At 60.6% G+C, this 230,091-nt stretch carries 216 protein-coding genes and 5 pseudogenes (1 of these 221 only partly in view); 114 read left to right on the top strand and 107 right to left on the bottom strand.

Going from position 1 to position 230,091, the window contains the following annotated elements:
- The 9 genes from repA (at position 1) to N2600_RS24275 (ending at position 9,469) form a co-directional block, all read left to right on the top strand.
- Positions 1-1,194: a plasmid partitioning protein RepA gene (repA, locus tag N2600_RS24235; protein WP_170279700.1), complete on the top strand. Its 1,194-nt coding sequence runs from the start codon at positions 1-3 to the stop codon at positions 1,192-1,194.
- Positions 1,195-1,197: 3 nt separating this feature from the next.
- Positions 1,198-2,199, top strand: a complete 1,002-nt coding sequence (gene repB / locus N2600_RS24240; RefSeq protein WP_222280681.1) for a plasmid partitioning protein RepB — start codon at positions 1,198-1,200, stop codon at positions 2,197-2,199.
- A gap of 154 nt (positions 2,200-2,353) precedes the next feature.
- Positions 2,354-3,649 (top strand): plasmid replication protein RepC, encoded by a 1,296-nt coding sequence (gene repC, locus N2600_RS24245; protein ID WP_222280680.1) that lies wholly within the window; start codon positions 2,354-2,356, stop codon positions 3,647-3,649.
- Positions 3,650-3,763: 114 nt separating this feature from the next.
- The gene (locus tag N2600_RS24250) at positions 3,764-4,648 is read left to right on the top strand and encodes a dihydrodipicolinate synthase family protein (RefSeq protein ID WP_222280679.1); all 885 of its coding nucleotides are present in this window, start codon (positions 3,764-3,766) and stop codon (positions 4,646-4,648) included.
- A 7-nt stretch (positions 4,649-4,655) separates the two neighbouring features.
- Positions 4,656-5,333: a GntR family transcriptional regulator gene (locus N2600_RS24255; protein WP_170276273.1), complete on the top strand. Its 678-nt coding sequence runs from the start codon at positions 4,656-4,658 to the stop codon at positions 5,331-5,333.
- A 55-nt stretch (positions 5,334-5,388) separates the two neighbouring features.
- Positions 5,389-6,717 (top strand): ABC transporter substrate-binding protein, encoded by a 1,329-nt coding sequence (locus N2600_RS24260; RefSeq protein WP_222385402.1) that lies wholly within the window; start codon positions 5,389-5,391, stop codon positions 6,715-6,717.
- A complete protein-coding gene (locus N2600_RS24265; RefSeq protein ID WP_222385401.1) occupies positions 6,717-7,655 on the top strand; it encodes a carbohydrate ABC transporter permease in 939 nt (312 codons plus the stop codon). The genes N2600_RS24260 and N2600_RS24265 overlap by 1 nt, the downstream gene beginning before the upstream one ends.
- Complete coding sequence (locus N2600_RS24270) at positions 7,655-8,470, top strand: carbohydrate ABC transporter permease (protein ID WP_260299121.1); 816 nt, start codon at positions 7,655-7,657, stop codon at positions 8,468-8,470. The genes N2600_RS24265 and N2600_RS24270 overlap by 1 nt, the downstream gene beginning before the upstream one ends.
- Positions 8,471-8,488: 18 nt before the next feature.
- Positions 8,489-9,469, top strand: a complete 981-nt coding sequence (locus N2600_RS24275; RefSeq protein WP_260299122.1) for a sugar kinase — start codon at positions 8,489-8,491, stop codon at positions 9,467-9,469.
- Between the two features lie 25 nt (positions 9,470-9,494).
- Here N2600_RS24275 and N2600_RS24280 read toward each other — a convergent pair whose 3' ends face one another.
- The 3 genes from N2600_RS24280 to N2600_RS24290 all read right to left on the bottom strand — a co-directional run bounded on the left by N2600_RS24280 (position 9,495) and on the right by N2600_RS24290 (position 12,620).
- Positions 9,495-10,340: a carbohydrate ABC transporter permease gene (locus tag N2600_RS24280; RefSeq protein WP_017967361.1), complete on the bottom strand. Its 846-nt coding sequence runs from the start codon at positions 10,338-10,340 to the stop codon at positions 9,495-9,497.
- Between the two features lie 5 nt (positions 10,341-10,345).
- A complete protein-coding gene (locus N2600_RS24285) occupies positions 10,346-11,284 on the bottom strand; it encodes a carbohydrate ABC transporter permease (RefSeq protein WP_222385397.1) in 939 nt (312 codons plus the stop codon).
- An 88-nt stretch (positions 11,285-11,372) separates the two neighbouring features.
- Entirely contained in the window at positions 11,373-12,620 is a 1,248-nt protein-coding gene (locus N2600_RS24290; protein ID WP_162115646.1) for an ABC transporter substrate-binding protein, read from the bottom strand.
- 571 nt (positions 12,621-13,191) lie between these two features.
- Between N2600_RS24290 and N2600_RS24295 the strand changes: the two genes are divergently transcribed.
- Positions 13,192-14,226, top strand: coding sequence for a LacI family DNA-binding transcriptional regulator (locus tag N2600_RS24295; RefSeq protein WP_222280674.1), 1,035 nt, complete (start codon positions 13,192-13,194; stop codon positions 14,224-14,226).
- A gap of 19 nt (positions 14,227-14,245) precedes the next feature.
- Here N2600_RS24295 and N2600_RS24300 read toward each other — a convergent pair whose 3' ends face one another.
- Positions 14,246-15,181, bottom strand: a complete 936-nt coding sequence (locus N2600_RS24300; RefSeq protein ID WP_260299123.1) for an alpha/beta hydrolase — start codon at positions 15,179-15,181, stop codon at positions 14,246-14,248.
- Entirely contained in the window at positions 15,178-16,326 is a 1,149-nt protein-coding gene (locus N2600_RS24305; RefSeq protein ID WP_260299124.1) for a Gfo/Idh/MocA family protein, read from the bottom strand. The genes N2600_RS24300 and N2600_RS24305 overlap by 4 nt, the downstream gene beginning before the upstream one ends.
- Before the next feature lie 93 nt (positions 16,327-16,419).
- Between N2600_RS24305 and N2600_RS24310 the strand changes: the two genes are divergently transcribed.
- Together N2600_RS24310 and N2600_RS24315 are read left to right on the top strand one after the other, a co-directional pair.
- Positions 16,420-16,602 (top strand): hypothetical protein, encoded by a 183-nt coding sequence (locus N2600_RS24310; RefSeq protein WP_260299125.1) that lies wholly within the window; start codon positions 16,420-16,422, stop codon positions 16,600-16,602.
- Positions 16,599-17,417, top strand: coding sequence for a sugar phosphate isomerase/epimerase family protein (locus tag N2600_RS24315; protein ID WP_260299126.1), 819 nt, complete (start codon positions 16,599-16,601; stop codon positions 17,415-17,417). The genes N2600_RS24310 and N2600_RS24315 overlap by 4 nt, the downstream gene beginning before the upstream one ends.
- 92 nt (positions 17,418-17,509) lie before the next feature.
- On the opposite strand, the gene N2600_RS24320 is transcribed toward N2600_RS24315, so the two are convergent.
- A complete protein-coding gene (locus tag N2600_RS24320) occupies positions 17,510-18,271 on the bottom strand; it encodes a DeoR/GlpR family DNA-binding transcription regulator (RefSeq protein ID WP_260299127.1) in 762 nt (253 codons plus the stop codon).
- A gap of 258 nt (positions 18,272-18,529) precedes the next feature.
- Between N2600_RS24320 and N2600_RS24325 the strand changes: the two genes are divergently transcribed.
- The 8 genes from N2600_RS24325 to N2600_RS24360 all read left to right on the top strand — a co-directional run bounded on the left by N2600_RS24325 (position 18,530) and on the right by N2600_RS24360 (position 26,194).
- The gene (locus tag N2600_RS24325) at positions 18,530-19,330 is read left to right on the top strand and encodes a class I fructose-bisphosphate aldolase (protein WP_260299128.1); all 801 of its coding nucleotides are present in this window, start codon (positions 18,530-18,532) and stop codon (positions 19,328-19,330) included.
- A gap of 3 nt (positions 19,331-19,333) precedes the next feature.
- The gene (locus N2600_RS24330; RefSeq protein ID WP_260299129.1) at positions 19,334-20,269 is read left to right on the top strand and encodes a PfkB family carbohydrate kinase; all 936 of its coding nucleotides are present in this window, start codon (positions 19,334-19,336) and stop codon (positions 20,267-20,269) included.
- 227 nt (positions 20,270-20,496) lie between these two features.
- Positions 20,497-21,642 (top strand): ABC transporter ATP-binding protein, encoded by a 1,146-nt coding sequence (locus tag N2600_RS24335; RefSeq protein ID WP_260299130.1) that lies wholly within the window; start codon positions 20,497-20,499, stop codon positions 21,640-21,642.
- A 134-nt stretch (positions 21,643-21,776) separates the two neighbouring features.
- A complete protein-coding gene (locus N2600_RS24340; protein WP_260299131.1) occupies positions 21,777-22,853 on the top strand; it encodes a Gfo/Idh/MocA family protein in 1,077 nt (358 codons plus the stop codon).
- On the top strand, positions 22,853-23,698 hold the full coding sequence (locus N2600_RS24345; RefSeq protein WP_260299132.1) for a sugar phosphate isomerase/epimerase family protein: 846 nt from the start codon (positions 22,853-22,855) through the stop codon (positions 23,696-23,698). The genes N2600_RS24340 and N2600_RS24345 overlap by 1 nt, the downstream gene beginning before the upstream one ends.
- Positions 23,695-24,504, top strand: coding sequence for an alpha/beta fold hydrolase (locus N2600_RS24350; protein ID WP_260299133.1), 810 nt, complete (start codon positions 23,695-23,697; stop codon positions 24,502-24,504). Before N2600_RS24345 ends, N2600_RS24350 begins: the two co-directional genes overlap by 4 nt.
- A 5-nt stretch (positions 24,505-24,509) precedes the next feature.
- A complete protein-coding gene (locus N2600_RS24355; protein WP_260299134.1) occupies positions 24,510-25,211 on the top strand; it encodes a ribulose-phosphate 3-epimerase in 702 nt (233 codons plus the stop codon).
- Entirely contained in the window at positions 25,193-26,194 is a 1,002-nt protein-coding gene (locus N2600_RS24360; protein ID WP_260299135.1) for an ROK family protein, read from the top strand. The genes N2600_RS24355 and N2600_RS24360 overlap by 19 nt, the downstream gene beginning before the upstream one ends.
- Positions 26,195-26,243: 49 nt before the next feature.
- Here the strand turns inward: N2600_RS24360 and N2600_RS24365 are convergent, their stop codons facing one another.
- The 7 genes from N2600_RS24365 to N2600_RS24395 form a co-directional block, all read right to left on the bottom strand.
- Entirely contained in the window at positions 26,244-27,854 is a 1,611-nt protein-coding gene (locus N2600_RS24365) for a DHA2 family efflux MFS transporter permease subunit (RefSeq protein ID WP_260299136.1), read from the bottom strand.
- A 1-nt stretch (position 27,855) separates the two neighbouring features.
- Entirely contained in the window at positions 27,856-28,995 is a 1,140-nt protein-coding gene (locus N2600_RS24370) for an HlyD family secretion protein (RefSeq protein WP_260299137.1), read from the bottom strand.
- A gap of 115 nt (positions 28,996-29,110) precedes the next feature.
- Positions 29,111-29,503, bottom strand: coding sequence for a DUF4112 domain-containing protein (locus tag N2600_RS24375; RefSeq protein ID WP_260299138.1), 393 nt, complete (start codon positions 29,501-29,503; stop codon positions 29,111-29,113).
- A 166-nt stretch (positions 29,504-29,669) separates the two neighbouring features.
- The gene (locus N2600_RS24380; protein ID WP_260299139.1) at positions 29,670-30,743 is read right to left on the bottom strand and encodes an alcohol dehydrogenase family protein; all 1,074 of its coding nucleotides are present in this window, start codon (positions 30,741-30,743) and stop codon (positions 29,670-29,672) included.
- A gap of 13 nt (positions 30,744-30,756) precedes the next feature.
- Positions 30,757-32,136, bottom strand: a complete 1,380-nt coding sequence (locus tag N2600_RS24385) for an aspartate aminotransferase family protein (protein WP_260299140.1) — start codon at positions 32,134-32,136, stop codon at positions 30,757-30,759.
- 31 nt (positions 32,137-32,167) lie between these two features.
- Positions 32,168-33,664, bottom strand: coding sequence for an NAD-dependent succinate-semialdehyde dehydrogenase (locus N2600_RS24390; protein ID WP_260299141.1), 1,497 nt, complete (start codon positions 33,662-33,664; stop codon positions 32,168-32,170).
- A 117-nt stretch (positions 33,665-33,781) separates the two neighbouring features.
- Positions 33,782-34,279: an Lrp/AsnC family transcriptional regulator gene (locus N2600_RS24395; protein ID WP_260299142.1), complete on the bottom strand. Its 498-nt coding sequence runs from the start codon at positions 34,277-34,279 to the stop codon at positions 33,782-33,784.
- Between the two features lie 101 nt (positions 34,280-34,380).
- Between N2600_RS24395 and ehuR the strand changes: the two genes are divergently transcribed.
- From ehuR to doeB, 10 genes are all read left to right on the top strand, one after another.
- Positions 34,381-35,766, top strand: coding sequence for a MocR-like ectoine utilization transcription factor EhuR (gene ehuR, locus N2600_RS24400; protein WP_260299143.1), 1,386 nt, complete (start codon positions 34,381-34,383; stop codon positions 35,764-35,766).
- Between the two features lie 122 nt (positions 35,767-35,888).
- The gene (gene ehuA, locus N2600_RS24405) at positions 35,889-36,674 is read left to right on the top strand and encodes an ectoine/hydroxyectoine ABC transporter ATP-binding protein EhuA (RefSeq protein ID WP_017967336.1); all 786 of its coding nucleotides are present in this window, start codon (positions 35,889-35,891) and stop codon (positions 36,672-36,674) included.
- 56 nt (positions 36,675-36,730) lie between these two features.
- Complete coding sequence (gene ehuB / locus N2600_RS24410) at positions 36,731-37,579, top strand: ectoine/hydroxyectoine ABC transporter substrate-binding protein EhuB (protein ID WP_017967335.1); 849 nt, start codon at positions 36,731-36,733, stop codon at positions 37,577-37,579.
- Positions 37,580-37,654: 75 nt separating this feature from the next.
- Complete coding sequence (gene ehuC / locus N2600_RS24415; protein ID WP_026154478.1) at positions 37,655-38,314, top strand: ectoine/hydroxyectoine ABC transporter permease subunit EhuC; 660 nt, start codon at positions 37,655-37,657, stop codon at positions 38,312-38,314.
- A 4-nt stretch (positions 38,315-38,318) separates the two neighbouring features.
- The gene (gene ehuD, locus N2600_RS24420) at positions 38,319-38,978 is read left to right on the top strand and encodes an ectoine/hydroxyectoine ABC transporter permease subunit EhuD (RefSeq protein ID WP_162115661.1); all 660 of its coding nucleotides are present in this window, start codon (positions 38,319-38,321) and stop codon (positions 38,976-38,978) included.
- 2 nt (positions 38,979-38,980) lie between these two features.
- Complete coding sequence (gene eutA / locus N2600_RS24425) at positions 38,981-39,760, top strand: ectoine utilization protein EutA (protein ID WP_017967332.1); 780 nt, start codon at positions 38,981-38,983, stop codon at positions 39,758-39,760.
- A 4-nt stretch (positions 39,761-39,764) separates the two neighbouring features.
- Complete coding sequence (gene eutB / locus N2600_RS24430; RefSeq protein ID WP_260299144.1) at positions 39,765-40,766, top strand: hydroxyectoine utilization dehydratase EutB; 1,002 nt, start codon at positions 39,765-39,767, stop codon at positions 40,764-40,766.
- A complete protein-coding gene (gene eutC / locus N2600_RS24435) occupies positions 40,763-41,755 on the top strand; it encodes an ectoine utilization protein EutC (protein WP_017967330.1) in 993 nt (330 codons plus the stop codon). The genes eutB and eutC overlap by 4 nt, the downstream gene beginning before the upstream one ends.
- A gap of 32 nt (positions 41,756-41,787) precedes the next feature.
- Positions 41,788-42,969, top strand: a complete 1,182-nt coding sequence (doeA, locus tag N2600_RS24440) for an ectoine hydrolase DoeA (protein WP_017967329.1) — start codon at positions 41,788-41,790, stop codon at positions 42,967-42,969.
- A gap of 7 nt (positions 42,970-42,976) precedes the next feature.
- Positions 42,977-43,984, top strand: coding sequence for a N(2)-acetyl-L-2,4-diaminobutanoate deacetylase DoeB (gene doeB, locus N2600_RS24445; protein ID WP_017967328.1), 1,008 nt, complete (start codon positions 42,977-42,979; stop codon positions 43,982-43,984).
- A gap of 158 nt (positions 43,985-44,142) precedes the next feature.
- Here the strand turns inward: doeB and N2600_RS24450 are convergent, their stop codons facing one another.
- Positions 44,143-45,960 carry a methyl-accepting chemotaxis protein gene (locus tag N2600_RS24450; protein WP_222385381.1) on the bottom strand — a complete coding sequence of 606 codons (1,818 nt, stop codon included), beginning with the start codon at positions 45,958-45,960 and terminating at the stop codon, positions 44,143-44,145.
- Between the two features lie 202 nt (positions 45,961-46,162).
- Between N2600_RS24450 and N2600_RS24455 the strand changes: the two genes are divergently transcribed.
- The 14 genes and pseudogenes from N2600_RS24455 to N2600_RS24520 all read left to right on the top strand — a co-directional run bounded on the left by N2600_RS24455 (position 46,163) and on the right by N2600_RS24520 (position 55,781).
- Positions 46,163-46,411 carry a type II toxin-antitoxin system VapB family antitoxin gene (locus N2600_RS24455; RefSeq protein ID WP_170279719.1) on the top strand — a complete coding sequence of 83 codons (249 nt, stop codon included), beginning with the start codon at positions 46,163-46,165 and terminating at the stop codon, positions 46,409-46,411.
- A 310-nt stretch (positions 46,412-46,721) separates the two neighbouring features.
- Positions 46,722-47,367, top strand: a pseudogene (locus tag N2600_RS24460) (TetR/AcrR family transcriptional regulator).
- A 36-nt stretch (positions 47,368-47,403) separates the two neighbouring features.
- Positions 47,404-47,601 (top strand): annotated as a pseudogene (locus N2600_RS24465) (DUF1217 domain-containing protein); the annotation flags it as partial.
- Between the two features lie 446 nt (positions 47,602-48,047).
- Positions 48,048-48,887 carry a transporter substrate-binding domain-containing protein gene (locus N2600_RS24470; RefSeq protein ID WP_017967324.1) on the top strand — a complete coding sequence of 280 codons (840 nt, stop codon included), beginning with the start codon at positions 48,048-48,050 and terminating at the stop codon, positions 48,885-48,887.
- Positions 48,888-49,003: 116 nt separating this feature from the next.
- Positions 49,004-49,666, top strand: a complete 663-nt coding sequence (locus tag N2600_RS24475; protein ID WP_017967323.1) for an amino acid ABC transporter permease — start codon at positions 49,004-49,006, stop codon at positions 49,664-49,666.
- A 5-nt stretch (positions 49,667-49,671) separates the two neighbouring features.
- A complete protein-coding gene (locus N2600_RS24480) occupies positions 49,672-50,331 on the top strand; it encodes an amino acid ABC transporter permease (RefSeq protein ID WP_017967322.1) in 660 nt (219 codons plus the stop codon).
- An 11-nt stretch (positions 50,332-50,342) separates the two neighbouring features.
- Complete coding sequence (locus N2600_RS24485) at positions 50,343-51,113, top strand: amino acid ABC transporter ATP-binding protein (protein WP_017967321.1); 771 nt, start codon at positions 50,343-50,345, stop codon at positions 51,111-51,113.
- Between the two features lie 154 nt (positions 51,114-51,267).
- Complete coding sequence (locus N2600_RS24490; RefSeq protein ID WP_017967320.1) at positions 51,268-51,522, top strand: FitA-like ribbon-helix-helix domain-containing protein; 255 nt, start codon at positions 51,268-51,270, stop codon at positions 51,520-51,522.
- Positions 51,519-51,944 carry a type II toxin-antitoxin system VapC family toxin gene (locus tag N2600_RS24495; protein WP_260299145.1) on the top strand — a complete coding sequence of 142 codons (426 nt, stop codon included), beginning with the start codon at positions 51,519-51,521 and terminating at the stop codon, positions 51,942-51,944. Before N2600_RS24490 ends, N2600_RS24495 begins: the two co-directional genes overlap by 4 nt.
- Before the next feature lie 193 nt (positions 51,945-52,137).
- Positions 52,138-52,890, top strand: coding sequence for a GntR family transcriptional regulator (locus N2600_RS24500; RefSeq protein ID WP_170259716.1), 753 nt, complete (start codon positions 52,138-52,140; stop codon positions 52,888-52,890).
- On the top strand, positions 52,884-53,669 hold the full coding sequence (locus tag N2600_RS24505; RefSeq protein WP_170259717.1) for a transporter substrate-binding domain-containing protein: 786 nt from the start codon (positions 52,884-52,886) through the stop codon (positions 53,667-53,669). Before N2600_RS24500 ends, N2600_RS24505 begins: the two co-directional genes overlap by 7 nt.
- An 81-nt stretch (positions 53,670-53,750) precedes the next feature.
- Positions 53,751-54,422: an amino acid ABC transporter permease gene (locus N2600_RS24510; protein WP_260299146.1), complete on the top strand. Its 672-nt coding sequence runs from the start codon at positions 53,751-53,753 to the stop codon at positions 54,420-54,422.
- The gene (locus tag N2600_RS24515) at positions 54,419-55,078 is read left to right on the top strand and encodes an amino acid ABC transporter permease (RefSeq protein WP_260299147.1); all 660 of its coding nucleotides are present in this window, start codon (positions 54,419-54,421) and stop codon (positions 55,076-55,078) included. The genes N2600_RS24510 and N2600_RS24515 overlap by 4 nt, the downstream gene beginning before the upstream one ends.
- A complete protein-coding gene (locus tag N2600_RS24520; RefSeq protein WP_130746160.1) occupies positions 55,056-55,781 on the top strand; it encodes an amino acid ABC transporter ATP-binding protein in 726 nt (241 codons plus the stop codon). Before N2600_RS24515 ends, N2600_RS24520 begins: the two co-directional genes overlap by 23 nt.
- Before the next feature lie 455 nt (positions 55,782-56,236).
- Here N2600_RS24520 and N2600_RS24525 read toward each other — a convergent pair whose 3' ends face one another.
- From N2600_RS24525 to N2600_RS24580, 12 genes are all read right to left on the bottom strand, one after another.
- A complete protein-coding gene (locus N2600_RS24525; RefSeq protein ID WP_260298713.1) occupies positions 56,237-57,610 on the bottom strand; it encodes an ISNCY family transposase in 1,374 nt (457 codons plus the stop codon).
- A 220-nt stretch (positions 57,611-57,830) separates the two neighbouring features.
- Positions 57,831-59,300, bottom strand: a complete 1,470-nt coding sequence (locus N2600_RS24530; protein WP_260299148.1) for an NAD-dependent succinate-semialdehyde dehydrogenase — start codon at positions 59,298-59,300, stop codon at positions 57,831-57,833.
- A complete protein-coding gene (locus N2600_RS24535) occupies positions 59,297-60,070 on the bottom strand; it encodes a sulfite exporter TauE/SafE family protein (protein ID WP_260299149.1) in 774 nt (257 codons plus the stop codon). The genes N2600_RS24530 and N2600_RS24535 overlap by 4 nt, the downstream gene beginning before the upstream one ends.
- Before the next feature lie 2 nt (positions 60,071-60,072).
- On the bottom strand, positions 60,073-62,064 hold the full coding sequence (locus N2600_RS24540; RefSeq protein ID WP_260299150.1) for an alpha-glucosidase: 1,992 nt from the start codon (positions 62,062-62,064) through the stop codon (positions 60,073-60,075).
- 25 nt (positions 62,065-62,089) lie between these two features.
- Positions 62,090-62,854 (bottom strand): SDR family NAD(P)-dependent oxidoreductase, encoded by a 765-nt coding sequence (locus tag N2600_RS24545; RefSeq protein WP_260299151.1) that lies wholly within the window; start codon positions 62,852-62,854, stop codon positions 62,090-62,092.
- 3 nt (positions 62,855-62,857) lie between these two features.
- Positions 62,858-63,742, bottom strand: coding sequence for an SMP-30/gluconolactonase/LRE family protein (locus N2600_RS24550; protein ID WP_222385958.1), 885 nt, complete (start codon positions 63,740-63,742; stop codon positions 62,858-62,860).
- A gap of 10 nt (positions 63,743-63,752) precedes the next feature.
- Positions 63,753-64,553 (bottom strand): HpcH/HpaI aldolase family protein, encoded by an 801-nt coding sequence (locus tag N2600_RS24555; RefSeq protein WP_260299152.1) that lies wholly within the window; start codon positions 64,551-64,553, stop codon positions 63,753-63,755.
- A 10-nt stretch (positions 64,554-64,563) separates the two neighbouring features.
- Entirely contained in the window at positions 64,564-66,309 is a 1,746-nt protein-coding gene (gene araD / locus N2600_RS24560) for an L-arabinonate dehydratase (RefSeq protein ID WP_260299153.1), read from the bottom strand.
- Positions 66,306-67,160 (bottom strand): carbohydrate ABC transporter permease, encoded by an 855-nt coding sequence (locus N2600_RS24565; protein WP_222385955.1) that lies wholly within the window; start codon positions 67,158-67,160, stop codon positions 66,306-66,308. Before N2600_RS24565 ends, araD (N2600_RS24560) begins: the two co-directional genes overlap by 4 nt.
- Before the next feature lie 5 nt (positions 67,161-67,165).
- Positions 67,166-68,101 (bottom strand): carbohydrate ABC transporter permease, encoded by a 936-nt coding sequence (locus N2600_RS24570; RefSeq protein ID WP_260299154.1) that lies wholly within the window; start codon positions 68,099-68,101, stop codon positions 67,166-67,168.
- 138 nt (positions 68,102-68,239) lie between these two features.
- Positions 68,240-69,475: an ABC transporter substrate-binding protein gene (locus N2600_RS24575; RefSeq protein ID WP_260299155.1), complete on the bottom strand. Its 1,236-nt coding sequence runs from the start codon at positions 69,473-69,475 to the stop codon at positions 68,240-68,242.
- Positions 69,476-69,533: 58 nt separating this feature from the next.
- Complete coding sequence (locus N2600_RS24580; protein WP_260299474.1) at positions 69,534-70,610, bottom strand: ABC transporter ATP-binding protein; 1,077 nt, start codon at positions 70,608-70,610, stop codon at positions 69,534-69,536.
- Between the two features lie 263 nt (positions 70,611-70,873).
- Between N2600_RS24580 and N2600_RS24585 the strand changes: the two genes are divergently transcribed.
- Both N2600_RS24585 and N2600_RS24590 read left to right on the top strand, forming a co-directional pair.
- Complete coding sequence (locus tag N2600_RS24585) at positions 70,874-71,923, top strand: LacI family DNA-binding transcriptional regulator (protein WP_222385951.1); 1,050 nt, start codon at positions 70,874-70,876, stop codon at positions 71,921-71,923.
- A gap of 176 nt (positions 71,924-72,099) precedes the next feature.
- Positions 72,100-73,158, top strand: coding sequence for an LLM class flavin-dependent oxidoreductase (locus N2600_RS24590; protein WP_260299156.1), 1,059 nt, complete (start codon positions 72,100-72,102; stop codon positions 73,156-73,158).
- A gap of 269 nt (positions 73,159-73,427) precedes the next feature.
- Here N2600_RS24590 and N2600_RS24595 read toward each other — a convergent pair whose 3' ends face one another.
- On the bottom strand, positions 73,428-73,772 hold the full coding sequence (locus N2600_RS24595) for a YkgJ family cysteine cluster protein (RefSeq protein WP_260299157.1): 345 nt from the start codon (positions 73,770-73,772) through the stop codon (positions 73,428-73,430).
- A gap of 135 nt (positions 73,773-73,907) precedes the next feature.
- Positions 73,908-75,137 (bottom strand): flavin monoamine oxidase family protein, encoded by a 1,230-nt coding sequence (locus N2600_RS24600; RefSeq protein WP_260299158.1) that lies wholly within the window; start codon positions 75,135-75,137, stop codon positions 73,908-73,910.
- A gap of 100 nt (positions 75,138-75,237) precedes the next feature.
- On the opposite strand from N2600_RS24600, the gene N2600_RS24605 reads away from it, so the two are divergent.
- Positions 75,238-76,779, top strand: a complete 1,542-nt coding sequence (locus tag N2600_RS24605) for a cation:proton antiporter (RefSeq protein WP_170280907.1) — start codon at positions 75,238-75,240, stop codon at positions 76,777-76,779.
- Between the two features lie 65 nt (positions 76,780-76,844).
- Here N2600_RS24605 and N2600_RS24610 read toward each other — a convergent pair whose 3' ends face one another.
- Positions 76,845-77,903, bottom strand: a complete 1,059-nt coding sequence (locus N2600_RS24610) for a LacI family DNA-binding transcriptional regulator (RefSeq protein WP_170255469.1) — start codon at positions 77,901-77,903, stop codon at positions 76,845-76,847.
- A 60-nt stretch (positions 77,904-77,963) separates the two neighbouring features.
- Between N2600_RS24610 and N2600_RS24615 the strand changes: the two genes are divergently transcribed.
- The 7 genes from N2600_RS24615 (at position 77,964) to fba (ending at position 85,011) form a co-directional block, all read left to right on the top strand.
- A complete protein-coding gene (locus N2600_RS24615) occupies positions 77,964-78,146 on the top strand; it encodes a hypothetical protein (protein WP_260299159.1) in 183 nt (60 codons plus the stop codon).
- A gap of 2 nt (positions 78,147-78,148) precedes the next feature.
- Positions 78,149-79,132: an autoinducer 2 ABC transporter substrate-binding protein gene (locus N2600_RS24620; protein ID WP_260299160.1), complete on the top strand. Its 984-nt coding sequence runs from the start codon at positions 78,149-78,151 to the stop codon at positions 79,130-79,132.
- A gap of 126 nt (positions 79,133-79,258) precedes the next feature.
- Positions 79,259-80,773, top strand: coding sequence for a sugar ABC transporter ATP-binding protein (locus tag N2600_RS24625; RefSeq protein ID WP_222281385.1), 1,515 nt, complete (start codon positions 79,259-79,261; stop codon positions 80,771-80,773).
- Positions 80,766-81,794: an ABC transporter permease gene (locus N2600_RS24630; RefSeq protein WP_260299161.1), complete on the top strand. Its 1,029-nt coding sequence runs from the start codon at positions 80,766-80,768 to the stop codon at positions 81,792-81,794. The genes N2600_RS24625 and N2600_RS24630 overlap by 8 nt, the downstream gene beginning before the upstream one ends.
- Positions 81,794-82,780 (top strand): ABC transporter permease, encoded by a 987-nt coding sequence (locus tag N2600_RS24635; RefSeq protein ID WP_222281383.1) that lies wholly within the window; start codon positions 81,794-81,796, stop codon positions 82,778-82,780. Before N2600_RS24630 ends, N2600_RS24635 begins: the two co-directional genes overlap by 1 nt.
- An 11-nt stretch (positions 82,781-82,791) precedes the next feature.
- Entirely contained in the window at positions 82,792-83,640 is an 849-nt protein-coding gene (locus N2600_RS24640; protein ID WP_260299162.1) for a sugar phosphate isomerase/epimerase family protein, read from the top strand.
- A 306-nt stretch (positions 83,641-83,946) separates the two neighbouring features.
- On the top strand, positions 83,947-85,011 hold the full coding sequence (gene fba, locus N2600_RS24645) for a class II fructose-bisphosphate aldolase (protein WP_260299163.1): 1,065 nt from the start codon (positions 83,947-83,949) through the stop codon (positions 85,009-85,011).
- 121 nt (positions 85,012-85,132) lie between these two features.
- Here the strand turns inward: fba and N2600_RS24650 are convergent, their stop codons facing one another.
- The 7 genes from N2600_RS24650 to N2600_RS24680 all read right to left on the bottom strand — a co-directional run bounded on the left by N2600_RS24650 (position 85,133) and on the right by N2600_RS24680 (position 93,809).
- On the bottom strand, positions 85,133-86,881 hold the full coding sequence (locus N2600_RS24650; RefSeq protein WP_260299164.1) for a glycerol-3-phosphate dehydrogenase/oxidase: 1,749 nt from the start codon (positions 86,879-86,881) through the stop codon (positions 85,133-85,135).
- 37 nt (positions 86,882-86,918) lie between these two features.
- Entirely contained in the window at positions 86,919-88,448 is a 1,530-nt protein-coding gene (locus N2600_RS24655) for an FGGY-family carbohydrate kinase (RefSeq protein WP_260299165.1), read from the bottom strand.
- A 37-nt stretch (positions 88,449-88,485) separates the two neighbouring features.
- Positions 88,486-89,328, bottom strand: a complete 843-nt coding sequence (locus N2600_RS24660; protein WP_017967826.1) for a DeoR/GlpR family DNA-binding transcription regulator — start codon at positions 89,326-89,328, stop codon at positions 88,486-88,488.
- 149 nt (positions 89,329-89,477) lie between these two features.
- Entirely contained in the window at positions 89,478-90,425 is a 948-nt protein-coding gene (locus N2600_RS24665; protein ID WP_260299166.1) for a D-ribose ABC transporter substrate-binding protein, read from the bottom strand.
- A gap of 111 nt (positions 90,426-90,536) precedes the next feature.
- Entirely contained in the window at positions 90,537-91,589 is a 1,053-nt protein-coding gene (locus N2600_RS24670; protein ID WP_003562489.1) for an ABC transporter permease, read from the bottom strand.
- Positions 91,590-91,611: 22 nt separating this feature from the next.
- Positions 91,612-93,156 (bottom strand): sugar ABC transporter ATP-binding protein, encoded by a 1,545-nt coding sequence (locus N2600_RS24675; protein ID WP_260299167.1) that lies wholly within the window; start codon positions 93,154-93,156, stop codon positions 91,612-91,614.
- Positions 93,153-93,809, bottom strand: coding sequence for a DUF2291 domain-containing protein (locus N2600_RS24680; RefSeq protein ID WP_168288782.1), 657 nt, complete (start codon positions 93,807-93,809; stop codon positions 93,153-93,155). Before N2600_RS24680 ends, N2600_RS24675 begins: the two co-directional genes overlap by 4 nt.
- Before the next feature lie 49 nt (positions 93,810-93,858).
- Here N2600_RS24680 and N2600_RS24685 point away from each other — a divergent pair, with 49 nt between their 5' ends.
- The 14 genes from N2600_RS24685 to N2600_RS24750 all read left to right on the top strand — a co-directional run bounded on the left by N2600_RS24685 (position 93,859) and on the right by N2600_RS24750 (position 105,560).
- Positions 93,859-94,083, top strand: a complete 225-nt coding sequence (locus tag N2600_RS24685) for a hypothetical protein (protein WP_260299168.1) — start codon at positions 93,859-93,861, stop codon at positions 94,081-94,083.
- 102 nt (positions 94,084-94,185) lie between these two features.
- Entirely contained in the window at positions 94,186-94,605 is a 420-nt protein-coding gene (locus tag N2600_RS24690) for a hypothetical protein (RefSeq protein WP_260299169.1), read from the top strand.
- Entirely contained in the window at positions 94,602-96,176 is a 1,575-nt protein-coding gene (locus N2600_RS24695; protein ID WP_260299170.1) for an FGGY-family carbohydrate kinase, read from the top strand. The genes N2600_RS24690 and N2600_RS24695 overlap by 4 nt, the downstream gene beginning before the upstream one ends.
- 32 nt (positions 96,177-96,208) lie before the next feature.
- The gene (locus N2600_RS24700) at positions 96,209-97,720 is read left to right on the top strand and encodes a glycerol-3-phosphate dehydrogenase (RefSeq protein ID WP_260299171.1); all 1,512 of its coding nucleotides are present in this window, start codon (positions 96,209-96,211) and stop codon (positions 97,718-97,720) included.
- A gap of 11 nt (positions 97,721-97,731) precedes the next feature.
- The gene (locus N2600_RS24705) at positions 97,732-98,664 is read left to right on the top strand and encodes a sugar phosphate isomerase/epimerase family protein (RefSeq protein WP_260299172.1); all 933 of its coding nucleotides are present in this window, start codon (positions 97,732-97,734) and stop codon (positions 98,662-98,664) included.
- 70 nt (positions 98,665-98,734) lie between these two features.
- The gene (locus N2600_RS24710; RefSeq protein ID WP_260299173.1) at positions 98,735-99,670 is read left to right on the top strand and encodes a sugar-binding transcriptional regulator; all 936 of its coding nucleotides are present in this window, start codon (positions 98,735-98,737) and stop codon (positions 99,668-99,670) included.
- Between the two features lie 95 nt (positions 99,671-99,765).
- The gene (locus N2600_RS24715) at positions 99,766-100,542 is read left to right on the top strand and encodes a DeoR/GlpR family DNA-binding transcription regulator (protein ID WP_260299174.1); all 777 of its coding nucleotides are present in this window, start codon (positions 99,766-99,768) and stop codon (positions 100,540-100,542) included.
- Complete coding sequence (locus N2600_RS24720) at positions 100,539-101,309, top strand: triose-phosphate isomerase (RefSeq protein WP_260299175.1); 771 nt, start codon at positions 100,539-100,541, stop codon at positions 101,307-101,309. Before N2600_RS24715 ends, N2600_RS24720 begins: the two co-directional genes overlap by 4 nt.
- A gap of 11 nt (positions 101,310-101,320) precedes the next feature.
- On the top strand, positions 101,321-101,776 hold the full coding sequence (derI, locus tag N2600_RS24725; protein ID WP_003562478.1) for a D-erythrulose-4-phosphate isomerase: 456 nt from the start codon (positions 101,321-101,323) through the stop codon (positions 101,774-101,776).
- Positions 101,777-101,991: 215 nt separating this feature from the next.
- The gene (ku, locus tag N2600_RS24730) at positions 101,992-102,891 is read left to right on the top strand and encodes a non-homologous end joining protein Ku (protein ID WP_260299475.1); all 900 of its coding nucleotides are present in this window, start codon (positions 101,992-101,994) and stop codon (positions 102,889-102,891) included.
- Between the two features lie 12 nt (positions 102,892-102,903).
- Entirely contained in the window at positions 102,904-103,722 is an 819-nt protein-coding gene (gene ku, locus N2600_RS24735; protein WP_162115748.1) for a non-homologous end joining protein Ku, read from the top strand.
- Positions 103,723-103,730: 8 nt separating this feature from the next.
- Positions 103,731-104,774 carry a non-homologous end-joining DNA ligase gene (ligD, locus tag N2600_RS24740; protein WP_260299176.1) on the top strand — a complete coding sequence of 348 codons (1,044 nt, stop codon included), beginning with the start codon at positions 103,731-103,733 and terminating at the stop codon, positions 104,772-104,774.
- 131 nt (positions 104,775-104,905) lie between these two features.
- Positions 104,906-105,139: a BrnA antitoxin family protein gene (locus tag N2600_RS24745; protein WP_170280928.1), complete on the top strand. Its 234-nt coding sequence runs from the start codon at positions 104,906-104,908 to the stop codon at positions 105,137-105,139.
- A 40-nt stretch (positions 105,140-105,179) separates the two neighbouring features.
- Complete coding sequence (locus tag N2600_RS24750; protein ID WP_260299177.1) at positions 105,180-105,560, top strand: hypothetical protein; 381 nt, start codon at positions 105,180-105,182, stop codon at positions 105,558-105,560.
- Between the two features lie 114 nt (positions 105,561-105,674).
- Here N2600_RS24750 and N2600_RS24755 read toward each other — a convergent pair whose 3' ends face one another.
- From N2600_RS24755 to ligD (N2600_RS24785), 7 genes are all read right to left on the bottom strand, one after another.
- A complete protein-coding gene (locus tag N2600_RS24755) occupies positions 105,675-106,574 on the bottom strand; it encodes a carbohydrate ABC transporter permease (protein WP_020486233.1) in 900 nt (299 codons plus the stop codon).
- Positions 106,575-106,585: 11 nt separating this feature from the next.
- Positions 106,586-107,518, bottom strand: a complete 933-nt coding sequence (locus tag N2600_RS24760; protein WP_017967621.1) for a carbohydrate ABC transporter permease — start codon at positions 107,516-107,518, stop codon at positions 106,586-106,588.
- 85 nt (positions 107,519-107,603) lie between these two features.
- Complete coding sequence (locus N2600_RS24765) at positions 107,604-108,908, bottom strand: ABC transporter substrate-binding protein (protein ID WP_260299178.1); 1,305 nt, start codon at positions 108,906-108,908, stop codon at positions 107,604-107,606.
- Between the two features lie 146 nt (positions 108,909-109,054).
- Positions 109,055-110,122, bottom strand: a complete 1,068-nt coding sequence (locus tag N2600_RS24770) for an ABC transporter ATP-binding protein (protein ID WP_260299179.1) — start codon at positions 110,120-110,122, stop codon at positions 109,055-109,057.
- 166 nt (positions 110,123-110,288) lie between these two features.
- Positions 110,289-111,275, bottom strand: coding sequence for a D-erythronate dehydrogenase (denD, locus tag N2600_RS24775; protein ID WP_222385937.1), 987 nt, complete (start codon positions 111,273-111,275; stop codon positions 110,289-110,291).
- A 21-nt stretch (positions 111,276-111,296) separates the two neighbouring features.
- Positions 111,297-112,025 carry a FadR/GntR family transcriptional regulator gene (locus N2600_RS24780; protein WP_222281365.1) on the bottom strand — a complete coding sequence of 243 codons (729 nt, stop codon included), beginning with the start codon at positions 112,023-112,025 and terminating at the stop codon, positions 111,297-111,299.
- Between the two features lie 146 nt (positions 112,026-112,171).
- Positions 112,172-114,817 carry a DNA ligase D gene (gene ligD, locus N2600_RS24785; protein WP_260299180.1) on the bottom strand — a complete coding sequence of 882 codons (2,646 nt, stop codon included), beginning with the start codon at positions 114,815-114,817 and terminating at the stop codon, positions 112,172-112,174.
- A 244-nt stretch (positions 114,818-115,061) separates the two neighbouring features.
- On the opposite strand from ligD (N2600_RS24785), the gene N2600_RS24790 reads away from it, so the two are divergent.
- Positions 115,062-116,828: an SLC13 family permease gene (locus N2600_RS24790; protein ID WP_260299476.1), complete on the top strand. Its 1,767-nt coding sequence runs from the start codon at positions 115,062-115,064 to the stop codon at positions 116,826-116,828.
- 57 nt (positions 116,829-116,885) lie between these two features.
- Here the strand turns inward: N2600_RS24790 and N2600_RS24795 are convergent, their stop codons facing one another.
- From N2600_RS24795 to araD (N2600_RS24825), 7 genes are all read right to left on the bottom strand, one after another.
- A complete protein-coding gene (locus tag N2600_RS24795) occupies positions 116,886-117,947 on the bottom strand; it encodes an Ldh family oxidoreductase (protein ID WP_170280934.1) in 1,062 nt (353 codons plus the stop codon).
- Positions 117,948-118,017: 70 nt separating this feature from the next.
- The gene (locus N2600_RS24800) at positions 118,018-119,538 is read right to left on the bottom strand and encodes an ABC transporter substrate-binding protein (RefSeq protein WP_260299181.1); all 1,521 of its coding nucleotides are present in this window, start codon (positions 119,536-119,538) and stop codon (positions 118,018-118,020) included.
- Positions 119,539-119,721: 183 nt separating this feature from the next.
- Positions 119,722-120,627 (bottom strand): 5-dehydro-4-deoxyglucarate dehydratase, encoded by a 906-nt coding sequence (locus tag N2600_RS24805; RefSeq protein WP_260299182.1) that lies wholly within the window; start codon positions 120,625-120,627, stop codon positions 119,722-119,724.
- A 17-nt stretch (positions 120,628-120,644) separates the two neighbouring features.
- On the bottom strand, positions 120,645-122,162 hold the full coding sequence (locus tag N2600_RS24810) for an aldehyde dehydrogenase (NADP(+)) (protein WP_260299183.1): 1,518 nt from the start codon (positions 122,160-122,162) through the stop codon (positions 120,645-120,647).
- 66 nt (positions 122,163-122,228) lie between these two features.
- Positions 122,229-122,939 (bottom strand): ribonuclease activity regulator RraA, encoded by a 711-nt coding sequence (locus N2600_RS24815; protein ID WP_170280938.1) that lies wholly within the window; start codon positions 122,937-122,939, stop codon positions 122,229-122,231.
- 22 nt (positions 122,940-122,961) lie between these two features.
- Positions 122,962-124,152 carry an L-talarate/galactarate dehydratase gene (locus N2600_RS24820; protein ID WP_260299184.1) on the bottom strand — a complete coding sequence of 397 codons (1,191 nt, stop codon included), beginning with the start codon at positions 124,150-124,152 and terminating at the stop codon, positions 122,962-122,964.
- A 9-nt stretch (positions 124,153-124,161) separates the two neighbouring features.
- Positions 124,162-125,898, bottom strand: coding sequence for an L-arabinonate dehydratase (gene araD, locus N2600_RS24825; protein WP_260299185.1), 1,737 nt, complete (start codon positions 125,896-125,898; stop codon positions 124,162-124,164).
- Positions 125,899-126,041: 143 nt separating this feature from the next.
- Here araD (N2600_RS24825) and N2600_RS24830 point away from each other — a divergent pair, with 143 nt between their 5' ends.
- Entirely contained in the window at positions 126,042-126,761 is a 720-nt protein-coding gene (locus N2600_RS24830; RefSeq protein ID WP_260299186.1) for a GntR family transcriptional regulator, read from the top strand.
- 27 nt (positions 126,762-126,788) lie between these two features.
- On the opposite strand, the gene N2600_RS24835 is transcribed toward N2600_RS24830, so the two are convergent.
- From N2600_RS24835 to N2600_RS24870, 8 genes are all read right to left on the bottom strand, one after another.
- Positions 126,789-127,736, bottom strand: a complete 948-nt coding sequence (locus tag N2600_RS24835) for a 2-hydroxyacid dehydrogenase (RefSeq protein WP_260299187.1) — start codon at positions 127,734-127,736, stop codon at positions 126,789-126,791.
- Positions 127,733-129,367: an ABC transporter ATP-binding protein gene (locus N2600_RS24840; RefSeq protein WP_260299188.1), complete on the bottom strand. Its 1,635-nt coding sequence runs from the start codon at positions 129,365-129,367 to the stop codon at positions 127,733-127,735. Before N2600_RS24840 ends, N2600_RS24835 begins: the two co-directional genes overlap by 4 nt.
- A complete protein-coding gene (locus N2600_RS24845; RefSeq protein WP_260299189.1) occupies positions 129,360-130,286 on the bottom strand; it encodes an ABC transporter permease in 927 nt (308 codons plus the stop codon). The genes N2600_RS24840 and N2600_RS24845 overlap by 8 nt, the downstream gene beginning before the upstream one ends.
- Before the next feature lie 3 nt (positions 130,287-130,289).
- Positions 130,290-131,204, bottom strand: coding sequence for an ABC transporter permease (locus tag N2600_RS24850; RefSeq protein WP_221961395.1), 915 nt, complete (start codon positions 131,202-131,204; stop codon positions 130,290-130,292).
- Positions 131,205-131,368: 164 nt separating this feature from the next.
- Positions 131,369-132,235 carry a DMT family transporter gene (locus tag N2600_RS24855; RefSeq protein WP_260299477.1) on the bottom strand — a complete coding sequence of 289 codons (867 nt, stop codon included), beginning with the start codon at positions 132,233-132,235 and terminating at the stop codon, positions 131,369-131,371.
- A gap of 355 nt (positions 132,236-132,590) precedes the next feature.
- Complete coding sequence (locus N2600_RS24860; protein ID WP_260299190.1) at positions 132,591-132,872, bottom strand: hypothetical protein; 282 nt, start codon at positions 132,870-132,872, stop codon at positions 132,591-132,593.
- Between the two features lie 170 nt (positions 132,873-133,042).
- On the bottom strand, positions 133,043-133,507 hold the full coding sequence (locus N2600_RS24865) for an NUDIX domain-containing protein (protein ID WP_260299191.1): 465 nt from the start codon (positions 133,505-133,507) through the stop codon (positions 133,043-133,045).
- A 24-nt stretch (positions 133,508-133,531) separates the two neighbouring features.
- Positions 133,532-133,717, bottom strand: a complete 186-nt coding sequence (locus tag N2600_RS24870; protein WP_170280947.1) for a hypothetical protein — start codon at positions 133,715-133,717, stop codon at positions 133,532-133,534.
- 197 nt (positions 133,718-133,914) lie between these two features.
- Between N2600_RS24870 and N2600_RS24875 the strand changes: the two genes are divergently transcribed.
- Positions 133,915-134,595 carry a redoxin domain-containing protein gene (locus N2600_RS24875; protein WP_260299192.1) on the top strand — a complete coding sequence of 227 codons (681 nt, stop codon included), beginning with the start codon at positions 133,915-133,917 and terminating at the stop codon, positions 134,593-134,595.
- 92 nt (positions 134,596-134,687) lie between these two features.
- On the opposite strand, the pseudogene N2600_RS24880 reads toward N2600_RS24875, so the two are convergent.
- The 9 genes and pseudogenes from N2600_RS24880 to N2600_RS24920 form a co-directional block, all read right to left on the bottom strand.
- Positions 134,688-135,759, bottom strand: a pseudogene (locus N2600_RS24880) (ABC transporter ATP-binding protein).
- Between the two features lie 67 nt (positions 135,760-135,826).
- On the bottom strand, positions 135,827-137,125 hold the full coding sequence (locus N2600_RS24885) for a D-tagatose-bisphosphate aldolase, class II, non-catalytic subunit (RefSeq protein WP_260299193.1): 1,299 nt from the start codon (positions 137,123-137,125) through the stop codon (positions 135,827-135,829).
- Positions 137,122-138,075: an SIS domain-containing protein gene (locus tag N2600_RS24890; RefSeq protein ID WP_260299194.1), complete on the bottom strand. Its 954-nt coding sequence runs from the start codon at positions 138,073-138,075 to the stop codon at positions 137,122-137,124. Before N2600_RS24890 ends, N2600_RS24885 begins: the two co-directional genes overlap by 4 nt.
- An 11-nt stretch (positions 138,076-138,086) precedes the next feature.
- On the bottom strand, positions 138,087-138,920 hold the full coding sequence (locus N2600_RS24895) for a carbohydrate ABC transporter permease (RefSeq protein ID WP_260299478.1): 834 nt from the start codon (positions 138,918-138,920) through the stop codon (positions 138,087-138,089).
- Positions 138,921-138,943: 23 nt separating this feature from the next.
- Positions 138,944-139,861: a carbohydrate ABC transporter permease gene (locus N2600_RS24900; RefSeq protein WP_260299195.1), complete on the bottom strand. Its 918-nt coding sequence runs from the start codon at positions 139,859-139,861 to the stop codon at positions 138,944-138,946.
- Entirely contained in the window at positions 139,858-141,114 is a 1,257-nt protein-coding gene (locus N2600_RS24905) for an ABC transporter substrate-binding protein (protein WP_260299196.1), read from the bottom strand. The genes N2600_RS24900 and N2600_RS24905 overlap by 4 nt, the downstream gene beginning before the upstream one ends.
- Before the next feature lie 31 nt (positions 141,115-141,145).
- Complete coding sequence (locus N2600_RS24910; RefSeq protein WP_260299197.1) at positions 141,146-142,105, bottom strand: N-acetylglucosamine kinase; 960 nt, start codon at positions 142,103-142,105, stop codon at positions 141,146-141,148.
- On the bottom strand, positions 142,102-142,896 hold the full coding sequence (locus N2600_RS24915) for a DeoR/GlpR family DNA-binding transcription regulator (RefSeq protein ID WP_260299198.1): 795 nt from the start codon (positions 142,894-142,896) through the stop codon (positions 142,102-142,104). The genes N2600_RS24910 and N2600_RS24915 overlap by 4 nt, the downstream gene beginning before the upstream one ends.
- 188 nt (positions 142,897-143,084) lie before the next feature.
- On the bottom strand, positions 143,085-144,401 hold the full coding sequence (locus tag N2600_RS24920) for an alpha-glucosidase/alpha-galactosidase (RefSeq protein ID WP_260299199.1): 1,317 nt from the start codon (positions 144,399-144,401) through the stop codon (positions 143,085-143,087).
- A 99-nt stretch (positions 144,402-144,500) separates the two neighbouring features.
- On the opposite strand from N2600_RS24920, the pseudogene N2600_RS24925 reads away from it, so the two are divergent.
- Positions 144,501-145,366, top strand: a pseudogene (locus N2600_RS24925) (helix-turn-helix domain-containing protein).
- Positions 145,367-145,467: 101 nt separating this feature from the next.
- Here N2600_RS24925 and N2600_RS24930 read toward each other — a convergent pair.
- Both N2600_RS24930 and N2600_RS24935 read right to left on the bottom strand, forming a co-directional pair.
- Positions 145,468-146,427, bottom strand: a complete 960-nt coding sequence (locus N2600_RS24930; protein ID WP_260299479.1) for an HD-GYP domain-containing protein — start codon at positions 146,425-146,427, stop codon at positions 145,468-145,470.
- Between the two features lie 85 nt (positions 146,428-146,512).
- Positions 146,513-148,327 (bottom strand): putative bifunctional diguanylate cyclase/phosphodiesterase, encoded by a 1,815-nt coding sequence (locus N2600_RS24935; RefSeq protein ID WP_260299200.1) that lies wholly within the window; start codon positions 148,325-148,327, stop codon positions 146,513-146,515.
- A gap of 366 nt (positions 148,328-148,693) precedes the next feature.
- Between N2600_RS24935 and N2600_RS24940 the strand changes: the two genes are divergently transcribed.
- The 9 genes from N2600_RS24940 (at position 148,694) to N2600_RS24980 (ending at position 157,700) form a co-directional block, all read left to right on the top strand.
- A complete protein-coding gene (locus N2600_RS24940; protein ID WP_260299201.1) occupies positions 148,694-150,229 on the top strand; it encodes a sensor histidine kinase in 1,536 nt (511 codons plus the stop codon).
- A 163-nt stretch (positions 150,230-150,392) separates the two neighbouring features.
- Positions 150,393-150,716, top strand: a complete 324-nt coding sequence (locus N2600_RS24945) for an antibiotic biosynthesis monooxygenase family protein (protein WP_222281344.1) — start codon at positions 150,393-150,395, stop codon at positions 150,714-150,716.
- Positions 150,717-150,861: 145 nt separating this feature from the next.
- Positions 150,862-151,872 (top strand): LacI family DNA-binding transcriptional regulator, encoded by a 1,011-nt coding sequence (locus N2600_RS24950; RefSeq protein ID WP_260299202.1) that lies wholly within the window; start codon positions 150,862-150,864, stop codon positions 151,870-151,872.
- Positions 151,873-151,914: 42 nt separating this feature from the next.
- The gene (locus N2600_RS24955; RefSeq protein WP_260299203.1) at positions 151,915-153,189 is read left to right on the top strand and encodes an ABC transporter substrate-binding protein; all 1,275 of its coding nucleotides are present in this window, start codon (positions 151,915-151,917) and stop codon (positions 153,187-153,189) included.
- Positions 153,190-153,258: 69 nt separating this feature from the next.
- Complete coding sequence (locus tag N2600_RS24960) at positions 153,259-154,110, top strand: carbohydrate ABC transporter permease (RefSeq protein WP_260299204.1); 852 nt, start codon at positions 153,259-153,261, stop codon at positions 154,108-154,110.
- Positions 154,107-154,964 carry a carbohydrate ABC transporter permease gene (locus tag N2600_RS24965; protein WP_170280961.1) on the top strand — a complete coding sequence of 286 codons (858 nt, stop codon included), beginning with the start codon at positions 154,107-154,109 and terminating at the stop codon, positions 154,962-154,964. Before N2600_RS24960 ends, N2600_RS24965 begins: the two co-directional genes overlap by 4 nt.
- A gap of 13 nt (positions 154,965-154,977) precedes the next feature.
- Positions 154,978-156,036 carry an ABC transporter ATP-binding protein gene (locus N2600_RS24970; RefSeq protein WP_170280962.1) on the top strand — a complete coding sequence of 353 codons (1,059 nt, stop codon included), beginning with the start codon at positions 154,978-154,980 and terminating at the stop codon, positions 156,034-156,036.
- A 19-nt stretch (positions 156,037-156,055) separates the two neighbouring features.
- Positions 156,056-157,324 carry an MGH1-like glycoside hydrolase domain-containing protein gene (locus N2600_RS24975; RefSeq protein WP_260299205.1) on the top strand — a complete coding sequence of 423 codons (1,269 nt, stop codon included), beginning with the start codon at positions 156,056-156,058 and terminating at the stop codon, positions 157,322-157,324.
- A 100-nt stretch (positions 157,325-157,424) separates the two neighbouring features.
- Positions 157,425-157,700: a ribbon-helix-helix domain-containing protein gene (locus N2600_RS24980; RefSeq protein ID WP_162115779.1), complete on the top strand. Its 276-nt coding sequence runs from the start codon at positions 157,425-157,427 to the stop codon at positions 157,698-157,700.
- On the opposite strand, the gene N2600_RS24985 is transcribed toward N2600_RS24980, so the two are convergent.
- The 6 genes from N2600_RS24985 to N2600_RS25010 all read right to left on the bottom strand — a co-directional run bounded on the left by N2600_RS24985 (position 157,685) and on the right by N2600_RS25010 (position 166,150).
- Positions 157,685-157,984, bottom strand: coding sequence for a hypothetical protein (locus tag N2600_RS24985; RefSeq protein WP_162115780.1), 300 nt, complete (start codon positions 157,982-157,984; stop codon positions 157,685-157,687). The two genes, N2600_RS24980 and N2600_RS24985, sit on opposite strands and share 16 nt — an antisense overlap.
- A 110-nt stretch (positions 157,985-158,094) precedes the next feature.
- Positions 158,095-160,722: an AAA family ATPase gene (locus tag N2600_RS24990; RefSeq protein WP_260299206.1), complete on the bottom strand. Its 2,628-nt coding sequence runs from the start codon at positions 160,720-160,722 to the stop codon at positions 158,095-158,097.
- Positions 160,719-161,843, bottom strand: a complete 1,125-nt coding sequence (locus N2600_RS24995) for a metallophosphoesterase family protein (RefSeq protein ID WP_260299207.1) — start codon at positions 161,841-161,843, stop codon at positions 160,719-160,721. Before N2600_RS24995 ends, N2600_RS24990 begins: the two co-directional genes overlap by 4 nt.
- A 307-nt stretch (positions 161,844-162,150) precedes the next feature.
- Positions 162,151-163,542, bottom strand: coding sequence for an aldehyde dehydrogenase family protein (locus N2600_RS25000; protein ID WP_260299208.1), 1,392 nt, complete (start codon positions 163,540-163,542; stop codon positions 162,151-162,153).
- 1 nt (position 163,543) lies between these two features.
- A complete protein-coding gene (locus N2600_RS25005; RefSeq protein WP_260299209.1) occupies positions 163,544-165,190 on the bottom strand; it encodes an acetolactate synthase large subunit in 1,647 nt (548 codons plus the stop codon).
- Between the two features lie 441 nt (positions 165,191-165,631).
- Positions 165,632-166,150: an A24 family peptidase gene (locus tag N2600_RS25010; RefSeq protein ID WP_260299210.1), complete on the bottom strand. Its 519-nt coding sequence runs from the start codon at positions 166,148-166,150 to the stop codon at positions 165,632-165,634.
- Positions 166,151-166,408: 258 nt separating this feature from the next.
- Here N2600_RS25010 and N2600_RS25015 point away from each other — a divergent pair, with 258 nt between their 5' ends.
- The 14 genes from N2600_RS25015 to N2600_RS25080 all read left to right on the top strand — a co-directional run bounded on the left by N2600_RS25015 (position 166,409) and on the right by N2600_RS25080 (position 179,299).
- A complete protein-coding gene (locus N2600_RS25015) occupies positions 166,409-166,615 on the top strand; it encodes a Flp family type IVb pilin (RefSeq protein ID WP_024321482.1) in 207 nt (68 codons plus the stop codon).
- A 98-nt stretch (positions 166,616-166,713) separates the two neighbouring features.
- Positions 166,714-167,631: a Flp pilus assembly protein CpaB gene (cpaB, locus tag N2600_RS25020; RefSeq protein WP_260299211.1), complete on the top strand. Its 918-nt coding sequence runs from the start codon at positions 166,714-166,716 to the stop codon at positions 167,629-167,631.
- A 55-nt stretch (positions 167,632-167,686) separates the two neighbouring features.
- Entirely contained in the window at positions 167,687-169,174 is a 1,488-nt protein-coding gene (locus N2600_RS25025; protein WP_260299212.1) for a type II and III secretion system protein family protein, read from the top strand.
- Entirely contained in the window at positions 169,158-169,463 is a 306-nt protein-coding gene (locus N2600_RS25030) for a hypothetical protein (RefSeq protein ID WP_260299480.1), read from the top strand. The genes N2600_RS25025 and N2600_RS25030 overlap by 17 nt, the downstream gene beginning before the upstream one ends.
- 90 nt (positions 169,464-169,553) lie before the next feature.
- Positions 169,554-171,155: a TadE/TadG family type IV pilus assembly protein gene (locus N2600_RS25035; protein WP_162115789.1), complete on the top strand. Its 1,602-nt coding sequence runs from the start codon at positions 169,554-169,556 to the stop codon at positions 171,153-171,155.
- Positions 171,152-171,631 (top strand): TadE/TadG family type IV pilus assembly protein, encoded by a 480-nt coding sequence (locus N2600_RS25040; protein WP_170255615.1) that lies wholly within the window; start codon positions 171,152-171,154, stop codon positions 171,629-171,631. Before N2600_RS25035 ends, N2600_RS25040 begins: the two co-directional genes overlap by 4 nt.
- Positions 171,625-172,248, top strand: coding sequence for a TadE/TadG family type IV pilus assembly protein (locus N2600_RS25045; RefSeq protein WP_027688044.1), 624 nt, complete (start codon positions 171,625-171,627; stop codon positions 172,246-172,248). The genes N2600_RS25040 and N2600_RS25045 overlap by 7 nt, the downstream gene beginning before the upstream one ends.
- A 30-nt stretch (positions 172,249-172,278) precedes the next feature.
- Positions 172,279-173,421: a pilus assembly protein gene (locus N2600_RS25050; RefSeq protein WP_260299213.1), complete on the top strand. Its 1,143-nt coding sequence runs from the start codon at positions 172,279-172,281 to the stop codon at positions 173,419-173,421.
- The gene (locus N2600_RS25055; protein WP_260299214.1) at positions 173,418-173,990 is read left to right on the top strand and encodes a L,D-transpeptidase; all 573 of its coding nucleotides are present in this window, start codon (positions 173,418-173,420) and stop codon (positions 173,988-173,990) included. Before N2600_RS25050 ends, N2600_RS25055 begins: the two co-directional genes overlap by 4 nt.
- 16 nt (positions 173,991-174,006) lie before the next feature.
- Entirely contained in the window at positions 174,007-175,452 is a 1,446-nt protein-coding gene (locus N2600_RS25060) for a CpaF family protein (RefSeq protein ID WP_024321491.1), read from the top strand.
- Complete coding sequence (locus N2600_RS25065; protein WP_260299215.1) at positions 175,449-176,402, top strand: type II secretion system F family protein; 954 nt, start codon at positions 175,449-175,451, stop codon at positions 176,400-176,402. Before N2600_RS25060 ends, N2600_RS25065 begins: the two co-directional genes overlap by 4 nt.
- Positions 176,403-176,409: 7 nt before the next feature.
- Entirely contained in the window at positions 176,410-177,354 is a 945-nt protein-coding gene (locus N2600_RS25070; RefSeq protein WP_260299216.1) for a type II secretion system F family protein, read from the top strand.
- Between the two features lie 15 nt (positions 177,355-177,369).
- Positions 177,370-178,674 (top strand): AAA family ATPase, encoded by a 1,305-nt coding sequence (locus tag N2600_RS25075; RefSeq protein WP_260299217.1) that lies wholly within the window; start codon positions 177,370-177,372, stop codon positions 178,672-178,674.
- A gap of 64 nt (positions 178,675-178,738) precedes the next feature.
- Positions 178,739-179,299 (top strand): hypothetical protein, encoded by a 561-nt coding sequence (locus tag N2600_RS25080; protein ID WP_260299218.1) that lies wholly within the window; start codon positions 178,739-178,741, stop codon positions 179,297-179,299.
- A 212-nt stretch (positions 179,300-179,511) separates the two neighbouring features.
- Here the strand turns inward: N2600_RS25080 and N2600_RS25085 are convergent, their stop codons facing one another.
- On the bottom strand, positions 179,512-180,033 hold the full coding sequence (locus tag N2600_RS25085; protein ID WP_026154513.1) for a tetratricopeptide repeat protein: 522 nt from the start codon (positions 180,031-180,033) through the stop codon (positions 179,512-179,514).
- Positions 180,034-180,291: 258 nt separating this feature from the next.
- Between N2600_RS25085 and N2600_RS34505 the strand changes: the two are divergent.
- A pseudogene (locus N2600_RS34505) lies at positions 180,292-180,793 on the top strand (hypothetical protein).
- 117 nt (positions 180,794-180,910) lie between these two features.
- Here N2600_RS34505 and N2600_RS25090 read toward each other — a convergent pair.
- From N2600_RS25090 to N2600_RS25135, 10 genes are all read right to left on the bottom strand, one after another.
- Positions 180,911-181,438 carry a GNAT family N-acetyltransferase gene (locus N2600_RS25090; RefSeq protein ID WP_260299219.1) on the bottom strand — a complete coding sequence of 176 codons (528 nt, stop codon included), beginning with the start codon at positions 181,436-181,438 and terminating at the stop codon, positions 180,911-180,913.
- Positions 181,435-181,713 (bottom strand): type II toxin-antitoxin system TacA family antitoxin, encoded by a 279-nt coding sequence (locus N2600_RS25095; protein WP_260299220.1) that lies wholly within the window; start codon positions 181,711-181,713, stop codon positions 181,435-181,437. Before N2600_RS25095 ends, N2600_RS25090 begins: the two co-directional genes overlap by 4 nt.
- 204 nt (positions 181,714-181,917) lie before the next feature.
- The gene (locus N2600_RS25100) at positions 181,918-182,748 is read right to left on the bottom strand and encodes a DUF6030 family protein (RefSeq protein ID WP_260299481.1); all 831 of its coding nucleotides are present in this window, start codon (positions 182,746-182,748) and stop codon (positions 181,918-181,920) included.
- A gap of 448 nt (positions 182,749-183,196) precedes the next feature.
- Entirely contained in the window at positions 183,197-185,311 is a 2,115-nt protein-coding gene (locus N2600_RS25105; RefSeq protein ID WP_260299221.1) for a carboxy terminal-processing peptidase, read from the bottom strand.
- 149 nt (positions 185,312-185,460) lie between these two features.
- Positions 185,461-185,940 (bottom strand): MEKHLA domain-containing protein, encoded by a 480-nt coding sequence (locus N2600_RS25110; RefSeq protein WP_260299222.1) that lies wholly within the window; start codon positions 185,938-185,940, stop codon positions 185,461-185,463.
- A 117-nt stretch (positions 185,941-186,057) separates the two neighbouring features.
- The gene (locus tag N2600_RS25115) at positions 186,058-187,248 is read right to left on the bottom strand and encodes a M20 aminoacylase family protein (protein ID WP_260299223.1); all 1,191 of its coding nucleotides are present in this window, start codon (positions 187,246-187,248) and stop codon (positions 186,058-186,060) included.
- A 70-nt stretch (positions 187,249-187,318) separates the two neighbouring features.
- Positions 187,319-188,098: an amino acid ABC transporter ATP-binding protein gene (locus N2600_RS25120; RefSeq protein WP_260299224.1), complete on the bottom strand. Its 780-nt coding sequence runs from the start codon at positions 188,096-188,098 to the stop codon at positions 187,319-187,321.
- The gene (locus N2600_RS25125) at positions 188,095-189,024 is read right to left on the bottom strand and encodes an amino acid ABC transporter permease (RefSeq protein WP_017967679.1); all 930 of its coding nucleotides are present in this window, start codon (positions 189,022-189,024) and stop codon (positions 188,095-188,097) included. Before N2600_RS25125 ends, N2600_RS25120 begins: the two co-directional genes overlap by 4 nt.
- Positions 189,021-189,911, bottom strand: a complete 891-nt coding sequence (locus N2600_RS25130) for an ABC transporter substrate-binding protein (RefSeq protein ID WP_260299225.1) — start codon at positions 189,909-189,911, stop codon at positions 189,021-189,023. Before N2600_RS25130 ends, N2600_RS25125 begins: the two co-directional genes overlap by 4 nt.
- A gap of 72 nt (positions 189,912-189,983) precedes the next feature.
- The gene (locus tag N2600_RS25135) at positions 189,984-190,946 is read right to left on the bottom strand and encodes a nitrate ABC transporter substrate-binding protein (RefSeq protein WP_260299226.1); all 963 of its coding nucleotides are present in this window, start codon (positions 190,944-190,946) and stop codon (positions 189,984-189,986) included.
- Positions 190,947-191,045: 99 nt separating this feature from the next.
- On the opposite strand from N2600_RS25135, the gene N2600_RS25140 reads away from it, so the two are divergent.
- Complete coding sequence (locus tag N2600_RS25140) at positions 191,046-192,371, top strand: aminotransferase-like domain-containing protein (RefSeq protein ID WP_260299227.1); 1,326 nt, start codon at positions 191,046-191,048, stop codon at positions 192,369-192,371.
- Between the two features lie 57 nt (positions 192,372-192,428).
- Here N2600_RS25140 and N2600_RS25145 read toward each other — a convergent pair whose 3' ends face one another.
- Complete coding sequence (locus tag N2600_RS25145) at positions 192,429-193,151, bottom strand: response regulator transcription factor (protein WP_260111438.1); 723 nt, start codon at positions 193,149-193,151, stop codon at positions 192,429-192,431.
- Positions 193,152-193,164: 13 nt separating this feature from the next.
- Positions 193,165-194,403, bottom strand: coding sequence for a GAF domain-containing sensor histidine kinase (locus tag N2600_RS25150; RefSeq protein WP_260299228.1), 1,239 nt, complete (start codon positions 194,401-194,403; stop codon positions 193,165-193,167).
- Between the two features lie 281 nt (positions 194,404-194,684).
- Here N2600_RS25150 and N2600_RS25155 point away from each other — a divergent pair, with 281 nt between their 5' ends.
- From N2600_RS25155 to N2600_RS25175, 5 genes are all read left to right on the top strand, one after another.
- Entirely contained in the window at positions 194,685-195,701 is a 1,017-nt protein-coding gene (locus N2600_RS25155; protein ID WP_260299229.1) for an ABC transporter substrate-binding protein, read from the top strand.
- 70 nt (positions 195,702-195,771) lie between these two features.
- Positions 195,772-197,223, top strand: coding sequence for a sugar ABC transporter ATP-binding protein (locus N2600_RS25160; protein ID WP_260299230.1), 1,452 nt, complete (start codon positions 195,772-195,774; stop codon positions 197,221-197,223).
- A complete protein-coding gene (locus N2600_RS25165; RefSeq protein ID WP_222281307.1) occupies positions 197,220-198,167 on the top strand; it encodes an ABC transporter permease in 948 nt (315 codons plus the stop codon). Before N2600_RS25160 ends, N2600_RS25165 begins: the two co-directional genes overlap by 4 nt.
- Positions 198,164-199,114, top strand: coding sequence for an ABC transporter permease (locus N2600_RS25170; RefSeq protein ID WP_260299231.1), 951 nt, complete (start codon positions 198,164-198,166; stop codon positions 199,112-199,114). Before N2600_RS25165 ends, N2600_RS25170 begins: the two co-directional genes overlap by 4 nt.
- Positions 199,115-199,128: 14 nt before the next feature.
- A complete protein-coding gene (locus N2600_RS25175) occupies positions 199,129-200,043 on the top strand; it encodes an SMP-30/gluconolactonase/LRE family protein (RefSeq protein ID WP_260299232.1) in 915 nt (304 codons plus the stop codon).
- 52 nt (positions 200,044-200,095) lie between these two features.
- Here N2600_RS25175 and N2600_RS25180 read toward each other — a convergent pair whose 3' ends face one another.
- A complete protein-coding gene (locus N2600_RS25180; protein WP_260299233.1) occupies positions 200,096-201,175 on the bottom strand; it encodes a LuxR C-terminal-related transcriptional regulator in 1,080 nt (359 codons plus the stop codon).
- Between the two features lie 380 nt (positions 201,176-201,555).
- Here N2600_RS25180 and N2600_RS25185 point away from each other — a divergent pair, with 380 nt between their 5' ends.
- On the top strand, positions 201,556-202,404 hold the full coding sequence (locus N2600_RS25185) for an ADYC domain-containing protein (protein ID WP_260299234.1): 849 nt from the start codon (positions 201,556-201,558) through the stop codon (positions 202,402-202,404).
- A gap of 94 nt (positions 202,405-202,498) precedes the next feature.
- Entirely contained in the window at positions 202,499-202,786 is a 288-nt protein-coding gene (locus N2600_RS25190; protein ID WP_017967692.1) for a hypothetical protein, read from the top strand.
- 233 nt (positions 202,787-203,019) lie between these two features.
- On the opposite strand, the gene N2600_RS25195 is transcribed toward N2600_RS25190, so the two are convergent.
- Entirely contained in the window at positions 203,020-204,246 is a 1,227-nt protein-coding gene (locus N2600_RS25195) for an MFS transporter (RefSeq protein ID WP_260299235.1), read from the bottom strand.
- A gap of 120 nt (positions 204,247-204,366) precedes the next feature.
- Here N2600_RS25195 and N2600_RS25200 point away from each other — a divergent pair, with 120 nt between their 5' ends.
- The 3 genes from N2600_RS25200 (at position 204,367) to N2600_RS25210 (ending at position 207,272) form a co-directional block, all read left to right on the top strand.
- Positions 204,367-204,957, top strand: a complete 591-nt coding sequence (locus N2600_RS25200; protein ID WP_260299236.1) for a TetR/AcrR family transcriptional regulator — start codon at positions 204,367-204,369, stop codon at positions 204,955-204,957.
- Positions 204,958-205,147: 190 nt separating this feature from the next.
- Positions 205,148-206,485: an epoxide hydrolase family protein gene (locus tag N2600_RS25205; RefSeq protein ID WP_260299482.1), complete on the top strand. Its 1,338-nt coding sequence runs from the start codon at positions 205,148-205,150 to the stop codon at positions 206,483-206,485.
- A gap of 217 nt (positions 206,486-206,702) precedes the next feature.
- Positions 206,703-207,272: a nucleoside 2-deoxyribosyltransferase gene (locus tag N2600_RS25210; protein WP_162115827.1), complete on the top strand. Its 570-nt coding sequence runs from the start codon at positions 206,703-206,705 to the stop codon at positions 207,270-207,272.
- A gap of 108 nt (positions 207,273-207,380) precedes the next feature.
- Here the strand turns inward: N2600_RS25210 and N2600_RS25215 are convergent, their stop codons facing one another.
- The 6 genes from N2600_RS25215 to paoA all read right to left on the bottom strand — a co-directional run bounded on the left by N2600_RS25215 (position 207,381) and on the right by paoA (position 213,624).
- Entirely contained in the window at positions 207,381-207,866 is a 486-nt protein-coding gene (locus N2600_RS25215; RefSeq protein ID WP_260299237.1) for a GFA family protein, read from the bottom strand.
- 372 nt (positions 207,867-208,238) lie between these two features.
- Positions 208,239-208,853, bottom strand: a complete 615-nt coding sequence (locus N2600_RS25220) for a nucleotidyltransferase family protein (RefSeq protein WP_260299238.1) — start codon at positions 208,851-208,853, stop codon at positions 208,239-208,241.
- Complete coding sequence (locus N2600_RS25225; protein ID WP_260299239.1) at positions 208,846-209,772, bottom strand: XdhC family protein; 927 nt, start codon at positions 209,770-209,772, stop codon at positions 208,846-208,848. The genes N2600_RS25220 and N2600_RS25225 overlap by 8 nt, the downstream gene beginning before the upstream one ends.
- Positions 209,773-209,827: 55 nt before the next feature.
- Positions 209,828-212,026, bottom strand: coding sequence for an aldehyde oxidoreductase molybdenum-binding subunit PaoC (paoC, locus tag N2600_RS25230; RefSeq protein WP_260299240.1), 2,199 nt, complete (start codon positions 212,024-212,026; stop codon positions 209,828-209,830).
- A 3-nt stretch (positions 212,027-212,029) separates the two neighbouring features.
- Entirely contained in the window at positions 212,030-212,980 is a 951-nt protein-coding gene (locus N2600_RS25235; protein WP_260299241.1) for an FAD binding domain-containing protein, read from the bottom strand.
- A complete protein-coding gene (gene paoA, locus N2600_RS25240; protein WP_260299242.1) occupies positions 212,977-213,624 on the bottom strand; it encodes an aldehyde dehydrogenase iron-sulfur subunit PaoA in 648 nt (215 codons plus the stop codon). Before paoA ends, N2600_RS25235 begins: the two co-directional genes overlap by 4 nt.
- A 234-nt stretch (positions 213,625-213,858) precedes the next feature.
- Between paoA and N2600_RS25245 the strand changes: the two genes are divergently transcribed.
- Positions 213,859-214,725, top strand: a complete 867-nt coding sequence (locus N2600_RS25245; protein ID WP_170259460.1) for a creatininase family protein — start codon at positions 213,859-213,861, stop codon at positions 214,723-214,725.
- Here the strand turns inward: N2600_RS25245 and N2600_RS25250 are convergent.
- Entirely contained in the window at positions 214,688-215,677 is a 990-nt protein-coding gene (locus tag N2600_RS25250) for a LysR substrate-binding domain-containing protein (RefSeq protein WP_017967704.1), read from the bottom strand. The two genes, N2600_RS25245 and N2600_RS25250, sit on opposite strands and share 38 nt — an antisense overlap.
- Before the next feature lie 184 nt (positions 215,678-215,861).
- On the opposite strand from N2600_RS25250, the gene N2600_RS25255 reads away from it, so the two are divergent.
- The 6 genes from N2600_RS25255 to N2600_RS25280 all read left to right on the top strand — a co-directional run bounded on the left by N2600_RS25255 (position 215,862) and on the right by N2600_RS25280 (position 221,920).
- Entirely contained in the window at positions 215,862-216,878 is a 1,017-nt protein-coding gene (locus N2600_RS25255; protein ID WP_260111392.1) for an ABC transporter substrate-binding protein, read from the top strand.
- 73 nt (positions 216,879-216,951) lie between these two features.
- On the top strand, positions 216,952-217,776 hold the full coding sequence (locus N2600_RS25260; protein WP_260299243.1) for an ABC transporter ATP-binding protein: 825 nt from the start codon (positions 216,952-216,954) through the stop codon (positions 217,774-217,776).
- Positions 217,776-218,618: an ABC transporter permease gene (locus tag N2600_RS25265; protein ID WP_162115837.1), complete on the top strand. Its 843-nt coding sequence runs from the start codon at positions 217,776-217,778 to the stop codon at positions 218,616-218,618. Before N2600_RS25260 ends, N2600_RS25265 begins: the two co-directional genes overlap by 1 nt.
- Positions 218,618-219,931 carry a cytosine deaminase gene (locus tag N2600_RS25270; RefSeq protein ID WP_222281291.1) on the top strand — a complete coding sequence of 438 codons (1,314 nt, stop codon included), beginning with the start codon at positions 218,618-218,620 and terminating at the stop codon, positions 219,929-219,931. The genes N2600_RS25265 and N2600_RS25270 overlap by 1 nt, the downstream gene beginning before the upstream one ends.
- Before the next feature lies 1 nt (position 219,932).
- Complete coding sequence (locus N2600_RS25275) at positions 219,933-221,342, top strand: FAD-binding oxidoreductase (RefSeq protein ID WP_222281290.1); 1,410 nt, start codon at positions 219,933-219,935, stop codon at positions 221,340-221,342.
- Complete coding sequence (locus N2600_RS25280; protein WP_260299244.1) at positions 221,339-221,920, top strand: NAD(P)H-dependent oxidoreductase; 582 nt, start codon at positions 221,339-221,341, stop codon at positions 221,918-221,920. Before N2600_RS25275 ends, N2600_RS25280 begins: the two co-directional genes overlap by 4 nt.
- Here N2600_RS25280 and N2600_RS25285 read toward each other — a convergent pair.
- The 10 genes from N2600_RS25285 to N2600_RS25330 all read right to left on the bottom strand — a co-directional run.
- The gene (locus tag N2600_RS25285) at positions 221,917-222,306 is read right to left on the bottom strand and encodes a RidA family protein (protein ID WP_170255573.1); all 390 of its coding nucleotides are present in this window, start codon (positions 222,304-222,306) and stop codon (positions 221,917-221,919) included. The two genes, N2600_RS25280 and N2600_RS25285, sit on opposite strands and share 4 nt — an antisense overlap.
- Positions 222,307-222,889: 583 nt before the next feature.
- Entirely contained in the window at positions 222,890-223,774 is an 885-nt protein-coding gene (locus N2600_RS25290; protein ID WP_222281289.1) for a sugar phosphate isomerase/epimerase family protein, read from the bottom strand.
- Positions 223,775-223,901: 127 nt separating this feature from the next.
- Complete coding sequence (locus tag N2600_RS25295; protein WP_222281288.1) at positions 223,902-224,699, bottom strand: SDR family NAD(P)-dependent oxidoreductase; 798 nt, start codon at positions 224,697-224,699, stop codon at positions 223,902-223,904.
- 40 nt (positions 224,700-224,739) lie between these two features.
- Positions 224,740-225,531: an SDR family NAD(P)-dependent oxidoreductase gene (locus N2600_RS25300; protein WP_165505462.1), complete on the bottom strand. Its 792-nt coding sequence runs from the start codon at positions 225,529-225,531 to the stop codon at positions 224,740-224,742.
- 2 nt (positions 225,532-225,533) lie between these two features.
- Positions 225,534-226,448, bottom strand: coding sequence for an intradiol ring-cleavage dioxygenase (locus N2600_RS25305; RefSeq protein WP_222281286.1), 915 nt, complete (start codon positions 226,446-226,448; stop codon positions 225,534-225,536).
- 41 nt (positions 226,449-226,489) lie between these two features.
- Positions 226,490-227,551 carry a maleylacetate reductase gene (locus N2600_RS25310; RefSeq protein WP_222281285.1) on the bottom strand — a complete coding sequence of 354 codons (1,062 nt, stop codon included), beginning with the start codon at positions 227,549-227,551 and terminating at the stop codon, positions 226,490-226,492.
- A gap of 49 nt (positions 227,552-227,600) precedes the next feature.
- Positions 227,601-227,900 (bottom strand): YciI family protein, encoded by a 300-nt coding sequence (locus N2600_RS25315; protein ID WP_261322773.1) that lies wholly within the window; start codon positions 227,898-227,900, stop codon positions 227,601-227,603.
- A 66-nt stretch (positions 227,901-227,966) separates the two neighbouring features.
- Positions 227,967-228,128 carry a hypothetical protein gene (locus N2600_RS25320; protein ID WP_222281284.1) on the bottom strand — a complete coding sequence of 54 codons (162 nt, stop codon included), beginning with the start codon at positions 228,126-228,128 and terminating at the stop codon, positions 227,967-227,969.
- Positions 228,129-228,149: 21 nt separating this feature from the next.
- On the bottom strand, positions 228,150-228,482 hold the full coding sequence (locus N2600_RS25325) for a Dabb family protein (RefSeq protein ID WP_260299245.1): 333 nt from the start codon (positions 228,480-228,482) through the stop codon (positions 228,150-228,152).
- Positions 228,483-229,466: 984 nt separating this feature from the next.
- Positions 229,467-230,091, bottom strand: partial view of a Gfo/Idh/MocA family protein gene (locus N2600_RS25330; RefSeq protein ID WP_260299246.1) — the 3' portion only. Its footprint extends 467 nt past the window's final position; the window shows 625 of its 1,092 coding nt (coding positions 468-1,092); its start codon lies off the right edge, out of view; the stop codon is at positions 229,467-229,469.

Consider the following 230,091-nt stretch of genomic DNA (forward strand, 5'->3'; position numbering starts at 1 on the left):
ATGCAGCCGAGTCTTGCTTTTCAAGACGATCAAGAGCACCTCCCATCGCTTCTGGCAACAGATGCGAAGGAGTTATCCTATCAACTTCAGCAGCATCAGGCAAAAATCTTTCCCCCGCTCTCGCAAAAGACCATCAGAACATTTTCGCCGGCGGAAGCTGCAGCCTTTATCGGCATCGGCGAAGGTTATCTCCGCCAGATAGCCGCCGACGGCCATGGGCCCGATCCGCTCGCAAACGGACGGCGGCTTTACAGTGCAACGGATATGGACCGGATTCGCCGGGTCCTCGACGAGCGAAACGGAACACCGAAATATGTGCCGGCCCGCCGGCCGGGGGAAAAACTCCAGATCATCTCCGTCATGAATTTCAAGGGTGGCTCGGGCAAGACCACCACTGCGGCTCATCTGGCGCAGTTCATGGCGCTCAGGGGCTACCGCGTGCTCGCCGTCGACCTCGATCCGCAGGCCTCCTTGTCCGCCTTGTTCGGTCATCAGCCGGAGTTCGACGTCGGAGAGGGCGAAACGATCTACGGTGCGATCCGATATGAGGAGCCGCGCCCCATCGCCGACATCGTCCGCGCCACCTACACGCCCAATCTGCATCTCATTCCGGGCAATCTCGAGCTGATGGAATTCGAGCACGAGACGCCGAAGGCGATGGCGTCGGGTACGGCGGAGACGATGTTCTTTGCCCGCATCGGCGAAGTCCTGACGGAGATCGAAAGCCTTTACGATGTGGTGGTCATCGACTGCCCGCCGCAGCTGGGGTTCCTGACGATGTCGGCGCTCTGCGCGGCCACCTCGGTGTTGATCACGGTTCACCCGCAGATGCTGGATGTCATGTCGATGTCGCAGTTTCTGACGATGACGAGTGAGTTGATGTCGGTTGTCGAAAAGGCCGGAGGGCGTACCAGCTATGACTGGATGCGCTATCTGGTGACGCGGTTCGAGCCGAACGACGGACCGCAAAGCCAGATGACCGGCTTCATGCGGGCGATCTTCGGCAATCGAATGCTCCACAATGCCATGGTGAAGTCGACGGCAGTGGCCGACGCCGGCGTCACCAAGCAGACACTCTACGAGGTCGAGCGGTCGCAGTTCACACGCGGAACCTACGATCGGGCTCTGGAGTCCCTCAATCTCGTGAACGGCGAGATTGAGGCGCATATTCGCTCGACCTGGGGGAGGAAATAGCAGATGGCGCGCAAGAACCTCATCGAAATTTCCGCTCCGAACCCGGAAAGGATGGACGCAGTCGCACCGCGCGACAATCGTCCGATCGCCGGATTCGTGCCACAGGAGCGCAGTGCAGCGCCGGTCGGCGGTATCACCAAGACGCTCGGCAACATTACCGAGAAGATGGAGCGGGCAAGTGAGCTGGAACGGCAGCTCGCTGCCGGCCAGACCGTCGTCGAACTCGATCCCGGACTGATCGATGCTTCCTTCGTCAGCGATCGATTGGCGATCGACGCGGCCGAACTTGCGCAGCTTGTCGAGCAGATCCGCGAGCATGGCCAGCAGGTTCCGATCCTCGTCCGCCCGCATCCCGAAACCAGGGGACGCTATCAGGTCGCCTACGGCCATCGGCGCCTGGCTGCCGCCCGAGAAATCGGCATCCGGGTGCGCGCGGTCGTCCGCGATCTCACCGACGGTCAGCTGGTCGTCAGCCAGGGACAGGAAAACAGCGCTCGAACCAATCTCTCCTATATCGAGCGCGCGCTCTTCGCATCGCGGCTCGAGGAACGCAGCTTTGGCCGCGATGTCATCATGGCGGCTCTCGGCGTGGACAAGGCGGCGCTGTCGAGAATGCTGATCGTCATCCGGCAGGTTCCCCTGGACCTCGTCAACGCCATTGGCGCAGCACCCGATATCGGCCGCCGGCGATGGCTAGAACTGGGCGAGCGGCTTGAGAAAGCCGATGTCGACAAGATCATCGTGGAGTTGTCCGCGGACGACGCGCGCAAAATTTCGAGCGACGAGCGGTTTCAGCGGGCACTCGTTCTGGCAACGAAGAAGACGGCTGCGCCGAAACCGGCGGTGGCCAAAACCCAGGTTAGTGGCGTGCCTGTCATGATCAAAAAGACAGCGTCCGGTGCAACCTTCGTCTTCGACGCCAAGACCGCACCCGGTTTCGATCAATTCGTCCAGGAAAGGCTGAAGGGCCTGTTCCAGGAGTTCAACAAGGACAGAGGAGCGTAGCGCGCAAAAGAAAAAGGCCCCCAACGACGCCGTCGTGGAAGCCCTTCTCAGATCTTAAGCACATCGAGAATCGCATTTCCACGAATCACAGTCAAGCGTCTTAGGCACCAAATTGGTGGATGGTTTTCTTTTGCCTGAACGAAGGTAAAGGCAAATGGAGAGTGGATATGTGACGACGCCCTTTGGGCGGCGGCCGATGTCGCTTGGCATGCTGGCAAGCCAGCAACTGGCCGAGACCATCGAGCCGGGGATGAAGCGCAGCAAGTGGAAGCTGTTCAGGGCGATCTGCGAAGCGCGGCCGGCGCTCGGCGTTACCGATCGAGCGCTGACGGTGCTCGACGCGCTTCTGACCTTCTACCCAGACGACGAGATTTCCGAGGAGAAGGGCCTGATTGTGTTCCCGTCGAATGCGCAGCTTTCGCTGCGCGCCCGCGGCATGACGCCAGCGACCCTCAGGCGGCATCTTGCCGTTCTGGTCGAGGCCGGCCTGATCCTGCGCAAGGACAGCCCGAATGGAAAGCGCTATGCGCGACGCGACAGGGCAGGGACCGTCGGCGAGGCCTTCGGGTTCAGCGTAGCACCGCTTCTGGCGCGTGCAGTCGAAATCGAAACCCTGGCCGCCCAGGCGGTTACCGACCGGGAACTGCTGCGCGCGATCAGGGAACGGTTGACCATCTGCCGGCGCGACATCTCCAAGATGATTGCGACGGCCCTCGAAGAAGAGGTCCCCGGTGATTGGGAAGGCATTGCAGCGATGTTTCGAACGCTCCTTGCCCGGATTCCGCGCGTGGCGACCACTGAGCAATTGACCCCGCTACTCGATGAGATGGGGTTGCTTCGGGCTGAAATCGTCAACTTGCTGGAAAAGCAGATAAAAACACAAAAAATAGACGCCAATGAGTCTCAGATTGAGCATCACAAACAGAATTCAAATCCCAACTCCACTCATGAACTTGAACCAAGCTTCGAGACGAAGCAGGGCGAAAGGGCAGTTGCCGATCTTGAACCGAATGCCGGACCGCCGGACGAGCAAAGACTGAAACAACCGAAGCTTTCCGGCAACAGGACGGGGGGCGCCGCCGATCCAGGGGCTGGGCATAACCTGAAATCCTTCCCGCTCGGCCTCGTCCTCCAAGCCTGCCCCGGTATTCTCGACTACGGGCCTGGCGGAACCATCGGCAACTGGCGAGATTTGATGTCGGCTGCTGTCGTCGTGCGCTCGATGCTCGGCGTCAGTCCCTCGGCCTATGAGGAAGCCTGCTCCGGCATGGGGCCGGAAAATGCCGCCACCGTGATTGCCTGCATTCTGGAAAGGGGAGGCCACATCAACTCGCCCGGCGGCTATCTCAGAGATCTGACCCGCAGGACCGAGAGGGGTGAGTTTGCGATCGGCCCGATGCTGATGGCGCTCGTGCGGGCGAACGGGCCAACAGCAAGGCGTGCCAGTTGACCGGAGGGAAGCCGCGGCCGCGACAAATCGTGTAACGAGACGGTGTGCAATCACCTCTTTACATCTAACATGTTAGTCTGCTACATCTGAGCCGGTAATTGGGAGGAGGCATATTTGACACAAAAATTCGGGCTCTCAGTCGCTCTCGCCACACCATTCGACAGCCACGGCGGCATCATGATCGAGGCGATGATCGAGCAGGCACGGCGAAGCCTCGCTGCCGGATGTTCGAGCGTGACGCTGTTCGGGACGACGGGTGAAGGTTCTTCCATCGGAACCAAGGAACGTGAACGTGTTCTCACTTCCATGCTTGATAATGGGATAGCAGCAAAGCAAATCATCGTCGGCGTGCTGGTCGACGCGGCCGAGGATGCGGCGATGCAGGCCGGGCATGCGCTTTCCGAGGGAGCCCGCAATATCCTTCTTGCTCCCCCTTCCTACTTCAAAAACGTCAGTGACGACGGCGTCTTCCAGTGGTTTTCGGCTGTTTTCGCCATCCTGGGCGAGAAGGCGCGAGATATTATCGTCTACAACATTCCCTCGGTCACCATGGTCCCGCTGAGCGTATCGCTGATCGGCCGGCTGCGGACCGCCTTTCCCAATATCGTCACGGGCGTCAAGGATTCTTCCGGCGACTGGCCGTTCACGGAAGCGCTGTTGAAGGCGCATGGCGATCTTGTCATCCTGGTGGGGGACGAACGTCATCTGGCGAAGGGCGTGCGGCTTGGCGGCCAGGGTGCGATCTCCGGCATGGCGAATTTCGTACCCCACGAAGTCAAGCTGATGGCAGAAGACGGCAAGGACGATTCCCGCATCGAGGATTTCGTTGACGAACTGCTGAAATTTCCGGTGACCGCTGCTGTGAAAGCGATGGTCGCTCACCTCACGTCGGATGAAATCTGGCTTGCGGTTCGCCCGCCACTCGTTTCAATATGCGGCGAAGGGCAGGCGCAACTCGCTCTTGCGTTCGACACTCTTTTCCGCTCGAAAGCGGCATAGGTTGGACATGCTTCTGGGAGAGGCGATGGACGGAACGGACGAGCAGCCGACACTGCGGGAAAAGGCGTATGAGAGCTTCACACGCCACCTTCTTGCGCGTGACGTGCGCCCCGGCCAGTTCGTTTCGCAGCGCCGCCTCGTTGAGCTGACGGGGTTGACGCTTGGCGCCATCCGCGAACTCATCCCGAGGCTCGAAGCCGAAGGTCTGATCAAGACGGTGCCCCAGCGGGGGTTGCAGATTGCGCATATCGACCTGAACCTTATTCGCGAGGCGTTCCAGCTGCGCGTCTTCCTGGAGAAGGAAGCAGTCGCGCTTTTCACCCGCTCTGCGTCGGACGAGACGATCGCCGGGCTGCTGAAGCAGCATCGAGATATCGCCGACGCCATTCGAAACGGCGATGGATCGCACGAGTTGGAGGTGCACGCGCAAGCTGTCGATTGGGGCATGCACGATGCCTTTATCGATGCGCTTGGAAATACCATCATCTCGAATGCCTACCGGGTGAACTCGATCAAGATGCGCCTGATCAGTCAGGACCGTTTTCGCATCGATGGTCACGTCGGACCTGTCATGGGCGAGCATCTGAAAGTGCTCGAGGCGATCGAAAGACGATCGGCGGAGGACGCCGTCAACAGCCTTGTCGCACACATCAATCACGCAAGAGATCGTGCGCTCAGGATATAATCGGAAATAAACAGCCGGGGGTGAGGAGATCGCCGGCAAAAGGAGGAGGTACCACATGTCATCGTTTTTGAACCCGACGAGGCGCGGCTTTCTGGCGGGTACGGCCGCTTTTGGCGCCAGCAGCATGCTCGGCGTGCGGTTGGCGTCGGCTGCTGTCGATTGGAAGCGCTTTGCCGGCACGACGCTCGAAGTCAACCTGGTCAAGAGCCCGCGCAGCGAAATACTTCTGAAGTACCTGTCCGAATTCGAGGAGCTTACCGGCATCAAGGTCAATGCCGAAGCGACGCCCGAACAACAGCAGCGCCAGAAGACGACCATCGAGCTGAGCTCCGGCAAGCCGAGCTTCGACGTCGTGCACATGAGCTATCATGTCCAGAAGCGGCAGTTCGAAAAGGGCGGCTGGCTTGCGGATATCGGCGGTTTTCTCAAGGACCCCTCTCTGACCGACCCGTCTCTGGTTGAAACCGACTTTGCCGAAGCCGGCCTGACTTTTGCCAAAGATCCGGACGGCGTTCTGCGTTCGCTTCCATTCTCGGTCGATTACTGGATCATCTATTGGAACAAGGCGCTGTTTGAGAAGAAGGGGCTTTCCTACCCGACGACGTTCGAAGAACTCGCCAGTGCTGCCGAGGCGCTCACCGATCCTTCGAGCAACACCTACGGCTTCGTCGCCCGCGGCCTGAAGAACGCCAATACCCCGGTCTGGACGTCGCTGCTGCTCGGCTATGGTTCGAGCCCGCTCGGCCCTGATGGCAAGCTGCGCACGACATCGCAGGAAGCGATCGATGCGGCCAAGCTCTATCAAAGGCTGATGACCAAGACAGCCCCTCCCGGCGTTTCCGGCTTCAACTGGGCCGAGGCGCAGTCGGCCTTCCTGCAGGGCAAGATCGGCATGTGGCTGGACGGCGTTGGTTTTGCGCCGCCGATCGAGAATCCGGAAAAATCGCGTGTCGTTGGCCAGGTCGGTTACGGCATCATGCCGAAAGGTCCGAAGGCACAGGCAGCAGGCACCTTCGGCGACGGGCTTGGCGTCGTCGCGGCAAGCCAGAAAAAGGAAGCAGGCTATCTCTTCTGCCAATGGGCGATTTCGCATGAAATGGGCGCACGTCTGCTGCAGGCCGGTGCCGGCGTTCCTTTCCGCCAGTCCGTCCTCGAGGACGCGAAGGTCCGCGAAGGCGTCAAGATGCCGGGCGCATGGCTTGATGCCGTCGTCGGTTCCGGCAAGATCTCGCAGCTCGCGCTGCCGGTCATCATTCCGGTCACCGAGTTCCGCGACATTTATGGCGTCGGTCTCACCAACATGATCGGCGGCGCCGATCCCGAAACAGAACTGAAGGCAGCGACGGCACAGTTCGAACCCGTCCTGGCAAAAAGCGAGGGATAATGGCCTCGACAAGCATCGAAACGGCTGCCGTGGCCAAGACGTTGAAAGGAAGGAGCAAACCGGATCGGTTTGCTCCCAACTACTGGCCCTTCGTCATCCCGGCGCTGATCGTCATCGCCGCCGTCATCGTCTTTCCGTGGGTGTTTACGGTATGGATGAGCGTCAACAGCTGGACGCTCGGCCAATCGCAGGTCTTTGCGGGGCTGGACAATTACGTACGCCTCGCCACCGACATGCGTTTTTGGGAGTCGCTGTGGCATACGGTGCTCTATACGACGCTCTCCGTGGTGGTTCCCCTGTTTCTGGGGACGCTCGCGGCGCTGATCTTCGATGCTCAATTTCCGTTGCGCGGTCTTATACGCGGCATATTCGTGATGCCGATGATGGCCACACCCGTCGCCATCGCACTCGTCTGGACGATGATGTTCCATCCGCAGCTCGGCGTCCTCAACTATCTCCTCTCCTTCATCGGCATCGGCCCGCAGGAGTGGATCTATAATCAGAGCAGCGTCATCCCGTCGCTGGTGCTGGTCGAGACCTGGCAGTGGACGCCGCTTATCATGCTGATCGTGCTCGGCGGTCTGGCGGCGGTTCCGCGCGAGCCCTATGAAAGTGCTGAGATCGACGGCGCCAATGTCTGGCAGAAATTCCGCTATCTGACGCTGCCGATGATCGCGCCGTTCCTGATGATTGCCGTGATCATCCGCAGCATCGATGCGGTGAAAAGTTTCGACATCATCTATGCCATGACCCAAGGCGGTCCCGGCACGGCGTCGGAGACGATCAACATCTATCTCTACAACACCGCTTTCGCCTATTACGATATCGGCTATGGCTCGGCGATGGCGGTTGTCTTCTTCATCCTCATCGTCCTGCTCTCCTTCGTCCTTATGATGCTCCGGCAGCGCGTGAACTGGTCCGACGGGGAGGCACGCTGATGAAGCGCAAGACACTCGATCGCATCGGACTGCTGTTTGTTGCCCTGGTGATGATCTCGCCGGTTGTCCTGTTCTTCCTCTGGATGATCTCGCTGTCGCTGAAATATGAGATCGACAGTGGCGCCTACCCGCCGATCTTCATTCCAGAGCGGTTGGCCTGGTCGAATTATCTGAAGGTCTTCGAAGAGAACAACTTCTTCCTCTATCTCTGGAATTCGGTGCTTGTGACGGGTGCGGCCACACTTCTGGCGCTGCTGATTGGCGTACCGGCCGGATATGGCATCGCACGGCTGAAGGCGGAGAAGTCCGCGATGGTCATCATGATAGCGCGCATGACGCCCGGCCTTTCCTTCCTGATCCCGCTCTTTCTGCTGTTCCAGTGGCTGAATGTGCTTGGAACGCTCCTGCCGCAGATCATCATCCATCTCGTCGTCACCGTGCCGATCGTCGTGTGGATCATGATTGGTTATTTCGAAACGACGCCGATGGAGCTGGAGGAGGCTGCAAGCATCGACGGCGCAACACCCTGGCAGGTTTTCCGCCTGGTCGCCTTGCCTATTGCCAGGCCGGGCATCGTTGTCGCCTTCATCCTGTCGGTCATCTTCTCGTGGAACAACTTCGTCTTCGGCATCGTGCTCGCCAGCCGCGAGACGCGCACGCTTCCTGTTGCTGTTTACAACATGCTCTCGTTCGAGCAGGTCAGTTGGGGACCGCTCGCGGCGGCGGCGTTGATCGTCACCTTGCCTGTGCTGATCTTGACGGTGTTTGCGCAACGGCAGATCGTGGCGGGCCTGACGGCCGGAGCCGTCAAGTGAGCGGGTGAGACAACGGTTTTGACGACTTCTACTGCCTTCGAGCAGCCTCCCGGTCAGGCGCGCCGCGTTTTGTGTGTCGGCGCGGCGGTTATGGACACCCTGTTTCGCGTGCGCTCGCTACCCACCGGCCAGGGCAAAATTCTGCCCTACGACATGCTGCAGATCGCCGAGGGCATGGCGTCGAGCGCCGCCTTTGCGGTCGCCCGGCTGGGCGGCCATGCCAGCCTCTGGGGTGCCGTCGGCAATGACGCCACCGGCGATCGCATCATTGCCGATCTCAGCGAGAGCGGTATAGATACGAGCGGCATGCTGCGTGTGGAAGGCGCCCGCTCGGCGATCTCTACCATCCTTGTCGATGATCAGGGCGAGCGCCTCATTGTGCCTTTCTACGATGCGGGCCTGCACGAGACGCTCAAGCCGGTCACAGCAGAGGACATTTCTTCTTTCGACGCGGTTCTGGTTGACGTCCGGTGGCCGAAGCTCGCACTGCGGACGCTGTTGGGGGCCCGAAAGGCAGGCAGGCCGGCCATTCTCGATGGCGATGTCGCAAGCGATGGCGTGATCGAGATGCTGGCGCCGGCAGCCAGCCACATCGTGTTCTCGCAGCCGGCGGCCGAACGGCTTTCTGGAGCAGCCGAGCTGGTGAAGGTCGTCGGCCTTTTGAAACGAAAGTTCGAGCATGCTTTCATCAGCGTCACCGCTGGCGAAAACGGCTGCTTCTGGTTCGATGAGCTGACCGGCGAAGTCTTCCATCTTGCCGCTCCGAAGGTGAGGGCCGTCGATACGCTCGCAGCCGGCGATATCTTCCATGGCGCTTTTGCGCTGGCTACTGCGGAAGGCATGCCGATCGAGGAGACGATGCGCTTTGCATCCATGGCGGCGGCGCTCAAGTGCCAGGTGTTTGGCGGTCGCACCGGGGCACCTAACCGAGCCGAGGTCGGCGATGCCCTGCGGGATTGGGACGTCGGCGTTAGCCGCAGCGCTTTGCTCCCGTTATGAAATTCGAAACGCGATCAGCGCCCCATCAGCTTTTGACCGAGCCGGCGGTCATGCCCGCCAGGAAGTAGCGTTGAGCAACCAGATAAAGGACCAAGAGGGGCAGGGAACCGAGCACGCTCATCGCCATCATCTCGTTCCATTCGAAGGCGTGCTGGCCCATCAGAAGCTGGATACCGATCGGAACCGTCCTGAGGTTCATCGATTTCGTCAGCGTCAGCGCAAAGAGGAATTCGTTCCAGGCTAGCAGAAACGTGTAGACCGCCGTGGCAACGATCCCGGGGATGGAGACGGGAACGATGACGCGCCAAAGCGCCGTCCAGCTTGAGCCGCCGTCGACAAGGACGGCCTCGTCCAGTTCTTTCGGCAGCGTGTTGAGATAGCCTGTCATCAGCAGGACGGCGTAAGGCAGGGTGAAGACCATGTAGGTGAGGATCAGCGCCAGATAAGTATCGAATATCCTGAAGGCGACCACCATGCCGAAATACGGGATGAGAAGGGTGATCGGCGGAACGGTCTGGGTGCTGATGATGAAGATGTTCAAGGTGTTCTTGAACCGGAACTGATAGCGGCTGAAACCGTAGGCGGTCACGATCGCGACGACCAGAGTCAGGCAGGTGACGACGCCGGCCACGAAGTAGCTGTTGATGAAGAACCGCACTTTTACCGGATCGTTGAAAATCGTCAGATAGGCGGCAACCGTAAAATCATCCGGCAACAGCCGCGGCGGAAGGGCGAAGATTTCCGTATTCGATTTCAGTGAGCTGAAAAACATCCACACGATCGGAAAGGTGGAGAAGACAAGACCGATCGCCAGGCCGAGATAGGTCAGGATGGTCGGCAATGCCGAACTCTTGAAGGAACGCTTTGCCATGGCGGTTACCTGCGCTGCTGGTGTTTGATATAGAAATAGGTAACGCTCATCGAGATAATCAGGATGATCATCGCACTCGCCGAAGCCAGTGAGAATTCGTACTGGGAGAAGGCGAGCTTATAGGTGAAGGTGGAAAGCACTTCCGTCGAATAGATCGGGCCGCCGCCCGTCGTCATCCACACCAGCGGAAAAACCTGCATCGTCCAGATGAAATCGAGGAGCGCGATGCTGATGATGATCGGCATCAGCTGCGGAATGGTGATGTACCAGAACTTTTGCACTTCGTTCGCGCCGTCGATACCGGCTGCCTCGTAAAGCTCCTTCGAAATGCCCTGGAGGCCGGCGAGCAGGCTGACCATGTAGAGCGGATAGCCTGCCCAGATGTTTGCGAAGGTCAAAGCGTGGATGGCGGTGCGTGTCGACGAAAACCACTCGACCTTGAAGTTGATGATATGGAGCGCCATCAGCACGCTGTTGATGACGCCGTTCGGGTCGAGCAGCAGGCGCCAGATGATGGCGATAATGACGGCGGTGAACAGCCAGGGCAGGATGAAGAGTACACGCAGGATGCTGCGAATAAGCGGATCGACGCGGTTGGTGTTCAACAGCAGCGCGAATGCCAAGCCGATGATGAAGTGGAAGACGACGCTCATGATCGTGAAGTAAAGCGTCTGTACCAACGACTGCCAGAAGACCGGATTTTCGAAGATGGTCATATAATTCTGGACGCCCGCGAAGGCAGCGTCCTTTTTCATGATGGCGCCATCCATCAGCGAATATCTGAAGACCATCACCATGGGGAACAGCATCAGCAGCACAAGCAGCAGGCTCGCCGGCGAAACGTAGAAATACGGCACCAGCTTCCTCAAGGTGCTGTAACGAAGCCATCCTTTTCTCCGCGCTTTGGATTGCGCAGCGACCAGAGCCGTAGCCGAATGGTTCATGAGCTGTGACTTTCTATTCTGCCGAAATTTGACGACTTGCACCGGCAGCGCCTGTTTGCGCTGCCGGTGATCCGTGAAAGCGACGTGCTTAGAACTTCGCCAGCCAAGCCTTCTCGGTGTTGGCAGCTGCCTCCTTGGCTGACTGCCCGCCGTCGAACATCTTCTGAACTTCGACATTCATGTCGCGCATCAGCTCTTCGGCAACCGGAAGGCCGACGAATTCGTTCGCCGGATAACCGCTCTGGAAGATTTTGAAGGCTTCCGCGAAGATCGGGTCCGAGGCCACGAAGTCCGGCTTGGCATGGACGTTGCCGGGGAAGGCGTTGGCAATCGAGACCAGACGGCCGTTGACGTCAGGGCTCATCAGGTATTCGACGAGCTTCCAGGCCTCTTCCTTGTGCTGGCTGCCCTCGCTGATGCCGATGCCCCAGGACGCATAGGGCATGCCGCGCTTGCCTGTGTAGCCGTCAGTGGCCGGCAAGGCGGAGATGCCGAAATTGAGCTTCGGATTGCGCTCGCGGATGAGGTTCACATGGGCGAGGGAATCCACCATCATGCCGACGCGGCCGTTGACGAATTCCTCGACCTTGTCCTGTTCCTTCTTGGCGAAGATGCCGGGAGAAATAACGCCTTCCTTGTTGAGGGAGGCGATATAGTCGAGCGTGCCGACGACGGCGGCATTTTCGAGGTCAGGCTTGCCGTCCTTCATCATCGAGGCGCCGGAGGCCCAGACCCAGGACATCACGTCGTTCTGGATTCCACTCGGAGACTGCAGCGACAGCGGCAGAACCCAGCCGTACTGGTTCTTCGAGGCGTCGGTCATCTTCTTTGCGGCTTCGGCGAATTCCGTGCGCGTGGTCGGCAGCTTGTCGACGCCGGCGGCCTTGGAGATATCCAGATTGACGAAGACCGGGTAGACGAAGGATGCCAGCGGGAACATCACGCTCTTGCCATCGACCTTGACGATATCGGTGATCTGGCTCTTGTCGTATTTCGCCTTCTCCATCAGTTCGTCCATCGAGGCGATCGCGCCCTGCTTGGAGAGCCCGTTTACCCAGGCGCCATCCAGCCCTACCACGTCGCTCAGCGTTCCGGAGGCTGCGCCGACGACGATCTGGTCACGCGTCGTGGCATAGGGACCGCTAACCAGCGTCACCTTAATGCCGGGATTTTTGGCCTCGAAATCGTTCATAATGCCGCGCAGGGCGCCGGACGGCATTTCGGGTTCCCACCATTGAATGAACTCGATGGTGGTGTCGGCAAACGCGGATGTGGCGCAGAGCGCCCATACCGCTACGGCCGCCCGCATGGTCACGCCGAATTTTCTGATATTCATCTGTGCCTCCCAAAGATTGTCCCGTTAATCGATCCTCCTCAAGATCGTAGGCAAAGTAGGTTCCCTGGAGCCCCTTGCTGTCAATGAAGAACTGCGATCGGGAAAAGATGGGAGGCCGGCATGCACGGTGCGTGTTGAGTTAAATCATTGATAAGAAATAATAAAGGTGATTGACATCGGCAGTAATTTTCTACAGCATTTGTGTTGCTTGTGATGCATTTTTTCTTTACTTTCGTAAACAAATGAAAGTTTACCCAACAGAATGAAAAGCGTGGAACCTGGCGTCTTCACGGCAAATTTGGGAATTTGGGGTGCTGAAACAAGCACTTTTTGCAACCACGCGGCGCAGACGGTGCAATTCGCAGTGAAGGGAATATTTCGATTTTCGAAAGGGAGGGCAGAGCCTGCACCAAAAACGACGGATCACGCCGGCTTACGCGGTGATTTTCGACGATTCAGGATCCGAAGATCACCTGTACAAATTGCCAATGCGTGATTTGGCGCGCCAGAGGATCGGCCGTTGCGTGAATCATTGCCGATTGTTGTCGTCGTCCCGCCAGTAAGGAATTGAATGGCCAAGAAAAACTATAAATCGATGGACGACTTCGCGAGCGCCGCCGGCGTTTCGCGTCCGACCTTGTCGAAATATTTCGATGACCCCTCGCAGATCAAGGAGGTGACCCGCAAGCGGATCGAGGCGGCTCTGAAGAAGTCGCATTTCGAGCCGAACCTTTTCGCGCGGCATCTCAATCGCAAGCGGACCAGGAATATCGGCATTCTGGTCCCGACCATGTCGGATCCCTTTTATGTGCAGGTGGTGTCGCTGATTGAGTTGGAGTTGCGTGAAAGAGGATTCTGGCCCGTCCAAATCTCTTCGCACACGCGGCCGGAGCTGGAGGCGGAGGCCGTGCGGACCTTACTCTCGCTGAAGGTCGCGGGTGCGATCGTGGCGCCGCTCGGAGCTGGTTCGCGCCGTTCCGCGCTGGAAAGGCTGAGGGATGCCATACCCGTCGTCTGCTTCGACAATCCTGCCGATGCCGACCTTCCCTATGTCGGCAACGATAACGCGCAAAGCATGGCAGCCATTGTGCAATATCTCTGCCGGTCCGGTGAGCCGCCGATCTTCCTGGAAATTCCGCATATGACCGAAAATGCCGGCGAGCGGCAGGAGAGCTACCGCGCGACCATGGCAAGGGAAGGGCATTCCCCGCTGGTCATCGATTGCGACGCGCCACCTTCCTGGGAATTCGAGCGTCTCGGATACGAGCAGATGCAGAGAATTCTTGGCACTGGCGGTCTTCCCGGCAAAACGCTGCTATGCGCCAACGACCGCTTCGCTTTCGGCGCGATGGCAGCCGCCTTTGCGTCGGGGCTAAAAATAGGCCGTAGCGACACCTGCGACGTGCGCATCGCCGGACACGACGATCACCCGCTAAGCCGATATACCTGTCCGTCGCTGACGACCATGGCCCAGAACGCGCCGGAGATCGCCGCGAAATCCGTGGAGCTTTTGTTGGCACACATCGAAAGCGAAGATGATGGAACGACCCCTGTGACGAACAGGGTGATCCTCGAGGCAACGCTTATTATGCGCGATTCGGCTTGAGACTGGGCGGGTTCCCGTTTCAACGGGCAAGCCCAGGGTCCATGGTGCGCCATGCCATTGCAATGGCTTCGAGGGCCTCCTGCCCTTCCGGAATGGCCCCTCGCTTCGACACGAATCCATGGATCTGTCCGGGCCAGGTGCGGCTTGTGGCCTGCGCTTCCGAGCTGAGCCGCTCGGCATAAGCGGCCCCTTCGTCGAACAGCACGTCATATCCGGCAAGGATCACCAGGGCCGGCGCCACGCCCGTCAGCGACGCCACGCTCAGCGGCGAGGCGCGCCAATCCGACCGGCTTTCGGCGTCCGGCAAGTAGTGGTCTCGGAACCATTTCATCGCTGCGGCCGTCAAGCCGAAACCCTCTTCGTAACGTGAGTAGCTGTCCCTTGTCTGCAACTGGTCGGTCACTGGATAGATCAACACCTGTCCGATGATATCAGGCACCTGTCCGTCCCGCGCCAGCAGGGCGACGACGGCGGCCAAATTGCCGCCGGCGCTATCGCCGGCAACGATAATCCGCAAGGGATCGATGCCGAGCGCATCCGCCTGTTCCGTCATCCAGACGAGTGCGGCGGCGCAATCATCGATCGCTGCCGGAAAGGGATGTTCGGGGGCGAGGCGATAGTCGGGCGAAACCACCACGGCACCCGCCATATTGGCCAGCGTCCGGCAGATATCCTCATGAGTTTCGGGCGCGCCGATGACAAAGCCGCCGCCATGGAGATAAAGCAAGGCCGGTGCGCCCTGGCGCGGCGCAGCGCGGCCGCGCCATATCTTCAACCGGATGGCGCCTACATGCCTTTCCAGGATCTCGGCCACGTCTTCGAGCGGCCGCTGGATGTCTGCGAAACTATCGAGATACTGCTGCCGCGCCAGCGCCGGGGTGCAGCTTTCGACCGGCGTTTGCGGGTCGCCAGGCCACGCTAGGGCGCGTTTGGCGGATTCGTCCAGTTCTGTCATGCCAGCAAACTCCTCGCTTCGTCTTCCCGCAATTCTTTTGGCTGCGCGACGATACCCGAAATGGTCTGCGCGACACCGGTTTCACCTGCACGCAGGATCGCTTCCATGACTTCGAGCACATGGAGTGCCAGATCGCCCGAAGCGCGTGGCGCACGGCCTTCGATGATTGCGCGCGCGAGATCGGCAAGACCAAGCATGCGATAGTTGGCCCGATCCGGTGCTGCGATCGGCCAGTTGACGGCGCCGAAGAGTTCGCCTGATGTATCCGTTTCCTGCCAGGGCGCGCCACGGCTGGAGAGCGCGACGGAGCCGCCGAAATTGTCGGGGTCGGGCAGGCGCAGCGAACCTTCGCTTCCGTGGAGTTCGATGGGGTGATTGGAGTGGCGGAAGACGTCCCACGAGGTGCCGAAGGTGACTGTCGCACCGCAATCGAATTCCAGCAGCGACAGCACACTGGTCGGCGTGCCGACCTTGAATGTGGTGCCCTGTTTCGGTCCGTCCGCCGTGATGAGCCGCTCTTCCTGTCCGCTTGTGGCGACGGCCTGCACACGACGGATCGGCCCCATCAGATTGACCATCATCGTCAGATAATAAGGCCCCATATCCATCAGCGGGCCTGCGCCGGCCTGGTAATAAAAGCTGGGATCCGGATGCCAGTGCTCCATGCCACGCCCCATCATGAAGGCTGTCCCGGTCACCGGCTTGCCGATGGCGCCGGCTTCCATCTGCCGCCGGGCATGCCGTCCGGCCGCCCCCAGAAACGTGTCTGGCGCCGAGCCGAGCATGAGGCCCTTTACGGCGGCGGCATCCACCAAGCGGCGTCCTTCGGCGACCGTGACACCGAGCGGCTTCTCCGTAAAGACATGCTTGCCTGCCGACAGCGCCCGCATCGAAACGTCAAAATGCGCAGCCGGGATCGTCAGGTTGAGGATGAGGTCGATGTTCCTGTCGTCGATGAGGCTGTCGACGTCAGCCGCGCGCAGATCGAACTCGGCCGCTCGACGCTTGGCGGCGTCTGCGTTGAGGTCTGCACAGGCGATGATTTCGACGCCGGAAAACAGCGGCGCGTTGCGCATATAGGCGAGCGAAATATTGCCGCATCCCACAACGCCGATGCTGAGTTTCTTACAATTGGTCTGTGTCATCTAAGAACCTGATTTTGCCGTTGCGGTGCGGGGGAGTTGAGGATGTTAGTGTTTTAAGCGCAAGCAATAAATTATATTGACGCACGGTAACATTTGACCGTACGTAATGACAAGGCGCTGGGAGTCGTCGCAATCTCCGATGACGAGCCTGCCGCACCAATTTCGGCCGCCTCTCCCGCGGAAGGGGCATTCGGCAAGGCCGGCGAAGCTTCCGAGGATTGCGTGCGCGCTGCCGCTTCGGCTGTCGTCAACGGATGGGTCAGGACCAAGATATGAAAAATGCTGAGCTGCAGATCGGCTGCCAGACATTCACCTGGGAGATGCTGGGTACGGGTTGGAGCGGCGGTCCGGACGATCTGGTGCGCGCCATTGCCGACGGCGGATATGCCGGTGTCGAAATCACCGACACGATGATCGGTCGCTACGCGCTCAAGCCTGCCGACTTTGCCCGCACCCTGACGGATGCCGGCTTGGCGCTGGTTTCCTTTGCTTTCGGCTCCGCCAGCGGCTTCACGGTGGCGGAAAAGATTGCCTCCGATCTCGACACGGCACGGCGATGGGTCGATTTCGCGGCGAATTTTCCCGGCGCGATGATATCGATGGGATCGGCGACGGTCGTCTCGGATGGTCCGCGCGATGAGAAATTCGCCATTGCGGCCGAGTGCTACAATCGTGCGACCGAGATCGGACAGTCGGCTGGCGTTACCGTTGCCGTTCATCCTTCCTCGCACCACAACACGCTGCTGTTCACGCGGAACGACTATGACCGCCTGTTTGCTCTCTTGGATCCAGGAGTGGGTTGGGTGCCGGATACCGGCCATATCCTGCGTGGCGGCCAGCAGATCGGCGATACGCTGGCGGCCCACCGCGACCGTATCCGCTACGTGCATCTGAAGGATGTGGACGCCGACGGGACCTGGGCGATGCTCGGCGAAGGCGTCTGCGACGTGCCTACGGTGATTTCGGCCGTTCGGGATGCGCCGAACTTTATCGGCTGGATCGTGGTGGAAGAAGAATCGGACCATGCCGGAACCGATCCCGCCGGCGCCGTTCGCGCGAACCGCGAGACGCTTCGACGTCTGGGGTTTTAGCCCATCTCGTAGTCCGTGGCGTCGGCCAAAGCCATCCGTCGACGCCAAAGCCTCTCCTGTCTCTCTTGTAAATTGGAGAAGTGGACTGCAGGTCACGCGTAGCGAACCTCCACGCCCAGCTTGTCCAGCCGGTGGCGAATGCTGTGCGGCATGTTGCTGTCCGTGATGATCAGATCGACGCGCGATAGCGAGAAGGCTTTGGAGGAGGCGCCGATGTCGAATTTGCTCGAATCCGCCACCAGGACGACACGCCGGGCCATGCGAACCAGGTTGCGCTTTGTCCGCGCAATGTCTTCGGAGACATCGACGACGTCGAAGGACTGATCGATCGCGTGGGCGCCGACAAAGGCCTGGTGGGCGACGAGGCCGCCGACCGCTTTGTCGGAGTCCTGTACGATCGTGCTCACGGTGCTGGGAAACACGCGGCCGCCGATCATGTGCACGTCGAGCCCTGGCCGGTACATCAGATGCTGGGCGATGTTCATTGCCGTTGTCGCAACCACGACGTTGTTGACCGGTGGCATCTGCATGGCCACCTGCAGCAGCGTCGAACCGCTGTCGAAGACGATCGACTGATTGTCGATGATCTGTCGCGCAGCCATCTGGGCGATGCGTCGCTTCGCATCGAAATTGCGTTGCATGCGTTCCTCGAAGGCCGCTGCCGGCGAGTCGGACGGCAGGGCGATTGCCCCGCCATGCGTTTTGATCAGCTGCTTCTTAGCGTCCATGATTTCAAGATCGGAGCGGATCGTCACTTCCGAGACCTCGAAAAATTCCGCGAGCTGGCGGGTGCGTGCCTGCCCGATCCGTTGAAGTTCCAGCATGATCTGCTGCCGCCTCTGTTCTGCAAGCATATGTGATCCCGACTGCTGTTATCTGCAACAATGCGACTTTTGAAAAACGAAAGCTCGGCGTCTCATCCTACGGTCTCTGCTGTAGAAATAGCCGTTTGACGACGAAAATGCACGTCAAAAATTCACCAGTCACCTAGAAACGAAAGAAATCGAAATATTGAATGTTTGTTTGTTTTCGAGTTAGGGTTTTTCCAGCATCGGTGCCGGCAATCGCAAGTCTGCAATCACAAAGCCGGCAATCACAAAGGAAGTATCGCTATGGGTCTCGGAACCAAAATCCGCCTCGCACGCCTGTTCTCGAACCCATCGGGTCATCTGTTCGGAGGTGCCGTCGATCATTTTGTCGGTTATGGCAATGTACGTGAGGGCGGGCTTGCCGACCTGCCGGGTGCGCTCAGACGCGTCATGGCGGGAGGCCCCGACTACATCAGCATCCAGCCTGGCGCGGCGCGGCACCTCTGGTCGGAATATGCCGGAAAGGCAGCGCTCGTCATTCAGGGCGGTTGCTTCACCGCCGATGATCGCATTCGCCAGCTCATCGCGACCCCGGAAGACGCGGTGCGTTATGGCGCGGACGCTCTGGCTGTCGCCATTCCCGTGCGCGGCGCCACCGAAGGAGAGTATATCCGCTGGCTCACCGATACGGTCAACGCCGCTGCCCGCTTCGAAATGCCGGTCGTCGCCCATGTCTATCCCCGCGATTTCTCCGACGGCGGCAAGATCGTTTTCACCCCGGATGAAATCGCTTACGCCGTGCGCATCGGCTTCGAGGCCGGCGTCGACGTGATCAAGGTCGGCTACACCGGCGATTTCGAGTCCTTCCGCGAGACCGTTGCGACCTGCCCGATCCCGGTCGTGATCGCCGGCGGCCCGAAGACCGATACGCTGCTCGGAGCGCTCGTCCAGACCTCGGAGGCATTGCGCGCCGGAGCCAAAGGCGCGGTCGTCGGTCGCAACCTTTGGGGTCACGGCGATACGACCATGGCCGCGCGCGCCTTCAAGCTCGTTATTCATAAGGGCATGGCGCCGGAGGATGCGCTGGCGGCGGCCGGTGCTTGAGACGTGCCGCGCCCTTTCCAGGTTCTGGGCTTCGGCGCCCTGGCAGTCGATGACATCATCTATGTCGATCGGGGGCTGACGGCCGGCAAGGGGAGGGTGACGAAGCGTGCCACGGACCATGGCGGCAACGTGGCGACGGCCCTTGTTGCCGTCGCCAGACTTGGCGGGCGCGCCGGCTTCATCGGCTGGCTCGGCGATGAGCGGGCGGCGGATGTGGCGGGCAGCGAGCTCGAGCGCGACGGCGTCGACATATCGCTGGCTCCCCGCCACGCGGATGCCGCGCCGATCCGCTCCGTGATCACGGTTGGTCCGGACGGCGACCGGTTCATCGCTTATGACGACGATGTGCTGCACGGCACGTCGGATGCGCTGCCCGACGAGGTTTTGATGCAGGCCCCGGTCCTGCTGATCGATGGCTATGCCACGCATTCGGAAAGTGTCGTGGCGCGCGCACGCGCCTTGGGCTTGGCCGTGATTGCCGATATCGAATGGACGGTCGGTGCCGCGACCGACCGAATCCTGGCTTTTGCCGATCACCTAGTGCTGCCGCTTGCCTTCGGGCGGGAGTACACCGGCGAGGATGATCCAACGATGATCCTGGACAAGCTTTGGTCAAAGGATCGGTCCGCGGTTGTCCTCACCGATGGCGAACGAGGGACCTACCTCCGCCAGAAAAGCGATGCCACCTGGTGGCATGTGCCGGCCTATCAGGTTCAGGCGGTCGATACGACCGGCGCCGGTGATTGTTTTCACGGTGCCTACGCCCTTGCCCTCGCTAGGGGTAAAAGCCCGCTTGATTGCACTGCCTATGCCACGGCGGCGGCCGCCATTTCCGTGACCGCACGGGGAGGGCGAAGAGGCCTGCCGGATCACCAGACGTGTCTGGCATGGATGGCGGCAGAGAATGCGCCCGCGCCGCTCCCGATGCGCCAATCATAAAAGTTGCGCGCGATAAAAAATATGGTTCCGCAAATAATTTTCAATTGCCTGTAAAAAATATATGTATTTCAAATAGATATTAAGATCGTCTGACCGTTTACGGCGAACTGTCGTCGATTCTTTGGTTGACTTTGAAGCTCAGGCCTGAGCTTTCTTGTCGAAAGGATCGGAGACGGCGGGGAGCGCCGTTGGACGATGTGATCCGGACAGGTACGGGAGGACGAGACGTGGCTGTGGTTGTACTCGACAAGATCTGCAAGACCTACGGAAACAGCTACCATGCGATCAAAGATCTGAGCCTGACGATCCATGATGGCGAGTTTCTGATTCTGGTCGGCCCATCCGGATGCGGAAAGTCGACCGCTCTGCGGATGATTGCCGGGCTCGAGGAAATCAGCAGCGGAACGTTGAGCATCGGCGGTCAGGACGTCGTGGATCTCGCGCCCAAGGACCGGGACATTGCCATGGTCTTTCAAAGCTATGCGCTTTATCCGCATATGACCGTATTCGACAACATCGCCTTTTCGATGAAGCTGGCCGGAAAGAACAAGGCCGAACGCACCAAGCGCGTGCATGAGATCGCCAAGATCCTGCAGCTGGAGTCCCTGCTGGGCAACAAGCCCGCGCAGCTCTCCGGCGGCCAGCGCCAGCGTGTCGCGATGGGCCGCGCCATGGTCCGCGAGCCCGCGGCATTCCTCATGGACGAACCGCTCTCGAACCTCGATGCGAAGCTGCGCGTTCAGATGCGGGCAGAGATCGCCAGCCTGCAGAGACAGCTGGGCGTGACGACGATCTATGTGACGCACGACCAGACCGAAGCGCTGACCATGGGCGATCGGGTCGCGGTGCTGAAGGGCGGCGTGCTTCAGCAGGTGGATACGCCCAAGGCTCTGTATCACCGCCCGGTCAATGCGTTCGTTGCGGGCTTTATCGGTTCGCCGTCGATGAATCTTTTCGAAGGGCGTCTGCAGGGCGGGCGCATCCATCTGTCGGGCTTCTCCATTCCCTTGTCCGGCGGCGCCTTCGAGCGCGCTCCCGGTCTATCGGCTTTCGAGGGAAAGGACGTGATCTTTGGGGTCAGGCCCGAGGACCTCTACGACAGCCGGTTGCCGTCAGGCGCCTCCCATCCGACGATCCCGGTTGTCGTGAAGTCGATCGAGGAGCTCGGCTCCGAGTTGATCGTGCATTTAAAGATCGACGCGGTCCGGATCGACTCGGGCGACCCCGATGCCGTCGAGGATCTGAGCGGGGCCGCCAATGCCGTCGCGCGGTTCGAAGCGGTCAGCGCGGTCGAGACAGGCCAATCGATCGATCTGGCCATCGACCCGGCGAAACTGCACTTCTTCCACCCTCAAACGCATATGGCGCTGTGACGTGACGGGGGGAGCCGGCAGGCGCTGGTGGCAGTCCGGCCAGAAGCCGTCGGCGACGTTCGATGTCTTGAAAGCATTCCATCCGACGCCGAAACCAGCGTTCATCTTCAGTATCCGACGTAAAGGGCCTATCGATGCCATCAAAACAGGAACGACGTCTCCGCATCGGCGTATTGGGAGCGGGCCAGATTGCCCAGGCCGCGCACTTCGAGAGCTGCACGAAGGCAGCCAATGCCGAGCTCTATGCGATTTGCGACGTTGCCGAAGATCTCCGCGAACGTATGGCCATCACCCACGGGGCGGAAAAAACCTATGGCGACTACGACAGGATGCTGGCCGATCCCGACCTCGATGCCGTGATCATCGCGACCGCCGATGCCTTTCACGTCCCGGCTTGTATTCGCGCCCTTCAGGCGGGCAAGCATGTCCTCTGCGAAAAACCGGTCGGTGTCACCATCGAGGAATGCCTTGAGCTGAAGACCGCAGTCGACACGTCGGGAAAGGTGTTCCAGGTCGGACACATGAAGCGTTTCGATGCGGGGCTCCAGGCTGCCAAGTCCTTCATCCGCGATGAAATGGGCGAGATGGTCGCTCTCAAAGCATGGTATTGCGACAGCACGCATCGCTATCCGATGACCGATGCGGTCCAGCCGCTGATCGTCACCAGCGCCGAGGCGAAGAAACCCTCCACCAATCCGAAAGCCGACCTGCGGCGCTACTACATGCTTGCGCATGGTTGCCATCTGATCGACACGGCACGGTATTTCGCCGGCGACATCGTCTCCGTCAACGCTCGCCTGTCCGATCGCGCCGGTATCTGGTGCTGGTTCGTGGACGTGGAATTTGCCTCTGGCACGCTCGGCCATCTCGATCTCACCGTCCAGGTGCGCATGGACTGGCACGAAGGCTTTCAGATCTACGGCAAGAACGGCAGCATTTTGGGCAAGACCTATAACCCATGGTACTACAAGACCAGCGAGGTGGACATTTTCCGGGAAGCTGACGGCGCGACCCATCGCATCCTCGGTGCCGACGGCCATTTCTATCGCCGTCAGGTCGAAGGCTTCGCCTGCACTATTCTGGATGGGGCCGTGATGGAAGGCGCCGATATCGATGATGGTCTGGCATCCGTCCGGGCCATGGTTGCGGTTGCGCGCTCCGTCGAAAGCGGCAAGGCGGTTGCGCTGGCCGACGTCACGGGTGGCGTGTGATGAAGCTCGGCATCTTCGCAAAGACCTTCGAGGGAACGGAACCCTTGACCGTTCTCAATGCGGTCGCCGGGGCCGGGTTCACCTGCGCACAATACAATATGGCCTGCTCGGGCCTCGCGCCGATGCCGGAGACGATTACGGAAGCCGAGGCTCGCGCAGTCGGCGAAGCGGCGCGTAGCAGCGGCGTCGAAATCGTTGCCGTTTCGGGCACCTTCAACATGATCCATCTAGACCCCGCCGTGCGCGAGGCCGGCCTTCGCAGACTGGCAACGCTGGCCGAACGCTGCGCCGACATGTCGACGACCCTGATCACGCTCTGCACCGGCACACGCGACCCCATCGACCAGTGGAAGGCGCATGCCGACAACGACACGCCGGAGGCCTGGCGGGATCTCCTCGAGGCGATGGGCGCGGCCATCGAGATCGCCGAGCGCTATGACGTGGATCTCGGCATCGAGCCCGAGCTTGCCAATGTCGTCAACTCGGCTGAGAAAGCCTATCGGCTGATCGCGGCACTGAAGAGCCCCCGCATCAAGATCGTGCTCGATCCGGCCAATCTCTTCGAGGTCGCGACGCTGGATGAGCAGCGGAGCATTGTGTCTGCCGCCATCGACCGTCTGGCCGATCGGATCGTCATGGCGCACGCGAAAGATCGCAATCCGGACGGCAGTTTCGCGACCGCCGGCAAGGGCGTGCTCGACTATGGGCATTATCTCGGCCGTCTCAAAGCGATTGGTTTCGAAGGCAGTCTCGTCACGCATGGTCTTTCGGCCTCGGAGGCGGCCGGTGCGGCGGCCTTCCTGAAGAGCAGTCTCGACGGCGAACCTGCGGGGGCAGGAAGATGAGATGGGCGCAACCGTTCGAAACGAGCGACGGGACCATTCTCAATGTCGATATGTCGGGCGAGGGCGCGTCCGTCATATTCCAGCACGGCCTGTGCGGAGACGCGGCGCAGACCGATGAAGTCTTTCCGCTCGAAGCGGTTTTTCACCGGGTAACGATCGAAGCGCGCGGCCACGGCCGTTCCCAAGCCGGCAATCTGGAGCGGTTGTCGATTGCGACCTTCTGCGATGATATCGCCGCCTATATCGAGAAAAATCTTACGCTACCGATCGTGATCGGCGGCATCTCGATGGGCGCGGCGATCGCCTTGCGTCTCGCGGTCAAGCGGCCCGACCTTGTCAAGGCTCTGATCATTGCAAGGCCGGCCTGGCTGACGGCATCCGCGCCGGAGAATATGGCACCCAACGCCGAAGTCGGGCGGCTCCTGAAAACTCTGCCGCCGGGTGCGGCAAAGACCGCATTCCTCGCCGGGCCGGTTGGCGTGCGGCTCGCCGCCGAGGCGCCGGACAATCTGGCCTCGCTTGCCGGCTTTTTCTCCCGCACGCCTTTGGATGTGACCGCCGAACTGCTCACCAGGATTTCCAATGACGGTCCTGATGTGACCGACGAGGACGTCGGCAACATCGCCGTACCGACGCTCATCATCGGCCATAATCGGGACAGTATTCATCCTCTTGGCCATGCGCGTGCTCTTGCCGAGCGGATTGCCGGCGCGCGTTTCGTGCAGATCACATCGAAGACCGAGAGCCGCCCGCAATACGTCGCCGACTTCCGGCTTGCCATGGGCAATTTTCTGAAGGAGCTCTGAAAACAATGACGACCCCCTCCAAGACCTGGATCGCCGATCTTCCGAAAGATCGCTTGATTGCCGAATTCTCGGTCTGGTCGGCCGATCTCGTACGTCTGGCGGACGATCTGGCACGTGTCGATCCTCACGTCGACATCCTCCACATCGATGTCGCCGATGGCCATTTCGCGCCGGCCATGTTGTTTTTCCCTGATCTTGTTGCCGGCGTGCGCAAAGTGTCCGCGCGCCCGATCCATGTCCACCTGATGGTCGCCGATAGCATCCTCCTGTCGCAGATCGAACAGTTCGCCGATGCGGGCAGCGATTTGATCAGTCTTCACGTCGAAAACGACAGCGTCGCCGACGACGCTCTCGATCTTCTCGATCGCCGCGGTGTCGCAGCCGGCATGGTCCTCAAGGTCGAGACGCCTGTCGAACGCGTCGAGAAATACGCTTCCCGGCTGCGCTTTGTGACGCTGCTCGGCACGGCGATCGGCGTGAAGGGCCAGGGTCTCGACGAAAAAGCCGGAGCGCGGCTTCAACAGGCAAAGCAAATCATTGCCGGCTGCGGTGCGGCGCATCGGATCGTGCTGGCGGCCGACGGCGGCATTCGCGAACACACTGTGCCGCTTCTGCGCCAGTCGGGCGCGGAAACGGTGGTCCTCGGTTCCCTAGCTTTCAATGCGCCATCGCTCGACGAGCTGATGGCATGGCTGCGCGCACTCTAACTCATGGTCTTCACATGCAGCAGCAGGTTGCCATTGGAATCGACCTCGGCGGGACGCAGGTGCGCGCTGCCCTCGTCGACGAGCAGGGCAGGATTCTGGCGCGCGCAGCCGAATCAACGGATGCGCTGGCAGGCCCCGCCCGCGTGCTCGACCAGATTTGCGGACTGACCGATGGACTGCTTGCAGCATCGAACCCTGCCTCTGTGGTGGGCGTCGGCGTATCCGCTCCAGGCCCGCTCGATACCGTCGCCGGTGTCGCCTCGCATATCCCGACCCTCTCCGGCTTTGTCGACTTTCCGCTGAAGGCGGAATTGCAGAAGCGGTTTCCATTTCCGGTCGACCTTGAGAACGACGCGATTGCCGCTGCCATCGGCGAGTGGCAGTTCGGAGCCGGCAAGGGGCTCGATAATCTAGTCTATGTCACCGTGAGCACCGGCATCGGCGGTGGCGTTGTGTCGGATGGCCGGGTCGTGCGCGGTCGCAAGGGCATGGCAGCCCATGTCGGCCACATGTCGGTCGTGCCGAATGGAGAGCTTTGCCCCTGCGGCAACAGAGGCTGTTTCGAGGCCTACGGATCCGGAACGGCTTTTGCGCGCCGCGCCCAAATGAGGGCGATGGAATCCAGCGGGACGACGATCGTCAGCGACGGCGGCGCCATCGACAGCCGCAGCGTTTTTGCGGCCGCAAGAGATGGCGATCGCCTGGCAAATCAACTGATTGACGAGGAAGCGGAAATTCTCGGTCGCGGTTTCACCAGCCTGATCCATATCTTCAGTCCCGATATAATCGTGATGGGGGGCGGGCTTTCCCACGAGTTCGACCGGCTCCAACCGGGCATTCAAGGCTACATCACGCAATGGGCGATGCCGGCATTCAAGGATGTCAGAGTGATGCTGGCGGCATTGGATCAGAACTCGGGCCTCGTCGGCGCAGCGGCTCTGGCGTTTCTGACGGGAAAGATCCCTGCGGTCGATCATCAATAAAATCGGGGGTGCCCATGTCGGCTGATGGAACAGATGCTCGATCTGGCCATCAGCCATGACCCGAGCCGCCACCGCCTTGTTTCAGATCGATATTTCGCAGGATCAGGGCAAGAGGGATGAGGCAAAGGGAGATCAGCATGAGCGTGTGGAAGACGTCGATATAGGCAAGATAGCTCGCCTGTGTTTGAACCTGCTCTCCGATCCAGGCGGTTGCCTGCGTTTGGGCGTCCGCCATCGTCGAACCCCTGTCCATGAAATGCTGCGTGGCGGTTTGCAGTGTCTGTTGGTAGGCGGGATCGGATGGCACCACGCTTTCGACGAGCCGGCTTTGGTGCCATTGCTCGCGATGGGCAAGTACGTTCGAGGCGATCGACACGCCGATCGAGCCGCCGGTGTTGCGGGCGGCATTGATCAGCGCCGATGCCTGGTCGGTCTGGTCGGGGCGCAGGCCGTCATACGATGCCGAGGTGATGGGAATGAAGATCAGCGGCAGGCCGAGGCCGAGAAAGATGCGCGACCAGACGAAGAAGCCGAAGTTGAGATCGGCATGGATCCTCGTCATGTCCCACATGGCCGCCGCGATGATCGCCGTACCGATGGCGATCAGATATTTCGGCTGGATGCGGGCGGAGAGCCGGCCCGACACGAACATCATGACCATCGCCATGAGGCCGCCGGGCGATAGCGCGAGGCCGGCCCAGGTGGCCGTGTAGCCGAAGTTCTGCTGCAGGACCTCAGGGACGAATTGTGTCGTTGCGATCAGGATCGCACCCGTTGCCAGCATGACGATGAAGCACGATCCGAACTGCCGGCTTGCCAGCAGGTGGATGTCGATGATCGGATTCGATTTCGTCATCAGCCAGGGAATGGCGGCCGCAAGGGCGAGGATGCAGATTGCAATCGTGACGACGATGAAATTCGAATCGAGCCAATCCTCGATCTGTCCCCGGTCGAGCACCACTTCCAGGGCGCCGAGAAAGGTGGCGACGAGCAGGAACCCGACGATGTCGATGCGAATACCGGTGCGGCGCATTTCCGCCCGCTCCCGCTTCAGCGAGTCCGGCTCCTTCACCAGCATATAGACGAGCGCGAAGGCGAAGAGCCCGACAGGGCCATTGATCAGGAAGCACCAGTGCCATGAGAAATTGTCGGAGAGATAACCGCCGAGCGTCGGGCCGATCACCGGCGCAACCACGACGGCAACGCCGAACAGCGCAAATCCCTGCCCGCGCTTTTCGGGTGGGAATGAATCGGCGAGGATCGATTGCGAGATTGGCACCATGCCGCCGCCGGCAAACCCCTGGATCATCCGGAAGATCAGCAGCGATTCCAGGTTCCAGGCCATGCCGCAAAGGATCGAGGCAATGGTGAAGGTCGCAAGACAAAGCAGATAGAAGCGCCGCCGGCCGTAGCGTTTCGCGATGAAGCTGCTGGCGACGAGGATGATGGCATTCGAGACGAGATAGGTGGTGACGACCCATGAGGCTTCGTCGGCGCTTACGGCGAGGCCACCAGATATATAGCGAAGAGCAACGTTGGCGATCGTCGTGTCGAGCACCTCCATGAAGGTGGCGAGCGAGACGACGAGAGCGATCAGCCACGGGTTTGCCGCTTGTGTCGGCGATGCCTGGCTGCCAGCGGTGGTCGCAGCGCCGCTCACGTCAATCCCTCGGGCGGACCGTTACCGTCGGAACCACCGACATTCCAGGTCCGATCGCCACGTCCTGAGGCCAGTCGTCGACGGCGATCTTGACGGGAACGCGCTGGATGACCTTGACGTAGTTGCCGGTCGCGTTCTCGGCGGGAAGCAGCGAAAAGGCGGTGCCCGATCCCGGCTGGACCGAATCGACGTGGCCCTTCAGCGGTCTGTTCGGATAGGCGTCGATCGTCAGCTCGACCGGCTGGCCGGGGCGCATATCCGTCAGTTGCGTCTCCTTGAAATTGGCAGTCACCCAGATCTCGTCGGGAACGAACATCGACACGGCCTGGCCGGCTTGGATATATTGCCCTCTGGAACCGGAAAGGCGGACGATGCGACCGGGCTGCGCTGCGGTGATGGTCGTGTCGGCGAGGTTCTGTTCGGCGGCCTCGACCTGGGCTTGGGCCTGACGCAGGCTGGCAATCGCGCTCGCCTTCTGCGCTTCGGCGGCTGTCTTGTTCTTCAGCGCCGAGGTGACACTTGCCTGCGCCTGCGCCAGGCTTGCCTGGCTTTGCCTGAGCGTGGAGGTCGCCTGCTGCGCAGCCTGTTCGGAACCGGCGCCCGATTTGACCAGCTGCTGCTGCCGATCGGCCTCGTCCTGCGCGTACTGAAGTGCGGCTGCTGCCGAATTCTGCTGCGCCTTGGCTTCGTCGATAGCGGCATCGCCCGCTGCGATCTGCGCCTCGGCGCTTGAAATGGCCGCCTCGGCGACCCCAACCTGGCCTTTCGCCGCATCAAGCGCAATCTGATAATCGCGAGGATCGATCCTCAGGATCGGATCGCCCGACGTCACGTGCTGATTATCCGTCACGGATACGTCCGACACATAACCTGAAACCTTTGCGGCAACCGAGAAGCTGCGGGAATCGACGAAGGCATCGTCCGTCGTCTCGTAGGGGTGGAAATAGACCAGCCAGATGAAATAGCCGGCGACAGCCAGCAGCAACAGGGCAGCGATGCCGGAGAGGACCATGAATGGATGACGGCGAAGCAGCGAAGGGCGCTCTTCCTCCTTACCGTCATTCTGCCGTGCATTATCTTCCGCGGATTGATCCTGCAGGCGTTTCGTTTCGTCGCTTTTGGGAGGAGAGCTCTGATCCAACGGGCCGGTCTCGCACTTGGTGATTGAAACAGGGCGAACGCCAAAACCCCGCATAGGTTCCTGACGAGGAAGAACTGCAAAGGATTGTGATCGCTGAGCGAAACGATCGGCTTCGTCAAATGCGCCGGTTCAGCTCGTCTTCGCTGATCCCAAAGTGGTCGAGGATGATGCCGACGTTCCGGCGATGAGATTTGAAATAGACGTCGAAAAGATCGCCGAGGAGGGGAACCGTTCCGCCGGCGGCGTCGATCCCGAGATTGACAGCCATGCGGGCGAGCTTGTGGGTGGGAATGCCGAGACGTCTTGCTTCATCGATGATGAAAAGACCGATGAGGGATCCGGCAATGTCGCCGACCGCCGGGATGAGGCCGAGAACCGAGTCCGCGCCGATCCGCACGCCGATGACGGGCAATCTGACCGCGGTATCCATCAGGCGGGCTAGGCCGACGGCACGCCGAATTCTTGCGAGTTCGGCAGGGGTGAGGTATGTCGTGCTGCCGGTTGGCATCAGCGGCCGCTTGGCGCGAACGACAGTTCGGTCTCCTTCATGGATAGAAGGAAGCCTTGGATCTTCCGCAACAGCGAACGCTCGATGTCATTGCAATGATTTTCCATGGCCGTGAAACGCCGCAAGGCTCATAAAGTTCGCCTGGGGCGTGATCAGCGATCGGGTCTTATCGTTGGTCGGGAACCACGACCAATTTGCCCACGATATTCTTCGCCATGAAGTCGGTCTGCGCACGGTGGAATTCCGACAGCGGATAGACGCCGCCGACGAGCGGCCGGATTTTCCGGCTTTCGATATAGCCGACGATCCGACGAAAGTCCGCGCGGCTTCCCTGGCTCGAGCCGTGCAGTTCCAGCTGCTTCAGGTACAGGGTTCGCAAATCGAGCTGGACGACCGGGCCGGCGATGGCGCCGGCCGTCGTGTAGCGGCCTTCGGGGCGCAGGATCTTCAGAAGATCGTTGAACAGCGGCCCGCCGACGAGATCAGCGACGACATCGATCGGCTGCCCACGGCTGGCGGAATGGACGGCTTCGGCCAGATCGCCCTTGCCGCGGGTCACGACCGCTTCGGCGCCGATATCGAGCATCGCCGCTTCCTTGCCGGGGCCGGCGACCGCGATCGGGATGGCGCCGCGGGCCCGCGCGAGTTGGATGATCGCCGAGCCGACGCCGCCCGAAGCGCCGGTCACCAGAACGCGTTCGCCGGCGACAAGCCTTGCCCTTTCCAGCATGCGCTCACCGGTCAGGTAGGCGCAGCAGAAGGTGGCGAGTTCGACGTCGGTCAGATCGGTTGCGACGACATGGGCGTTTTCGGCCGGCAGTGCCATATATTCGGCAAAACCGCCGTCGCGGCCATGGCCCATGTAATCGATGTCCGCGAGGCTGTCGTCGTCGCGGTTATAGATCGAGAAGTCGACCATGACGCGTTCGCCGACGCGTGCCGGATTAACGCCGGCGCCGACGCTGACGATATGGCCGACCGTATCGGTGCCCTGGATGCGCGGGAATGTCAGCGTGTTGCCTTGCCTGCGCCATGTGGAGACGGCGGACGGATCGTCCTCGGTGCCATAGGCGCCTTGGCGGACCCAGACGTCAGTATTGTTCATGCCGCAGGCCGTCACGCGGATCAGAACCTCGCCGTCCGCGGGTCTCGGGACGGGCACGTCCCTGTCATAGACGAGCTTGTCCAGACCGCCATGGCCGGTGAGCAATACGGCCGCCATCTTTTCCGGGATCGTCATGCCGTTCTTCTCCTCAGATGTTCGTGAAGACGGTTTCGATCGCATCCGCCGCGGCCTTGACCACGATATCGGCCTCTTCGCGGGTCAGGCAGAGCGGCGGGGCGAAGCCGAGGATATCGCCCTGCGGCATGGCGCGGCCGATGACGCCGCGTTCGAGGAGGGCGGAGGCGACCTGCGGGCCTATCTTGCGGCCGGCATCGAAGAATTTTCGGTCGTCCCTGTCCTCGACGAATTCGACGGCCGCCATCAGTCCGTCGCCGCGGACTTCGCCGACGTTGCGGTGGCCGCCGATGGCTTTCTCCAGTTCCGAGCGGAAGTAGGCGCCGGTCGCACCCGCATTCTCGACGATGCCGAGTTCGTCGATCAGCTCGAGATTGGCAATGCCTGCGGCAGCACAGATCGGATGAGCGGAATAGGTCCAGCCGTGACCGATCGCGCCCATCTGATCGGAACCCCGAACCAGGACTTGCCACATCTTGTTCGACACGATCGTGCCGGAAAGGGGAGCGTAGGCCGAGGTCAGGCCCTTGGCGATGGTGATCAGGTCCGGCTTCATGCCGTAATGATTCGAGCCGAACATGGTGCCGAGACGGCCGAAGCCGGTGACGACTTCATCGGCGACGAGCAGGATGCCATATTTGTCGAGCACGGCCTGGATCTTCTGCCAGTAGGTTTTCGGCGGCGGCACGATACCGCCGGTGCCGAGGATGGGTTCGCCGATGAAGGCGGCGACCGTTTCCGGGCCTTCGGTAATGATCATCTCCTCGAGCTTGTCGGCGCAATATTGCGAGAACTGCTCCTCGCTCATCGACCGGTCGGGGCGGCGGAAATAATAGGGTGCTTCGGTGTGCAGCACCGGTGCGCGCGGCAGGTCGAAAGCGTTGTGAAAAAGCGCCAGGCCGGTGAGGCTGCCGGTCATGACGCCGGAGCCGTGATAACCGCGCCAGCGCGAGATGATCTTCTTCTTTTCCGGGCGGCCGAGGATGTTGTTGTAGTACCAGATGAGCTTGATGTTGGTCTCGTTGGCGTCCGAGCCGGAGAGACCGAAATAGACGCGGCTCATGCCGTCGGGCGCGCGGTCGATGATCATCTTCGAAAGCGTAATCGAGGCTTCCGTGCCGTGGCCGACATAGGCGTGGTAATAGGCGAGGTTCTTCGCCTGTTCGGCGATCGCGTCGGCGATCTTCTGGCGGCCGTAGCCGACGTTGACGCAATAAAGGCCGGCAAAGGCGTCGAGGCTTTTGCGGCCTGTCGTATCGGTGATGTAGACGCCTTCGCCGCCAGCGACGACGCGGGTCGGCGTCTCGCCGCGGGCATGCCCGCCCATATGGGTCGAGGGATGGAAGAAGTGATCGCGGTCCCAGGCGGTGAGTTCGTTGCTTCTATCGAGCATGTCGTAGCCTCTTTCTTGAAAATGGAGCGGCTCAGGCGGCCGTGTCGATGCAGAGATATTTAAGCTCCGTGAAGGCCTCGAGCCCATGGCGGGAACCCTCGCGGCCGAGGCCGGACTGCTTCCAGCCGCCGAAGGGAATGGGAGCGCCGGTGATTTTCACGCGGTTGACCGCCACCATGCCGTATTCCAGCGCACGGCCGAGCCGCATCTGGCGGGCGCCGTTCTCCGTGACGATATAGGCGACGAGGCCGTATTCGGTATCGTTAGCGCGGGCGATGACCTCGTCTTCGGTGTCGAAAGTGGTAACCGCCGCAACGGGCCCGAAGGTCTCCTCGCGCATGATCAGCGCATCCGCCGGCACATCGGTCAGCAGCGTCGGCTCGTAGAAAAGCCGGCCGGCCCTGTGGCGCTTGCCACCGGTAACGAGCCGCGCGCCATGCGCCAGCGCGTCGGAGACGTGCTCCTCGACCTTGCTGACGGCGCGTTCATGCATCAGCGGCCCGATCTCGGCGCCATCCTCGAGCCCCGGGCCGACCTTCAGTTCGGCAATGCGGTCTGCGAAGGCCTTGGCAAAGGCATCGGCGATCCGGCGCTGGACGAAAATGCGATTGGCGGCGAGGCAATCCTGGCCTGACGTGGCAAACTTGGCGTTGACGGCGATCTCGACCGCCTTTGATATATTGGCGTCTTCGAAGATGATCAGCGGGGCGTGGCCGCCGAGTTCCATCACCAGCCGCTTCAGTGTCGGAGCGCACTGGGCGGCGATCAGCCGTCCGATCCCGGTCGAGCCGGTGAAACTCATGGCGCGCACGCGATTGTCGGCGCACATCCGCCCGACGATCGTAGCGGCATTGCCGGTGGCCACGTTGAAGACGCCGGCGGGAATGCCCGCCCGCTCGCCGAGCTCAGCAAGCGCCAGTGCCGAAAGCGGCGTCTCGGAGGAGGGGTGGGCGACGACCGTGCAGCCGCCGGCCAGCGCCGCGGCAGCCTTTCGGGTAAGCATGGCAGAGGGGAAATTCCAGGGCGTGACGATGCCGACGACGCCGAGCGCCTCACGCCGGACGATCATTTCCGCGCCGGGCAGATGGCTGGTGACGCTCTCGGCGTTCAGCCGTTTGCCTTCCTCGGCATACCATTCGACGAAGGAGGCGGCGTAATCGATCTCGCCGCGCGATTCCGCGATCGGCTTGCCCTGTTCGAGCGTCATGATCAGCGCCAGATCCTCTTTGGCAGCCAGCATCAGCTCAAACCATTTGCGCAGGATCGCCGCGCGGCTCTGCGGCGGCATCGCGCGCCAGCCGGCGAAAGCCTCCGACGCGGCATCGATCGCCACCGCCGTCTCATCCGCGCCAAGGCTTGCAACCCAGGCCAGCGTCGCCGAAGAGGCGGGATCGGTGACCTCGAAACTTTTCCCTGATTTGCTGGCGATCCACCGGCCGCCGACATAGGCCAGATCGCGCAGGAGATGACGGTCGGCAAGCCGCGACAGCGCGTCATGATAGGCGGGGCGGGCAAAAGCGGCGGTCATATCAAGTCTCCTCGTGGCTGACGCAAGTTTTCCACGGGAGCGGGCGAGAGATTGTCTGTTGGTGAAGGCGAAAACAGAGAGATGGTCTAAAGGACGGCGGCCTGGCAGAGAGATTGTCTACGACGCGGTCTCGTCTTCGCCGGCGGCAGTGAAGGAAGAGATCGGAAGGACAGTGTCCTCCTTCACCGTCTTGGTGACGATGTAGGTGAAGTAGCGGTCGATGCCGAGTTCGCGGTCGAGAAGCCCGTCGACCAGCCGCTGATAGGCGTCGATGTCGGGCGCGATGATTTTCAGGATGTAATCGACGCCGCCGCCGACCGACCAGCAGGCGACGATCTCCGGGATTGCGGTCACGGCGCGCTCGAAGCGTTCGAAATCCGCCTGGCGATGATTGGCGAGCGTCACTTCCATCATCACGCTGGCGACCGGCGCGATGCGCCGTGGCGCGACGCGCGCGTGGTAACCGGTGATAACACCGGCCTTTTCGAGCTTGCGCAGCCGCATCCAGCACGGCGTCGGCGACAGCCCGGCCTTTTCGGCCAGCGCCAGCTTGGTGATGCGGCCGTCGCGCTGGACGGCGTCGAGAATGCGCAGGTCGATGGCGTCGAGCTTCATGGTGCTTTCTTTAGAAAGAAATCATTTCAAACGCAGCGAAAAGACAATGGGAGCGCATTTTGGCATTGTCAATTGAACTGATTTTCAGCAGTGTTAAAATCATGACAAAGTGGCGCCCCGATCCCTCGCAACTCCGCCGGCCGGCCTATCTCTCGCTTGCCGAGCAGATCGCAAACGCGATCATGGACGGCAAGCTCTCCGATGGCGTGCAATTGCCGCCGCATCGCAAGATGGCCGATGATCTGCATCTTTCCGTGCAGACGGTCAGCCGCGCCTATGACGAATTGATCCGCCGGGGGCTGATATCAGGCGAGATCGGACGCGGCAGCTTTGTCCAGACTAGACCGCGCGAGCCAGAACCGCCCTATCTGCCGGAACGGCTGGGCGAGGTGATCGATCTGTCGATCCTGAAGCCGGTCTGCGAGCAGATCCATTTGGAAAGGCTGCGGCAGGCCTTCGGCTGGCTTTCGGAAAACCTGCCCTCCAGCTCGGCGCTTTCATTCAGGCCGAATATGGTATTTCCACGCCATCGCGCCGTCGCTACGGAATGGCTGGCGCGATGCGGGCTGGAGGTATCGCCGCTGAACATCAGCGTGACGAACGGTGCGACATCGGGCATGACGGTGGCGCTGATGAGCGTTGCCCCGCCCGGTTCGACGGTTGCGACCGAAGCGATCAGCCATCATACGCTGGTTCCGCTCTCCACCTATCTCGGTCTGCACCTCGAAGGGCTGGCGATCGACGAGGAGGGCATGATCCCCGAAGCGCTGGACGAAGCCTGTCGAAAGGGACCGATCCGGGCCATTTTCCTGCAGCCCTCGGTGATCAATCCGATGGCGGCGCTGATGAGCGCGAACCGCAGGCAGGCGCTTGCCACCGTCGCGGCCAAGCATGATATCGCGATCATCGAAAACGATATTCTCGGCCCGATGGTCGAGAACCGCGCGCCGCCGATGGCCGCGTTTGCGCCGGAACGGACACTCTACGTCACGAGCTTCACCAAAATTACCGTTCCGGGCCTGCGGATCGGCTATCTCACCGCGCCCGACCGCTATGTCGCGGCCGTCGCCAACAGGCATCTCGTCTCCAACTGGATGGCGACACCTGCCATGGCGGAGATCGCCACCCGCTGGGTTAGCGACGGCACGGCGATGGAACTGGTCAACTGGCAGCGCCGTGCGCTTTCGAACCGGCACGCGATCGCGGCGGAGATGCTGGCGGGCCTGCCGTACCGGGCGCATCCGCAAAGCCTGCACGTCTGGCTGCCGCTCTCAGGCAACCATACCGAGGATGGGTTTGTTTCGCAGGCAAGGCTGCGCGGTGTGGCGATCGCGCCTGGCAAAGCGTTCCACACTGCCGATCAGGGCTGGACGCCGGCCGTGCGCATTTCGCTTGGTTCGACGACGGAAAGCGAGTTGCGGACGGGGCTCGGCATCGTCGCCTCACTGGCGCAAGGCAATCCGGAAGAGCTGCTGCTTGCGATCTGATGCCGATGCCTTGTATTTGAGCGCGCGCAGAATAATTGTCATGATATTATTTTACGAATTGACATGATTTTGATGGACCGTCATCGTTAGGACATTGCTTGTCTCAACAGGGAGAGACATGAATGCTTCCGCCCATCATCCGCATCGACAACATCGTCAAGAAATACGGCCCGCTGACCGTGCTCGACGGCCTGTCGATGAATGTCATGCCGGGCGAGAAGTTGGCGCTGATCGGGCCATCCGGCTCCGGCAAGACGACGATCCTGCGTATTCTGATGACGCTGGAGACGATCAGCGGCGGCCATATCGAGGTCGACGGCGAGCAGCTCTACCATATGCCCGGTAGCAGCGGGCTGGTGCCGGCTGACGAACGGCATCTGCATCGCATGCGCGAAAAGATCGGCATGGTCTTTCAGCATTTCAATCTGTTCCCGCATAAATGCGTGCTCGACAACGTGACGTTGGCGCCGATGCTGACCAAGGGTATCAAGCGGCCCGTGGCGGAAAAGCGGGCGCTGGAGCTTCTCGACATGGTCGGCCTGGCCGACAAGGCAAAGAGCGTTCCGGCGCAGCTTTCCGGCGGGCAGAAGCAGCGCGTCGCCATTGCCCGGGCGCTGGCTCTATCGCCGAAGATCATGCTGTTCGACGAGGTGACCTCGGCGCTCGATCCGGAACTGGTCGAGGAGGTGCTGAACGTCATGCGGCGGCTCGCCTCCGAAACCGACATGACCATGCTTCTCGTCACCCATGAGATGGGCTTCGCCCATGATTTCGCCGACCGTGTGCTGTTCTTCGATCGCGGCAAGATCGTCGAGGAAGGCAAGCCGGGCGACATCTTTCGCAATCCGACCCAGGAGAGGACGCAGACCTTCCTGCGCAAGATCATTGCGGCGGGGCACCGCGTCTGACCTCAGACATTGCCCGCAAGAACAAAACTCAAGGAAAATCAGAGGAGTTGGGAACGATGAAAACAGGATATCTTTTGAGCGCCGCCAGCCTGTCGGTGCTTCTGATCACAGCGGCTGCGCCTGCCTCCGCCGCCGATGACAAGCTCGAGCAGCTGAAGGAGCAGGGCTTTGCGCGCATCGCCATCGCCAACGAGCCACCGTTCACCGCTGTCGGCGCCGACGGCAAGGTGTCCGGCGCGGCCCCCGATGTGGCGCGCGCAATCTTCGAAAAGCTGGGCGTCAAGGAAGTGGTCGCCTCGATCTCGGAATATGGCGCGATGATCCCCGGCCTGCAGGCCGGCCGCCACGACGCGATCACCGCGGGCCTCTTCATGAAGCCCGAGCGCTGCAACGCCGTCGCCTATTCCGAACCGATCCTCTGCGACGCCGAAGCTTTCGCTCTCAAGAAGGGCAATCCGCTGAAGCTGACGAGCTACAAGGATATCGCCGACAATCCGGACGCCAAGATCGGCGCCCCGGGCGGCGGCACCGAGGAGAAGCTGGCGCTCGAGGCCGGCGTGCCGCGTGATCGCGTCATCGTCGTTCCGGATGGCCAAAGCGGCATCAAGATGCTGCAGGACGGCCGCATCGACGTCTACTCGCTGCCGGTCCTGTCGATCCACGATCTGATGGCCAAGGCAAACGATCCGAACCTCGAAACCGTCGCTCCCGTCGTCAATGCGCCGGTCTATTGCGATGGTGCCGCCTTCCGCAAGCAGGATGTTGCGCTCCGCGACGCCTTCGATGTCGAGCTGAAGAAGCTGAAGGAATCCGGCGAATTCGCCAAGATCATCGAGCCCTACGGCTTCTCGGCCAAGGCGGCGATGTCGACGAGCCGCGAAAAGCTCTGCGCCGCGGCGAAGTAAACGAGGTGAGCACCCGGCCATGCCATCGGCACGGCCGGGTTATCCTCAAACGATCTCCAGAGAAGCGAGTTGCCGATGTCGGGATGGTCCGGCTATCTGACATTGATCCTTGAGGGCGCCCTGGTGACGCTCCAGCTGACGATCATGGGGTCTGCTCTGGCGCTTGTCATGGCGTTCCTGGCGGGCCTCGGCCGCCTGTCGCGATTCTTTGCCGTGCGGGCTCTGGCGACGGCCTATATCGAATTCTTTCGCGGCACCTCGATCTTCGTCCAGCTGTTCTGGGTCTATTTCGTGCTGCCCTTTGCGGGCGTGACCCTGACGCCGCTGCAGGCAGGCGTGCTGGCGCTCGGGCTGAATGTCGGCGCCTATGCGGCGGAAGTGGTGCGCGGCGCCGTTAAGGCTGTCGGGCGCGAACAGTCGGAAGCCTGCATCGCGCTCAACCTTTCGCGATACCAGCGCATGCGTCACGTCATCCTGCCGCAGGCGCTGCCGCTGATGCTGCCGACCTTCTGCAACAATGCAATCGAACTCTTGAAGGGCACGGCCGTCGTGTCGCTCATCTCGCTGACGGATATGACTTTCCAGGCGCAGGTTGTGCGGGCGCAGACCGGCAGTACGCTGGTGCCCTTCGCGACGATCCTCATCCTCTATTTTCTCATGGCCTCGGCGATCTCCGCGACGATGCGCTGGCTGGAGCGGCGGATGGCGCGCAGCCTCGACGGCATAAGGACCTGATCGGATGGAATGGGATTGGGACTTCGTCTGGCAGATCATGCCGACCCTCCTCGAAGGGTTCAAGATCACTCTTCTCGCCACCATCCTCGGCGCTGCCGTCGCCATGATCGTCGGCCTGGGGCTCGCCATTGCGCGGCGCTCACCGCTCGCCGGCATTTCCAGGACGGTCGCTTTCGTCTCGGAATTCATCCGCGGTACGCCATTGCTGGTGCAGCTCTACTTCATCTTCTACGTGCTGCCGGATATCGGCATCCGGCTGGCGCCGCTCACCGCCGGCGTCATCGGCATGGGCATTCACTATGCAACCTATACCGCCGAGGTCTATCGCGCCGGCATCGAGAACGTGCCGCGCGGACAATGGGAGGCAGCCAAGGCCACCAATCTGTCGACCCGCCAGGCCTGGATCCACGTGATCCTGCCGCAGGCGATCCCGCCGATGATCCCGGCGCTCGCCAATTATTTCATCGCCATGTTCAAGGAGACGCCGCTGCTTTCGGCAATCACGGTGCTCGAACTGATGAACCAGGCAAAGAGCATCGCCAACAGCAATTACCGCTACATCGAGCCGATGACGCTGGTCGGCGTCTTCTTTCTCGTCATCAGCCTGATCTCGGTCTTGGGTTTGCGCTGGCTCGAGGAACGCTACGCCAGGATGGACGACTGACCATGACCGTAGAGATTGAGATCATTCCCGCCGGCCGGCTGCCGCGACTGGACGACCGGCCGCTGGAAAAGCGCATCGGCCTCATCATCCTCGCAACCGACCACACGACGGAAGTCGACTTCCAGCGCATGGTAGCCGGCGATCGCATCGGCGTTTATGTCAGCCGCATCCACTATGCCAATCCGGTCACGCCGGAAAACCTCCTGAAGATGCAGCCGTCGCTGACCGAAGGCGCGGCATTGATCCTGCCGGACGAGGCACTCGATGCCATCGTCTATTCCTGCACCTCCGCTTCGGTGGCGATCGGTGACCGGAACATCGAGGCGGCGATCCACGCGGCAAAGCCCGGCGTTCCTGTCGTGACGCCGACGGCGGCCGCCGTGACCGCCTTGAAGGCACTGGGCGCCAGGCGGATTTCGGTGCTGACGCCCTATACGATCGAGACCAGCCGGCCGATGGCGGATTATTTCGGGGAGCTCGGCTTTGCGATCGACCGGTTCACCTGCCTGGGACTGACCGACGACCGTCAGATGGCGCGGATCGCACCGGACGAGATCGTCGCCTTCGCACGCCAAGCACTGGCGCCGCAGTCGGACGCGCTGTTTATCTCCTGTACGGCGGTGCGGGCGGCCGAGGTCGCGGACCGGATCGAGGCTGAAATCGGCAAGCCTGTCGTCACCAGCAATCTTGCGACGGCCTGGGCCTGCCTGCGGCTCTGCGGCGATGATCGGGCGCGGTCCGAACTCGGTCAATTGATGACCAAGCCCTATCGGGAAGGCTGAGATCATGGTGAACACCTTGCCCGTTTCGCTGGAGGATATCCGTGCGGCGACGCGCCGGATCGCCGGCCGCGTGCTCTGTACACCGATGGTGCAGTCCGCTTCCCTTGGCGAATTGGCAGGCGTTCCTGTCCATCTCAAGCTTGAGCATCACCAGACGACCGGCAGTTTCAAGCTGCGCGGCGCGACCAATGCGGTGCTCTCCTTGTCGCCGGCAGAGCGCTCGCGCGGCGTCGTCGCGGCCTCGACCGGAAATCACGGCCGGGCGCTTGCCTATGCGGCAAAGACGGAAGGTGCTGTTGCGACCATCTGCATGTCGCGGCTGGTGCCGGAGAACAAGGTTTCGGAAATCCGCCGCCTCGGGGCCGATGTCCGCATCGTCGGATTATCGCAGGACGAGGCGCAGCAGGAGGTCGACCGGCTGGTTCGCGAGGAGGGGCTGGTGATGGTCCCGCCCTTCGACCATCCTGATATCGTGGCCGGGCAGGGAACACTGGGGCTCGAAATCATCGGCGCCTTGCCGGAGGCGGCAATCGTGCTGGTGCCGCTCTCGGGCGGCGGCCTTGCGGCGGGCGTTGCCGCTGCGGTCAAAGGCATCAATCCGAAGACCAAGGTGATCGGCCTGACGATGGAGAAGGGCGCTGCAATGAAGGCAAGCCTCGATGCCGGACGGCCGGTGCAGGTCGAGGAAGTGCCGAGCCTTGCCGACTCGCTCGGCGGCGGCATAGGTCTCGACAATCGCGTGACCTTTGCTATGTGCCGCGAACTTCTCGACGAGGTCATCCTGCTGACGGAAGCGGAAATCGCCGCCGGCATGCGCCACGCCTATGCCTGCGAGCGCCAGATCGTCGAAGGCGCGGGCGCGGTCGGCATTGCAGCGCTTCTTGCCGGGAAAATTGTGGCAAACGGTCCCATCGTCGCGATCCTGTCCGGGGCGAATGTCGACATGGAACAGCACCGGCGGGTGATCAACGGGACACAGCCGCTCTACCGCGAGGAGGGACCATGAGCCGGATGATCATTCTGACGGAAGCGGAACTGAGGAAAGTCATCGGGCTTGATCGCGATGCGGCCGCCTGCATCGAGGAGGCTTTCGCAGCGCTTGCAACCAAGGCTGTCGCCATGCCGCCGATCCTGCGGCTCGACATTCCGGAATATCGCGGCGAAGTCGATGTGAAGACGGCCTATGTGCCCGGCATCGAGGGCTTCGCAATCAAGATCAGCCCCGGCTTCTTCGACAACCCCAAGATCGGCCTGCCGAGCACCAACGGCATGATGGTGCTGCTGTCGAGCCGGACCGGACTGGTGCAGGCGCTGCTCTTGGACAACGGCTATCTCACCGACGTGCGCACCGCAGCAGCGGGCGCCGTCGCGGCAAAACATCTGTCGCGGGAAAATGCATCCGTGGCCGCGATCTTCGGCGCAGGCATGCAGGCGCGGCTGCAGCTCGAAGCACTGACGCTGGTCCGGCCGATCCGGGAAGCGAGGATATGGGCGCGCGATGCTGCCAAGGCGCAAAGCGTGGCAGCGGAATTGGCCGGAAAGCTCGGCTTTCCCGTCACCGCGACACCGAACGCCAGAGGTGCAATGACCGGCGCCGATCTCATCGTCACCACCACGCCGTCGGAAATACCGATCATCGAGGCCGGGTGGCTGGAACCAGGACAGCATCTGACGGCCATGGGCTCAGATGCGGAGCACAAGAACGAGATCGATCCGGCCGCCATTGCGGGTGCCGACCTCTACGTCGCCGACAGCTTGAAGCAGACGCGGCGTCTCGGCGAGTTGCATCACGCCATCGATGCCGGCCTGGTCGCAGGCGATGCGGTTTTTGCCGAGCTCGGCCAGATCGTCGCCGGCCGGACGCCGGGGCGGACGCGCAACGACCAGATCACCATCGCGGACCTCACCGGAACCGGGATCCAGGACACCGCCATCGCCACACTCGCCTTTGCCCGCGCCGGCGCGGCGAAGGCCGGGACCGCATTCGAAAGCTGACCGGCGCGGCGCCGGAAAAGAAGGGAAGAGACATGACAAAGCCCAATCTCAAATTCTCGCTCGGCGAATATGCCGCGCGGCTGGAAAAGACACGGCGTGCCATGGAGGCGAAGGGCGTAGACCTGCTTGTTGTCAGCGACCCGTCGAACATGGCCTGGCTGACCGGCTATGACGGCTGGTCCTTCTATGTGCATCAGGCGGTGATCGTGCCGCCGCAGGGCGAGCCGATCTGGTTCGGCCGCGGCCAGGACGCCAATGGCGCCAAGTTCACCGCCTATCTGAAACACGACAACATCGTCGGTTATCCCGATCACTATGTGCAGTCGACCGAGCGCCACCCGATGGACTATCTCTCGGGCATCCTGACCGAACGCGGTTTCGGCAAGCTGACGATCGGCGTCGAGATGGACAATTACTGGTTTTCGGCGGCGGCTTTTGCGGCGCTGCAGAAGCACCTGCCGAACGCCCGCTTCGTTGACGCGACCGCTCTCGTCAACTGGCAGCGCGCGGTCAAGAGCGAGATCGAAATCAGGTACATGCGCAATGCCGCCCGCATCGTCGAGGCGATGCACGCCCGCATCTTCGACAAGATCGAGGTCGGCATGCGCAAGTGCGATCTGGTTGCGGAAATCTATGATGCCGGCACCCGCGGCGTCGACGGCATCGGCGGCGATTATCCGGCGATCGTGCCGCTGCTGCCGTCCGGCGTCGAAGCATCCGCGCCCCACCTGACCTGGGACGATCGGCCGATGAAGAAAGGCGAGGGCACCTTCTTCGAGATCGCCGGCTGCTACAACCGCTATCACCTGCCGCTGTCGCGCACTGTCTTCCTCGGCAAGCCGACGCAGGCCTTTCTCGATGCCGAAAAGGCGACTTTGGAGGGCATGGAGGCCGGCCTTGCGGTCGCCAGACCCGGCAATACCTGCGAGGATATCGCCAACGCCTTCTTCGCCGTGCTGAAGAAATACGGGATCGTCAAGGACAACCGCACCGGTTACCCGATCGGCCTTTCCTATCCGCCGGACTGGGGCGAGCGCACCATGAGCCTGCGGCCGGGCGACCGGACGGAACTGAAGCCCGGCATGACCTTCCATTTCATGACCGGTCTCTGGCTCGACGACATGGGTTTCGAGACGACCGAGAGCATCCTCATCACCGACAGCGGCGTCGAGTGCTTCGCCAACGTGCCGCGCAGACTGATGGTCAAGGATTGAGGCTGTCATGACAGAGATTGGCTTGCGGCCGTCGCCGATCAGCGCGACGGTCAATTTCGCCGCCGAGGGTATCCAGCACGGATTCCTGCGCCTGCCTTACAGCCGCGACGACTCCGCCTGGGGATCGGTGATGGTGCCGATAACGGTCATCCGAAACGGCAAGGGGCCAACGGCCCTGCTGACCGGCGGCAATCACGGCGACGAGTATGAAGGACCGATCGCGCTCTTCGATCTTGCCAACTCGCTGAAGGCCGAAGAGGTGAGGGGCACTGTCATCATCGTGCCGGCCATGAATTATCCGGCTTTCCTGGCGGGGACCAGGACCTCGCCGATCGACAGGGGCAACATGAACCGCAGCTTCCCGGGCCGGCCCGACGGTACGGTGACGGAGAAGATCGCCGACTATTTCAGCCGTGTGCTGCTGCCGATGGCGGATCTCGTCCTCGATTTTCATTCCGGTGGCAAGACGCTCGATTTTCTGCCGTTCTGCGCGGCCCACATCCTGCCGAACAAGCAACAGGAGGAAAAAGCTTTCGAATTCGTGAGGGCGTTTGCGGCACCCTATTCGATGCAGATGCTGGAGATCGATGCGGTCGGCATGTACGACACCGCGGCCGAGGAGATGGGCAAGATCTTCATCACCACGGAACTCGGCGGCGGCGGCACCGCCACGGCCAAAAGTGCGGCGATTGCCAAGCGCGGCACCATGAACGTGCTGCGCCACGCCGGGATCGTCGCGGGCATCGTCGATCCTGGTCCGACGACCTGGCTCGATATGCCGGACGGTCGCTGCTTCTCCTTCGCAGAGGAGGGCGGGCTGATCGAACCTGTCATCGATCTCGGTGAAGCCGTCACTGACGATGCGGTCATCGCTCGCATCTATCCGACCGGGCGGACCGGGGTGGTGCCCCGCGAGATCCGCGCCGCCATGAGCGGCATTCTCTGTGCCCGGCACTTCCCGGGGCTGGTCAAATCAGGCGATTGCGTTGCCGTCGTGGCGGTTGTTGACGATTAGAACAGGATGATTTTAGGCCAGGTCGGCCTGAAATCTGAATCCTGTTCCAAATTAAATGGTTAGAGCATGATGTCCTCCGAATAATCGCGCACACTTTTCGGCATCATGCTCTAGGCGATCGGACAGGTCGAGGCAGGACGAGCTTCGACGGTCAGGCGTCAAGCCGCTTTCTGCGGTCTTGACCCGCTGGCGGCCGCGTCGATCTGAAAGCGGTTTACCACCCCTTCCAGCGTCTGCGTCTGGCTGCCAAGTGCCCGGCAGGCCGTGGCGGTTTCGACGGCCATGGCGGCGTTGCGTTGCGTCACCTGATCGAGCGCGTTGACGGAGGCGTTGATCTCGCCGATCGCCACCGCCTGCTCGGAGGACACCGAAACGATACGGGCGATCAGGCCGGCGACCTGCTCGACCTGTCCTTCGATTTCCAGGAGCGCCTTGCCGGTGCGGTTGACGAGGTCCACACCGGTGGAGACCTGGGCGGAGGAGGTGGAGATCAGAGCTCTGATCTCCTTGGCGGCGTTGGCCGAGCGCATGGCAAGTTCACGTACTTCCTGGGCAACGACCGCAAAACCCTTGCCTGCTTCGCCGGCGCGCGCTGCTTCAACCCCGGCATTGAGCGCGAGAAGATTGGTCTGGAAGGCGATTTCATCGATGACATTGACGATGGCGCCAATCTGGGAGGACGAGCCTTCGATCCTTTCCATTGCGGCGATGGCTTCGCGAACGACGGCTGCCGAATGTTCGGCGCTGGTGCGGGTCTCGGCCATCATGCCGGTGGCTCTGCCGGCATGGTCGGAGGCGTCTTTGGCTTTGATATTCATTTCATCGAGTGCGGCTGTGGCCTCTTCGAGCATAGCGGCCTGCTGTTCCGTGCGCGACGCAAGGCTGTCGGCTGCATCGGTGATGCCGGCCGAGGAACTGCCCACTTGCTTGGAGGTCTGGGCAATCTCCGCCATCGAAGCGCAAAGCGCGTCCATACTGTCGTTGAACTTCGCACGCAAGGTCTCGTAGGCTGCAGCGAAGGGTGTGTTGATCCGGCAATTAAGATTGCCGGTCGACAGCTGTTCAAGGCCGTATGTCAGCCGATCGATCACCGTTTCGCGGATCTGCTCCTCGACGGCTCTTTCGGCCAGTTGGCCGCGTTCGCGCTCAAATTCTGCATCGCGAAGAGCGGTCTCCCGCTTCTGTGCGTCCTGCCGCTCGAGCGCGTTGCGGCGGAATACCGCGACGGCCCTGGACATGGCGCCGATTTCGTCGGAACGGTTGGCATAGGGGACTTCGGTCGAAAAATCACCTTCAGCAAGGTTGCCCATATAGGCCTTCATGCCGTCGAGCGGCACAATTGCGCGGCGACTCAGTAGATAGAGCCCCACCAGCAACAGCCCGAACGAACCGAAGCCTGCGGCACCCGCATAGATCGTCCAGGTGACGATCTCCGAGGCGGCATTACGCTCCTCGCCCTTCAGGAAGGCGTCGGAATTGGCCACGAGTTTCTCGACCGCGTCCTGATGCGAATGAAAGGCGACGCGCAGCTGCTCGATCGCCCCGTGCGCCTTGTCTTCATCCCTGGCATTGAGGGCCGGGATGATCTCACGGTTCATCACCCCCCAGAATGCATCGCCCTTGGTGATGACATCGTTTTCAAGCTCGTCCTTCAAAGCCTGCGGCAGCCGAGTAGTTTTCCAATAGGCGCGGCGGTCATCGTAAGCGGTTTTCAGATTTGCGATCTTGGCAAGATTGGTGTCGGTGAGTTCGGGAAATTTGCTCGCCTCGAAGGAGAGCATATAGGATTCGACCACAAACAGCGGCGGCGGCAGAATATCGGCAATCAAATCCTTGCCGTAGACAACCTGCTCGTAAACCGGCCCGTTGACTTTCAGCCGTTCAAGGGCCGACTGCTGCAATCCGATCGACATGAAAAGGCCTGCCGAAACGGCGACACCGAACGCAACCAGACTGCGGGCAATGGTGAATGCCAAGGACTGTCTCCCACATGATGTGGCTTCTCTGCTTGAGATGCCTGATCCCTCGTGAAGTACTATGTCGATAGAACACTGAAATATGGTTAATTCTTTTTGACATCGGAACAAAATCAGGACCGGGACTACTTGTAGTACCCAGCCATCATCTGCAATCTTGATGTTAGCGACTGCTGCTACATGCAGATGAAAGGAGACCGACATGGCCGAACCTCAACTTTCCGTGCGCAGTGCGAAGGCACGCGATCTTGCACATCGGCTTGCTCGGCGCGAAAATCGATCAATAGCTGACATCGTTGAGCGGGCCCTCGAATCGTATGAAATACGGGAGACCGGCCGCGAGGCGGCCACGACCTTTTATGCTCAGCTTTCGCAACAAAGTGGCACGGATATCGACCTTGAGTCAGTCCTCAAAGAGGACAGACAGGCACACAAGGGCATCGAACTTTGATTTTCTCGTTTCAGCAAAAACAGGCTTGCGGTTGATTTTGTTGCCGAAACTGCGTTAGAGGATGGGATACCCTGGGATGCTGCGGCCGAACTCTTGCTATAGGAATAGGAATAGGAAAAGATAGAGGTTGCGGCGGAAATGGCGGTCACAGGCGCTCCATCGGTAGACGGTGAGAGATGCAACGCATTGCAGAGCTGATGAGTTCTCTAAATTGAAATTGCCAATGCCACAGCTGAAGAATCGCCTCTCAGAAGTCCTTGTCTCCTTTCTGCGGCCTTCGGCTTGTGCCTCGATGGGGGTCTAGGCCATAATGGATGTTGTCGAGCCCGCAGATGAGCCGCGCAAGCGCGGCCGGCCGAAAGTCTCCAGTGACGATGACAAGCGGGCGCATATCGTTGAAATTGCCCGCCGCGTTTTTGTAAAATACGGTTATGCTGGCAGCACGACCGCAGTCGTCGCTACCGAGGCGAGTGTTTCAAAACAGACGCTTTACAAGCTGTTTCAGAGCAAGGAAGAGCTGTTTGCCGCGGTGGTCGGAGCACATCGGCGCCTGATGCTCGACCTTCCGCGGCCTGCTGAAAGATCTCTCGATTGCCGAGAGCCTCGAACGCATCTTCATGATCGATATGGATGACGACAAGGATGCGGATCGTGCCGGTTTCCTGCAGCTCGTCTTTCGCGAAGCGGGGCAGTTTCCCGAACTTATCGACATACTGCAGCGTGAAGGCATGCTTGCCAGCCGGCAGCATCTGGCAGACTGGCTGAGGGACCGCAGGGTGGAAGGCAAGTTGTCGCTTGATGATCCGGACAGCGGGGCCCGGATGCTGATGGATATGATCTTTGGCGCCATGGGTCCGCCGGAAGGACGAGCAAAGGCTTGGCCTAATCGGGCAACACTGCTTGCCCATCTCCAGCGCTGCATTGCAGTCTTTGCCGCAGGCGTCGGCGCCGCGTGACCCCGAAAGACGGCGATCCCTCGGCTTTTGACGTCGATGAGCGATTACAAGCTCTAATCTTATGCCATGCAGGCCTGCGGGCGTGAAGACATGGCTATGCCAAGGCCTTCATGAAGAAGGTGCTGGAGAGTGCGCTTCGCCCACAGCTTGAGCGACACCCGCTATGCAGAGTTGGCTGCCGCCTTCAAATTCGCCGGCGAGACGAAGACGGCGCGATCGGACGTGCAGCGGGAAGTTCATTAGAATCCATGAAGTCTACAAGCCTCCCCCAGCGCATACCTAGATTTCTCTTACCGAAATGCGCTGTATTTTCGTTTTCACACATTCCCTGCAAATCCACCGCGCATTTTTGCTGAAAATGCTCTGGACGAAGCGGGAAGCTTCCGGTTGGCGAAAGTTGGCCGTTGGCTTGAGGTTGGCAGTTTCCCGAGATCCTAATTCGCCGCCTGCGCCAACGCCTCGCTTGCATATTCCATTTACCAAGGCTAGCGCAGCCGGGCGGTCCGGAAGTGGGATGAAAATGCTGCGCTGCCGAAAAAATCGCCACGCGCGCCACTGCGCGTTTTTTCGGCATACCCCATTGACAATTCATCCTTGATGGCACTTGATAACGTTATTCCAGTAAAACAGACATGCGTCCATTATACTGGAATATAGGAACAATCCATAAGGGGAACGCCATGACCATTTCCTTTCGCACCGGCGTGATGTCGTTGGTCGCCGCCGCTCTGTTGTCCACGCCTGTGCTGGCCGAAGGCAGCAAGCTCGATGAAGTGTTGGCCCGCGGCCATCTCGTCCTCGGCACGGGCAGCACCAATGCGCCTTGGCACTTCAAGAGCGCCGACGACAAGCTTCAGGGATTCGACGTCGACATGGGCCATATCATCGCCAAGGCGCTCTTCGGCGACCCTGAGAAGATCGAATATGTGAACCAGTCCTCCGATGCCCGCATCCCGAACATTACCACCGACAAAGTCGACATCACCTGCCAGTTCATGACCGTTACCGGCGAGCGCGCCCAGCAGGTTGCCTTCACCATTCCCTATTATCGCGAGGGTGTCGGCCTGATGCTCAAGGCGGACGGAAAATATGCCGACTACGCCGCCCTGAAGGCGGCCGGTTCCTCCGTCACCATCTCGGTTCTCCAGAACGTCTATGCCGAGGCGATGGTGCATGCGGCGCTGCCGGAGGCGACCGTCGACCAGTACGATTCCGTCGACCTGATCTATCAGGCGCTAGAATCGGGACGCGCCGATGCTGTCGCCACGGACCAGTCGTCGCTCGCCTGGTACATGACGCAGAATCCCGGCCGTTACAAAGACGCCGGCTATGGCTGGAATCCGCAGACTTACGCCTGCGCCGTCAAGCGCGGCGATCAGGATTGGCTGAACTTCGTCAACACCGCTCTGCACGAGGCCATGACCGGCGTTGAGTTCGACTTCTACGCCAAGTCCTTCAAAACCTGGTTCGGCAAAGATCTGACGCCGCCGCAGATCGGCTTCCCGGTCGAGTTCAAGTAACAGCCATGTGGAGCGGGACATGTTTCCCGCTCCACATTTAAAGAGTGAGAGCATGATGCCGTCCGGAAACCGCTCACAGTTTTCGGTATCATGCTCTGGTCTGAAAGGCGGCCCGCATGGGTTACACGTTGAATTTCGCTGCCGTCTGGCGCAATTTCGATTTTCTTTTGAGCGGGCTCGCGCTCAGCCTCGGCCTGGCGGTGATCTCGATCCTGATCGGGGCGGCGATCGGCCTTGCCGTCGCCTTCGCGCTGACGTCCAAAAGCCGCTTTGCGATCGTGCCGGCGCGGGTCTATGTCACTGTCATTCGCAACCTGCCAATTCTCGTTCTGGTGCTTTTTGCCTTTTTCGCGTTGCCGCAGATGGGCTTGCGGCTCGACAAGATAAAAAGCTTCGTCCTGGTTCTATCCCTTTACTCCGGCGCCTATCTGGCCGAGGTGTTCCGCGCCGGGCTGCTGTCAATTCCGAGAGGGCTGACGGAAGCGGGTCTTGCCATCGGCCTGACGGGGATGCAGATCCGCAGTTCCATCATCGCTCCGCTGATGCTGCGCAACGTGCTGCCGTCGCTGTCTTCGACGATCATTTCGCTCTTCAAGGACACCTCGCTCGCCGCCGCCATCGCGGTGCCGGAACTGACCTTCGCGGCTCGCAAGATCAATGTCGAGAGCTTCCGCGTTATAGAAACCTGGATGGTCACATCAGCCCTCTATGTCGCGACCTGTTTCCTCATCGCCGCCGTGATGCGCTTCGTCGAGCGCCGCCTGGCCCTGCCGAGATAGACCTGATGTCCCACACTTTTCTCGAACAACTCTGGATCGCCCGATACGTCATCATGAACGGCATCGGCGTGACCGTGTCGATCTCTCTGCTCGCCATCCTCGCGGGTTCCATACTCGGCGTTTTCGTCGGCCTGGCGCTCGTCTATGGCGGCGCTGTTTTGCGTCTGGCCGTGCGCGCCTACACCGATATCATCCGCGGCACGCCGGTGCTCGTGCTGGTGCTGGCGAGCTACTACGTCTCCGCCGCCGTCGGCCTTAATCTCGGGCCGTTCTCGGCCGGCGTGCTTGCCCTTGCCATCTTCTGCTCTTCCCATGTCGGCGAAATCGTGCGCGGAGCACTTCAGGCGATCCCGAAGGGGCAGACCGAAGCCGCCAAGGCGATCGGCCTGACCTTTACCCAGACCTTCACCTCGGTGCTGTGGCCACAGGCCATGCGCCAGTGCCTGCCGGCCTGGGTGAATACGGCGGCCGAGATGGTCAAAGCCTCGACGCTGCTCTCCGTTATCGGCGTCGCGGAGCTTCTCCTGCGCACGCAAGAAATCATCTCCCGCAATTTCATGAGCCTCCAGTTCTATTTCTTGGCCGGCGGTCTCTACTTCATCGTCAACTACGGCATTGAGCACTTCGGCAAATATGTCGAGCGCAAGACCGCCCTGCCGTCCTGAGGAGACATCCAATGGCCAAGACCATTCTCGACATCCAGGGTCTGCGCAAGACTTACGGCATTCACGAAGTCCTCAAGGGCGTCGATTGCGCCGTGCAGGAAGGCGAAGTCATTTCCATCATCGGCTCGTCCGGTTCCGGGAAGACCACCTTGCTGCGCTGCATCAACATGCTTGAGGAATTCCAGGGCGGCACGATCAGCCTTGACGGCGAGGAGATCGGCTATCGCGTCGAAGGGACAGCGCGGCGCCGCAAGAGCGAGAAAGAGATTGCACGCCAACGCGCGTTGACCGGCATGGCGTTTCAGCAGTTCAATCTTTTTCCGCATATGAGTGCCGCTGAAAACGTCATGCTCGGCCTCGTCAAGGTGAAGAAGATGACCAAGCCGGACGCCCGCGCCATTGCGGAAAAATGGCTCGATCGTGTCGGCCTTTCCGCCCGCTCGAACCATTATCCAGGACAGCTTTCCGGCGGCCAGCAGCAGCGCGTCGCGATTGCCCGCGCCATCGCCATGTCGCCGAGGCTGATGCTGTTCGACGAAGTGACCTCTGCGCTCGACCCGGAACTGGTGGGCGAAGTGCTCCAGGTCATCAAGGGGCTTGCGGCCGACGGCATGACCATGCTGCTGGTTACGCACGAGATGCGATTTGCCTACGACGTTTCGTCACGAGTCATCTTCATGAACCAAGGCGTCATCTGCGAAGAGGGCGATCCGAAGGACATGTTCGTGCATCCGAAGACCGAGCGGCTGGCGGAATTCCTCAAAACCTCGAGTTTCAATTAGGCGAAAAAAGAAATCCATGACGATCACAAGTTACGGTGGGCGCAGCTCCCCTAACCACTGTTTGGCTTACGATCGCATGGCAAGCGCACATTGAATGTGATGGCAAATCCATTATATTGCTAGCATCGCTATCATGTTCCACAAGGTTGCCATCATGCCCGCAGTCACAATCAGAAACCTGTCCGAGGCGACGCACCGTGCTCTCAAGGTGCGTGCGGCTCATCACGGGCGCAGCGCCGAAGCGGAAATGCGCGAAATCCTCGAGGCTGCCGTCCGTCCGGAAACGCGGCTGCATCTTGGCAGCGCGCTCGCCGAACGGAGTCGTCGCCTCGGGTTGACAAATGAGGACCTTGCCGTTCTGGACCAAGCTCGCGACGCATTGCCTGCAAAGCCGTTGAGCTTTGAATGATTATCCTTGATACGAACGTCGTTTCCGAGGCGATGAAACCCGCGCCCGACGAAACCGTGAAATCCTGGCTCGATGAGCAGGCAGCCGAAACCCTCTTCCTTTCTAGCGTCACGATCGCCGAGCTGATGTTTGGAATCGGCGCCCTCCCGGCTGGCAAACGCAAGGAAAGGCTCTCCGACGCGTTGGACGGTCTGATGGAACTCTTCGAACGCCGTATTTTGGCTTTCGACATTACAGCGGCACGGCGCTATGCCGATCTCGCGGTCAAGGCCCGAGCTGCTGGCAGAGGATTTCCCACTCCGGACGGCTATATCGCCGCTATCGCGGCATCGAAAGGGTTCGCCGTAGCCACGCGCGATACAAGTGCTTTCGACGCTGCAGGTGTTGAAGTGATCAATCCCTGGGCGGCTTCGACCGCATAAGGTCGTTCGGCCAGTAAGAACAAGCCGCCACGAGTGGTTCGACGCTGGTCTGCGTTTGCAAGGCGTTGCAGGCACGCGCTCAATTTACGCTCAGTCTGCATTCGCAGCGTGCAAATTCCAAGGGGAGGGATCCGAGACATCTTGGAAATCCTGAACGCAGTATTTTGGCACGCGCTTTGCTTTCCTGTCTTGTATGCAAGATAGCCACACATCTGAGAGCACGCAGAAGACCATTGAGGAGACGATCGTCTCCGGGATTCTTTCAGCCAAAATTCGGCCTGGGACGCGTCTTGGTGAAAACCAGTTGGCAACGCTCTTCAGCGTGTCTCGAACCCGCGTTCGTGAAGCCATGATGCGCCTGGAAACACGCGGCATCGTCCATGTCAGTCCAAGACGAGGCTGGTTTGTTGTCGAGCCGTCCGCAGAAGAGGCGATCGCGGTCTATGAGGCACGGCGCGTCATCGAGGCCGGATTGCTGCGCAGCATGCGCGCTCTGACAGACGAGGGGCGCAAAGCTCTCGACCTGCATTTGAACGAGGAGAAAAGCGCAATGGCTGCGGGCGATCGACAGCGCCTGACCTATTTGATGGGTGATTTCCACATCCGCATCGCCGAATCGAGTGGGAACGCCATCATCGTCGATATCCTCCGCGATCTCACCGCGAGGACGATCCTCATCTCGATGCTCTATCAGTCTGAATTTCATGCAGCACAGTCTCATGACGGGCACTGCCGCATCTTCGAGGCCATGCAAGCGGGCGATTTCGTCAGGGCTGCGGAGCTCTCTGTCGAACATCTGGACGAAGTGGAAATGGGGCTCGACCTCACCACACGCCCGGACCCGCTCTCGGAACTGCGCAGTTCCCTGTCACTTCCTCCCAAGACCGTGCCCCAACCCCCGGACCCAAAAAACCACAACTTCAAAGGAGCAATTAAAACATGCTGACAAGACGAGTCTTCTTCGCCATCGCGACCCTGGCTGCAACCTTCGGTTTCAGCTCCGCGTCTTACGCCGATGCTCTCGCCGACATCACGGCGCGCGGCACTCTGCGTGTCGCCGTCCCGCAGGATTTCCCGCCCTTTGGCAGCGTCGGTACCGATATGGCGCCGATGGGTTACGATATCGATGTGGCCAATCTCATTGCCGAAAAACTGGGCGTCAAGACCGAACTCGTGCCGGTCACCAGCGCCAACCGCGTTCCTTATCTGCAGACGAATAAGGTCGATCTGGTCATATCAAGCCTCGGCAAGAATGCGGATCGCGAAAAGGTGATCGATTTCACCACGGCCTATGCCCCCTTCTTCAATGGCGTGTTCGCGCCCGCCGATCTTTCGATCGCCAAGGTGGAAGATCTCGCGGGAAAGAGCATCGGCGTTACGCGCGGCGCTGTCGAAGATCTCGAGTTGACGAAGATCGCGCCGGCCGACGCGACGATCAAGCGCTACGAGGACAACAACGGCACCATCTCGGCCTTCCTCTCCGGCCAGGTCGACACCATCGCGACCGGCAACGTTGTGGCTGCTGCGATCCTCGCCAAAAATCCCCCGAAGCGGCCTGAGATGAAGTTCCTCATCAAGAACTCGCCCTGCTATATCGGTCTCAACAAGGAACAGGCAGCTCTTCTGGAGAAGGTGAACGGCATTATCGCTGCGGCCAAAACCGATGGCGCGCTGGACGCCATATCACAGAAGTGGCTTGGCGCCGGTCTCCCGTCGGATCTCTAAGGGACTCGGTTTCACGGACGTCATCCCGCGCCTGCGCGCGGGATGACGTGACGATCCGTCACCGCAAGAGGGGACAATTCCTTGAGTTACCATTTCGAATTCGGCTGGCTGCTTGAATATTATCCTGAGATCGTCAAGGGCATACTGATCACCCTGGAGCTTATCGCTATCGGCGGAGTGCTCGGCATTTTGCTCGGCATCTTCTGTGCCTGGGTGCGTGCACTCGGCCCGGCCTGGCTGAAGCCTGTCATTGCGACTTATGTCGAGCTGATCCGCAACACGCCGTTCCTGATCCAGCTCTTTTTCATCTTTTTCGGTCTGCCGTCGCTCGGTCTCAAGCTTTCCGAACTGACGGCCGCTAACCTCGCGATGGTCGTCAACCTCGGCGCCTATAGCTGCGAGATTACCCGCGCCGGCATCCAGGCAACTCCGAAGGGTCAGTTCGAGGCGGGCGAGAGCCTTGCCATGACGCGCTTCGAAACCTTCCGGCATGTCGTTCTCGTGCCGTCGCTGCAACGCATCTGGCCGGCGCTGTCGTCGCAAGTCGTCATCGTCATGCTCGGCTCATCGGTGGTGTCGCAGATCGCCGCAGAGGATCTGACCTTTGCTGCGAACTTCATACAATCGCGAACCTTCCGCGCCTTCGAGGCCTACATCGTCTCGACATCAATCTATCTCGTGCTGGCGATCCTGCTCCGGCAGGTGCTGGCGGTAGTCGGCGGGTTCATTTTCCCAAGGAGAGCGGCGCGATGATCGAGTTCACACTCTGGGACATCCTGCGCAACCTGCTGCTCGCCACCCGCTGGACGATCCTGCTTTCGCTCGTCTCCTTCATCGGCGGCGGCGCGGTCGGACTGGGGTTGCTCTTCTTGCGCATCAGCAAGCGCAAGTCATTCAGGACGGTCGCAAAATACTATATCGAGCTCTTCCAAGGCACACCGCTGCTGATGCAGCTCTTCATTGCGTTTTTCGGTCTCGGCCTCTTCGGGATAGATGTGCCGGCCTGGCTAGCTGCGGGATTGGCGCTCACCCTATGGAGCGCCGCCTTCCTCGCCGAAATATGGCGAGGCTGCGTCGAAGCGGTCGCGCGGGGTCAATGGGAAGCCTCCGCCAGCCTCGGCATGGGCCGGTTGCAGCAGATGCGCTATGTCATCCTTCCGCAGGCGCTGAGGGTCGCGATACCACCCACGGTCGGCTTCTCCGTTCAAATCGTCAAGGGTACGGCGCTGACCTCGATCATCGGTTTCGTTGAATTGTCGAAAGCCGGCACGGTGGTCACCAATGCCACCTTCCAGCCCTTCACCGTCTACGGGCTCGTCGCCCTCATCTACTTCGCCCTTTGCTGGCCTTTGTCGAAAAGCAGCCAGATCCTGGAAAGGAAGCTCAATGTCGCTCATCGAAATCACTGAAGTCCGCAAGAGCTTCGGCACCACCGAGGTGCTGAAAGGCATCAATCTCGACGTGGAGGCTGGTGAAGTCATCGCTATTATCGGCAAGAGCGGTTCAGGCAAATCGACCCTGCTTCGCTGCATCAACGGCCTGGAGACCATCACCGATGGCTCCATCTCCGTAGCCGGCGCGCAGCTCCTTGATGACGAAGTGCATCTGAAGGCACTGCGCCTCAAGGTCGGCATGATCTTTCAGCAGTTCAACCTCTTCCCGCACCTGACCGTCGGCGGTAACGTCATGCTGTCGCAGACCGTGGTCAAAAAGACCCCGAAAGCCGAAGCCGAGGCCACCGCCCGGAAGATGCTGGAGCGGGTAGGGCTGGGCCACAGGTTCGACGCCTATCCCGACGAGCTCTCGGGCGGACAGCAGCAGCGCGTCGCCATCGCCCGCGCGCTGGCCATGCAGCCGACAGCACTTCTCTGCGACGAGATCACCTCGGCGCTCGATCCGGAACTGGTCGCCGAAGTTCTCGCCGTCGTGCGCGAGCTTGCGGCCGAGGGAATGACGCTCCTGATGGTAACCCACGAGATGAAGTTCGCCCGCGATGTCTGCAGCCGCGTCGTCTTCATGCACCAGGGCCGCGTTCACGAAATAGGCCTGCCGGAGGAAGTCTTCGCCAATCCTCAGACTGCGGAGCTGAAGCAGTTTCTCGGCGTCAACTAGAATATCCGTGCGTTTTCCATCTGGACAACGCTCAGGCGTTCGTCACGGATCTTCTGGATGACTTCGAGGCGATGCAACTCTTTCTGCGACATGGTGATCATAAAGGACATGACGGCTCCGACCGCTCATGGTCTCGACCAGGCTGAAGATCGTCATCCTTGCTCCCGACGTTGGCTTTGACCAGTGCGTCGAGAGGCGAGACTGTCGCATCTCTAACTGGCCCAACTGTCGCATTACTAAATAGCCGCTACATACATGTGGCGGCAGGATTGAAATGTCCGCCGTTGCGCAAAGTTAAAATGTCACTTTGGGCGCGGTGTCAGCCATTTAGAAATGCGACAGCCGAGCGCCGCCGACCAGCCCCCGACCGGACCGGCTGGACCGGGTTGCAAGGGAAGGGAGGGGGCGGGTGAGATGCTCCCTTGGGCTTTAGCTTTGACAATTGGAGCAGCCAGTCATTCCGCCGCATCGAGGTCAGAGAGCGCTTGTCGCCGTCGGGCAATGACGGCGGGATCGTTCATGAAATCCTTCCGGCGTCCGGGCCCACGAGCACGCGGCACATAGCCGTTCTTCTCGCTGTTGGTCTTCACCTTCGGCGTTGGCAACTGATCCTGCCGCTCCTTGATGTAGGCCAGCACATCGCCGAGCCGCTTGTTCTCGGTGATCGCCGCATGCGTCACCCGCTGGTCCTTGTCGAACGTCCTGTAGGGCAGGGAATGCCCCTTCCACCGGACATCCAAGCGACCATCCGCATAGGCATAGGTCTCGACATAGCGACCAGCCAAACCACGCGTCACCTCGGTCTCCTCCAGCATGATCCGCTTGCGTTCAAACGAAAACGTCAACTGCGCCCCGACATAACGCTGCTCACGCTTGCACAGAATGTCCTTCAGCCGGTCCGACGCAAGATTCATCGGCCGATGCAGATTATCGGGCCGGGTAGGGACAATCGCAAATCGCGCATTGTAGCGCTCGATGAAACCGGACAGGAAAGCGTTGCCGTCGTCCATGCCGGAAATCCCCGCCAGCCGCAGTTCTTTGACCAGCCGATCCTGCAGCGTCCGGTTCATCCGCTCGACGCGACCTTTCGCCTGGCTCGAATTTGCGCAAAGAATCTCGATGTTTAGCTCACAAAGCGCCCGCCCGAACTGGGTCATGCCCTGGCCGCCCTTGGCATCCTTCTTCGCCACCCGGAACACCGAATGCTTGTCGGAATAGAAGGCGATTGGGGCGCCGTGATGCTTCAGATAAAACGCCAGCGCCTCAAAGTAGCTGAAGGCGCTTTCCGAGCGCACAAAGCGCAACTGCATCAGCTTGCCCGTCGCATCGTCGACGAACACCAGCAGCGAGCATGGGTCGCCGCGATCCTCGAACCAGCGATGTTCGGACCCGTCGATCTGCACGAGTTCGCCATAAGCCTCGCGGCGCAGCCGCGGCTGATGAAACGTCCGGCGCTGCTTGCGCGACAGCCAAAGCCCAGCCTCCGTCATCCATTGCCGCAGCGTCTCACGCGACACCGTCAGCCCATCGAGCTCGGCAAGCTTCTCGGCGGCCAGCGTCGGACCGAAGTCGGCATAGCATTCGCGAACCAACGTCACGGCGTAATCGCGAACCCCGTCACTGATCCGATTGTTCGACGGCCGGCCGATCGCTTTGTGCCGGATCGACGCCGCACCACCCGTGTTGATCCGCTCCAGCAGACGACGCACCTGGCGCGTACTCAGATCAAGCACATGTGACGCCGACACCATCGTCATCCGGCCGGCGATCACTTTCGATAGAATCTCGATCCGCTGCAGATCACGCTCGCTCATCGTAATCAGTCCCATCCGCAATCTCCCAGGTCATCAAACCCGGGGAGAGTGACATTCCAACTTTGCAGAAACAGGACGCTTCAACTTTGCGGCTACATACATGTGTGGCATAACGTAGTTTATGGAACTGACCCTATCCTTCTGTGTGCCGGTGTCCGGTTTCATCAAGCCCTTATTTCAGGGCGACTGCCGACCAACGCGACAATCGGGTCATTGGCCCCCTTGGTGGCGACAATTACATTCCCCCCAGTGCCACATATTTCAGTTCAAGAAAGCCCTCTATGCCGTACTTCGATCCTTCGCGCCCGGTACCGGACTGTTTGATGCCGCCGAAGGGCGCCATTTCGTTGGCGATCATGCCGGTATTGACGCCGACCATCCCTGCTTCAAGCGCCTCCGCGACACGCCAAATGCGAGCCATATCCTTGGCATAGAAATAGGAGGCGAGACCGAATTCACTATCATTGGCCATGGCGATGACGTCGTTCTCGTCCTTGAACGAAATGATCGGTGCCAGCGGCGCAAAGGTTTCCTCCTTGGCCACCTTCATCGTCTGCGTCACGCCGATCACGACTGTCGGCTCGAAGAAAGTGCCGCCAAGTACGCTGCGCTTGCCCCCAGTGAGAACTGTCCCGCCATTGGCCATCGCATCGGCGACATGCTCTTCCATCTTCGCAACGGCCTTCTCATCGATCAGCGGCCCTTGGCTGACGCCGGCGTCTGTACCGCGACCGAGCGAAAGACCCGAAACCTTGGCAAGCAGCCTTTCGGTGAAGTCTGCAGCAACACTCTCCTGCACATAGATACGGTTGGCGCAAACGCAGGTCTGGCCGGCATTGCGGAATTTGGAGATCATCGCGCCATCGACGGCGGCATCGAGATCGGCATCATCGAAGACGATGAAGGGCGCGTTGCCGCCCAATTCCAGCGAGAGGCGCTTGATGCCGCCGGCAGCCTCCTTCATCAGCCAGCGCCCGACGCCGGTGGAACCGGTGAAGGTGATCTTGGCGATCCTCGGATTGTGGCAGAACTCCAGACCGATCGGCTTCGCCTCGCCGGTCACGACCGAAAACACGCCCTTCGGCACGCCGGCGCGCTCGGCAAGCACGGCGAGCGCCAGCGCCGACAGCGGCGTCTGCGAAGCCGGTTTCAGGATCATGCTGCAGCCGGCGGCAAGGGCCGGGCCTGCCTTGCGGGTGATCATGCCGTTCGGGAAATTCCACGGCGTGATTGCCGCGCAGACACCAACAGGTTGCTTCAGTACCATGATGCGCTGGCCGGCATTGGGGCCGGGAATGATATCGCCATCGATGCGCTTTGCCTCTTCCGCAAACCATTCGAGATAGGCCGCGTTGGAGACGACCTCGCCCCTCGCCTCCGCCAGCGGCTTGCCCTGCTCGGTCGTCAGGATCAGCGCCAGATCGTCGGCATTTTCGACGATGAGTTCGTACCAGCGCTTGAGCACCTGCGCCCGCTCCTTGGCCGTGCGCCTTGCCCAGAGCTTCTGCGCTTCTGCCGCGGCATCGATCGCCTTCGCGACAACCGCCTGGCCGAGATCCGGTACATTCGCAATCAGCGCACCGTCGAAGGGATCGGTCACCGCAAATGACTTGCCGTCGGGTGCGGCGATCCACGCGCCGGCGACGAAAGCCTTGTCCGTGAGTAGGGTGGGGTCCTTGAGGGCAAGCGTGCGGCGCTCGGTCATGATGCGGGATCTCCTATGATTTTCAAAAGAGCGGGAACGGTCAGCGATAGGCCGGACAAGAGAAGCAGGCCGAAAGCCATGCGGCGGATCGATAGGGCGGACAAGGGTGGCGGCCACCGCTTGGCGACAAAGGTCATGATCATCACGACCGGGATGCAGAGCAGACCCCACCAGAAGCTGCTATGCGGGAGGTCGCCGGCAGCCGCGACCATGGCCAGCCGGATTACGGCATTGACGGCAAACGCTGCCACCAGAGTTTCGCGGATGCTGACTGCCGGCAGCGGCTGCCGGTAGAGGTGATAGACGAGCGGCGGGCCGGCGGTGGAAAACAGGCCACCCATCAGACCCGCAACCGCACCGAAAAACGCGAAGGAAGCGCGCGATGACCGCGCGGCCAGCGGCTGCGGCTTCAGCGCAAGCTGCAGGCTCGAGGCAATGATGACGATCCCGAGCACAAGCTTCAGCCAGTGGATGGACGCCGAAACCATCTCGCCCAGCAGCCAGTATCCGGCAGCAAGCGCTGAAATGCTGGAAATGACAACCGGCCAGAACTCGGCCCAGGCGATATCGCGCCAGCCGCGCGCCAGAACCTGGGCTGCGTTGACGAGCACCATACAGCTCACGAGCACGGCGGCCTCCGGCAGCGGCATCAGCCCGGAAAGGCCGATGCCACCCATCATGATCAGCCCGAAGGCGAAACCGGTCAGGGTTTGCATGTAGGCGGCAAGGCCCGCCAACACCAGAAGTCCCGCAAGACCCGCAGCGCTCACTGTCACAGACCTCGAAGACCGGCAAACAGCGCTTCATCGGCGCAACCGGCTCGGTAGAAGACGGGCGGCTGTCCGAGCGGCGCGGCAATCCGAACCTTTTCGCCGCCGGCGAATGTTTCGCCCGTCCAGGCGTGAACCCAAAGCGCGTCCTGCGGCAGATAGACCACACGATCCGCCTGCGCTGCCTGCCAGATCGGCGCGACCAGCATGTCGGCGCCGTAGAGATAACTGTCCTGGATTGCATAGGTCTCACGATCGTCCTGGTGATGCAGGAACAACGGCCGCTGTACCGGCAGACCTCGCGCAACCGCCTCATTGGACAGCGATTTGAGATAGGGAGCAAGATGCCTGTAGATCCGCGTCATCCGGGCGAAATGCGACAGCACCTGCGGATCCTGATCAATCTGCACGTTTTCGCGCGGGCGATTTCCCTCATGGCTGCGCATGACGGGCGTGAATGCCGCCATTTCGGCCCAGCGCATCAAAAGCTCGGGCGTGCGGACATTGCCGAAGAGGCTGGTATAGCCTCCGATGTCGGAGTGGTGATAGGCATTGCCGAGGAGGCCGGAAGACAGGGCAGCACAGATGACTGTGACCAGCCCGTCATGCCGGGAGAAATCGACCGACTGATCGCCGCCCCACAGCAGAGGACAATGTTTCTGGACGCCGGTGAAGCCGGCGCGCATGAAAAACAGCGCCTCGCCGGTCTGACCGCGACTGGCAACCGCCTTCGCATTGACTTCCGCCCAAAGCGTCGGCCACTGGTTGTGCATCAGCTTGGCATCGATGCCGTTTGCAAGGTGCACGTCGATCGGCAGGTATTCGCCGAAATCGGCCATCCATCCCGAAAGCCCATAGTCCAGCATCTTCTTGCCAATGATGTCCTCGGCAAACCATTCGGCCGCGGCCGGATTTGTGAAATCGACGACGCCGCAGTCGAATTCGCCAAAATCGACCAACGCGGTTTTTCCGCTTTCATCCGTAGCGAAGTAGCCCTCCGCTTCCGCGATTTCAAACAAGGGGCCATCGACGCAGAGATAGGGGTTTACGTAACCCAGGAACCTGATGCCATCACCGTTCAGCTCGGTAATCCTCTGGCGTAGACCGGGATAACGATCCTCGTTGGCCTGCCAGTCCCAGAAGAGGCGCGCGCCGAAGGAGGTCTGGCGCAGCCCCACCCAGTCCTCGCACCATAGAGCGGAAACCTCGACTCCGGCATCGCGCATCGACTGAAGCCGCGAAAAGGAATTTTCGCCATCCTTCAGCCCGATGATCGCGCCGTTGTATACCCAGTCGGGAAGCGGCGGCTGTCGGCCGAAGCGATCCGACAGCACCTCGACCAGTTCGACAAAGGTCGGCGCGGCGAAAAGCTCGATCCGCGCTGGAATCGCCCAGACCTCGATCTCGTGAAAAGTCTTGCGGCGGAAATCGAAAACAGAATAGGCCGTCGTTTCGACATGCAGCGCGTAGCGCGCCGAGGAAACATAGGTCGGTTGTGGGTAGTTCGTGTTGAAATAATCGCCGCCCGCCCGATCCTTGACGTTCGACTTGAAGGTGATCTCGCTGGTCCGGTCGCGGCCGACGCCCGGCTCAGAGGTCCAAAGGGGAAAGCGCCGGCCGCGCATGTCGAGATAGGACATCTGCTCTCCGCCACCCCAGACATGTTCGTCGTGATCGGCAGGGACACGCATCCATAGCCGGTTCAGCGACGTATCGAGCGCCTCAAAGCCGATGGTACCTCCATCGATGTTCAGGACAAGGCGTGCCGGCCTGCCCGGTCCGTCCGACAGAAAAACCCGATTGTGTTCGATCTCCGTATGCGCAAAGGCACGACGCTCGATGACATAGTCCTCGATTTCGAAATTGCCGCGATACATATCCATGCGCTCTTCGCCATGACCGGCAAAGATCGCGGGCGCGGCTGCGCTGTGCTCAAGAATCGTCCGGCCCCCGAAAGTGAGAATGAAGCCGGTTTCTGTCTGTTCGAGTTTCATGAAACTTTCTTTCGAATCTGCATGTTCAGTTCTGCGTCAGCCCGGCATCGACGACGAAGTTCGCGCCGGTACAGCCGCCGCTTTCGTCAGAGGCAAGGAACAATCCCATGCGCGCCACATGGCTTGCATCGAGGCGGAACTTCAACGCCTGCAAGTCGATGAACTGCTGGTTCTGTTCCGGCGATGTCCAGAGTTGCAATTGCCGTTCTGTGACGATCGCGCCGGGGACGATGCAGTTGACCCGGATGCCGGAGGGGCCGAGTTCGCGGGCAAGCGTCTTGGTCATGCCGTTGATGGCGGCCTTCGCCGTGGTATAGCCGACCATGCCGGGACGGCCGCGCATCCAGGAGACTGACCCCAGCATGATGATCGACCCGCTCCCCTTTTCGGCCATGCGCGCGCTGACGGCCTGGGTTGCGAAAAACTGGTGGTCGAGATTGAGCGACAAGGCTCTCCGCCAGGACTCCGGTTCGAGATCGCCCATCATGTGACGATCGTCCTTGCCGGCGTTGTTGACCAGAACATCGATGCCGCCGCGCGCCTGCTCGACCTCGGCAATGGCCCTACGCAGCGCTGGAATGTCCGTGACGTCGCAAGCGGCGAACGTCGCCCCGATCGAAGCAGCTAGTTTTGCCCCCTCTTCGGCATCGATATCGATGAACGCAACATTCGCGCCCTGCGCGGCAAAAGCCTTGACCATCTCTGCCCCGATACCCGAGGCGCCGCCGGTGACAAGCACGGTGCGCCCTTCAAGGGAGGTGTAGCGAACGCTGTCATAGTTGGATGGCATTGGTCAGGCTTCCGGGTTGAAAAGCGGTTTTGGCAAACCGGCCATATCGGTGCGCATTGCAAACAGTGCGCCGGACAGGGGAAAGGCGGCGATCTCGGCTGCAGAACGGCCAATGCTGGCGCTTGTGCAGTAGAGAGTTCGCATGTCGGAGCCGCCGAAGGTAACCATTGTCGGGCACTTCGCCGGCACTGAGTATTCCGCGAGGAGAATTCCATCAGCACTGTAGCGTTGTACGCGCCCGCCCTCGAACAATGCGGTCCAGTAGCATCCATCGACGTCGACGGCGCCACCGTCCGGGCGGCCCTTGTCCGTGTCGCTTCCGAACCGGGCAAAAGCCCGCCGGTTGGACGCCGTACCTGTCTCCGGCGCATAGTCGTAAGTATAGAGGGCGTAGCGCAGCGTGTCCGCATGATAGAGCCTCTGCCCGTCCGGTGAGAACGCGACGCCGTTCGACGTCAAAAGACCATCGGCCAGTTGGGCGAGACCGTTCCGGTCGAAGCGGTAAAGACCGGCAATGCCTTTTTCGCGGGTCTCATCCACCGTTCCGGCCACGAAGCGTCCTTTCGGATCGACCATGCCGTCATTAAAGCGGCTGCTCGCCTGATTCTCGGGATTGTCTGCGAGTTTGCGCAGAAGTGTCCCGTCGGTGCCGACCAGCCACAGGCCAGAGCGCAGTCCGGCAATGAAACCGCCAGCGGCGGCGAGGCCGATGCAGCCGACTTCTTCGGGAAGTTCGATCGTCTTCAAGCCACCGGACTCCGGATCGAACCGATGTATCCAGCAGCGCTTGATATCGACGAAATAGAGCACCTGCTCGGCAACCGACCACAACGGGCATTCGCCGAGAGACGCCTTGAGGTCGAGAACAAGTTCGAAACCCGTTTGCACGCCGAAATCCTCAGTAGGCGGCGGCAGGTGCCGTGGGGGCCGCCTGCCCCTTCAACACGCCAAGCCAATCATTGGCGCGACCGGTCATCATGGCGATGTCGGATGCTATCGCCGCAAAATCGTAACCATAGACCAGGAACTGCTTTACCATATCGGGATTAGGACCAACGATGCCGACCGGCTTGCCGGCCGAATGTGCGTCCTTTGCCGCCTTTTCGATCAGCGCCTGCACCTCCGGATGGGAGATATTGCCGATGTGGCCCATCGCAGCCGACAGATCGCCAGGCCCGACGAACAGGGCATCGACGCCGTCGACCGCAGCGATCTCCGGCAGGCGCTCGATCGCCTCCGGCGTTTCGAGTTGGACGATGGTGCAGACCTCACCGTTCGCCCGCTTCAGATAGTCAGGGATCGTGCCGAATTTAGAGCCGCGATGAACGGCAGCGACACCACGAATGCCCTGCGGTGGATAGCGCGTGTAGGATGCAGCCGCGCGCGCCTCCTCGGCCGTTTGGACGAAGGGCAGCATGACGGTGCGCGCGCCGGCATCGAGCACGCGCTTGACCAGCACCTGATCGTTCCACGCAAGGCGCACCACGGCCTCGGCCGGCGTGCAGCCGATGGCGCGCAGGATGCCCGCGACATCGGAGACTTCGACCGGCACATGCTCCATGTCGACCACAAGGAAATCGAAGCCGGCATAGCCGAGGGCCTCGGCCGTGGCGGGTGCCGCTGCCATCAGCCAGGTGCCGAGCGGGGCTGCCCGGTCCTTTTCGGCAAGCCATGCCTTGAAATGGTTGGTCAGGCTCATGGTCGTCTCCTCAGTAAATGGCAGGATCGGGCACGGCGGCCGTTCCACTTAAGAAATCGAAATCGCAGCCCTGATCGGCCTGGCTGACATGCTGCTGGTAAAGTGCCGCGAAAGAACGCTGGTAGGCCGGCGGCGCGGGCTTCCACTCGGCGCGCCTGCGGGTAATTTCCGCCTCGTCGACCTGCATGTTGATCGTCCCCGCCTCGACGTCGAGTTCGATCAGGTCGCCGGTCTTCAAAAGCGCCAGCGGTCCGCCGATGGCGGCCTCGGGAGAGACATGCAGAATGCAGGTGCCGTAATGCGTACCGCTCATGCGGCCATCGCAGATACGCACCATGTCGCGCACGCCTTGCTTCAGAAGCTTTTTGGGGATCGGCAGATTGCCCCATTCCGGCATGCCGGGGGCGCCGACCGGGCCGGCGTTGCGCAACACGATGACCGTGTTCTCGGTGATATCCAGATCGGGATCGTCGAGCGTTTTGTTCATGACGCCGGGATTGTCGAAGACGATAGCCGGGCCGAGATGCTTGAGGAATTTCGGATTGGCCGCAGAGGACTTCATGACGGCGCCGTTGGGCGCCAGATTGCCGCGCAGCACTTCCAGTGTCTTGCCGCGCGACAGCGGCACCACCGGATTGTCCTCACCGCGAATGACATCGTCGTTCCAGCAGTCCGCGCCGGCGATGTTTTCGCCGAGCGTTTGGCCGTTGACCGTTAGCCGGGCGAGGTCGAGGTGACGGGAAAATTTGTTCAGCAGCGCCAGCAGACCACCGGCGAAATAAAAATCCTCCATCAGGTATTCGCCCGATGGAAAGACATTGGCCGCGACCGGTACCTTGCCGGCCATCGCTGCCATGTCGTCCAGCGACAGATCGACACCGGCGCGGCGCGCCATCGCGACCAGATGGACGGCCGCATTGGTGGAGCCGCCGAGCGCCATATAGGCGACGAGGCCGTTGAGAAAACTCGCCTTATCGAGAATGTCGGACGGCTTCAAATCTTCCCAGACCATCTCGACGATGCGCACGCCGCAGGCTGACGCCATGCGCGGATGGCCGGAATCGCTCGCCGGGATCGAGGACGCGCCGGGCAAGGTCAACCCCATCGCATCGACGATCGAGGTCATGGTCGAGGCCGTGCCGATCGTGTTGCAGGTACCGGCGGAGCGGGTCATCCGGCTTTCAAGATCGACCCAGTCATCCTGCGTGATGTTGCCAGCACGAAGTTCGTCCCAGTATTTCTTGGTATGCGTCCCTGCCCCGGTCTTGACGCCGCGCCACTGTCCGTTCGACATCGGCCCGGCCGGGCAATAGATTACCGGAATATCCATGGAGATCGCGCCCATCAACAGTGCCGGCGTGGACTTGTCGCAGCCGCCGAGCAGCACGGCACCATCGACCGGATGGGAACGCAGCAGCTCCTCGCATTCCATCGCTAAAAAATTGCGATAGAGCATGGTCGTCGGCTTCACCATCACCTCGCCGACCGAGAGGGCCGGCATCTCGACAGGATAGCCGCCTGCTTGCCAGACACCGCGCTTCACCGCCTCGGCCCGGTCCCGCAGATGCGCGTGACAAGGACTCATCTCGCTCCAGGTGTTGATGATGCCGATCACCGGCCGGCCCATGAACTCGTCGCGGCGCATGCCCATCTGCTGCGTGCGCTGCCGATGGGCAAAACCGCGCATGTCGTCGGAGGCAAACCAGCGCTGACTGCGCAGATCGGCGAGATCGCGTTTTTTCTTCACGTCGCTCATCCCTTGATCCCGCCGGCTGTCAGGCCGGAGACAACGCGCTCCTGGAAGATGACGATCAGGATGGCGACCGGCACGATGCCGACGACGAGTGCTGCCGAGATGACGGGCCAGGGAAAGGCGAACTCGCCCTGATAGAGCTGGATGCCGACCGGCAGTGTGCGCAGCGACGGGTTTGAGTTGAACGAAAGCGCCAGCAGGAATTCATCCCATGCGTTGACGAAGGCAAGGATGCCGGCGGTGAATACACCGGGTGCGCAGAGCGGCACCACGACCTTGAACAAGGCCCCCATCCGTGTGCAGCCGTCGATCATCGCGGCATTTTCCAGATCGCGAGGGATACCTTCGAAAAAGGACACCAGCATCAAAGTACAGACCGGGAGGCTGAGCACCGTGTAGGGCAGGATGAGCGCTGTCCAGCTGTTCAGGAGATTGAGCGCCCGCATGATCTCGAACAGCGGCACCAGCAGCGTCACCAGCGGGAATGTCGAAACGGCGATGATCAGCGACAGGATCAGCCCGCGATAAGTAAGGTTGAGCCGAGCGAGCGCGTAGGCCGCCAGCACCGAGACCAGCAGCGTCAGCGCGGTCGAAAGCAGCGCCACCATGAAACTGTTGAACAGGAAGATGTGCAACGGTTGGTCGGAAAAGGCCTGCACGAAGTTCTGCACGGTCGGCGCATGCGGGATCCAGCTAATGGGCTTCGCCGTCAGCTCGGCTTCCGTCTTCAGCGAGGTGAACAGGATCCAGAGCGCTGGAAACATGCCGTTGATCAGAAGAATTCCGGCGGCGATCAACCGCAGCGGCTTGCCGGACAGGAAGGATGTCGAAGCCGAAGCCAATGTCATGCTCATGGCGATTACTCCTTGGTCCGGATCATACGGAGGTAAACGGCCGTTACGCACATGGAGAGCGCGAACATGACGACGGCGAGTGCCGACCCGTAGCCGAGATCGAGGAAGGACACGGTGTTTTGATGAATGTACATCGCGAGCGTCGAGGTGGACGTGCCAGGCCCGCCGCCTGTCATCATGTAGGGAATATCGAAGGTCTGCAGCGCGGTGATCGTGCGGAAGATCAGCGCGACGACGATCGACGGCTTCAGAAGCGGCAGCGTGATCTCGAAGAATTGGCGCAGCCGCCCGGCGCCATCGACATCCGCAGCTTCGTAGAGCGAACGCGGAATGGTCTGCAGGCCGGCGAGAATGATCAGCGCCATGAAGGACGAGGTCTTCCAGATGATGGTCAGGCAGATGGCGGCGAAGGCCCAGTTCGGGGAGTTAAACCAGATGATCCCCTCGAAGCCGAGACGGTTCAGCACGTCATTGACAACACCGTATTCCGAATGGAAGAACCAGGCGAAGATCAGGCCGGCGAAGGATAGTGGCAGCGCCCAGGGGATGAGCAGCGACAGACGGACCGGCCACTGCATCGCAAACGGGAGGTTCGCCATCAGGGCCAGACCAAGCCCGACCAACAGAGCGCCGGGAACGGTAATCAGCGTGATCAACACCGTGTTCCAGGTGGTTTCCCAGAAGACCGGGTCATCGATCATCAACCGGTAATTGTCCAGCCCGGCAAACTCGGCCGGCAGGCCCGAGGTCAGAGACAGATTGAAAAAACTGGTATAGACGAGCCGGCAGACCGGGTAGACGATGATCAGCGCCAGGAGAATTGCGGCCGGAAATAGAAGCAGTACGGCCAGCGAACGGTCGCTGAGGTCGAGCCAGCGCGTCCAATTGGCAGGTTGGGCTTCCTGTGCGTCTGTCGCTTTGAACGTGGTTGTCGTCGCCATGGTTTCGTTCCGAAACATTGAGAGGGTCGGACAGCGAGGCTTTTTGCCTCGCAACCGAAAGGTCGCTCGTCCCACCCCTTGAGAAGCTCTCCCCTCCCGAAAGACAGGGAGGGGATTCCGCGAGAGCTTAAGGGGTCCTCACCGCAGAATGCGCTTCAGACGTGCCTCGATCTGGTCGGCGCCATCTTCCGGCGTCGTCACACCGGCAAGAACGGCGTTGACCGTCGTGCGGATCACTTCGCTCACTTCGTTGTAGCGCGGCGTCACTGGACGCGGCTTGGCGGTCTCGACCACCTGCAGCGCATCTGCAAACCAAGGTGCGCTCTTTGTCACTTCAGCGTCCTGGTAGAGACCGGCATAGGTCGGTAGGAGCGAGCCGTTGATGGCCATGAACTTCGAAACGTCTTGCGAAGACAGGTATTCAACCAGCTTCTTCGCCTCATCCTGATGTTCGGAATAGGCCGACACACCCCACTCCCAGCCGCCGAGGCAGGTCGCCTGTTCGCCGCCGGTCATGGCCGGTAGACGGGCGACGCCGACTTTGCCGGCAACGGCCGATTCTTTGCCCTGAGCCTGCGCCCAGGCATAGGACCAGTTGACGGCAAAGATCACATTGCCGGCCTGGAACTCCTTGCGCGTGTCGTCGGTGCCGACTTCGGCGATATTCTTCTTGGAAACGCCCTCGTCGGCAAAGCTCTTCCAGAGGCCGAGCGATTTGATCGCCGCATCGCGATCGAAGGTCAGGCGACCGTTGTCGGTCAGCACCTTGCCCTGGCTCCAATACGGCAAGAGGAAGGTGCAGACGGCGCCCTCGATCGCCTTGCCCTGGAACGACAGGCCCTGGAGATTGGCATTTCCTTCGCCTTCGGCAATTTTCCTGGCAGCAACCTTCAGCTCATCCCAGGTCTTGGGTGGCTCGATGCCGTATTTCTCCAGAAGGTCCTTGCGATAGTAGAGGAACTGCGAATCCGCGAAGGCCGGCAGCGCGATCACCTTGCCACCGACCGTATTGGCGCCCGCATAGGCCGGCAGGTAAGAGGACATGTCCTTGCCGGGGAAATCGCTGGTCCAGCCGGCAGCGGCAAACTGCGCCGGGCGGATGACGTCGAGGATCAAGACGTCGAGCGAGGTGTCCTTGGCCGACATCACGGTATTGAGATACTGCGCCTGGGCTTCGGACGTGTTGCCGCCTGTCTCGATCTTGACCTTCACATCCGGATTGGCGGCTTCATACTTGTCGAGCGCCTTGCGCCAGACGTCCGGCTGGTGCTGGCTGGAGATGTAGATGGTCAGCGCCGTCTCGGCTGCCGCCGGCATCGCGAAGGTCAGCATCGTGCCGCAGATCAATGCACCGGTTAATTTCGAAAAAGTCATGGTTTCCTCCCGTTTGGTTTGTGGTCGCGCGGTCTTGGCATTCTCCCCGCACGGGTCGTCAATGGACGGCGCGTTCTGTTGCGGCGTCAAAAAGATGAATTTTCGTGGGGTCCACGCCGATCTTGAGCATTTCGCCAGCCTTGACCCGCGTTTCCGGCGGCATGCGGGCCGTCAATGTCTCATTGCCCACGGCAAAATGGACCAGCGTATCGGAGCCAAGCGGCTCAACAACCTGAACTTGGCAGGTGAGCGCAACGTCAAGCGCATTCGCGCTAAAGTGTTCCGGGCGGATACCAACAATGAACTCGCGACCATCGACAGCCCCGGCATGACCGGCGGCGCGGATCGACGACAGGGACAGACGGTCGCCATTGGCAAAGACCAGGCTGCCGACATCCGCCTTGGCTCTCGCAAAATTCATCGCGGGCGAGCCGACGAAACCGCCGACGAACACGCTCGCCGGGCGATTGTAGACCTCGTCGGGCGTTCCGACCTGCTCGATCTCGCCGCCGCGCAGAATGACGATCCGGTCCGCGAGCGTCATGGCCTCGACCTGATCATGCGTAACGTAGATGATCGTTGTGCCGATTGCCTGATGCAGTTTCTTGATTTCGGTGCGGACCTGACCGCGCAATTTTGCATCCAGATTGGACAACGGCTCATCGAAAAGAAACACCTGCGGACGGCGGACGATGGCGCGGCCCATGGCGACACGCTGACGCTGGCCGCCGGAGAGCTGACCAGGTCGGCGGTCGAGCAGGTGGGCAATGCCAAGCATGCTAGCGGCCTCGCCGACACGCACCGCAGCTTCACCGGCATTGATGCCGCGCACCTTTAGGCTGAAGCCCATATTCTCGCGCACGGTCTTGTGCGGGTACAGCGCATAATCCTGAAACACCATGGCGATATCGCGCTCGCGTGGCGCAAGCCTGTTGACGACGCGATCGCCGATCCTGACCTCGCCGCCGGTGATCGATTCCAAGCCGGCCACCATGCGCAGAGTGGTGGATTTGCCGCAGCCGGAGGGGCCAACGAAGACCACGAACTCGCCGTCGGCGATCTCCAGGTCGATACCCCTAACGATCCGAAGGGCGCCATAACTCTTATCCAGCGCCCGCAGGCTCACTCCCGCCATTTCAACCTCCCGGAGATGGCACCTCATCCCGTGCCCATCGCTACTTCGTGACCGAATAATAGCGCTACGATTTTTGTTTTGCAAGCGGGAGTGCTCAAAATCGGTTCGCGAGGTGCTGGCAAACCGACGCGGAAGCGGCATATTTTGCGATTTCTCGAGTTATCTCTGATAATTAAGTTATTCTCTGCCAATGGGAATTGTTCCGCAGAAATCCATGGGCTATCATGCCTCGAGATAATAGCGCTATCATATCGACAGGAAGAATGGTGGATACTCGACGCTCCGTTAAGCCCACACGCAAACGCCGCAAGATGCAGCGTGTCACGATGATGGATGTCGCGGCTCGGGCGGAGGTTTCACCCTCTACCGTCTCGCTCTATCTGCGCAAGCCGGACGCCGTATCAGCATCGGCCAGCGAAGCGATCGCAAAATCCATCGAAGCTCTCAACTATGTGCCGAACCTGATGGCGGGAGGGCTCGCCGCCGCCTCTTCCCGCGCCGTCAGCATCATTGTGCCATCGGTGCGAAATGCCTTCTTCGCCGAAACAGTTGCAACCATGCAGGCGGAACTGGGTAAGGAGCGGCTGCAGGTTCTGCTCGGCCATACCGAATATAGCGAGCGCGAGGAGGAAAACCTCGTGCGCATGGCGTTGTCCTGGGCTCCGGCAGCGATCGTGCTGACGGGGCTCAGCCACAGCAACGCAACCAGAAAGCTCTTGCGCGAAAGCAGCGTGCCGGTGGTCGAAATCTGGGAACTCGGTTCGGAGCCGATCGATATGGCCGTCGGCTTCCACCACGAACAGGTCGGCCGGTCAGCCGCTGCTCATCTCGTCCAGCGCAACCGTCGCAAGCTCGTCTTTCTGGGGGCTCGCCTGCAGGAAGACAAGAGAGCCGCGCACCGGGCCGAAGGATTTGTCGAGGAAGCCCGCAAGACCGCAGGCGTCACTGCCGAAGTCATCAAGCATCCGGCGCCGTCGAGTGCGGAAGTGGGCGCAATGCTGCTTGGTGAAACCATGCGCACGTTTCCCGATGTGGACGGCATCGCCTGCTCCAACGACCATGTGGCGCTCGGCGTGATCTTCGAATGCCAGCGGCTTGGCATCGACATTCCGGGGCAGCTCTCGGTCGTCGGCTTCGGAGATCTGAGCTTTAGTGCCGCTTCCAACCCGTCCCTGACCACCATCCGCCCGCCTGGAGATCTGATCGGCACCGAGGCGGCACGTCTGATCCTTGAGCGCAGCGCGCATGGCGGAGAGAGGACCCCCACGGTGATCGACACCCGTTTCACCCTGCTTCATCGGCAAAGCAGCTAGCGGTAAAACAACGCAACGATCGAAAATATGATCTACAAACGGAGGAAGATCAAAAGTACCATTTCTTCCCCTATTTCTCGAACGGCTGCTACGACTCGCGAGCACGCGCAAGGCCGCGCCGCAAGAACAAGAGAATCCGCGCCGCACATGGCGCTACAGCATGGGAGACATCATTTATGACCAAAGCCTGCGAAGTCAGCTGGTTTTCTGCTCTATGTGATGACGACTACGAGTTTCTCGGCGTCCCCGATCCGCAGTTGCAATCGAGCTTCGAACACTGTCGCGATATCGTGCTGCAGGCTGAAAGCAGCGGCTTCGACAATATCCTGCTTCCCTCGGGGTATGCGCTGGGCATTGATACCACTGCCATTGCCTCAGCGATGGCCGTGCTCACACGCCGCATCAAGCTGCTGATGGCTGTCAGAATCGGCGAAAGCTGGCCGCCGCAACTGGCCCGCCAGATTGCCACCATCGACCGCATGGCCGGTGGCCGCCTGTCGGTCAACATCATCTCCAGCGAAATGCCCGGCGAAACTCTTGCGAGCGGCCCACGTTATGCCCGCACAATCGAGGCCATGTCGATCCTGCGCACGCTGCTTGACGGAAAGCCACTCGATCACGACGGCGCGTTCTGGAAGCTGAAAGTCGATCCGCCGCGGATCGCTCCGCTGTCGAGTCGCTGCCCGCAATTCTATTTCGGCGGCCTCTCAGAGGACGCTCGAGAGGCGGCTGCGGTAGGTGCCGATATCTATCTGATGTGGCCGGACCGCATGGAGGTCGTGCGCGAAACGATCGCCGATCTTCGCAGCCGTGCGGAAAGGCGCGGCCGGATGCTCCGGTTCGGTTACCGCGTACACGTCATTGTTCGTGAAACAGAAGCAGAGGCGCGAATTGCCGCGGACCGTCTGCTGTCGAAGCTCGACGACTCGGCCGGTGCGGCGGTCCGCGCCAAATCGCTGGACAGCCAATCGGTGGGCGTGCGGCGCCAGGCGGAACTGCGCGAGCAGGCCGGCGACGAGGGCTATGTCGAGGACAATCTCTGGACAGGGATCGGCCGGGCTCGTTCCGGCTGTGGTGCTGCGATCGTCGGCGATCCGGACCAGGTTCTTGCAAAGCTGCGAGCCTACCGGGCGGAAGGTATCGAAGCTTTTATCCTCTCGGGCTACCCGCACATGGCCGAGGCCGACCTCTTTTCCCGTCACGTCTTATCTCGATTGTATCACGGCCCACTTTGATGGAACGCTATCGGCAACAAGCCCAGCGTCGGAATTTAAATTGGGCCCGCAGCACCTCGGGTGCGCGGCGTTAGCAATCATGTTCGCCTTGAGAGGAAACGAACCGGCAACCTTCACCCTCCCCTGTGCGACCGCCATCCCAAGCTGCTCCGAAACCTAGTTTTTGAGGCGTAACACCGATTTATGGAGCTGGAGATGGCGGACTCTTTTTAGCTCGCTCATTCTGTCTCGGCGCGGCCGTGTCCAACCCGCGGAGTCGAGGTGGCATCTCAGTTGACTGGCAAACGCGCATCGAAGTGACCGGGCGGCAAACTTGGCTGACCGATCCCGAAGAACTCGCGGGCGGTCAAGCAAGCGCCATCGCCTGGGACGCAGGCGCGGCAGACGTCGGGCCGAAGATCGTACACTTGACAGGATGTCTCTGAACCGACCCGGCCGACCAGAGCGGAGCAACGCGCACCGTCGCAACGCATTCCCTGCTCGTTTGCGGCTACGAGGTGCGCCGGCAGCAAATCGAGAGCAGCTTCCGTTTCGGTGGAAAATCTGGGCCAGCTCGACGAATAGGAGCAGCAGGCTCCGCAGCTTCGGCAATCGAAATCGATCAGTGATGTCATGACCCGCTCCTACCACACAAGCTGCCAATGATAAAGCTGTAGGCTAACCGCTTCCCTTGGAGCGAGGGCATCCATTTCACCTCGTCCTGGCATTAGGCGGTGAAATTCGACCTTAAGGGGTCAGTGGCCGGAATATCACGAGGGTGGTAGAACAGCTGCAGCCTGGTCGGCGGCCCGCAAGCCGCTTTCCCATGCGCCATGCGCGGTCGAAAAGTCCGACTGGTGCGTCGCCTCGCCGGCGAAAAACAGCCGGTCGCCGACCGGGCGCGCCAGGACTGCGCGTGCGTCGGCATGGCCGGGCAACGCATGGCTATAGGAGCCGCCTATCCAATCGGTACGACACCAGGAAGAGGCTGCCAAGGGCCGCAGGTGGCGGCGGATGTTGCTGCCGAGCAGCGATGACAGCTGGTCGAGTGCGAAGGCAAATGCCTCCACCAAACCCGCGCGCTCGATGACGACAGCGCCATTTCCGCCGAAGAAGCCTTCGATGATCGGCCGGCCGAACGGCCGGATATAATAGCTGCCGGTCTCGGCATTCTGCGGGTCGCCAAGCAGATGGGTTTCCGGCTCGAGGCCATGATTACCATGGACTTCCAAAAACAGCTTGTCTGCGAGGCCAAGCGGCAGCCGACTTGCGGCATGGAGGTGATCGTCGGCCTCCGGGTCGAAGATAATGGCTCCGCGGGCCAGAACGGTGGTCGATGCGGTGATGATCACGGTACGTGACGTGACAGGACCGCGGTCGGTCTCCAACTGGACGCCGTTCGCGGTCAATGTCACGCGTCGTACGGGCGTCGAAAGGTGCAGGGCCACGTTCGGAACGGCCGCGCTGATCAGACTTCCATAGCCTTCATGCACCCGCCAATTGGCATCGGTCGCCGTATCGTCATAGGCAAGAAAGTCGGTGACCGACAGCAGATCGAGCGGCACGCCGTTCATATATCCGCTGAGGGACTGGCAGTAGGCGTTCCATTTGCCATCTGGCTCCAGGGCGTCCGACGCCCTGTCGCTGGCGGGGGGATTAGCCCGCATCCGCTCCTCAAGAGCGGTCCATGCCGCCGCCGCGGCCGCGCGCTCCTCCTGCGTGAAGCCGAGATCGCGCCACTGGCTTTGCCACGCCGTCGGCCCGCGCTCGATGTTGAACCCGGCGGCACGGCCGATAGCGACGAGAGGATTGCGCTCAGCAGAATGCAGCCAGCCACACCCCATATCCAGCGGCATTCCGGCCAATTCGATTGTCCAGGCTCGTCCGCCAACGCGATTGCTGGCCTCCAGGATGATGACCGAGCGGCCGGAATCGGCCAGCCCTTTTGCTGCTGCTATGCCGGCCGCGCCAGCGCCGACAATCGCAACCTCGTAGTCCATGATCGCCCTCCGCCGCTGCATCAGCAGCTTGATACGACACAAGTTTTACATCGGGGCCGCACCCGCTTCAATGTGCTCGAAAGCCTGCTAGTATGCTGAAATGACGTTCTTCGAAACACTCGTTGCATTGCTGGCGGTTGCCATCTTGTTGCTGCAGGTGACGCGTCGCACGCGCCTGCCCTACCCCGGCATCCTAGCTGCCGCCGGCGTCGCGGTGGCGATGCTGCCCGGCGCACCCACGATCCCCATCGATCCGCCGACGGCGCTTGCCCTATTCATCGCCCCCGTCCTGGTCGACTCGGCTTATGATTTCCCGGTGGGTGCGGCCCGGCGCATGCTGGTGCCGCTGTTCTTCTATGCTGTTGTTGCGGTTCTCGTCACGACAGGCGTGGTGGTGTCGATCAGCATGCTGACAGTCGGGCTTCCGATTGCGGTTGCGGTCACACTCGGCGCAATCGTTGCACCGCCTGATGCCGCAGCCGCCACGGCGGTCCTTTCCAATTTGCCCATCGCGCGCCGTGTGGATGCCCTGCTCAAGGGGGAAAGCCTGTTCAACGATGCAACCGCACTGCTGCTTTTCGGGGCCGCGCTCACGGTCCAGGCGCGGGGTGGGCTGGATGCCGGGACGGTGCTTCAGGTGGGGTTTGCCGCACCTGGAGGGATCCTGTTCGGCATCGTCTTCGGCTTTTTCGTCTCGCGGCTTCGACCGATAACCGAAAATACGGTTGGTGGGACCCTGCTTCAGTTCGTCTACGCTTTTTCGACCTGGCTGATCGCCGAGCATCTGCACCTGTCGGCTGTCCTTGCCACGGTAGCGAGCGCAATGACCATCGCCGCCCTCTCTTCGGTCGAGGATTCGCCACGGATGCGGGTGCATTCCTTCGCGGTCTGGACGACGGTCGTCTTCCTGCTGAATGTGGTGGCTTTCCTGCTGATGGGGCTGCAGGCGCGCCGCATCCTTGCGATGATGTCGACTGAAGAGCTTCAGCGGGCGATGGGATTTGCCGCCATCGTGGTGGTCGGCGTCATCCTGGCGCGAATGGCGATGGCGTTCCTGCTTCACGCCGTCGTCGCGTCTCGCCACCGAAGCGGCCATGAATTGGCGCCTTTCACATCCGGAGAAACCTTGCTGGTGGGTTGGGCCGGTATGCGCGGCCTCGTTACGCTGGCGACGGCTTTCGCTCTCCCTGCCGATTTTCCGGAACGGGACCTGGTCGTGCTCACGGCCTTCACGGTGGTGCTCGCAACCCTGGTCATTCAGGGGGCGACCCTGGCACCGATGATCCATTTCCTGAAGCTCGGTCGGCAGGCAGAGGTCCGCGATGAACTTAGGGCTGCCCGAAGATCGCTCGCAGAAGCGGCCTTTCAGCGGCTTGAGAAGGAAGACGGTACTGAGGCCGAAGCGATCCGGACGATCTGCAAGGATCATTGGGCCGCATCAAACGATGCAAACAAGACCTCGCCGCTCGATCGCCGCCGTCACCTGACGATCGCTGCCGTTCTCGCCCAGCGCCAGCGCCTCGAGGAATTGCGCGACACAGACCAGATTGGCGCGACGCAATATCTCGAGCTGCAGGAAGACCTCGACTGGAAGCAGCTTTCCGTCGGCTCCGATGAGGATCGCCGCATCACAGAAAGCTAGATCCGATAAGGCGGTTGTCGACACGCTGCTTCGTCAGACCTGCGTTTCCGATGAGGCAGGACGCATCACTCGATATCTTTCAGCGCATCGAGCGGGCCGGTCAGTGCAGTGCGGGGTGGAACGAGCGTCGGCCGCACCAGATGCGTGATTGGCGGGCGGCGGTCTGCATCGAGGATCGCAAACCCCTTGGTGATCATCGCCTCGCTGTCCTGCCGGATCATGAAGACGGGGAAAGGGAGGAAAGAGCCGAACGGGTCGTAGTCATAGCAGCCGACGATGATATCGGCGAAGGTCTCGTGCGGGTGCAGCGCGAGGAAGCGCATCAGCCCTTCGAGATTGATCGAGGAATTAACGAAGAATGCGCGCGGCAGCTTTCCGTGGCCTTCGTAGAAGGCTTCGAAGGCACGTGCCGTCGTGGCGGGGGAATAGCCGGTCGGCTGTATGCAGACGTTGGGATCCGCGCCCAGCAATGCGCGCTTTACGTCGCGGAAACCGCGAATTCGCTCATGGCTGGCATGGTCGTTGCGGCCGCCGAACAGGTACAGATCGTCGGGTGAAAGTGGGCCATCCTCCTGCGCGCGCTCGATGATCGCCTGTGTCAGCATGCGCGCGCCTTCATAATTGTCGCTGATGATCGACGGCGCCAGCGTGCCCGGCAGATCGATGTTGACGTGCTTCAGCCCTGCCTTTTCGCAAACCTTGTGCACCCCATCCGGATCGGTTGCGCCGGCGATGAAAAGCTCGTCGATCGAATAGGAGATCAGCGTCTCGACGACCTTGCGCTCCTCCTCCGGATCGCGACAGGCACTGACGACAAGGGGACACTGGCCGCGACTTCTGACCTGTGCCTCGAAAGATTGCGCCATGGAGGAGAAATAGCGGTTGTCGTGCACCGGCAGCAGAAGACCGACGAGGCCGGAGCGGGACGAACGCAGGCCGCGGGCCTGCAGATTTGCCGTATATCCGTGCTCGTTCGCGAGGTTCTGAATGAGCTGGGCCGTCGCCTCCTTGATACGCCTCTTCCGCCAGCTTCCGTTCAATACGGCGCTTACGGTGGAAGCCGACGCTCCCGATAAGATCGAGAGATCGTAGATCGTCGCCTTTTTCTTGCTGATGTCTGCCATATCTCGCCTTTTCCGCTGTCGTTCCCTTAGAAACAAACCCCTCTTGACGAAAGCCATACCTTGATCGATAGTTATTGCACCATCGATTGTGCAAAAAAGAAAGATCGATTGCGCAAAAATGGTTCGCCGGAGGAGGCGGGACGGGAGGCAAGGGTATTCCCTCGCCGTGAAGCAACCAAGAACAACCTGCCGCAAAGCGGCCGGTGGTCGTCGTTCGCCATGAGCGACCTTGAGGAGGAGTGAAGATGAGGAGACTTATCGTAGCGGCATTTGCCGCATCGCTGTCACTTGCCGGGGCGGTAGTCGCGTTTGCAGAGGACGCGCCGAAGGTCGGCATTGTCGTCAAGATCGGCGGTATTCCCTGGTTCAATGCGATGGAAGCTGGCATCAAGGAACAGGGCAAAAAACTCGGCGTCGATGCCTTCATGATCGGCCCGACCAGCGCCGACCCGGCGCTGCAGGTGCGCGCCATCGAAGACCTGATCGCCCAGGGCGTCAAGGTCATCGGTGTGGTTCCGAACGATGCCAAGGTTCTCGAGCCCGTGCTCACCAAAGCACAGGCCGCCGGCATCAAGGTCATTACGCATGAATCGCCCTCGCAAAAGGGCGCCGACTGGAATTTCGAACTCGCATCGGCCACCGGTTTTGGTGAGGCGCACGGCAAGCTGCTCGCCGAAAAGATGGGCGGCAAGGGCGAATATGCCGTCTTCGTCGGCTCGCTCACGGTGCCCCTGCACAATGCCTGGGCGGACGCCGCAATCGCCTACATCAAGGCGAATTATCCGGATATGAAACTTGTCGGTGACCGTTATGGTGTTGCAGAAGATGTCGACAAAAGCCGCTCGACGGCGCTTGATCTCATCGCTGCCCATCCGGATCTGACAGGCTTCCTCGCCTTCGGCAGCCAAGGTCCGATCGGCGCCGGGCGCGCTATCGAGGAACGCCGCAAGACGGGCAAGATCTTCGTGCTCGGCCCGTTCTCGCCAGGCCAGGGCCAGAAGCTGATCAAATCAGGCGCGATATCGGGCGGCTTTATGTGGAATCCGAAGCAGGCCGGCGAAGTCTTCGTCACGCTCGCCGATCGCCTGATCAAGGGTGAAAGCATCAAGGAAGGTGATGACATTCCGGGTCTCGGCGTGATCAAGCCTGTTGGTAACGACATCATCGTCGATCAACTGCTGCCGATCAACAAGGATACGGTCGACGACCTGGCCGCAATGGGCCTCTGAAGAGGCCCCCTCCCCGGGTGTCGGGCCGGTCGACGTCGACCGGCCCGACGTTCGGGAAAACGAGAGGTATCCGGCCATTGCTGGACCATTGACCTTTGATGGCATTCGACTGGACAGGCAACCGGCATGAGCATGGCAACGGATGATGGTGTGAAGGGCCAGCCGCTTCTTTCGCTTCACGGCATCAACATGACGTTCGGCGGTGTGAAGGCGCTGAAAAACGTCTCCTTCGAAGTCTTGCCTGGCGAGGTGCATTGCTTGGCCGGCGAGAATGGTTCCGGCAAGAGCACCCTTATCAAGGTGATCTCCGGCGTCTATCGGCCTGCAGACGGCGCCGAGATCATCTTCGACGGCGAGACGATATCCCACATGACGCCTGCCATGGCCCAGTCCCGCGGCATCCAGATCATCTGGCAGGACCTCGCACTCTTTCCGGAAATGAGCGTGGCTGAGAATATTGCCTTCCAGACCCTTTCCGGTTCGCGCCCGCGCTTCGTCAACTATGCTGCGATCCGCAGGACAGCCGAGGACGCGCTCGCCCGACTTGGCGTCACCCTCGACGTCGACAGACCTCTCAAGGACTTCGCCATCGCGCAGCGTCAGATCGTCGCCATCGCCCGCGCGCTGATTGGAGAGGCCCGGATCGTCTTCATGGACGAGCCGACCGCCTCGCTCACCCAATCGGAGACCGATCATCTCCTGGCGATCGTGCGCACGCTGTCGGCTTCAGGTGTTGCCGTGGTCTTCGTCAGCCATCGTCTTGCGGAAGTGCTGGAAATCTCCTCGCGCATCACGGTGCTGCGCGATGGCGCGCTGGTAGGGGTCTATCCGGTGGAGGGCATGACCCAGTCTAAGATCACCGAGCTGATGACCGGGCGCACCTTCGACCAGAATGTTCGTGCCCGCGACCTATCGCAGAACCCGGTCCTGCTTTCTGTCAGCAAGCTTTCACGGCCCGGCGAGTTCGAGGACATCTCCTTTGATCTGCGCCGTGGGGAGACGCTGGGGATCACCGGCCTGCTCGGCTCCGGGCGCACCGAACTTGCGCTGACGCTGTTCGGCATGCGCCGGCCCGCAGCCGGCACGATTATGCTGGAGGGGCGGCCGGTGCGCTTTGCCTCCAACCGCGAGGCGATTGCCGCAGGCGTCGCCTATCTCTCCGAAGACCGCCTTTCGCTCGGTCTCAACCAGCCGCAATCCATCGCCGACAATCTGGTCATGGCATCGCTCAACCGCATCCTGAGCGGTCGGCTCATTTCGATGGAAAAGAAGCGCTCGCTGGTCGCGCGCTGGATCGCCGATCTCGGCGTCAGGATCGGCAAGCAGGACGATGCGATCTCGACGCTTTCGGGCGGCAACCAGCAGCGCGTCGCGATCGCCAAATGGCTCGCCACCGATCCCAAGGTGTTGATCCTCGATGCGCCCACCGTCGGCGTCGATGTCGGCGCGCGCGCCGGCATTTTCGAAATTGTTGCCCGGCTTGCCGAGGCGGGGCTTGCGATCATGCTGATTTCAGACGAGGTGCCGGAGGTCTATTTCAACGCCGATCGGATCATCCATATGGAAAAGGGCCGTATCGCCGGCTGGCACGATCCGCGCGCGACCACACTGAAGGACCTGGAGGCGGCGGTCTATGCGTAAGCTGTTCCTGTCCCATACGACCGAATTCATGCTGTTTGCCGTCATCATCGCGATGAGCCTTGTCCTGGCTTTTACGACCGACCGTTTCTTCACGCTCGGCAATGTCTTCGACCTGCTCAATATCAGCGCGGTCAACATCATTTTTGCCGTCGGCCTGCTCGTGGTGCTGATATCAGGTGGGATCGACATCTCCTTCGCCGTCGCCGCCTCGATCGTACAATATGTCACCGCACTTGCGCTCGAGCGGATCGGCGGGGGTGGATGGCTATCCGGCTTCCTGATTGCGGCCGGCATCGGCATCGTGCTCGGCATGATCAACGCCTTCCTGATCCATCGCTTCCGCATCATCTCGATCGTCGCGACGATCGCCACCTTCAACGTCTATTTCGGCCTGCTGATGTTCTTCACCAAGGGCGTGTCGATCTACAATCTGCCGGACTGGCTGACGAGCCGCGTCATCATCTATGAGCGCGAAATGGCCGATGGGAGCTGGGCTGAGATCACGTTGCCGGTTGTCGTCATGGCCGTCTGCGCGCTCGCCACCTGGCTCTTCATTACGCGCACGACGACCGGCCGGCAGCTCTATGCCTTCGGCGACAATCCGGAAGGGGCGCGCCGCTTCGGCATCAATATCGGCGCCATGCAGTTCACCGCCTTCGGCTGGCTTGGGCTAATGGCAGGTATCGCCGGGCTCATGCAGGCGCATTATGCGCAGGAGGTGGTGCCGAACGCACTTTATGGCCGCGAACTCGACGTCCTGGCTGCAGTGGTGCTCGGCGGGGCGCGGCTGGGCGGCGGCAAAGGCTCCGTGCTCGGTTGCGTGCTGGGCGTGCTGCTCGTCTCGATCACCCAGAACGGCCTCAACCTGATGGGCGTCTCGCCCTTCGCCTTCAAGATGATCGTCGGCGCGATCATCCTCGTTGCGATCACCTTGTCGAGCGCCCGCATCGGCAATCTGGTGCCGGTGTTTGCGACCCGCAAATCGACCGGTGACAGGTCTGCACACAGCGGAGGGAGCTAATGAACACGCTCGCCGCCCGCTTCAACGCCCTCTTCGGGGCCGACATGGCCGGTCCCCTCGCCGCGCTGGCAGTCGTGCTCATCGTCTTCGGTTTCGCCTCGCCGCATTTTCTGACGGGTGCGACCTTCGGATCGGTTGCCTTTCAGCTTCCCGAGCTTGGCGTCCTGACGCTTGCCATGTTGATGCCGATCCTCACCGGCGGCCTCAACCTTGCGATCACTTTCACCGCCAACATCGCCGGCCTGACGCTCGCCTGGACGCTGCAGGCCAATGGCGGCATCGATGCCGGCCCGGGCGCCTTCCTCCTCGGCTCGGCTCTGGCGCTCGCCGTCGGCGCGGCAAGCGGCCTGGTCATGGGCCTTGTCATCGCCTTTTCCCGCGCCCATCCGATCCTCGTTTCACTGTCGATGATGATCTTCCTGCGCGGCCTCGGCGAGTTCTTGACACGTGGCGGCGATATCTCAGGCTTCCCCACCTTCATAGCTCCGATTGGCCACGGCAGCATCCTCGGCATCCCGGTACCGTTGTTGATCCTGGTCGCCTGCGTGATCGCCAGCCACGTCCTGCTCTCGCGCTCCAAGCTCGGCTTTTCCACCTATATGATCGGCTCCAATATCGAGTCTGCCCGCTATTCCGGCATCAACACCCGCAAGGTCCTGGTGCTGGTCTACATGCTCTCCGGCGTGATGGCAGCGGTTGCCGGCATCATCATGCTTGCGCGATTCAATTCGGTGCGCGTCGGCCACGGCGAGGCCTACCTGCTCATCACCGTGCTCGCCTGCTTCCTCGGCGGCATCAATCCCTTCGGCGGCTTCGGCCGGGTCCTGCCCGTCTTCGTGGCGCTCATCGTGCTGCAGCTTCTTTCTTCGGGGCTCAACCTGCTCGGCGCCAACCAGCATCTCACCACCGCCGTCTGGGGCATCCTGCTCATCGTCGTGATGGTGCTGCGGTGGCTCTCGGCCAAGTTCATCAAAATCGTGAAATAGGAGATACGACCATGGAAGGTTTCGGCGTTCACACCAGCATGTGGACCATGAACTGGGACCGCGCAGGCGCCGAGAAGGCGATTGCCGGAGCCGTACACTACAGGATGGATTTCATCGAGATCGCGTTGCTCAACGCGCCTGCCGTCGATGCCAAACACACCCGCGACCTGCTTGAAAAAAACAAGCTGCGCGCCGTCTGCTCGCTCGGCCTGCCGGAAAATGCCTGGGCTTCCGTCCGCCCGGATGCGGCGATCGAGCACCTAAGGGTGGCGATCGAAAAGACCGCGGAAATGAGCGCCGAGGCGCTCTCGGGCGTCATCTTCGGCGGTATCGGCGAGCGCACCGGCGTGCCACCGACGCAAGGCGAATACGACAACATCGCCAAGGTGCTCGACGCTGCGGCAAAGCATGCGAAGAAGCACGGCATCCAGCTCGGCGTCGAGGCGGTGAACCGCTACGAGAATCACCTGATCAACTCGGCGCAGCAAGCCGTCGACATGGTGGAGCATGTCGGCGCGGATAACATCTTCGTCCACCTAGATACCTACCATATGAATATCGAGGAAAAGGGTGCGGCAACCGGCATCCTGATCGCCCGCGATCACCTGAAGTACATCCATCTCTCTGAAAGCGACCGTGGCACGCCGGGCTACGGCAACATCCCGTGGGATGCGATCTATGCCGCTCTCGCCGCAATCGGCTTCAAGGGCGGACTTGCCATGGAAAGCTTCATCAACATGCCGGCCGAGGTCGCCTATGGCCTGGCCGTCTGGCGCCCCGTTGCGCGCGATATGGAAGAGGTCATGGACAAGGGCCTCCCGTTCCTGCGCAATAAGGCGGAACAATACGGTCTCATCTGACCCGGTTTACCCAATATTCTGGATTTCGCGGCCGCAGGGTGTCTGTCCGAGGAGTTCTTGCGATCGCCGGCAAGGGGCATGACGCCCCATTTCTTCAGTACAGGCACTGAATTTCATTCGGCTCGTGCATGCGGAACCTCTTGAGAAAATATCATACTGTTTGTGATATTGTTATTTTTGTTTGTTACATTCCTTCTCCTATGCCATTTTGCCTATCAAATTAGACGCTTGAACGGCTCGCGCCCGGGCTCTAGTTTCGAGGAGATGGCGGCATATCGTTCGACCATCGATATGGGGGAATCTTGGATGGCACGCATTACGCTGAGGCAACTGCTCGACCATGCTGCGGAGGAAGGCTACGGCGTTCCCGCTTTCAACATCAATAACATGGAGCAGGCGCTCGCCATCATGGAGGCCGCGGACGCGTGTCAGGCGCCGGTTATCATGCAGGCGTCGCGCGGAGCACGCGCCTATGCCCATGACATCATGCTGAAGCACATGATGGATGCCGTCGTCGAAATCTATCCGCATATTCCTGTCTGCGTGCATCTCGATCACGGCAACGATCCCTCCAACTGCATGACGGCGATCCAGGCGGGCTTCACCTCGGTGATGATGGATGGTTCACTGAAAGCGGACGCCAAGACGCCCGCGGACTGGGCCTATAATGTTGGCGTCACCAAGATGGTGACGGATATGGCGCATTTCGGCGGTATCTCGGTGGAAGGCGAACTCGGCGTTCTCGGGTCTCTGGAGACCGGCATGGGTGAGGCCGAGGACGGCCACGGCGCCGAGGGCAGGCTTTCGCACGACCAACTGCTGACTGATCCGGACGAAGCCGTGAAGTTCGTGCGCGAAACCAAGGTCGACGCGCTCGCCATCGCGATGGGCACATCGCATGGCGCCTACAAATTCACCCGCAAGCCGGACGGTTCGGTGCTGGCGATGAACGTCATCGAAGAAATTCACCGTAAGCTGCCGAACACGCATCTCGTCATGCACGGCTCGTCGTCGGTCCCGATCGAACTGCAGGAGATCATCAACAAATATGGCGGCCAGATGAAGCCGACATGGGGAGTGCCGGTTGAGGAAATCCAGCGCGGCATCAAGAACGGCGTGCGCAAGGTCAACATCGATACCGACGGCAGAATGGCGATGACCGGCCAGATTCGCCGCGTGCTGCAGGAGGACCCGAGCGAGTTCGACCCGCGCAAATATTTGAAGCCGGCGATGGCGGCGCTGACCAAGCTCTGCAAGGAGCGCTTCGAACAGTTCGGCACGGCCGGTATGGCGGGCCGCATCACGCCCCTTCCCGTTTCGGAAATGGCGAAACGTTACAAGTCCGGTTCTCTCGATCCGGCTTTCTCCTGAAACTGGGTTAGAGTATGATGCCGAAAAGCGTGAAGCGGTTTTCGCACGACATCATGCTCTAACCGCATAATGTGGAACAGGATTCAGATTTTAGGGCGACCCGGCCTAAAATCACCCTGTTCTAGCCCGAGGCCGGGCGGGGTGCCCTTTCCGGCTCGGCGGCAACCTTAGCTGTCAGTGCTTGGCCGTGGAAGCGGCTCAGCTGGCTGACAACGTCCTCGATTTCGCTTGCCGTTCGTTCGGCATTCCAATCGAGCGCTGCCCCGGCAACGCCGGCGATTTCCCGCAGGCCTTCCAGCGTCAACCGGCCCTCGATCGCGAGCGTCGTGCGGCGCATTACGATGTCCGACAGATGGACGACGAGTTCGTTCCGGGCGATCCAGTCGATCTCTCGGAAACTGTAACGCGGCGCACCCGTCAGGCGCTGCTCGTCGGAATAGCCTGAAGGAAAGGAAAGGAACGCCGCGGCCATCGTGCCGTAGCGGCCGAGCAGCTCGTCGGCTCGCTCGGCAACAACGCCGCTGCGCGATGCGGTATCCATGATCCAGGCGTTGCGCTGCTTGGCGTCAGCCGGAAAGGCCTTGCCGCCGCCGATCGCCAGGTAGCGTGTCGACTGGCTGCGGCTGCGCTGCAGCCGGGAGAGAACGGTGTCGGCGACCTCTTCGGCAAAGCCGCGGAACGTCGTCCACTTGCCTCCGACCAGCGAAATGGTCGGAAACGGTCTGCCGTTCTCTGGCTCCTTCACCGGCGCGGAGTGGTCGCGGCTGATCAGCCCCGGTGCGGTCGCATCCGATGCCGGCAGCGGGCGGATGCCGCTATAGCTGTAAACGATCTGATCGCGATCGAAGCGGAGCGTCGGCAGCAGCGAGCGGATGCTTTCGAGGAAATACTCCGTTTCCGGCTCCTCGCAGGAGACATTGTCCGGATCATTCGCCGGAATGTCGGTCGACCCGACCAGAGCCAGCCCGAGATAGTCGTAGACCAGGCAGATGCGGCCGTCGTCGGCCTCGAAATAGATCATATGGCCGTTGAGGCTTCGCACCAATTCGGGATGGTCAAGCAGGATATGGGATCCCTTGGTGCCACCGATCAGCCGCGATGGAGCGCCGAGCAAAGTGTTGACCTGATCGATCCAGGGACCTGCCGCATTGACGACCAGCTTGGGAGCGACGCTGAACTCGCGGCCATCGGGCTGACGGAAGGTCAAACGCCCTTCTGAAACGGCAGCCAGTGTCGCGAAATTTGCCGCGAGGCTCCTCGCATTCGCATCGAGACCATCACGCACGAGCTCATAGACGAGCCGTTCCGGCCTGCTGATCTTGGCATCGTAATAGATGCCGCCGGCGACGATGGCGGGGGTAATATGCGGCATCTCCCTGCGCGCCTGTTTCTTCAGGATCAGCCGGTGGCGCGGCATGACTTGGTCACGCGAACCGAAGAAGTCGTAGAGCCGAAGCCCGATCTTGATGAGAACCGCGCCACGGCTGCGTGGCGCCGTCTTCGACCCAAAGAGCGTCCGGATCGCGGCCCAGATGCCGCGCGTCCAGGAAAAGACCGGAATGAAGGTCGGCAGCGGCTCGACGCAATGCGGCGCGTTCTTGAGCAGGAGATTGCGCTCAAGAGTCGACTGCGCCACCAGCCCGAACTCACCCGTCTCCAGATATTTCAGGCCGCCGTGAATGAGCCGCGATGGTGTAGCGCTCGTGCCGGAACCAAAGTCGGCCTTGTCGACGATCAGGCAATTGACACCCTGTAGCGAGAGGTCGCGGAACAGGCCGGCGCCGTTGATGCCTGCCCCGATGATCAAAACGTCGATATCGTTCTCGCCGAGGTTCGAGAAGCGCTGCTGCAAATCGGGGGTCATGCTCATCGTCCTAAATTGCCCGCCGCAGCAGGCACCTGTCTTTTCACTTTGCCGATTGCTCCGGCGCAAGCGCGGCAATCCTAGGCCAAAGAGGGATCATCGCGTCGGCAATATCGCGGAATACCCGGTAACGCATTTCATAATCCGCGCTGCGCGCTGCATCCGGCCGGCAAGTCTTTGCGATGGAGGCGGTGTCGCGCGGATCGCTCTGCGGATCGGCGAAGATACCCACGCCCGACCCGGCACAAAGCGCAGCACCCCAGGCGGCCGCCTCATCCGTCTCGGTTACCGTCACCGGCATGCCAAGCACATCGGCAAACATCTGGACGACGGCAGGATTGCGCGAGACGCCACCGGCGAGCCGCACCTGATCGAAGGCAAAGCCGTCGCGAAGCGCATCAACATGAATGCGATGATTGAAAGCGATGCCCTCAAGCACGGCGCGCAGCATGTCGCCGCGGTCGTGCCATCCACCGAGCCCGAAGAAGCCGGCGCTGGCGGCTGCGCCATAAGGCGAGCCGAACAGATAGGGATGGAAGAGCGCGGTCGAGGGGCGCTCGAAGGCGGCAGCGATCTCGGGCGCTAGTAGGCTATGGATCGAGTTGCCTTGCACCTCGCCATTCTTCCGCTCGGCAGCGCAGAGCGTGTCCAGAAACCAGTCGTAATTGGCTGTCGATGCCGGAGAGATCGACATGCTGTTCCAGATGCCGGGCGCAATCCCGTTGCGGCAAAACCAGCGCCGATCGACACGCGGTTCCGACGAAAGCGTCTCATTGATCGAATAGGTCCCGGCAATGACCGCGACAACGCCCTTGGCATAACCCCCTGCCCCGAGCGCCGAGGCCGTGACGTCGTGCAGACCGGCAACGACAGGCGTTCCTTCTGCAAGGCCCGTCAGCTGCGCGGCTTCACGGGTGACGCGACCGACGATTTGGTCGGAGCGCGAGGCTGGTGGCAAGGCGTGGACGAGATCGTGCAAGCCAAACAGCCGCAGGGCGTCCTCACTGTAGTTCTGCGATTTGACATTGGTGAAGGAGGTGCTCGCTTCGGTGCGGTCCGTACCAACGGTCCCGGTCAGGCAGAACCGCAGCCAGTCCTTGCAGCTGATGAAATGGCCGATGCGCTTGTAGCGCTCAGGCTCCACTTCGCGGATCCAGGCAAGCAATGCCGATGGCGCGGAGACGTGCGGGATCTGCCCAGTCAGTTCGATCGCCAGGTCGGCGACGGCGCTCTCTGTCCACCGGTCGACGATCGCCCCTGCCCGGCTGTCCAGCGAGAGAATGGCCCGGCCGAGCGGCTTTTGGGCGTGATCGAGCAGGTAGATGCCGTCTCCATGCGCGGTAGCAGCAATGGCCTCTATGTCGCTTGCCGGCCGCCCGCTGAGTGAAATCGCTTCGCGGATGGCATCGGCCGTCGCGTTCCACAATTCATCCATGTCGCGCTCGATATGGCGAGCCTTCGGAATGAACTGCGTGACGCGGCGAAGCGCGGCTGCAAGCGGCGTGCCGTCGATATCGAAGATGACCGCCTTGGTGACGGTCAAACCACTATCGATCCCGAGCAGTGTCGGCATTCACGTTTACCTCACGAGGGACAACCGGCACGCGCCGTCAGGAGCGCCCTCCGGCGCCCTTGGCGATGACCACGTTGATATCTCTGGACCGCATGCGGTCGATGTGCACCGGCTGGGTCTTGTCGTCGACGATAACGACGTCGAACTCATCCAGTGCTGCGAAACTGTGGAGTGCACGCCGTTCGAACTTGGTATGATCGGCAAGCAGGATGCGCTTTACGGAACAATCGAACATGGCGCGCTTGGTATCGACCGTCTCAGGAGACTGGTGCAGCACCGTGCCATCGCTGATCGCCGACATCGAGATGAACGCGACATCGGCCCTGAGACCCTTGATCTCGTTGATCGTCATACGACCCATGAAGGCATTGCACCAATTGTAATATTGGCCGCCGAGGGCGAGCAGCGTCACGTCATGCAAGCCCGTCAGCGCATTCATCAGCGTCAGGGAATTGGTAATTGCGGTGACCGGCGCCTTTGAAGGCAGATGTGCCGCCATCTGAAGGACCGTGGTCGAGTCATCGAAAAAGATCGCCTGTCCCGGTTCGACGAATTGCATGGCCGCCTCGGCGATCAGCTTCTTTTCGGCCGACTGACGGTTCGAGCGGTAGACGTCGCTGGATTCGATGAGATTGGTCGCCGCCGCCGTGACGATACCGCGCGTCTTCCTGAAGAGGCCGCGGCTGACGAGTTCATCGACGTCGCGGTGAGCCGTCATCAGGCTGATCCCAAAGCGGTCGGTCAGGTCTTCAATCCGCATCGAGCCTTCACCCATCACGGCCTCCGCAATCATACGGCGGCGCGCGATCTGGCGCGTCTGCCGGCTGTCGCTGGTGAGCTGGTCCAACAGATCGTCGTCCCGGCTGATCTTCTGTGTCACGGGTCACCCCTGTCGCTGAATTGTGGATCCCAGCTTCGTACAGTGATTGCCGCGCCAAGGCAAAAAGGCGATACGCAACCGGCGGTTGGATCATCGGCCATCGCTTCCAGCATGAAAATGAGGGCGCTCTTGCGAGCGCCCTCTTCGGTTTACTGCGCCAGAACGAACGGGCCAGTGTACTTGTTGATGTTGTCCTTGGTGATCAACAGGCAATCGAAGAGCTGCTTCTCGCTCTTGGCACCGGTGTTACCCGTCTTGATCAGATTGTCGGCCTGCTTGACGGCTTCTTCGGAGAAGACGGCAACCGGTTGGAGGACGGTGTATTGGAGTTCGCCGGCCTTGATGGCGGCAACGGCATCCGGCGAACCGTCGAAGCCGCCGACCTTCACATTGGCGAGCTTGCCGGCTTCCTTGAGTGCTGCGATCGCACCAAGCGCCATTTCGTCATTGCCCGAGATGACGCCGACGATATCAGGGTTGGCCTGCAGCATGGACTGCATCTTGTTGTGGCCCTGGGTGCGGTCCCAGTTGGCAACTTCCTTGGCGACCTTCTTCAGATCCGGATACTGTGAAAGGACAGTCTCGTAGCCATTCGACCGCGTTGCCGCGTTGTTGTCGGACGGAGCGCCGAAGAGTTCGGCATAGTTGCCCTTGTCGCCGATCGCTTCGACCCATTGCTGTGCGCCGAGGGCAGCACCCTGTGCGTTGTTGGAAACAAGCTGCGCCTTCGCCAGGCCTTCCTGGTTGATTTCGGCGTTGACGAGGAGGACCGGGATGCCGGCAGCAACAGCCTTCTTGACCGCACCGATGGAACCGTCGGCGTTTGCCGGGTCGAGGATGATCGCCACCGACTTGTTGGTGATCGCCGTATCGATCAGGTTGCTTTCGGTATTGGTGTCACCCTTGTGGGCGTTGACCGAGGCCGTGTAGCCCAGCTTTTCGGCAGTTGCCTTGGCGACATTGCCTTCCGTCAGCCAATAGGGATTCGACGGATCGTTGACGATGATCGTCATCATGCCCGCTGCCCAAGCCGAGCTTGCCAGAAGCGGTGCTACGGCCGCGGCGGCCAGAAGTATGCGCATGCCTTTCTTAAACATAGTCTCTCTCCCATTCGTGAGTTCAGTTATTGCCGGGGATCCGGCAGTGCTTTCCCCAATCGGCTTCGTGGACTCCAGCCCGCCGTCGTGGATAAGTTTCGGTCTCAGCCGTCAGGACGATTTGACCCGGCGGCCGTATTGGATGCTGTTCATAAGGACGGCGAGAACGATCACAGCGCCGGTAAATACTGTTTGCCAGTAGGCCGAGACACCGATGATCACGAGCCCGTCCGAAAGAAAGCCGATGACGAAAGCGCCAAGCATCGTGCCGCGAACCGTACCGCGGCCGCCGGTCAGCGCCGCCCCGCCGATGACCACGGCTGCGATAGCCGTCAACTCGTAGGTCGTGCCTGCCGTCGGACCGGCGGAGGTCAGCTGGGAGGAGAGGACCAGGCCGGCGATTGCGGCACAGACGCCCGAAAGCACATAGACGATGATCTTCACGCGCTTGACAGGGACGCCGGAAAGGTCGGCGGCGCGCTCGTTCCCACCTGAGGCGTAGAGCCAGCGGCCGAAGGCGGTGCGGCTCAGCACGATGCCGCAAATGATGGCAAGAACCGCAAGCACGATGACCCCGATCGGAATGCCTGCGAGCCGGTTGAAGCCGAGCCAGTCGAAACCGGTATTGCCGAGTTCCGGACGGCCACCGAGATTGTTGTAGGTCAGGCCGTTGGTCATCAAGAGCGCGATACCGCGGGCGACGTAGAGCACGCCGAGCGAGGCGACGAAGGCCGGCACCTTGAGATAGGCGATCAGCACGCCGTTCACCGCACCGACCAGCGCGCCGAGTGCACATGTGATGACGACGACGGCCCAGACCGGCGGATAGAGGATGACGCCGAAATAGGTGAGCGTGACCCCGTGCATCAGGAAACCGGCGATGCAGCCCGCAAGCCCAAGCGTCGAGCCGACCGACAGATCGATGCCGCCATTCAGGATGACGAGCAGCATGCCGATCGCCAGAATGCCGAAGATCGCGACGTGCGACGCCATGATCAGGAAGTTGTTCAGCGTAAAATAATAGGGCGACAGGAACGAGAAGACCGCGATGATGACGATCAGCGCGAAGAAGGCCCGGCCCTCCAGAATGAGACGCACGATATTGGTATTGCGCTTCGGCCCGCTGGAAACTGATTTCTTTTCGGTGACGTTCGTGACTGACATAATCAGTGCTCCATAATCCAGGCTAGTGCGCGATCACGGCTTCGCCGGACGCGGCCATGATCTTTTCCTTGGTGACATCCGAGCCGAACTCGGCCGATATCCTGCCGCGATGCATGACGATGATACGGTGCGCGATGCTCAGGCATTCATTGACTTCGGACGTCGAATAGATGACCGCCAATCCCTGCTTGGCGCGCTCCGCAAGCAACTTGAAAACTTCCGCCTTGGCGCCAATGTCGATGCCGCGGCTTGGCTCGTCGAGCAGGATGACCTTCGGCTGGGTTGCCAGCACCTTGCCGATGACGACCTTCTGCTGGTTGCCGCCGGAGAGCGAGCCGATCGAAGCCGCACCGCCATCGGTTTTCACATGCACCCGCCGGATCGCGTCATTGACGAGGTCGCGCTCCCGATGGCCGGAGGTGAAAAGCCCTTTGGTGAAGGCGCGGATACTTGCAAGCGACAGATTGGAGCCGACCGTCATCGTCTGGACAAGACCGTCGCGCTGGCGATCTTCGGGCACGAGCACGAGACCGCTGGCAATGCGCCCGGCAATGCTGAGCCTAATGACGTCCTGTCCTTCAAGCAGAACCTGTCCGCCACTTGCGCGCAGACGTCCGGCAATACACTCGAGCAGTTCCGTGCGCCCGGCGCCCATCAGCCCGTAGATGCAGACGATCTCGCCGGCACGTACTTTGAGAGACAGACGATCGACTGCATTATACGCAGCGCCGGAGGGGCCGGGCACACTGAGGTTTTCGATGGAAAGCGACACGTTTCCGAACTGATGACCTTGCGGCGGGCTGCCGAGGTCGAAGTTCTCGCCGACCATGTTGCGGACGATCCATTCGAGATCGATATCCTTGCGCTCGGCATAGGCCGTCATGCTTCCGTCGCGCAGAACGACGGCGTGATTGGTGATCTGCAGCGCCTCTTCCAGATGATGCGAGATGTATACGATCGACACGCCGCGGCTCGTCAGGTCGTGGATGACCTTGAAGAGTACTTCCACCTCCGTCGCGCTCAGCGCCGAGGTCGGTTCGTCCATGATCAGGATGCGCGAATTGACCGACAGCGCCCGTGCAATCTCAACGATCTGCTGCTGGCCGAGACGAAGATCCTCGACGCGAGTTTGCGGATCGATGTCTTCCTCGAGCTCTTCCATCAGCGCCCGGGTCTGACGTTCCTCTTCAGCGAAGTCGACGACACCGCCCTTGATGATCTCCCGGCCCATGAAAATATTGTCGCGCACGCTGAGATTAGGGGCCAGGCTGAGCTCCTGATGGATGATGGAGATCCCGCACTCGCGCGCATGGGTCGACGAGCTAAAGCTGATCGGCGAGCCGTCGAGAATGATCTCGCCGGAGCTTGGCTGCGCCACACCCGAAAGGATCTTCATCAAGGTCGACTTGCCCGCACCATTCTCTCCGAATAGCGTTGTGACCTGGCCGCGATGGATGTCGAAGTTCACTCCCTTGAGGGCGTGAACGCTGCCGTAGGATTTTGCGATGTTGCGGGCTGCGAGGACGACTTCGCCATTTGCCCCGTTGCTGCGTTGCGGCTGGCTCATTTGAGCTCGACCTTCACCGGCGTGACGAGCCAGTTCTTTGGGTTGATAAGTTTGAAGACGCCGACGACGGTCGCTTGCTTTCCGTCCAGGGCGTCAGCATCCAAGCCCGCAAAAACCGCCTTCTTCATCTCGTTATTGATGGCCGAGCCGGCATCCTGATACTGGATCTGGTTGGTGAACTGGCCGAATTCGATGGTGCCGGTTGCGTCGCGGAGGTCCGTGCCGTTGACCGCAGGACCGGTCTGGACACGGACCACCGTCTCGGGAGGCAGCCCATCGATCTTCATTTCGTTGGTGTTCGACTTGCGGGCGCCGAAAACGCCGGTCAGCGTGACAGGAATGACCGGTCCGGTGCTCGTCGCAGTGCCGTATTTCTCGGCCGCCGCCTTCTTGTCGGCGGCAATGGCGGCCGCGAGATCGGCGGCCGCAACGGCCCGCTCCTCGACATTCGCCTTGATCTTCGGAAACTGCTCGGCGCCGAAGGTTTCCGGAGAGAATGCCTGCTGGCGGACATCGTTTTCGGAACCGATCTTGACGACCGTTGTGTCGAAGGCGATCGCTGCAACGACGATAACCGCCAACGCCGCGCTGACAAGGAGCCCGCGATTGCCGCTGCTCGGCTTTGATGCTGCATGATCGGGCGAGGTACTCATGTCCGGACGGCCTTTGGCTTGGAATGGCAAGATGGAGAGGGCTAGCGCAATGATGATCGCAGGCGGGCTGAAGCATTGCGTCGCACCGGAACAGAAACCGGCGGGCCACCCGCAAGAGCGCAACTCTGGACGAATATTCGCATTGGAAGCCTCCTCAACAAGACCGGCGGCTGTCTCCTCCAACCGCCTGGGCCTGCAAATTTTCCATCAGGAAGCGCACTTCCGTGATAGAAATATGTTACTTATGCCGCAAATGATGTTATATATTTTATAAGCTGTCAACGGCGCTTTCACGGCAACTCGACTGAAATGCACAACCTCACACCTTGTTCATCTCGCTGCGGCGCAGCAAAAAGCGACGGCAAATGCAGACATTTTGACATTTGTCATTCAGCCGCATGATGGCACCATCCATCTGTTTTTAATGCAATATATGACAGATAAAACATTGCGCGCGCTGCCGCTTTTGCTGCCGCCCGCCGCTGTCGCCGCGGCGCCGAAGCAAACTCCTTGTTCTTCTATTTTAGATGAAAAAAATTACATCGCTAGAAAAATCTTACTGGCATTGTGGTATCTTTATGTTATGTTTTCGAGCGAACTTAGGGAGGTTTCGGCTGCGCGCCAGATCTGGGATTTGCCAAAGGCAGCGCGCTTGCCGTTACCCGTGAAAGGACCGAGGTTGGCAGCTGGATGCATCATCCCAGAGAGTTTAGGGATCGGGAGGACTTCAGATGAATTTGATGCGCGTATTGCCCGCTGCGGCGCTTGCAATGGTGGCGAGATAGGCCTGCGATGACATCGACCCAGAAGATCATCATTGGCATAGATGCCGGCACCTCGGTCATCAAGGCCGTCGCCTTCGATCCGTCCGGACGCCAGATTGCCACGGCCTCCGTTCGCAACAGATACACCACCGGAGACGATGGCTCGGCAACGCAGTCGCTCGATCAGACCTGGCTCGATTGCGCCAGCGCGTTGCGTGGCCTTAGCGAAAAAGTCCCTGATCTTGCATCCCGCACCGCAGCCATCGCCGTCACCGGACAGGGCGATGGCACCTGGCTCGTCGGCCGCGGCAATAGGCCGGTTGCCGATGCCTGGCTGTGGCTCGACGCGCGCGCCGCGCCGACGGTTACGGCACTTGCCGGCGGAACCCAGAACCGTGCCCGCTTCGAGGCAACGGGCACCGGCCTCAACACTTGCCAGCAGGGCGCGCAACTTGCCCATATGGACCGCTTCACGCCGGATCTTCTCGATCGGGCGGAGGTGGCGCTGCACTGCAAGGACTGGCTCTATCTCAACCTCACAGGCGTGCGGGCGACCGATCCGTCCGAGGCGAGTTTCACCTTCGGCAATTTCAGAACGCGCCAGTATGATGCAGTGGTGATCGACGCGCTCGGCCTTGACCACAGACGCAGGCTCTTGCCCGAAATCATCGACGGCAGCGAGACCAGCCACCCGCTGACATTGGCGGCGGCGAAGGCCTGTGAGCTTCTTGCCGGAACGCCGGTCTGCCTCGGCTATGTCGACATGGTGATGACGGCGCTTGGCGCAGGCGTGCGCAGCGGCGCTCGCAACGCCGCCTGCTCGACGATCGGCTCCACCGGCGTGCACTTGCGCGCCAAGTCCGTTGCCGACGTTCAGCTCAATCGTGAGGGCACCGGCTATGTGATCGCCCTGCCCATCCCCGGCATCGTCACCCAGGTCCAGACCAATATGGGCGCCACGATCAACATCGACTGGATCCTCGGCGTTGCCGCCTATCTGTTGGCCGAGGCCGGCAAGCCTGCTTCGCATGCAGACCTCATTGCGCGCATCGACGACTGGTTTGCAGAAAGCCGGCCGGGGGCGGTGCTTTACCACCCCTACATTTCCGAAGCGGGCGAACGTGGGCCTTTCGTCAACGCCAATGCGCGCGCGGGCTTCACCGGGCTTTCGATGCGTCACCGCTTCCCCGATCTGCTGCGCGGCGTGGTCGAAGGGTTGGGGCTTGCCACCCGAGACTGCTACGCGGCGATGGGCGCGATGCCCGAAGAGCTGCGGGTCACGGGCGGGGCAACACGCTCCGTCGCCCTTCGCCGCTCACTCTCGGCCGCCGTTAACGCACCGATCCGCCAGTCGCGCCGCGAGGAGACGGGGGCGGCCGGCGTGGCGATGATGGCCGCGGTGGCTGTCGGCGTCTATTCCAGCATGGACGATTGCATTGCCGACTGGGTGACGCCGCTGCTCGGCGATCCGGAGACGCCGGATGCCAGCGAGGCTCACCGGTTCGACCGGCTCTTTTCTGCCTATGCCGATGTGCGCCAAGCAATGGCGCCTGCTTGGGACAAGCTTGCCGAAGCCGCAGCGACGTCGCCGGTGGGCGCCTAAATCTGATGCAGCAGGCATCGAAGGAGCATGACATGACCGAACCCGAACTCCTGGATCTCTTCGTCATCGGCGGAGGCATCAACGGCGCGGGGATAGCACGCGATGCTGCCGGCCGCGGCCTGAAGGTCGTGCTGTGCGAAAAGGACGATCTGGCACAGGGAACCTCGTCGCGTTCGGGCAAGCTGGTGCATGGCGGTTTGCGTTACCTCGAATATTACGAATTCCGTCTGGTGCGCGAGGCGCTGATCGAGCGTGAAGTGCTGCTCAACGCCGCGCCGCATATCATCTGGCCGATGCGCTTCGTCCTGCCGCACAGCCCTGAGGATCGACCAGCATGGCTCGTGCGGCTCGGCCTCTTTCTCTATGATCATCTCGGCGGCCGCAAGAAGCTGCCCGGGACCCGCACGCTCAACCTGCTCCGCGACCCGGAAGGCACACCGATCCTCGATCAATACACACGCGGCTTTGAATATTCCGATTGCTGGGTCGACGACGCCCGCCTCGTGACCTTGAATGCGGTCAGCGCAGCGGAAAACGGCGCTTTGGTGTTGACCCGCTCGCCCGCCGTGTCGGCCCGCCGCGAGAATGGCGGTTGGACCGTGGTCACCAGAAGCAACACCACGGGAGAGACGCGAACCTTCCGTGCCAAATGTCTGGTGAACTGCGCCGGCCCCTGGGTGATGGACATCATCAATCGCGTCGCTGGTTCGAACTCCAGCCGCAATGTCCGCCTCGTCAAGGGCAGCCACATCATCGTCCCGAAGTTCTGGCCCGGAGCCAATGCCTATCTGGTGCAGAACCACGACAAACGCGTCATTTTCATCAATCCCTACGAGGGTGACAAGGCGCTGATCGGGACGACCGATATCGCGTACGAAGGCCGGGCCGAGGATGTTGCCGCCGACGAGACGGAGATCGAGTATCTGCTCCAGGCGGTCAATCGCTATTTCAAGGAAAAGCTGCGTCGCCACGATGTGCTGCACAGCTTCTCCGGCGTGCGCCCGCTGTTTGACGACGGCAAGGGTAATCCGTCCGCCGTTACCCGCGACTATGTCTTCGATCTCGACGAGACCGGCGGCGCTCCGCTGCTCAACGTCTTCGGCGGCAAGATCACCACATTCCGCGAGCTTGCCGAACGCGGCATGCAGCGCCTGAAGCACATCTTCCCGAACATGGGAGGCGACTGGACGGAGAAAGCGCCGCTGCCGGGCGGCGAAATTCCGAATGCCGACTACGAGAGCTTCGCCAACAGCCTGCGCGATATCTATCCCTGGATGCCGCGCAAGCTCGTGCATCACTACGGCCGTCTCTATGGCGCCCGCGCCAGGAATGTGGTTGCCGGCGCGACAGGCATGGAAGGGCTCGGGAGGCACTTCGGCGGACAGCTCTATGAGGCCGAGGTCCGCTATCTCGTCGCCACGGAATGGGCCGAAACGGCCGACGACATCCTCTATCGCCGCACCAAACACTACCTCCATCTGAACGAAGCGGAGCGCGCGGCCTTTGGCGAGTGGTTTGCTTCAACCCGCCTTGCCGCCGCCTGAAGGATGCCGCCATGCCGCTGACCCTTTCGCTCAACACCAATCCGCTGGTGAACCGCTTCGCCGACCCAGACGATCTGATCGATACGGTTGCGCGTGATTTGCGGATCCGCGACCTCCAGCTGACCCACGAGTTCATCAATCCGAGCTGGCAGGCGCCGGTGATTAGCCGTCTGACGCGCACGATGAGCGCTGCGCTGAAGCGCACCGGCGTGCGTGTTACCTCGGGCATGACAGGCCCCTATGGGCGCCTCAACCATTTCGGACATCCGGATGCCGATGTGCGCCGCTACTACGTCGACTGGTTCAAGACCTTTGCCGACATCACCGCCGATCTTGGCGGCCATTCGGTCGGCACGCAATTTGCGATCTTCACCTACAAGGACTTCGACGATCCGGCCAGACGTGAGGAGTTGATCGAGATCGCCATCGATTGTTGGGCCGATGTCGCCGAGCACGCGCGGGCTGCAGGCCTCTCCTACATGTTCTGGGAACCGATGAGCATCGGCCGCGAGTTCGGCGAGACGATCGGCGCCTGCCTGTCGCTGCAGGAGCGGCTGACATCAGCCGCAATGGCCGTCCCGATGTGGATGATGGCGGATATCGATCATGGCGACATCACCTCCGCCGATCCCGATGACTACGACCCCTATGCCTGGGCACGCGCCGTCCCGCCTGTATCGCCGATCATTCACATCAAACAGAGCTTGATGGACAAGGGCGGGCACCGGCCCTTCACCGCCGAATTCAACGCCAAGGGCCGCATACAGCCGGCACCTCTGCTCCACTCACTGGCCGAAGGTGGGGCGAAGGACAATGAAATCTGTCTGGAACTCTCCTTTAAGGAACGCGAGCCGAACGATCGCCAGGTCATCCCGCAGATCGCCGAAAGCGTCGCCTTCTGGGCGCCGCATATCGACACCGGCGTCGCTGACTTGAACATCTGAGGCGGAGATCTTTAAAAGGCAGCACTGCGATACGGCGGAATCGCCGCATGACCTTCAAAAAGGAGCCGTGATGACGGACGCCGATGATACGCTTGCCGTGCGTGCTGCCTGGCTTCACTATGCCGGTGGCCTGACGCAGTCCGACGTCGCTCGCCGCCTTGGCGTACCGTCGGTAAAGGCCCATCGCCTGATCGCCAGAGCGGTCGCCGATGGCGTCGTCAAAGTCACCATCGACGGGGATATCGTCGAATGCGTCGAGCTGGAGATGCGGCTTTCGGAACGGTTCGGACTTCAATATTGCGAGGTCGCACCCGATCTCGGCGAAGAAGGCTTGCCGCTGCGCGCACTCGGCCATGCCGGCGCCGGCTATCTCAAGCGCGAGATCGAGCGCGGCGACAACCCGGTCATCGGCCTTGGTCATGGCCGCACGCTTTCCGCTGCCGTCCAATATATGCCGAGGGTGAGCGCGAAGAACCTGCGCTTCGTCTCGTTGCTTGGCGGGCTGACACGAAACTATGGCGCCAATCCCTATGACGTGATGCATCGCATCGCCGAAAAGACCGGCGCCCATGCGTATGTCATGCCGGTTCCCTTTTTCGCCAATACCGGCGAGGACCGCGAAGTGCTGAAGGCGCAGCGTGCCGTCAAGGAGGTCTTCGATCTTGCCAATAATGCCGATCTGAAGCTCGTCGGCCTGGGAACTGTCGATGCCGAGGCGCAACTGGTTTTGTCCGGCATGGTCGAACCCGGTGAAATCGACGACATCGCTGCCGCAGGCGGCGTCGGCGAAATCCTCGGACATTTTTTCGACGCCGACGGCCATATCCTCGACACCGCGCTGACGGCGCGCACGCTCTCCGCGTCTTTCCCCAAGACCAAGAAAGAGCGGCTCGTGGCGCTGGCGGGCGGACAGTCGAAAGTGCCGGCCATCCGGGCAATTCTGAATAGCCGCCGCCTTTTCGGGCTGATCACCGACGAGCGAACCGCGCAGGCGCTGCTGAAGTAGGAAAGACAACAACAGTTGATCGCAAAATAACACAATAAGTGTTGATTATCACGCATACTCCGTTATCTTAACATCAACGAGGCTGGGAGAGCGGGATGAGGCGAGAAGAGCGACAGCAGTTGATCGTCAACCTGCTCGTCGAAAACAAGACCGTCGATCTCGACGACCTTGCCGATCGCTTCACCGTGTCAAAGATGACGATCCATCGCGATCTCGATGATCTCGAGCAGGCGGGTGTCCTGCGCAAGGTTCGCGGCGGCGCGACCATCGACGCCGGAACGCAGTTCGAAAGCGACTTCCGCATTCGCGAGCGCCAGGGCAGCGAGGCCAAGCTGGCTATGGCCGAGACCGCGCTGGAACTGGTCGAGCCGGGGATGACGGTGATGGTAAATGACGGCTCGATGGCGGCCGTGCTCGGGGAAATGCTGCTGCAGAAACGGCCTCTGACGTTAATCACCAACAATGCGGCGATCATGGAGCGGCTGAAAGGCCAAACCGGCATCACGCTGATCGCGCTTGGTGGCATCTATTCGGCGAAATTCAACGCCTATCTCGGCGTCGTCACCGAGGAGGCACTGTCGCGGCTGAGGGCCGACATCGCCTTCATTTCGACGCCGGCCGTCAGCGGTGGGCGCGCCTATCACATGGACGATAATGTCGTGCGCGCCAAGCGGGCTATGATCGCGTCGTCGACCAGGACCTGCCTTCTCGTCAATCACCAGCGCATCGGCCACACCGCCCTGCATGTCATGGCGGATCTGGCTGACTTCGACGCCGTTATCACCGACAGCGCACCCGATGCTGCTGTCCTGGAGGAATTCGAGCAGGCGGGCATTACGCTCACCATCGCATCAACGCAGGATCCGACATGACCGAAAAGCCGCGCTTCTGGATTGGCACCAGTTGGAAGATGAACAAGACGCTTGCTGAAGCCGAGCATTTCGCCCGCGGTCTCGAAGCTGCCGATGCCGCACGCGATCCGCGTATCCAGCGCTTCGTCATTCCGTCTTTCACGGCCGTGCGCGAGATCAAGGCGATGCTTGCCAAGACCTCGGTGAAGGTCGGCGCGCAGAACATGCATTGGGCCGACCAGGGCGCCTGGACCGGCGAAGTCTCGCCCGTAATGCTGAAGGACTGCAATCTCGATCTCGTCGAACTCGGCCATTCCGAGCGGCGCGAACATTTTGGAGAGACCGACGAGACAGTGGGGCTGAAGACCGAAGCAGCGGTTCGCCACGGTCTCATTCCGCTGATCTGCATTGGCGAGACGCTTTCCGACCGCGAAAGCGGAAAGGCCGCCGACATCCTCGCGACCCAGGTGCGCGGCGCGCTTTCGAAACTTTCTGGCGACCAGAAAGGCGCCGAAATCCTGCTGGCCTACGAGCCGGTCTGGGCGATTGGCGAGAAGGGCATCCCGGCGACTGCGGATTATGCGGATGCCCGCCAGTCTGAAATCATCGCCGTTGCCGAAGCTGTGCTAGGCCGGAAGATCCCCTGCCTTTATGGCGGGTCGGTCAACCCGCAGAACTGCGAAGAATTGATCTCGAGCCCGCATATCGACGGGCTCTTCATCGGCCGTTCGGCCTGGAATGTCGAAGGCTACCTCGACATTCTGGCCAAATGCGCCGCCAAACTCTGAGGAGAAGGAAAATGAAGCTTGCCATTGCAGGAGACAGCGCCGGCGAAGGCCTCGCCAAGGTTCTGGCCGACCATCTGAAGGACCGCTTTGACGTCTACGAGGTCTCGCGCACCAGCGCCGGTGCCGATCCTTTCTACGCCAACCTCTCGGATCGCGTCGCCTCAGGCGTCATCGACGGCACCTACGACAAGGCGATCCTCGTTTGCGGCACCGGCATCGGCGTCTGCATCTCGGCCAACAAGGTTCCTGGCATCCGCGCCGCCCTGACGCACGACACCTATTCCGCCGAGCGTGCAGCACTTTCGAACAATGCGCAGATCATCACCATGGGAGCCCGCGTCATCGGAACGGAGCTTGCAAAGTCTATCGCTGATGCGTTTCTTGCCCAGACCTTCGACGAGAACGGCCGTTCTGCCGGTAACGTCAAGGCCATGGATGATCTCGACGCGAAGTACAGCGCCCGTTGAGCAATGCTGGCGGTGAAGCCGGATTATCCTGGCGGTTGCCGCCTCGTTCAAACGCACGTCGCGACAAAAAGAGTCATCGAAACAATAACATCTCCAGACTCGGAATACGGGAGATCTCCACGTGTTAAGTCATTGAATTTAGATTCGTTTCGACTCGGAACAATTTGCCACGTGATTCAGTTGAATCGCGTTGGTTGTGTGAGGGAGTCGCGCAGATGGTTGCCCCGCGGGCGAATTGGAAAGGTTACATCAAGTTTGGAGAAGTCGCGTTTCCTGTCGCGCTCTACACTGCGGCATCCTCCTCCGAACGGATCGCCTTCAACACCCTGAACCGAAAGACCGGCAATCGGGTTCGGCGTGAGTTCGTCGACAGCCAAACCGGCGATCCCGTCGAGCGCGAGGATCAGGTCAAAGGTTTCGAGATCGAGGACGGGCGATATGTCGTGCTTGAACCCGACGAAGTCGCGTCCGCGATTCCGAACAGCGACAAGACACTTACGGTCGAGGCGTTCATTCCCTGCGATGAAGTCGACGATGTCTATTTCGACAAGCCCTATTACCTTGCTCCCGACAAGTTAGGCGGCGACGCCTACAAGCTGCTGCGCGACGGCATGAAAAAGGCCAGGGTTGCTGCAATTGCTCGCACGGTGTTGTTCCGGCGTCTGCGCACCGTTCTCATTCGGCCGCACGGCAACGGCTTGGTCGGCTCCACCTTGAACTATGACTATGAAGTCCGCTCGTCGCAAAAGGCTTTCGAGGAAATGCCGGACCTGAAGATCCAAGGTGAGATGCTGGAGCTCGCCAAACACATCATCAACACGAAAAAAGGCCAATTTGATCCCAAGCAGTTCGACGACCGCTATGAGGCCGCGGTGGCAGAGCTGGTGAAAGCTAAGATTGAGGGCCGGACGCTGCCGAAGAAGAAGACGCCCCCGGCATCCAAGCCCAGCGACCTGCTTCATGCGCTGCGTGAAAGTGCCGGAATGTCCGCGCCCGCCAAGAGCAAGCGCACTGCAGCTAACGCCAATGCCGGAAAAGGTCGCCAGAAATCAGCGCGTGCGACATCGGCGAAGTCGCGTGGCACCGGCGCCGCTCAACACCGCCGCGCCAGCTGATTGGAGGATGCCATGGCCCTTCGTCCCCACTGGAAAGGCTACCTCAAGCTCTCGCTCGTCACCTGCCCAGTGCAGATGATGCCGGCGACGTCGGAAAATGAGAAGGTCCGCTTCCACACTTTGAACAGAGAGACGCAGAACCGCGTCGTCAGCCATTATGTCGATTCCGTCACCGGCAAGGAGGTGAAGGACGAGGACGAGGTGAAGGGCTATCAACGCGGCGAGAACGAGTATGTCATTCTGGAAGACGAGGAACTCGAAAACGTTGCACTCGACAGTACCAAGACGATCGACATCGAAGTTTTCGCACCGCGCGACGGCGTCGACTGGATCTGGCTCGATACGCCCTACTATCTTTCTCCGGACGATCCGGTCGGCCAGGAGGCATTTTCGGTCATCCGCGACGCCATGGCCGCCGAGAATATGGTCGGCATATCAAGACTTGTAATCTCAAGGCGGGAACGCGCCGTCATGCTGGAGCCACGCGGCAAGGGCATCGTACTTTGGACGCTGCGTTATGGGGATGAGGTGCGCGATGCCGAGATCTATTTCGAGAAAGTCGATGACCAGCCTGCCGACAGCGAAATGATGCCGCTTGTCCAGCAGCTGATCAAAAAGCAGACGCAGCACTGGAGCCCGAAGATGGTTTCCGATCCGGTTCAGGACAAGCTCCTCGATATCATCGACGCGAAGAAGAAGCAGATGAAAAAGCCGAGCAGGACAACGTCCAAGTCCAAGGAAAAGCAAGAGCCGGCACCAAGCAATGTCATCAACATCATGGATGCCCTGCGCAAGTCGGTCGAAGCGGAAAACCGCCCCGGAAGGCGCTAGGCCTGATCATGACGCGCCCGCGCCGCCCAATTCTGCCCTTGCTCGACGAATCTCACCCAACGCTGCAGTCTCGTCCGATCCGCAAGCGCGATCCCGACCAGCCCAGTCTGCCCTTCGATCCAATGCCGTCGCGCATCGAGCCTTGCCTCGCACTGCTGAAGCCGACCGTGCCCGTGGGGCCGGATTGGCTCTATGAGGTGAAGTTGGATGGCTATCGATTGGCAGTCCATATTGAGCCGAAGGGCGTGCGGGTCATCACCCGCGGCGGACATGACTGGACCCATCGCTTCCCCACCATTGCCGCCGCGGCAAAGGAGCTTGGGGTAACGACCGCCATTCTCGACGGCGAGGCCGTTGTACTCGATGATCTTGGCCGATCGGATTTTGGCGCCCTGCAACGTTCGCTCGGCGGGCGGGGCGGTAAGCGGGTGTCGACAGAGTCGATCCTCGTTGCCTTCGACCTTCTCTATCTCGATGGACACGATCTGACAGCCACCGAGCTTGACGTACGCCGGCACCTGCTTGAAGACCTGATACCAAACGGTGACGATCAGACGATCCGCATCTCCGAGGAGATAGATCTGCCGGCCGAAGAGCTCCTTGAGCACGCCTGCCATCGTGATCTGGAAGGCATCATTGCCAAGCACCGCGATCGGCCCTATCGCAGTGGCCGCACCGGCGACTGGCTGAAAATCAAGTGCGTCCAGAGCGAGAGCTTCATGATCGTCGGTTATGAGCAGTCAGCATCCGGCCGCGGCGGCATCGGCAGCCTGCTGCTCGCCGGCAGACGAGGTTTCGACTGGATTTACGTTGGCTCCGTCGGAACCGGTTTCAATGCCCGGGATGCTAATTACCTGAAAAAGACACTGGACCGGTTGAAAACGAGCCGGCCTGCCATTCCCCTGAAGGGCAAGCGTCTCGTCCTCGTGCAGCCGACGCTAATCGCCGAGATCGAGTTTCGCGGCTGGACCGATGACGGCAATCTCCGCCATGCGTCCTACAAGGGGCTACGCGAGGTTCAGGACAACGCGGCTGTCTTCGATATGGCCTAGAACAGGATGATTTAAGCCGAGTCGGCGTAAATCTGAATCACCCCTGGAAACAAGCTAAATAGTCGACGAAGCAGCCGAGATCCCTTATGCCGCTCATATGTCGATCCGACAGGCAACAGAAAGTCATTACCATGGCAAACCCGCCTCGCCGATCTGTCAATCCAATCGATGCTGCAGAAGCATTATTCAAACCCGCGAAGAAGAAGGCGGAACAAGCTGTTGAGCGGCCAGCACTGCCGAATGTCAAGGAGCTTGTTTCGCTCAAGATCGACAGTGATGTGCTTGCCTTTTTCCAGGAAAATGGCGCTGGCTGGCAGGATCGTATCAACGATATATTGCGCGCTGCGATGAAGAACGGCCTCTAACCCTGTTGCACCATCTTGTCCGCTACGGGTGGCCGCTGTGATGCCGAATGCACTGCACCGGCTCCTCCGCAGCAGCGTCGTACATGTTCTCTTCGCCTTTTTGGCAATGGGCAGCTGGGCGGTTTTCGCCAACCGCGCGCACGCCATGCCATTGCCACTCTATGCCGGCCTTGTGCAGGGTACGATATCCGCCTGCCTGACGCTTTTCCTGAAATCCGTTATCGACTGGCTTTCAAAGCGCTTCGTCGGATCCATGCGATTTTGGGCGCCGCCTCTCATTGCCTGTATCGGCTCTGCCAGCATTCTCGTGGCAATCCATGCGGCGAGCGGTACGCCGGAAATACTCAAGACCATCGCATTTCCGCTGCTCGTATCGACGAGCTACGCGGCGATTTACAATTATTCGATCTCGGCAAGATGAGGTTTCGATAGATACATGATGGGAAGGCCCCTGATCCCATTTTGCGGACACTCCTCCTGCACACGGTCAAGCCGTCGCAACTGCTGCACCAGCAGCGGCGCGTCCGCGGAAGACTCACTCCTTCACCGCCCCGGTCATCGATGAGACGTAGTAGTCCACGAAGAACGAGTAGAGGATGACCACCGGGAGCGAGCCGAACAGTGCGCCCGCCATCAGCGATCCCCATTCGAAGACGTCGCCGCGCACCAGTTCCGTTAGCACGCCGACCGGGATGGTTTTGTTTTCCGAAGACTGAATGAAAGTCAGCGCGTAGATGAATTCATTCCAGGACAGCGTGAAAGCGAAGATCCCGGCGGAAATCAGCCCGGGTACAGCGAGCGGCAGGATGATCTTGGTGAGAATCTGCCATCTGTTGGCGCCGTCCACCAGAGCGCTTTCCTCCAGCTCGAAGGGGATCGAGCGGAAATAGCCCATCAGCAGCCAGGTGCAGAAGGGAATGAGGAAAGTGGGATATGTGAAGATTAGCGCCAAACGCGAATCGTAAATCCCAAGCTTGAAGACAATGAAGGCAAGCGGGATGAAGAGGATCGACGGCGGCACGAGATAGGCAAGGAAGATCACCAGGCCGACCGAACGCGAGCCGGTGAAGCGGACGCGCTCGATGGCATAGGCGCCGAAGACTGAGGCCACCAGTGAGAGAAAGGTGGAGCAGACCGCAACCAGCATCGTGTTCCACAGCCAGCCCGGATAGGAAGTCTCGAGGAACAGGTATTTGATGTGCTCGAGTGTCGGTCTCACCACCCAGAAGGGGCTGTAGTTGCTATAGTCGGTCAGCTGGTCGTTCGGTTTCACCGCGGTGATCGCCATCCAATAGAACGGGAAGAGCAGCACGAAGACGAAGACGGCCATCGGCAGGTAGAGCATCACGATCCGCCGCGGCAGGCGGTTCAGATAGCTCATTCCTTCGGCATTGTCGGTCACGACCTGATCGGCGGCATTTGAATTTATCGACATCGTTGTTCTCCCTAATCCTGGCCGCCCTGTTGCCATTTGCGCCGCTGCAGGCCGAAGAAGCTGAACATGATCGCGCCGAGCAGGAAGGGCACCATGGCGACCGCGATGGCCGCACCCTCGCCGAGCTGGCCGCCGGGGATGCCGCGCTGGAAGGATAGCGTCGCCATCAAATGCGTCGCATTGACGGGTCCGCCCTTCGTCAGCACGTAGATGAGCTGGAAATCCGTAAAGGTGAAGAGCACCGAGAAGGTCATGACCACGGCGATGATCGGCGTCAGCATCGGCAGCGTCACATAGCGGAAACGCTGCCAGCTCGTGGCGCCGTCGAGCGAGGCGGCCTCCTGCAGCGATGCCGGAATCGTCTGCAAGCCCGCAAGCAGCGAAATCGCCACGAAGGGAATGCCGCGCCAGACATTAGCGACGATGACGGATATGCGCGCGTTTATCGGGTCGCCGAGGAAGTTGATCGGTCCGCTGATCAGCCCCAGCTGCATCAGCGACCAGGAGATGATCGAAAACTGGGAATCGTAGATCCACCAGAAGGCCAGCGCCGAAAGCACCGTCGGCACCACCCAGGGAAGCAGCACGATAGCCCGGAAGAAGGACTTGAACGGCAGGTGCTGATTGAGCAGCATTGCCAGCCAGAGGCCGAGCGCGAATTTCAGCACTGAGGCGACGGAGGTATAAAGAATGGTGTTGAAGACCGACAGCCAGAAGACGCTGTCGTCCATCAGGAACTGGTAGTTCTCCAGCCCGATGAAGATGCCGTCGCGGCCGATCCTCGTATCGGTGAAGCCGAGCCAGACACCGAGCCCCAGCGGATAGGTGAGAAAGCAGACGAGGAAGACGGCCGCCGGCAGCATGAACAGGAAGCCGAGCACATTGTTGTTCTGCAGGAGCGAAGAGATCGGCCCGCGTCTATCCTCCGAATTCGCCATCGACATTGCCTATCTCCCAGATTGCACTTGAACTCCCAGAGGATTTCGCGGCATGCCGAAGGCCGGCATGCCGCTTGCTTTAAAGCGCGGCTCAGACGCGATAGTAGCGGTTTGCCCGCCGTTCAGCTTCCTTCATCGCATCTTCGGGCGACATCTGGCCGGTGACGGCGGCCGCATACATGTCGACCAGGACGTAGTCGGCCATGGTCGCTGCCGAGGCATAGCCGAGGGGTCCGGCATAGCCGTTCGGACGCAGCTTTTCCGAGGCGCGCGCGTAAGGCGCATGGACTGGATCGGATGTCCAGATCGGGTTGTTGGCGAAAGCCTTGAGCGGCTGGCAGCAATAGGCGCTGGAACCCTGGATCCAGGCATTCATCTGGTCGGCTTCCATCATGAACTTGATGTAGGCCTTCGCCGCTTCCGGATATTTGGTGTGCTTGAAGAGAAGCAGCGAGCTCGTCTGGAAAAGCTCGGCGCTCTGACCGACCGGACCGATCGGGAAATTCGTCGTGCGGATGTCCTTGGCGATCTCGGCAAGTTTTGGGTCGTTCTTGGCGGTGTAATAGACCGAGACGCCGTTGGCGATCAGCGACACCTGGCCTGCGAGGAAGGCGCGGTTGTTGTTGACGTCCTGCCAGCTTTCCGTGCCCGGAATGAAGGTGGCATAGAGCTCTTTGGCGTAGTTGATCGAAGCCAGCGTTTCCGGGCTGTTGATCGTTACCTTGCTACCCTCGTCGACCATCTTGCCGCCATGGCTCCAGAGCAGCCAATGGGCGTAGTTGTTGCCGTCGCCGACGGCCTTTCCGTGTGGGAAGCCGGCCGGGGTGCCCTTGGCTTTCATCGCCTTGCAAAGCTCGAGGAAGCCCGCCGTATCCTTCGGGAATTCGCTGAAGCCGGCCGCCTTCACGTGAGTGTCGCGATAGACCACCGCATTGCCGATTGCCGTCAGCGGCATGGCGATGAACGTGTCGCCGCGCGCGGCATAGCCTTTCAGGCCATCATACCAGCCGCCATACTTGTTGCCGAGATAGTTGGCGAGCTCGGTCAGGTCGACCAGCTTGTCGGGATACTGGTGAGCGTCGTCGAACCAGCACATGATCAGGTCCGGGCCGGAGCCGACATTGGCCGCGACGGCCGCCTTTGGGCGGATATCTTCCCAGCTTTCCTTGTCGATGCGTACCTCGACGCCAGTCGCTTCTGTGAACTTCTTGGTGTTTGCAATCCAGGCCTCCTCGTCGCCTTTGACGAAAGGTGTCCAGCGCAGTAGGCGCAGGCTCGCGCCGCTTTCCGGTGTATAGGTCGGTTCAGTCTGCGCGAAGGTTGGCCGTACGCCGAGGCCGGCGGCGCCGGCAACGGCAGCCGAGGCGGCAAGAAAGTCACGTCTCTTAATCCTCATGGTATTCCTCCTCTTCAAAAAGCGGGTGCGAACTCTCCGGCATTCACCTCCCGCTTGGTGAACGACGGTCCTTGCATCCCTGAAACGGGGTGCTGCCGGCCTGCGGGCGACGGGGCTCCTCCGCCCCGCGCCACCGCCGGACGGCGTCAGTCGGTCAATCTCCGGCCGCTCTCGGCATCGAAGAGATGAACATGAGCGGCGTCGATCGCAACGCGCAGGGTTTCGCCCGGCCGCTCGCTGACGCGCTCGCGGAAGACACAGCTGAGGTCGCTGCCGCCGAGCCTGAGGATAAGATGCGTCTCGTAGCCGGTCGGCTCGATCACCACGATCTCACCCGGCAGGCCATTGGCGTCGAGCAGAATGTATTCCGGGCGAAGCCCGTAAACGAGGTCGCGACCCAAGGCGTCGACAGGCGGGTTGGAAACCGGGAGCGCCGTGCCGTCCGGCGCCTTGAAACGTGTCGGGTTTTCGGGGTCGAGCCTGCCCTTGATCATGTTCATCGCCGGCGAACCGATGAAACCGCCAACGAAGAGATTGGCCGGCTTGTCGTAAAGGTCGAGCGGCGTGCCGATCTGCTCGACGACGCCGTCATGCATGACGACGATTTTATCGGCCATGGTCATCGCCTCGATCTGGTCATGGGTGACGTAGACCGTCGTCGTTTTCAGCCGCTGGTGCAGTTCCTTGATTTCGGCGCGCATGGCGACGCGCAGCTTCGCATCGAGGTTGGAGAGCGGTTCGTCGAACAGGAAGACTTCCGGATCGCGGACGATCGCTCGCCCCATGGCGACACGCTGGCGCTGGCCGCCGGAAAGCTGGCGCGGATAACGGTCGAGCAATTTATCGAGACCGAGGATGCCTGCGGCGTATTTCACCCGCTTCTCGGCTTCCGCCTTCGGCGCCTTGTTCAGCATCAGCGAGAAACCCATGTTCTGCTCCACCGTCATATGCGGATAGAGCGCATAGTTCTGGAACACCATGGCGATGTCACGGTCCTTGGGCGGCAGCGTGTTGACCACGCGCCCGCCGATCTTGATCTCACCGCCGGAAATATTCTCAAGTCCCGCCAGCATCCGCAGAAGAGTGGATTTTCCACAACCCGACGGGCCAACCAGGATCACGAACTCCCCGTCGGCAATGTCGATATCCACGCCTTTGATCACCGGAAATGATCCGAATGATTTCCGCACATCCGCGAATTGAACGCCTGCCATACCCACTCCTCCCAGAAATTGAGCGCTACATGCTATGTATTCGTATTTTCGTATATCTTGCCGACGGCCTTATCTTCTCAAGTCCTTCTGCCGCCAAACACCCGTATATGCGGGTGTGCCCGGGCGATACTCTCCTCCTATAGGGCGGTTTCAGCCCCGCTCAATCTCATCCGGACGCACCCGGAGCGTCTTCGGCGAGGTAAACCTCGATCAGCTCGTCAACCGTGTTTTCGGCGACGAAACCCAGTTGCAGCGCGCGTTCGGGCGTAAAGGACTTCGGCCATCCGGCGACGATCCCTTCAATGACCTCGTCGCGTCGGTGGTCGATCAGATCCGCCGCCTCGGGACCGGCAGCACGGCTTAAGGCGGCAATCTGGTCGGCAACAGTGGCGGCGACGCCCGGCATGGTAAGCGTGCGCCGGACACCCAGCGCCGCCGTGTCGAGCGTGGCAGCATGGATCAGGAACTTGATGGCGGACCGCGGGCTTGCCAGCCAGTGCTTGACCGTTTCCTCGACCGGAAGAACAGCCCGCTGGCCTGCAAGCGGTTCACGCAGGATTCCGGAAAAGAAGCCCGATGCGGCGGCGTTTGGCGCACCGGGGCGTATTACGATCGTCGGCAACCGAATTCCGACGCCGTCGATAAAGCCGCGCCGCGAATAGTCGGCAAGCAGAAGCTCGGAAATCGCCTTCTGGACTCCGTAACTGGTGAGAGGTGCGAGCACGTAATCGTCCGGAATGGGATCGGGAAACGGCGAGCCATAGACCGCGATCGACGAGGAGAATACGAACCGGGGAACATAGGCCTGGCGGCTTCCTTCCCGGCGGATCGCCTCCAACAGCGATCGCGTGCCATCGAGATTGACCCGGTAGCCGAGTTCGAAATTGCGCTCGGCTTCGCCGGAAACGATCGCGGCGAGATGGAAGATCACGTCGGCACGACGGGCCGCCAGGGCTTCCGCTGCGCCGCTTTCGGAAATATCGGCAGCCAGAGCTTCCACCGGCGCAACGACACCCGTGGGTATCGGTGGAGGCGCGATATCAGCGAGCGTCATGCGCGTGATTGTGTCGCCGCCGAGGGAACCACTGCGCCCCAGCGTGGCGGCGAGCTTCCGGCCGATCATTCCTCCCGCCCCGACAATGAGAATATGCATCGTGTTTCGCCTCCCTGCCAACTACGAGAAGAGTAACTTGGTCGTCATATAAATACGGGTTTCGTGGATCGCGAAGGCCGCGGATGCTGCGTCGGGATCGCGCGTCTCCAAGCCGGCGAGGATCATCCGGTGGTCGGCGATGCTCGCGGCGATAGTCCCCGGCTGCGATACCACGCGCTTTCGCTGGCCCAGGAGATAGGAATAAAGGTCGGCGGCCACGTCAGCCAGCACCGCGTTGCCGCTGGAACGGTAGATGGCCGTGTGAAATTCGCGGTCGCAAATCAAAAAACGGACAGGGTCGTCACACGCGGCCTCCTGCGCTGCGATCGAATTGCGAAGATAATCGAGAGTTGAAGGCTCGATCTTGACGGCTGCGGCCCTTGCTACTCGCGCTTCGATAAGAAGCCGCGCCTCATGAACATCATCGAGATTGTAGGCTGCAATGTCGCGATACCGCGCCGCTTGAACAGCCAGTTCGCCGACGTCCACGGATGCCACCACGGTTCGCATCCCATGCGCGACGGAGAGGATGCCGTGGGTGGAAAGGATGAGGATCGCGCCACGCACGGTCTCGCGGCTGACCGAGAGCGCTGAAGCCAGCTCACGCTCGCTTGGTAGGGGATCGCCTACCTTGAGAATACCCGTTGCAATGAATGTTGTGATCTTCTGAACGACGAAGTCTTTCATCGAGGTCTTCGGCGCCCCGCCAAGCGTGGCAACGTCGTCTTCGAGCATCGCTCGAACATCCATTGCTTTCCCCTCCTCGCCCATAGCTCTACTGGTCCGGTTAGTGGACCAGTAGAGCCGAGCTGTTGAAGGTTGTCAACGCTTCACGTTCGCAACCCAGTCAAACCGTTATCCGTGGCACCTTGTGAAGTGCAACATCAGCAGCAACTTCAAGCCGCTTTGACGATTCTGCCGAGACGCTTGATCGCCTGTTCCAGCGGACGCTTGCCATCGCAGTAATCTTCCCAGGCAGAGGATTTCGACAGCAGCGCCGGAACTGTGCGGATGGTGAAGCGCTTGGGGTCCAGATCCCATTTGACCTGGGTCCAAGTCAATGGCATCGAGACGGTGCCACCGGGGCGGGCGCGCGGTGACAGAGGCGCCACCGCGGTCGCCATCCGGTCGTTGCGCAGATAGTCGAGGAAGATCCGGCCGTTCCTCAGGCTCTTCGTCATTTTGATCAGATAGAGCTCGGGATTGTCGCGCGCCATCTGCTGGCACACATCATGGGCGAAACCCTTCGCTTCGGCCCAGGAAAGCGGCTTGCGCTTGTTGACGGCAAGCGGAGTGACGACGTGAAGACCCTTGCCGCCGGTCGTCTTGCAAAAACTGATCAGGCCCAGCGCGTCGAGACGGTCCCGCATTTCACGGGCTGCCGAAACGACCGCGGAGAAGGGCACGTCCGGACCTGGGTCGAGGTCGAAGACGAGCCGACCCGGTACCTCGGGTTGATGCGGTTCGCAATTCCAGGGATGCAGCTCGACGGCGCCAATCTGCGCGACAGCAGCCAAGCCTTCGACCCGGTCGATTTGGAGATAGGGCTTCTTATCGCCGAAGACCTTGACCAGTTCTAGAAGGTTCGAGGTGCCGGGCATCGCATGGCGCTGGAAAAACTGCTCGCCGCCGATCCCGTCGGGCGTACGGATGATTGAACACGGCCGTCCTTTGATGTGCTCGATCAGCCAGGGGCCGACGGCTTCGTAGTAGCGGGCCAGTTCCTCCTTGGTCACGGGTTTGCCGTCATTGGCATCCGGCCATAGCGGCTTGTCCGGGTTGGAGATCAGCACCCCCATGACCTCGGCCTTGGCGCCTTTTTTTCGGGAGGGTCTGGCCTTCGCCTCCACGGCTGGCTGCGGCGCGTCAGTTTGCGCGGGCTTTGCCGGCCGTTCGGCCCTGACCTCTTTGGCCGGCTTGTCTTCCCGCAATCCTTTGAAGGCCGCCTGCCGGACAATGCCGTCGGCGGTCCAGCCCGCGAATTCGATTTCCGCCACGAGCTCTGGTTTCACCCAGGTGACCTCAGCCTCCTTCTTCGGCGCGCCGATGCCGGTGAACGGCGATTTCGCCGTCTCGAGCGCCTTCAACTTCGGCAGCAGCGTTTCGACCTTCTTTGAGCCATATCCCGTGCCGACGCGGCCGACATAGACGAAGTGGTCGCCACGATAGACGCCGACCAGCAGGGATCGGAATTTCCCGTTGGTCTTGGCGTAGGCGCCGATTACCACCTCATGGCCGGCGCGGCATTTCGACTTCGCCCAGCTTTGGGTACGGCCGGATTGATAGGGTGCATCCCCTTGTTTGGAGATGATGCCTTCCAGCGAGAGCTTGCAGGCAGACCGGAGAACTGCATCGCCGCCAGTCTCGAAATGCTCGACGAAACGGATGCGCGGATCGCTGCCGGCGTCGGACAGAAGGCTTTGAAGCCGCGCCTTGCGCTCGACGAGCGGCAGAGATCGCAAATCCTCGCCTCCCTCATAGAGAAGATCGAAGGCGAAATAGACGAGTTCGCTTGTCTTGCCTTCCGAAAGGGCGGCCTGCAGTGCGGCGAAGTCGGGAGCGCCATGATCGTCGAGGGCGCAGATCTCGCCGTCGATGATCGCATCGGGCAGTGTCGATGCCGCCGCGGCGATCTCGGGGTATTTGGCTGTCCAGTCGAGCCCTTTCCTGGTCTTCAGCGTCACCTCACCATCCAGCACTCGCATCTGGATCCGGTAGCCGTCGAACTTGATCTCGTGAATCCAGCCGGTGCCTGCCGGAGGGCGCTCCAGGGTCTGGCAGAGCTGCGGCGCGATGAAATCCGGCAGATCGACCTGTGTCACCGTCTTGGAGTCTCCTCCAGTTCGGGCATCCTCTTTTCTTTCTTCGGCGGCAAGTCCCTGATTGCTGTCCCAGACCGCATCGGCCTGAACATCGCCACCCTCGACCATGAAAGGCTTGGGCTTGCGGCCTTTGCCGGCCGCAATCATCTCCATGGTACGGCCGGATGCGACCGATGTCTGGTTTTCTTCGAGGATAGTCGCGCCGTTCTCGTCGACAGAAAACTCGTCGTGGTGTTTGATCAGCAGCCAGTTGGTGCGCTTGCCACGATCGCGATCATTGCGCATCCGCACTAGCACGAAGCTGCCGTGCAGGCGTTTGCCTTCCAGCGTAAACTTGAAATCGCCTTTTGCCAGCGCCTGCTCTGGGCTCTTCTTTCCTTCCGGTTCCCAATAGCCCCGATCCCACAGCATCACCGTGCCGCCGCCGTACTGGCCTTTCGGAATGGTGCCTTCGAAATCACCATAGTCCAGTGGGTGATCCTCCACCTCAACCGCCAGCCGCTTGTCGTGCGGGTCGAGGGAGGGCCCTTTCGTGACAGCCCAGGACTTGAAGACGCCGTCCAGCTCGAGCCTCAGATCGTAATGCAGTCGGGTGGCGTCGTGTTTCTGGATGACGAAGCGACGGCGATTACTGCGCGAGAGACGTTTTTCACCGCTCGGTTCGGCGGTTTTTTCAAAGTCACGTTTCGATCGATAGGTCGATAGTTTGTCGCTGACCATGGTCGTTCCCCAAAGCACCCGACAGCGAAATGCCGGCCGGCGGCTGGAAGTTCCATCACAGCGTTCGTTCAGCCAACTATCGGGCGATGATGCCGTAGATACAGGCGTCGGCATCGGGCGCATCTATCGCCTCACTCCGCCGATAAAGTCAGAAGATAGAGAGGCGGATCCAAGAGAAAAAATTTTCCGTCTTTCGCATCATTATCTCGCTTCAAGCGTTGATTGCTACCACCAGGATGCAACCATGCGCGCGGATCAATGGCTATCTCTTCTCATCATTGCGCTGATGATGGGCGCCTTCCTATGGGGTCGTTATCGATACGATATCGTCGCCGTCACCGCACTTCTCTCCGCCATCGCCGCGGGGGTGGTCCCGACCAAAAATGCGTTCACCGGCTTTGCCGATGATATTGTTATCATCGTCGGCAGTGCGCTCATCGTCAGTGCGGCAATATCCAGGTCGGGGATCATGGACGTCGCCTTGCGCAGATTTTCTCCCGAACGACGTGGGCCACGCATGCAACTGATCATTTTGGTGGCTATTGTCGCAGCACTATCATCCTTCATCAAAAACATCGGTGCGCTGACGATCATGATCCCCGTCGCTGTGCAGATAGCCCGAAAGTCAAACGTATCGCCGTCCATGTTCTTGATGCCGATGTCTTTCGCCTCGCTACTTGGAGGGCTGATCACGCAGATCGGCACATCGCCGAACATTATCGTGTCCAGGGTACGAGAAGAGATCACGGGGCAGCCATTCACGATGTTTGATTATACACCCGTCGGTCTGGCGCTCGCCGTCGCGGGAGTTGCTTTTCTGGCGCTCTTCTACAGGTTGCTGCCTGAAAGATCGCGTGTAGAAACGTCGATGGACGAGGCGGTAGCGATCAAAAACTATACCACCGAAGCCAAGGTCGCTCCGCCGTCCGGCGCGATCGGGCAGTCGATCAGTTGGCTGCAGAAACCTGCTGGCGGCGATGCGATGGTCACCGCCATTATCGGCGGCGGTGGCCAAAAGCGGACGCCCCTTCCCGACACCGTCCTTAAGGAGGGCGACCTTCTCATTATCGAGGGGGAGCAGAGCGCGCTCGACAAGATCGTCAGCGAAGCCAAACTTCAACTCTCCGATCGTAAGCATGAGCCTGAGATGCGCAGCGACATCGGTTCCGTTGAAGCGATTGTCGGCGAACATTCCCGCCTTATCGGCGTCAGCGCAAAAGACATCTCTCTCTTCGACAATACCGGTCTCAACCTTCTTGCCGTCAGTCGCCGCGACAAACGATTCACCGAGCGTCTGGGGGAGATCAAGATCCGCAACGGCGACGTTTTGGTCTTGCAGGGCGATCTGCAGAGATTGCCGGATCTGTTGCGAGAATCGGGATGCCTGCCGCTCATCGAACGAAATTTGAAACTCGGCAGCGCCCGGAATGGCCTGGTCCCCATCATTATCCTCGTGGCAACGATGGCGGCCACGGCCTTTGGCGGGATCCCCGTTGCCACGGCGTTTTTCGCCGCCGCCTTTCTGATGGTGGTAACCCGATCCATTCCTTTGCGTGACGTTTATCAGCATCTCGATGCGCCCATTCTGATTATGCTGGCCGCTCTCATTCCGATCAGCGACTCGCTCAGGACCACGGGAACCACCGACATCATCGCGGATCTCCTCACGCGAGCTGCCGAAATGCTGCCGCCCTTCGGTGCTTTGGCTCTCATCCTGGTTGCGGCCATGGCCGTAACCCCGTTTTTGAACAACGCAGCGACGGTGCTGGTCATGGCGCCGATCGCAGCGACCTTTGCCGAGAAGCTGGGCTTTAGCCCCGATGCTTTTCTGATGGCGGTGGCAATTGGAGCCGGCTGTGACTTTCTCACGCCCATCGGACACCAGTGCAACACACTCGTGATGGCACCGGGCGGATATCGATTCGGTGACTACGCCCGACTGGGTCTGCCGCTCTCGCTCATAGTGGTGATCGTCAGTGTGCCGATCCTGTTGTTGGTCTGGCCGATCTGATTGTACCTGACGCCGGCCGGTGCGCGGACCGATAGAAGTTTCGAAGCGATGATCTTGTCACGCGGCGACGTCGGGAATAGGCAAGCCCAGGATCTCGGCATGTTTACAAAGCTTCTGCCAAGCTGCATCGCCAACCGGCACGCCCTCCTCCAACGCCGAGCGGCGCCTTCGTGCCGCGTTATCGCCCGGCATGCGAACCGCGCCATTGTTCCACGGCGCCGGAGGATTGCTGCGGCATGCATCGGCGAGAAAATCGGACTGGGCCGTAAAGGCATCCAGCCCGGCAAAAAAAGCGGGATCGATGACCTGAAGGAAGGCGCTTTGCGAAAACACACCGGGCGGCGCGTTCGCCCGTCCCTTGCCGGAAAGCCCCTGCCCCAGCAATTCGACGATCAGCCCGAGCCCAAAACCCTTGTGCCCCTTCAACTGGCCGCCGAGAGGCATCATCGTCCCGCCCCGTTCGGTCACCTCGCGTGGATCATCGGTCGGCTCGCCTGCGGCCGTGAAAGCCCAGGCCTCCGGAAATTTCTTGCCGGCCTTCGCCATGTTTTGCGTCATGGTCGTGGTGGTGATCGAGGCAGAGACGTCGATCAGGATCGGATCCTTGGACGTCGGGAAGCCGGCCGCCATCGGGTTGGGCGTCAGAAGCGGCTTTGTACCGCCATAGGGCGCGACTCTGCTAGCTGCGGGATGCGAGACCGACAGCTGTATGATCAGACCGCGGTCGGTGACCTGCCGCATGAAGGCTGAAAGAGCGCAGGTATGGTGGCAGTTACGGATCGCGGCAGTGACGACGCCATGATCGCCGACCCGTTCGCAGGCCTGCTCGATCGCCTTGGTCAGCAGCCATGCGCCCGGCAGGGATTTGCCGTCCCAAACAAAGGCTGCGCCGCGGTCGTTGACGACGTCATAGCTGCCGGACTTCGCAAGGGAACCGTCCTCCAACGCTTCGACATACCAGTTCAGAAGGCTGACGCCATGGGTTTCGTGGCCGATCATGTCGCCTTCCACCAGGACTGCGGCAGTCGTTTCGGCCTTGTCGGTCTCCATGCCCGCATGCGTTAAAATCTGCTCGGCGAATTGGGTCAGGACAATGCGGTCAATCAGGGGCATAGGCATTCCTCCCTCGCGTCATGGAAAGCACGGGCCGCTATTTGCGGCGGCCCGTGCTTAAGCGCGGCATACCGCCTTACTTAAAGCGGATCTGTGACAGCTGCAGTTCGGAATTCGTCGCGATCGTCGGCTTGAAGTCGAGACGCGGCGAGACGCGGGTGAAACCAACCATGTGAAACATCGGGATGTCTGCGATGATTTCGGTGTTCACCTTGGCGAACAGCTCCTTCCAGAGTTTTGTGCGCTCGTCGCCGGTGGCAGACGTCGCCTTGGCGATCAGCGCGTCGACGGCGGGATCCCGAACCATGGAGTGCGAGCCGTCGGTGGCGTATTTCACGAATGCGGTGAAGACGGGATCGCCGGTCGCATTATCGTGCTGCGACTGGGTCAGCGTCGGACCGGAATCGGCGACAAAGGGTGCAACGAAGTAGCCGTTCCACACGGAAACGTCATACATGTCGAGCTTTACGTTCAAGCCGACCTCCTGAAGCATGGCCATGATCGCTTCCATCGCTTCGGTGGCGTTGGGATATTGCCCGTTGCGACCGATGATGCGGATTTCGCGATCGACCGGAACGCCGTCAGCTTTCGCCGCCGCGACCAGTTCCTTTGCTTTTTCGGGATCATAGGGCCAGGCAGGGATATCGGCATTATAGCCGATCGTGGTGGGCACGACGAGCTGTGTTGCGATCTTCGCCTGTTCGGGGAACAGCGTTCCGAGCATTGCCTGACGATCGATGGCGAGGTTCATCGCTTCGCGGATGCGCCGATCATTAAGCGGGGCTGCACGCGTATCGATGCGCAGCGATGTCGTTTCGGAATTGGGATAGGCGAAATCGGTTTGCTTGTTGGTGGCATCCTGTACGGATACGGCCGGAACGATATCGGCTTCGCCAGCATCGACCATGGCGGCAGCAACGGCGCTGTCGGAGCGGAACAGATAGGTCGCCTGTTCGACCTGAGGTTTCTCCCCCCAATATTCCGGATTGCGTTTCAGCGCGATTGACTGGCCGATTTCCCATTTGTCGAACGTATAAGGGCCAGTGCCAATCGGCTTGCGAGTGAATTCGTCTGCTGGTGTCGCCTCGGCCGATTCCACAGCCATCACCGTCATCAGAAGCGGAAGAATCGGCTGCGCCGGCTTTGTCGTAATCTGGATCGTGTTGGCATCCGGCGTCTCGAAGCTGAACTCCGTGCCGCCGAAATATTTGCCGCCGGTCTCACAGCTGAGCTTCTTGTTCTTGTTGCGCTCGATGGTGAACTGAACATCTTTGGCGGTGAACGGCTTGCCATCGTGCCATTTGACATTCGGGCGCAGCTTGAACTCCCAGGTGTCGTCGTCGATCTTCGACCATTCCGTCGCCAGGCGGGGTTTGAGGCCGCCATTGACGTAGTCGAATTCCACCAGCATCTCGTTGACGTTTTCAGAAATGACCCGGCCGACGTCCTGGCGGGCAGCCATGCAGGGCTCGACGACATCGACGGTTTCGGCAAGTACAACAGTGACGTTGCTCTTGGCATCCTGCGCCTGCGCCGAGCCGAAACTCAGCGCGAGCACCGTTGTTGAAAAGCAGGCAGCTAACAAATGCAGTTTCATTTCGTTCTCCTCCCATGCGCCTTTGGCGCTCCTCACAGTAGATCTGCGTTCTGTTTTCGGTGCTCCGGAGTCCATCTCCTCACTAGCTTGGAAAGGCACAAGTACACTAATATACTAATTGCATGCAGCCTTCAACTCCGGCGCTCCGAATGCGAAGCCTTAGACCGGCTGGGGCGCGAAATTTTACCCGGCCGACGCAATCAGCTCGCGCATCATCTCGACTTCCTCGTCGGTGAGATCCGTCAGCGGCGCCCGCACCGGACCGGCATCAAACCCGCGCAAACTCACGCCTGCCTTGACCGCAGAAACAGCATAACCTGCCTTGCGATCGCGGATCCGGGCAAAGGGATAGTAGAAATCGCGCAGCATCTGCTCACAGGCCGCGTCGTCACCGGCAAGGAATGCCTTGTGGAATCTCAGTGCCGTTTCAGGCACGAAATTGAAGACCGCCGAGGAATAGGTCGGCATGCCGGCTCCGCGATAGGCTTGAGCAAACAGTTCGTGTGTCGGCATGCCGCCGATATAGGAAAGGCGGTCTCCCAGCGCGATCGTGACACGGCGCACCGTATCGATGTCACCGGTTCCATCCTTGAAGCCGATCAGATTCGGGCATTCGTCGGCAAGCTGAGCAAGCTGCTCGGCCGACACCCGCGCTTGGCCACGATTATAAACGATGACGCCCATGTTGGTGGCCTTGCAAACGGCCCGTACACGCGCGGCAATGCCATCTGCCGGCGCCTCGGTCAGGTAATGCGGCAGCAGAAGAATGCCGTCGCCGCCAGCCGCCTCGATCTCGCGCGCCATGTCGCAGGCAATCCGCGTGCCGTAGCCGCATCCGGCAATAACGGGCGCATCGCCAGACACGGCGCGGGCGGCCTTTACCACCTCAACCACCTCACCCGGCGTCAGCGAAAACAGCTCGCCGGTGCCGCCGGCAACGATCAGGCCGGCAACGGGATAGGATGACAGCCATTCCAGATGCGCTGAAAATGGCTTTGCGGCAAACCGGTCTTCGGCATCAAAAGGCGTGACAGGGAAGGACAGCAGGCCATTGCGAATGATCTCGCGAAGTTCAGTCGGGGAAATCAATTTGGCACTCCTCGATGTCAGTTGCGCAGGTCTTGCGGCAGCAGGTCGGCGGGGAAATTCTGGTAGGCGACGGGGCGCAGAAACCTGCGGATCGACATGGTCCCGACGCTGGTCGCGCCGAAGTTGGTCGAGGCCGGGTAGGGTCCGCCATGCACCATGGAATCGACAACCTCGACACCGGTTGGGAAGCCGTTGACCAGCACTCTGCCCGCCTTCCGTTCGAGGATTGGCAGCAGGTCGCGGGCAAGGCCCAGATCGGCATCGTCCATATGGATCGTCGCAGTCAGCTGTCCCTGAAAGCTTTCGGCAAGGGTGAGCAACTTTTCAGGCGAGCCGACGCGCACCACGAGGCCGAGAGGCCCGAACACCTCTTCGCTGAGCGAGTGATCGGCAAGCCAGGCCGAGCCGCTGGTTTCGAACAGGTTCGGCGTTGCGTCGCGGCCGGCGTTCTGTGCCGCGAGAACCGGCGCGACGGCATTGCTTGTCCGCAGGCGCTCCACACCTTCGTGATAGGCCGTCGCGATGCCTTTGGTCAGCATCGTCTGCGGCGCCACTTTTTCAAGAGCCGCCTTGGCGGCACTGGTGAATTTGTCCGCCTCCGGCCCGTCGACGACCACGGCGATGCCGGGTTTGGTGCAGAACTGGCCAGCACCAAGCGTCAGGGAACCGGCCCAGCCTGAACCGATTGCCTCCGCCCGGGTAGCGGTAGCGGCCGGCAGCAGGAACATCGGATTAACGCTGCCGAGTTCCCCGAAAAAGGGGATCGGCTCAGGACGCTGGGCGCAAAGGTCAAAGAGCGCCCTTCCGCCGGCAAGCGAGCCGGTAAAGCCAACGGCTTTGATGGCCGCATGCGTCACCAGCGCCGTTCCGACATCGCGGCGGCCGCCCTGGATGAGGCTGAAGACGGCGGCCGGCATTCCAGTGCGCTCAACAGCGGCTGCAATCGCCTCGGCAATGATCTCACCCGTGCCGGGATGGGCTGAATGTCCCTTCACTACGACCGGGCAACCGGCGGCAAGTGCTGCTGCCGTATCACCGCCGGCCGTCGAGAATGCCAGCGGAAAATTCGAAGCGCCGAAGACGGCGACGGGGCCGATCGGCCGCTGCACCAGACGGATCTCGGGCCGCGGCGCCGGTTGCCGGTTCGGTTGCGCCGCATCGATGCGAGCGTCGAGGTGCGCGCCCTTGCGGATATGGTCGGCAAACAGTCTGAGTTGGCCGGTGGTACGGGCACGTTCGCCGTTGAGCCGGCCCTCCGGAAGCCCGGTTTCCTGCGTTCCGATGAGGGTGACGGCCTCGCCGCACTGGTCGATTTCCTCGGCGATTGCCTCAAGGAAAATGGCGCGCTCCGCGCGTGTCGTTGCCGAAAATGCTGCAAAAGCAGCTTCGGCAGCGCGGCAGGCGCGGTCGACCAGTTCCGTTGTGCCGACCGCAAAATCATGTGCCTGCCCATGCGCCGGCTCGGACCGAAATGTCGTCGTTCCGGCAATCCACTCGCCGGCGATGAAGTGCCTGCCTGAAGGGGTCCAGCTCATTGTTCTTCTCCTCGACGGAGCCTCGCTCCGTCCTGATGCGTGAAGTATTGTCGAAGGTGCGCCGCTTTAGCGGCCGTTCACCTTCCGCCATTCGGCAAAGAGCGTCAGATTGCTTTCGTCGGTGGCCGGGTAAAGGCCAATGATCGTGTGACCCTGCTTGACCCGTTCCGTGACGAAATCCTCGTAAGCGGTCATCTCCACCGCTTCATCGGCGATCTCGTCGGCGATTTCCGCAGGGATGACGATCACGCTATCGTCGTCGCCGACGATGATGTCGCCCGGGAAAACCGCCACATCGCCACAGCCTATCGGCACATTGATGTCGATCGCCTCGTGCAGCGTCAGGTTCGTCGGGCTGGAGGGACGGTTGTGATAGGCGGGGATATCAAGGCCACCGATCGTCATGGCGTCCCGGAAGCCGCCGTCGGTGACGACGCCGGCTCCGCCGCGCATCATCAGGCGGGTAATCAGGATGTCGCCGGCAGACGCTGCGCGCGGATCCTTGCGGCTGTCCATCACCAGAACAGCGCCTTCCGGGCAAGTCTCGATCGCAAGCCGTTGCGGATGTTTCGGGTTCCGAAAGACGTTCATCGCGTTGCGGTCCTCGCGCGCCGGCATGTAACGCAGCGTAAAGGCCGGTCCGACCATATTCCAGCCCTTGGGCTGGATCGGTCGAACATCCTGGATCGTCTGGTTTCTCAGGCCGCGCTTGAAGAGCGCCGAACAGAGCGTTGCGACAGAGACACCCATCAGTTTTTCACGGGTTGCGGGCTTCATATTTTCTCCTCCTCGTTCTCATTCAGGCGCCGAAGCTGCGCGTTTCCACGGTCCAGTCACGGGCTTTGCCGGTCAGGCTGCAACCGAGCCCCGGCCGGGCCGGCACGATCATCCGGCCGTCCTTGATCTCGAGTTGTTCGTTAAACAGTGGCGCCAGCCAATCGAAATGCTCGACCCATGGCTCATGCGCATAGGCGGCCGCCAGGTGCAGATGGATTTCCATGGCGAAGTGCGGCGCCAGACGCATGCGCTTCGCCTCGGCATGCGTGCAGATGCGCAGAAAAGGGGTGATGCCGCCGACGCGCGGCGCATCCGGCTGGATGAAGTCGACCGCATCGGCCCGGATCAGCGCCATGTGCTCGTCGGCGCTTGCCAGCATTTCGCCGGTGGCGATCGGCGTGGCGAGTTCCCGCGCCAGCGCCGCATGGCCTTCGGCGTCATAGGCATCGAGCGGCTCTTCGATCCATTCGAGATTGAGCGGCTCGACCAGCCGGCCGAAGCGCAAGGCCGTCGTGCGGTCCCATTGCTGGTTTGCATCGACCATCAGCGGAACACGGCCATCAATATGGCTCGTCACCGCATCAAGCCTGCGAAGGTCGATCATCGGGTCCGGCTGTCCGACCTTGATCTTGATGCCGCCGATACCCGAGGCGATCGAGTGGTCGATGGCATCGCGGATTTCCTCGACGCTCGATGACAGGAAGCCGCCGGAGGTGTTGTAGCAGGCGACACTGTCGCGATGGGCACCAAGCAGTTTTGCAAGCGGCAAGCCGGCGCGTTTCGCCTTCAGGTCCCAGAGGCAGATGTCGATGGCGGCGATTGCCTGCGTCGCGATGCCGGAGCGGCCGACCGATGCTCCCGCCCAGCAGAGCTTGTCCCAGATGCGCGTGGTATCGTTGGGATCTTCGCCGATCAGGTTGTCGGCAAGCTCGCAGGCATGGGCATAAAGGGCAGGTCCGCCAGCCCGCTTCGAATAACTGAAACCAAGCCCACTATGGCCGGCCTCGGAGACGATCTCGCAAAACAGAAAGGCCACCTGGGTCAGCGGCTTCTGGCGGCCCGTCAAAACCTTGGCATCGCTGATCGGCCGCGCCAACGGCAGGTAGACGAGCGACAGGGCGACCGATCGGATAGCGTCCAACTTAGACGGGCCGGCAGCGAAGCCAGCCTTGGGCGGCTGTTCCGGGATCGAGCGTCGATTGGGATCAAACATCGTCGTGCCTCAGTTGATAGCCGGTTCCGGCGTCTTGCCACCGAATTCCGTCGTCAGGAAATCAAAGTCGCAGCCTTTGTCGGCCTGCTCGATATGGCTGGAGAACATGAAGCCGTAACCGCGCTCGTAATGCCGCGTCGGCGCCACCCAGGCAGCCCGCCGCACTGTGATCTCTTCTTCGGAAACCAGCATATTGAGGCTACGTGCCGGAATATCAAGCTCGACCATGTCCCCGGTTCTCAGCAGCGCCAGAGGCCCGCCAACATAAGATTCCGGTGCGACATGCAGCACGCAGGCGCCGAAACTGGTTCCGGACATGCGGGCATCCGAGATGCGGACCATGTCGCGCAGGCCGAGCTTCAACAGCGCCTTCGGCATTGGGATCATGCCCCATTCCGGCATGCCCGGCCCGCCCTGGGGGCCGGCGTTGCGGAGCACGAGAACCGTCTCCGGCGTCAGCGGGTAGTCGGGATCATCGATGATCTTCTTCATCTCCGCATAGCTGTCGGCGACCAGCGCCGGGCCGCAATGGCGATGGAATTTCGGGTCGCAGGCCGCTGGTTTGATGACCGCGCCGTCGGGACACAGGTTCCCCTTAAGCACGGCCAGCGAACCTTCGTGATAGACCGGGTTCGACAATGGCCGGATAACGTCGTCATTATAGATCTTCACCTGGTCCAAACCATCCACCAAGGGTTTTCCCATAACGGTAATCGCGGTGGGATCCAGCTTGTCGCCGAGCTGTTTCATCAGGGCGCGCAGGCCACCCGCGTAAAAGAAGTCCTCCATCAGGTAGGTCGAACCGGAAGGCCGGATGTTGGCGAGAACCGGCGTCGTGCGACCAATGCGATCGAGATCATCGAGCTCCAGCGGGACGCCGGCGCGCCGCGCCATGGCGATCAGATGAATGATCGCATTGGTGGAACAGCCGGTCGCCATGGCGACGGTGACCGCATTGTCGATGGCTGCGGGGGTGATGATCTGGTCCGGCGTCAGATCCTCCCACACCATCTCGACGATGCGGCGGCCGCAGGCCGCCGACATGCGCTGGTGGTTGGCGTCGGCTGCCGGGATCGACGATGCGCCCGGCAGCGTCAACCCCATTGCCTCTGCGATCGCCGTCATCGTCGATGCCGTTCCCATGGTCATGCAATGGCCGTAGCTGCGGGCGATTCCGCCTTCGATGCCCTGCCACTCCTCCTGGGTGATCGTGCCGGCGCGGCGCTCGTCCCAGTATTTGAAACCGTCGGTACCGGAGCCCAGCGTCTTGCCGGCATAGTTGCCGCGAAGCATCGGGCCGGCGGGCAGATAAATGAAGGGAATGCCCATGCTGACTGCGCCCATGACAAGGCCTGGTGTGGTCTTGTCGCAGCCGCCCATCAGAACGGCGCCATCGACAGGATGGCTCCGCAACAATTCCTCAGTCTCCATCGCCAGCATATTGCGATAGAGCATCGTGGTCGGCTTGACGAAGTTTTCGGAAAGGGAAAGAGCAGGCAGTTCCATGGGAAACCCGCCCGACTGAAGAATTCCGCGCTTCACCCATTCGGCGCGTTCACGGAAATGCATGTGGCACGGCTGCGCATCGGACCAGGTGTTGATCACGGCAATGATCGGCTTTCCCTGCCAATCCTCCGGCGCGTAACCCATCTGCATGGTCCGCGACCGGTGGCCGAACGAGCGCTGATCATCCGGCAGCATCCATCGGGCGGACCGCAATTGCTCGTAGGTTTTCCTCGGGGTCACGGCTTTCTCCCACCTTTTCGCCTGCTTATCCCAGCGTTTGTACCAACTGATATTTTAGTTCGACATATATATCAATGGAAAGTTTGCGTTCTTGTGCATTAGGTCGTGCAAAGCTATGAATGGGACTCAAAAGGACGCCTCACATGAATTCCCAGTTCGCCTCCACATTCGGCCTGACCGCGCCCGGCTTCCCGGTCGTCGCTGGCAGTACTGTCCAGCGGGTCTATGATGATCTGCGAAAGCGCATCATCACCATTCAGTTGCCGCCGGACACCACGCTGTCGCGCACCGAGCTCACCGAGACTTATGAAGTCAGCCAGACTCCCATCCGTGACGCATTGCAGCTTCTCAAACAGGAGGGTCTGGTTCGCATTTATCCGCAGTCCCGCACTGTGGTGACCAGGATCGACGTCCTGCAGATTTACGAGGCGCATTTCCTCCGCGTTGCACTGGAAACGGAGGTTTGCCGCCGCCTCGCAACCGATCCGGATCCGGATCCGAGCGTCATTACCCGCGCCCGATCGATCATCAAGATGCAGGCGGCAGTCGCCGACGACGCCGATCAGATCGCGATCTTCCAGGAGCTCGACGAGCTCTTTCACCAGACATTGTTCGCAGGCGCCAAGCGCAGCAGCCTCCACCAATTGATACGCGAGCGCTCCGGCCATCTCGAGCGTATACGTCGTCTGCATCTGCCCGAGAAGGGCAAGATCGTCAGCATTCTCAATGGGCACCACGCCATCATTGATGCGATCGCCGCTCGCAACGAACAGGCTGCAGTCGACGCGATCCGTGAACATCTCAGCCAAACCGTCGCAAAAGTGGAAGATCTGCGGAAGGAGTTCCCGGACTACTTCGTCTGATCTGCCGCGCCGCGGGTTTTGCCGGGGTCAATTGACCGGCGTCAGCAGCGGCCTGCGTGCGAAGAAGGCGGCAAGGTTGTCGACCGTCAATTGCGCCATCCGGTCGCGCGTTTCCTCGGTACCGCTGGCGTGATGAGGATAGAGCACAACGTTGTCGAGCGCTGCGAAGCGTGGATCGGGATTGGGTTCGTTGAGGTAGACATCGATGCCGGCCGACGCGATCCGCCTTTCCTGCAAGGCCTTAATCAAGGCCGGCTCGTCGACCACGGTGCCCCGGGCAATGTTGATGAAGCTGCCCGTCGGCCCGAGCGCATTCAGCACGTCTGCCGAAATCAACCCTTCGGTCGAGGGCCCGCCCGGCGTCGCCACGATCAGGATATCGGCCCAGTCCGCCAGTTTTAGGGTCGCGTCGAAATAGGCAAAATCGTTGCCGGCTTTCTTCGTCCGCCCATAATAACCGACCGTCAGCCCGACAGCTTCGCATCGCTTGGCAATCGCCATCCCTATACGGCCGAGGCCGACGATCCCGGCCTTCTTGCCCGACGTCGATGTCGTCAGCGGCATCATGCCCTTTTGCCCCCAGTCGCCGGAGCGCACATAGCGGTCGCCTTCCGGCAGGCGCCGGCGTGCCGCCAGCATCAGAAGCAATGCCATGTCGGCAACGTCGTCGCACAGCACCTCGGATGTGTTGGTGAGCTTGATGCCGCGCCGTGTCATCGCTTCGACATCCATCTGGTCGTAGCCAGCCGAAGAACAGGCGGCGAGCTTCAGTGCCGGCAATTTCGAAAGCAGGGCTTCGTCAATCGTCACATGGCCATTACAGACCAGCGCGGAAGAGATCGGGCCGGCTTTCCGCACGAGAGCATCCCGCTCTTCGCCTTTGACAAGATCCAGCCGGTGCAGCGTGTAGGTCTCCTCCAGCATCGCCATCTGACGGGGCCGGAGCGGATAGGCGACGATGACATCGGGCTTCATGCGGAAACGAGTCCTTCCTGTATGTGGCGGGCGGCGCGTCGGGTGGCCTGGATCTCCGGATCGGGATCGAGGCTCGCGGCAAGAAGCGCCTGTGTGTAGGGATGGGAGGGCGCATTGAAGATCTGTTCCACCGGACCCTCCTCGACAATCTCGCCAGCCTTCATGACGATGACACGATCGGCGAAATCGCGAACCACCGGCAGGTCGTGTGCGATGAAGAGATAGGACAGGCCGAATTCGCGGCGCAGGCCCTCAAGCAAGGCAATCACCTGCGCCTGGATCGATACGTCGAGCGCCGAAACCGCCTCGTCGCAGATGATCAGTTTCGGCTCCATCGCAAGCGCCCGGGCAATCGCGATGCGCTGGCGCTGGCCGCCGGAAAACTGATGTGGATACCGGTCGGCCATATCCGGTTTCAGGCCAACCTTGGCCAGCAACTCGGCCACTCTCTCCTTCCATCTCGCTTTCGGCAGGATATCCGGATGAATGATCCAGGCCTCGGAAATCAACCTGAACACGCTCATCCGCGGGTTCAGTGACTGGGTGGGGTCCTGAAAGACCATCTGCAAATCGCGACGCAGCCCGAATATTTCCCGCGGGGTCATCGCAAGCAGATCGTTGCCACGGTAGAGAACCTGTCCGTCCTGCGGATCATCGAGCCGAACGATTGCCCGGGCAAGGGTTGACTTACCGGAGCCGCTCTCGCCGACCACGGCAACGGTTTCGCCAGGCATGATGACGAAGTCCACGCCCTTCAGCGCCTGGAATGCGCCGAAACTCTTTTTCAGGCCAATGGCGCGCAGCAGCGGTTCGCCCTGCCGGTCACGCTCCTGCGCCATCGCACCCTTCCCCGGTGCGGCAGCAATCAGCTTCTTCGTATAGGCGTTCTGCGGGTTGCGATAGACTTCGGCCGCATTGCCGGTTTCGACCACGCAGCCGGAATTCATCACCACGACCCGGTCGGCGATCTCGGCAACGACGCCCAAATCGTGGGTAATCAACAACAGGCCCATGCCGGTTTCCTGCTGCAGCTCCTGCAGAAGTTCGAGCACCTGAGCCTGCACCGTCACATCAAGCGCGGTGGTGGGTTCATCCGCGATCAGGATATCGGGCTTGCAGGCGATCGCCATGGCGATCATCAGGCGCTGCCGCTGGCCGCCGGAGAACTGGAACGGATACTTTCGCATCGCCGCCTGCGGATCGGTAATGCCAACGCGGCCGATCAATTCGAGCGCCCTCGCGCCGGCGCGCTCCGCCGACTGGCCATGCGTCGTCATTATCTCGGTGATTTGCCAGCCGACCGGATAGACCGGATTGAGGTGGGCGAGCGGGTCCTGAAAAATCATGGCGATCTTGGCACCGTTGATCAAGCGCCGCTCCTCGGGCGTCATTTTCAGCATGTCGCGGCCGTTGAGGAGAATGCTGCCGCTGGTGATTTTCCCGGGCGGCATGTCGATCAGATTCATGATCGCCGAGGCGGACACGGATTTGCCCGAACCGCTTTCCCCAAGGATCGCCAGTGTCTCGCCGCGATCGAGGTGCCAGCTGACATCCTGCACCGCCTTGACGGTACCGCTGGCGGTGTGGAACTCGACCGAGAGGTCACGCACTTCCAAAAGATGATCAGCCATTTTTCCGGCCTTTCATTTCAAGGCGCCAGCATTGTGTCGGATCGAGCGCGATGCGCAGCCAGTTCGACAGAAGGTTCAGCGACAGCGTCGTCAGAATGATTACAAGGCCCGGCCAGAAGGAAAGCCACCAGGCATTGGTCAGATAGGGTCGTCCTTGCGCAACCATGAGACCCCAGGTGATCTCCGGCGCCTGAATGCCGATCCCAAGGAACGACAGCGAGGATTCCGCCAGCATGACAAAGGCGAAATCCAGCGTTGCGATGGTCACCAGCGTGGGGAAGATCACTGGCAGAATGTGATGGAAGACAATGCGCCAGGACGATGCTCCCATCACCTTCGCCGCCTGCACGAACATCCGCTCGCGCACTTCCAGCACTTCGGCGCGCGTAGTGCGCAGATAGATGGGAATGCGGGTGATCGCCAGGACGAGGACGATATTGGTGACGGAGGGCTCGAGCATGTAGAGCACGATCACCGCCAGAAGCAGCGACGGAAAGGACATGATGACGTCGCCGAGGCGCATAATCCATTGAGCCGCGGAGGAGCGGCTGTAACCCGCGACCAGACCGAGCGCCGTACCGACGATGGATGATGCGAGCACGGCTGCCGCGGCAACCAGGACGGTGTTTTGCGCCGCCACGACGACGCGGGCAAGAAGCGGCCTGCCCAGCGCATCGGCGCCGAGGAAGTAAAGCAATCCGCGGGTGATATCGAACGGCGGCGCATTTCGGCCCCGCAGGTTCTGCTTGGTGGCGATCGCCTCCAGCAGGAACGGGCCAAATAGCGCACAGAGCAGAACGATTAACAGGAACAGAGCCGCGAAGAAAGCCAGCTTGTCTGCCCACAGCATCGTCAGCCAGCGCCCGATCGGGCCGCTCGGTTTATTCTCGGTGAGAATTTGTGTGTCGGCCATCGTCATCGCTCAATACCGGATGCGCGGATCGAGCAGCGCATAGGCGATGTCGATCAACAGGTTCATGATGAAGATCGCCAGTGCCGAGACCATGATGACGGCCAGCACGACAGCGAAATCGCGAAGCAAAATGGAATCGATCATCAGCTTGCCGATGCCCGGAAAGCCAAACACCGTCTCGACGACAACGGCACCGTTCAAGATGGCGGCCGCCTGGTCGCCGATGACGGTGATCACCGGCAGCATGGCGTTGCGCAATCCGTGAATGAAGATGATTGAGTTCGAGCGGACCCCCTTGGCGCGGGCCGTCTTCACATAGGCAGAAGACAGAACACTGATCATCGAGCCGCGGACCACCTGCAGGATCAGGCCGAAGGGCCGGATGAACAGCACGCTGACCGGCAGGATCCAGTGCCAGAAAGTTCCCGTTCCCGATGTCGGCAGGACATGCAGTTTGACAGCGAAAATAACGATCGCCACGATGGCCAACCAGAAATCCGGTGCCGCAGCGCCGATCAGCGAGAAGAAAGTGGCGAGACGGTCGAAGACGCCGCCGACGCGAAACGCCGCGAGCGAACCGATGACGATCGCGGCGACCGTGACCAGCGCCATGGTGATGACGGCCAGCCAGAAGGTCCAGACGAATGCCTCCAGCACGACATCCATGGCCGGACGGGCCTGTCGAAGTGACTGACCGAAATTGCCTTGGGCAAGATCCGAGACATAACGGCCGAACTGGATGATCAACGGATCGTTGAAACCGTTCATCTCACGGAATTGCTGGCGCATTTCCGTGGTCGCATCGATCGGCAGATAGAGGTCAGTCGGATCGCCCGTCAGCCGGGAGAGGAAGAACACGATGACGATAAGCACCACGAGCGATACGCCACTGGCGATCGCGCGTTTACCGATGAAACTCTTCATGCCACTCCTCCCGAGTGAACCCCATGGGGTCGTGATGTCCGGATTCGTCTTCATCTGTGCTACCTGTGATACCCCTCCGGCAACAGGCACGGCTCGACGACCAGTCGCTGTAACTGAAATATTAGTTCATCTAAAATTTTTGTGAACCCCAAAAATGATCGGGTTTATCGCGGCGATTTGCGTCGCCATGTCATGCCGCGGGTTCCAATAATGGCCGCGCCAATGATGACCGCCGCACCGATCCACATCTGTGCAGCAGGAACTTCCGAGAAAAATGAGAAGGCCATGAGGGCCACTACAGGCAGCCGGAGAAAATCGAGGGGCGCCAGGACACTCGCAGACGCCATGCCGAAGGCACGCGTGATCAGCGTCATGTTCAGCGCGCCGAGCGTCCCTTGCACAGCAAGCAGCCCGAGTTGACTCGAGGTCGGCATTGACCAGACCGGCAGCATGACGATCACGCCAAGCGGCACCGTTGCTATTAGATTCCATGCAACCAGCCGGTCGGCACTATCCTTCAACGCCATCCGCCGCAGCACCAATTGGCTGGCCGCCGTCAGGACCGCTCCTGCCAGCGCAAAAAGCAGCCACGGATCGAAACCGGACGCTCCAGGGCGAATGATGATCATGACGCCGATAAAACCTGCGACAATGCCGGCCACGCTGGAGATGCCCACATGTTCCTTGAGCACCAGCCACGCACCGAGAACGAGAAAGATCGGCATGGTGAAATTGATCGCCGTCGCATCGGCGAGTGGCGCGTGCGCAAAGGCGACGAACAATGCGACCAGTGAGGCTAGTTTCAGACCCGCACGCACGACATGCAGAACACGATAGGGTGAGGCTTTCAGGTCGACCCGTGACACGATCCAGGGCGTGACTACAAGAAGCCCGAAAAACGACCGGAAAAAGCCGATCGTCAACGGATGCACCTCGCCGGCCAGCAAACGTACGATGACTGCGTCGAGACTGTTTAAAAAAGCGGCTGCCACCATCAAGCCGACGGCGAGGCCTGTGTGACCAGGCTGCATCACGCTTCTCCTGACAGAACAGAGGTGAACCCTGCTATATCGGTCATTCGATACAGTTGCGCGTTGAAACGGCAATCCATGAGAACTGAAGCCTTCCTGGCGTGTCCGCTGATCTCCGGGCTCCCGACGGTGTGCCGCGGTGCAACCGCCTCGTTTCCACCAGGGACCGGCAGCATCCGCTATTCCGCAACGCGGATTAACGGCTTTATCTCAATCCATCTGTCGCCGTCCACCCTCACAGAGCGCATTGCTAACGAGGCCGCCTTCGCCCACGGTTGGAGCATGATGCCGAAAAGTATGAGTTGTTTTCGGACGGCATCATGCTCCAACTGTTTGATTTAAATAGAATTCGGTTCTAGTGGACCACTCCGTTGGTCTTCGTCCTGTTCGAGAACTGATGGACGAGCATGATGCCCTGCTCGAGCAGCAACTCGGCCGCCATCAGATCGCGCGGCGTGAGATCGCCGGATAGCCCGCGAATCGTATTCGCGACGCAAATGGAGTTGGCGACAAAGCGGGTGTCGCCCTCACCTTCCGCCTCCTCGGCCGTTGCTTCCAAAGCATCGGCGACGGTTTCGAGCAGGCTCGAGCGTTCGATAAGCGTCATGTCGTTCAGGGTTTTGGAAATGCCGTTCATGATTGTCTCCTCGCGCGTGCCTAAGGCGGATCGCTGCGCCGATTTCTCCATTTCAGTCACATGGCGGTGACTGTCAGATAGGACGGCTGTCTTCAGAAGCAACTCATGGCTGCCGCGCACCTCATGCATGACAGCAGCGAGATGGGGATGGTTCACCGAACTTCGGCCGATCATTCCAGATGCTTCAGGAGACCGGCAAGTATTGGTCGCTGGCCTTTCAAGAGTTTTATCGCTGCGTCGGCTGGGGAAAACCACCCGGCGCGATCGACTTCCGGAAAGCTTTTTACCTGGCCGGACCGTGGCGGCCATTCCATTTGAAATTTGGAGGTCTGTATCACATTCACGTCTAGTACCGGATCGCCTTCGATCGACCACGCGACAACTATCTTTCCGCCAGGTTGCCGGTATTCGCCCAACGGTGTGAACCTGCCATCGACTACTGCACCCAGCTCTTCGGCAGTCTCTCTGATTGCCGCCGCGAGTTCATCCTCTCCAGGCTCGATCAGCCCCTTCGGGATCGACCACGCAGCCTCGTCTTTCCTAGCCCAGAAAGGACCGCCCGGATGCACGAGAAGCACTTCGATGTCCCTGGAAATGCGCCGGTATATGAGAAGTCCGGCGCTGCGGATGACCATCGCGTTGTGCCTTTCTTGCGTCGATCACGAGGCCAGGCATTCCTCACAGATGCCGCAGCCGTCATCGTCCATCCACTGACGCCGGCGCTTGCAGCAGAGGCAAGCACGACCGTCGGGCTGTTCTTTCGAGTCTTCCGGTGGAATGATCTCAATCGTCGTGTCGATTAGAGTGTCGGCCACGAGTAGAGTGTCGGCCACAAGTTCCGCCATCTCGTTGCTCCATTAGTCTATTCTAAATAAGATAGGAGCGGCAATCGCTACCGGCAAGCTCTCAACGCCGGTCGCAGGGCCAGATGGCATGCCGACCACATTCGCGATCTCAACATGGAGCGCTGGGCCTTGTTGCGACGAGTGATATAGTCAAAATCCGGTCGTCCACCTGGACGATGCGACAAAGGAATTATTCCATGGGAGACCACAATCGTCCGCTGCAACCAGGAAAAACCGCCCCCGCCTTCGCACTAGCTACGGCCAACTTCGACGGAACGGTCTCATTCGCCGATTTGAGCGGTCGCCCGTTCCTGATCGGGTTCTTTCGCGGGCTGCACTGCCCGTTCTGTCGGCGCCAGGTAGAACAGCTGGCTGGCATACAGCCCACTCTGCGCGCCTCCGGAGTGGAAACCGTGGCCGTTATCAACACGCCTGTAGAACGCGCTCGCCTGTATTTCCGCCACCGTCCGACACCAGTAACGCTGCTATGCGATCCCGAATGCCACACACATCGGGCCTATGGTGTACCCCATGCTGAGTTCCTGCCCGATGGGAGCAGCAAGCAGCCCGAATGGCCTTATAGCGCGACGATGGCGCAGTTCCAGGCGGCGCGCATCAACCCCACGGGCGAGTTGCCGGAAGAGCTACCGCCGATGGAAGCTAATACAATACTCAACGCCAAGGACCGCTTCGAGCTTGATGAAGCCGATATGGCGATCTTCTCGAATCACGCCACCCAGCTCGTCGGGCACTTCCTGGTCAATGCGAACGGTACCATCGCCTGGTCCCAAATTGAGGCGCTGGACGGGCCGAACAGTCTTTGCATCTTCCCGACTGCGGCGGAGATAATCGCCGCCGCCGGCAGCCTTGAACGCTGACTTTCAGCGAACCATTAGCCAGCGTTGGCGACTCGTCTCCGACTGTCATCAGATTGACCTCCATGTTCCGCCAGTCCGAAAAAATAGTCACGTTAGACCGACTTCAACCGTTGTGCGGTTTTTGCGTCGAACAGATGCAGCTTGCTGAGATCCGGGGTAATGACGATCCGGTCGCCGGCGTGGAGATCAAGGCGCTCTCTTACCGCAGCGACGAGCTGATCCGCACCAAACTTCGTAGTTACCTGGATCTCGGCACCGGTGGGCTCGACGAGGACGACCTCAGCGGCAACAGGACCTTGTCCGATTGTAAGGTGCTCAGGGCGAATGCCGTAGATAAGCTGCGCGCCGCGTTCCAATGGCGCTGCTTCGGGCAGCGGCAGCCTACCTCCGCCGTCCGTAATCAACTCCGGTGGCCCCGAGGTGCTGACCTGCCCTCGAATAAGGTTCATCGCCGGCGAACCGATGAAGCCCGCCACGAAAAGGTTTGCCGGCCGGTCGTAGAGATCGAGCGGCGAGCCTATCTGCTCGACGAAGCCGTCCCGCATCACAACAATCCGATCGGCCATCGTCATCGCCTCGATCTGATCGTGGGTGACGTAAATGGTCGTTGTCTTCAGTCGCTGATGCAGCTGCTTGATTTCGGAACGCATCTGGACACGCAGCTTCGCGTCCAGGTTCGACAATGGTTCGTCAAACAGAAAGACCTGCGGATTTCTGACGATGGCACGGCCCATCGCCACACGCTGGCGTTGGCCACCCGACAGATTTCTCGGATATCTGTCGAGCAGATGCTCGAGCCCCAGAATTTCAGCGGCTGCGCGAACACGTTGCCTGGTCTGTTCCTTGGGTGCTTTGGCCAGCTTCAGCGAAAAACCCATATTCGCCTCGACGGTCAGATGGGGGGTAGAGCGCATAGGACTGGAAAACCATCGCGATATCGCGTTCTTTTGGCGCGACATTGTTCACGACCTTGCTGCCGATCGATATTCGGCCAGCTGAAATCTCTTCGAGGCCGGCGATCATCCGCAACAACGTCGACTTCCCGCACCCGGACGGACCGACCAGGATCACGAATTCGCCGTCTTGGATATCAATATCCACCCCATGCAGAACCTCGAAGTGACCGTAGCTCTTGCGGGCATTCGCCACACTTACTGACGCCATAACTTTCTCCGGCTGAATGTTGGTATCTTCGGGATGCAGCCGCTCGTCTGACACGGCTGTCGATTGCTCATCGGATTGCCGTGGCGGCTGAATAAGGCGCCAATACCGCGTCGACCGCAGCAAGGCAGAGTTCGCGGGCCCTCGGAGCGATCCGCTTTGACACCACGTCGGAATAGAGTCGGCCGAGATATTGGCTGATCAGAGTTTCGGGAATTTCATCGGGGAGCCGGCCGAACAATTCGCCGACCGCGGCGGATGCGCGAGGATCCGGCCAGTAATAGCGAATTCGATCACTATAGCTGAAATGCCGTTGCAGTCGCGCCTCATCGGGGCTGCCGCCATAGTGGCCCGCCCAGCTTGCCGGTTGTTCGACCATGATTTTTTCCATGGTCGTCACCAGTCCGGTTCGTGGCGTCTTCCCGGCAAGCACATCAGCGATCGCATCGAGACCGTAAAGCGCTTCGCGCAGCGCGAAAGTCAGCCCTGGTCCGACCTTGAGGATTGCAAAGCCGCCCTCAACGAGAGCAGACAAGGCTTCGGCCGGTTGGTAGTCGGTGGAATGTGCTTCGAAAACCAAGCCCGGCATGTCGTCCAGCGAACGAATGAGGCTCTTGGCCCGTTCAGGCTTGTAGAGCGCCACGTCCGTGTTGCCAAATTCCACGCCCGGCTGAACCACGATCCCAATGACCCGCTCCATTGCCGACGCCAAACCTGCTTCGGCAAACGACGCCCGGTGAACCGCCAGCGTTTTCATCGCCGCATCGGCCCGGGTAATTTCGATTTCTTCGAGTGCGTGCGTTGCACCACCTGGAGGCGGCACCTCGGTTCCGATGATATAGACCGGCGCACGGTGGCCTGAACGAAGAGCGGCCTCCTCAGCGGCCTTTGCCAATCGAGCGGCCCGCGCCGCGGTCAATTCGTCATCGAGCGCCGTTGGTTCACCGGCACAGCCCATCGACGTGTCCAGGTGAATCTTTTCAAACCCTGCCTCGACATAGGCCGTCACCATAGCCGCGGCGCGCAGCATTGCCTCCTCGGCCGCCAATTTTCTCCATGGGTTGGGACCGAGGTGATCGCCTCCGAGGATGATGCGTTCGGCTGGAAAGTCAGTCGCTGCGGCTATGTCCTCGATGAACCGGCGAAAGTCCGCCGGCGTCATCGCGGTATAGCCGCCCTCCTGATTGACCTGATTGCAGGTGGCTTCGATGAGGACCGCCCGGTGTTCCATGCCGGCGCGCCGAAGGGCTGCCTCGATGACCAGCGGATGCGCCGAGCAGACCGAAGTAACGCCATGGGGAAAAGGCAGGTTTCGGGCACCGAAAAGCTTTCGCAGCGCGGTCTGCCGGTTCTCTTCGATCGACGTCATGCGAGCGTCACAACCTTCGTCAGGTGACGGGGGGAGACCGTGTCGATTTGCCGAGCCTGCGCGGCGCGTTCGCCCAGGACCTGCAGCGCCGGAAGGACAACGAGACCCGCAAGCGACAGATCGACATCGACGGCGAGTTCCAGATCGCCTGGACCACCCACACCGATGACGACCGCGCCTTTCTCTCTCAGTTCTCCCACCAGTTTCGTCTCCGCCTCCCTCTGGTCGGAGCTGTACAGCATCACCGCAACCGTCTTCCCGTCAACGAGGCTGATCGGCCCATGACGGTATTCCAGCGGGTGGAAGGCCTGGGTCATGATCTGGCTCATTTCCATGAGCTTGAGCGCTCCCTCCAGGGCGACGCCGAAGAGCGGCCCGCCACCGAGAAAGACGAAGTGCGACCGGTCGGCGATCATTCCCGGAAGCGCCGCATCGAGAGCGCTCGCCAGCTGGCGGGCCGAATTCACGACAGAGGCAGGAACCTTCTGCCCGATCATCTGCAAACCGAGAAGGACCATGAGGCTCGCCGATACCGTCATGACGATACCTTCGTCCGGATGGGTTTCGGCCGCAACCATCCGATCACAATTTTTCGCCAGAGAGCTTTCCGGTTCGACGGTTATCGCCGTCACGAAGGCGCCGGCGGCCCGGCTTGCCTTTGCCGCGGCGACTGTTTCTGTCGTCTCGCCGCTCCGGGAAAGCGCAACGACGTGCGTGTTGCGCCACTCCGGCCAGAAAGCCGACGGCCGGTTTTGCCACTCCGCGCCGGGGACCGCGATTGCCTTGCGTCCGGCCATATTGGCATAGGCTGCCAGCGAGAGCGCAAGATTGAAGGAGGTGCCGCAACCGACGAAGACAAGCAGCTCCGCGCGGTCGTCGGCTGAATTCAATTCAATGGCCTTCTCCCAATAGGGAAATTGCTCGAAAATAACCTTTTCGGTCGTGTTCATGAAGTCTCCGATTATTTGACTGAACCAGCCAACAGGCCGCTGACGAGGTAACGGTTGAGGAAAATGACGACGAGGGCGGGGATGACGATGGCGATCGAGCCGCTCGCGGTGATGAGCCCGTAGTCGATGAAGTTCTTCGTTACGAATTCCGGGATCAGAACCGTTAGCGGCTTCGTTGCCTGCGGCGAGAAAATGAGCGGTACGAGATACTGCCCCCAGGCACCAAGGAAGGTGAGGATCGCCGCTGCCGTCAGACCCGGTCCGGCCAGCGGCAGGACGATATTGAAGAAGATGTAGAGCCGGCCCGCTCCGTCGAGTTGCGCCGCTTCCTCCAGTGCGATCGGAAGAGCTTCGAACACGCTCCGCAGCAGCCAGAGCGACAGGGGCAGGAATGCCGAGACATAGATCAGCGAGACGCCCACATAGGTATCGACGAGATGCAGCTTGATCATGATCTGATAGAGCGGGATCAAGACAGCGTAGGCAGGAATGGCCAAAGTCGCGACGACAGCGACAAAAAGCCCTTTGCGGCCAGGAAACTGAAGCCTGGTGAACGCGTAAGCCCCAAGAGAGGATATCGCGACGCAAAGCAGCGTGGCAGCGATTGAGGTCACCACGCTGTTGAGCAACGCGGCCCGGAACTGTTTGAATACCTCCACACCTCCGATCCGCGCAATATTGATGCCAAGCAGCCGCGAGTAGTGATCGAGCGTAAAGTGCTGCGGGAAGAAGTTGATCGGTCGGGTCGAAAAGTCTTCGCTTGGAGTAACCGAACTCGCGATGGTCCAGTAGATCGGCCCAAGAGACCAGATCAACAGGACGACGACACCGGTCCAAATCATCATTCGATAGGCAATAGTAGATCTCATCAGTCGAACCGTGTGTTGCGATAGACACGAAGGACGTAGACGAGCGAAATCAGCAGAGACACGAGAGTGATCACGACCGATAGCGCCATGCCATACGAGAAGCGGAGATTCTGGAAGGTTTCGAGGTAGATCTGGACGAGTACCGGTCGGGTCTCGAGGCTGGCACCCGCCAGAACCCAGGCCTCGTCGAAGAGATTGAAAGCGTTCACGGTTGCGTTCGTCATGGCGACAGCGATCGCACTGCGAACCAGCGGAAGGGTTACCCATCCGAACATCTGAACGCGCGTGGCTCCATCGATCCGCGCAGCCTCATAGAGATGCGCAGGGATACTCTGCATCGCCGCAAGGACGATGACGATCGTCAAAGGCATCATGCGCCAGACATGGACGATTGTTACGGCGACGATGGCGCTGGTGCGATCGTTGAACCAGACGTGATTTTCGAAGGGGAGCCCGAGCGCTGAAAGAATGCCGTTCAACAGACCCGCGCCAGGTTGATAAATCCAAAGCCAAATGACCGAATTCACAACGCCGGGCAGCGCCCAGGGCAAGATCACTGCTGCGAGCACCCACTGCCGCCCGACCTTGATCTGATTGATGAGAGCGGCGGCAAGAACGCCGAACACGGTTTCGGCGACGACGGCCAGAACAACGTATGTGAGCGTGTTGCTCCAGGTCGTCGCGAGCTGGCCATCCGACAGCATTCGGCTGTAGTTTTCCAGGCCGACGAATGGCGTGCCGGCCTGCATGGGGTTGACCCTGTGCAGGCTGTCCCAGACGGTTCTTCCCATCGGGTAGAAGACCAAAGCTGCCATCGTGATAATGATGGGCGACACCAACAGCAAGCCGAGTGTGGTGTCGGCGTTGAAGCCGACCCCACGTTTGCTCGTGGCCTCTTCGGACGCCAAAGCTGTCATTGCGCCATTGCCTGCTTGGCGGCGGAAGCAATAGCCTCCATCGCCTGGTCGACGCTCATCTGTCCCTTGGCAGCGCTATTGATCGCGGTGTTTACGCCGCTGGAAAATTGCGGATACCAAGGCGGCGTGCCTTGCGGGAACAGCGGCTCAACGGTTTTGGACTGCGCCACGAGAGCGTCACCGCTGTTCAGCTTTCCGGACTCGTTGAGTTCGGAAAGCGCCGACGTGCGGGTCGGCAGGAAGCCGTTCACGGCATTCTTCTTCTGGATGTCCTTGCTGGTGAACCATTTGACAAAAGCGATCGCCGCCTCCTTGTTTGGAGAGACGTTTGGAATAGCCAGCGCTTCCGGAAGGCCGAAACTGCGTGTTTCACCGCTTGCCGTCGGCACGAGGATCGCTTCTACCTGGCCGGCGACTTTCGACTGCTTCGGGTCGTTCATCTGGCCGAGACGACCGGGCTCACCGGAGATCATGATGCTGGTGATGCCCTGCCCGAACATGCTCTCATTGATCTGGCTGTCCTTCAGGCCGGTAGACGCCGGATCGACCAGCCCTTCCTTGAGGAGCATCAACTCGAAAGCAAGCGCCTTGTAACCAGCCGAATCCGGCGAGGTGAACAGCGGATTGAAGTCCTTGTCGAAGAGTTCGCCACCGAAGGCCTTAGTCAGCAGGTACCAGCTCGTTGACGCGCCTTCCGTTGCTGAAACCGGCAGGCCGATCGGATACTCGACAATGTCTTTTTCCTTGATCTTCTTGGCTGCAGCGACCAGGGCGTCCAATGTTTTCGGCATCTCGGTGATGCCTGCATCCGCGAAATGCTTCTTGTTGACGAGCATCACCCGGAAGTCGTTGGTGTAGGGAATTCCCAATAATTTGCCGTCGACCGTGAAGATCTTGGCAACGCCGATATCTTTCAGCGTATCGGCGTCGATCACGTCGTTGAGCGGCATATACCAACCGGCCGCGCTGAACTGACCGGTCCAGGACCAATCGAATTCGGTCACATCCGCTGGCGCTGTACCGGCAACCAAGGCTGTCACCAGCTTCGGGCGGATGTCGTCCCACGACAGGGTCTGCAGGTCGACGTGAATGCCGGTTTCGGCCTCGAAGTCAGAGGCGATGTTCGGTCCCTGCGGCGATGGCATGAGCACCGTGATCGACTGACCGGCAAGCGGCTTGGCGTCCTGGCCAAGAGCGGGTGCGGCGATCGCCAAGGCCGCCGATGCAAGTAGAGGCAAGATCAATTTATGCATGTTCCCATCCTTCATTATTCTTGAGCTCAATTCACTGGGATGCGCAGTCACTGCCTTCGGCCGTGGCCACGATTTGCCCGAACCAGCCGTCGTCTAACGGCCAGTCGAGAAGTTGGGCGGCAGCCAGGAGCGCGCCACCAATCGGGGGAAGTTTCGGCAAAGCCGGAGGCCTGCCAATTCGCCGTTCAAGCGCGTCCAAAAGAAGTCGGCTCGAAAAAGAACCGCCGGCATAGGTCCAGTCGGCATCCGGATCACAATGGCCGGCAATTGCCGCATGATGCTTCGCGAGTTCATCGGCCGCCTGCTCGATCAACCCGACCGCCCCTTTGTCGCCGCCAAGTGCGACCTGATCGACGAGGATCGAAATTGCTGCAATGTCCGCCCGTTCATTCGCCAGGGAGCTCGCCCAATCGCCGAGCCCATTCATCGGATTGCTCAAGTCGATGCGAAGATGGTCAAACAGGGCCTTTGCGAGAGCCGTTGCCGGAGCACGCCCGTCCAGGCTTTGGCTGACCAGATTGAGCGCCCTCTGACCGATCCAATGACTGCTGCCCTCGTCGCCGATGAGATCTCCCCAGCCGCCGGTGCGCGCCGACCGGCCTTTGGAATTACGTGCCCATGCCATTGAGCCCGTGCCGGAAAGAATGAGGATGCCCGGCTCGCTCGCAAAAGCACCGAGGTGCGCCGCGTCGACATCGTTGAGGACGCGGCGGTGGACGTTTGGGAACAGGCGCGCGATTGCATCGCGCTGTAGAGCCGACAGGCGCTCAACCTCACCGTAGGCGGGCAGTGCTGCGGCGACGGCCGCCAGGTTTCCTTCATCGCGAAAGGGAAGGAGATGCTGCTCCAGCTCCTGGAGCCAATTCGGATTGTCCATGGGGTTGACCCCGTGGCCGCGGGAACGCCGCAATATGCGGCCACGCTTGTCCGCGAGGGCAACCAGCACCTTGCTTCCGCCACCGTCGATGCCGAGGATCAGCGCGTCGCTCACTCTTTTACCCTCAGATCCGCGATTGTTGCGTCGACGCCGAAGTTGACAAGCTCCTCGCGCCAATGCCGCGAAAGCCCAGAATCGGTAATGACTTTCGCGGTGTCCAGCGGCGCGACCTTGTAGGTCGCCGTGGTTCCGAATTTTGAGGAATCGGCCAGGACGAAACGATTGGCCGACCGAGCCAGCATGCGTCGGTTGAGGCTCGCTTCCGCACTGTCCACACTGTAGATCGCACCGTCGGAGCTGATCGCGCTGGCGCCAAGAAAGAGCTGGTCGAACCATAATGTTTCCAGCATTGCCTCCGCCTGAGGTCCGACAAGCGACGCATTCTCGCTGCGCAGCTGACCGCCGAGAAGCACCACTTCCAAATTCGGAATATTCAGGAATTCCTGCGCTACCGTCAGGCCGTTGGTGAATATCCTCAGCGGTATGGGGTTGATGCGAACGAGGCGCGCAAGCTGCAGGACGGTCGTTCCCGCGTCGAGAAAGATTGCCGTACGCGGATGAAGCAGATCATAGGCCGCCGTGGCAATCGCTCGCTTGGCCGATAGATGGCGCTTTTCGCGCTCCTGAAATGCAACCTCAACCGACGATCCTTCGGCAATGCGCGCTCCACCATGCACGCGATCAATGGCCCCCTCCTGCTCAAGGATCTGCAGGTCTCTACGAACCGTGGCAAGCGATGCTCCGATCGCATCGGCAAGCGCCTGGATGGTCGAAAAGCCGTTCGCATAGAGGTGGCTGCGAATGGCATCCCGTCGATCGACCTTCACTCCAACTGCCTGGCTCAACGAAAACCTCCCGCACGGCTGATCCCAATTTCGATCACATTTTCATCTCAAATGATCAGTGTCAATCATGATTATGACGTTTTTTGATCTATTGGACGGCGCTGGAATGAAAAAAACGCGCCGTGGATTCACGGCGCGTCTAAAACGAATGACTGCCATGCGCTTGTGGCTGGCTTATCTGCGGGATCTCACTGATATCTCGGCAACAAATCGCCGTGCGCTTCGATCAGGTCATCGACAAGGTTCCAGATTTGGTCCGGAGACAATTCCGCGGACGTATGCGGATCGAACAGAGCGGCCTGGTAGATGCGCTCCCGGTTTCTTGTAAGAGCCGCCTCGACCGTCAACTGCTGTACGGAAACGCTCAGGTTCATGACGGCGGAAAGCTGGGAGGGGATCCGACCGACCCGGACCGGCTGAATTCCGTTTCTGTCGACATGGCAAGGCACTTCCACGATGCATTCATCGGGCAGATTCTCGATCAGGCCGTTGTTTGGGACATTGCCGTATATCAGCGCCGGGTTGCCGGTGACCGCGGCATGAATGATGCCAGCCGCATATTCATTGCTGCGGCACACCTCGATCGGCTTGTCGCCTTCCAGTTCCTTACGCAGGGCATGCCATTCTTTGATCTGCACTTCGCAGCGCCGGATATATTCGTCCAACGGGATATTGAGCTGATCGATCAGATCCCCTCGTCCGTCCTTGATGTACCAGGAGGTATACTCGGAGAAATGTTCGCTGGATTCGGTGACGAAGTGGCCGAGCCGTTTGAGCACATCGAACCGCACCCGATCGTCCGGCGGAACGCGGCCATCGGCGGCGAGAGCGTTCAGTCTCGGATAGAGATCTTCCCGACGTCCGTCGCTGTGAACTTTCTCATATTTGAGGAAGAAGGCGACGTGATTGATGCCAGCCGAAACATAGTTCACGTCGGCAATGTCCTCGCCGAGGCATCGCGCGAGATGCGCGGCTGTGTGCTGCACGCTATGACACAAGCCGACGGTGCGGATTTCCGGGGCCAGATCCTTGATCGCCCAGCAGTTGATGGCCATCGGGTTGACGTACTGCATCAGAAGAGCCTGCGGGCAGACCTCCTGCATGTCTCGGCAGATCGCCTCAAGGACTGGTATCGTCCGCAAACCGCGGAAAATGCCGCCGATGCCGACGGTGTCGGCGATCGTCTGACGCAAGCCATATTTTCTTGGAATGTCGAAATCCGTGACGGTCGCCGGTTTGTAGCCACCGACCTGCATCATGAGGATGACGAAATCGGACCCGCGCAGCGCTTCCCGCCGGTCGAGCGTGGCGTCGATCCTGACGTTTGAAAGCTTAAGCGCCTCGCAGATCCGCCGAGCAACGATCTCTGACGTCTTCAGCCGCTCTGGATCGATATCGAAGAGGCCGATGACGTAGTCGCCGCCTCTCTGCGAAGACAGGACGTCTCCCAGAATGTTCTGTGCAAAAACGGTGCTACCAGCGCCTACCAGGCAAATCTTCGGCATTGCAATCTCCCCATCGGTTGTGATTGCTTATTGCTCCTTCTAGATCAGAACTTCTTCCCGGCATTTGCCTATTAGTTCCGGAATTCGAGTCTCAGACATATGAAACATACCCAAAGGCGCGGCGAATGGATTGGATCTCGAGGAGAGTTCTTGATCGAGCGTCACATCGCTGATGCGATGGCCGCAGCGCATTGGCACGACCACGTTGAATTAAACCTGCTCATGGCAGGCCAGATGACCTACCTTTTCAACGGACGGCAGGAACAGGTTGAAGCCGGCCGCCTGGTTTTATTCTGGGCCGCGATTCCCCATCAGACCATCGCTGTTGCCGAAAACGCGCCGCTCGTATGCCTCTATCTTCCGCTTGTCGATTTTCTGGGTCTGCCGGTGGACAGAAAGGCAAGGCAGTCAATTATGCAGGGGAGATTTCTGGCGCAGGGAAGTCAGGAAACGATGGATGCTTTCACCCTCGCACGATGGGAAAAGGAATGGCAGTGCGGCAGTGCGGCAAGACGGAAACTGGTTGTGGAGGAGGTTCGACTGCGAATAATACGTCTGATCCTGACAATGCTGAAAGCGGCAATTCGCCAACCCATGTCTCTCCGACATCGTCGGCCGGCCAGGCGGTGCGACACGTCGAGTTGCTGATCGACCTCATCAATTCCCGCCACGCAGATCCAGTAAGCGTACCCGATCTCGCAAAACTCGCGGGCATGCATCCAAGCACCGCCAACAGCGCTTTCCGAAAGCTTCTGGGAATATCAGTAAACGAATACCTGACCCGACATCGGATTGCCCGGGCGATGCAGCTGCTGACGGACACGGACGATCCGGTTCTCCAGATCGGTTTTGACTGCGGGTTTGGTTCCAGCAGTCGCTTCTACGAGATTTTCAAGGAGCGAACGGGTACGACCCCCCGTCATTTCCGGGAAGCGGTGAACTCCAAGAACACTCCGGCGCCCTGATGGGATTCAAACCGGCGAGATAGAGATCGCTCTCTGCCGAAATAACGCCGATCCGGAGCAGAGTTGCAGCCGATACGATGTGCCTTACGGCAAAGACCGTTTTAGTGGAGCGTGCCGCTGATCACCATTTTTGACACGAATGCGGAAAGAAGCTGGCTATCGAAATGGCCCGGCGAATTCATCATGATGTTGATCGCCTCTGCTTGCGAGAAGGCGCGCTTATACGGCCTGATTGTGGTCAGCGCTTCATAAACGTCACAAATCGCCGCAAGCCGGGCGACGTAAGGGATCTTCTTTCCGGCGAGCCGGCCAGGATAGCCCGACCCATCGAACTTTTCGTGGTGATAGCGACAAATGTCGAGCACTTGCTTTGGGACATCCGCGACATGAGAAATCAGCTCATATCCCCGCTGAGGATGCCCGCGCACAAGATCCATCTCCTCGGTCGTCAGCTTACCGGGTTTCGTCAAAATTTCATCCGGGAGCGCCATTTTTCCAAGATCGTGAACCAGTCCACCCAGTCCTAAGACCCGCACATCCTCTTCTCCATGACCGAGGCTGCGCCCCAGGGTGATCATCAATGCGCTTACCGCCAGCGAGTGGAGGAACGTCAGCTCATCCTTTTCCTTCAGCTTTGCGACTGCAATCAGCGCACCGGCATTGTCGAAGGCTGCCGACATGATACGCTCCACAGCTGCGCTTGCCGCATCACTGGCAAAAGACGCCTTGATCCTGGCGTGGGCAAGCATTTGACGGATCTGCGGTCTTGTATCCTCGACGCATTCCCTCGCCTGCTTGATATCCTTTGCCGAAAACACGGCACGAAGCTGGGCGTCAAACGCAGTCCGGTCGATGTCCTGCGGCCCGCCCGGATCGACATCGGCACCTTTTCCGACGTCGATCACGACAGTCATCAGGCGGCTTGCCATCAAACTATCGACCTGACCGGCGGCCGAGATCAGGAACGGCTTGAACCGACGTGTCCTGTCTTCTCCCTCAATTTCGACGTCCTCGACATACATTCCGACCCGCAATTGGCTGACATGTATCCGTTTTCGCATCTCTGATCCGTTCAAAATGATCTTGGTACTCAAGCGTTGTCTCAGGTATGCGGGGCTGGCCCGAGCGCGAAAACCTTCGCTCAAGCTACAGGGCTCCGGCACGGGGCTTGTTTTGGTTGAGCCGTTGTCCATGCTGCTCTAAAATAGCCGCGGTAACCGTTCGATCGACTGCTTTCGAAAACAGGTAGCCCTGTCCGAGCTTGCAGCCGAGCTGGCTCAATTGAACAGCTTGGGGTTCTGTTTCAATCCCTTCTGCGACGACCCGGATTCCCAACTTGTGAGCTATTCCGATCAGACCCTCGACGATGACGGTCCCAGCGTCACCCGGCACCATGCGGTCGATGAAGGACTTGTCGATCTTGATGATGTCGACCGGCACTGTCAGCAGGTGGGTCAAAGACGCGTAGCCCGTGCCAAAGTCGTCGAGGGCAACCCGCAAGCCCTTGGACCGAAGAGCCTTTATCTCGTCCGCTACGACATGGTCCCGTTGCCCGAGATAAACCGATTCCGTCACTTCGAGAATGATGTGCTCGAGCGGAACCTCTGCTTCCCCGAAAATTCGGCACAGTCTCTCTTGCAGATTACCGCCACGAAAATCTGCGGCGGACAGGTTGATGCCGACATGCTGGAGAGGAAAGCCCCGGGCGAGCCAGCTCCGGATGTCCCTTGCAACCCTGACCAACATGCGTTGGGTCAGCTCAGCAGCAATATGCGCGTCTTTCGTCGCCTCATGGAAATGCGCTGCGGCGATGATTTCGCCGGAAGGCGTGGTCATTCGACACAAGGCTTCGAAACCGACAATTTCCCGCGTATCGAGGCGCAATATCGGCTGGTAATGCGCGTCGATCCGATCGTCTTCCAGGGCGACACCCACATCGCGAACCGCCCTGAAGCGCCGGGTTAGTGCGGTGCCCAGGCCGGGATAGTGTTGCACGTACCGACCGCGGTTGTGTTCTTTTGCATGATAGAGCGCCACATCGGCATTCTGGCGGATCTGGTCAGGGTTTGTTTCGGTCTCTGCCAACGCACCGCCAATCGTCGCGGCAGGAAAGACGACATGACCGTCGCACGTTGAAGGAGAAGACAGTGCTTTGAAGATGTCGGTTGCCCTCGCATTCAGGTCAAGGTCTTTGTCGTCCGACACAATGACAGCGAACTCATCGCCACCGAGCCTAAAGGTGTTCTTGGCGCCTGCTGTCTTGGCGACCCGGTCTGCAACCACTTGAATCAATGCGTCGCCGGCTGCGTGCCCGAACGTGTCGTTCACGAGTTTCAAGTTGTCGATGTCCACCAGCAAGATGCCCCAGGCGCGCCGGGATCGAGGCAGCTCTTCGGCTAGGAGCTGGTTGAAACGAGCGCGATTCGACAGCCCTGTTAAAGCGTCGCTGTATGTCAGCCGCTGACGTTCCATCACCCGTTCTTCGCGATCGATGGCGATTGTGCAGAGATGGACACAAGCCTCGACCAGGTCCCGTTCGAAGGCCTTTGGACCGCGGTGGTCTCGATAGTAGAAGGCGAAGGTGCCGATCACCCGGTCGCCGCTCTTGATTGGGCTGGACCAGCAAGCCCGCAAGCCCAGCGGAAGCACCAGGGACCTGAAATCCTGCCAACGAGGATCGATCTCGATATCGGTGACAATGACCGCTTCTCCGAAATAGGCAGCAGCGCCACAGGAGCCCGCAAGAGGACCGGCTTCAAGATTGTCGACCGCCGCTGAATAGTGAGGCGGAAGGGAGGGGCCAGCCAGTGTGTGAAGACGGCTCCCGTCGAACGTCAGCACCGAAGCGATGATGCCAGGAACGGCGGCCTCAACCTTGAGGCAAAGTTGCTCGATCGTTGCTGCCAACGGTTCCCCTTTGGCAATCATTTCCAGAATGGCATTCTGCAACTCAAGGATCATGACGTCACTTCTCGCAAGGAGACCCTGCCTACCAAACCGACTTTCAAATCAGGTTACGCCGTTGATTAGATTTTGATCGAATAGACGCCGAATGATCAGTTCAGGACCTGTCTTGGCGAGCGTCGTGTACGAAAGGTTTCCGCCACCATTCTGATTTCCTTCTCGAACGGAGTAAGATTGACCGATGTCACGGTCATTCTCTAAAGACGATTATGAAATACAATCCTCAGTCGCGCCCCTGAGGGCGCCGAGTGAGTGGGCACGGCATAATTTTCGAGAGTCAGAAATCAGCTTATCGGATAGGTTCGAAATGCGTTGCAATGTCCCCATCTGGCTGTCGCCGCACAAATGGAAATGGCCTAAAAGATGATCGGTGGCGATAAATACGTTGGCTCCGTGGGAAAAGCATCGCTCGCGATCATCGCGCTGATGTTTCTGTCACTGACCACTCTATTGTCGCTCTGGCTCATATCCAGCTACGAGACAGCTGTTCGCCGGGGCGATGAGCGAGTCAGCGCCGCTTCCAAAATCGTTGCAGCCAACGCGAACTGGCTGAATTCCCTTGCTCGAGAGACCCTGCACCGAATTGATGATGCTCTGGGGCCGAGTACGTCTTTGCCCGGCCCGGACCGCGTGCGCGATCTCGACGCTGCCGTCTACGACTTGCCTCCTCAGGCGACTGCCTATGTCATCGGAACCGATGGAAAAACGCTCTATTCAAATGACCGCGATATCCGGCCGGTCGACGTTACGGACCGCGACTACTTCGTTCGGCTGAGAAACGGTGCTGACGAATATACATCTCCGCTGATCATCAGCCGCCTTTCCCACCGGCAGATATTCGTCTTCAGCCGCAGGATCGAACGAAGTGGCGTGTTCGCCGGCGTCGCCGTGATTGCCTTCGACGCGAGCATCCTAAGGCCAATATGGGACGCGGTCGCGATAGGCGAGAACTCTGTTGTCAGCCTCATAAGACGCGACGGGCAACTTATCGCCCGATACCCGGAACCCGCCGGACCAGTCGATATGCGGAACCACAAGCTGTTTACCGACTATATGAGGAAGGCGACATCAGGCACATATCGCTCCGTGTCGCCAGTCGACCATGAAGACCGCCTGGTCGGATACCGAATCCTCGAGCGCACCCCTTTTGTGGCCATTGCTTCGGCAGATATCCATGTAATCATGCAGCCCTTTTGGGAGGATGCCAAAATTGCGTCTTTGTTGGTCGCTTTCGCCCTGGTTGGTGCCTTAGCCGCTGCATTGTGGATTCAGAACCTCATCAAAGCGGACACATTGCACACCAGGCAGCTTGCGGATGCGTTGCGGTCGAATGAAACGCTCATGCGCGAGATACACCATCGCGTGAAGAACAATCTGCAGACCGTGATGGCCCTGCTGCGCTTGCAGGGTTTTGATCCGGAGGCCGTTCAAAAATTAAATGAGCGCATTTCTGCAATGTCCGCAGTTCACGAGCAGATGTACGGCTTCGATCAATTTAGCGGAATATCTGCTCGAGAATTCATTCCATCATTCGTCAGGACGCTCGTCGACGTCCATGGTCGCGCCGTTTCCGTCGACTTTGAAATCGACGACATCGTGATTGCAGCCGACAAGGCAACGCCGTTTGCCCTCCTGCTCAACGAGTTGATTGCCAACAGCATGAAATACGCATTCGACGGCCGGGCATCCGGAAATATTCGCGTCATGCTGCACGCGACTGAAGGAGCGGACTCTCAACTTACCGTCGCGGACGACGGGATTGGATTCGATGGCCTATCGGACAGCGCCGGGATGGGGACGCGGCTGATTAAAGCCTTCGTCAATCAACTGCATGGCGAGGCCAGATACAATCGCCTGGAGGGGACGCAGTTTACGGCAACACTCAAGCTTACCGATTGAGCGAGAGAAGCCACCTCCCTGCCCAAAGCAAACCTCCGGTTATCCCTGTCGCATCGGCACTTTTCGTTGGACTTGGGGCGACATATTTTCCAGATGCCCTGCCGCCCGTGCGGGATTTCCTCGCCGTCGGCTTGCTTTGTTCAGATGTCACTAGGAGCAGAACATGACGAAAGTTCCAACCATTGCCCGTATCTGGCGTGGCCGCACGAAGCCGGAATTTGCCGATGAATACGAAGCCTACAATCGCGCGGAGGGAATTCCACCACTGCTAAAGACGGCACTCGGCGTTCAATTGCTGCGCGAAGATCGAAAGGATGAAACATGGTTCACGACGATCTCCTACTGGGCGGACATGGAATCGATGACGGCATTTACCAAGGGTGATCCTGAGCAGGTTCATCATCTGGAGCGTGATGCAGAACTGCTGTGCGAACTTCCCGAGCGTATCCAGATACACAAGATAGTGGTCCCTCCGCATCTGCGTTGAGAGTCCCTGGCCGCTTCCACAGGTCTCGCGCCTCCCGCCAGTCTCAAGATAGTCAAACGTTCCGGCGCCTCTCATCCACCAAAACGTTTTGGCTTGACTCCCAAAACGTTTTGGAGAATCTTTTTCTCACTTCGGGAGGAAGATCTTGGCCAATCTCAAACAGCTCGCGCAATCGCTGGGACTGTCGATCACCACGGTGTCGCGTGCGCTCGACGGTTACGCCGATGTGTCGGCCGCCACGCGCGAACGGGTTCGTGAGGCTGCCGACAAAGTCGGCTACCGGCCGAATGCCTCGGCCCGCCGTCTGCGCAGGCAGCGCGCCGAGCTCGTTGCGGTCACGCTGCCGAGCGATCCTGGCCATATCGGGCCTCCGCATTTCCTCGATATGTTATCGGGCTGCGCCGAACATCTTGCTGCTGCCGGCCTCAATCTGGTGATTGCGCCGGTACCGCGCGGCGAGAGCGAACTCGACATCTGCCGCCGCTTCGTCGATGGCCGCCGCGTCGATGCCATGCTTCTCGTTCGCACCAAGCGGAAGGACGAGCGCGTCGAATTCCTGCAGTCGCGCGGCATCCCCTTCGTCACCAACGGCCGCACGGAAAGCCTGATGCCCCATCCCTACATCGACGGCGACGGCTTTGCCGGCTTCCGGGCCGCGACGTTGCGCTTCCATGCCGCCGGCCACCGCCGCATCGGCCACATCGCCGGCCCGCAGGAATATTACTTCGCACATGACCGCTGCCGTGGCTGGAGGGCGGCGATGGAGGAATGCGGCCTTGCGATCGATCTCAGCGCCGAAGGCGCTCCGCTGGAACAGGGCGGTTATCTCGCAGCACTCGAACTTCTGCGCCAACCGTCGCGTCCGACCGCACTCGTCTGCGCTACCGACGAAATGGCAATCGGGGCACTCCGAGCGCTGCGCGAGATCGATGGCGGCAACCAGATCAGCATTGTCGGCCACGACGACCTGCCGATGGGCGCATTCACCAGCCCGCCGCTTTCGACCATGCGCATGACCGGCGAACACCTCGGCGCGAGCTTCGCCTCGCTGCTGCTGCGCGCCATTGCCGGCGAACCCGCCGAAGAACTCCAAGAACTTCACCCGATCGAATTCGTCGATCGCGACAGCCATCGTCGTCCCGCCAAGGCGGCATAGACAGAAGTGCATCTCAAACAAAGAACAATGAAGGAGGAGAAGATGAAATATATCATGTCATTTGGAATTCTCGCTTCCACTGTGCTGGCCTTCGCCTCGCCGGTGCTTGCCCAGACCGTTTTCGTGTCCACCCAGCTTCGTCCGATCGAGGAGGCGACCGTCGTCCGCGAGGAGCTGCTGAAGGACGTCGGCCCGGTTGATTACGTGGTCGAGGAGCCGCCGCAGTTTGCCGTCCGCATGGAGGCCGAACGCCAGGCCGGTAAACACACCGTCAGCCTCGTCGGTGCGCTGCATGGTGAACTCTCGCCACTTGCGGACAAGGATACGCTCGAACCGCTAGATGACCTTGCCAAGAAGCTGGCAGCGAGCGGCATGCCGCAGTCGCTGCTCGACCTCGGCAAGCTCGGCAAATCGACCCAGCAGTACATCCCGTGGATGCAGGCGACCTATGTGATGGCCGCCAAGAAGGAAGCGCTGCAATACCTGCCCGCCGGCGCCGACGTGAACGCGCTGAACTACGACCAGTTGATCGCGTGGGGCAAGAATATGCAGGACGCAACCGGCCAGCCGCAGATCGGGTTCCCGGCGGGCCCGAAGGGGCTGATGGCGCGTTACTTCCAGGGCTATTTCTATCCCTCCTTCACCGGTGGCGTCGTGCGTACTTTCCAGAGTGCCGATGCGGCCGCCGGCTGGGAGAAGCTGAAGGCGCTTTGGGCCTATGTGACGCCGAACTCGACCAGTTACGACTTCATGCAGGAGCCGCTCTCTGCCGGCGAAGTCATGGTCGCCTGGGACCATATCGCCCGCCTGAAGAATGCCATTTCCGCAGCACCTGACGATTATGTCGTCTTCCCGGCGCCTGCGGGTCCGAAGGGCCGCGGCTACATGCCGGTCGTTGCCGGTCTCGCCATACCGAAGGGTGCACCCGACAAGGCCGGTGCAGAAAAGATCATCGAGCACCTTTCCATGCCGGAGACGCAGCTCCTGACTGCCTCCAAGGTCGGCTTCTTCCCGACGCTGAACATAAAGCTGCCGCCGGATCTCGATGCCGGCGTCGCCCTGCTCGCCGGTGCGGTCACCGCCACCCAGGCTTCCAAGGACGCGGTCATCTCGCTGCTCCCGGTCGGCCTCGGCGACAAGGGCGGCGAGTTCAACAAAGTCTACATGGACAGTTTCCAGCGCATCGTGCTGCAGAATGAGCCGGTCGCAGACGTGCTGAAGGCCCAAGGCGCGACGATGGCCAAGCTGATGGCCGATACGAAAGCTGCCTGCTGGGCGCCCGATGCCAAGAGCGACGGCCCCTGCCCGGTAGAATAAATCCGCCCGAGACGCGTCCGGGCGAATTGCCCGGGCGCTTTCAACCCTCTGCTCGTCAGGCCGGAGCCGATGACCAATAGCCGACCCTGGATCCCCTATCTGCTGATCCTGCCATCCGTCGCCTTCCTGGCGCTGCTGTTCGTCGTGCCGCTGGTGCAGACGATCTGGCTGGCGGTTTCGGACAATGGCGCGCCGTCGCTCGCCAATGCCGAGCGGACGGTAACCGACATCAATTTCACCCGCTCGGTGAAGAACACCTTCCTGCTGACGATCGCGGTCGTGCCGGTGCAGATCGCCCTTGCGCTGGCCATGGGCACGATGGTCGCCAAGGTCGGCCGCGGGCGCGAGACGATCCTGTGGATCTGGACGATCCCGCTCGGCATTTCCGATCTCGCCGCCGGTCTCGTCTGGCTGTCGATCCTGCAGAATACCGGCTATCTGAATTCGCTGCTCTTCGGCCTCGGCATCATCGGCAGGCAAGCAAGCTGGCTCTCTTACCAGACGCCGATCGCGCTCTTCCTCGCGATCGCCGTTGCCGAAATCTGGCGCGGCACGGCCATCGTCATGGTCATCATCGTCGCCGGTCTCAACCAGGTGCCGAAGGAGTTCAAGGAGGCTGCCGAAATCTTCGGGGCTGGTCCGTGGACGCGCTTCTGGCGTATCACCCTGCCGCTGATCCGCCCGGCCCTGCAATCGGCGCTGATCCTGCGCACCGTGCTCGCCTTCGAAGTCTTCGCAGTGGTCTATGCGCTCGGCGGGCGCAATTTTCCGGTCCTCGTCGGCGAGGCCTACAACTGGCAAAACCAGAACCAGAATTACAGCGTCGCTGCCGCCTACGCGGTGCTGATCATGATCATCTCGCTTGCCGCCACGCTCATCTATCTCAAGGCCTTGAAGGTCGATCCGGAGCGCCTGCCATGACCACGGATAGCATCAGTACAACCGAGGACACTCCCAAGGTCGCCGGCTTCGTCTCCTCGCGCCGCTGGCTTCTCTGGAGCGGCATCGCCGCCCTCTGCGCCTGGGTGCTGGTGCCGATCTATCTCGTCGCGCTCGGCGCCCTCGGCGGACGCCAGGGCGTCTATATCTGGCCGAAGACCGGCCTTCCCACCGGCATATCGCTGGAGCCTTTCATTCTCTTCCTGAAGACCGAGGGCGTCGCTCAGTCCTTCCTCAATTCGCTGGGGGCGGCAGGCATCACGGTAGCGCTTTCGATCCTGCTCGGCGCGCCGGCTGGTTATGCGCTCGCCCGCTATGATTTCCGCGGCAAGGACAGCTACCGCCTCCTGGTATTGCTGACCCGCGCCTTCCCGCTAGCGATCCTGGCATTGCCGCTGACGGTTTCCTTCATCCGGCTCGGCCTCTACGACACGATCCTCGGCGTCGGCCTCATCCATACGGTGCTGGCGCTGCCTTTCGCGGCACTCGTCACCCAGGGCATTTTCCTCGGCGTGCCGAAGGAGTTGGAGGAAGCCGCCTGGGTGTTCGGCTGCACCCGCATCCAGGCCTTCTTCAAGGTGGTGGCACCCTTGGCGCTTCCCGGCATCGTCGCGACCGCGGTCTTCGCCTTCGTCATTTCGTGGAACGAGGTTTTTGCCGCCTCGGTGCTGACGGTGCGCAACCGCACGCTGACCGCCTACCTGCTGACCGTGCTTTCGGAAAGCCCGATGCATTACCGCTTTGCCGGGGGATTGATGCTCATCCTTCCCTCGGTTGTCTTCATCTTCGCGGTCAGGCGCTACCTCTTCGCGATCTGGGGCATTTCCTCCAAATAACGGGACCATCGATATGGCCAATATTGTCATCGACCGCATCCGCAAGAGCTTCGGAGCCTTCCAAGCGCTGAAGGAGGTCTCGCTGACGATCAACGACGGCGAATTCGTCTCGCTGCTCGGTCCATCCGGCTGCGGCAAGACCACGCTGCTGCGCATCATCGCCGGCCTCGAGACGGCAACATCAGGAGATGTCCGCATTGGCGACAAGTCGGTAATCGGCCTTGCACCTCGGGATCGCGGCCTTGCGATGGTCTTCCAGAACTACGCCGTCTTTCCGCATATGACGGTTTACGAGAACGTCGCCTTCGGGCTGCGGATGCAGAAGGCCGACGACACACGCGTGAACGCGCAGGTCGAGAAGGCCGCCGGTCTCCTGCATATCGAGCCATATCTCGACCGCTACCCGAACAAGCTCTCCGGTGGCCAGCGCCAGCGCGTCGCGGTCGCTCGTGCGCTTGCCGTCGAACCGAAGGTGCTGCTGATGGACGAGCCGCTTTCGAACCTCGACGCGCTGCTCCGCCTGGAAATGCGCACCGAACTCAAGACCGTGCTGCAATCGGCAGGCACGACGACGATCTACGTCACCCACGACCAGACAGAAGCCATGGGCCTTTCCGACCGCATCGCAGTTATGCACGGCGGCGTGGTCGAGCAGGTCGGCCATCCGGTCGAGATCTACAACCACCCGGCGACACGTTTCGTCGGCGGCTTCATCGGCAACCCGCCGATGAACTTCATCAAGGTGCCGGTCACCAACAGCCAGGTGGCGTCAGGCACCGAACGGCTTGCAGCGCCGCAGGGGTCCGGCAATGAAGTGATCCTTGGCCTGCGCGGCGAAGCCGTTGAACTCGCGCCGCTGCCGCAGGGTCTCGAAATGCGGGTGCGCGTTGCCGAACCGATGGGCTCGCACCTGCTTCTGACCGGCACGATCCACGACCAGCCGGTGCGCGTCATCCTGCCGGCTTCGGAAACCGTAAAGAGCGGCGACACGATCGGCCTGAAGCTCGACCAGAAGCGCATCACCTGGCTTTCGCCCGAAAGCGGCAAGTCCTTTCCGTCCGTCCTGGACTAAGAATACCGGAGTACCCGAGATGAACATGCATATCGATCAGGCGAAGCGCATCCTAGCCGCCAACGATCGCGGCGGCTATACCGTGCCGACCGACCGGCTCTACCCCTTCCAGTGGAACTGGGATTCCGCCTTCGTCGCCATGGGCTTCGCACTCTACGATACAGATCGCGCCTATCGCGAGCTGGAGCGGCTGGTCGAGGGCCAGTGGGCGAACGGGATGATCCCGCATATCGTCTTCCATGCGCCGAGCGAAACCTATTTCCCGGGGCCGACCGTCTGGCGCACAAACCAGACGATCCCGACCTCCGGCATAACCCAGCCGCCGGTCTTCGCAATCGCCCTGCGCAAACTGCATGAAGCCGCCGGCAGGGATGGCGAGGCGCGCACCCTGCCCCTCTACGAGGCGGCGCTGAAATGGCACCGCTGGTGGTATTCCGCCCGCGATCCCGATGACACGGGGCTCGTCGCGCTGCTGCATCCGTGGGAAAGCGGCAGCGACAATTCTCCGGCCTGGGATGTCGCGCTCGCTCGTGTACCCACCACCACCGATACCGCCGTCGTGCGCAAGGATACCGGCCATGTCGATGCCGACATGCGCCCGCGCGACGAGGATTACCGTCGCTTCATTCATCTGGTCGATACTTATGCTGCCTGCGGGTGGGATCCGGCCAAACAATGGGAAAAGGCGCCGTTCAAGGTCGCCGAGATCCAGACGACCGCGATCCTGCTCAAGGCCGGCGAAGACCTCGAACACCTCGCCCGCCTCCTCGGCCGGACGGAGGACGCGATCGAGATCGCCGCCCTCAACGACCGCACTCGCAAGGCGATGATGGCCCAGTGGCGGCCTGACCTTGCCCGCTTCGTCTCGCGCGACCTGATTTCCGGCGAAGATGTCGAGGCCGCCACGCAAGCCGGCTTCATCCCCCTCCTCTCGCTGGATCTCGGCAAGCAGGTTGCCGACACGCTGGTCTCCGAAATGAAGACCTGGTCCAAGGGCCTCAAGGTCGCCTTTCCCACCACCAAACCGGGCATCGCCAGCTGGGAGCCGAAGCGCTACTGGCGCGGCCCCGCCTGGGCGATCATCAACTGGCTGCTGATCGACGGACTGAAACGCAATGGCCATGCGGATGTCGCCGAAGAGCTGCGGCAATCCACCATCGCAGCGATCGAGACGGAAGGTTTTGCCGAATATTTCGACCCGGTTACCGGCCAAGGCTGCGGCGGCCTCGGCTTTTCCTGGACGGCTGCCGCGTACCTGTGGCTTGAACGAAGCGCAGTCCCTGCTTGAGTGTGGGGCCGCGCTCACCTAAGCCATTTTCTCCAGGTCACCTATAAAAGTGTATGATTTAATCATACGTCGTGTAAGGAGATAACCAAGGACACACACCATGCGCACTACCCAACCCCTCACCATCACCCTTCCGCTGGAAATGGCGCAGATGGTGAAGGCCAAAGTCAGCTCCGGCGAATATGCGACCGAGAGCGAAGTCATCCGCGACGGCCTGCGCACCTTGGTCGCCCGCGACGCCGCTGTCGAGAAATGGCTGCGCGACGAGGTGGTGCCGACCTATGACGCGATGAAAGCTCACCCTGAGCGCGCCCTTTCCGCCGAGGAGGTCAGCCGGCGGCTCAATGCCCGTATGGCCGCTCACGACAAGAAATAACGCAGGGCATGAACTACACCGTTATTTTGGCGCCTCAGGCGAGCGATGACCTCGAAAACCTGCTGGCGTACCTGATAGACGAGGCCGGGCTGGAGACGGCTCGCAGCTAGGTCGATAAGATTGTGGATTACTGCCTCAGTTTTGAGACGTTTCCCGAGCGTGGCGCCTTGCGTGACGACCTGCGGCCGGGACTGCGCGTCGTTGGCTATCGCGGCAAGGCAAGCATCGCGTTTGTAGTGGAAGAGAATATTGTATTTATCCTGCGTGTTTTCCATCGCGGCCAAGACGTCAGCTTCGACGATTAGCAAAAGCCATCATGATCGGCAGCTGGCTGCCAGAAAATGGGTCGCTCAGCCCCAGAAAATTGCCGATCAACTCTAAAGTGGTTCTGTTGTTAATCCGGCTGCCATGGCTGCATGGTGAGCACATTGCCGCCCAGCTTGGAGAAGGCGCGTTGGCGACAGGAGAAGACGAGGATCTGCTGGTCGCGCGATTGGCGGTGCAGCGCATCGAACATCCGCTCGATCCGGTCGTCGTCGGAATAAACAAGTGCATCGTCGAGGATTACAGGCGCCGGCCGGCCGTCGCGGGCAAGCAGCCGTGCGAATGCAAGGCGGGTCAGCACCGAGAGCTGCTCCCGCATGCCGCCGCTCAGCCGGTCGACATCCTCGTCCAGGCCGTTGCGGCGCACGATTTGCGGCAGCAACGTGTCGCCGTCGAAGGTGATCGAGATGTCGTCGAACAGCAGGCCGAGCAACGGCGCGAGTTCGTTCATGACCGGCTTGAGATAAAGATCGCGCGCCGCCGCCCGCGTCGCCGTCAGCGCCTTACGCAAGCGATCGAGCACGCCGACCTCCGTTTCGAAACGCTTCACCTGCTCGCGCGCGGCTGCCAGAAAATCCCGCGTTTCCGACCAGTTTTCTTCGAGCGCACTGTCCGAGCGGGTGCGGATCTGACCGCCGAGATCAGCAAGCTCCTCGCGAAGCCTGGCAATTTCGTGGCCTGCGGCGTCGGCGACCGAGCGCGCCCTGGCAAGGGCAGCCTCGGCACCTGCGAGGTCTCGTCCTGCCCTGCGCAAAGGCCCGGCCCGCAGTTCAACAGCATCGACCTGCTCTTTGGCGCTGGAAAGTTTTTCGGCAAGGTTCTGTTGCAATTCATTTCGGCCCACCTCGGGGCCGATGACCGCCTCGATGGCCTCGCGTTCCTGGCCAAGCCTGGCGTGCTCGGTCTGCGCGCGCAATGTGGCCTCGCCTGCTTCCGTGCGCATCACTGACGCCTCCCGGGCCCGGTTGCGCGCCAGTTCGATGCGCCGTGTCGCATCCGCGAGCCGGGCACGCACCTCTTCCGGGTTGGCGTCGAGTTCGACCAGACCCTGGCTGAGTTCGGCAAAGCGTGCGGCGTCGAGGTGAAGCTCGTCAATGCCATTCGGAGCGAGTTCGGCGAGCCGCTGGCGCGCCCTCACCAGTTCCTCCCGCTTGTTTCGCGCGGCAATATCGCGCTGCCGCGCCGTGCGCAGACTGTCGACACCGAGCTTGGCAAGCAATGTTTGGCGCGTGGCTTCCGCGGTCTCCAGCGCCCCATTGTGATCGGCCTGCCGGCTGGAATGGATGGTCAGGGTGCCGACGCCTGCTATGTCGAGCCTCGCCATCCCGGCAAAGCTCTTATCCTCGCCCCCATGCAGAGGCTGGCGGTCCATGCTCACCAATCCGGAGACGTCCTTCAGGTAATCGATCCTGAGTGTGGGAAGGCCGACCTCGGCGGCTGCGCGCAAGCCGACGATCTTGATGTCGAGTGCTTCAAGCCGTTCGATGGCATCGGCTGGAATGGCGAGCAATGCATGCGCCGCCCCCCCGTCTTCGATCTGCTGCCGCGCCGCTTCCGCCTGTTCGAGACGCTGACGGACCTCGGCCAGGCGCTCGGCGGCGTGGCGTGAACGTAGCGCCGCCTCCAGCCGTGCAAGCAGTTCACGGTTCAACCGCTCCTCCTCTTCGGCCGCCTGCACCTCCGACGTCGCAGCCTCGCTTTCAACAAGGGATGCCGTGCGTCGCCCGGCCGCATTTGAAAGCTCTTTCTCCGCCAAGGCGAAACGCCGCGCCAGTTCGACGCTGCGGTTCAACGCCGTGTGGAAGCGGTCGAATGCCTGCTGTGCCTCATTGCGGCGGCTGGCGGCCAAGGCTGCCTCGGCATCGAGCGCTTTGAGTTCCCTGTCATGCAGTTTAGCGGCTTCGAGCACCGACTCGGCATTGGCAATCGCGGTCTTCCTGCCGGCTTCCTCATCAGGGTTCTCTAGTTCGCTCAGTCTCGCCTGCACCGAGCGGCGGCGGTCGAGTGCGCCGTGCAGCATCTCCACCTCCCTGGCCAGTCGCGCCTCCTCCTCCTGCAGCCTGTCACGCTCCTCGAGCGCGGCGGCAAAGCGGCCTCCTGCCTTCGGCCGCAGGGTTGCGGTGACCAGGCGATTGAGTTCTTCCTCGCAGGCTTCGAGCACCGCCGACATGCGCCGTCCGCCCGTCAGCGCCTCCACCTCGCCCTGTACCGAAGACAGCAGGCTTTCGCGCACCCGCTTGTCGTTCTCTTCCTCGCTCTTGCTGCGATTTTCGATGCCGGTGACGCCCTGGCGCACCCAGAGCAGGCCTGCCGGGCCGGAGGTTCCGCCGGAAATGAGATCGCCGATGAAAGCCTCGGCTTCGTCGGCCTGGGCGACGATCCGGCCACTGCCGAGATCGGTGACGCTGGCGCGCCGTCCACTATGGAACTGCTTGGTCAGGCGGTAGCGGCCGGCTTCGATCGTGATATCGGCCTCGACGATCGGATTGCCGCCGCTATAGGGGCGCAGCATCTGCACGCTCTTTGGGTTGCCGCTGTGCGGCTGGAAGAACAGGGCATGCAGCGCCTCGAAACAGGTTGATTTTCCATGTTCGTTGGCGGCGCTCAGCACATTGACGCCGTCGGTGATTCCTTCGACGGATATTCCGCGGCCGGCGAAGCGTTTGACATTGTGGAGGCGAAGGGCGGTGAGTTTCATCGATCGATCGCCTCGCAATAGGAAAACAGGCGGATCAACGCTTGGCGCGCCACGCCCCTGTCATCGCCGGAACGGGCCTCGTCGAGGCTTTCGGCAAGAAGCAATTCCGCAGCATCGCGCAGCGCACCGGCTCGGTCGATGGTCTCCAGATCATCGCTCTCGCAGTCGGTCCCCAGAAGGTCGGAATCGATCTCCAGATGTGCAAATTCCGGCGCGACCTGCTCCAGCAGGCTGATCATTGCCGTTCGCCCGTTCAACCGGGCACGGCCGGACAGCGCGACGCGCAGCAGGGTTTGTCGTCGTGCGAACGGTTCCGGCAGCGCGGCCTTCAGCACTTCAACGCCGTCTTCCGACGCCAGCAGCGGAAGCTGCAATGTCCGCCAGGAAAAGCTGGCGGTCGTGACAGCCGTCGTCGCCGGCATCGCCCCCGGCCCGGCAATGGAAACGACCATTGCCTGCCCCGGCCGGTCATGCTTGAAACGGTCCGGCTCGGGAGCGCCGCTGTAATATGTTCTGGCGTCCACCGCCACTGATCCGTGCCAATCGCCAAGCGCCATGTAGTCGAGGCCGGCCAGCGCCGCGCGGTTAGGCGCAATCACGTTGGTGGCCGTGGCATCCTCCGAAAATTCCTGGATGGGGCCATGGGCGAGGCCGATGCGGATAGCGCCGTCCGCTGTGGCGGCACCCGTCATCCATTCGGTCAGGTCGCGGCCCGGCCTCCTGGTCGTGCAAGGCGCCGGCAGCAGGATGACATCAGGCCCAAGCGGAAGAGGCACCGCTTCCGTCGCCAGGATGACATTGTCGGGCACCACGCCGCGCGCAGCACTCCAGAGCTGATCGGCCAAGAGCGAGTCGTGGTTGCCGGGAAGCAAGACCCAGCACAGCGGCGTATTCCGGGCCATCTCGCCAAGCGCTTGCCGAAGCACGGCAGGCGTCGGTGTCTCGGTATCGAAGGTGTCGCCGGCGAGCAGAATGACGCCAGCGCCATGCTCTCGTGCTGCAGCGGCAAGCCTGGCGATGACACCATGCCGTGCCTCGCGCAGGCGCCCTCTCAAATCCTCCGGTAGATTGCCAAATCGTTTGCCAATATGCAGGTCCGAACTATGCAGGAAGGAAAACATTAATCAGCCATGTTTGCGATGCGCTGCGAGCTTTCGAGCATGGCCAAAGACCTCTCGTCCGCAGTTTTGTGATTCCGCTGTTCCGAGACAGACCATGCCTCCCGGCTGTAGGCGAGGCAAGTCCATCCTGGCCGAGCAAGCGGTTATCCAATGTTTGTCTGATTTTGAGCGGTGCGCGACGTCAATCCCGTCGCCGTACTAGAATCATGCAGACGCGGTGACTACCACGTCGGCGAAGGCATCATCTATTATCCAAGGGTTTTACCTGCCGATGGAAATCGAACAGTTGATCCCATCATCGCTGCCCCTAAGTCACCTGGTTGAACACCACCATCTTGTCGTCGGCCATCTCTTCCATCGTCCAGGGAATGCCGCCGACCCCGTATCCTGACTGCCTGCGTCCGGAAAAAGGCATCCAATCGGTACGGAACGCGGTGTGGTCGTTGACGAGAACCGCCGATGCATCCAAATGTTTTGCCGCCCTGAGAGCAATCGCTATGTCGGCGGAAAAGACGCTCGCCTGGAAGGCATAAGGCAGCGAGTTGGCAATGCGGATCGCTTCGTCGAGGTCGCGGTAGCCGTAGACGCAGGTCAGCGGTCCAAAGACCTCGAGCATGGACACTTTCGCCTCAGCAGGCGGGTCCAGCAGAACCGAAGGCAGAAGTGTCGTCTCGGACAACCGACCGCCGCCGATCTGCCTGGCTCCGGCGTCCGTCGCCTCCTTGATCCAGGCCGTGACGCGGTCTGCCTCGCGTGGGAGGATGAGCGGCCCTACCTCGGTTTGCATAAGCGTGGGATCGCCGACATGCAGGGCTGCCACCCTGGCAGCGAGAGCTTCGGTGAAGGAAGCCAGAATATCTTCATGCACGAAGAGACGCTGGGCCGACACGCAGACCTGCCCGGCGTGATAATAGCCGCCTTTGACGATGGTACCGACGATCGCATCGATATTGGCGCTGCGGTCGACGATGACGGGTGCCGCTCCCCCATGCTCAAGCGCGCATCGAGTGCCCGGCGGCAGCTTGGCCTTGAGATACCAGCCGACCTTTGCCGAGCCGATGAAGCTCAGAAACGCGACACGACGATCGGTTGCCAAGGCTTCGGCAAGCGCATTGTCCTCGGTGATGAGGGTCTGGCACCAGCGTTCGTCGAGACCGGCCTCCCAGAACAGCTTGACGATCTCGATGCAGGAAATCGGGGTCGTCGCTGCCGGCTTGATGATCACCGGGCAACCGACTGCAATCGCCGGCGCGATCTGGTGGATGATGAGATTGAGCGGATGGTTAAAGGCCGAGATCGCCGCCACGACGCCGATCGGCTCCTTGGTGGTGAAAGCCCATCGGTTGGCGCTGGCCGCAGTCAGCCCCATAGGGATTTCCTTGCCGCCGAAATTGCGCAGCTCGTCCGCCGCATTGAGGAGGCCGTCGATCCCGCGCGTCACCTCGATGATTGCGTCGGTCAGCGGCTTGCCGCCTTCACGAGCGATCATCATCGCAAAACGATCGCGGTTCTCCTGCAAGAGCGCCGACGCCTTTCTGAGGATTGCCATCCGCTGATGCGCGGGCAGCCAGCCATCGCGATCGGCAAAGGCCCTTGCGGCGAGCTGAAGCTTGCGCTCGAGCGCGGCCGCGTCATCGGCCGGCAGCTCTGTTATCGGTTCGCGGTCGAACGACTGGTAGACCTTCATGGCAAGCGGCATTTCAGACCTCCAATATCGCGGGGAGCCGTTCGCGAAGCTCCTTCACCAGCACGCGTTCATTTTCAGAGTAGTCGACTGGCACATTCACCAGATGCACGCCACCGCCGGAGAAAGCCTCTTCGAGCACCTGTTTGAACCGGCCGATATCGTCGACCCTGGTTCCCTTGGCGCCGTAGGATTCGGCATATTTCACGAAGTCGGGATTGCCGAAGGTCATCCCGAAATCCGGGAACTCGTCCACCGCCTGCTTCCAGCGGATCATGCCGTAGGCATTGTCCTCGATCACGAGGACAACGAGGTTGAGTTTGAGCCGGACGGCGGTTTCGAGCTCCTGGGAATTCATCATGAAGCCGCCGTCACCTGAGATGGCCATGACCCGTCGCTCTGGGTATAACATCGAGGCAACCATCGCCGACGGCAGTCCGGCTCCCATCGTTGCAAGGGCATTGTCGAGCAGCAGCGTGTTCGCCATCCGCGTCCGATAGTTCCGCGCGAACCAGATCTTGTACATGCCGTTGTCGAGCGCCAGGATGCCGTCATGCGGCATCACTTCTCTTATATCGTGGACCAGCCGCTGCGGCGTGAAACGATCCTCTGTTGCCCGCGCGGCGATGCGCTCGAGAATGCGCTCGCGCAGGTGAAGAAGCGCCTGCGCATTCGGCAGCTTGCCCTTAAGGCGATCCGCCAGCGCCTTCAGCGAAGGGCCGATATCGCCGATGACCTCGGATTGCGGGAAATAGACCTGCTCGACGGTCGCCGGCTGATATCCGATATGGACGACCTTCGGGCCGCCCTTGCCCATGATGAACGGCGGCTTCTCGATCGTGTCATGGCCGATCGTGATGATGAGGTCGGCCTGTTCGATGGCCTCGTGAACATAATCCCGCTCCGATAGCGCCGCGGTGCCCATGTAAAGTTCGGTTCCACCTGGAACCGTTCCCTTCCCCATCTGGGTCGTGAAGAACGGGATGCGCGTGCGGATCACGAATTGGGCGATGTCAGAGGTCGAGCGGGGACGGGAGGCGGCGGCCCCGAACATCAGAAGCGGACGTTTGGCTGCGGCAATGAGTGCGGCGGCGCGGTCAAGCGCCGCGTCGCTTGCCGTCGGCAGTTCGAGCTGATGCGGCGCAATCAGCGCCACCTCCTGACATTCCTCGGCCGCGATATCTTCCGGAAGCTCGAGATGCACCGGCCCCGGCCTTTCCTCCTGGGCGATGCGAAACGCCTCCCTGACCGTCGTCGGGATCATCTGCGGCGACACGATCTGCCTTGCAAGCTTGGTCAGCGGCTTCATCGACGCCACAACGTCGACCACCTGGAAGCGCGCCTGGCGGGACGAGAGGATGCCTTTCTGACCGGTGATCATCACCATCGGCATCGCCCCGAGCAGGGCGTATGCGGCACCCGTCGAGAGGTTCAGGGCGCCGGGCCCGAGCGTCGTCAGGCAGACGCCCGGCTTGCCTGTCAGGCGGCCATAGGTCGCCGCCATGAAGGCGGCTGCCTGCTCGTGTCGGGTGAGCACGAGCTCAATCGACGACTTTCGGATGGATTCGACAACGTCGAGATTCTCTTCGCCTGGAATGCCGAAGATGCGGTCGACACCTTCGTTTTCAAGCGCTGCCACTAGGAGATCGGAGCCTTTGGTCATGGATGTGTGCCCGCTGTTTGGTTGAGGCTTCAAGAAAGGAAGGACCCCTCGAACATATGTTCTTTTTCGCGCTCGTCCATGCGTTCGACGGCATTGGCGGTTGCCCTCAATCCTGGTGACCGGGAATTTGCAGATAGGATTTGCCGCGGGAATAAAAAAGCTCCCCGCAGTTCTGCTGGCAGACAGCTTTGACTGACGATGTGAGATGTTGCAGGTTGGGCCAGCATGCGAGCGCCGCCTATAGCTGAAACGCGACCACTCTCGCGACCCGTCGCTTTCTCGATAATACCGTTCTCGCCGCATTGAATGTGGGCGCGATAGGCCTGTCTTCTGTGCGAGCTGATCGGCGGTGAAAAACAGATTTTGCTGAAAACGATCGTGAATGCGAAGGGGCTCTTGCGAGGAAGTTCTGTCGACGCCGGGTCACCGTAGCCGCAGTTGCTATCGGATAATGGGCAAGGCCAAGGTGAGGAGCGCGGCGAATACCATGATGACGCCATAAGGTATCTTCCGGCTCGCCCGAATTTCCTCGATGCGCATGAAAAAGGCGAGGTGTGCGACGGGCAATGGCACCGGCAGCCGCAGGGCCAGCAGTGTGACGATGCCAAGGACGAGGAGGAAAAACGAAAACGGCAGCATTCCATGCCATCCGACAAAAAGGCCGATCGGCAGAAAAAGCTTGGCGTCCCCTGCACCAAACAGCCGGAACGCCCAGAGCGCCACTCCGAGCATAAACATCAGCAGACCGGCCCCGACGTCGCCGCCAATTCCGCTCGAAGCAAAGAGAGCAGCGCCGACATCCTCGGAGCCAAGCATCACGGCCACCGCGCGCAGTGCATAAAGTGTCACGAGCGCAAGCACGATCGTGTTGGGGATCTTCCATGTCCGGAAATCGGTCCAGGCGGCGTAGAGAAAAAGTAATACTGAAATCGAGCTAATAACATCGATCATTTTAACCATAGTATTCAACCTTTTGGGTTATAGCGGCTCGATTTACAAGTTACGTCTAAATAATTCCCGTAGAAGTGAATCAGTTTTACGAATTGACCCGGGACTTTCGTCTTAACCATAAAAGTATAGATGCCGATCGTCTGCGTATAAAACAATTGACTAAATTAGACTTAACAGATTATTAATATTTCCAGTCGAAGGGGCGGTCTCGACGACAAGGCGACCGGGGGAAATTACGGCGCATCACTTACCTGGAGGTAATTCTCGATGAAAGCTTTTGTAAATAGCGTACGCGCTTTCGCGCGGGAAGAAGATGGCGTCGCACTCACGGAATACCTCATTCTGCTTGCCTTGCTGGTCGGCGGCGTGATCGCGGCGGTGACATTGGCCGGCAACAATCTGGCTACCGTTTGGAACGGTTGGGCAGGCTGGTTTACGGCCAACCTGACCGCCCCGGCGGCCCCGGCAGCCTGATATTGGCGTTCGAAGAAGCGAGGGGTTTTGTTAACCCCTCTCTTCTAAATTAGTATCAATGAATGGATGCGTTCCGTCCAGTGTAGCGAGTATCCGCGATGCGTTCTTCAACGATTTTAAGTCTCGTTATTGCGTTTGTGCTCGCAGCAGCAGCAGTTTTCGGCATGCGCGAGTATCTCTCCGATCAGAGGGCCCGGCTGCTGGCAATGAACGGCATCAAGGCCGAGGAAAGAACACTCGTTGTCGCCGCCAAGCCAATGCGCTTCGGCGACCGGATCCGATCCGAAAATCTCAGAGCCATTTCGTGGCCCTCGAATGAAACACCCGCCGGCTCATTCGTCAGCATCGAGGCGGTCGTTGGCAACGATGCCCAGCCTCGTTATGCCATGGCGGCGATCGACCCCGGCGAGCCGGTGCTATCCTCGAAAATCACTGGTACCGGCGAACGCGCCACGCTGTCGGCGGCCCTCGACCAGGGCATGAAGGCGGTTTCCATCCGCGTCAACGACGTGCTCGGTGTTGCCGGCTTCGTCAGGCCTTCCGATCGCGTCGACGTGCTTCTGACGCGGGTCGTGCGCGGGCCGGCCGGCAACGATCAGACCTTCGTTGACGTGTTGCTGCAAGGCGTCAAGGTGCTGGCGGTGGACCAGACGGCAGACGAGCGCAAGGACGAACCATCCGTCGTGAAGACCGTGACCTTTGAGGTCACGACCGATGAGGCACAGCGCCTTACCCTCGGCTCCAGTATCGGCACGCTCTCGCTGGCGCTTCGCAATATTGCCTCTTCGTCTATCGAGCAAACCCGGCCTATCACCGTCGCCGACCTCGGCGGCGGGGCAATGGCGACGGAACTAGGCAATGATCTGGAAAAGAATAAGTTGCCAGAACCTGAAAAACAAGTGCAGATTGTGGAGCCAAAGGTCGAACCGGTATTGCCGGTCGAGCCGAAGTGGGTGACGGTGGGGGTCTGGAACACGACGAAGCGCGAGGAGCACAGAGTCGGCCTGGTCCAATGATGTTTAGGCGGCATGCCGCAGAGTCGGCCAGCCGAATGAGGGGGCTAAAGCAGGCATGGCGAATGGCAAGAGAAGAATCGCAGGGACGAAAAGCCTTGCGGCACTGGCGGCAGTGTTTTCGGCCTGTGTGTGTTTAGGTCCCGGATTTGCCGGCTACGCCAACGCACAGGAAAAGTCGGTCACCTTAGGCAAATCGGTCCAGCGTGTGACGTTGCCTCCGAACGCGACGCTGACGCTCAACACCGGCCAGCCCTTCGGCGATCTCGTCATCGGCAGCGCCGATATGATTGACGTGGTGCCGCTTTCCGACAAGTCGCTGTTCATCCGCGGTAAGAAGGTCGGCGCCACCAATATCTCTGTCTATGGCGACGACAAGTCGCTTCTCGGCGTCATCGATGTCCGCGTTGCCAGCGATTTCAGCGAAGTCGCCGCCGCCATTCGCTCTGCCGCGCCCTCGGCCCGGGTTATCGTGGCCAATTCCAACGACCGCATTCGCCTGACGGGTATGGTTCGTGACGGCGTCGAATTGCAGCGGGTGATCGAAATTGCCCAGTCCTATTCCGATCAACCAGTGCTGAACCAGTTGCGCGTCAGTGACAGCCAGCAGGTGATGCTGGAGGTCCGTGTCATCGAAGCCTCGCGTCAGACGGGTCGTGATCTCGGGATCGGTTGGTCCGGGCGTGGCAACAATGGCATCGGCAAGGCAACGACCAGCCAGGGTATCGGTGTGAACGATGACGGCAGCCTGGCCCGTACCCTCGTTGACCCCAAGGGCGCGGCAACCGGCATGCTGCCCTTCGGCCAGTTGATCGCCAAGGTGCTGGAAATTTCGGGCGGCCGCATCGACGTGGTCATCAACGCGCTCGAGCAGAAGGGATTGGTGCGTCGTCTGGCTCAGCCGAACCTGATCGCGATGAGCGGCTCGACCGCCAGCTTCCATGCCGGCGGTGAAGTGCCGATCCTGAAGACGACCAACAACGGCACGACAGTCGCCACCGAGACGGATTATCGCCCCTTCGGTGTGCGGCTGACCTTCAAACCGGTGGTGCTTGACGACGGTGTCATTAATCTGGAAATCGAGCCTGAGGTTTCCGAGCTTGATCCGTCGATCAACGTCAACGGCAATCCGGGTTTCATCTCGCGCGCGGCCAGCACCACGGTCGCACTTCGCGATGGCCAGAGCTTTGCCATGGCGGGCCTGCTGCAGTCGATCAATGCCAAGGACATCCAGCAATTGCCGGGCCTCGGGAAGATACCGATCCTCGGCGCACTGTTCCGTTCGACGAGTTTCCAGAAGAAGGAATCCGACCTGGTTATCGTCGTCACTCCGCACATCGTGCGGCCGGCCCGCCCGGGTGAGGACCTCTATAGTCCACTCGATCAGACGCGGTCGTCCAACGACGTCGAGCTTTTCGCGCTCGGGGTCCTGGAAGTCGACAAGGACATGCTCCGGCGCTTTCGCAACGGCGAAGGTGTGACCGGGCCTTATGGCCATCGTCTCGACCTGAACCAGGGAGGCCAGGTTGTTGCTACAAAACGCTAAGCGCATCCTTCTCGTCCTTGCGGCCGCCGGCCTGATTTCCGGCTGCGCCGACTACATGAACCATCGCGACACGATCACCTTCGGCGCCGGGAACGCCATGGAAGCAAACAAGGCCATCCATACCGAGGACCCGTTCCCGCCGGAAGCCCAGCGAACCCGTATCGCAAGCGACGGCAAGGTGGTCCGCAGGGTGATGACCGAGTACCAGAACGGCGGGATAGGGGTCGTTCAGCCGTCGCCGGCCATGGAGGCCAACGGTGCGTCCAATGGGGCCACGGTCAGCCAGTAGCTGTTAAAGGCATGACCGGCGGCAGCGCGCCGGAGGGGAAAATGCACGAGAAGGGGTCGTCACGGCGAAAGCCGTGATGGGGGTAGGCCAATGCTGAGCAGGGTTGTCAGACGGTTCTGGAACGATCATCGTGGCTATGTTATCGCCTTGACGCTCATCGCCATGCCTATGCTTCTCGGCTTTTCGCTGCTGGTCATCGATGTCGGCCGCAGTAGCAACCTGCACACCGATCTCCAGAACGCGGTCGATGCAATGGCGCTCGCCGGAGCCCGCGAACTCGATGGCCGCGACGATGCCATTTCGAGGGCGCAGACGGCAATTGAGAAAATCGCCAATAGCGCGGCTTTTTCCGGCGGCGGGGCTGGCATGTCGCTCGGCTCGCACATCAGCATGACCTATAACGCCGGAAATGACGCCGGCAGCACGGTCAGCGTGTTTTTTCTGAAGAACATCCCGGCCAGTGACGATACATCAATCCCGGCTTCGATGAAGACGACAGTGGCGAGCGAAGCGTCTTACGCCTGGGTCATCGCCAAGCCGCAAGCGATGCAGACGATCTTTCCGGTTCCGGTTGGCTTCACCCGCAGTACGATCAATATCGCTGCCGATGCCGTGGCCGTATACCATGCCAGCGCCTGCGACGTGACGCCGATCTTTATCTGCAATCCGTTCGAGCCCGCAGGGAACACGAGTGAAAGCGCCAGCGAAACTGCAGCAACGGCCCTACACACCAATTTTGCCGCCGGCAATCTCTACGGGCGACAGATCGAGCTTCACAGCACCTCGGTGTCCAATCCCGGTCCCGGCAATTTCGGGTTCTTGCGTACCCCCTTGGGCAATGGTGCGTCCGTGCTGGCGGAGGCTCTTGCCACCGGCAATCCCGGCGCCTGCTATACACAGGACAACCTCGATACGGAGACCGGCGGAATGGCGGGGCCGATCGAGGACGGGGTGAATACCCGCTTCGGCTATTACTCCTCCTCCTTCAACAAGTCGAAGGGAGATTATCGATACCGTCCTGCCCAAAACGTACGCTCCGCTCGGGCAATCACCAAGGGAAAGGCGGGCTGCGACACCTATGATCCCGTCAAGGTCGGAGAGGTTGTCGGCGATGCGACCAAGGCTTTGCCGCTCGGCTACGGAGCGGCCATGGCCTCGCTTTCCGGCGGCAAGATCAGCAGCAGCAACAATTGGGATTACACGACCTATTGGAACGTCGCGCAGGGCACGGCTGCGCCATCGGTGAGCACGATCCTCAGCAACTACTCCAGTTATCCCCCGCAGGCGACTGGAACACCAAGCCGACCCTCCGCATACGATGTTTATCGTTACGAGCTTGCCAACGCATCTCTGATCAACCATGCCTCGGCGAATGGCGAGACCGGCAAACCGGTAATGGGCGGCCAGTGCTATACCGGCCCGGACCTTTCGAACTATACGGCGGCCGAATATGGTGATCGCCGCGAAATCTTCTCAGCCATTGTCAATTGTGGCTATGAAGCCTCGGTCGGCCATTTAAACGGTCACAAGGCCACACGCGCGGTGGCCTTCGCGCGCATGTTCCTGACCAAGCCGGCGATAAAGGATTCCAGCGAACGATACCTTTCCCTGGAGATGATCGACATCACCGGCAAGGGTGGTCGCGGTACGGCAGACGAATTGCTGCGGGAAGAAGCGGAGCTGGTCAGATGATGGCGCTCCGCAATTTTATACGGGATCGGCTTTGCCTCGGCTTCTTGCGGCGTGAGGAAGGCGCAGTGCTTGCCGAAGCGCTGCTCGCGATCCCGTTTGTGACGATCTTTGCGGCGGGTATACTCGAGTTTGGCAGCATCTTCTGGCAGCGTATGCAGATCGACGCAGGCTTGCGCGATGCGGGGCGTTACCTCTCGCGATGCCGGCCGGTGTCGGGAACCTATGTACCGACATGCAATCAGGCGACTGCGAAGACGATCGCCTTTTACGGAACGCAAACACCCGCGGCAGGCGCCATACCCCGCGTCCCCGGCTGGAATAACCCTGCCGACATCACCATCACTGCGCCGGATGCGGACGGGGACATCACCATTTCCACCGCTCATCTCTACCAGACCTCGCCGGTGTTCGGCTTTCTGGGAATCGGCGCCATCACCATCAGTTCCTTCCATGAAGAGAGATACATCGGATGGTGACCTCCAGGGCAATCAAGGCATTCTGGCAGGATAGCAGTGGTGTCAGCCTTGTCGAAGCATTGCTGACCTTTCCGATCGTCATGCTGGTGTTCGCCGCCTTCATCGAGTTCGGCTACGCGATGTCGCAGTGGAATCAGACGGTCAAGGCACTGCAATATGGCGCCCGTTTGGCGGCAGTATCCGATCCGCTGACCACGAATTTCAATGCCGTTTTCCCAACAGATGCCGCCGATCCACTCAACAACGGCAAAGCGGCGCCGAACGATGCAACAATATCCTCGACCTGCGGACCGGCTCTTGCAAACTGCACGGCGGCATTGAACCGGATTGTCCGGGGAAGCGACGGCGTTTGCAACGCGGGTACTGATCCTCGCCCCGGCATTTGCGACCTAAATTGGCGCATCACGCCGGATAAGCTGATGGTCACCTATCAGCGATCGGGGCTCGGCTATTGGGGCCGGCCGGACGGGCCTGTGCTGACGATGCGGCTGGAGGTGCGCAACATCACCTTCGATCTGCCGGTTCTCGGCGGCCTGTTGGGACTGAACGACGTCACCATCCCCGCCCATCCGGTGACGATCACGACGGAAGATCTGAAGACGTGCTCCACCTGCTGACTCCTTAATTTTACGCGTAGGAAAGCGAAAATGACAGCGCACATGAACATTGCCGCATCTACCAAGATCCTAGTCCTCTCCGACGACGCGGCTGCAGCGAGCTTCATGCTCGATACGTTCGGGTCGCTTTCGCGGTACGATGTCCGCCATCTCGCGCTGAAGGCGCTCGCGGAAAAGGGCCGGTTCGATCCGGCGCAGTTCGATCTGATCGTTCTCGACGTCGACAATGGGACATTGCTGCAGCAGCCGGAGCTTTTCACGTTTCGCACCAGCTATCGGGACATTCCGCTCGTCGTGGTTTCCGAAGACCTGCCTGATGACATGCTGCGGCTGCTCTTCCGCCTGAACGGCAATGACTGGCTGAAGAAGCCACTCGAGCGCCGGGCACTCATCGACATGATTTCGACCCATGCGCCGGGCACCGGAGCGAGCGACAGCCGGGTGCATGCAGTGGTCTCGGCCGTCGGCGGCGCCGGCGCCAGCGTGATCGCTTCGTCGCTTGCTCATGTACTGGCCCAGCCGACCAAGAATTCCACGCCGCGGATTGACCTGTTCGACACGGATTTTTGCTCCGGAGCGCTTGGCTATTATCTCAACCTTGTGAACGACTACGACTTGAAACCGGTCATCGCCAATCCCTCCCGGGTCGATCTGGAATTCATCGATCTGGTCCGAAAGCGGCATTCGGGGGGCTTTTCACTGCTGTCTTTCAAGCAGCCATCCGTCCTTCTGGCGCCGAAGGGCCGTGAACTCGTGCTGCGTATGCTCGACGTGGCCGCCTTCGAAAGCGACCATACCATCATCGACGTTCCCTACTATGACACGCCATGGAAATACGAGGTGCTCACTTCGGTCAACAGCATCTGCATCGTCACCGAAATGACGGTCCCGGCGCTTTCTCAAGCCAAGGATCTGTTTGCCAATCTGGCACGGTTGCGCGGCAGTTCGGATCAGATGTTCATCGTCATCAACAAATACCGCGCCAAACTTTTCGGTCTCGGCCTGCGCCGGCAACAGACGGAGAAGATATTCAAGGATATCCCGACGCACTTCATTGCGGATGACTGGGAGACTTTGAGCGAGGCGGTCAACCGCGGTGTGCTGCCATTTCAGGTGAATTCCCGAGCGCGCTTCTGCGGTGCGGTCGGCAAACTTGGAGCACTGGTGCGATGAAGGCGATCGACAGTGGGCGTATAAGATCCCGCGCCGCCGGTGCCGGCCTTGCCGTTTTGGCAATTCTGGCCGCCGCCGGGAATGCCGCGGCAGCCGGGCTTGTGCCACGCAGCCTCGGGCCGACGACAAGCGCAGTGGTGACGATCGAAAAAAACTACGCGGCAGGGACAATCGTCATCGTCAGCGGCAACCGCACGCTGGATCTCGTCATCTCCGAAGGACGCGCGATCCGTTACAAGATCGGCGTTGGACGAGACGGATTTCGCTGGAGCGGTACCGTCAAGGTCGGACGCAAGGCAGAGTGGCCCGACTGGCGCCCGCCTGCTGAGATGAAGGCGCGCTCGGCCGGACTTCCGGACCTGGTGCCTGCCGGGCCGCTCAATCCTCTGGGTGCCCGCGGGATCTATCTCTACAAGGGCGGGGCCGACACGCTCTACCGCATTCATGGAACGAACGAGCAGTCGACGGTCGGCGGTTTCGCGTCATCGGGCTGTTTTCGCATGAGCAATGCCGACGTCATCGATCTCTATGAGAGGGTGAAAGTCGGTTCCACGGTCATTGTAAAATAGTTCAGGGGTGGGGCAAATGGCGAGCGGTATCATGGGGCGTTTCTACAGGCAGGAGCCGGAAAATCGGGAACATCCGGAGGCGGCCGAACTGTCTTTGCTCGGCGCGGCTCAGGCCATGCCTGCCCAACCGGCCTCCGACAGCGCCGCGACGAGTGACGAAGAGGCTTCGCTCGGGCCGGATATGGTCTCCGAGCGGGTCAATCTCCACCGCTACCTGCTCGATCGCATCAATCTCGGGATCCTCGATACACTCGACAACGAGGAGATCGCCACCGAGATCCGGCCATTGGTCAAGGACTATATCCGGACCAACAATTTTCCGCTGAATGCCAAGGAAATCAATGATCTGATCCGCGATATCACCGACGAGATGCTCGGGCTCGGACCGATCGAGCCGCTGCTGGCCGACGACACGATCGCAGATATTCTCATCAACGGCTACAACAGCGTCTATGTCGAGCGCAGCGGCAAGCTCGAGAGCACCGCCGTTCGTTTCAAGGATGAGGACCATCTCCTTCGGGTGATCAACAAGATCGTCTCGGCGGTTGGCCGCCGTGTCGACGAGTCGACGCCGATGGTCGACGCCCGCCTCAAGGATGGCTCGCGTGTCAACGTCGCCATCCGGCCGATCTCGGTCGATGGACCGCTCGTTTCCATCCGCAAATTCACCCGCAAGCCGCTGACGATGGAACGCCTCGTGCAATATGGCGCCATGGCCGATGCAATGCGCATCCTTCTCAGCGCCGCGGTCAAGGGCAAGGTGTCCATGGTCATCTCAGGCGGCACCGGTTCTGGCAAGACCACCTTGCTCAACGCTCTCTCGTCGCAGATTTCTCCAAGGGAGCGTCTGATCACCATCGAGGATGCGGCCGAGCTTCAACTGCAGCAGCCACATGTCGGGCGCTTGGAAACACGACCGCCGACGCTCGACGGGCGCAACGAGATCCGTCAACGCGAACTTTTGAAAAACGCCCTGCGCATGCGTCCCGACCGCATCATCGTCGGCGAAGTCCGCGGCGACGAGGCGTTCGACATGCTGCAGGCGATGAATACCGGCCACGAGGGGTCGATGACGACCATTCACGCCAACACGCCCCGCGACGCCGTCGGCCGACTTGAGCAGATGGTCGGCATGGCAGGGATGCCGATGTCGCAGTTGAGCATTCGCTCGCAGATATCGTCCGCCATCACCATGATCGTGCAGGTCCAGCGCCTGAGCGACGGCAGCCGCAAGGTTGTCTCAATCTCCGAGATCACCGGCATGGAGGGCGAAGTCGTGCAAATGCAGGAGATTATGAAATTTAAGAAACTCGGAACCGATGAAGGCGGGCGAATTCATGGAGAATTCCGCGCCACCGGCATTCGGCCGCGGTTCGTCGAGGAATTTGCCGAACTCGGGATCGAGATCCCTGTGACGATTTTTGATCCCGGTAAACCGCTGCAGACGGGACCTGCCCAATGATCCTGCTTCTCCTTTACGCATCCGTTTTTACCGCCGCCCTTGTTGCTGTCGAAGCGATCATGCGCGGCTATTTCAAGACATCCGAACGCCACCGCGCTGTGAACCATCGGCTGAGCTTGCTCGAGGTCAGCGATGATCATCGCAAGACCTATAGTGATATGCTCAAGGAGCGCGGGGCCGGCAGCCGTTGGCGGCAGACCCCCCTGATGCAGCGGCTGCTGCAGTTCTACGCCCAGTCGGGGATCAAGTTCGATGCCAGGCGATTTGCTCTCTTCGCGATCGCGGGCGCTCTTTTGACGTGGCTGGTGGTTCAGGTCCTCCTGCCGAGCACTCTGTTCAGAGTGCCCGCCTTTCTGCTGATCTGCCTCCTCATCCCCGCACTCGTCATCTGGCGCGCCCGGGTGCGCCGCATGAGGAAATTCGAACTGAAACTTCCTGAAGCGCTCGATGTCGCCAATCGCAGCCTGGCCGCCGGCCACCCTCTGCCGGCGGCGATTTCGTTGGTCGCGCGCGAGATGCCTGATCCGATCGGCACCGAGTTCGGCCTCCTCTCGGATGAACTCACCTACGGCGTGACACTGGACGACGCCCTCGTCAACTTGGCCGACCGGGTCGGCGTCGAGGATCTGAACCTGCTTGCGATATCGCTGAGCGTACAGGCGGGAACCGGCGGCAATCTGGTGGAGATCTTGCAGAACCTTTCGAAGACGCTGCGAGACCGCACGCTGCTGAAGGCAAAGGTCAGGGCGATTTCCTCGGAAGGACGCATCACGGCGATCTTCATGTCGATGTATCCGTTTCTGCTCTACGCGATGATCAAGATATTGTCGCCGACCTACTTCGATCCCGTCTGGGAGAGCGGCCACGGAGCCATCGTCGTGACCGTGCTGTTGGCCGTCATGGCGATCGGGAATGTCATTCTCTATAAGATGGTCAACTTCGAGTACTGAGGCGGTCATGTCGAGTGAGTATGGAATTTACCTGATCGTCTTCTTTGCAGTGCTGATATTCTCTGCAACAGCGTCGGAATTGTTTTTTCGACGGCGCGAGGTCTCGGTTCGGGTCTCGAAGAGCTCGGCGGCAACAGGCGAGGAGTTCCACCTTGGCGATACGACGATTGCCGATCTCGGCGAGGCGGAAAACCGCCTGATCCGTCGCTATTTCGAGATTACGCGACGTGACACCAATGCGAACTCCACCCAAAACCGGCTGATCCGGGCGGGATATTTCGCTGCCGGCGCCGTGACCACCTTCCAGGTGGTTCGTGCGCTGGTCTGTATCAGCGTGCTGGTCGCGGCGGTCTGGGCTCTGAATTGGGTCGTGCCGGACATGTCTCGGGTGGCTACGCTGGTCGTTGCGATGTTTGCCGCGGGCGTAACCTTTATTCTGGTCAACATCTATATCGACCGGCGTGGCGCCGCCAAGGAGCGGGAGTACCGCCGCCTCTTTCCCGATTTTATGGATATGCTGATCGTCTGCCTCGATGCGGGCATGAGCATCGAGGCGTCGGCGAACCGTGTTGCCAGGGAATTCGTTGATAAGCAGCAGGACTTCGGCCTGCATCTCTCAATCATGATGCTGGAAGTGCGAGGAGGCCGGCGCTTACGCGAGGCGCTTGCGAACCTTGCCGTCCGCCTGAGGATTGACGAAGCCCGGGCGCTATCCGTTCTGTTCCGCCAATCGGAGGAGCTCGGGACCAGTGTAACGCAGACGTTGCGGGTCTACTGCAAGGAAATGCGCGACCTCCGCATTATTCGCGCGGAGGAAAAGGCGAACGCCTTGCCGGTCAAGATGCTGCTTCCGCTCGGCGCGTTCCTTTTTCCGGTAAGTCTCATCATCGTTCTCGTTCCCGTTGTTATCCGCGTCATCAGTCTTCTTCTCAGCATGAGCCCCAGCGGTTGAGCCAAGCGAGGTCATATGCAGTATTCGCTCGAACATGATCGTAACGATTTCACCACTCCTCTCGACCCGCGCATGCCGATGGCACCGGCAAGCCTGGAACAAGCCGGACTGGATCCGTCGTTCCTCCTCCGGCTGGCGTCAAAATGTGCAGCCGAGCAGGATACAACCACGGCATCTCATCTGGCTGAGCGCATGAAATTGCCGAAAGTGATCGTCAATATCCTGATCAAGGAACTCGTGAAACTCGCATGCCTCGAGGCGCGCGGCCTGGCTGGCGAGGATGTGAGATCCGATATTCGATATGCGCTTTCAATGAAGGGGTTCGAATATGCCCACGCGGCGTCCCGTCAAAGCCAATATGTCGGGCCGGCGCCGGTGTCGCTGGACGCGTTCTGCCGGCAAATAGGCTTGCAGTCCATCCATGACGAGCGCGTAACGCCAGAGCGGCTGACCGAGAGCCTTGACGGGCTGGTGCTCTCAGACGCCTTGGTCGAAAAGCTCGGCCCGGCCATCAACTCCGGTCGCTCTATCCTGCTCTACGGACCACCCGGAAACGGAAAGACGAGTATTGCCGAGCGGACGTCGCAACTGTTTCGTCAAACAATCTGGGTGCCCTATGCCATCGAGGTCGGCGGCCATGTCATCAGTTTCTATGACGAAGCCGTGCATCATCCTGTATCGGAGGCTGACACACAATCCCATCCGAAAGCGGATCAACGATGGATCGAATGCCGCCGTCCGGTGATCAAGACGGGCGGGGAATTGACCCTCGATCAGCTCGATCTCACCTTCAACGCGGGACCGAATGTCTATGAAGCGCCCATCCACTTGAAGGCATCAGGCGGCGTTTTCATCATCGACGACTTCGGGCGTCAACAAGTGGCGCCGCAGGCGCTTATCAATCGCTGGATTGTGCCGCTCGAGCGCGGATATGACTTCCTGACGCTGCACACCGGCAAGAAGTTCAGGGTTCCCTTTGACGAGCTGGTCGTATTTTCGACGAATATCGCACCGAAGGACCTTTCCGATGAGGCGGGCTTGCGGCGCCTCAAATACAAGATCTTTGTCAACACGCCGTCGCGCGACGAATATATCAAAATTTTCAAATCCTATGCCAGCGGCACCGGATTGGTTGTCTGTGATCCAGACCTGAATCTGTTCTACGATCGCAAGTACAACGGCGATGTGCTAGCGTCTTGCTATCATCCAAAATATCTGCTGGATTTCGTCAGTTCTTACTGCGAGTTCAACGGCATAGCCGGAATCGCATCGCTCGGTATGCTCGAACGGGCGTGGGAAGGTGTATTTACGTCGGAATGATTGCGGGTTTGTCACTGGGCAATGTGTCCAACGCAGATTTGATGACTTACGGGGGAGTAAACGAATGACCAGCATTCCGGGTATTGAGGTTGAAGCAGACCGCCCAAAGCCAAACAATTCGCGAGAGATAGAGAAGCGGGGCTCAAAAAGCCCCCTACTCGTCGGTTTGCTGCTGATGCTCCTGCCCGTGAATGCTGGCGTTCTCATCTATACCGCCAAAAACTCGGCGGATGTTCGCGAGAGCCGCGAGACCATCGCCGCGCTTAAAAGGTCCATCGATGGCCTGAGGGGACAAATGGAAAAGCAGTCGCGCAACATCGCGGATAATGCCAAGGCTGACGAAGTCGCACTTATCCGCCAGGGGATGGATGGGCTGCAAAAGACTATGATGAACGAACGGCGAAACGACACAAGCGGTCTTCGCATGGGTTCAGCTTTGGTCCTTCGCGCACCCGGCAAGGAGCCGGCACAATTTTTCGCACCCCGTGCCGCCCCAGCGGAAACTCTAACTCCGGATAGCAGTCTTGCGTCGATGGCGGCCGGGGGCATTGCAGTCAACGACCTGCCGCGTTACGAACGAACACTCTCGCCGGAGGGCCAGCTCATCCTTCGGAAGGCACGGTAAAACAACGACTTCACCTCCAAAGAACGTCGCATCAAACGTGCTTCATGTGACGTGCTTTAGGTCTTTGTGTTCCGCATGTCCTGTCGCGAAACCGCTGCACAATTTTGCGCGACATGTTTAAAGCAGTCGCTGGACGCAGCCAGAGGCGCCGCGCCGATGCTCGCAACGCGGCAAGGGCACTCTCGTCTCGATGCAGATCGCGGAAAGCCCTATCACCGCTGAGCGTAGTTCACGCTGTTCTTCATCAATTCGAGGTTACGGGCAGTGACTTCGTTTCCGGGATCAAGCTCATAGGCTTTCAGGAAATACCGTCTGGCAGTGCGCAAGTCACCGCGCAGCAGGTGAGAATATCCGATATTGTTGTAGTAGACTGGGGTGTTGCCGATCATGCGCGAGAGTTGCTGGTAGGCGCGGTCGGAGGTGTCGAAGCGGGCAACCATGTCGGCGGAGGCTGCCAAGCCTAGCCACGCGGCCGGATCTTCCGGAAAAACGTCAACCGCTCGCTTGTAAATGGCGTAGGATTTTCCGTAGTTCTTTTCCTGAAACTGCAGTTTGCCGGTCGTTATCAACTCGTCGTTCTTATAGAAGGCGACGGCTGAGTCATCCTCGAGGGTCTTTGCACTGTCGCCATAAGCAGCCAGACCATCAACGCTGGACGACTGGCAACCAGCTAAGATCACGCCAGTCGCTATCAAAAACGCAATGCATTTAGTCCCAGCTCTGATTTGCAACATTGACAACTTGATTCCCCCATCAGACATTCTTACCCAAGACTCGGATGTGTTCACCGGAAATCATCATAAAAAAAAGCTAACAACTCAAGAATTTAAGCAAGTAGTCGCAAAAAAGCGACAGATACCGTCTTCGCGCGAAACGCGCCAAGGTGATAAATGCCAACTATTCAAAGTTGATATCGTGTGCTCAGTGATTCTCAGCGTAGAAAATTAATCAACGTCACCTACCCTGCTCGTCGGTCAAAGATGGAACGCCGTATGCGGATCGCTATTTTCACGCTGATGCGACTTGGGCCATCGCTGGCTTACGCGATAGCATCGATCTTCGTTCTCAGCATACCACTCTTGGAAAGCCACCCATCAAGTGCGTCCGCCTGGTGGCTGCATATGACGATACTTCCGGTCATGCGCGAGCCCATCTACCTGCTTTTGGCGGTACCCGGCGTTGGAATTTGGAGCGCCACGATCCTGTTGGCGCTTGCATCGATTTTCGGGATTCGAGTGGCTCTGCAGCCGCAAAGACCCACCGGTCTGGATTCATCCATGCGCATATCGCGCTGATCGCGACCGGTCTAACGATGGGCGGGCAGCAGTTGCGCAAGCCGGCCTTTCCGACTTGGCGATGCCTCGGTTTCAGCGAGGCGACTGGTCGTTCCCGCCGCTATCCCACTCCCCGCTTGGGACCTTCCTTTTCATATCCGTATTGTCGGCTTGCATTTGCTGCCATTTAACAATCATCAATCGTATAAAATCGGCATGATAGAAAAGGGGCGAACCGCCCCCGCTCAGTAACAATCGGCAGTCTCGAGGTCCTTCCGTGAGTATTGCCTGAGCAGCGTGCTGAAGGGACGAAACCAATCGCTTGGCGCCAAAGCGGCTACAAGAGCCCCTTGGCCTTGAAGTCGGCGGCGAAGGTGGCAAGCGGCATAACGAGGGTGAGCGGTTTCCCTTGCAGCGGTTCGGCGCCGTAGCCGGCATACCAATGGGCGGCGCGTTCGCTCTTGGCATCGATGATAAGCAGGATCCCGCCGCCCTCGCTGGCGAGCCGCAGGCAACGGAGCGCCGCAGCGGCGATGAGCTGGCCGCCTAAACCTTTTCCCGCCACCTTTATGTCGGTTGCCAAGCGCGCGAGCTTGAAGCCTGCGACTTCATGGCGCGCGAGGCCTCTCGTTATCTTCGGAGGCACGGCCTCATGCGTAACGGCCGAAGGCGCGACTGTGTAGAATCCGAGGATGCAATCAGGTTGGGCCTTGTCGATAGCGCAGAAGGTCTTCGCCGCATTCTGCTCATGGCTCTGCCGAGCAAAGCGCCGAATGAACTCGTTCATTGCCGCATCACCGCAATCGAATGCGGCCCGATCGTGCGACTTAGCGATCGGCTCTTCATGCCAGACGGGGAGGGTCACAAGGCATCCGGTAGAGCAGAGATCGCGGCTCGTAGTTTCGCGTTCGGTTTGGGCGGGTGTTCAAGCAGATCGAGGATGCGGATGAAATCGCGGCTCGAAACGGCCTCAACTTCCGCAGCCTGGATGACGGCTTCGGCTTCAGGTACGATCTTATCGAGAATGAAATCGGCCATATCCTTGTTCGAGAGGGCAGCCGCGCGCGCGATCAGTGCCTTCTGCTTTGGCGGGATGCGCAGCTGGTAGCGTTCGGTTTTACTGTCCGCGGTTCTCGGCATGATTATCTCCTTGGTCTCAATATAATGTACACATTGTATGTGTACAAGAAGTTTCCTGGTTGATCCCAGCATTCAGGGCCGAAATCATCCGGCGGTCTCACGTCTCATACTCAAAGGTCGTGACGCTCATCGCTCGAAACGTTGAAATCGTCAACGTTCAGACAAGCTCCAGCCTGATCCTGGATGTGACTGCCACTTGCTACGTCATTGAGCGCAATTGGCAGATTTCGACGCGCCCAAGCGGTCCGTGAGGATGAGGTTTGCGGGAACATTGCGCGAATTTGTTGCGGCTAGCCAGCGCTCAGTCGAAAAATAGGTCTTCGTCCTCACCTGCGGACCTGACGTCGCCTTAAGACCAAGCACAAAATTGAAGTTATTTCCGCTGCCGGCTTCGCGCGTGAAGCTGAGATAGGAGCCAAATCGTTCGTATTCGACGTTTCGAAGGTCTTGGATCGACGCAAGAGTATCCTCGAAATCATGCCAGCACGCCTGCTTCACAATGATCTCGAATATGCGCAGGACCGCCGGGGCGAGACGTCCCTGGGCGTCGGTCGACGGCCCAATGATCTTGGCGCGGATCTCAAGAATATTGCCCATTTCATCTCCACGAACCTTAAGGAAGGTTGAACTGGTGGGACGCACCTCGTCCCGTTCGTAAATGCGCTGAAAGTAACATTCATAGCTGCGATTGCGCATCGATGCGGCTTTCCACTCGCTCATCTCGATGCCGGCCTCTCGAAGAGCGCCGCACATATTCCGCCCCGAGACGCGCCACACCCGCATAAACTGACTTGCCAGCTCCAGCTTCGGGACTTCGATCAGCTGCAGCGATATCGACGTCGACGGGAGGGGAGAAGGAACCGCAGGATCCGGGCGGGCGGCTGTGCGAGACGATCGTGCAGCCTTATCGAGAGCGCGATCGTCAACGCGCCCGAGATCTTCGTGGATTTCATGGTAAAAAACAACGATGCCTGCAAGAAGCAAAACGGATATCAAAAGCCCCAGCCAAAGGAGGGACCAGCGGTTCCTCGGCATCGGGAAAATCCGCTGCCAACGTGAACTTTCGCGAGGAGGATCGACTGCTGATGGCACTTTATCCACGGCGCGACCTCACAAGCAAATAGGAGCGGCTGCGAGTTCGAACCCAATCAATCTCGATCCCATTTGCGATCAACCGGTGCCGGTCGGGGCACGGACCAAGCAACCCTGCTGACGCCTCCCTCTGAGATGAGCAACGGATGCGAAAAACGGTACAGTCTGTCCGACTCACCTTCGACCCAGTAATTGTGAAGTGGCGTGTGTGGAGCGTCAAGCAGCAACCCCAGTGGACGGCGTTCCCCCCCTACAGTTGAGGTGGAAAAGCGGACTGACGGCTCTAACGACAATCACATCCTCTGGACAAGCATGCGTGAAGATCTTGTCGTTGCACATTCGTGTCCCGTTCTATTGTCGCAGGACCTGAACCTACACCCGTCGGGAGTGATTATTTTCCGTTCGTGTTTCCCGGTTCTTTCGTGGCTGCCCTTAGCACGCCTTCCTGCAGACCCGCCTCGTCGGCAAGAATGGCGACGGTCTCGTCCAGCAAGACGTCTTTTGCATTCTTGCGAGCATTTTCAATGGCAATATCAGCACTCAGGCTGCGCTCGCCTGCCTCCAGGCCATCATCTCCAAGATCCTCGCCATCCCCTGCTTCCGCTCGATCCTTGAACCGTTTCTCGCGAGCAGCCGCTTCTTTGCGACGTTCGGCCTCATTGAGGGAAACAATTCCTTTCTCGCGCTGCGCCTTGAGGTCGGCAATGTCTTTTAGCAGGCGTTGGAAGTCCGGATTGCTCTCAACCCGCGCATCATGGCGGCTTTTCAATGTCGGCAGCAACGTCGTGATCGTATCGGCGGGCGTGTAGTTCGCGGGCTTGATCTCAGCCCACGGCAGGGCATTGTCATAGCTGGTCTCGCCGAAACTTGTCGGATCGGAAAGTCCTGGCAAGCTGATATCTGGCGTCACGCCGTGCAACTGCGTCGTACCACCGTTGACCCGGAAAAACTGGGCAATTGTCACTTTCAGCTCCCCGAACTCGGGTTTGCTGTTGCGAACAATCTGGTCAAGATCGATGACGGTTTGAACGGTGCCTTTCCCGAAACTGGGTTCGCCGACGATCACACCGCGACCATAATCCTGGATTGCCGCAGCAAAAATCTCCGAAGCCGAGGCCGAGCCGCGATTGATCAGGACACCCATCGGACCTGTCCAGACAGGCGCTGCAAACTCAGCGCTTTTGACCTCGATCTTGCCGTTGCTGCCACGTTGCTGAACGACCGGGCCACTGCCGATGAAGAGACCGGTCAAATCAATCGCCTCGTCCAATGAACCGCCGCCATTGTTACGCAGGTCGATGAGCACGCTGTCGACCTTTTCTTGCTTCAGTTCGTCGAGAAGCTTGGCGACATCGCGGCTTGCACTTTTGTAATCCTGGTCCCCTTTGCCCTTGGCGTCGAAGTCCTCATAAAATACCGGCAGAGTGATGATCCCGATTTTACGCGTCGCGTCGCCCGCCTTAACGGACAGCACAGTCTTCCTGGCGGCCTGCTTGTCGAGACTGATTTTATCGCGGACCAGGCTGATGACCCGATGCGTGCCATCTGCTCCGGCATCTGCCGGCAGGATATCCAGCCGCACGACGGAGCCTTTTTTCCCTCGTATCATCTGCACGACTTCATCAAGGCGCGTGCCCACCACTTCTTTGATCGCCCCATCCTTGCCTTGACCAACGCCGGTAATGCGGTCTCCGACCGCGAGCTTGCCGGACAGTTGCGCCGGCCCGCCAGGCACGAGTTCACGGATCGTCGTGTAGTCGTCGCGTTCCTGCAGTACAGCACCGATACCAAACAGCGAAAGCTTCATCGAGACATTGAAGTCGGCTGAAGCGGCCGCGCCGAAATAGTCCGTGTGCGGATCGATCGAGTTTGAATAGGCGTCCATGAACGACTGGAAAACGTCGTCGCTTTTAAACTTGTAAGCGCGCTCGAGCGTGTTTTCATAACGTTTGTCGAGCGTTTCGCGAATAGCCGCATCGGTTTTGCCGCCCAGCTTCAGCCGCAACCAGTCGTTCTTGACACGCTTGCGCCAGAGCTCATTGCTCTCGGCTTCCGACTGTGGCCACGGCGCTTTATCGCGCAGCACCGAATAATTTTCCTGCGCACTGAAATCGAAGCCCTGCTTGAGCAGGCCGCGCGCGTAGTTCATGCGGTCGACAACGCGCTGTTCATAGGCGTTGAAAATCCCAAATGGGATCTTCAAGTCCTTCCGTTCTATCGCATCGTCGATCTCGCTGCGGTCAGCCATGAACCTGTCGATATCAGTCTGCAGGAATAGCATGCGGTCCGGATCAAGTGACTTGATGAACGCATCCATGATCCTGGCCGACAGGGCGTCGTCAAGTGGAACGGGCTTGTAGCTATACCGCGAAAGAAATTGTGCGCTCAAATCCGCGGCTTGTGCCTGTCGCTTCAGCGGCGCCAAAACAGGCGGTGATGCGACTTCAGCATATGCGGACTGTGCAATTGCAAGAAATGCACCAAGGAAAACGTGGGCTATGCGCATTCAGCGTCGATCCAATTCTTAATGCCGAGTGTCGATATGCGATCTATGTGACGCAATCATGGTTTTTTGGCAACCGAGTGGCAAACCACATGGTTTGCAAAGCCGCGGAAACATATGCGGCGCATGGTCGGCGTCTCGGCAGCCGACGCTCAATCCGCCTGCACGTCTTGCCAGGAGTCGAATGTCGCAGCCTGACCGCGACGGCATCCGCTGCGGTCGACGAGATTCCAGACGATGGCCTTCTCGATATAGAAACGCCGCCCTGATTTGGCGATGCGAATTCCGCGATAGTCGGCGATAAAGCCATTCATCGTTACGGCGTTCAACAACCTGTCGCGTTCCGCACGGTCTGGCGCCTCCGCCGACAGACGCGACGGCAAAGTGATGAACTCGTCCCATGAATATTCGAAGCAAGCCTGGGCCGCGCGGTTTGCGTAGATGAAGCGCGGATCGGCATCGGTGTTGTGGGCAAGGACAACTGCCGGCGACTGGTCGTAAAGCCATTCAGCACCCTCGCCTTCCGGCGCCAGACGGCGTCCCAGCCTTCGTTCGAAGCTTTCCGCCATCAGTGCGTAAAACTGGAGATCGTAAGACAGGTCGAGTCCGGCGTCGTTATAATCGGCAATCATCCTGCGCATCCTGGAATTGCGGCGAGAGATCCTCACTTCAAGGGACTACAAAATCCTTTTGCGTTGCAGAAAATGCAAGCTCCAAATGCGACGCTGTAAAGCATGGCGAGCGAGACTTCAGGCGTCGTTCTGGAGGTAGCGTTCCGCAAGCCTTGCCCACATTGCCGCGCCAACCGTCAGGCTGGCATCGGCGAAGTCATATTTGGGGCTATGCAGGATGGCGGAACTCGTACCATTGCCAAGACGCAGGAAGCTTCCCGGCTTGTGCTCGAGAAAGTGGGCGAAATCCTCGCTGCCAGGGATGAGCGGGCAGGTCGCGACCTTGTCTTCGCCGACCAGTTCCGCCGCCACGATCCGGGCGAAATCCGTCTCGGCAGGCGAGTTGACGACCACAGGATTGCCGCGATCGTAGTCGATCTCGATCACAGCATCGTGACCCTCGGCCACAGAGCGGGCGAGCTTGGTGATGCGCTCCTGCAGGAGATCGCGAATGCGGGGCTCGAAGGAGCGCACGCTCAATGCAAGCTTGGCATATTCCGGAATGACGTTGACGGCATCGCCGGCATGGATCGTGCCGACGGTGATGACCGCCGTCTGGGTCGGATCGAGGTTGCGCGAGATGATCGTCTGCAGCGAGACGACCAAGCTGCACGCTACGACCACCGGATCGATGGTCAGGTGCGGCCGCGACGCGTGACCGCCTTTGCCCCTGATAGTCATCTCGACGGTATCCGACGCCGCCATCATCGGGCCGGATCGCAGCAGGATGGTGCCTTCGGGAGCGCCGGGGTGGTTGTGGAGCCCAAAGATTGCGTCGAACGGAAACCGCTCGAACAATCCGTCGGCGATCATCGCCTGGGCGCCGCTATTCTTGCCCGCCTCTTCCGCCGGCTGGAAGATCAGCGTCACCGTGCCGCTGAAGCGACGGGTGCGGGCGAGATATTCGGCGGCGCCGAGCAGCACGGTCGTGTGGCCGTCATGGCCGCAGGCATGCATCCTGCCGGGGGTGCTGCTGGCATAGGGTAGCCCGGTTTCCTCGACGATCGGCAGCGCATCCATGTCGGCGCGGATGGCGATGCCCCTGCTGCCCTTGCCGGCGCTGAGCCGGGCGACCACGCCGTGTCCGCCGACATTGCGGGTCACTTGATAACCCCAGCCTTCCAGCTTTTCGGCGACGTAGCGCGCCGTCTCCGCCTCTTCGAAAGAGAGTTCCGGATGGGCATGCAGGTAGTGACGGGTCGCCCTCAGCTCCGCCTCCGTGGCTTCGAAATCGGAGAGGCGGGCATAGGCATTGTCGAGCGTGGGCATGAAAACATCCAGTCTTGATCGAAAAGAACCATTGCTCCGGCCCGGGGGTCGAAGCAGAAGCTGACACCAGTCAGAGAAAACGGGCGAGAAACGCCTGAGTTCGGGGATGTTGCGGATCGCCGATGACATCCTCGGGCTTGCCCATTTCGACGACATTGCCGCCATCCATGAACACGACACGATCGGCCGCTTCGCGGGCGAAGCCGATCTCGTGGGTCACGACGATCATGGTCAGGCCCTGCTTGGCCAGATCACGCATGGTGGAAAGAACTTCGCCGACGAGTTCCGGGTCGAGCGCCGAGGTCGGCTCATCGAACAGCATCAGCTTGGGCTTGATCGCCAAGGCACGGGCGATGGCGACGCGCTGCTGCTGACCGCCCGAGAGCTGGCGGGGATAACTGCCCGCCTTTTCCGACAGCCCCACCCGTTCCAAAAGCCGCATGGCGTTCTCGGTCGCGGCCTTGCGGCTTTCTCCGTGAACGCCGACCGGGGCCTCGATAATGTTCTGCAGCACCGTCATATGCGGATAGAGGTTGAACTGTTGGAACACCATGCCGATCTTGCGCCGCTGGTGGGCGATCCCATTGCTCGACAGCTTTTCCAGCCGGTCCTTGCGGAGGCGATAACCGATCTGTTCGCCATCGACTTCGATGAACCCCTTATTGATCGCTTCGAGGTGGTTGATGCAGCGCAGGAAGGTAGACTTTCCCGACCCGGACGGGCCGAGCACCACGACGACTTCACCCGGCATGACGTCAAGGTCGATCCCCTTCAGCACTTCGAGCTGGTCGAAGGATTTGTGGACGTTGCGGGCTCTGACGAGAGGATTTGCGGTCTCGGCGGCGATCAATGGTTTGCCTCCTGGACAACGGCCTCGGGCTTTGCGGCAGCGACACTATTGCGCCGTTCGCTGCGGCCGTAATAGGCCTCGATATAGCTCTGGCCGAGATTGAGGATCGAGGTGATAAGCAAGTACCAGAGGACTGCGACAAGCAGCATCGGTACGATCTCGAAGGTGCGATTGTAGATCGACTGAACGGAATAGAGCAGATCGGCCATGGCGATGACGCTGACGAGCGACGTTGCCTTGATCATGCTGATCAGCTGGTTGCCGGTCGGCGGTACGATCGAGCGCATCGCCTGTGGAATGATGATCCGCCACAGCGCCCTCGCCTTGGTCATGCCGAAGGCTTCCGCCGTCTCGAACTGGCCGCGATCGACCGAGAGCAGGCCGCCGCGAATGATCTCGGCCATGTAGGCCGCTTCGTTCAAGGCCAGGCCGACGATTGCCGCTGTCATCGGCGTGATCACCGAATTGGTCTCCCAGCTTGCGAGCGTCGGACCGAACGGAATGGCGATCGAAAGTTCGGGGAAAAGGGTCGAGAGATTGTACCAGAATATCAGCTGCACCAGGAGCGGCGTGCCGCGGAAAAACCAGATGAACAGCGATGCCAGCGAACGTGCGAGCCGGTCATTCGACAGCCGGGCGATTGCCAGCCCGAGGCCGAGCACGATGCCGATGGCCATCGCAACCACCGTCAGGCCCAGGCTGACGTAAAGGCCACTGATGACAGTCGGATCGAAGAAATAGGCCGCGACAACAGGCCAGCCGAAATTCTCATTATGGGCGACGATCCACAGGAAGTTTGCGGCAATCAGGAGCACGACCACCCACAGGAGGAGCCGGCCCGTTTGAAAGGGCTTGTGGGCGTGGGCAACATCCCGGAAGTCCGCACCGCCAGACGGCGGTGCGGCAGTCGTGCGGTTATTGTTCATTTCGGCAGGGCTCCACCAAGATTGAGGCCGGGCTGCTTGATCATGTTGTTCTCAAGACCCCACTTTTTCATGATGGCGGCGTAGGCGCCGTTATCCATCAACGCCTTGATCGAGTCGAGCAGAACGGGGCCGAGCGGCGAGCCTTTCGGCACGACGGCGCCCTGATAGAGATCGTCGAAGCCATTCTTCTGGCCGACGCCGCTCAGTTCCAGCTGGCCGTTTGCCTGAGACACGAAATAGGTCAGCGGCGCCTGCGAGGAGAAGAAGGCGTCGGCGCGTTTGGAGCGGACCGCCAGGATCGAGCTCGGCTGGTCGGTGTAGGATTGCACTTCGAGCGCAGGCTTGCCGTCTGCCTTGCACTTTTCGACTTGGGCCTGGATCACTTTTTCAGCCGAGCCGCCGGCCATAACGGCAATGCGATTGCCGCAGGCGCTGTCGAGCGAGCCGATGGCCTTCGGATTGCCTTTCTGAACGGAGAAGACCACGAACTCCTGAACCCAATCGACGAAATCATTAGCCTCCTCACGGGTCTTGAAGTCACCGATCGGACCGAAGGCGAACTGGTAACGGCCGGAATTGATGCCGGCGAGCAATGCGGTCAGTCCGCTGACGGTTTCATGCTCGATCTCGACGCCGAGCATCTGGCCGATCGCATCAGTCAGGTCGGCGCTGGCACCGCTCAATTTCGTGCCGGTGACGATCTCATAGGGAGGAAAGGAACCATTGTTGACGGAAATCATCTTGCCGTCGGTGCGGATCTTCTCCGGCAGGCGGGCCCGAAGCGCGTCATTGACGATCTGCTTTGGTACGGCGGTTTCCTCAGCGAAGACCGACGTCGTCATCATCAGACCCAGCAGGGCGGCGGAAGCGATCAGTTTCGAATGCATGTCATTCCCCTTTTTTGGTTTACGAAAATGGTGATTCAACGATGAGACCTGACGAGCTTCACCGGGCATGGTTCACTGGGCCTTGGCGTGCCACGGAAACAGCTCGGCGGGCGTCAAAAGGCGCGGCATGATCTTCTGTTCGTAAAGTTCCTCGGCAAAATCGGCGATCATTGCCTCGTTCGCTGCAAGCCCGCTGACGTTCCAGCTTGGCGGCAGGTCGGCCGCGCAGCGGCGCAGTTCGTCGATCATCCAGGGCGTGGTGTCGGCATATTTCTCGCGCTTTTCCAGCCACAGACGCTGTGACTCGTCGATCAACTCGCTGAGTTCATCCATGATCCAAGGATGCTCCTTGACGATATCAGCCTTGAAGCCAATCAGATGCATGCCCGGGATATAACCAACCTCATTGAGGTAAGCGACTTCGGCGGCGCGGAAATCATCCAGCAGCTGACGGAGCGGCGACTCCTGGTCGAAGAAACCCTTCGGCATGAAAGGCGTGAACACGGCATCGAGCCCGCCATCCAGCAAAAGGTCGACCATAGGGCGCTCGCCGGGAGCAGCCTCGATGCGGCCGGGCCGTCCAAAACCATCGAGACGGTCGACGATCGGATGAGCCTCGGTCAGGCGCCCGGCATACCACATCGCATCCTCGACGCCGACGCCTTCCCGGCGCAACGCAGCGCGGGTCCAGGTATTTCCGGAATCGCGCCAGCCGGTCACGCCGATGTTCTTGCCGGCCAGATCGGACAGCGTACGGAGCGGACTGCCCTTGGCGGTGATGATGCAGCGATGACGGAAGCCGCGCATGATGAAGTTCGGCATGCCCAGAACCCGATCATCGCCATCATGACGCATCTGCGAATAGCGGCTGAAGGACATTTCCGCGGCGTCATGCGCCTCATCATCGGCGAGGCTGGACACCAGCGTGCCCACCCGATCCACTTTGATATCGAGACGGGACGAACTGACGTCACCGAGCACGAGCGGTGTCATGTAGTCCCAATCTCTCAGGGCGATGCGAAGTGTCACAGGCATGGAGGAACTCACAAAATTGCTCGACGAGGGGCAAATTAAATGTTCAAAGTAGAGAGTACAAATGTTATTACGTTATTGAACATTTAAAGTGAGAGAAAAATGGACGACACGGTCGAAGCCTCCTGGTTTGCCGAAAAAATAGCCGACCGCAGCATCCGGGGGATTGCTCTTGAAACCAGTGCGCTGATCCGTGCCGGTGTCCTGCCCATTGGGACGCGCCTGCCGGCGATCCGCGATATCGCTTACGAATTGCATGTCAGTCCGGCAACGATCTCCGAAGCCTGGAGCGAATTGCGGCGGCAGAAGATCATCAGCGGCCGGGGGCGCAACGGCACCTGGGTCAGCGGCGACCGCTTTGTCGCCAAGCCGGAACGCCTCGCCAGCTCGGGAAACTATAGGGCAGGTGTGCTCGACCTTACCTTAGCCGGGCCTGATGCAGCACTTCTTCCGCGCCTCGCCGACGCAATGGCCTATGGCGCGTCCGTCGATGATCTCAACAGCTATGAGCGCAGCCGGATCGTCCCTGAGTTGAAGGATGCCATTTCCAAGCGATGGCCCTATGAGGCTGAAGCCTTTCTCGCCACCAATGGCGGTTACAACGCTGTCTATACGATATTGCATGCGCTGGTCTCCCCGGGCTCGTCGGTCGCGATCGAACATCCCACAGCCATGCGACTGCTCGATATTCTCGAAGATCTCGGCGTGAAAATCATCCCTGTCGCCTGCGACGGCGAAGGCCCCCTGCCGGATTCGCTGCGCGACGCATTGCGGCAACGTCCGGCGGCTTTCCTGTTCCAGCCGCGGCTGCACTCGGTGACCGGCGTTGCGGTCAGTTCATCCCGCCTCGATCAGCTAGGAGATGTGCTGGAAGACAGCGATACGCTTATCATCGAGGATGACGGCGTCGGCGACGTGTCGGCGGCAAATCCGCAGTCGCTCGGTGGCCGATTTGCGGAGCGGACGATCCATATCCTCTCGCTCTCGAAAAGCCTCGGCCCGGATCTGCGTCTCGCGGTTCTGTCGAGTTCCGCGCCGATCGTCGACCAGATCCAGTCTTACCGTTCCTTCAGCGCCGGCTGGACCAGCCGTATCCTGCAAGGTGCCGCCGCCTGGCTGCTACGCGATCCGGCAACTTGGCAGCTTATCGGCGAGGCGCGCGAAATCTATCAGCAGAGGCGGGACGCCCTTGCCGATGCGCTCAGCGAACGGGGAATACCGATACCGGCGGGCCAGGGCCTGTGCCTCTGGGTGCCCGTCGTCTCCGAACCATTCGCGATGGTGACGCTTGCTGCGCGCAATATCGCCGTCAACCCGGGCAGCAAATTCTCCGTCTTGCCAAGCAGTCATATTCGAGTGGCGACCAGCACGCTCAGCCATCGCTATCAGGAAGCCGCCGATGCGATCGCGCTGGCTCATACGCCGTGAAAAGCAGGGGCCGCAGCCCAAGTCTCTGGTCCCCAGCCATTCCACCCAAGTCCAGAGCTACTTTCCCTCAAGCCACTCCTGCAGCTCTGCCTCAGCCCGCTCCAGAGCGCTGTAATTCAGGAGTTTGCGCAGGAAAGCGACCGTGACGGCGCGGGCGCGGAGATTGAAGCGGCCGTCCTCGTGGTCGTCGCCGGCGCTCTGGTAGACGTCGAGCTTGTCGTAGAGCTGCTGCAGTCGGTTCTGAACGCTGCGCAGCGACAGGCCACGACGTTTGGCGATGGCCCGGTCGGTGAGGCCGAGAGCGATATCGACGAGGATCTCGTATTCGGAATCGGTGAAGCCGTTCGTCTGGCCGAGGCTCTTCTGCTGCAGGCCCCGCACCTCGCGATCGATGACGCACTGGCTCTCGATGAAGATCGAGCGCAGCGCAAGCTTCAGCCGCTCGTCGGAGGCGGATTTCAGCACATAGCCATAGGCGGCGCCGTCCGGCACGATGCGGGAAACGCCGCGCACATAGGCCTCGTCCGAATAATTCGACCAGAACAGAATGCGAGTCTCCGGCCGCTCCTTCCAGATGGTGCGCGCCGCTTCGATGCCGTTGCGGCTCGCCATCTGCAGGTCCATGACGATATGCGCCGACTTGTGGTCGCGGGCGAGCTTCTCGCCGACGGTTCCGTTTTCTGCTTCGATAACCGTATCGCATTCCGGCAGAGCTGCGTTGACCGCCTCGTGCAGATAGGATCGGTGCAGCGGGTCATCCTCGACGATCAGAACCTTCATCATGCCCTTGTCCTCAGTTTGCCCCGATTGCCGGGTCGTGCGGGACAAGCGGTAGCACGACGCGCACCGCAGTCCCGTGATTGTTGTGACCGGGCCCGGTCGTGAACCGCGCCGAAATCAGCCGCGCACGGGTCTTCATATTGTCGATGCCGCCGCCGATCCGCCCCCGCGCCTTGGCAAGCCCGGTTCCGTCGTCGGAGATTTCGATCGACAGCCGTTCCTCGTCGGCCTCGAGTCGTACCGTGACCGCGAGCGGCGCGGCATGGCGCACCGCATTGTTGATCGCCTCCTGGGCGATCCGGAATAGCGCAACGCTGACGGTCGGTTCCAGTCGCTCCAGCGCGCCGTGCGTCTCGTCGACAAGGCCCCATTCGATGCCCGATCCGCTGTCGCGGGTCGATCGGTCCAGATGATGCTCGATCGCCTGGGCCAGGCCGAAGAGCTGCAGCACGGAGGGTTTTGCCTGTTCGATGATCTGCCGCAGATCCTGCATGCAATGCTGCAGCGAACGGGAGATCGGCTCCAGCGCCTCGGGCGCCACCTCACCATTGCGCGACAGCCGATCGATCCGGCGGGCGAGCCGCGTCAGGTCGGCGAGGGTCTGGTCGTGCAGGTCCATGCCGATCCGCTGGCGTTCCTGCTCCAAGGCTTCGGTCAATTTCAGCGCACCTTGCCGCAAGCCCTCCTCGCGGGCGCGGGCCTCGGCCTCGACAATGGCCGAGCGTTGTGCCTGCTCGGCCGCCTGCAGCGCGAAGAAATAGGGCGTCAGCAAATCGGCGATGATGCGGGCGCGTTCGATATCCTCCATCGTATAGACGCCCGAACTGTGCGACGAACAGGAAAGTGCGGCGATGATTGTGCCCTGCACCTTCATTGGGACATGCAAACGGCTCCTCAGCGACTGTTCGACGATCGGCCGCTTGAAGGCGCCCTCGAAGTGAAAACGCGGGTCGGTCATGGCGTCGTCCGCCAGCAGAAAATCCACCTCGCCCCAGAGCAGCGAGCGGATGGGGCTGTTGACAACAGGCGCGCCGGCAAGCCCGCCCCAGGCGGTCTCGATGCCCGTCTCGTAGGCCGTGTGATAGTTGCCGCCCTCAAGCAGCACGCAGACATCGAGATGGTCGTGCGGGATGATATGGGCGACCTCGGCCGCGACGGAACGGATAGCCGAGCGGAAGTCCAGCTGACCCGCGAGCAGCCGGGAAATGCCGAGATAATGGTCGAACATGGCTGCCGGTACGAGATGCAGCATCGTCAGTTCCTCCCCGTGACGGCAGCAGGCTCCTCAACCTGCAGCGCCCCCTTCCCAGTAAGCGCCTGCGGGAGCGCCTCCGTCTTGCGTAAACCCGCAGCTTGTTGCGCAAATCCCGCAAACGGATTGCCGCCTTGCCCCTGTACAGGCCGATCGATCTCCCGCATCCTGCCCTTACTGAGAGGAGGAAGCTCAGTGCAAGAACAATTTTCACTCGGACCCAATTGGGCCGGCAGGAGTGAATCGATCCGCCGACCAGCGCGATCATCAGGGAGGAAGACATGACAATCCGTAAGATGCTTCTGGCATCGGCCGCTATTGCTTGCGCCGCGATGCCCGTTTCCGCCTTTGCCGATACCGCGGCCAAGAAAATCGCCCTTTCCAATAACTATGCCGGCAATTCGTGGCGCCAGGCCATGCTGACGAGCTGGGGCAAGGTGACGGGCGAAGCCGTAAAGGCCGGCACCGTTGCCGCAGCCGACCCTTTCACCACCGCCGAGAACCAGGCGACGGAACAGGCCGCGCAGATCCAGAACATGATCCTGCAAGGCTATGACGCCATCGTGCTCAATGCCGCCTCGCCGACGGCGTTGAACGGCGCGGTCAAGGAGGCCTGCGACGCCGGCATCACCGTCGTGTCCTTCGACGGCATCGTCACCGAACCCTGCGCCTGGCGCATCGCCGTCAACTTCAAGGAAATGGGCCGCAGCGAGGTCGAGTACCTGTCGAAGAAACTGCCGGAAGGCGGTAACCTGCTCGAGATCCGCGGCCTTGCCGGTGTCTTCGTCGATGACGAGATCTCGGCCGGCATTCACGACGGCGTCAAACAGTACCCGCAGTTCAAGATTGTCGGCTCCGTTCACGGAGACTGGGCGCAGGACGTGGCGCAGAAGGCTGTTGCCGGCATCCTGCCGAGCCTGCCCGACCTTGCCGGCGTGGTAACGCAGGGCGGCGACGGCTATGGCGCCGCACAGGCGATTGCTGCGACCGACCGGAAGATGCCGATCATTATCATGGGCAACCGCGAAGACGAACTGAAGTGGTGGAAGGAGCAGAAGGACGCGAAGGGCTACGAGACCATGTCCGTGTCGATCGCGCCCGGTGTCTCGACGCTTGCCTTCTGGGTGGCGCAGCAGATCCTGAATGGCAAGCAAGTCAAGAAAGACCTCGTCGTGCCCTTCCTGCGCATCGACCAGGACAATCTCGAAACCAACCTCGCCAATACCCAGGCCGGCGGCGTCGCCAACGTGGAATACACGCAGGCAGACGCAATCAAGGTCATCGAGTCGGCAAAGTAAATCTCCCGGCGACTGCCGCGCGGCCACAGATGCCGCGCGGCATTTTTTGCAAGCAGGCATGGCGGGCAGCATGGATGACGTTGTGAAGGCGGTGATCGCCGTCGATGGCGCCAAGGTGAGCTTCGGCGCGGTCAGAGCGCTCGATGGCGTGACCCTCCGCGTCATGCCGGGCGAATGCGTCGGGCTTGTCGGACACAATGGCGCCGGCAAGTCGACCATCGTCAGCGTCATCAACGGCGGCCTCATGCCACACGAAGGAAGTGTGGCGAGCGACGGCGAGCGGCTGGAGCGCTATGGCATCAACGCTGCGCGTGCGCGCGGCGTGCGCTGCGTATTCCAGGAGCTTTCGCTCTGCCCCAACCTTTCGATCGTCGAGAACACGCGCATCATGCATCGCCATCTTGGAGGCTTCGGCTGGCGGAGGCGCGCCGCAAATATCATCGAGACGAGCCTCGACGCCGTCTTTCCCGGCCACGGCATCGACAGCAGCCGGGCCGTGGGGGATCTTTCGATCGCCGAGCGGCAGATGGTCGAGATATCAATGGCCTTTTCCGACGCCGGCATTCCCCCGCGGCTGGTGATCCTCGACGAACCCACTTCGTCGCTCGATGCAAGCCTTGCCCGGCAGATGCTTGACCATGTCCGCCGCTTCATCGCCACGGGCGGGTCCGTCATCTTCATCTCGCATATCCTGCACGAGATCCTCGAAACCTCCGATCGCATCGTCGTCATGAAGGACGGCCGCGTCGTCGCCGAGCGCCCGGCGCAAGGCTTTGACCATCACGGCCTCGTGGAAGCGATGGGCACCGTCGCGAAGGAGGAGACCAAGCAGCGCTCGGGGCGCGAACAATCCACCGCTCCGCTCATTCTGTCCCATCAGGGGAAGGGCCTTTCCTTTGCGGCGCGCAAGGGCGAGATCATCGGACTGGCGGGCCTGGCGGGCCATGGGCAGACCGAGCTGCTGCTTGCCCTGCATACCGCCCAGTCCGGCAACTGGCTGCCCGAGCGCGATCCGCTCGTCACCTTTGTCGCCGGCGACCGCCGCCTCAACGGCGTCTTCGAGTTGTGGAGCATCCTGCGCAACTTCTCCATCGCCTCGCTTGGCGACCTCTCCAGGCGCGGGCTTATCCTCGCGGATGAAGAGGAGACGAAAGGCGCCGACTGGAAGCGGCGGATCGAAATTCGCACGCCCGATATGGGCAACCGCATCCTCTCGCTTTCCGGCGGCAACCAGCAAAAGGTGCTCTTTGCTCGCGCGCTGGCGACGCGCGCGCCAATCGTGCTGATGGACGATCCGATGCGCGGCGTCGACGTCGGGACCAAGCAGGAGGTCTACGCGATTATCCGCGAGGAAGCGGCGCGCGGCCGCACCTTCATCTGGTACTCGACCGAGATGGACGAGGTCCGCCTCTGCGACCGCGTCTACGTGTTCCGCGAAGGCCGCATCACCACTGAACTCGCCGGTGATGCCGTCAACGAGAAGAACATCATCGCCGCCTCCTTCGAAGGGGTCGCCGCATGACGTTCCGGCTGTCGTCCGACGCCCTGCGTCTTGCCATTCCCGCCCTGTCGCTGACCCTGCTGCTCGCCGCCGTCTTCTGGCTGCAGCCGCGCGCCATGAGCTACGTCGGCCTCAACCTGCTGTTCAACCTGGCTGTGCCGATCGCGCTTGCGACGATCGCCCAGATGATCGTGATGGCGGTCAACGATCTCGATCTCTCGATGGGCGCCTTCGTCAGCTTCGTCGCCTGCGTCACCGCGACTTTTCTGCGGGATGCCCCGATGAGCGGCGTCCTGATCCTTACCGGCGCGATCGCAGCCTATGCGGGCCTCGGCGTCGTCATCTATCTACGCAACCTGCCGTCCATCGTCGTGACCCTCGGCATGAGCTTCGTCTGGGGTGGCCTTGCCGTCCTGCTGCTACCGGCACCGGGCGGGCAGGCGCCGGACTGGGTGCGCTGGCTGATGACCGTCAAGCCGCCGTTGGCGCCGATGGCGATCGTTGCCAGCATCGTCATCGCCTTGGTCGCCCATCTTCTCGTCATGCGATCGTCGCTCGGCGTGCTGATGCGTGGCATCGGCGGCAACCAACGCTCGGTCGAGCGCGCCGGCTGGTCGATTGTCGGCGCGCGCGCTGCCGCCTATGGTCTTGCGGGCCTCTTTGCCGTGCTTGCCGGCATCGCCCTCGTCGGGCTGACCACCTCGGCCGATGCCAATATAGCGCTGCGCTACACGCTGCTGTCGATCGCCGGCGTGATCCTCGGCGGTGGCGAGTTCATCGGCGGCCGCGTCTCCCCGATCGGCGCCGTCATCGGCGCGCTGACGCTGACGCTCGCCGGCTCGTTCCTGTCCTTCCTGCGCATCTCGCCGGACTGGCAGATCGGGGCTCAGGGCGCGATCCTGATCATCGTGCTGGCACTTCGGCTGATGCTGAATCGCCTGGAGAAGCGGGAGAAACGTCGATGACCGCCCTCCTTCGCCTTTTCGGCAAACCCTGGATCTGGTCTTGGCTTGCCGCCTTTGTCGTCTGGTTCCTGACGATCATGGTCACACTCGGCGCCAGCACGCTCGGTCTGTCGCAAGCAGCCCTCACCTTCGCCGCCTTTTCGGTCATCGTCGGCATTGGCCAGATGTTCGTGATCACGCTCGGCCCCGGCAATATCGATCTCTCGGTTCCCGCCACCATGACGCTTGCCGGCACGGTGGCACTGAAGCTGATGAATGTCGAAAACGGCATGATCCTGCCGGGCCTTCTTGTCGCCATTGTCATCGGCCTTGTTGTCGGCCTCGGCAATTATGCGCTCATCAAGGCGCTGCGCATTCCGCCGATCATCGCCACACTGTCCATGAGCTTCATCGTCCAATCCGCGGCGATCTGGACGAACCGGGGCTTGCGCATCAAACCTCCGAGCGTGCTGGCGGAATTCACGACGTCGAACACGCTCGGCATGCCGAACGCGGCGATCGTGGCATTCCTCATCTCGCTCCTTGCCTGGTTCCTGCTCGAGAAAACGATCTACGGGCGCTGGATCTCGGCGATCGGCCAGAGCATGCCGGCCGCGCGCATGGCCGGCATACCCGTCGACGGCACGCGTTTCGTCACCTACCTCTTCTGTGCCGTGCTCGCCTCGGTCGCCGGCTATCTGCTTGCCTGCTTCTCCGGCGGCGCAGCGCTCAACATGGGCTCGGAATATCTGCTGATGTCGATCGCCGTCGTGGTGATCGGCGGCACGGCGGTTGCCGGCGGCGATTCCAATGTGCCGGGGATCTGGGGCGCATCGCTCTTCATGTTCCTGGTCGTCTCCATGCTCAACACTTACGGATTCGGCGCGGGCATCCGCCTGATCTTGACCGGCCTCATCATCATCAGCGTCATCATGCTCGCCGGCGGTCGCCGGGCCGGCATGCGATAAACGGGAAGACCGCCATGGCCGAGGCCAGCATTTACGAAATCCACGACGCGCGCTTCCGGCAGATGATCGTGACCAGCGCCGGTCTCGACGAACTCTATTCCGGCTGCCGCTGGGCGGAGGGTCCCGTCTGGTTCAACGACGCCAACCAGCTGCTGTGGAGCGACATACCCAACCAGCGCATGCTGCGGTGGACGCCGGAGAGCGGCGTCTCCGTCTATCGCCAACCATCCAACTTCACCAACGGCCATACGCGCGACAGGCAGGGGCGGCTGATCTCCTGCGAACATGGGACGCGCCGCGTCACGCGCACCGAGGTCGACGGCTCGATCACCGTGCTCGCCGACCGTTTTGATGGCGCCAGGCTCAATTCGCCGAACGACGTGGTGGTGAAATCAGACGGCACCATCTGGTTCACCGACCCGACCTACGGCATCATGTCGGACTACGAAGGCTTTCGCGCCGAGCCGGAGCAACCGACGCGCAACGTCTATCGGCTCGATCCGACGAGCGGCGCGCTTGCGGCTGTCGTCACGGATTTCATCCAACCGAACGGCCTCGCCTTCTCGCCCGACGAGACCATCCTCTACGTTGCGGATTCGGCCGCAAGCCATGACGAAAGCCTGCCGCGCCACATCCGCGCTTTCGACGTGGTCGACGGCAACAGGCTGACGAACGGCCGCGTCTTCTGCCTCATCGATAACGGCATCCCGGACGGCATTCGCACAGACGTGAACGGGAACATCTGGTCAAGCGCGGCCGATGGCGTGCATTGCTTCGACCCCACAGGCAAACTGATCGGCAAGATCCGCGTCCCGCAAACCGTCGCCAACATCACCTTCGGCGGGCCCAGACGCAACCGGCTGTTTATTGCAGCGACGCATTCGGTTTATTCGGTCTATGTCGCCATGAGTGGGGCTCAGGTGCCGTGAGGTCTTGACGGTCGCCTTGGATGAGATCGAACTATCGACCCTGCAATCCGTATCACGTGGTGTTAGCCGATGTCGCCAGCGACATCCCGTGCATGATTGGTGATGCGATCGTCGAAACGAGGGCGACGAGATCGGCCTGACGTGCGGTGGAGGTCTTTGCATAGACCCGGCCAAGATGGGTCTTCAGCGTATTCTCGCTGATTGCCAGAGTTGCAGCACATTGCGCAGCACTCAATCCTCTGCCTATCTGCAGGACGACCCGCGCCTCGGCCGGGGTCAGATCGTAAAGCGTGATCAACACGTCTTCCGGCGGAGGCGAAGCCGAAATGGTGGTTGATATGAACACGGCAGCGCATGCGGGCCTAAAAGCTGCCCGAGCCGTCCCTTCGCTCAACGGCAGGATATAGGCGACCGCCGGAGACTGGCCCGGAGTGGAAATCGGAAGGCCGATACCGCGCGACCCCAACAGGGCGTCCGCATGGGCTGCGGCCCCGATTGCTTCCAGCAAAGCACGTGAAACCATGGGTGTCTGGGCCTGAAGAACGCCGTTTCGCGAGCGCAGAAGTATACGCTCGTCAAGCAATTTTGCCGCATGGGTGTTGGCGTGAAGAACCGCCCCATCTGCTCCAGTGAGAATGATGGGAACTGCGAGGCTGTCGAGGACACCGCGATATATGCCGGTGGTGACGCGCGTCTGATCCAAAAGGTCGCCAATCAGGGAAGCTCGCCGCAGGTGGGGTGAAAGCAAGGCTAGAAAGCGCTGTTCTTCCGCGCTGATGGGCGGCCGGTTCGCCCACGTCGTCGTACTGAATAGTCCAATCCGGTCGGCAGTATGGACGAACTTCGTCGTACACGCCTCGCGGAGGCCTTGAGGCTTTGCCCATTCTTGGAAGAATGCGGATTGCTCCAGTTCCCCTTCGCTGACGAGAGACAATGTCCGCTGCGGCAGATCAATGTCGCCAATGACCGCGGCCCTCAGGCCCGGTATCGCGTCGAGTTCATAGTCCTGTAGCGCTCTCAACTGCTCGGCGTCCCAGGGAGACTGAGCCGCAAATCTACCTCGGCTATCCGTGACGCTAGTGAGTGCAATCGTCGTATAGGCCGCGTCGATGGTGCTGGTAATGCGGGTCATGACACCCGTCCAGCCTTCCGGGCTCAAAGCGCAATCATAGATATCGCCGATTATCGAAGACAGTATTTCGTCACCCAGCCTACTCATGCGGTCCCCTGCGCAATCGCTTCTTCCACCTCTGCCAGCCAGACACTGGCAGGAATACTGGGAGATATGCAATCGAAAGCTTTCGTGGCGCAAGCTCTGCGGGAGACAAAGCTTAAGACATCATACTTGCGGGTGACGACGGCGCCGGGAGGGTCCTTTAGACGTCGTTGCTCAAGGCGCGCCGCGCTCTTTCATAGAACTTCGATCTCGAGACCTTCCATGGATATCCGCCACTATCAACTGCGCCAACGCGCAAGAGCCGTTGCGGTATTTATTGTGATCGTGTGGCCATAATGATCGCAACATTTATCAAACTGGCTGTTGGCGCTCTGCTCTTTTGCGCGGCATTCGCGAGCTCTTCGCTTCCGGCTGCGGCCGCAGCGTCGCCGCCGGAGCGGATCGAGAAAACCGAGGTGGTCGGAACTGCGTTCCGATTTACCTTCTCGAGCGGCAAAGTTCTTCAGGGCAAGGAACTCGTTGGCGCAACCCTGTCGCTACGCTTGTCCGGCGATGCTGTTGCCCACCGTGTCCGCATTGATGACATCGTGACCGACAGCCGTGATCCCGACGGCGAGGTGCTCCTGCACAAAGTCACCGTTGTCGATGGCCGAACACCGGTCGAACTATGCGACCCTGATCCTGATGGAAATCGCTGGATGTTTCCGCTCAAGGGGCAATGGAATTCGGAGGGAAAGATGATTTCGCAGTCCGGTTTTACCCTTACATGTTCAGCCGGAGCACAGGGGAAGTGCGTCCGCTTCGGTTACAAGCCCTGGAAAACCCTGTCCGACGGGACGGATCTGGCGGAGTATCACCGCGCCTGCGTCAATATGGTCCGTGCCGACTATTGCGGCGATCGCGCCACGACCCGAACGGGCATGAAGATCGACATTTACGACGATCGCGGCATCCAACGCGAGGCGGAGAGTTCCGGGAGCGATGAGCTGAGTTTCGAAGCGGGATGGAGTACCGCGGGCGCTGTCTGCGTGGCTCATACCCGTGTCCCGGACAAGATGACCCTCGACGGTCTGCAGCACTCCTGTCCCCGCCTCGCCAACCGCCTCGGCTCGGTGCTTTGCACGGCACAGAACGCCAAAACCGGACTGTTCGGCAAGGCGTTGATTTTCAACCGCTCCCACTAGCGGCAACACCGTTTCCTGTCTTCAAAACCTTGAAGCGCAGGAATTTCAAAACCGCTGGATTGTCCTCGGTTCTCTTCAACCAAAGGAAATGATCATGAAAATCCGCCAACTCGTCGCCGCCGCACTTCTCACTGCGTCAGCGGTTCCGGCATCTGCGGAAACCGTCAGCAATGCCATCACTGCAAACGCGATAACGGCCAATGCCATCACTGCGAATGCCATTACCGCGAACGCCATCACCGCGAATGCGATTACCTCCAATGCCCTCAACACGAACGCTCTTTCAGCCGCAACTGTCGCACCCGTCGGAGAGATAGGCGCCGGTAGTGTCGATGACGTCATTGGCGTGGAACTGCCGAGCGGCAAGACCATCACGAAATGAGCCAGGGAGGGGCGAGCGCTGTTCGCCCCTGCTCTCCAGGCGAAGGCGATGTTTTGACTCGGTTGGATTGCATTCCTCGATGCAGACGGCGATGGCGTCGATCAGCGCTCCAGATCGATCTGCTTCAGCCTGGTTCCGGGCAACAGAACGCCCGCCAGAATATCCTGCAGGACAAGGTCCGTGACATCGTGCGTTTCGGAAGTCTCCTGCGCCGTTGCTTTCGATCGCCCACCCTACTGCGCCGGCTCCAGCATCCCGCAATCTTCTCCGTCGGTGCACTCGCCCGAAAGTGTACGCTGACCGAGCGCAATGATAAGGACGGTGGCGGCCCCGGCCGCCGCAGACACCCAGAACCCGCTCTGGGGGCCGTAGGCATCGACGACCCAGCCCGAGACGAAGGCGCCGAGCGCCATACCGATGCCGATGCCGGTCATCACCCAGGTGACACCTTCCGTCAGCACCGATTCCGGCACGCGACGCTCAATCAGTCCGAAGGCCGTTATAAAGGTCGGCGAGATCGCGATGCCGCTGACGAAGACGGCGGTAGCAAGCAGGGTTACCGAGCTGCCGGCGACGAGCAGCGGCAGCGAGGTCAGTGCGAGGATCGCAACAGCGATCAGCAGCTGACGCTGCAAGGGGATGCGCAGATTAAGCGCGCCGAGGGTCAAACCCACTAGGAAGGAACCGAGGGCATAGACACCGATGACCAGGCTTGCCGCATTCGGCTGACCAAGCTCCTTGGTGATGGCGACAACGCTCACTTCAGCGGTTGCGAAGATCGCGCCGACGAAGATCAGCGCGAGTGTGATGATCTGCACCGGACGCTGGCGGATCGCGGAGCCAACCGAAGCCGCGCCGGCGACATGACGCACCTTCGGCTCGGTGCCGCGCTGCACGATGAAGGCGGCCGTCCCGAGCGCCAGAAAAGCCGTGCTCACCATCATGCCGGCTTCGGGGAATAAGGCGACGGCCAGCCCGACCGACAGCGAGGCACCGGCGATATAGACCAGTTCGTCCGCGGCACTTTCGAACGCGAAGGCCGTGTTGAGCTCGGGCCGGTTGCGAAAGAGTTCCGTCCAGCGGGCCCGCATCAGCGCCGGAATGCTTGGCATAGCCGCCGCGAGGAAGGCTGAGGCAAAGAGCGTCCACACCGGCCAGTTCTGGTTGGCCGCGGCGATCAGCGCGATGAACGCCAGCACCGATACGATGGTTGTGGGAACGACCACTGCCGTCTGGCCCAGCCGGTCGACCGCTCGCGAAATCTGCGGCGAGACCACCGCATTGGTGAGTGCATAGGTCGCCGACACGGCGCCTGCCAGCCAATATTCGCCATGTGCCTGGGAGAGCATAGCAACGATGCCAATCGGCGCCATGGCGATGGGAAGGCGTGCGAAAAAGCCGGCTGCGGAGAAGCCCTTGGCTCCAGGTGCCGCGAATATTTGCCTATACGGATTTGACATGGGACGATCCTTCCATCTATCGGACAGAACACTTATATACGGAGCGTATGTGTTTAGAAATAATGCATACGCTCCGTATGTCAATGAAAAAGATACGCGGCGTATGCCAATGGAGAAGCCATGCGCAAACCGCGCGGGGAGATGATCGCAGAGACCCGCGGCAAACTTATCGCAGCCGGGCGGCGTGCCTTTGGCACGATCGGCTACGCGGAAGCCTCGATGGACGATTTCACCGGCGAAGCGGGATTGACGCGCGGGGCCCTCTATCACCACTTCGGTGACAAGAAGGGTCTGCTCCAGGCTGTCATCATGGAAATCGACGCTGAGATGACGGAGCGGTTGAACGAGGTCTCGGCCGCCGCTCCGACACGCTGGCAGGGCTTTGTCGACGAATGCTCCGCTTATATCGAAATGGCGCTTGAACCGGAAATCCGGCGTATCATGTTTCGCGATGGCCCGGCTGTGCTCGGTGATATATCGCAATGGCAGAACACCCCCGGCTGTATCGCCGCCCTCTCCCGCAGCCTCGACCGACTCAAGGCCGATGGCGAGATCATCGACATCGACACCGAAACCGCCGCCCGCCTCATCAATGGCGCCAGCAGCCATATGGCGCTTTGGATCGCCAATGCCGAGAATCCGGAGGGGGTTTCGGAGCGGGCGGTCGCGGGGTTCAAGGCTATGTTGGGCAGCCTCCGCAGGCAGCAATGAGGTGTTTGATTTCCTATTCAGGCGCCGTGGGCACCAGGTCGTTCCATGACGATCGTGTTCCCGCCTCTGTGTAGCCGCCACACTCCGATACTTTTTTGGCATTTCTAGAAACATGCCAGATACGCAGACCCGTCAGACATCACTCCGTCACGAAATGTCGCCCCTGGGCGACAACAACATGGAGTGCCTCATGAAGAAGATAGACAATATTCTCGCCTGGCGCCGCCTTGCCCGCGGTGCAATGGTGATGGCGGTTGGACCAATGTTGCTGTTTTCAGCCGGTTACCTTGTGCCAGCGAGTACCGCCGATCTCACATCGGACGGGCCAGCGACGCCGATCGGGGCCGACGAAAAGATCCGCCCGTTCCAGATCCACGTTCCGCAGTCACAGCTTGACGATCTGCGCAGGCGCATTGCCGAAACGCGTTGGCCAGACAAGGAAACCGTGAGTGACGCCTCGCAAGGCATTCAGCTTTCGCGCGTCCAGGATCTGGTGCGTTACTGGGGCACTGATTACGATTGGCGCAAAGCTGAGGCTGAGCTCAATGCACTTCCGGAATTCATCACGACGATCGACGGGGTCGATATCCAGTTCATTCATGTACGATCGCGTCATCCCAACGCCCTTCCGGTCATCCTGACCCATGGCTGGCCGGGCTCGACCTTTGAGTTCATCAAGGCGATCGGCCCTCTTACAGATCCGACTGCTTATGGCGGCAAAGCGGAGGACGCATTTGATGTCGTCATCCCTTCCATCCCCGGCTACGGCTTTTCGGGTAAGCCCACGGAGCTTGGCTGGGGGCCCGACCGCGTTGCGCGAGCATGGGACATCCTGATGAAGCGGCTCGGCTACGCGCACTACGTTTCCCAGGGTGGCGACCACGGTTCCGTTATCTCCGACGCGTTGGCGCGCCAGGCACCCAAGGGCTTGCTTGGTATTCATCTCAACATGCCGGCGACCGTTCCGGGCAATCTCACCAAGGCGATCAACAGTGGAGACCCGGCTCCTGCGGGACTGTCGGCGCCCGAGCGGGATGCCTTTGAATCGTTGAGCACCTTCTTCGGCCGGAATGCCGCCTATGGGGCCGTGATGGTGACGCGTCCGCAGACGATCGGCTACTCGCTTTCCGACTCGCCGTCCGGCCTGGCTGCATGGATCTACGAAAAATTTGCGCAGTGGAGCGACAGTGAGGGCATTCCTGAACGCGTTTTTTCCAAGGACGAAATGCTGAATGACATCACGCTGTACTGGCTGACCAACACTGGGGCATCCTCGTCGCGGTTCTATTGGGAAAACAACAACAACAATTTCAGCGCGGACGCCCAGAAGACCAAAGAGATCAAGATCCCGGTGGCCATCAGCGTATTCCCAAAGGAGATCTACCAGGCGCCGGAGAGTTGGAGCAAGCAGGCCTATCCCACGCTGCATTATTACCACCGTGTCGATATGGGCGGTCACTTCGCCGCCTGGGAACAGCCCAAACTCTTCGCTGAGGAATTGCGAGAGGCGTTCCGGTCGGTGCGTTGATACACCGGCGGTCAATACCCGTTCGGCGTGTCGACGTCGAGCGGGGCCGCGTCGCCAATTTCAACATCGAGCACGAGCAGGCCCGATGTGGCGACGGCGTTGCGCTGCCGACGCAGCCCTTACAATCCAGTGGGCGGTTTCGCCCACTGGATTGTGATCCTACTTCGCTGTAGAGCGAGGAAGGTATTTTGATGCCATCCCTTTTAGGTGCGATTTTATGACAAAAAAAGTTTATCTCGCCGGTCCGGAGGTCTTCCTTCCCAACGCCCGTGAAATGCTCGACCGCAAGGCGGCACTTGCCCGTGAGGCGGGACTTATCCCACTCTCGCCCGGCGATCTGGAAATCCCGCACACGAACTCGAAACGCGAGCGGGCGGCTGCGATAAACGCGGTGGACGAGAAGATGATGATTGAGGCTGACGCGATCATCGCCAACCTGACGCCCTTTCGCGGCATTGCGGCCGATACAGGGACAGCCTTCGAACTCGGCTTTATGTGCGCAAGCGGTAAGCCTGTATTCGCTTACACGAATGTGGCTCGCGATCACAGCGGACGAGTGAGCGATCTTTATGGCGGGGCCATCGCCTATGATGGCGACGGTCGATTGCGAGACCCGAATGGAATTGCGGTCGAGGATTTCGGCCTGGCCGACAATCTGATGCTGCACGCCGGGATTGAGCGGCGCGGTGGCGTCCTCATCGTCGGAGACGCGGCGCGCGATGCGCTCTATACGGATCTTGCCGCATTCAAGGCCTGTCTTGCCGTCGCCGTCGAAAAACTGCGCTAAGGCGCTCAATAATCAGTAGTCCCTCGGTCGACCGCTTGCAGCCCGCTTCACGCCGCCCGAGAGGATCGCCGCTCAGTCGCGCGTTGTGTGGGTGGACAAGTTTGAGAGTTAGCCGGACGGCGGCCAATGATCGGTGTCATGGTCAGGATGCTGATGATTGGTGCTGCTGATCCGGTGCAACATCTGGGGATTGTCGGCGTAGGTCGGTCGCTCGCCCGGCACTTGGGCCAGGTTGGCGTACCAGGACACCCGGCTCTCGTTGCCGCATTGGTTTTCGGGCGGCGCCCGATCGGGCTCATCGAGGGTACCGACCAAAACTCCGATGTCGTCACCATCGGGAGAATCGAAGGTGAGTGGGGTGCCACAGTCACGGCAAAAACCACGTCGGCCGACGTCCGAGCTGTGAAAATAGCTGATTGCGCCACGCGTCAGGCGAAAGGCGGGCTTCATCACCGGGCAGATGATCGCGAACGGACCGCCCACAGCCTTCTGGCACATCCGGCAGTGGCAGATATGGACGTTTTGCGGCGGCTCCTCCAGCGCGTACCGCACGGCGCCGCATTGGCAGCCACCCGTTAGAACGACGGTCTGCATGCGGACAAACCATGGAAAGATCGCGCTGGCTCGCGTTGTATTGGCGGAGTACGTGTCACCTGGGGGCGAAATCGTTGAAACGGTGCCCCCGTTTGGTAAGGGTGTGTGTCCAGGGCGGAGGCGCCTTGCCGGCACCAAAAAGTAGCGTCTTCGGTGAGCATAGAGCCGGTCCTCACTTCTCCATTGCAGCACGTTTTCACACCTGCAACCGCGTCCTCAATAACAATTATTTCGCAGGATCGAAACCCGTCTGTGACGACGTGTTCTGACGGACGTCAACGTCACCTATGTATAAACATATCTCGACCCACCTTTAGCCGTGGTGGTTCCAGACCGAATGCAAGCGGACCATCTCGCCGCCATGCCCGCGAGTTAGTTCTTAATCGCGCCTCCGGCGGCCACGATATCGTCCGGCGTGTCGACGTCGAGGCAAGCTGCATCGCCGACATCGACATCGAGCACGGGCAGCCCTGACGTCGCAATGATATCGCGCGCGCCGACGTCGCCCTCAAGTCTCAGCACTGCCTGTTTGAGAGCACGCGGCAGAATAACGGGATTGCCGGGCTTGCCGCGTGAGACGGCGCGCACGGCAGCCTCGCCGCCCGCATTGCGAAATGCTAAAATCAAGGCATCGAGATGTGCGGTGGAAAGGCCGGGCATATCGGCCAGCATGACGAGAATGCCGTCGGCACCGTCAGCCCGCTTCGATGAGACACCTGCCATCAGCGAACTCGCCATGCCGCTGGCGTAGTCGGGATTATCGATGAAAGTCAAATCGAGCCCATCGAGCGCGGCCTCGATCTCGCTCCTGCGATGGCCGGTGACGACAATGACGGATCCGGCATCCGCACCGAGCGCGATCAATGCCGACCGCCTCACGAGCGGCACGCCGTCGAATTCGCCCAGCAACTTGTGTTTCCCGCCCTCACCCATGCGGCTTGCCTTGCCGGCAGCGAGAACGACGATCGCGACCGATGCCTTAAGCATAAGCCACCAGTCTTGCCGCGGCGATATCAGCCAGAACCGACAGAGCGAGCGACGTTGCATCCCGTGTCGGGCCGAACATCCCGATAGGCGCCTTGATGCGAGCGATGTCGTCCCGTTTGAAAGCCATGGCTCTCAGCCGCTCGACACGTCGACGATGCGTCCGGGTGCTGCCGAGCGCGCCGATGTAGAACCCAGGCGAGGCAAGTGCGGTCTCGAGAATGGCAGCTTCGGCGTCAAGCTCATGATGCAGGAGCACGACGGCCGTGAAGGGATCGATAATGTCGGCAACCGGCCGGACCCCGCCCGGCGCCACGGCAATCACGTCGTAGCCGGAAGCCTCGGCCAGTCGTGCGACGGCCTGCGCTTCGATCGTCTGCCCGGAAAGGAGGACGCGGGTGCGGGGACGGTAGACGGTCAGGAAATCTCGCTCGAGCCAGCACGTCCGTGGCAGCGGTTCTACCGGTTCGAGCGCCTGCCGCTCTGGCGAATATGCAAGGCCGGCTGCCTGCCTGCGTTCGAGACGCTCCAGCACATGCCGCAAAGCTCCGACATCTTTCAGGACATGGATTGCGACAGAGATTCCGCCGCCACAGGGAAGGACGATGTCGAAGAAGGGCGAGCCGTCGCCGAACTTGACCATTCGGTCGCGCCCTTTTGCCATTGCCAGAAGCGCTTCGGAAGCGACGGCGGCTTCTACACATCCGCCGGAGACATAGCCGCAGAACCGCCCGTCTGCGGCGACCACCATATGAGCGCCGAGCGCGCGCGCAGCCCCGCCCCGGATGTCGACGAGGGTGGCAAGTGCCGCCGCGCCACGACGATGCGCGTCTATCGCGAAGCGAAGCAGTTCCGCAGGGTCGTCGGTGGACGAGGCTCTGACGGGAATTGGCGCCGTGACGGTTGCAAGTGACTGATGCATGGGAAATCCTACAGGAATTAGCGGCGGTCCGGCTTTCGGACCGCCGTCGACGTGATCAGGCCACGTCCGGCAAGCCGCCGATCAGCTTGTCAAGCGTCAGCGGGTAGTGCCGAACCCTGACGCCGGTCGCATTGTAAACGGCGTTGGCAATCGCTGCCGCAACGCCGCAAAGGCCGAGTTCGCCGACGCCCTTCGCCTTCATCGGCGAGGACATCGGATCGGTCTCTTCCATGAAGATCACCTCCTGGTGCGGAATGTCGGCATGCACCGCGACTTCGTAGCTGGCGAGGTCGTGATTGACGAAGAAGCCGCGGCGGGTATCGACCGCCAATTCCTCCGACAGCGCTGCGCCGGCCCCCATCGTCATTGCGCCGATGACCTGGCTGCGGGCGGTGATCGGGTTGAGGATGCGGCCTGCCGCGCAGACTGCCAGCATCCTGCGGATCCGGCTTTCTCCGGTGGCAATGTCGACTCCAACCTCCACGAAGTGCGCTCCGAATGTCGATTGCTGATGCGTCTCGGTGAGCTCACCCCACTTGATGGTGTCCTCGCCGACAAGGCCATCCGGACCGGCGGCCTCGGCAAGAGGTACCGAACGATTGCCCGAGCGCACCTCTCCGTTCTCGAAGACGATGTCTTCGGAATTGAAGCCGAGCTTCTTGGCGATGGCTTCACGCAGCTTGACGCAGGCTGCATAGACGCCAGACGTCGAAGAGTTCGCACCGAACTGTCCGCCGGAGCCTGCCGAAACAGGAAAACGCGAGTCGCCGAGCTGGACGGCAACCTTGTCGATCGTGACACCCATCATTTCGGCGGCCGTTTGGGCGATGATGGTGTAGCTGCCGGTTCCGATATCGGTCATGTCGGTTTCAACCGTCACGACGCCTTCTTGGTCGAGCTTCACCCTTGCTCCGGAAGGAAGCACGAGGTTGTTGCGGAAGGCAGCGGCTACGCCCATGCCGACCAGCCAGTTTCCCTCCCGTTTGGAACCTGGTCTTCCCCGTTCGCTCCAGCCAAACCGCTCGGCGCCGAGCTTGAGGCAGCCGATGAGATTGCGCTGGGAAAAAGGCCGCTCCGGCTTCTCCGGATCGACCTGCGTATCGTTGACGATCCGAAACTGCACGGGATCGATCTCAACTTTTTCGGCAATCTCGTCGATGGCGATTTCGAGCGCCATCAGTCCGGGGGCTTCGCCCGGAGCGCGCATGGCGTTGCCCTCTGGAAGGTGAAGTGTCGCCAGCCGCATCGCGGTCATGCGGTTCGCCGCGGCATAGAGAAGACGGGTCTGATTGACGGCGGTCTCAAGCTGACCGCCGGGTTGGTCGCCGGACCAACTTTCGTGCGCAATGGCGGTTATCTTGCCGTCACGCTCGGTTCCAATACGGATCCGCTGGATTGTCGCCGGCCGATGAGTTGTGTTGTTCGGCATGAGCGGTCGTGGAAGAGCGACTTTGACCGGCCGCCCGACCGCCTTTGCTCCGAACGCGGCAAGCACGGCGTCGGCTCGCAGGAAGAGCTTGCCGCCGAACCCGCCGCCGATGAACGGCGACATCAGATGGACCTTTTCCTTGTCGATGCCGAGTGTGGTCGCCAGATCCGTGCGCCACCAGTCGATCATCTGACTTGACGTCCACACGGTCAGTTCATCGCCGCTCCAGGCAGCTATGGAAGCATGCGGCTCCATCATGGAATGGGATTGGTCGGGCGTCGTGTAGGTCGCGTCCAGAGTGACGGGCGCTGACCTGAAGGCAGCCTCGAAATCGCCGACTGCGGTATCGGGTTGCTGCGATTGGTCCGGCTCGACGGCTTTATCCTTTGCCTGGCCGAGATCGTAAACACCCTTTTCTTCGGCGTAATCGACCTTGACCAGAGCGGCTGCGGCACGCGCCTGCTCGAAGCTCTCGGCAACGACGACGGCGACTGTCTGGTGATAGTGCTGAACCTCGTCGCCGCCGAAGAGCTTGGCGGTGTTGAACTTGCCCTTCTTCCGCTCGCCGACGTCGAGTGTCGTCACGACGGCAAGCACACCGGGAGCCGTCTTGGCGGCGGAAACGTCCATGGAGGTGATGCGGCCCTTGGCGATGGCCGCGCCAACCGGATAACCATAGGCGTAGCGCATATTCGGATCGTGCCACTCATAAGCATACATTGCCCGGCCGGTCGTCTTGAGCTGACCGTCGATCCGGTGGATCGGCTGTCCGACGACCTTCAGATTGTCGATCGGGTTGGTTGTCGCTGGCGTATCGAACTGCATGGCTCAACCCCTTGCTTCGGCAATGACGGCGCCGAGCGTGCGCTCGACCAGATCGACCTTGAAACGGTTCTGTTCGGTCGGATGGGCATCGGCAAGAAGAACGCCTGCCGCCGCCCTCGCGCCTTTGGGCAACTCGGCTTCGGCGGCCTCGACGCGCCATGGCTTGTGGGCGACGCCGCCGACGGCGATCCGTCCTGTGCCGTCCGATTGGATTACGGCTCCGACCGAGACGAGTGCGAAGGCATAGGAAGCGCGGTCTCGGACTTTACGATAGATGTGCTTGCCGCCGATCGGCGGCGGCAACAGGACCGCCGTGATGAACTCGCCGCGCTCGAGAATGGTCTCCAAATGGGGCGTGTCGCCGGGCAACCGGTGAAGGTCGGCAATCGCAATCGCGCGGCGACTGCCGTCGGCCTTGATGGTTTCCACAACAGCATCGAGCGCCCGCATGGCGATGGTCATGTCACTCGGATGAGTGGCAATGCAGCTGTCGCTTACCCCGACAACTGCATGCTGGCGGCTGAAGCCGCCAATGGCGGAACAGCCGCTTCCCGGCTGCCGCTTGTTGCACGGCTGGTTCGTGTCATAGAAATAGGGACAGCGCGTGCGCTGCAGAAGGTTGCCGGCCGTGGTTGCCTTGTTGCGCAATTGCCCGGAGGCGCCGGCGACCAGGGCCCTGGAGAGCAGGCCGTAGTCACGGCGAACGGTCTCATGGGCGGCAAGATCGGTGTTGCGGACCAAGGCGCCGATGCGCAGCCCGCCCTCCGGCGTGGGTTCGATCTTGTCGAGGCCGACACCGTTGACGTCGATTAGATGCGTCGGCGTCTCGATCTCGAGCTTCATCAGGTCGAGGAGATTGGTGCCGCCGGCGATGAACTTGGTCTCAGGATTTAAGGCGGCCGCCTTGGCCGCGGCCTCGACGGACGAGGCGCGTTCATAGGTAAAGGCTCTCATGCTCTTATCCCCGCGACTTCCGAAATGGCATCGAGAATGTTGGAATAGGCGCCGCATCGACAGATGTTACCGCTCATGCGTTCGCGGATCTCGGCCGCAGTGACAGCCGCCTGAGCCGTAAGGTCGCCGGTGACGTGGCTCGGTATGTTCGCCTTGATCTCCTCGAGCACGGCCACGGAGGAACAGATCTGTCCCGGCGTGCAGTAGCCGCACTGGAAGCCGTCATGCTTGACGAAGGCCGCCTGCATCGGATGAAGGTTTTCAGGCTGGCCGAGGCCTTCGATCGTGGTGATTTGATCGCCTTCGTGCATCACCGCCAGCGTCAGGCAGGCGTTGATGCGGTGGCCGTCGACCATCACGGTGCATGCACCGCATTGGCCGTGGTCGCATCCCTTTTTCGTGCCTGTGAGATGCAGGTGCTCGCGCAGCGCGTCGAGCAGCGACGTTCTGTTGTCGACCTCGAGATCACGGTTCTCGCCGTTGACCGCGAAAGAAACTTTCGATGTATAGGCCATTTCATTTCCTGGGGACTGTGCCGCTGCGGGCGCGACGGCTCCGGTGACCGCAACCGCTGCGGCCGACGAGATAAGTAGATCTCGACGGGAAAGTTCCAGTTGTGTCTGGCTTGGCATGAAGTGTTCCACCTTGCTCGTTGGACATAGGCGCGCGTCGACGCCGTCTGCTGAGGTAGTGCAACTCCGCCGTCTGATTAGTCCCTTTCCGTTGCATACGGTTATCGATCTAGCTCATGAGTTCCCCGAGCCGCGCTCGTATGATGCTGCGAGCCACATATTCAGTAAAGTCGGATTGGATGCTGAAGCGCCCGCGGAGTAACGGCCGCCGATGCGCGCGAAAAAAAGCAGCGCCATGCGCAAAAAATGATGCTTTTCCGGCTTATCTTTATTCCCTACTCCCTATCGAAGCAGGTGACGAAAAGGGATGACCGCATGCCCACGCCGTTTTACTGGAACGAGCTCAACACATATGATTTTGCCGGCCTCTCCCCCGAGACCACGATTGCTATCCTGCCTATCGCCTCGACCGAACAGCACGGCCCGCATCTGCCGGTCGCAACGGATGTCGCGATCGCGACCGGCATGCTGGCGGAGTTGAAGCGGCAGCAGCCGGAGGATCTGGATATCCTGGTTCTTCCGACACAGGAGATCGGCAAGGCCAACGAACACATCTACGGCCCCGGCACTCTGTCGCTCAGTGCCGAACTGCTCATCCCCGTCTGGACGGCGATTGGCGCAAAGGTTGCCGAAGCCGGGCTGCGGAAGATGGTGATCGTCAACTCCCACGGCGGCAATGTCGACATCATGAGCATCGTCGCGCGCGAACTGCGCGTGCGCCATCAAATGGCGGTGGTCTCCACCCAATGGGGCCGTTTCGGTCATCCGGAAGGCATGGTCAGCGATCACGAGAGCAAATACGGCATCCACGGCGGCGATGTCGAGACGTCGTTGATGCTCAACTTCCGCCCCGAACTGGTGCGCATGGACAAGGCCCAAAACTTTGCCTCGAAGGCCGAAGGGATGCGAGAGCAGTCGAAATTTCTTCAGCCTCTGCCGCCGCATTCGCTGGCCTGGATCGCGCATGACCTCAATCCCTTCGGCGTGGTCGGCGATGCCTCGATCGCCACAGCCGAAAAGGGCGAGGCGATCTGCCGCCATCAGGTCAAGGGGTTTGTCGAGCTGCTCCAGGATCTCAAGGCCTATCCGCTTTCGAATCTCTATGTGAAATAGGCTCAGCCGCGGGTTTCACATCCGGTGGGATATGACCCTTGGCCTGCAATTCCTGCACCAGGCCGAGCAGTTCGGCGAGCAGATATTCGACGAAAAGGCTGGTGGCCGCGTCGAGGGGCGCGCGGGCACGCGCAAACAGCTTCATCTGCTGGTATCGCGCATGCGGCTCGGCGATCGGCCGGAAGACAAGTTCACCGCGCCGGCATTCGGTGATGACGTCGAGCGGATTGAGCAGCGTCAGCCCTGTGCCGCATTTGACAAGCTGTTTCAGCATCTCCGATGCATTGGTTTCCAGCACCGGCTCGACCGAGATGGGCAGGCGCGCAAAAGCAAGGTTGATCACCTCGCGCAGGCTGGTGCCCGGCTGCGCCAGAACCAGTTTTTCCTGGGTGACATCGGCAAGGTTGATCGGCCCGGGGCCGATCAGCTGATGCCCCGGCGGCAGCACGACACCGATCGGGATATCGAAATTTCCGAGGGTGCGGATGCCGGGCATGGCGGGGATGTTGAAGCCGAGACCGATATCCACCTCGCCTGATACAACAGGGTTGGCCGTCGTGCCGCCGGTATCGTTGCGCAGCTGGACGAAGACGCGCGGATGCTCTGAAAGAAAGCGCGCGATGATTTCGGGCAGCGGCCCGGCGGCAAGCCCAACGGTCGTCACCATGCGCACCTTGCCTGCCTGCTGCATCTTGAGGCTGCGGATGCGCCCCTCCAGGCGCTCATAATTCTTCAGCACGTCCCGAATATGCTCGATGCAGAGTTCGCCGGCAGCCGTGAGCCGCAGGCCACGCGGCAGCCGCTCGAAAAGCGGCGCCCCGATCTCCTCCTCCAGCGCCAAAATCTGCCTGTTGACCGCCGACGACGCCACGTTGAGGCGCGCGGCCGCCTTGCGGATCGAACCGCAACGGGCGATCTCGTTGATGTAAAGAAGGCGTCTGGAGTGCAACATGATCTCTCCAATGCATAAATTTTGCGCATGGCGCACAAAATATCTTCAGCTTTCCCAGAGATGCCGAAAAGGCATCAATGCGCACGAATTTTGATGCTTTTCAAAGCGCATGGCAATGGCTCAAATTCCCTCAAAAGGGGGCTGAGCAAGGCTTCCCTCGGCTCAAAAAAGGGAACTGCCAACCATGTTGAAAGCACAGACGAAGATGCAATTCCTGCGCTGCCTCGGCCTCGCCTCGGTGCTTGCCGCCGCCTCGCCGGCGCTCGCCCTCGACAAGGTGAGCTACGGGACGAACTGGCTTGCCCAGGCGGAACATGGCGGCTTCTACCAAGCCGTCGCCGACGGCACCTATGCAAAATATGGCCTCGACGTCACCATCGTGCAGGGCGGCCCGAATGCTGCAAACAGCGCGCTGCTGATCTCCGGCAAGCTCGATTTCTACATGGGCGGTCCGCAGGGAGAGGTATCCGCCGTCGAACAGGGCATTCCGCTGGTCGATGTCGCCGCAATCTTCCAAAAGGATCCCCAGGTGCTGATCGCCCATCCGGATAACGGCATCGACAAGTTCGAGGATCTCGCCAAGCTGAAAACGTTGTTCCTCAGCAAGGACGGCTACCTCACCTATTTCGAATGGATGAAGGCCAACTTCAAAGGCTTCAAGGACGAGCAGTACAAGCCCTATAACTTCAGTCCCGCGCCCTTCCTTGCAGACAAGGACTCAGCTCAGCAGGGGTACCTGACCTCCGAACCCTACGAGATCCAGAAGCAGGCAGGCTTCGAGCCGAAGGTCTTCCTGCTCGCCGACAACGGCTACTCGCCCTATTCGACGATGATCACGACGACGCAGACAATGATCGACGGCAAACCCGACGTCGTGCAGCGCTTCGTCGATGCCTCGATCGAAGGCTGGTACAACTACCTCTACGGCGACAACGCCAAGGCGAACGAACTGATCAAGAAGGATAATCCTGAAATGACGGATGGCCAGCTCGCCTACTCCATCGCCAAGATGAAGGAATACGGGATCATCGAATCCGGTGATAGCCTCGACAAGGGCATCGGCTGCATCACCGATGCGCACTACAAGACGTTCTTCAACGAGATGGTGGCGATCAAGGTCTTCAAGCCGGAGACGGACTACACCAAAGCCTTTACGACGAAGTTCGTCTGCAAGAGCACCGGCGTGGCACTGAAGAAGTAGGCCGACTGACGGCTCTCCTGGTCCGCCATCGAGGATGTGGCGGGCCGTATCCTCCCGCATGAACGAGACAGCAATGCTCCCAGCAAACGCCCAGGCGGTATCCCCGAAAGAGACGCGCAAGCGGCCGCTTGTTGTCATGCAGTCGGTCTCGAAGGTCTTTTCCAGCGGCACTGCCGCGCTTTCGAACATGTCGCTCACGGTCGAAAGCGGCGAGTTCGTCAGCCTGCTCGGCCCTTCCGGATGCGGCAAGTCGACGGCGCTGCGCATCATAGCCGGTCTCGGCGATGTCACCTCGGGAACGATCGACTGGCCGAGTTCTCGCATCAATTCCAGAGGTCTGCCGGAGGGCGATATCGGCTTTGTCTTCCAGGAGCCGACGTTGATGCCCTGGAAGAACGTGTTCGACAATGTCCATCTGCCGCTGAGGTTGAGGGGCGTTTCGAAGGCAGCCGCGCATGATCAAATCATGGAAGTGCTGACCACCGTCGGCCTTCAGGATTTTGCCAAGGCCTATCCGCGCGAACTTTCCGGCGGCATGAAGATGCGCGTCTCGATCGCCCGTGCGCTGGTGACGAAGCCGAAGCTGCTGCTGATGGATGAGCCTTTCGCCGCGCTCGATGAGATCACCCGCCAGAAGCTCAACGACGACGTGCTGCGGCTGTGGAAGGCGACCGGCATTACGGTGATTTTCGTGACGCATTCGGTCTTCGAGTCCGCCTATCTCTCGAACCGTATCGTCGTGATGAAGGCAAGGCCCGGGCGCGTGCATGCCGACGTCCCGCTGATCACCAGCCTCGAACGCGACGCGCACTACCGCACCTCGGAGGAATACCGCAAGGCCTGCGAAACGGTATCGCATTCGCTGATCGGGGCGATCAATTCGGCAGGGGATCATTGATGAGCGACGAAACAGACATATCGCCGCTGCTCGTTAAGCGTACCGCAAGCGCAAGGCGCCGCGATCTTGCGCTGCGCATCGCCATCCCCTTCCTCGTCATCGCCCTGATGATCCTCGTCTGGTACGCCTATGTGAAACTGTCGGGCGTCCCGCCCTATATCCTGCCAGGACCGGCCGCTGTGGCAAACGCCTTCGTGACGGATTGGGCTACGCTTGCCCCTGCCCTCTGGGTCACCACAAAGATCACCTTCATCTCACTGATGCTGGCGCTTGTCGGCGGCGTCGGCTTTGCGATCTTTCTCGTGCAGTCGCGCTGGGTCGAGCTTGCCTTCTATCCCCTTGCCGTCATCCTGCAGGTAACGCCAATCGTCGCCATCTCGCCGCTGATCCTGATCTACGCGCCCTCCACGCAGGTTGCGCTGCTGATCTGCGCCTTCCTCGTCGCCTTTTTCCCGATCCTGTCGAACATGGTCCAGGGCCTGAAGAGCGTCGACCACAATCTGATCAACCTCTTTGAGCTCTACGGCGCCTCGCGCTGGCAGACGCTGCTCTTTCTCAAACTGCCTGCCGCCCAACCCTATTTCATGACCGGTCTTCGCATCGGCGGCGGCCTGGCGCTGATCGCCGCCGTCGTCGCCGAATTTGCCGCGGGCTCTGCCGGTGCCGGCTCCGGTCTCGCCTTCCGTCTGCTGGAAGCGCAGTACCGGATGAACATACCACGGCTCTTTGCGGCACTGTTGATGCTCTCCATGCTTGGGGTGGCGATCTTCGGTCTCACCACCTTCATCGCCTGGCTGAGCCTTCATCGCTGGCATGAAAGCAGCATCAAACGGGAAAACTGATGACCTATTCCTTCATATCCCCGCCGAATGCGGCCCGCTTCGTGCTGAGCAATGCGACGGTGCCCGCCGTCACCGTCGAGCATGTCGACGTGCCGGTCACGGAAGGTCTGGCCACGGTCGATATCGTCATCAGCGATGGCACGATTGCCGCCATCCGGCCGGCCGGCGCCGCACCCGCCGATTACGCCAGGACCGATCTTAAGGACGGTATGGTCTGGCCGTGCTTTGCCGATGTCCATACCCATCTCGACAAAGGCCATATCTGGCCGCGCCAGGCCAATCCCGACGGCAGCTTCATGGGCGCGCTCGATGCCGTCAGGGCCGATCGAGAGGCCAACTGGTCAGCCGCGGACGTCAAACGGCGCATGGAATTCTCGCTCCGCTCCGCCTATGCCCATGGCACCAGCCTGATCCGTACGCACCTGGATTCGCTTGCGCCCCAGCATCGCATCTCCTTCGAGGTTTTTGCCGAAATCCGGGATGTCTGGAAGGACAGGATCGCGCTGCAGGCGGTCGCCCTCTTCCCGCTGGATGCCATGGGAGACAGCGCCTTCTTTGCCGATCTCGTCACAACAATCCGACAGAACGGCGGCCTGCTTGGCGGCGTCACCCGGATGGGGCCGGAGCTTGTCTGGCAGCTCGACACGCTCTTCAGGACTGCCGCAGAGCAGGGCCTGAATGTCGATCTGCATGTCGACGAGACGGATGATCGCGGCGCGGAAACACTGAAGGCAATCGCCGAGGCCGTGCTGCGCAACGGGTTCGAGGGCAAGGTGACCGCCGGTCATTGCTGCTCGCTCGCCCGCCAGGACGAAGACACCGCCGCGCGCACCGTCGAGTTGGTCGCCAAGGCAGGCATCGCGGTCATTTCACTGCCGATGTGCAACATGTATCTGCAGGATCGCTCTTCCAGCCGCACCCCGCGCTGGCGCGGCGTCACGCTGTTCAAGGAACTGGCCGCCGCCGGTGTCGCGACCGCGGTCGCATCCGACAATACCCGCGACCCGTTCTATGCCTATGGCGATCTCGATCCGGTGGAGGTCTTCCGCGAGGCCGTGCGGATTCTGCATCTCGACCACCCGCTCGATACCGCCGCCCGTGTCGTCACCACCTCGCCCGCCGCCATCGTCGGACGGCCGGACAAGGGCCGCATCGCCGCCGGCGATCCGGCCGATCTCGTGCTGTTCAGCGCGCGGCGCTGGAGTGAATTCCTGTCCCGTCCGCAGTCTGACCGCGTCGTGCTTCGCCGCGGTAAGGTGATCGACCGCAGCCTGCCGGATTACCGTGAACTCGATAACGTCGTTGGAGCCTGACATGGCCGATTATCAGAAGATCAAAAAGGAACTCGAAGGCATCGCCGTTGAGGACAATCCGGCGCTGGTTCGCCAGAAGAGCCGGGATTTCTATTGGTATTCGCCTGTACTCAAAGCTCAGCTCGACAATGTGACGGCCGATCTCGTCGTCACGCCGAAGACCGAGGAAGAGGTCATCCGGACGCTGAAGGTCGCCTATGCCCATGGCGTGCCGGTGACGCCGCGCGGTGCCGGCACCGGCAATTACGGCCAGGCCATGCCGCTTTCCGGCGGCATCGTGCTGAACCTTGCCGCCATGGACAAGATCAAGGAGATCCATCCCGGCCGCGTCATCTGCGAACCGGGCATCGTGCTTGCGCAGCTCGACAAGCAGACCAAGACCCATTCCGGCCAGGAGCTGCGTTTCCACCCCTCCACCGCGCAGACGGCGACGGTCGGCGGCTTCATCGCCGGCGGTTCCGGCGGCGTCGGCTCGATCACCTGGGGCGGCTTGCGCGACCTCGGCAACATCCTGCGCCTGCGCGTCGTCACCATGGAAGCCGAACCGCGTGTCCTCGATCTCACCGGCTGGGATCTCCAGAAGGTGAGCCACGCCTACGGCACCAACGGCATCATCACCGAGATCGAGATGCCGCTTGCACCTGCCTATGACTGGGTCGATGTGCTCGTCGGTTACGACGACTTCATGGAAGCGGTGCGCTTCTCAGACGCACTGGCGAAATGCAACGGGATCCTCGTCAAGGAGATCGCACCGATTGCCGCTCCCATTCCTTACGACTATTTCACCCGCCACAAGCCCTACATCCGTCAGGGCCAGTCGATCGCCGTGCTGATGATCGCGCCGCACTCCATGGATGCTTTTCTTGCCTTCACAGCGGCGCAGAAGGGCGAGATCATGTTCCGCTCCGACAAGGTGGAAAGCATGCGCGGGATCCCGCATGCCTATGAGCTTGCCTGGAACCACACGACATTGCGTGCGCTGAAGGTCGACCCGAGCTTCACCTATCTGCAAGTGCAATATCCGGGGCCGGATCATGTCGCCAAGGTTCGGAAGATGGTCGAAATCTTCGGTGACGAAGTTCCGGGTCATCTCGAATTCATCAAATTCGACGGACAGATCCAGTGCTCCGGGCTGCCGCTGGTGCGCTATACCACCGAGGAGCGGCTGGAGGAGATCATCAAGATCCACCAGGACAATGGATGCCCGATTTTCAACCCGCACCGCTATACGCTGGAAGAAGGCGGCATGAAGCGCACCGACGCGGTGCAGCTCGCCTTCAAGCAGGAAACCGATCCGAAGGGCCTGCTCAATCCCGGCAAGATGATCGCATGGGATAATCCCGATTTCGATTTCAACGCCGGCAAGAACTATCTCTTCCCCGGCCTGGCGGCCCTGATGGAGGCCTCATGAGGGTTCTCGTCCTCCACTCTCACCCGGTCGAGGAAAGTTACGGCAGGGCGCTTTACCGGCAAACCATCGAGAGCCTTGAGAAGGCCGGGCATGTTGTGGATGGCTGCGACCTCTATGAAGAGCGGTTCGATCCAGTGCTCTCGCGCCACGACCGGCTCGTCTATCACGACTATCCGGAAAATCTGAAGCTAGTGGAATCGCATGTCGAAAGGTTGAAGGCGGCCGAGGGGCTGGTGATCTGCACCCCGATCTGGAACTTCGGCTTTCCGGCAATCCTGAAGGGATATTTCGACCGCGTCTGGCTGCCGGGCGTTTCCTTCGAGCTGGTCGACGGCAAGGTGGAATCGCGGCTACGCCACATCCGCAAGCTCGCAGCCGTCCTGACTTATGGCGCAACGCCCTTCCGGGCTTTCGTCGCCGGCAACCCGCCGAAGAAAATCGTCAAGCGCGTGCTGAGGGCGCAGATCAATCCGCTGAGGCCGGTGACGTTCCTAGCCCATTACGACATGAACAATTGCACGCCGGAGACGCGCGCAAAATTCCTCGACCGCGTCGGAGACGCGATGAAGCGCTTTTAGAAGATTTTCGCAGCCGTCACCTCGACCTCGACGAGAAACTCAGGGCGGGTAAAGCCGCCGATGACGAGCAAGGTGGAAACCGGCTTCGGATCGAGCGTATAGCGATCCCGTACAGCCATATAGGCTGGGAAATCCTCGCGGCGGGTGACGAAGCCTGAAATGCGGATGACGTCGGCAAAACTCATTTCCGCCTCCTGCAAGATCGCCTTGATCGCCTCGAAGCAGAGTTCCGCCTGAGCCGCGATGTCGCTCGGAACAGTATCGTCGAGACCAATACCAAGCTGGCCCGACGTGACGAGCAGCGCGGCGCCGGGCGGCACCAGCAGGCCGTGATTGTAATTTCCGAAAGGCCGGCGCACCGAGGCCGGATTGAAAGTTTTTTTCATCGATCTGAAAATTTCCGAGGGCTGCAGACATCGAGCCTACAGGATGCGGCGGGATATGAGAATATCGCTGCGTCCATAATGTTTTGCGACAGAAAGCAGGACGACCGCCTTGAACGGAATCGAATCATCGGCCTCGGAGTGCATCGCGTGAAATTTTAGTACGTTAGACGCGTCAAGGCACGCTCGCTGTCCCCGCCCCTTCGTTAGACGACCAAAAAAGCACCAGTCTGGTATTGGTGCAGCGTACTCCAAGTGGGAGACGTATGCGCATCTGTTTCGCACTGAGCCGTTCAAGAGCCGCTCAGTGGAACTCTTTCTGCTATAACGTATGAGGCCATCGCGAACCCAGCTCGTCAGTGGATCAAGGTAGCTCAGTCGGACGCCGTTATTGGAGGCGATCCAACGGACGTCCTTATTCGACAAGCCCCTCGCGTGTTCTTGTAGTCAATTGGAGAGGTGCTGAGCCAGCCGAAGGTGTTCTTGGGGGCGAGTTCGACGCGCTTTCGATAGGGCATGCTGCTGACCTGGGAGAGCCACAACGTCCGCTTTTCGGTGGGGTGTTTCATCGTGTTTTCCTCGGACATCACTTGAACTGGGCCATCGTGGTTTCGAACGAGCGCTTCGCCTGTTCGGCGAGCGGAAGTTTGCGATAGGTCTCGCTGATGATCTCGACACCCCAAGGACCTTCGTAGCCGGCGTTCTGGACGGCCTTGATGAATTCTTTCGGCTTGAGCACGCCTTCGCCCGGCAGGCGGCGATGATAGATGGTGTCTTCCCACAGGAGGCCCTTCACATCGGCGTCGGCGTCGTCCAGCTCGATCGAGCCGATGAAGCGGGACGGAATCTTCTCGATGTCCTTGTACGGAATGCCGCCGCGGGCCATGTGCCAGATGTCGATGAGCAAGCCGCCGTTAGGCTGATCGGCACCTTCCACGATCGCACGCGCCACTTCCAGCGTCCGGACGTTGGAGAAAGGCATGATCTCCATGACGACCCTGACGCCGTACTCGGCGGCGTCACGGCAGACTCTGGCGAACGCCTCGCGCATACGGTCGACGTCAGGCGTCATTTCCGCCTCGGTCGGTGCATACAGATCGCTTCCGAGGCCGGGAGCTATCTTGAGATTGCGGACGCCGAGACCCTGGGCCACCTCAAGCATCTCCGTCCGCATGACGTCCGACTTCGCCCGGCGCTCGCCGTCCAAATACCATCCGGAGAGAAATTCGTACTCGAGGTATTTGATGTCGTTGTCATCGGCGATCCGCTTCATTTCCTTCAGGCCCATCTGAGCGGCCGTGGCTTGGACATCGGCGTGGATAAGGCCCATGCCCTTGTAGCCGACCTTGGCTGCCGCCTCGACGCGATCCTTGAAAGGGATCGGGCTGATTTCGGTCGGACCGAACGGATAGACGTCGCCTCCAAGTGTGAAGAACGCCGCCAACAACTCGATTCCGTTTTTCCCAGTCATTTCCGTTACTCTCCTGGCGACATCGCGCCGCCTGCGTTTTAGACGACCCTTTCTACACTGAAGCTCTGGCGCGACAATCATGCATTAGGGATCAACATTGTAGCATAAAGATATACAATGAGCGGGCTTAGATGGAGCGGATGCTGCCGCCGTCCACGCCCCAAACCGCCGAAGTGACAAAGCTGGCCAGGTCGGACGCAAGGAATACCACCACGTTGGCGACCTCTTCGGGAGTCCCGAGACGTTCGAGGGGAAGCTGCCGCAGCTTCATCTCATATTCGACAGCCGCCTGGGGCTCCATCTTGTGGAACGCGCCCATCGTTTCGGCGAAGCCACCAGGCTTCGTCCAGAACGGCGTCCAAATCGGACCCGGCGCGACGGCGTTGACCCGCACATTCTTGCCTTCGGCGCGCGCGAGACCCTTTGTGAGGGCAAGAACTGCAGCTTTCGACGTCGAATAATCGATCGGAACCGGTTCAGGCTGACGAGCGAGATCGGAACCGTTGTTGACGATGACGCCCTTTCGCTCGCGGAGGATCGGAAGCAGCTTTCGGGTCGCGCGAACGTAGCTCATGAAATTGAGGGAGAAGGTCTTCTCCCATTCTTCGTCGGTCAGTTGGTCAAAGGTACGGATCGCGCCTGAGCCGACATTGTTCACCAGCACGTCCACCGCGCCGCCCGTCGCCTTGAGCAACTCGTCGAGGCCCGCCGATACGCCGTCCCCCGTGGACAGGTCCGCTTTCGCGGTGTGGGCCATGCCGCCCGCTGCGGCGACTTCGACCTTGACCTCGGCCAAGGCCTGCTCGTCGATGTCTACGAGGCCCAACGTTGCGCCTTCCCGTGCGAACGCCACCGCAGTCGCACGACCGATGCCGTTGGCGGCACCTGTGATGAAAACAATTTTACCCTTCAGTCCAGTTTCCATTTCTCTCTCCCATAGGATCGTTTCAAATATGGCGGGCGCGTCAGATCGAAGCGCCTTCCTCCCCAGTTCGGAAATCAAAGCTCGTGGTCAGTCCCCCGTCGGCGACGAGGTCAGCGCCCAGGACCGCCGTCGAGCCACTCGACAAAAGGAACATCGCGGCCTGGGCGACTTCGCGCGCCTCCAGGATGCGGCCGCCGGGCTGGCGCGCTGATCGCGTCGCCAGGAACCTGTCGCTGTCGGTGGCGGATTCAAGGTGACGCTTGAAGAGGCCGGCCAACATGGGTCCGGGGCTGAGAACATTGACGCGGACGCCACTTCGGGAGTGGTCGACCGCGACCGTGCGGGCCAACTGCCGCACCGCTGCTTTCGTGGCGTTGTAGATGCCGAGCTGCTGTTCCGCCAAAGTGGCGTTGACGCTGGCCACAGCCACGATCGCCCCATCATGGGCCTCGATCATCAGCGGCAGCAGGGATTTGATCGCCAGGGCAGTGCCCACGACGTTCACGTTGAGCGCACGGGAGATGATCGCAGGCGTGGCGTCCAAGATCGTGCCGACGTCTAGGATGGCTGCAGACGTCACGAGACCGATGCGTTTGGCGTCCGAAGACCTCAGACGGGCGACGACCTTGTCCCAGGTCGCCTCGCCGGCGACATCTCCCGCGACATGGTGATATCCCGCAAGAGCGGCGAGATCGTCCTGAGCAGCCGAGAGATCGACGCCGACGGTCGCCACACCCGCTTCGACGAGCAGACTGCAAAGTTCATGCCCGAGGCCGGACGACGCTCCCGTCACCACTACGGTGTCAGGAAGTTCGAAGGTGAGTTGCGGCATCGTCATTTCTCCTTGGCGGTGTCTTTTTTTGCGGCGAGTACGAAGTCCCAGTTGACAGACCAGAAGGGGCCATCGAAGCCGAGCTCGTATGCCCGTGCGGGATCGGTCACCTTCTCGAAGTCCGCTATTAGCGAGTCCTTCACGCCGAAGACCGAGTCCTCGGCCAAGTATTGGCAATCGGGTGTGAAGATGTGGGTGATGACGGGATCGTAACCTGGCGCGCTCACGATGAAATGAATGTGCGCAGCCCGATTGGGATGCCTGCCCAGATGCCCAAGCAGCTTGCCGACCGGACCGTCATCGGGGATGGGGTAGTAGCGGGGTTTCACGGCTCGGTACCAATACGAGCCGTCGCTCTCAGAGGTGAAGACGCCGCGAAGATTCCAGTCGGGCTGAACGTCCTTTTGCTGCACGTCATAGAACCCGTCGTCGTTTGTTTGCCAGACATCGACGAGCGCGCCGGCGATCGGCTTGCCACCGCTGTCGACGACATGTCCGCGCACGACCATCGGCTCTCCCTTGCCGTCCAGGCAAATGTTGGTCCCGTTGGCGTAGCGCGGAGCGGCTGGTACATAGAACGGTCCGAGGATCGTGTTCTCCGTCGCACCGTTGGGGCGACGGTGGTTGATGGAATCGACCAACATCGAGACGCCGAGAGTGTCAGACAGCAGGATGAACTCCTGACGCCAATCCGAACACATCTGCCCGACCTCGGTGAGGAACTTGATGCCCTGAAGCCATTCCTCGTGCGAGGGCTCGATTTCCTTGATCGCAGCGTGGAGGTGCTTCACCAGGACGGACATGACCTCGCGCAGGCGCGGATCGACGTCCGGCCCCATTCTTGCGTTAACGACGTCGACCGAGGTCTCCTCCTCGAAATACGGATATTTGGGCTTCGACGCTTCGGCTTTGCTCATCTCAGACATTCTCTATCCTCCTCGGCCCGAATTGCTCGCCATCAAACGGCCGGAGCGTCGCCCGCAAAGGCGCGGGCGATCAGCGCGCGGATGCCGTCGCGCTCCAATGGTTGGGGGTTCCAGTACGGGTTGGCCAGGGCGCGTTCGGCCGCCACGCCGACACCGTGTTCCGGCATGCCGATCTCTCGCAGGGACCTCGGCGCTCCGATCCGTCCGGCGAGTTCGAAAAGCGCCACAGCGGGGTCCTGATGACCAAGCACGTCCCGGAGCTTTTCGATCACTTCGGGGATGGCGGGCGCGTTGTAAGCGAGCGCGTGCGGCAGGACCACCGTGTGGGTTTCCGCATGTGGCAAATCGAACGAGCCGCCCAGCGTGTGGCAGAGCTTGTGATGAAGGGCCATGCCGACCGAACCCAGGCAGATGCCGCAGAGCCACGCGCCGTAGAGAGCGTCGCTGCGCGCGGCGTGATCGGACGGGTCGTCATGTATCAGCGGCAGCGAACGCGCCAGGGCCCGGATCGCCTCCAGCGCCATCAGGGAGACGACGGGGTTCCGTTCCTTGGCGTAAAGCGCCTCGATCGCATGGGCGATGGCGTTCATGCCGCTGGTGCCAGACATGCCGACCGGGAGCGTGAGCGTGAGGTCCACGTCGTAGATGACCACCTCAGGAAGAATCTTCGGGCTGCTCTGCGTGACCTTCTGCCCGTCCTTGGTCTCGCCCAGGATCGGCGTCATTTCCGATCCCGCGTATGTAGTCGGGGCGACGATCTGAGGCAGGTCGGTCCGCAGCGCGATCGCCTTGGCCAACCCTGTGGTCGATCCGCCACCGACTGCGATGAGGCCGTCGACCTTCTTGTCGGCCACGACCCTCATCGCGTCCTCGGTCACATCGACGGGCGTGTGCATCGTGGCGCGAGAATAGACCCCGACTGAGCTCGCCCCAAGAAGCGCGGACAGCTTCTCCGCATCCCCGGCCTGTGGCGGCGTCGCCAGGACCAGAACACGCTTCAGCCCAAGGCGGTCGACTTCCGCAGGAAGCAGGGCCAGCGTTCCCGACCCGAAAATCACTCTGGCCGGCTGGCCGTTATAGACGAAAGACTGCATGTCGGTTCCTCGAATTCCCAGCCTCGATTGGACCGGACGTCCTGCGTTCTTAGCGATTGTCGACGCGCTTCAAGAACGGGTTGATGTCCACTTGGCGCCAGACGTTGGCATGGGCGAACGGGTCGTTTTTGTTGAACGCGATCACATCGCCGATCTGGTCGGCCTCAAAAACGAACAGCGACCCGATCATGGTCTCGCCGTCGGCGGCGACAAGCGGTCCCGAAATTACAGTCTTTACCGTGCCTGCGGAGAGGTACGCTTTATGGGCGTCGTAGTTCGCCTGGCGGCGCGGCAGGCCATCCGCGTGGTCGAGGCAATGAACCGCAAAGAGCATGAACTTTCCTTTCATCGTTCTCCCTCGAAGATCAGCTCGGAGGAGTGGTGGCGGGTCGAAAGCTGGCCGGGTATCAATCCTTCACGTTGTCCTGAGGGCGATACAACCGACTGTGATTTCGCCCGACATCAGGTCGAAGTCGACGCTCTTTGAAGCGCGGCCGGCGTATGTCTTCCGAAGCCCCGGCACATTCAGGGTCGGCGTCGGCTTGAGGTCTTGGGACTGGGTGATCGTCGTGGTCATCGGTTCCTCCACCTTCACACCTCACTCGGCGTTTGCACGCACGCCGGCGCATTTGAGCGGGGAATAGTCGACCTGGTGTCGGGCGATCCGGACGTCCTTTAGGGAATCCCTGATCCGCAGATGCGCGGGATGGGAGGCGTACCCCTCCAGGGAAGCTTCGTCCTTGAATTCGGAATAGAGCACGACATCGCAGGCATAATCCACACGCGAAAAATCGATGCCGACCTCAAGGAAAAGGAGGCCGGGGATTTCCCCACGGAGGCTCTCGAACTTTGTCTTGAGGTCGAAAGCGGCGGCCTGCTTCTCCTCGGTGCTGTCTCCGCGGACGTCCCACATGACGATATGCTTGATCATCGATCTTCTTCTTGAGTTTGGAGTTACGGACTGCCGGAAAGAGCGGCTCGGTTGATGTCTTGGAAATCCCGTTTCCATTTACGGGGCGCTGAACGCTCGCTTAGGCGGGCCCTTCGCGGCAGATCCGGCAAACCCAATTGAAGCTCATGGAATTCCTCCCAACGGCCGTTCCTCCGCCGCAGATCGAAATTAGCTTCCCCAACTTTGGGAAAAAGGCCGTGAGCAGGGAAACACTTTCTCACGCTGCGCAAAAAGCAAAACCGACTTTGCAGGCCGGCGCCTGTCGGAGAACCTGAAATGCCTGTTGGGGGCAACTCATGGATTTGGCGCTTAAGGACGACCTCAGACGCGAAGCCAATGCCCCGTTAGGGAACCCGAATGGTCAGGTGCGCGTACCTACTGCATCCGGCGCGCAGGGATCTTCCCACCGAGGCGCATTGGAAAGTTATGGCTCACGGTAGTGACGGTCGGCTCTATCCGTGCGACAGTTCTGAGCTAGATGGTAGACGTACTTTCACGGGTGGGCGCACGGGCGTTACGATTGACGTCGTGTGCTGAAAGCGGGAGCTACACCCTTCGGCGTGCTCGATATGGCTGGTGGCGATTACCACTTTGACCGCAAGGCGACGCAACTGACCGTCAGCTGTCGAGACGGACGCTGAGCCGGATGTAGATCCCGAATCCGTGGATTGGACCAACATCTACGGGCCGGTTGGCTGAGCTGCCGGCCTGAGCAACACGCTGAGCCAAAAAGAATGCGAGGCAGCACGCCCGTCGTAGGGGTGCTGCCTCGCTAAAGCGCCTGGGAGGACGCGAACTAGAGAGGTCTCAAGACGAAGTCGAAGTTGGTTTCCCATTTCATCGTCCCGCCGGAGATCGGCATGAAATCGACTTGAGAAGGCAACGCCGATCAGGGCGCTACGCACCATGCCTTCGCGCCACACAAACCCGAGATCGGGGACCTTGGGTTCGCATTAGTTGGACTCAGACGGCGACGTCCACTTCGGCGCCGGAAAGAGAGGACGACTTGAACAGGGCCTCGAGCAGCTGGTTCACATTGTGGGCCTGCGTCGCCGAAACGACTGAGGCCGAGCCAGACCTGAGCGACCCGACGAAAGCTGCCGCCTCCCGATCGAAGTAGATCGGGTTGCCGATCTCGGCGATCTCCGGCGAGTACACGGTCTTTTTGGTGGCCCAGATTTCCGGAAAGCTCGTCTCGCACCATTCTGTCCAGCCCTGCTGGAACCCGTTCTTGCCACTGTCATATATCTTGTAGGACGAGGGTAGCGGACAAGAGTGCATGATACCCTCCGTTCCGTAGGCCGAAAGATCCCAGCTTTCGGTCCAGGACAGAGGATCCCACGACATGAAGTCGACGGTCACGAGCTTGTCACAGTAGTTCAGAATCGCGCCGGCGGCGTCCTCGCGGGAGTCGCTCCCGAATGCCGACTCGAATTTCGTGATCCGCGCATTCACGCTTTGGGGCACTCCGAAGTGAAGCAGAATGCGATCGATCAGGTGGCAGGCAATAACGAACATTGCGCCGCCAATATCCCCGGGCTGGTTCATGTGCGGCGTGGCGGCTTCATTGTGCGAGCAGCCCGCATGC

It is taken from the genome of Rhizobium sp. WSM1274 (genome assembly GCF_025200775.1).
GTDB lineage: Bacteria > Pseudomonadota > Alphaproteobacteria > Rhizobiales > Rhizobiaceae > Rhizobium > Rhizobium leguminosarum_I.

Excerpts from the sequence above, each read along its gene's own strand:
- ehuR (WP_260299143.1), top strand. The coding sequence starts at position 34,381 with ATGACAAAGTGGCGCCCCGATCCCTCGCAACTCCGCCGGCCGGCCTAT.
- N2600_RS24800 (WP_260299181.1), bottom strand. The coding sequence starts at position 119,538 with ATGAAACTGCATTTGTTAGCTGCCTGCTTTTCAACAACGGTGCTCGCG.
- N2600_RS24640 (WP_260299162.1), top strand. The coding sequence starts at position 82,792 with ATGGAAGGTTTCGGCGTTCACACCAGCATGTGGACCATGAACTGGGAC.
- N2600_RS24710 (WP_260299173.1), top strand. The coding sequence starts at position 98,735 with ATGACGGACGCCGATGATACGCTTGCCGTGCGTGCTGCCTGGCTTCAC.
- N2600_RS24870 (WP_170280947.1), bottom strand. The coding sequence starts at position 133,717 with ATGGCGGAACTTGTGGCCGACACTCTACTCGTGGCCGACACTCTAATC.
- N2600_RS24920 (WP_260299199.1), bottom strand. The coding sequence starts at position 144,401 with ATGCCGAAGATTTGCCTGGTAGGCGCTGGTAGCACCGTTTTTGCACAG.
- N2600_RS24320 (WP_260299127.1), bottom strand. The coding sequence starts at position 18,271 with ATGCTTGCAGAACAGAGGCGGCAGCAGATCATGCTGGAACTTCAACGG.
- N2600_RS25115 (WP_260299223.1), bottom strand. The coding sequence starts at position 187,248 with ATGCCCACGCTCGACAATGCCTATGCCCGCCTCTCCGATTTCGAAGCC.
- N2600_RS24845 (WP_260299189.1), bottom strand. The coding sequence starts at position 130,286 with ATGACGATGGCCGACACACAAATTCTCACCGAGAATAAACCGAGCGGC.
- repA (WP_170279700.1), top strand. The coding sequence starts at position 1 with ATGCAGCCGAGTCTTGCTTTTCAAGACGATCAAGAGCACCTCCCATCG.
- paoC (WP_260299240.1), bottom strand. The coding sequence starts at position 212,026 with ATGCAGTTCGATACGCCAGCGACAACCAACCCGATCGACAATCTGAAG.
- N2600_RS25095 (WP_260299220.1), bottom strand. The coding sequence starts at position 181,713 with ATGCCGAGAACCGCGGACAGTAAAACCGAACGCTACCAGCTGCGCATC.
- N2600_RS24475 (WP_017967323.1), top strand. The coding sequence starts at position 49,004 with ATGGGTTACACGTTGAATTTCGCTGCCGTCTGGCGCAATTTCGATTTT.
- N2600_RS24515 (WP_260299147.1), top strand. The coding sequence starts at position 54,419 with ATGATCGAGTTCACACTCTGGGACATCCTGCGCAACCTGCTGCTCGCC.
- N2600_RS24770 (WP_260299179.1), bottom strand. The coding sequence starts at position 110,122 with ATGGCAGGCGTTCAATTCGCGGATGTGCGGAAATCATTCGGATCATTT.
- N2600_RS24755 (WP_020486233.1), bottom strand. The coding sequence starts at position 106,574 with ATGTCGATAAATTCAAATGCCGCCGATCAGGTCGTGACCGACAATGCC.
- N2600_RS24675 (WP_260299167.1), bottom strand. The coding sequence starts at position 93,156 with ATGAGCCAGCCGCAACGCAGCAACGGGGCAAATGGCGAAGTCGTCCTC.
- N2600_RS24665 (WP_260299166.1), bottom strand. The coding sequence starts at position 90,425 with ATGTTTAAGAAAGGCATGCGCATACTTCTGGCCGCCGCGGCCGTAGCA.
- N2600_RS24655 (WP_260299165.1), bottom strand. The coding sequence starts at position 88,448 with ATGCCGACACTGCTCGGGATCGATAGTGGTTTGACCGTCACCAAGGCG.
- N2600_RS24855 (WP_260299477.1), bottom strand. The coding sequence starts at position 132,235 with ATGCAGCCTGGTCACACAGGCCTCGCCGTCGGCTTGATGGTGGCAGCC.
- N2600_RS24945 (WP_222281344.1), top strand. The coding sequence starts at position 150,393 with ATGACGAAAGTTCCAACCATTGCCCGTATCTGGCGTGGCCGCACGAAG.
- N2600_RS24815 (WP_170280938.1), bottom strand. The coding sequence starts at position 122,939 with ATGAAGCCCGCAACCCGTGAAAAACTGATGGGTGTCTCTGTCGCAACG.
- N2600_RS25185 (WP_260299234.1), top strand. The coding sequence starts at position 201,556 with ATGATCGCAACATTTATCAAACTGGCTGTTGGCGCTCTGCTCTTTTGC.
- N2600_RS25000 (WP_260299208.1), bottom strand. The coding sequence starts at position 163,542 with ATGCCGCTTGCCATGAAGGTCTACCAGTCGTTCGACCGCGAACCGATA.
- N2600_RS25025 (WP_260299212.1), top strand. The coding sequence starts at position 167,687 with ATGGCGAATGGCAAGAGAAGAATCGCAGGGACGAAAAGCCTTGCGGCA.
- N2600_RS24345 (WP_260299132.1), top strand. The coding sequence starts at position 22,853 with ATGAAGCTCGGCATCTTCGCAAAGACCTTCGAGGGAACGGAACCCTTG.
- N2600_RS25280 (WP_260299244.1), top strand. The coding sequence starts at position 221,339 with ATGAGGGTTCTCGTCCTCCACTCTCACCCGGTCGAGGAAAGTTACGGC.
- N2600_RS24545 (WP_260299151.1), bottom strand. The coding sequence starts at position 62,854 with ATGCCATCCAACTATGACAGCGTTCGCTACACCTCCCTTGAAGGGCGC.
- N2600_RS24505 (WP_170259717.1), top strand. The coding sequence starts at position 52,884 with ATGCTGACAAGACGAGTCTTCTTCGCCATCGCGACCCTGGCTGCAACC.
- N2600_RS24940 (WP_260299201.1), top strand. The coding sequence starts at position 148,694 with ATGATCGGTGGCGATAAATACGTTGGCTCCGTGGGAAAAGCATCGCTC.
- N2600_RS24270 (WP_260299121.1), top strand. The coding sequence starts at position 7,655 with ATGAAGCGCAAGACACTCGATCGCATCGGACTGCTGTTTGTTGCCCTG.
- N2600_RS25205 (WP_260299482.1), top strand. The coding sequence starts at position 205,148 with ATGAAGAAGATAGACAATATTCTCGCCTGGCGCCGCCTTGCCCGCGGT.
- ehuA (WP_017967336.1), top strand. The coding sequence starts at position 35,889 with ATGCTTCCGCCCATCATCCGCATCGACAACATCGTCAAGAAATACGGC.
- N2600_RS24395 (WP_260299142.1), bottom strand. The coding sequence starts at position 34,279 with ATGAAGCTCGACGCCATCGACCTGCGCATTCTCGACGCCGTCCAGCGC.
- N2600_RS25100 (WP_260299481.1), bottom strand. The coding sequence starts at position 182,748 with ATGCCGAGGAACCGCTGGTCCCTCCTTTGGCTGGGGCTTTTGATATCC.
- N2600_RS25255 (WP_260111392.1), top strand. The coding sequence starts at position 215,862 with ATGTTGAAAGCACAGACGAAGATGCAATTCCTGCGCTGCCTCGGCCTC.
- N2600_RS25315 (WP_261322773.1), bottom strand. The coding sequence starts at position 227,900 with ATGAAAGGAAAGTTCATGCTCTTTGCGGTTCATTGCCTCGACCACGCG.
- N2600_RS24595 (WP_260299157.1), bottom strand. The coding sequence starts at position 73,772 with ATGACATCACTGATCGATTTCGATTGCCGAAGCTGCGGAGCCTGCTGC.
- ehuC (WP_026154478.1), top strand. The coding sequence starts at position 37,655 with ATGTCGGGATGGTCCGGCTATCTGACATTGATCCTTGAGGGCGCCCTG.
- N2600_RS25200 (WP_260299236.1), top strand. The coding sequence starts at position 204,367 with ATGCGCAAACCGCGCGGGGAGATGATCGCAGAGACCCGCGGCAAACTT.
- ku (WP_260299475.1), top strand. The coding sequence starts at position 101,992 with ATGGTTGCCCCGCGGGCGAATTGGAAAGGTTACATCAAGTTTGGAGAA.
- N2600_RS25275 (WP_222281290.1), top strand. The coding sequence starts at position 219,933 with ATGGCCGATTATCAGAAGATCAAAAAGGAACTCGAAGGCATCGCCGTT.
- N2600_RS24875 (WP_260299192.1), top strand. The coding sequence starts at position 133,915 with ATGGGAGACCACAATCGTCCGCTGCAACCAGGAAAAACCGCCCCCGCC.
- N2600_RS24385 (WP_260299140.1), bottom strand. The coding sequence starts at position 32,136 with ATGCTCGATAGAAGCAACGAACTCACCGCCTGGGACCGCGATCACTTC.
- N2600_RS24525 (WP_260298713.1), bottom strand. The coding sequence starts at position 57,610 with ATGGGACTGATTACGATGAGCGAGCGTGATCTGCAGCGGATCGAGATT.
- N2600_RS25180 (WP_260299233.1), bottom strand. The coding sequence starts at position 201,175 with ATGACCCGCATTACCAGCACCATCGACGCGGCCTATACGACGATTGCA.
- N2600_RS24745 (WP_170280928.1), top strand. The coding sequence starts at position 104,906 with ATGGCAAACCCGCCTCGCCGATCTGTCAATCCAATCGATGCTGCAGAA.
- N2600_RS25140 (WP_260299227.1), top strand. The coding sequence starts at position 191,046 with ATGGACGACACGGTCGAAGCCTCCTGGTTTGCCGAAAAAATAGCCGAC.
- N2600_RS24995 (WP_260299207.1), bottom strand. The coding sequence starts at position 161,843 with ATGTTTTCCTTCCTGCATAGTTCGGACCTGCATATTGGCAAACGATTT.
- N2600_RS24570 (WP_260299154.1), bottom strand. The coding sequence starts at position 68,101 with ATGGCGACGACAACCACGTTCAAAGCGACAGACGCACAGGAAGCCCAA.
- N2600_RS25285 (WP_170255573.1), bottom strand. The coding sequence starts at position 222,306 with ATGAAAAAAACTTTCAATCCGGCCTCGGTGCGCCGGCCTTTCGGAAAT.
- repC (WP_222280680.1), top strand. The coding sequence starts at position 2,354 with ATGGAGAGTGGATATGTGACGACGCCCTTTGGGCGGCGGCCGATGTCG.
- N2600_RS24485 (WP_017967321.1), top strand. The coding sequence starts at position 50,343 with ATGGCCAAGACCATTCTCGACATCCAGGGTCTGCGCAAGACTTACGGC.
- N2600_RS25105 (WP_260299221.1), bottom strand. The coding sequence starts at position 185,311 with ATGCGCATAGCCCACGTTTTCCTTGGTGCATTTCTTGCAATTGCACAG.
- N2600_RS25175 (WP_260299232.1), top strand. The coding sequence starts at position 199,129 with ATGGCCGAGGCCAGCATTTACGAAATCCACGACGCGCGCTTCCGGCAG.
- N2600_RS24530 (WP_260299148.1), bottom strand. The coding sequence starts at position 59,300 with ATGACCGAGCGCCGCACGCTTGCCCTCAAGGACCCCACCCTACTCACG.
- denD (WP_222385937.1), bottom strand. The coding sequence starts at position 111,275 with ATGCATATTCTCATTGTCGGGGCGGGAGGAATGATCGGCCGGAAGCTC.
- N2600_RS24605 (WP_170280907.1), top strand. The coding sequence starts at position 75,238 with ATGACGTTCTTCGAAACACTCGTTGCATTGCTGGCGGTTGCCATCTTG.
- N2600_RS24790 (WP_260299476.1), top strand. The coding sequence starts at position 115,062 with ATGCGCGCGGATCAATGGCTATCTCTTCTCATCATTGCGCTGATGATG.
- ligD (WP_260299176.1), top strand. The coding sequence starts at position 103,731 with ATGACGCGCCCGCGCCGCCCAATTCTGCCCTTGCTCGACGAATCTCAC.
- N2600_RS24965 (WP_170280961.1), top strand. The coding sequence starts at position 154,107 with ATGACCACGGATAGCATCAGTACAACCGAGGACACTCCCAAGGTCGCC.
- fba (WP_260299163.1), top strand. The coding sequence starts at position 83,947 with ATGGCACGCATTACGCTGAGGCAACTGCTCGACCATGCTGCGGAGGAA.
- N2600_RS24380 (WP_260299139.1), bottom strand. The coding sequence starts at position 30,743 with ATGACGATCCCGGAAAAGATGGCGGCCGTATTGCTCACCGGCCATGGC.
- N2600_RS24350 (WP_260299133.1), top strand. The coding sequence starts at position 23,695 with ATGAGATGGGCGCAACCGTTCGAAACGAGCGACGGGACCATTCTCAAT.
- N2600_RS24580 (WP_260299474.1), bottom strand. The coding sequence starts at position 70,610 with ATGGCGGGAGTGAGCCTGCGGGCGCTGGATAAGAGTTATGGCGCCCTT.
- N2600_RS24635 (WP_222281383.1), top strand. The coding sequence starts at position 81,794 with ATGAACACGCTCGCCGCCCGCTTCAACGCCCTCTTCGGGGCCGACATG.
- N2600_RS25325 (WP_260299245.1), bottom strand. The coding sequence starts at position 228,482 with ATGATCAAGCATATCGTCATGTGGGACGTCCGCGGAGACAGCACCGAG.
- N2600_RS24895 (WP_260299478.1), bottom strand. The coding sequence starts at position 138,920 with ATGATGATTTGGACCGGTGTCGTCGTCCTGTTGATCTGGTCTCTTGGG.
- ku (WP_162115748.1), top strand. The coding sequence starts at position 102,904 with ATGGCCCTTCGTCCCCACTGGAAAGGCTACCTCAAGCTCTCGCTCGTC.
- N2600_RS24975 (WP_260299205.1), top strand. The coding sequence starts at position 156,056 with ATGAACATGCATATCGATCAGGCGAAGCGCATCCTAGCCGCCAACGAT.
- N2600_RS25220 (WP_260299238.1), bottom strand. The coding sequence starts at position 208,853 with ATGCTTAAGGCATCGGTCGCGATCGTCGTTCTCGCTGCCGGCAAGGCA.
- N2600_RS24325 (WP_260299128.1), top strand. The coding sequence starts at position 18,530 with ATGGGTCTCGGAACCAAAATCCGCCTCGCACGCCTGTTCTCGAACCCA.
- N2600_RS24575 (WP_260299155.1), bottom strand. The coding sequence starts at position 69,475 with ATGACTTTTTCGAAATTAACCGGTGCATTGATCTGCGGCACGATGCTG.
- repB (WP_222280681.1), top strand. The coding sequence starts at position 1,198 with ATGGCGCGCAAGAACCTCATCGAAATTTCCGCTCCGAACCCGGAAAGG.
- ehuB (WP_017967335.1), top strand. The coding sequence starts at position 36,731 with ATGAAAACAGGATATCTTTTGAGCGCCGCCAGCCTGTCGGTGCTTCTG.
- N2600_RS24970 (WP_170280962.1), top strand. The coding sequence starts at position 154,978 with ATGGCCAATATTGTCATCGACCGCATCCGCAAGAGCTTCGGAGCCTTC.
- N2600_RS24295 (WP_222280674.1), top strand. The coding sequence starts at position 13,192 with ATGGCCAAGAAAAACTATAAATCGATGGACGACTTCGCGAGCGCCGCC.
- N2600_RS25245 (WP_170259460.1), top strand. The coding sequence starts at position 213,859 with ATGATGCTTTTCCGGCTTATCTTTATTCCCTACTCCCTATCGAAGCAG.
- N2600_RS25155 (WP_260299229.1), top strand. The coding sequence starts at position 194,685 with ATGACAATCCGTAAGATGCTTCTGGCATCGGCCGCTATTGCTTGCGCC.
- N2600_RS24455 (WP_170279719.1), top strand. The coding sequence starts at position 46,163 with ATGGCCGAACCTCAACTTTCCGTGCGCAGTGCGAAGGCACGCGATCTT.
- N2600_RS25310 (WP_222281285.1), bottom strand. The coding sequence starts at position 227,551 with ATGCAGTCTTTCGTCTATAACGGCCAGCCGGCCAGAGTGATTTTCGGG.
- N2600_RS24390 (WP_260299141.1), bottom strand. The coding sequence starts at position 33,664 with ATGACCGCCGCTTTTGCCCGCCCCGCCTATCATGACGCGCTGTCGCGG.
- N2600_RS24840 (WP_260299188.1), bottom strand. The coding sequence starts at position 129,367 with ATGGCTGATCATCTTTTGGAAGTGCGTGACCTCTCGGTCGAGTTCCAC.
- N2600_RS25015 (WP_024321482.1), top strand. The coding sequence starts at position 166,409 with ATGAAAGCTTTTGTAAATAGCGTACGCGCTTTCGCGCGGGAAGAAGAT.
- N2600_RS24960 (WP_260299204.1), top strand. The coding sequence starts at position 153,259 with ATGACCAATAGCCGACCCTGGATCCCCTATCTGCTGATCCTGCCATCC.
- N2600_RS25060 (WP_024321491.1), top strand. The coding sequence starts at position 174,007 with ATGGCGAGCGGTATCATGGGGCGTTTCTACAGGCAGGAGCCGGAAAAT.
- N2600_RS24780 (WP_222281365.1), bottom strand. The coding sequence starts at position 112,025 with ATGGATGTTCGAGCGATGCTCGAAGACGACGTTGCCACGCTTGGCGGG.
- N2600_RS25290 (WP_222281289.1), bottom strand. The coding sequence starts at position 223,774 with ATGACTGGGAAAAACGGAATCGAGTTGTTGGCGGCGTTCTTCACACTT.
- N2600_RS24360 (WP_260299135.1), top strand. The coding sequence starts at position 25,193 with ATGGCTGCGCGCACTCTAACTCATGGTCTTCACATGCAGCAGCAGGTT.
- ligD (WP_260299180.1), bottom strand. The coding sequence starts at position 114,817 with ATGGTCAGCGACAAACTATCGACCTATCGATCGAAACGTGACTTTGAA.
- N2600_RS24630 (WP_260299161.1), top strand. The coding sequence starts at position 80,766 with ATGCGTAAGCTGTTCCTGTCCCATACGACCGAATTCATGCTGTTTGCC.
- N2600_RS25270 (WP_222281291.1), top strand. The coding sequence starts at position 218,618 with ATGACCTATTCCTTCATATCCCCGCCGAATGCGGCCCGCTTCGTGCTG.
- N2600_RS24290 (WP_162115646.1), bottom strand. The coding sequence starts at position 12,620 with ATGAATATCAGAAAATTCGGCGTGACCATGCGGGCGGCCGTAGCGGTA.
- N2600_RS24620 (WP_260299160.1), top strand. The coding sequence starts at position 78,149 with ATGAGGAGACTTATCGTAGCGGCATTTGCCGCATCGCTGTCACTTGCC.
- N2600_RS24905 (WP_260299196.1), bottom strand. The coding sequence starts at position 141,114 with ATGCATAAATTGATCTTGCCTCTACTTGCATCGGCGGCCTTGGCGATC.
- N2600_RS24540 (WP_260299150.1), bottom strand. The coding sequence starts at position 62,064 with ATGAAACTCGAACAGACAGAAACCGGCTTCATTCTCACTTTCGGGGGC.
- N2600_RS25130 (WP_260299225.1), bottom strand. The coding sequence starts at position 189,911 with ATGCATTCGAAACTGATCGCTTCCGCCGCCCTGCTGGGTCTGATGATG.
- N2600_RS25045 (WP_027688044.1), top strand. The coding sequence starts at position 171,625 with ATGGTGACCTCCAGGGCAATCAAGGCATTCTGGCAGGATAGCAGTGGT.
- N2600_RS24355 (WP_260299134.1), top strand. The coding sequence starts at position 24,510 with ATGACGACCCCCTCCAAGACCTGGATCGCCGATCTTCCGAAAGATCGC.
- N2600_RS24700 (WP_260299171.1), top strand. The coding sequence starts at position 96,209 with ATGACCGAACCCGAACTCCTGGATCTCTTCGTCATCGGCGGAGGCATC.
- N2600_RS24680 (WP_168288782.1), bottom strand. The coding sequence starts at position 93,809 with ATGAGTACCTCGCCCGATCATGCAGCATCAAAGCCGAGCAGCGGCAAT.
- N2600_RS25135 (WP_260299226.1), bottom strand. The coding sequence starts at position 190,946 with ATGCCTGTGACACTTCGCATCGCCCTGAGAGATTGGGACTACATGACA.
- N2600_RS25040 (WP_170255615.1), top strand. The coding sequence starts at position 171,152 with ATGATGGCGCTCCGCAATTTTATACGGGATCGGCTTTGCCTCGGCTTC.
- N2600_RS24890 (WP_260299194.1), bottom strand. The coding sequence starts at position 138,075 with ATGAACACGACCGAAAAGGTTATTTTCGAGCAATTTCCCTATTGGGAG.
- N2600_RS25010 (WP_260299210.1), bottom strand. The coding sequence starts at position 166,150 with ATGGTTAAAATGATCGATGTTATTAGCTCGATTTCAGTATTACTTTTT.
- N2600_RS24285 (WP_222385397.1), bottom strand. The coding sequence starts at position 11,284 with ATGAACCATTCGGCTACGGCTCTGGTCGCTGCGCAATCCAAAGCGCGG.
- N2600_RS25210 (WP_162115827.1), top strand. The coding sequence starts at position 206,703 with ATGACAAAAAAAGTTTATCTCGCCGGTCCGGAGGTCTTCCTTCCCAAC.
- N2600_RS25250 (WP_017967704.1), bottom strand. The coding sequence starts at position 215,677 with ATGTTGCACTCCAGACGCCTTCTTTACATCAACGAGATCGCCCGTTGC.
- doeA (WP_017967329.1), top strand. The coding sequence starts at position 41,788 with ATGACAAAGCCCAATCTCAAATTCTCGCTCGGCGAATATGCCGCGCGG.
- N2600_RS24255 (WP_170276273.1), top strand. The coding sequence starts at position 4,656 with ATGCTTCTGGGAGAGGCGATGGACGGAACGGACGAGCAGCCGACACTG.
- N2600_RS25300 (WP_165505462.1), bottom strand. The coding sequence starts at position 225,531 with ATGCCGCAACTCACCTTCGAACTTCCTGACACCGTAGTGGTGACGGGA.
- derI (WP_003562478.1), top strand. The coding sequence starts at position 101,321 with ATGAAGCTTGCCATTGCAGGAGACAGCGCCGGCGAAGGCCTCGCCAAG.
- N2600_RS24590 (WP_260299156.1), top strand. The coding sequence starts at position 72,100 with ATGACCAAAGCCTGCGAAGTCAGCTGGTTTTCTGCTCTATGTGATGAC.
- N2600_RS25215 (WP_260299237.1), bottom strand. The coding sequence starts at position 207,866 with ATGCAGACCGTCGTTCTAACGGGTGGCTGCCAATGCGGCGCCGTGCGG.
- N2600_RS25125 (WP_017967679.1), bottom strand. The coding sequence starts at position 189,024 with ATGAACAATAACCGCACGACTGCCGCACCGCCGTCTGGCGGTGCGGAC.
- eutB (WP_260299144.1), top strand. The coding sequence starts at position 39,765 with ATGGTGAACACCTTGCCCGTTTCGCTGGAGGATATCCGTGCGGCGACG.
- N2600_RS25305 (WP_222281286.1), bottom strand. The coding sequence starts at position 226,448 with ATGAGCAAAGCCGAAGCGTCGAAGCCCAAATATCCGTATTTCGAGGAG.
- N2600_RS24500 (WP_170259716.1), top strand. The coding sequence starts at position 52,138 with ATGCAAGATAGCCACACATCTGAGAGCACGCAGAAGACCATTGAGGAG.
- N2600_RS24260 (WP_222385402.1), top strand. The coding sequence starts at position 5,389 with ATGTCATCGTTTTTGAACCCGACGAGGCGCGGCTTTCTGGCGGGTACG.
- N2600_RS24980 (WP_162115779.1), top strand. The coding sequence starts at position 157,425 with ATGCGCACTACCCAACCCCTCACCATCACCCTTCCGCTGGAAATGGCG.
- N2600_RS24930 (WP_260299479.1), bottom strand. The coding sequence starts at position 146,427 with ATGCGAAAACGGATACATGTCAGCCAATTGCGGGTCGGAATGTATGTC.
- N2600_RS24375 (WP_260299138.1), bottom strand. The coding sequence starts at position 29,503 with ATGCCAACCGGCAGCACGACATACCTCACCCCTGCCGAACTCGCAAGA.
- araD (WP_260299153.1), bottom strand. The coding sequence starts at position 66,309 with ATGAGCGACGTGAAGAAAAAACGCGATCTCGCCGATCTGCGCAGTCAG.
- N2600_RS25055 (WP_260299214.1), top strand. The coding sequence starts at position 173,418 with ATGAAGGCGATCGACAGTGGGCGTATAAGATCCCGCGCCGCCGGTGCC.
- N2600_RS24300 (WP_260299123.1), bottom strand. The coding sequence starts at position 15,181 with ATGACAGAACTGGACGAATCCGCCAAACGCGCCCTAGCGTGGCCTGGC.
- N2600_RS24670 (WP_003562489.1), bottom strand. The coding sequence starts at position 91,589 with ATGTCAGTCACGAACGTCACCGAAAAGAAATCAGTTTCCAGCGGGCCG.
- ehuD (WP_162115661.1), top strand. The coding sequence starts at position 38,319 with ATGGAATGGGATTGGGACTTCGTCTGGCAGATCATGCCGACCCTCCTC.
- N2600_RS24610 (WP_170255469.1), bottom strand. The coding sequence starts at position 77,903 with ATGGCAGACATCAGCAAGAAAAAGGCGACGATCTACGATCTCTCGATC.
- doeB (WP_017967328.1), top strand. The coding sequence starts at position 42,977 with ATGACAGAGATTGGCTTGCGGCCGTCGCCGATCAGCGCGACGGTCAAT.
- N2600_RS25065 (WP_260299215.1), top strand. The coding sequence starts at position 175,449 with ATGATCCTGCTTCTCCTTTACGCATCCGTTTTTACCGCCGCCCTTGTT.
- N2600_RS24265 (WP_222385401.1), top strand. The coding sequence starts at position 6,717 with ATGGCCTCGACAAGCATCGAAACGGCTGCCGTGGCCAAGACGTTGAAA.
- N2600_RS24990 (WP_260299206.1), bottom strand. The coding sequence starts at position 160,722 with ATGAAACTCACCGCCCTTCGCCTCCACAATGTCAAACGCTTCGCCGGC.
- N2600_RS24305 (WP_260299124.1), bottom strand. The coding sequence starts at position 16,326 with ATGACACAGACCAATTGTAAGAAACTCAGCATCGGCGTTGTGGGATGC.
- eutC (WP_017967330.1), top strand. The coding sequence starts at position 40,763 with ATGAGCCGGATGATCATTCTGACGGAAGCGGAACTGAGGAAAGTCATC.
- N2600_RS24850 (WP_221961395.1), bottom strand. The coding sequence starts at position 131,204 with ATGAAGAGTTTCATCGGTAAACGCGCGATCGCCAGTGGCGTATCGCTC.
- N2600_RS24565 (WP_222385955.1), bottom strand. The coding sequence starts at position 67,160 with ATGAGCATGACATTGGCTTCGGCTTCGACATCCTTCCTGTCCGGCAAG.
- N2600_RS24810 (WP_260299183.1), bottom strand. The coding sequence starts at position 122,162 with ATGAGCTGGACCCCTTCAGGCAGGCACTTCATCGCCGGCGAGTGGATT.
- N2600_RS24715 (WP_260299174.1), top strand. The coding sequence starts at position 99,766 with ATGAGGCGAGAAGAGCGACAGCAGTTGATCGTCAACCTGCTCGTCGAA.
- N2600_RS24900 (WP_260299195.1), bottom strand. The coding sequence starts at position 139,861 with ATGACAGCTTTGGCGTCCGAAGAGGCCACGAGCAAACGTGGGGTCGGC.
- N2600_RS25165 (WP_222281307.1), top strand. The coding sequence starts at position 197,220 with ATGACGTTCCGGCTGTCGTCCGACGCCCTGCGTCTTGCCATTCCCGCC.
- N2600_RS25235 (WP_260299241.1), bottom strand. The coding sequence starts at position 212,980 with ATGAGAGCCTTTACCTATGAACGCGCCTCGTCCGTCGAGGCCGCGGCC.
- N2600_RS25190 (WP_017967692.1), top strand. The coding sequence starts at position 202,499 with ATGAAAATCCGCCAACTCGTCGCCGCCGCACTTCTCACTGCGTCAGCG.
- N2600_RS24795 (WP_170280934.1), bottom strand. The coding sequence starts at position 117,947 with ATGCCTATGCCCCTGATTGACCGCATTGTCCTGACCCAATTCGCCGAG.
- N2600_RS25265 (WP_162115837.1), top strand. The coding sequence starts at position 217,776 with ATGAGCGACGAAACAGACATATCGCCGCTGCTCGTTAAGCGTACCGCA.
- N2600_RS24470 (WP_017967324.1), top strand. The coding sequence starts at position 48,048 with ATGACCATTTCCTTTCGCACCGGCGTGATGTCGTTGGTCGCCGCCGCT.
- N2600_RS24495 (WP_260299145.1), top strand. The coding sequence starts at position 51,519 with ATGATTATCCTTGATACGAACGTCGTTTCCGAGGCGATGAAACCCGCG.
- N2600_RS24885 (WP_260299193.1), bottom strand. The coding sequence starts at position 137,125 with ATGACGTCGATCGAAGAGAACCGGCAGACCGCGCTGCGAAAGCTTTTC.
- N2600_RS25070 (WP_260299216.1), top strand. The coding sequence starts at position 176,410 with ATGTCGAGTGAGTATGGAATTTACCTGATCGTCTTCTTTGCAGTGCTG.
- N2600_RS25080 (WP_260299218.1), top strand. The coding sequence starts at position 178,739 with ATGACCAGCATTCCGGGTATTGAGGTTGAAGCAGACCGCCCAAAGCCA.
- N2600_RS24695 (WP_260299170.1), top strand. The coding sequence starts at position 94,602 with ATGACATCGACCCAGAAGATCATCATTGGCATAGATGCCGGCACCTCG.
- N2600_RS24750 (WP_260299177.1), top strand. The coding sequence starts at position 105,180 with ATGCCGAATGCACTGCACCGGCTCCTCCGCAGCAGCGTCGTACATGTT.
- N2600_RS24480 (WP_017967322.1), top strand. The coding sequence starts at position 49,672 with ATGTCCCACACTTTTCTCGAACAACTCTGGATCGCCCGATACGTCATC.
- N2600_RS24860 (WP_260299190.1), bottom strand. The coding sequence starts at position 132,872 with ATGAACGGCATTTCCAAAACCCTGAACGACATGACGCTTATCGAACGC.
- N2600_RS24315 (WP_260299126.1), top strand. The coding sequence starts at position 16,599 with ATGAAAAATGCTGAGCTGCAGATCGGCTGCCAGACATTCACCTGGGAG.
- N2600_RS25225 (WP_260299239.1), bottom strand. The coding sequence starts at position 209,772 with ATGCATCAGTCACTTGCAACCGTCACGGCGCCAATTCCCGTCAGAGCC.
- eutA (WP_017967332.1), top strand. The coding sequence starts at position 38,981 with ATGACCGTAGAGATTGAGATCATTCCCGCCGGCCGGCTGCCGCGACTG.
- N2600_RS25145 (WP_260111438.1), bottom strand. The coding sequence starts at position 193,151 with ATGAAGGTTCTGATCGTCGAGGATGACCCGCTGCACCGATCCTATCTG.
- N2600_RS24865 (WP_260299191.1), bottom strand. The coding sequence starts at position 133,507 with ATGGTCATCCGCAGCGCCGGACTTCTCATATACCGGCGCATTTCCAGG.
- N2600_RS24625 (WP_222281385.1), top strand. The coding sequence starts at position 79,259 with ATGAGCATGGCAACGGATGATGGTGTGAAGGGCCAGCCGCTTCTTTCG.
- N2600_RS24705 (WP_260299172.1), top strand. The coding sequence starts at position 97,732 with ATGCCGCTGACCCTTTCGCTCAACACCAATCCGCTGGTGAACCGCTTC.
- N2600_RS25170 (WP_260299231.1), top strand. The coding sequence starts at position 198,164 with ATGACCGCCCTCCTTCGCCTTTTCGGCAAACCCTGGATCTGGTCTTGG.
- N2600_RS25005 (WP_260299209.1), bottom strand. The coding sequence starts at position 165,190 with ATGACCAAAGGCTCCGATCTCCTAGTGGCAGCGCTTGAAAACGAAGGT.
- N2600_RS25150 (WP_260299228.1), bottom strand. The coding sequence starts at position 194,403 with ATGCTGCATCTCGTACCGGCAGCCATGTTCGACCATTATCTCGGCATT.
- N2600_RS24830 (WP_260299186.1), top strand. The coding sequence starts at position 126,042 with ATGAATTCCCAGTTCGCCTCCACATTCGGCCTGACCGCGCCCGGCTTC.
- N2600_RS24835 (WP_260299187.1), bottom strand. The coding sequence starts at position 127,736 with ATGAAGCCCGATGTCATCGTCGCCTATCCGCTCCGGCCCCGTCAGATG.
- N2600_RS24955 (WP_260299203.1), top strand. The coding sequence starts at position 151,915 with ATGAAATATATCATGTCATTTGGAATTCTCGCTTCCACTGTGCTGGCC.
- N2600_RS24720 (WP_260299175.1), top strand. The coding sequence starts at position 100,539 with ATGACCGAAAAGCCGCGCTTCTGGATTGGCACCAGTTGGAAGATGAAC.
- N2600_RS25295 (WP_222281288.1), bottom strand. The coding sequence starts at position 224,699 with ATGGAAACTGGACTGAAGGGTAAAATTGTTTTCATCACAGGTGCCGCC.
- N2600_RS25075 (WP_260299217.1), top strand. The coding sequence starts at position 177,370 with ATGCAGTATTCGCTCGAACATGATCGTAACGATTTCACCACTCCTCTC.
- N2600_RS25085 (WP_026154513.1), bottom strand. The coding sequence starts at position 180,033 with ATGTTGCAAATCAGAGCTGGGACTAAATGCATTGCGTTTTTGATAGCG.
- N2600_RS24555 (WP_260299152.1), bottom strand. The coding sequence starts at position 64,553 with ATGAGCCTGACCAACCATTTCAAGGCATGGCTTGCCGAAAAGGACCGG.
- N2600_RS24340 (WP_260299131.1), top strand. The coding sequence starts at position 21,777 with ATGCCATCAAAACAGGAACGACGTCTCCGCATCGGCGTATTGGGAGCG.
- N2600_RS25035 (WP_162115789.1), top strand. The coding sequence starts at position 169,554 with ATGCTGAGCAGGGTTGTCAGACGGTTCTGGAACGATCATCGTGGCTAT.
- N2600_RS24760 (WP_017967621.1), bottom strand. The coding sequence starts at position 107,518 with ATGTCGATGGCGAATTCGGAGGATAGACGCGGGCCGATCTCTTCGCTC.
- N2600_RS24600 (WP_260299158.1), bottom strand. The coding sequence starts at position 75,137 with ATGGACTACGAGGTTGCGATTGTCGGCGCTGGCGCGGCCGGCATAGCA.
- N2600_RS24520 (WP_130746160.1), top strand. The coding sequence starts at position 55,056 with ATGTCGCTCATCGAAATCACTGAAGTCCGCAAGAGCTTCGGCACCACC.
- N2600_RS24935 (WP_260299200.1), bottom strand. The coding sequence starts at position 148,327 with ATGATCCTTGAGTTGCAGAATGCCATTCTGGAAATGATTGCCAAAGGG.
- N2600_RS24820 (WP_260299184.1), bottom strand. The coding sequence starts at position 124,152 with ATGTTTGATCCCAATCGACGCTCGATCCCGGAACAGCCGCCCAAGGCT.
- N2600_RS25160 (WP_260299230.1), top strand. The coding sequence starts at position 195,772 with ATGGATGACGTTGTGAAGGCGGTGATCGCCGTCGATGGCGCCAAGGTG.
- N2600_RS24765 (WP_260299178.1), bottom strand. The coding sequence starts at position 108,908 with ATGAGGATTAAGAGACGTGACTTTCTTGCCGCCTCGGCTGCCGTTGCC.
- N2600_RS25260 (WP_260299243.1), top strand. The coding sequence starts at position 216,952 with ATGCTCCCAGCAAACGCCCAGGCGGTATCCCCGAAAGAGACGCGCAAG.
- N2600_RS25110 (WP_260299222.1), bottom strand. The coding sequence starts at position 185,940 with ATGATTGCCGATTATAACGACGCCGGACTCGACCTGTCTTACGATCTC.
- N2600_RS25050 (WP_260299213.1), top strand. The coding sequence starts at position 172,279 with ATGACAGCGCACATGAACATTGCCGCATCTACCAAGATCCTAGTCCTC.
- cpaB (WP_260299211.1), top strand. The coding sequence starts at position 166,714 with ATGCGTTCTTCAACGATTTTAAGTCTCGTTATTGCGTTTGTGCTCGCA.
- N2600_RS24650 (WP_260299164.1), bottom strand. The coding sequence starts at position 86,881 with ATGAGCATGACCCCCGATTTGCAGCAGCGCTTCTCGAACCTCGGCGAG.
- N2600_RS24280 (WP_017967361.1), bottom strand. The coding sequence starts at position 10,340 with ATGGCAAAGCGTTCCTTCAAGAGTTCGGCATTGCCGACCATCCTGACC.
- N2600_RS24490 (WP_017967320.1), top strand. The coding sequence starts at position 51,268 with ATGCCCGCAGTCACAATCAGAAACCTGTCCGAGGCGACGCACCGTGCT.
- N2600_RS25320 (WP_222281284.1), bottom strand. The coding sequence starts at position 228,128 with ATGACCACGACGATCACCCAGTCCCAAGACCTCAAGCCGACGCCGACC.
- N2600_RS25195 (WP_260299235.1), bottom strand. The coding sequence starts at position 204,246 with ATGTCAAATCCGTATAGGCAAATATTCGCGGCACCTGGAGCCAAGGGC.
- N2600_RS24685 (WP_260299168.1), top strand. The coding sequence starts at position 93,859 with ATGATGATCGCAGGCGGGCTGAAGCATTGCGTCGCACCGGAACAGAAA.
- N2600_RS24585 (WP_222385951.1), top strand. The coding sequence starts at position 70,874 with ATGGTGGATACTCGACGCTCCGTTAAGCCCACACGCAAACGCCGCAAG.